We start from the raw sequence: 222,705 nt of genomic DNA, 5'->3' as shown, positions 1-222,705 counted from the left end.
ATCCACAACGGCGACGACGTGTGGGCCTACGACAGCAAGTCGGACGAGGCGTACCACGCGAAGCAGCAGCAGGGCGAGCACGCGAAGAAGGCCCCGAAGGGCGTTCCGGCCACGCCGAAGGAGCTCACGGACGAGATCCTCAAGGCCGGTGGCGACACCACGTCGTTCGCGGTCGACGGCACCTCGCAGGTCGCGGGCCGGGACGCGTACCGGTTGCAGATCAAGCCGAAGCAGTCCGGTTCGACGGTCGGCGCGGTCACCGTGTCCGTGGACGCGAAGACCGGTACGCCGCTGAAGTTCTCGCTGACCCCGGCGGGCGGCGGCGCGGCCGTCGTCGACGCGGGCTTCACCAAGGTCGACTTCGCGAAGCCGGCCGCCTCCACCTTCGATTTCAAGCCTTCCAAGGGCATGAAGGTCACCGAGGCGGACGAGATGAAGAAGGCGCCGCGGCACGAGGGCGTCGCCAAGCCAGAGGACCTGAAGGCCGGCGACCTGAAGGCCGGCGGGCTCGACGACCTGAAGGTCATCGGCAAGGGCTGGACCTCGATCGCCGAGCTGAAGCTCCCGAACGAGGCCGGTGGCCTGGCCTCGGGCAAGGGCTCGGCCGAGATGCCGCCCGACGCGCAGAAGTTCCTGAGCTCGCTCGGCGACCAGGTGAAGGGTGAGTTCGGCTCCGGCACCGTCTACTCGACCCGCCTCGTGAACGTACTGGTCACCCAGGACGGGAAGGCGTACGCCGGCGCGGTCACCAAGGACGCGCTGGTGAAGGCGGCCAACGCGGGCTGACGGCACGGAAGTTCGAGGTGAGGGGGCGGTGCGTACCGCCCCCTCACCTGTTTGTACGTCGGTGTATGTACGCAGGCATGGGAGGGGCATGGAGGAGCAGCCGGTCATCGAGACACGGGAGCTCAGCAAGCGGTACCGGGGCGGGCAGCTCGCCGTCGACGGACTCAGCCTGAGCGTCCCGCAGGGCGCCGTCTTCGGCTTCCTCGGGCCGAACGGCTCCGGGAAGACGACCACCATCCGGATGCTGATGGGCCTGATCGAGCCGACCTCGGGGGCCGCCCGGGTCCTCGGCCGTCCCATGCCCCGCGCGGTGCGGACCGTGCTGCCGCAGGTGGGCGCGCTGATCGAGGGGCCCGCCCTGTACGGCTTCCTCACCGGCCGGGACAACCTGCTGCGTTACGACTCCGCCGACCCGACCGCCGACCCCCGCACCCGCAAGGAGCGCGTCGGGCAGGCGCTCGACCGGGTGGGTCTGACTGCCGCGGCGGGCAAGAAGGCGAAGGCGTACTCGCTCGGTATGAAGCAGCGGCTCGGCCTCGCCGCCGCCCTGCTGACGCCGCGCCGGCTGCTCGTCCTCGACGAGCCGACGAACGGCCTCGACCCGCAGGGCATGCGCGAAATCAGAAGCCTGGTGCGGGAGTTGGCCTCCGACGGCACCACCATCTTCCTGTCCTCGCACCTCCTCGACGAGATCGAGCAGGTCTGCACGCACGCCGCGGTGATGGCGAGGGGCCGCCTCCTCACCCAGGGGCCGGTCGCCGAACTGGCCTCCGGGGTGCGCGGAAAGCTCGCCGTCACCACCCCCGACCCGGCCGACGCCGCCCGCGTCCTGAAGGAGCACGGGCTCACCGTCCTCGACACGGAGGAGGACCGGGTCACGGCCGAACCGCCGCCTCCCGGAACGGACTTGGCGGAGCTGAACGCGGCACTGGTCACCGCGGGCGTACGCGTACGGGGATTCGGCGTCGAGCGGGCCTCGCTGGAGGACGCGTTCGTCGCGCTGACGGGGGAGGGCTTCGATGTCGCGGGCTGAAACGACGGCGCGGGCCGAAACGCCCGGCGCGGCGCCGACGAACCCCCTGTGGACCCTCGGCCTGCTGCGCAGCGAGCTGACCGTGACCCTGCGCCGCTGGCGCACGCTCGCGCTGCTCGCGGTCCTCGCCGGCGTGCCGATCCTGATCGGTGTCGCCGTGAAGATCGAGACGAGCGGGGACGGGGCGGCCGGCGGCGGTGGGGGCGGCGGTCCCGCGTTCATCGCCCAGATCACGAACAACGGCCTGTTCCTGGTGTTCACCGCGCTCGCCGCGACACTCCCGTTCTTCCTGCCCATGTCGGTCGGCGTCATCGCGGGCGACGCCGTGGCGGGCGAGGCGAACGCCGGGACGCTGCGCTATCTGCTGGTCGCGCCCGCGGGCCGGACCCGCCTGCTGCTCACCAAATACGCGACCGTGCTCGCCTTCTGCCTGCTGGCGACGCTGGTGGTGGCGGTCTCCGCGCTCCTGACCGGGCTGCTGCTGTTCCCGCTCGGCGACGTGGTCACCATCTCCGGCACGCGGATCGGTTACGGCGAAGGGCTGTGGCGGGCGTTCCTGATCGCGCTCGTGGTCGCGGCGTCCCTGGTCGGCATCGCGGCCGTCGGGCTCTTCGTCTCGACGCTCACCGGCAGCGGCATCGCGGCGATGGCGACGACGGTGGGCCTGCTGATCACGGTCCAGATCCTCGACCAGATCCCGCAGCTGCACGCGATCCAGCCCTACCTGTTCTCGCACCAGTGGCTGTCCTTCGCCGACCTGATGCGCGCACCGGTGTACTGGGACGACGTGGTGAAGAACCTCGAACTACAGGCCCTGTACGCGGCGGTGTTCGGCTCGGCGGCGTGGGCGCGGTTCACGGCGAAGGACATCACGTCGTGAACCGCGCCGGGCGGAGCGGTCAGCCGGCCCTGGTGGGGTAGGGGGCCTCGGCCCGGTCCCTGGCCGCCGCGGCGCCCCGCGTCGGGCGGTCACCGCGCCACGGCCGGGCGAGCAGGAAGCCGACGGGGGCGCCCACGAGCACGGAGGAGTGGAACGGCCAGAAGTTCCAGTCCAGGCCGGGGAAGAGCGCGTACGGGGTGCCCGAGACCGAGGGGGAGAAGAACGTGACGAGCAGGACCGCCGCCGTGCTTCCGTAGACGCAGCGCTTCATGGCCGCCGCGGACATGGGGCGGTCGCTGCGCAGCCCGTGGATGACGAGCGGGAGGACCGCCGAGGTCGTCATCGTGTACGACAGGATCAGCCAGAACTGCGGGCTGACATCGGGGGTGAGGGCGGCGAGCAGAATGCTCACGCCGCCGATGGCGACCATGGTGAGACGGGCGCGGCCCGCGCTGACGCTCTTCGTGCCGTCGGCCTTGAGTCCCCCCGGCTTGGTCACCGCACCGCCCGCGCTGAGGTCGCGGACGACGGAGGCGGCAGCGGAGAGCAGGAGGACGGCGGCAGCGGCGAGGACCATCAGGAAGGTGGCGCAGAGGACGAACAGCAGCCACTTGCCGAGCCCGTCCTCGCCTCCGTCCAGGGCGATGGCGAGGCGGGCGATGATGTTCCCGCCGAACTGCCCCTGCGCGACCAGCTTCTTCTCGGGCACGAGGGCCGCCGCGCCGAAGCCGATGAGGGCGGCCATGGCGCACATGGGGGCGATGACGGCGAAGCCGACGCCCGCGACGCGGCGTGCGTCGGCAGGCTTCGGGGCGTCGGTGAAGCGTGCGATGAGGTACGGCATGAAGGCCGCGCCGGTCAGCACGCAGAGGCAGAAAGCGGCGAGGTCGATGAAGCCGATGGGGCCGTCGCCGAAGAGCTGGCCCAGCGCCAGATAGCCGGCCGAACCTGACCGGTGCCGGTCGGCGGCGTCGAAGATCGCTCCGAAGCTTCCGCCGAACCTGACCAGGACCAACAGGCTGAGGAGCGGGGCGATGACCACCAGACCGGCCATCTTGGCCATTTGCAGCACGGTCGCCCCGCGGGTGGCGCCGATCGCCGCGCAGGAGACGATCAGCGCGCCCAGGAGCACGATGAGCAGCTGCCGGGTCCCGAGGTCGGTGATGCCGACCATCTGGGCCGTGTCGCCCAGCGGCTGGAACTGGGCGGTCAGCAGCGGCACCGTAGCGGTCAGCATGGCGAAACCGGCGGCGCGGCGGCCGGGCCCCGGCGGCAGATGGCGGGCGACGGTCTCGCCGAACGAGCGTCCGCCGACGCCCGCGAGGCGCTTCGCCAGCCACTGCCGCATCAGCAGCGGTGACAGGGCCGCGGCCAGGGCGACGATCAGGCCGTCCCCGCCGGCCACGGCGACGACCCCGACGAGGTACATGACGGCGGCGGCGTTCGCGATGTCGCCGGAGTAGGCGAATCCGGTCATGCGGGTGCTGAGGCGGTTGTTCTCGCTGACGCGGAAGAACTCGTCCCCGACGCGGAGGTCGGGGCTGGCCCACATCGACAGGAACAAGCAGGCACCGATGAAGAGGAGGAACAGGAGCAGGGCGATCACGAGCCCGCCGGTGAAGTCCCCCATCACGAACCGCCTCTGTGCGCCGGGCGCGGTGCGGTGCGGGCGCCCAGGAGGCGTGCGTAGGTCAAGGCTCCTCCAGGAGCAGAATGTGCGGCTTCAGGCGCGGGCGGGACGCGGCATGGGCATCGACCGCCCGGACGGTCGAGCACACGTTACCGGCGGTTCGGAGGAGCGCCACGAGGCGAACAGGGGGGATTCCGCGAAGAGTTGGTGACCGACGGTGGGGCTACTGGAGGCAGAACTCGTTGCCCTCGGGGTCGGCCATCAGCAGCCACTCGCCGCCCTGCGCCTTCACCTCGTGCAGGAGGCGCGCGCCGAGGCCGGTGAGCCGCTCGGCCTCGGCCGCCCGCTGCCCGGCCCCGGAATGTACGTCGATGTGCAGCCGGTTCTTGCCGGTCTTCGCCTCGGGCACCCGCTGGAACAGGATCCGGCGGCCGAGCCCGGTGCCGGTGTCCGCGTCCACCGGGTCGTCGGGGTGGCGCACGGCGACCAGGTCACGGAAGGACCGGCGCCCCCACCGCGTCACGGTGTCCGCCTCGCTCACCGCCCCGAACCCGAGGAGCCGTTCGATGAGCGCGGCGTTGTCCTCGACCTCGTAGCCGAGGGTGGCCGCCCAGAACTCGGCCAGTGTGTGCGGGTCGGCGGCGTCGACGACGAGCTTCCAGTGCAGGGTCATGCCCCAGTTATAGGCCGAACTTCCTCCGCGGGAGCGGAAGTTGACGAATGGCGCGCCGCCTCCGCCGCCGCCTCGGCCAGCCGGGCCCGATTGACCCGCGCCGTGCGCAGCGCGTCCCAGGTCAGCACGGCGAGCGCCAGCCACACCAGGGAGAACCCGGCCAGCCGCTCGGCGGGCATCGCCTCGTGGAAGTACCAGACCCCCAGCAGGAACTGGAAGACGGGCGTCAGATACTGCAGGAGCCCCAGCGTCGACAGCGGCACCCGGATCGCCGCCGCCCCGAAGCAGACCAGCGGAAGGGCCGTGATCAGCCCGGACGACGCGAGCAGCGCGGCGTGCCCCACGCCCTCCGTGCCGAACGTCGACCGCCCCTGCGCCGTCAGCCACACCAGATAGGCGAGCGCGGGCAGGAACTGCACGACGGTCTCGGCGGCGAGCGACTCCAGGCCGCTCAGGTTCACCTTCTTCTTCACGAGCCCGTACGTGCCGAACGAGAACGCGAGCACCAGCGAGATCCACGGCGGCTGCCCGTATCCGATGGCGAGCACCAGGACGGCGACGACCCCGGTCCCGACGGCCGCCCACTGCGCGGGCCGCAGCCGTTCCTTCAGGAGCAGGACGCCGAGCGCGATCGAGACGAGCGGGTTGATGAAGTACCCGAGCGAGGCCTCGACGACATGGCCGGAGTTCACGGACCAGATGTAGACGCCCCAGTTGACCGTGATGACGGACGCGGCGATCGCGACGAGCCCCAGCCGCTTCGGCTGCCGGATCAGCTCGCGCGCCCAGTCCCACTTCCGTACGAAGAGCAGCGCGAGGCCCACGACGACCAGCGCCCACACCATCCGGTGCGCCAGGACCTCCACGGCGCCGGCGGGCTTGAGCAGGGGCCAGAACAGGGGGACGAGGCCCCACATCCCGTACGCCGCGAACCCGTTGAGGAGTCCGGTGCGCCCCTCTTTCCGGCTCTCCCCCGGTCCGTCCGGCGCCGCGCCCGCTCCGTCCTGCATGAACCCTCCCTCGTGACACACGGCCGACCCGGCGGCGGCCCCCACGAAGGTAGCGCCGCCGGGCCCCGCCCGTCATGCCCGTATCGCCATACGGTCCTGACGTCTGTGCCCAGTCTGTGCCCAGGGGGAGAGGGCTGCGCCTAGCGCAGTGCGTCGGCGATGGCGTCGGCGATCGGGGTGGTGGGGCGGCCGATGAGCCGGGCCAGGTCGCCGTTCTGCCGGGCGAGCAGCCCCTTCTCGACCGCGGTGTCCACGCCCACGAGGATGTCGGCGAACGGGGCGGGCAGCCCGGCGCCGACCAGGATCTCCCGGTTCTGCTCGGGCGTGACGGCCCGGTAGACGATCTCCTTGCCGGACTGCCGCGCGACCTCGGCGGCGTACTCGGCGAGCGACCACGCGACGTCGCCGCTCAGCTCGTACACCTGGTTCTCGTGGCCCTCACCGGTCAGTACGGCGACGGCGGCCGCGGCGAAGTCCGCGCGCGACGCGGAGGCGAACCGGCCCTCGCCCGCGTTGGCCACGACGGCGCCGTGCTCCAGGACCGGGCCCAGGTTCTCGGTGAAGTTCTCGTGGTACCAGCCGTTGCGCAGGAACGTGTACGGCAGACCGGAGTCGAGGATCGCCTGCTCGGTGACCTTGTGCTCGTCGGCCAGCGCGAAGTCGGCGTCCGGGCCGCCGAGCACTCCGGTGTACGCGAGCAGGGCGACGCCCGCCGCCTTCGCCGCGTCGATCACGGCCTGGTGCTGGGCGGCGCGCTGCCCGACCTCGCTGCCGGAGACCAGCAGGACGCGGTCGCCCGCGCGGAAGACGCCGTCGAGCGTCTCGGGCGCGCTGTAGTCGGCGACGCGCAGCTCGACCCCGCGACCGGCGAGGTCGGCGGCCTTGGCCTTGTCCCGCACGACGGCGGCGATCTCGGCGGCGGGGACGCCCGCGTCGAGCAGTTGCGTGACGACCAGGTGGCCGAGGTGGCCGGTGGCACCGGTGACGACGAAGCTCATGTCTGAAATCTCCCTGATGTGGCGGTTCTCCCTCACTGTACGTCCGGCACTGAGGATTCGTAAGTACCCACTTTGAAGTAAGGTACTGACGTGACAGTGAGCAGGCTTCTGGAGTGGACGACGGCGACCGGTGAGGGCATGTGCCCGCAGCGGCTCGTCCTTGAGCACGTCACGAGCCGGTGGGGCGTCCTCGTGCTGCTGGCGCTGGAGGAGCGGTCGTACCGGTTCAGTGAGCTGCGCCGGGCGATCGGCGGGGTCAGCGAGAAGATGCTCGCGCAGACGCTCCAGACCCTGGAACGGGACGGTGTCGTCCACCGCGACGCCAAGCCCGTGATCCCGCCCCGCGTCGACTACTCGCTCACCGGGCTAGGACGTGAGGCCGCCGCGCAGGTCCGCGCGCTCGCGGACTGGACGGACCGGCGACTGCCCGAGGTGCAGGCGGCGCGCGAGGCGTACGACGAGGCCAGGCCCTCCTGAAACGTACGGGGCCCGGGCGCGGTGTTCCGCGTCCGGGCCCCGGCGTGTGCCTGTGGGGCGCTCAGCCCACGACGGTCCAGGTGTCGCCGCCGGCGAGCAGCGCGCCCAGTTCGCCCTTGCCGTCCCGCTCGATCGCGGCGTCGAGCTGGTCGCTCATCTGCACGTCGTAGACGGGCCGTTCGACATCGCGCAGGACGCCGATCGGGGTGTGGTGCAGGGTGTCGGGGTCGGCGAGCCGGGAGAGCGCGAAGGCCGTGGTCGGGGTCGCCGCGTGGGCATCGTGGACCAGGATGTCGCCCTTGTTGTCCTCCGTGACCGGAACGATCCGCAGGTCACCGGTGGCCGCGTCGCGTACGACGCCCTTCGAGGCCTCGGCCCCGAAGGTGATCGGCTGCCCGTGTTCGAGGCGGATGACGGCTTCCTCGGCCTGCTGCTTGTCCTTGAGGACCTCGAAGGCGCCGTCGTTGAAGATGTTGCAGTTCTGGTAGATCTCGACGAGCGCCGTGCCCTGGTGGTCGGCGGCCGCCCGGAGCACCGACGTGAGGTGCTTGCGGTCGGAGTCGACGGTCCGGGCCACGAAGGACGCCTCCGCGCCGATGGCGAGCGACACCGGGTTGAAGGGCGCGTCGAGCGAGCCCATCGGCGTCGACTTGGTGATCTTGCCGACCTCGGACGTCGGGCTGTACTGGCCCTTCGTCAGGCCGTAGATCCGGTTGTTGAACAGCAGGATCTTCAGGTTCACATTGCGGCGCAGGGCGTGGATGAGGTGGTTGCCGCCGATGGACAGCGCGTCGCCGTCACCGGTCACCACCCACACGCTCAAGTCCCGCCTGGAGGAGGCGAGTCCGGTGGCGATGGCGGGGGCGCGGCCGTGGATGGAGTGCATCCCGTACGTGTTCATGTAGTACGGGAAGCGGGACGAGCAGCCGATGCCGGAGACGAAGACGATGTTCTCCTTCGCCAGACCGAGCTCGGGCATGAAGCCCTGCACGGCGGCGAGGACCGCGTAGTCGCCGCAGCCGGGGCACCAGCGCACTTCCTGGTCGGACTTGAAGTCCTTCATGGACTGCTTGGCCTCGGCCTTGGGGACCAGTGACAGAAGCGTCTCCGCGCCGTCCCCGGTCTCCCCGGCGCCCTCTTCCGTGGCCGGTCCGCCGGCCTCCCTGGGCTGCCTGGTCTGCGTGTCAGCCATCGATGGCCTCCTTGAGAGCGGTGGCGAGCTGCTCAGCCTTGAACGGCATTCCGTTGACCTGGTTGTAGCTGTGCGCGTCGACCAGGTACTTCGCCCGTACGAGCGTGGCGAGCTGACCGAGGTTCATCTCGGGGATCACCACCTTGTCGTAACGCTTCAGGACCTCGCCCAGATTCCGCGGGAACGGGTTGAGGTGGCGCAGATGGGCCTGCGCGATGTGCTCACCGGCCGTGCGCAGGCGGCGCACCGCGGCCGTGATCGGGCCGTACGTCGAGCCCCAGCCGAGGACGAGCGTGCGGGCCTCGCCGGTCGTGTCGTCGACCTCGAGGTCGGGCACCTCGATGCCGTCGATCTTCGCCTGCCGGGTGCGGACCATGAAGTCGTGGTTGGCCGGGTCGTACGAGATGTTGCCCGTGCCGTCCTGCTTCTCGATGCCGCCGATCCGGTGTTCGAGGCCCGGCGTGCCGGGGATCGCCCAGGGGCGGGCCAGGGTCTGCGGGTCGCGCTTGTACGGCCAGTAGACCTCGGTGCCGTCCTCGGTGGTGTGGTTCGGCCCGGAGGCGAACTGGACGCGCAGGTCCGGGAGTTCGTCGACCTCGGGGATGCGCCACGGCTCCGAGCCGTTGGCCAGATAGCCGTCCGAGAGGAGCATGACCGGGGTGCGGTAGGTGACCGCGATCCGGACGGCCTCCAGCGCGGCGTCGAAGCAGTCGGCGGGGGTCCTGGGCGCGACGACCGGGACGGGCGCCTCGCCGTTCCTGCCGTACATCGCCTGGAGCAGGTCCGCCTGCTCGGTCTTGGTCGGCAGGCCGGTCGAGGGGCCGCCGCGCTGGATGTCGATGACGAGCAGCGGCAGTTCGAGACTCACGGCGAGGCCGATCGTCTCGGACTTGAGCGCGACACCGGGGCCCGAGGTCGTGGTGACGCCGAGGGACCCGCCGAAGGCCGCGCCGAGCGCGGCACCGATCCCGGCGATCTCGTCCTCGGCCTGGAAGGTGCGCACGCCGAAGTTCTTGTGCTTGCTGAGCTCGTGGAGGATGTCGCTCGCCGGCGTGATCGGGTACGAGCCCAGGTACAGCGGCAGATCGGCCTGCTTCGAGGCGGCGATCAGCCCGTAGGACAGGGCCAGGTTCCCGGAGATGTTGCGGTAGGTGCCGGTCGGGAAGGCGGTGGAAGCGGGGGCGACCTCGTAGGAGACCGCGAAGTCCTCGGTCGTCTCACCGAAGTTCCAGCCCGCGTGGAACGCCGCCAGGTTCGCCTTCATGATCTCGGGCTTCTTGGCGAACTTGGCCTTGAGGAACTTCTCCGTGCCCTCGGTCGGCCGGTGATACATCCACGACAGCAGGCCGAGCGCGAACATGTTCTTCGAGCGCCCCGCGTCCTTGCGGGAGAGCTCGAACTCCTTCAGCGCCTCGACGGTGAGCGTCGTCAGCGGCACCGGATGCACGTGGTACCCGTCGAGCGACCCGTCCTCGAGCGGGCTGGTGTCGTAACCGACCTTCTGCATCGCCCGTTTGGTGAACTCATCGGTGTTGACGATGACTTCGGCGCCGCGCGGCACGTCCCCGATGTTCGCCTTCAATGCGGCCGGGTTCATCGCCACCAGCACGTTCGGGGCGTCGCCCGGCGTGAGGATGTCGTGGTCGGCGAAGTGGAGTTGGAAGGAGGACACGCCCGGCAGGGTCCCTGCGGGGGCGCGGATCTCCGCCGGGAAGTTCGGCAGCGTGGAGAGATCGTTGCCGAACGACGCGGTCTCCGAAGTGAAGCGGTCCCCCGTGAGCTGCATGCCGTCACCGGAGTCACCCGCGAACCGGATGATCACCCGGTCCACGCGCCGTACGTCCTTGCTCGATTGTCCCGCCGACGTGCGCTGCCCGCCGACAACTGCGCTGTCGGTCCCGTCGGCCTGCTCGGTGGTGCTACTGACCTGGCTGGTCACTGAACTGGACCTCCCTCGAGGCGGCTGTGCGGGCACGGCCGTCCCACCGGCCCTCCCACGGCTCCACCCTACGTCTGTAAGGGTCGCCTTCCTGAGGCGATTCGCATGGTGGACCGCCAAATGAGACGGCGGGTCGCCCCGATTTGTGTGGTGATTCCCCCTGTGGGGGACGCGCTCGGCCGGTCGATGGTTCTTCGGTGTACCTGGGCGTGCTCCGGTGTACTTCGATGTGTCGTCGGTGCGTCTGCAGTGCATCTTCGATGCCTGCATTATCTGACAGGGTGTCAGGTAATCAGGAGTTCAGGTAGGTGAGGACCGCCAGAACGCGGCGGTGATCCCCGTCACTCTGGGACAGGCCCAGCTTCAGGAAGATGTTGCTGACGTGCTTCTCGACCGCGCCGTCGCTCACCACGAGTTGCCGGGCGATCGCCGAGTTCGTACGTCCCTCCGCCATCAGCCCGAGCACCTCGCGCTCGCGCGGCGTGAGGTTCGCCAGCACGTCCTGCTTGCGGCTGCGCCCGAGCAACTGCGCGACCACCTCGGGGTCGAGCGCCGTGCCACCCTCGGCGACCCGCACCACCGCGTCCACGAACTCCCGGACCTCGGCGACCCGGTCCTTGAGCAGGTACCCGACGCCACGGCTCGACCCGGCGAGCAGCTCGGTGGCGTACTGCTCCTCCACGTACTGCGACAGGACGAGCACCCCGAGGTCGGGGAACCGGGCCCGCAATCGCACCGCCGCGCGCACGCCCTCGTCCGTGTGCGTGGGCGGCATCCGTACGTCGGCGACGACCACGTCCGGCAGCTGTTTCTGCTCGCCCAGCTCGATGATGGTCTTGACCAGCGCTTCCCCGTCGCCGACACCCGCGACGACCTCGTGTCCGCGGTCCGTGAGCAACCGGGTCAGGCCCTCCCTGAGCAGCACTGAATCCTCGGCGATGACGACCCGCACCTTGTCCTCCACGTTCTTGAGCCCCCCAGCACACGAGCGTCCCGACACGGTGCGCGCCGGGATCGTCCGATCCTCATGCCCCAGCATTCCAGGATCGGGGGGTACAGGTGTGGGAGCGGACACCTCCGGTTGGGGGAGGCCCCTTCTTTGGCGCCGATGGCCGGTTCACGAAGGGCGCCCCAATAGAGCCCTCCGGCGCCGGAGGGCGGGCCAATTGAGTCCCTCCGGCGACGGGGGCGGACTAATCAAGCTCCTCCGGCGACGGGGGGCAGGCTAATCAAGCTCCTCCGGCGGCGGAGGAGCGGTTCCTCAAGCCCCTCCGGCGATTGAGGAGCGGGGGTCCGGGGCGGAGCCCCGTGACCGAGGACCGGTGCCGCGCAACGGATGAGGCGGCACCGGCCACGGGAAGCCGGTGCCGCGCAACGGGAAGCCGGGGCCCAGCCACGGGTAGGCCGGGGGCAGGCCCCGATGCCGCGCAGCCACCCCCCCCCCCCGGGCTCACCCCCCTGTCACGCCCGCCGCCACGGCAACTCCGCCGTCACCCGCGTCGGCCCACCCGCCGGCGACTCGACCACCAAGATCCCGTCGACCGCGTCGAGCCGCCCAGCCAACGCCGCCAACCCGCTCCCGCCGGAGGCCACCGCTCCGCCGGCCCCGTTGTCGTACACCTGCACCATCAACCGGTCCCGCGCCCGCCACACGTCGACCTCCGCCCGCGTCGCCCCGCTGTGCTCGCTCACGTTCTGCAGGAGTTCCGAGACGGTGAAGTACGCGATGCCCTCGATGGCCGGCACCGGCCGCTCCGCCAGGTCGACCTCCACCCGCACCGGCACCGCACACCGCGACGCCACCGCGGACAACGCCGCGTCGAGCCCCCGGTCGGTGAGCACCGCCGGATGGATTCCGCGCGCCAGGTCCCGCAGCTCCTGGAGCGCCGTCTTCACCTCACCGTGCGCCTCGTCCACCATGCGCGCCGCCGTCGCCGGGTCCTCGCTCAGCTTCTCCTTGGCCACCCCGAGATCCATGGCCAGGTTGACGAGGCGGGCCTGCGCCCCGTCGTGCAGATCCCGCTCGATGCGCCGCAGGTCCGCCGCCGCCGTGTCGGCCACGACGCCCCGGTCCGACTCCAGCTCCACCACGCGCGACGCGAGCCGCGAGGGGCCGAGCAGCCCCACCACCATCAGCCGGTCCACCGTCGTCAGCGCCCGGATCACCCACGGCGTGGCCAGCGTGACGAGCAGCCCGAGCGCCGCGGTCACCGTGATCTCGAAGGGGTTGTCCAGGTACACGGCGTGGCCGGCGTCCCCGTACAACTGAATGCCGTCCTGCCCCACGTACGTGGGGAACACCCAGCGCCACAGCGGATACGTGAGCATCGTCCAGCCGGTCACCCAGAAGCTCAGCCCCACGGCGAACCCGAACACCGCCCACGGCATGTGCAGCACCCCGTACAGCAGATGCCGCCACGAGACGCCGCTCTTCAGCGTCGCCCCGATCCACCCCATCGGCCCGCCCGTGCGCGGCCGCAGCGGCTCCGGCGTGCCGACCTCGACGCCGAGCAGCCCGCGCGCCCGCACCCGCTCGAGCGCCCCGAGCCCGCGCGCCCCGGCGAGCGCCGCCGCGAGCACCGGAACCCCGATGAACGTGATCAGCAGGCCCACACCGAGCGAGGTCATCGTCACGGCCCACACGAACCCGATGATGCTGAGCGGCAGGCTGAGCAGCAGATACCCGAACTCCCGCCAGGTCCGCCCCTCGATCGGCGCCCGCAGCCCGGCCGGCAGCCGCCGCAGACCCCGGCGGGGGCCGGAACCGGCGCCGCGACCACCGTCGAATCCGTAGCCGTGGCCGTAGCTGTATCCGTGGCCGGCGTCGCGGTCCTCGTCGTACGAGTACGCGTGTGCGTCGCTCTGCTCGCGATATCCGTACTGGTGCGTGGCCATCGGTGTCCGTCCGTTCTGCTCAGGGCTGCTGAGGCCCACCGGGGGAGCCGTCGCTCTGCTTACTCGAGCCCTGCTACTCGGGCTCGGCCTTTTCGGGCTCTGCCTTCTTGGGCTCCGCTTTCTCGGGCTCTGGTTCAAGCCTCCTCGCGGGCGCGTCCCGCGACCATGCGGCGGGTCGGCGTCTTCGACCGGGGGTTTTCCCTACCCCTGCCGTATCGGCTCGGTCCTGTCGCGCCACGGCAGCTCCGCCGTGATCATGGTCGGGCCGCCGTCCGGCGAGTCCACGACGAACAGTCCGTCGACCGCGTCGAGCCGCTCCGCGAGGCCCGACATGCCGGTCCCCTTGTCGAGGCTCGCGCCGCCCCGCCCGTCGTCCCACACCTGTATGAGCAGCCGGTCCTGCGAGCGCCACACATCCACCGAAGCGGACCGCGCGCCGCTGTGCTTGCTCACGTTCTGGAGCAGCTCGGAGACCGTGAAGTACGCGATGCCCTCGATCGCCTCCGCGGGGCGGCCCGGCAGGTCCGCCGTCACCTTCACCGGCACCGTGCAGCGCGAGGCCACGGAGGACAACGCCGCGTCGAGCCCCCGGTCGGTGAGGACCGCCGGGTGGATGCCGCGTGCCAGGTCCCGCAGCTCCTGGAGCGCGAGCTTGACCTCGCCGTGCGCCTCGTCGACCATCGCCGCCACCACGTCGTCGGCCTGGCCCTCCAGAAGCTTCTCCTTCGCGAGACCGAGGCCCATGGCCAGATTGACCAGGCGGGCCTGCGCCCCGTCGTGCAGATCGCGCTCGATGCGCCGCAGGTCGGCGGCGGCCGTGTCGACGACGACGCCCCGGTCCGACTCCAGCTCCTCGATCCGCCGCTCCAACTCGTCGGAGGGGGAGAGCAGCGCCCGCACCATCACCCGGTCCGCGTTGGCCAGGCCGCGCACGATGAACGGCAGCACCGGCCACAGCACGAACAGGCCGACCAGCGTGAGCGCGAACGTCAGCACGGCCCACGGCAACCGGATCACTTCGTACAGCACCGTGCGCCAGCCCACCGGGTCCTTGAGTCCGGTCCACAGCCAGCCGAAGAAGCCGCCCGCCCGCCGCATCGGCAGCGGGCTCGGCTCGTCGATGCGCACGCCGAGCAGTGCCCGCGCCCGCCCGCGCTCCGCCTTGCCGAGCACCCGCGCGCCCCTGAGCCCGGCGGCGATCAGCGGGAGCCCGATCACCGTGACCGTGAGCCCCGCGCCGAGCGTCACCATCGTGACGGCGTACACGAATCCGAAGACGGACAGCGGGAAGCTGCTCAGGAGATAGGCGATCTCCTTCCACGTGGCGCTGTCGTACCCGAGGCGTGGCGGGGGCAGCACCGGATGGTCTTCGGGGGTGTCGAGTGGCTCGGTCATAGCGGCAAGAGTGCCCTGGCCCGGGGCGGGGCGCCATGAGGACGACCGCCAACTTGAGCGGGGGTTAACCCCACCACGAGCCCCCTCTTGCCCAAGCCCCTCGCCCCGGGCTGCTTACCTTCCCTTTAACAGGGCCTAGACTCCCGTGCGTACAGATCGTCGAACACAACGAACTCGCGAGGGGCGCAGGTACGTGACGGGATCGGACGTGACCGTCATCGCGGCGGACTACTTCCAGTCGTACTCGGTCGTCGGACTGCTCGCCGTCGTCGGCGTGCTCTTCGTCGCCGTCGCCTTCGGCTCGGGGAAGCTGTTGCGCCCGGTGGTTCCCACCAGGGAAAAATTCCTCACGTACGAATGCGGCGTCGACCCCGTCGGCGACGGCTGGGCCCACACCCAGGTCCGCTACTACGTGTACGCCTTCCTCTACGTGATCTTCGCGGTCGACTCGATCTTCCTCTTCCCCTGGGCCACGGTCTTCGCCGCGCCGGGATACGGCGCGACGACCCTCGTCGAGATGTTCATCTTCCTGGGCTTCCTCACCGTGGGCCTGCTGTACGCATACAAGAAGGGCGTCCTTACATGGGCGTGAGTGATGTGACTCCCTCGGAGCCGGTGTACCTGCCCGAACCGAAGAAACTGGGCGTGCTCTCGCGCCTGGCGCCCGAGCCGATGAAGGTGGTCCTCAACTGGGGCCGCCGCTACAGCTTGTGGGTCTTCAACTTCGGACTCGCCTGCTGCGCCATCGAGTTCATCGCCGCGTCCATGGCGCGCCACGACTTCATCCGGCTCGGCGTCATCCCCTTCGCGCCGGGCCCGCGCCAGGCCGACCTGATGGTCGTCTCCGGCACGGTCACGGACAAGATGGCACCGGCCGTGAAGCGCCTGTACGAGCAGATGCCGGAACCCAAGTACGTCATCTCGTTCGGCGCCTGCTCCAACTGCGGCGGCCCGTACTGGGACTCGTACTCGGTGACCAAGGGCGTCGACCAGATCATCCCCGTGGACGTGTACGTGCCCGGATGCCCGCCGCGACCCGAGGCGCTGCTCCAGGGCATCCTCAAGCTCCAGGAGAAGATCGCGCGCGAGTCGCTCGGCGAGCGGTACGCGTCCGCCGACGCGGCGGCGGGCCGGCCCTCGGCGGCGGCGCTGAGCAGCGGTCTCGTGCAGCCGCCTGCGCCCTCCGGGGGTGAGCGATGAGCTGGCTCCCCGCCCCCGTCGAGGAACTGTTCGGCGCGGAGGCGACGGTCGGGGAGGCGTACGACCTGCTGACCGTCGATGTGCCGGCGGCCGAGTGGATCGCGGCTCTGACGACGGCCCGTACGACTCTGGGGTGCACCTACTTCGACTGGCTGAGCGCCGTCGACGAACCGGAGGCCGGTTTCCGCGTGTGCGCGCACGTCGCCGCCGTGGCGCCCGGGTCCGTACGCCGTCTGCTGCTGCGCACGACCGTTCCGCACGCGGCACCCGTGCTCGCCTCTGCGGTCGACGTGTACGCGGGCGCCGCCTGGCACGAGCGCGAGACGCACGAGATGTTCGGCGTCGACTTCACCGACCACCCGGGCCTCGACCCGCTCCTCCTGCCCGACGGCTTCGAGGGCCACCCGCTGCGCAAGGACTTCGTGCTCGCGGCCCGCGTCGCGAAGGCGTGGCCCGGGGCGAAGGAGCCGGGGGAGTCCGAGCACGGCGGCCCCAAGCGGCGCCAGATGCTGCCGCCCGGCGTCCCCGACCCGAACGAATGGGGGCCGATGAAGGGGCAGTTGCCGCCCGCCCCGGCGCGGCCCGCCCGTGGAGCGCGAGCCGCGGGGGCCGGTGCGGCCGGTCGCGCGGCGGGCGCGGAGCGTCCCGCGCGGCGTACGAGGTCCGCGAGCCAGGGCTCGGCCAGCCAAGGTTCGGCCGGCCAGGCGGCCACGCCGGCGGACGGGCCCGCGCAGGCGCCCCGCTCCAGCGACGCGCCCTGGCACCACGCCAAGCCCGCGTTCGACGAGCAGTCGAAGAAGCCCGAGTCCACGGAGGCGGAACCGAAGACCGCCCCGGCCCCCGAGAACGCGGAGAACCCCGAGAACCCGCAGACCCCCGAGAACCCGCAGACCCCCGAGAACCCGCAGAACACGACGGACAACAACGGAGGCAACGAGTGAACGACGCTCTCGACGTCGCCCTGCGCCTCGTCGTCGTCTTCGTCGCCTTCCTGGTGCTGCCCCTGGTCGTCGGCCAGACCGAACACAAGGTCATGGCGCACATGCAGGGCCGCCTCGGCCCCATGTACGCGGGCGGTTTCCACGGCTGGGCCCAACTGGTCGCCGACGGCGTCAAGTTCGCACAGAAGGAGGACGTGGTCCCGGCCGACGCCGACCGCCGCGTCTTCCAACTCGCCCCGGCGATCGCCCTCCTCCCGTACCTCCTCGTGCTGCTCGCCATCCCGGTCGGCCCGGGCGACGGCGCGGTCGGCGCCGTCATCGACGCGGGCATCTTCTTCGTCCTCGCGGTCATGGGCGTCGGCGTCCTCGGCTCGCTGATGGCGGGCTGGGCGAGCGCCAACAAGTTCTCCCTCTTGGGCGGCCTGCGCACGGCCGCCCAACTCCTGGCGTACGAACTCCCGATGCTGCTCGCGGCGGCCTCCGTGGCGATGGCCGCGGGCACGGTCTCCCTCCCCGGCATCCTCGACGCCTTCGAGTGGTGGTGGCTGCCCTGGCAGATCGTGGGCGCCGTCGTCTTCTTCGTGGCGGGCCTCGCGGAACTCCAGCGCCCGCCGTTCGACATGCCGGTCGCCGACTCCGAGATCATCTTCGGCGCGTACACCGAGTACACGGGGCTGCGCTTCGCCCTGTTCCTGCTCGCCGAGTACGCGGGCATCGTGGTGCTCTGCGGACTGACCACGGTGCTCTTCCTGGGCGGCTGGCACGGGCCGTGGGGCGCCGAAGGACTGGGCTGGGTGTGGACCCTGCTCAAGACCGCGGTCCTGGCCTTCGTCGTCATCTGGCTCCGCGTCACGTACCCCCGACTGCGCGAGGACCAGCTCCAGAAGCTCGCCTGGACCACCCTCGTCCCCCTCGCCCTCGCGCAGATCGCGCTCACCGGAATCGTGAAGGTGGCGATCAACTGATGCCCGCGAACTTCCCGGGGTCCGGCCTGGCCAAGGGCCTCGCCGTCACCCTCCGCACGATGACGCGCAAGACCGTCACCGAGCAGTACCCCGAGGCCCAGCCCGAACTCCCGCCCCGTACCCGCGGCGTGATCGGTCTGTTCGAGGAGAACTGCACGGTCTGCATGCTGTGCGCCCGCGAGTGCCCCGACTGGTGCATCTACATCGACTCCCACAAGGAAACGGTGCCGCCCACGGTGGAGGGCGGCCGCGAGCGCAGCCGTAACGTCCTCGACCGCTTCGCCATCGACTTCTCCCTCTGCATGTACTGCGGTATCTGCATCGAGGTGTGTCCCTTCGACGCGCTGTTCTGGTCCCCGGAGTTCGAGTACGCCGAGACCGACATCCGCGAACTCACCCACGAACGCGACAAGCTCCGCGAGTGGATGTGGACCGTCCCTTCCCCACCCGCCCTCGACCCCGCAGCCGAAGCCCCCAAGGAACTCACGTCAGCCCACAAAACGGCGGACAAACTGTCGGCGGCCCAGGAGTCGGCGGCGCAGCAAGCGGCGGCCCAGGAGTCGGCGGCGCAGCAAGCGGCGGCGCAGGGGTCGGCGGCCCGGGAGCCCGCGGCTCAGGAGTCCGCGGCTCAGGAGTCCGCGGCTCAGGAGTCCGCGGCTCGGGAGTCTGCGGCTCGGGAGTCTGCGGCTCGGGAGTCTGCGGCTCGGGAGTCTGCGGCTCGGGAGTCTGCGGCGCAGGGGGCGGCGGCCCGGGAGCCCGCGGCTCAGGAGTCCGCGGCCCAAGAGCCCGCCGCCCAGGAGCCAGCGGAGCAGGAGGCAGCGGCCCAGGAGTCGGCAGCGCAGGAGCCTGCGGCTCAGGGGCCTGCCGCCCAGGCCCCCCGCGCCGGGGACCCGTCGGCGTTGGCCGATGGTCCGACGGAGAGCCGGACGGAGAGCCCGAAGGACAGTCCGAAGGAGAGCCCGAAGGACAGTCAGACGGACGGTCCGAAGGAGAGCCCGACGGAGAGCCCGACGGAGAGCCCGACGGAGAGCCCGACGGAGAGCCCGACGGAGAGCCCGACGGAGAGCCCGAAGGACCCCGGAGAGGAGCCCACCGCATGACCCTCGCCGTATCGGCGGCCGTCGCCACGGCAGCCGACAGCCCCGGGTGCCTCTCCCCGTCGGGCGTCGAGATCGCCTTCGTGCTCGTGGGCCTCGTGACCTTCGCCGCGGCGATCGTCACCGTCACCACGAAGCAACTGGTGCACGCCGCCCTGTGGCTGGTCGTCGCCCTCGGCGGGCTCGCCGTCGAGTACCTCCTGCTCACAGCCGAGTTCATCGCCTGGGTGCAGGTCCTCATCTACGTCGGTTCCGTCGTGGTCCTCCTCCTGTTCGGCCTGATGCTGACCCGCGCGCCCATCGGCCGCTCACCGGACGCGGACAGCCCCAACCGCTGGGCCGCCCTGACCGTGGCCATCGCCTCCGCCGCCGCCCTGGTCTGGGTCGTCGTCGACGCGTTCCGGACGACCTGGATCGACCTCGACGGCCCCGTGCAGGGCAGCACGGACGTGACCGGCTCGATCCTCTTCAAGCACTGGGTCCTGCCGTTCGAGGCGCTCTCGGTCCTGCTCCTCGCCGCCCTGGTCGGCGCGATCGTCCTGTCCCGCAGGAAGAACACGACCCCGGCCCCCGCGGCGTCCGAAGGAGAGGGAACCCGCTGATGCACCTCGCCTACCCCGCCGTCCTCTCCTCCCTCCTCTTCTGCACGGGCCTGTACGGCGTACTGGCCCGCCGCAACGCGATCCTGGTCCTGATGTCGGTCGAGCTGATGCTCAACGCCGTCAACCTGAACCTCGTCGCCTTCGACGTCTGGCTGCGCGACACCCTGCACGCGGGCCAGGCCCTGACCCTGTTCACCATCGCCATCGCCGCCGCCGAGATCGGCATCGGCCTGGCGATCGTCCTGGCCGTGTACCGGGCCCGCGGCACGTCGGACATCGACAAGCTCCGCGACTCCGCCGAGCCCCACGACCCGGACGACGACCCGCACGACCCGTCCGACGCCGACGCGGCAGCCGACGCCCCGGCGCCGACGGCGGACAAGAAGGCCGAGGCCACCGCGTGACCACGACGAACCTCGCCGTACTCGTCCCCCTCCTGCCGTTCCTCGGCGCCGTCGCCGGCCTGCTCCTCGGCCGCACGGCCCCCGGCTTCGCCCGCCCGCTGGCCGTCCTGCCGACGCTGGCCGCGCTGGTCCTCGCCGCCGTCGTCGCCCTCGACCAGGGCGGCGGCACGGGCAACGGAACCACCGCCCTCGACGCGCACACCCAGCTCGCCCCGACCGGCTCCGTGCCGATCGAACTCGCCCTGCACATCGACGGCTTCGCCGCCCTCGTCGCCCTCCTCGTCGGCCTGGTCGCGACCTGCGTGCAGATCTACTCGACGGGCTATCTGCGCGACGACCCGCGCTACCCCTCGTACGCCGCCCTCGTCTCGCTCTTCACCTCCGCGATGCTCCTGGTCGTCTACTCGGGCGACCTGATGGTCCTGCTGGTCGGCTGGGAAGTCATGGGCATCTGCTCCTACTTCCTCGTCGGCCACTACTGGGAGACCCCCGAGGCACGGGCCGCCTCCCTCAAGGCGTTCCTCGTCACGAAGCTCGGCGACGTCCCCTTCCTCATCGGCCTGTTCGCGCTCGCCGTGGACACGGGCTCGTTCCGCATCACGACGATCCTGGGCAAGGTCACCAGCGAGGGTGGCCTCGACCACCCGACCCTGATCGCCCTCCTGCTCCTCGCCGGTGTGGCGGGCAAGTCCGCGCAGTTCCCGCTGCACACCTGGCTGCCCGACGCGATGGCGGGCCCCACGCCCGTCTCCGCGCTGATCCACGCCGCGACGATGGTCGCCGCCGGCGTCTACTTCGTCGCCCGCCTCCTCCCGGTCTTCGCCGCCTCGCAGGCAGCACTGATCGTGCTCGCCGTCATGGCCGCGGTGACCATGGCGGGATCGGCCCTCGCCGCGCTCGCCCAGGACGACATCAAGCGGGTCCTCGCGTACTCGACCGTCGGCCAACTCGGCTACATGACCGGCGCCCTCGCCGTCGGCAACCGCGACGCCGCCGTCTTCCACCTCCTCGCGCACGGCGCCTTCAAGGCGCTGCTGTTCCTCGCGGCCGGCGTGATCATCCACGCGGCCGGCACCAACTCACTGGCCGCGATGTCCCGCATGAAGGACCTGCGCGACCGCGTGCCCGACGCCTTCTGGACGATGACCGTGGCGCTGCTCGCGCTCGCCGCGATCCCGCCGTTCAGCGGCTTCTTCTCCAAGGAGGCAGTCCTCGGCGCCGCCGAGCACACCGCCACCGGCCACGAGAACGGAGCCCTGTCCGCGCCGACCGCGGCCGGCTGGATCGTCCTCGTGGCGGGCCTGATCACGGCCTTGCTCACCGCCGCCTACGCGACCCGGCTCTGGCTCCTCGCGTTCAGGGGCAGCGGCGCCGCGGCCCCCGACCACGGCAAGCAGCCGGTCACGATGAACGTCGTCCTGTGGGTCCTGGCGATCCCCTCCCTCGCCTTCGGCCTGACCACGGGCGTGCTCCCCGACTGGTTCGACGGCACGTCCCTCACCCCGACACTGACCACCTCCGTCCTAGGCACCGGCTTCGCCCTCGTCGGCGGCCTCGTCACCTACGCGGCCTGGCGCCACACCACCGCGATGGCGGCCCGCCGCACCCCGATCGGCGCCGTCGCCGTCGACACCGAGTCCGGCGACGCGGGCCTGGTCGAGGCAGAGGCGATCGCGACGCACACCCCGGCGTACGGCGACATTGCGAGCGCCCCCGACCCGGCCGACCCGGGCCGCCTCCTGCTCGGCCCGCTGCACCGCCACGCGGCCGTCGGCTTCCACCTCGACGCCGTCTACGCGGCGCTGTTCGTCCGCCCGGTGCAGGCCGGCGCCGCACTGGTCCGCTTCCTCGACCGCGCCGTCGTCGACACCTACGTACGTGGGGCGGCCGAAGCGCCGAAGGCGCTGGGCTGGGCCGTGCGCAGGGCCCAGACCGGAAACGTGCAGACCTACCTCAGCGCTCTGCTCGCAGGCACCGTCGTCCTGGTGGTCGCCGTCGTCCTCGTCGCCACCGCCGGAGCGTGAGCAGCCGTGATCGATATCAGCGAATCCGTGATGCAGCTTCTTCTCGCATTGATCGTCGTCGGCCCGCTCATCGGCGCCGTCCTCGCCCTTCTCCCGGCCCCGCCCGGGCTGAAGGGAAACTCCCCTGACCAGGCCGTGCTCCGCCACGGCGTGACCGTGACCGGCGTGATCCTCATCGCCGCGATCGTCCTCGCGCTCGGCTTCGACCACGACCAGCCGTCAAAGATGCAGGCCACGACCGACATCAGCTGGATCCCCGCGCTCCACGTGCGTATCCACCTCGGCATCGACGGCATCTCCCTCCCCCTCCTGGTCCTGACCGCGCTGCTGACGTTCCTCTGTGCGCTGTACTCCTACTTCAAGATGCCGAAGGGGCCGTCCCCCAAGGCATTCGTCGCCCTGATCCTCGTCCTGGAATCGGGCACGCTCGCCACCTTCGCCGTCCTGGACCTCCTCCTCTTCTTCCTCGCGTTCGAGATGGTCCTCATCCCGATGTACTTCCTCATCGCCCGCTGGGGCGGTGAGCAACGAGCGCAGGCCGCCTGGAAGTTCATCCTCTTCACGCTGCTCGGCTCCGTCGTGATGCTGCTCGGACTCCTCCTTATCGGCGTTAAGTCGGGCACGTTCGACATGATGGCACTCGCCACTGACAAAGGCCGGGGCCTGACCGCATCCGTGCAGGTCATCGCCGTTCTGGCGATCGGGATCGGGCTCGCGGTGAAGGCCCCGATGTGGCCGCTGCACAGCTGGCTGCCCGACGCGCACACCGCCGCGCCGACCGTCGGCTCGGTCCTCCTCGCCGGGGTCCTGCTGAAGATGGGTACGTACGGGTTCGTCCGGATCCTGCTCCCCATCGCGCCCGACGGGATGCGGACGTTGGCGCCGTACCTCGCCGCGCTCGCCGTCGTCGGGATCATCTACGGGTCCCTGGCCTGCCTGAACCTCGCGAAGCAGGGCGCGAAGGGCGACCTCAAGCGCCTCATCGCGTACTCCTCCGTCGGCCACATGGGCTTCGTGCTGCTCGGCATCTCGACGATGAGCCCGACCGGCGTGAACGGCGCGCTGTTCGCCAACATCGCCCACGGCCTCATCACCGGCCTGCTCTTCTTCCTCGTCGGCGCGCTCAAGGACCGGACCGGCACCAGCGACCTCGACACCCTTGCCGAGCACGGCGGCATGGCCCTGTACGGCAAGGCGCCGCGCCTCGGCGGCCTCCTCGCGTTCGGCGCCGTCGCCTCGCTCGGCCTGCCGGGCCTGGCCGGGTTCTGGGGCGAAATGCTCGCGCTGTTCGGCGCGTTCAAGCCCGCCGACGACCTCAGCCGCCCGGCGTTCCTCGTCTTCATGGCGATCGCGGCCTTCGGCACGCTGCTCACCGCCGCGTACATGCTCATCGTGGTCCGCCGCGTCTGCATGGGCCCCCGCCCGAAGGAGGCCCCGGCCGACCCCGTGCTCGCCGATGTGCGGGGCTACGAGTTCGCCGCCTGGACCCCGCTCGTCGCCCTCACCGTCCTCGCGGGCCTGTGGCCCGCAGCCCTGCTCGGCCTCACGAACCCCGCCGTGCAGAAGCTCCTCGCAGGAGGCCTCCAGTGATCGCCGTCGCCGCGCCCTCCGTGGCGTCCCTCGTCCAGTCCGTCGACTGGGTCGCCATCGCGCCGCCCACGATCGCGGCGGTCGTGGCCCTCGTCGTACTGGTCGCCGACCTGTTCCTGGCGGAGCGCCGCAAGCCGGTCCTGGGCTGGATCTCCGTCGCGGGCCTGGCGGCCGCGGCGCTCGCGCTGCTGCCACTGATCGGGGACGAGCGCTCCACGTTCTGCCTCAAGGGCGCGCCGTACGACGCCTGCAGTTACACGGCGGACCGCTTCACGCTCGTCATCCAGTTCCTGGTCCTGGCCGGCGCCCTGCTCACCGCTCTGCTCTCGATCAGCTCCCTCAAGGACGCCAAGAACGCGGGCAAGCCGCTCCCCGAAGGGGAGTTCTGGTTCCTCCTGCTGTCCTCCGCCGCGGGCGCGGCCCTGCTGCCCGCCTCCCGCGATCTGGCCACGCTCGTCGTCGCCCTGGAGGTCGCCTCGCTTCCCGCCTTCGCCCTCGTGGGCCTGAAGCAGGGCGACAAGCGCTCCTCCGACGCGGCCCTGAAGTTCTTCCTCTCCTCGGTCACCGCCACCGCGGTCACCCTGCTCGGCGTGAGCTTCGTGTACGCGACCACGGGCACCCTGCACCTCACACGCGTGGCCACCGAACTCACCCACGTGGACGGCCAGTTCCACACCCTCGCCCAGACCGGCGTCGCGCTCACCCTGGTGGGATTCGCCTTCAAGACGGCCGCCGTGCCGTTCCACTTCTGGGTACCCGACACCTACGTAGGCGCGCCCTTGCCGATCGCCGCCTACCTGTCGGTCATCGGCAAGGCCGTCGGCTTCTCCGGCCTCATCCTCGTCACGGTCGTCGCGTTCCCCTCGTACGCCGACGTGTGGGGCCCGGCCCTCGCCGCGCTCGCCGCACTCACCATGACCGTCGGCAACGTGGCTGCCATCCGCCAGCAGGCCACGCGCGCGTACAGCGCCGTCCGCCTGCTCGCCTGGTCCTCCGTCGGACAGGCCGGCTACCTCCTGGTGCCGATCGCCGCGGCCGCGTACTCCGACGACCCCCAGAAGTCGATCGGCTCCACCCTCGCGTACGCCCTCATGTACGCCGCGGTGAACCTCGGCGCCTTCGCCGTGGCCGCCCTGGTCGCCCGCACGAAGCCCCTGAACCGCATCAGCGACTACCGGGGCCTGTACGCCTCGCACCCGCTCGCCGCGCTCGTCCTGGGCTTCTTCCTGCTGTGCCTCGCGGGCCTGCCGCCGGGCATCATCGGCCTGTTCGCGAAGGTCACGGTCTTCTCGGCGGCCGTCGACGCGGGCCTCGGCTGGCTCGCCGTCGTCATGGCCGTCAACGTCGTGATCGCGCTCTTCTATTACCTCCAGTGGACCGCGACCCTTTTCCGCGCCCCTGAGGGCGAACTTGTCGCCCACCGCGCGTCCAGGCCGCTCACGGCGGCGATCGCCGTCACAGCCGTCATCGGAGTGGCTCTCTCCGGAGCCCCCCAATTGGTCCTGCGTTTTGCCTCGACGGGCCTCTTCTAGGCACCCTCGTACGGCACACACGTACGGGCCGCTCTCCGGCCCCACACCAATGACCACAGCCCCACACCAAGGAGACAGGCGTCGTGCTGAGCGGGTTCAAGGACTTCATCCTTCGCGGAAACATCATCACGATGGCCATCGGCCTCGCGGTCGGAACCGCGTTCACGGCTGTGGTCACCGCACTCAGTACGGCGTTCATCGCGCCGCTCATCGGCATCGCCACGCAGTCCACCGGTGACTTCGGCGAGGCGCACTTCACGGTCGAGGGCACCGACTTCCCGTACGGCAAGTTCGTCAGCGCGATCATCGCCTTCCTGATCACCGCCGCGGTGCTCTACTTCTGCATCGTCGTCCCGATGATGAAGCTCCAGGCGCGCCTGGACCGCGGCAAGCCCGTCGACATCAAGGCGGCCCTGCGCGACTGCCCGCGCTGCTACACCCAGATCCCCGGCATCGCCACCCGCTGCGCGCACTGCACGAGCGAGATCGAGGCCGACCCGGAGGCCCTGGAACTGGCGGGTCTGCCGCAGCAGCGCTGACCCGGTCGGCCTACAGGCCCGCATGGCCCGTCCCGAGCGGACAAGGGAACTCGTCCTCCTCGTCTGGCGTTGACCAGTCAGGGAGGGTCCACTGGACGTGGAAGACGCACAGGCTCCAGACCCAGTGGAAGCAGCAGATACGCAAGCAGTGGGTTCCCCTGCCGCACCATCAGGAGGACGTACCGTGCACCGCCGGCACAACGGGTTGAAGACCGCCGTACTCCTCGGAGGCCTGTCCGCCCTCATCCTCGTCATCGGCAGCTTCTTCGGCCGTACGGGGCTCATCGTCGGGCTCGTCATCGCCCTGGGGACGAACGCGTACGCGTACTGGAACAGCGACAAGCTGGCCCTGCGCGCGATGCGCGCCCGCCCGGTGAGCGAATTCGAGGCGCCCGCGCTGTACCGGATGGTGCGCGAGCTCTCCACGCAGGCGCGTCAGCCCATGCCGCGCCTGTACATCTCCCCGACGGAGGCGCCGAACGCGTTCGCGACGGGCCGCAATCCGCGTAATGCCGCCGTGTGCTGCACAGAGGGAATCCTGCGCATCCTGGATGAGCGCGAGCTGCGCGGTGTCATCGGGCACGAGCTGAGCCATGTCTACAACCGCGACATCCTCATCTCCTCGGTCGCCGGAGCCCTCGCCTCCGTGATCATGTTCCTGGTCAACTTCGCGTGGCTGATCCCGGTCGGCCGCTCGAACGACGACGACGGACCCGGCATCTTCGGAATGCTCCTGATCATGATCCTGGGGCCGCTCGCGGCCTCCCTCATCCAGCTCGCCATCAGCCGCTCCCGCGAGTACGAGGCCGACGCCTCGGGCGCCCAGCTGACCGGTGACCCGCTGGCCCTGGCGAGTGCCCTGCGCAAGCTCGACGCGGGTACGAAGCAGTTGCCGTTGCCGCCCGAGCCGCGCATCGAGACGGCGAGCCACATGATGATCGCGAACCCCTTCCGCCCCGGCCAGGGAATGTCGAAGATGTTCTCCACGCACCCGCCGATGGCGGACCGCATTTCCCGGCTCGAGCAGATGGCAGGTCGCCAACAGTGAAGACAATCCTGAACGTCATCTGGCTGATCCTGAGCGGTTTCTGGCTGTTCCTCGGCTACGTTCTGGCCGGCCTTCTGCTGTGCATCACCATCATCGGGATCCCGTTCGGCATCGCCTCCTTCAGGATCGGCCTCTACGCCCTGTGGCCCTTCGGGCAGACGACGGTCGAGCGCAGGGACGCGGGCGCGCCCTCCTGCGTCGGCAACGTCCTGTGGCTGATCCTCGCGGGCTGGTGGCTGGCCCTGGCGCACATCTTCACGGGCCTCGCCCTGTGCGTGACGATCATCGGCATCCCGTTCGGCATCGCCAACTTCAAGATGATCCCGATCTCGCTGCTGCCGCTCGGCCGCGAAATCGTGCCCACGGACCAGCCGTTCGCGACGCGCTAGACCGAGCCGTCTCCGGCTACGCGCGCGTAGCGGGCGTACCGGGCGCACGCGAAGAACTTCAGGCGCCGCCCCGCGAAGGGGAGTTCCCGGCTGTGCAGTGCGCCGCACACTCAAGGGCTCGTGCAACCACACCATGCCTATCTGTCGTCCTTCTGGGCAGCAGGGAGCCAGGGCGACGACGCACTCGGCGCCCGGCAAGAGTGACGCAACAAGGCGCTGCGGCAAGGCAGTAGGCGCCACAGCACTACAGAAGGGCAGAACGCGGCATGGGCATCATCGGCTGGATCATCCTTGGACTGCTGGCCGGTGCCATCGCCAAGTTCCTGTTGCCCGGCCGGGACCCGGGCGGCTTGATCGGCACCACCCTCATCGGCGTCGCGGGTTCCTTCATCGGCGGCTGGATATCGTCCCGTTGGCTGGACCGCCCCATATCCACGGACTTCTACGACGGCGCGACCTGGGTCGCCGCGATCGGTGGCGCCCTCGTCCTCCTGATCGCCTACCGCATCTTCTTCGGCGACTCGCGCGGTCGCCGCTGAGCCGCAGCCGGCAGCAAGAAGGGGGCGGCACCCGCCGGGTGCCGCCCCCTTCGCTCACGTAGACCGCTGCGGGCCGTGAAACGCCCTTGTAGGCGGTCCTACCGGTAGTTCACGAACTGCAGCGCGAAGTCGAAGTCCTTGCCCTTGAGCAACTGCTGGACGGTCTGCAGGTCGTCACGGCTCTTCGAGCTGACGCGCAGCTCTTCGCCCTGCACCTGCGCCTTGACGCCCTTCGGGCCCTCGTCGCGGATCGTCTTCGCGACCTTCTTGGCGTTCTCCTGGGAGATGCCTTCCTCGATGGAGGCGAAGATCTTGTACTCCTTGCCGGAGAGCTGCGGCTCGCCCGCGTCCAGCGACTTCAGCGAGATCCCGCGCTTGACCAGCTTGGTCTGGAAGATGTCGAGGATGGCCTTGACCCGCTCCTCGCCATTGGCCTCCATCAGGATCTTCTCGCCGGACCACGAGATGGACGCGCCCACGTTCTTGAAGTCGTAGCGCTGCGAGATCTCCTTGGCGGCCTGGTTGAGGGCGTTGTCGACCTCCTGCCGCTCGACCTTCGAGACGATGTCGAAACTGGAGTCGGCCATGTCCTGTGGCTCCTTGTATCGGGGGTGGATCGGGTACTGGTCGGCTTCCGAACGGGGTCTGCTCGGGTTCCGACCGGGTTCTGCTCGGGCTGGGCGCCGGGGAGGCCCGCCGAGAGCAGCCTAGCCACCGTGCCGCGCCCGGCCGCCGATCAATCGGGTGGCGAAGCACCCCTGTGCATCAGGTATTGTTTACGTCGTTGCCAGCGAGCACCGCCGCAAGGCGGGGCCCGAGGCAGCGAACCCAAGGCGGTGTGCCCGAGCGGCCAAAGGGAGCAGACTGTAAATCTGCCGGCTCAGCCTTCCCAGGTTCGAATCCTGGCGCCGCCACTTGGAAGCAAAAAGGCCCCTGGCCTGCTGAAACAGCAGGCCAGGGGCCTTTTTGATGTGTGCTCCGGGCGGGGCTGGACTGTCTCACTCTCTCTCGGTTTCGAACGCTCCGTCTCAGAGTGTGTGGACGGGGCGTGGACGGGATTCTCGGGGCCTCAGCCTCGCCCGTTCAGCCGAGCGGAGATCTTGGCGTTCGCGGCCTCGTCTCCGTCGCTGAGGAACTTCGCGTACACGCGGAAGAGCACCGCGACGCTGTGCCCCGCCCGCTTGGCCACGAGCTGAGGTTCCACGCCGGAGCTGAGCCACGTGGAGACCGCAGCGTGACGAAGGTCATAAGGGCGCTTCGCGAGTGTCGAGGCTCGCTGAGCAGGCGTGAGAGCCCGCCTGCGGGCCTCTGCCCAGACCTCCCCGTACCCGGTGTCCTGGATCAGGCCGCCGCGGCTCGTACGGAACAGGCGACCATCGGGCGCGGTGCCGTATGCCGTGATGTGCCAGCGCAGTAGCGCGACCAACTCCGGTGGGATGGGGACGGCTCGCATCGCCTTTCGCGGGCGGTGCTTCAGGCCCCGCTTGTCGTGAGCCTCGCCACTGTCCGTCCACGCCGACCCTGAACGCGGGCGGGTTTCCCGCAACCGCAGTGCTCCCCAGCCTCGGCGCGGAAGTTCGCAGTCCTGCTCTCGCAGGCCGATGACTTCGGCTGGCCGCGCCGCCCCGTAGTAGATGCACCCGAAGAACGCCACGAGTCGGCGACCCCGAGGACTCTGCTCGCGCACGGCCGTCAGGAGCGCCGCACCCTGCTCGGGGTCCGGCACGCATTCCGGGTCCACCTCCTCTTCGACCTGCTCCGGCAATTTCCACCGGACTTGGGGGAGCGGGTTGTCGTTCAGAAGCCCGGCGTCGACCGCATAGACGAGCGCGTTGTGGAAGATCGCGCGCTTACGGCGGATGGAGGAAGCCGCGGCGGTCGTGCCGTCCAACTTCTTTGTGAGAGCGTCAAGCGCTTCGCGTACCCGCATCCGGTCAGCAAGGGCCGAAGTGGGGAGGGACTTTCGCTCGAACCAGGCGAGCGTCTTAGCGACATCCGCCGGCGGTTCCTGGTCCCATCGGTTCTTGTTGAACGCCCAGCTATAGAGCGCCGTGCGAACGGCGTGAACGTCGGGCATTCCCCGCGTGTCCTTGACCAGCGCGGGCGTCACGCTCGCCATCGCTTCGGCGAGCGTCCGCCGTGTGGAGCCGGGGGCGTGGGTCCACTTCATCTCGATGTATCGGCGGGCGTGCTCGTACCAAGTGACGTCCCTTTCCTTTGCAACCAACGACTTAGGCATTCCGCTGCTCACCTCGAACGGTTCGCCCTCACGAGCCGCCGTGATGAGCTGGGCACGTCGGCTCTCTGCGAGGCCGAGAGTCATGAACGACTCCGAGTGCGCCTTGGTGCCGACCTTCCAACGGAGCTGGAACGGCTTCCGATAGTCGCGCTTTCGGATCGCCCACACCCGCACGGTGTAGCTCCACTCCACTACGCAGCCTCCATCGTGTTGAGAAAGTCGTCCAAGTCGCTGCGCCATACGCGCAGATGTCCGTTCGGGAGGCGGTGGGCCTCGGGGCCCAAGCCGCGATTGCGCCAGCGGTACCAGGCGGCACGACTGATACCGATCTCGTCCAAGACCACGCTCAGGGGGAGGAGTTCGTCGGCGGACTTGCGCTTGCGGGGCGTCGTCATACGCGGGTCTCCTCTGCGAACTCGGGGCCCTGCGAAGGGAGGGCCAGCGCCGCAGAAACCGCAGAATCCGCAAAAAGGTGGGTGCGGGCGGTCTGACCTGCGGCGTCGGGGGTGTGGGGGTGGTTGCCGCAAAAATCGTGGGAATCGCCGCAGAAATAGGCGGCGGGGCCGGGCCGGTGCTGGGGCCCGGCGGCGGTGCTGATTTGTGCGGCGGTTTCGCGGGTTTCTGCGGCGGTGGGCCGCGCGGGGCGTCGCCGCAGGTGGGTGGGGGTGGATCGGGGTTTCTGCGGATTCTGCGGTTTCTGCGGCGGGACTCCCGTGCGGGAGTGGGCGCGCGGTCTCATGCCTTGGCCTCCCGCACGGTGGGGTGGATGACGTAGCGCGGGGCCGGCGGGCGCCCGCGCTTGCCCGTGCGGGGCGGGGTCTCGCTGCGCAGGTAGCCGTGCTCCTCCAGCAGCGCGACGGTGGGCTCCAGGTCGGCGACGGTGGGGAACTCGGAGCGGGAGACCTTGGCGAACAGGTCGCGGCGGGTCACGCTCTCCCACCCGTTGTCCTCGATGACCGACAGCAGACTGCGGGCGCGGGCGAGGGTGGCGTCGGCGCCCATGAGGTCGAAGACGGTCAGGGCGTGGGCGGCGAAGTAGTCGCCCAGCTCAACGGCGGCGCTCATGGTGTCGGCGCTGATCGGCTTGGTGTAGCCGGTCTCCAGGTGCTCGCCCAGGTGCAGCAGGCCCGCGATCCGGGCGGTGGCGCCCACGAGCTTGCTCGCCCACTCGGTGACGTGCCCCAACCTGCCGCCACGGGCGCGAAGCTGCGGCTCCACGCGCTCGTTGTACGCGCCCAGCACCGCGTCAGCCTCGGGGGTGAGACGCAGGATGGCGGGGTCCGTCCACTCGGCGAGCGAAAGCGTGAGCCCGGTGACGGTGCGCTCGTAGCGCTCGGCGACGTGCTCGGATACCTGGTCGGGGTTGGCCTTGCGGTAGCCGACCAGGGACTCCGGGAGCGCGTACAGGAAGCGCGCGAGCAGCCCGCGGCCGTCCATCACGCGGTTCTGCCCGATGTCCTTGAGCACGGAGGGCTGCACCGCCAACCCCATGGTCAGGGCCGGGGATTCGATGCTCTCGGCGCGGGTGCGCCGGTCCACGCGCAGCCAGTCCCCGGCGTGGCCCTTGAGGAAGACCTCCATGTTGGGGGTGCCGGAGTAGCGGCCCGCGATGATGTCGAAGATGCCGCCCTCGGCGGACATCACCGAGAGCCGTCCGCCCTGCTCGCTCATGAGCGTGGTGACGGTCTCCGGGGTGGAGTCGTCGGCCAACAGGCGAGGCGAGACGGGGACTTCGGCGCTGTCGGCGGCCTGTGCGAGCGCGATGGCCTCGGCGGTGAGCCCGTCGCGCTCCGCGCCCTCGGCCTTGGCGGCCTGCGTGGCGGCCTTGTCGGCGGCCTCGCGGGCCATCTTTGCGGTCACCTCGGCCTCGGCGATGCGCCCGGCGGCCGAGGACGCGAGCAGCTTCTCGGCGGCCCGCAGCGGGGATGTGAGGGCGGAGAAGACGGCGGACTTGCGGTTGCCGGGCGGGAGCGCGACGACGGTGAACAGGTTCGTGGGCTCGCGCCAACGGCCGCGCAGCTGCACGATGACGCGCCCGCCGGCCGCCGTGGCGAGCACGGCGAGCGCGAGCGTCCCGGCGAGGTCGGCGGGGGTCTGCGTCTCCTCGGCCACGGCGTCCACGAACTCCCGCAGCCAGGTGGGCAGGACGTGGCTGGGGAAGGGCGGAAGCTGCGGCTGTGTGGTGAGCGGGATGGGCTCGCCCCACGTGCCCGGCAGGCTCTCCGCGCTCGCCGCGAGGGCCTCGCGCAGGTCCTCCGGGGTGGCGTCCGGGGTCATCCCGGCCTGGACGAGCCGGGTGCCTGCCTCGATGCTGCGGCGGCGCTGTGCGTGGCCGTGCACGATCTCCGCGTAGTAGGCGGCGTTCGAGGCGGAGGGCACGGCGCCCACGAGGGTGTGGAGGTAGGGCCGGCCGCCGATGCGGGGTAGGTCGCCGGTCTGTTCGAGGTGGTGCCCGAGCGTGATCGGGTCGACGGCGTGGCCCTGGCCGTGCAGGTCGAGGATCGCGCGGTGGATGGTCTCGTGGGCGGGCCGGTAGTGGTCGGCGGGCTCCATGAGCGCGGACACTTCGGCGATGACGTCCGGGGCGAGCATGAGGGCGCCGACGACGGCCTGTTCGGCCTCCACGTCGTTGGGCGGGGTGAGCGTGAAGTCGTCGGAGGCGGCGGTGCGGTCACGCATCGGCAGCACGCGGGCGTGCTGTCCGTGCGCGGGCTCAGGTGTCATGCTGGGACCTCTCCTTATTCCGTTGGAGGGATGGGAGAAACCGGGCGGGCGCGGTCTTGTGGTGAGAGGCGCCCGCCCGGGCGTATCTACAGCTCGTCGGTGTCAGGCACCGGGCCGGACCAGCCGAGCGGGGAAAGCGCGTTGTGAGCGCGGTCGAGTTGCTCGGCGAGTGTCTGGGCGATGAGTGCTGCGGAGCCGAGCGCGGAACGGGTTTCCGCGACGTGCTCGTCGGGGCTTCGGTAGTCGGCCGTGACGTTCCCGGCCTTGCCCAGCCGATCCATGAAGGTGGAGAGCTGATCGAAGCTCTGCGGAAGGCGCTGGGTGAGCATCTTGAGTGAGGCGACCACGTCGTACGCGTCGCTCGGGTAGGTCAACTCGCCCTTGATGAGCTGGGTGGCGTGGTTGAGGCTGCGGACCGCTTCAGCGGCCTGATCCGCCAGTGCGGCGGGGGTGGGGTGCGTGGTCATGCGACGTTCTCCTCAACGGTGTTCGGGACGGGGCGGGTTCGGTGCTGGGGGAAGGCGATGACGGCCGCGCCGGGCTCGCTGTCCTCGGCCTGCGGGGCGGGGTGCGGCTCGCCGGGGCCTCCCGGCGTCGTGGTGGGTGTCAGGGCGGCGGCGAGGGTGTTGTCGGCGCGGCGGGCGCGGGCGTGGCCGGTGAAGGTGATCGCTGCGAACAGGGCGGCCGGGGTGGCGAGCGTGGCGGCGGCGAGGAGGTCGGCGTTCATGACCGCTCCTGCTCGACGACGTCCAGGAGTTCGGGCAGCGTGCCGCCGAGGACGGCGAGCCGGTCGCGGATCGCGGCCCAGGACGTGGTGTCGATGCTCATGAGTGCGGCGATGGTGGCGGGTACGTCGCCGCGGGCGTGCGCTTCCAGCGCGGCGCGCAATTCGCCGGCGGCCATCAGGGTCGGGTGCTGGGACATGCTGTCGGTCCTCCTCACAGTTGCTGGAACGCGTCGATGACGGCGGTGGTGAGTTGGTTGATGGGTCCGGCCGCGCCGGTGGAGGCGAGGAAGAAGCCGAAGGCGGCGGCGATGAACGCGCTGCCGTAGCCGAGCGTGTGACTGCGGAGCAGGAGGAAGAGGACCAGGCCGAACAGGGCGACCAGGGAGACGGTCAGCGCCATGTCGGGGCTCCTTTCGAGGTGTTGAGGGCGCGGTGTCAGCGGGTGCCGTCGTGGTGGATGCCGAGCCAGAGGTTGTAGAGGTGGCGTCCGAGGCGGATGCGCTTGCCGGTGGCCTTGCAGTGGCGGCAGTCCTTGCCGCGCTTCATGCGGCCTTTGCGGTCGGTCTTGATGTCGTGGCCCATGCCGTCGCAGCGCGGGCAGTCACGGAACGGGACCGCCGCACACGCCGCGATGTAACACAAAGTGATGACGGCTATGGAGGCGATAGCGAGCAGGGTGGCACTCATGACAGGGCCCTCCCAGGCGGTTTCCAGGGGTTTTCGCAGGTGGGCCGCTATCCGCTAGCGGCCTGATCAGGGCAGGTTTGGGGCGCTAGCGGGGCCGCTAACGTTAGCGGGGGTTGCCGCTAGCGCTAGCGGCCCCGGACCGTCAGGACGCGTCCCGCTTTCCGTCACGCTCCGCAATCGCGGTGGTGATGTGGGAGCGGTCGATGCCGCGCCGGTTGACGACCTTGCCGTCCACGCGGCGGCCCACCTGGATGGTGGTGATGCCGTGCGGCTTGAGCGCGGCGGCGAGCGCGTCGGGCTCCCAGCCGTCGTAGACCTCCGGCCGCAGCTCCGCCAGCCGCGCGACGACCGTCTCGGACCACGCCTTGGCCTCCTTGGCGGGGACCACGGCGAGGATGTCGGCGAGCAGGTCGTAGTTGCTCGCGACCATCTCCGGCTCCTCGCCGAGCGCGTAGCCGGAGAGCAGGCCGGCCTTTTCGCGGGCGGCGCGGGCGCGGGCGGCGATGCGTTCGGCGCCGGGGGCGTCGACGAACACGGAGCGCACGATGCGGGCGTCCGAGCCCTCGCCGACCAGGTAGTGAATGCCCTTGTCGGCCCAGGCGAACATGGTCGCCCGCACTCCGCGCTTGTAGGCGGAGGTGCCCAGCACCATGTCGTTCTCCAGCTGGCCCATGACCTTCAGGCACAGTCGCAGCGACGCGTTCGCGGAGATGCCGGTGGGCAGCGCCTTGGCGTCGGGACGCTGCGTGGCCAGCAGGACCACGATCCCGGTGGCCGGGCCGCGCTTGACCATGTCGGTGAAGATCTCCTCGAACTCCTTGCCGTGCTCGGGGTGCTCGAAGAGGACCTGGCACTCGTCCACGCCGAAGATGATCGGGTGCAGGCCGAGCGAGGGCTTGGAGGCGAGTTCGCTGGTCACCTTGGACTCCGGGCAGATGTCGCGCGGCAACGCCCGGATCGCCTTGGTGCGGCGGCGCAGCTCCTCGCGGACCGCGCGGGCATCGTGCAGCACGTAGAGGATGGCTTCGTCGTCGTCTCCTGCCGCGTGGCGGTGGGAGACGGCGTTGCCGACCGGATCGAGGTCGCCGGTGCCCTTCATGTCGTACGTGTGCAGCTCCGCTCGCTGATCCAGTGCCGCGATCAGCAGGAGCAGGCGCAGGAGGAACGTCTTGCCCATGCGCGGGATGGCGCCGATGATCCCCGCGATGTACATCAGGGTCAGTTCGGTCCAGCGTCCGCGCTGGTCAGTGCCGTAGGCGACCGGCTTGAACAGGTCGACCGTCCCGGACTTGGCCAGCGCCCAAGCAGGCTGCTTGGCACGGGACATGTCCTGATCGCCTACCCACAACACCAGGTGCCCGGTGTGCTCGTCCGGCACCGCCTCCGGCCACACACAGCCCAGCGGGCGCCGCAGACCCGAGGCGAGGCGCTCGCGCTTCTCGATGATGTCCGTGACGGTGACGCCGTAGGGCAGGTTGCCCTCGGCGCGCCAGCCGGGCCCATCCCTGGTGATCGGGGCGGTGAACTCGAACCCGTCCCGGCCCTTGCCCTGCGCCTGGTTGATCGCGGGAATGCCCAGCGAGCCGAGCGCCCGCAGCACGATGTCGCTGGTCAGCTTGGTCGCCTTGGGCAGCTCCACCGCCCGCTGGATGACCGGCTCATCCGCGCGGCGGCCGTTGAAGCCGAGCGCCATGACCAGCGCCGACACGGAGACGGCCTGAAGCCAGGTCGGGGCGAGGACGTACATCGCCAGCGCCGTGCCGAGCCCGACGAACATCGCGAGCACGCTCACCAGCGTGCGGAGTCGGACGCGGCCGTCGCGCTGCCGGGACAGCTTCAGGTACTCGGCAGCGTCCTCGCGCCGCACGGCGGCCAGCCGGACGGGCTCGCCCTCGCGGTCGGCCACCCACCGCATCGTGGAGCCGACGAACTTCGCCGCCCCGGCCGGCGCCTGAATGGTCAAGCGCAGGACATACACCGGGGAACGCAGCGCGTGATACCCGGTCGAATGCAGGTAGTGCCGACCGACCCACGCGGTGGCGGTCTTCAGCTCCGCGATCGAGCGCAGCCAGACCGGGACCACCTCGCGCCGGGTTGCGTTCATCAGGCGGCCCAGATAGCTGGGGCCCGTCGCTCGGGCCGACTGGTCGACCATCACCCGCTCACGCGAGTCGCCTGACTCTGTGTCGCCGGCGTCGGCCGACGAGTCGAGAGCCGGGTCGGTCGACTCGGAACGGGCCGTGCGGGCCTTGTCGAGGTCGACCACGTTGTCGCTGGCCTCGGTGCCCATTTCGGCTTCGAGTCGGTTGAACAGTTCGTTCTCGTCGGGGTGGTTCACTGGGGCTTCCTTCCAGAGATGGAGGGGTGAGTCGGGGCTCGGTCATCGCTTTGGTCGGTGGAGGCCGAGCCCCGACGCGGGAGAACGTACGGCCGCTACGGGCCGGTAACCCGGAAGAATTTTCCGGGCAGAACCCAGCTCCGGGTTCGGGTCACAGAGCGAACAGGTCGCCCTGATCGGTGGGCGGAGCCGTCTGTTTGAGTGCCAGACGGCCCGCGGCGGTGTGGCAGCCCGGGCACCACGCGACCAGCTCCCCGGCGGGCATCGAGGCGGCCGTCACCGGAGAGGCGAGCGGGTCGGCGGGGGCGGCCATCAGGCGCACCCGGTGTCCGTGCTTGCTGGTGTAGCCGTCGTGCTCGTGCGGGCAGCGGCCCTCGCCCTTGGCGTGCGGGTTGCCGCACTGGCCGGTGCACTGGCAGCGGTAGCCGGCCGCGCCGACCACGGTGTTGAAGACGGTGGCGCCGACGATGGGTTGTGACTTCATGCTGCGGCCCTCCCGTGCTGCTCGGGTCGGGCTCGGTCCGCCAGCAGGCGGAGGGCGGTGGCCGCTTGGAGCGGGACCACGCCGTTGCCGAGCGCCTTGAGCTGCTGGGTACGGGGCAGGTCGGGCACGGCGGTGACGTGGCCAGCGGGCAGGCCCATCATCCATTCGACGAACGCGGGACTCAGTCGACCTCGATCGTCAGTTGCCCAGGGGGCACGGCGACCCGTCGCCGCTTCCCACCGCGTGATCGCCGGGGCGTAGCGGCCCCAACGCTGCGGGCCGCGTCCGTCAGCGTCTCCCCGTGCCCCCAGTCCGGGTTCGCTCCGCTGCTGCTCTTGGAGTCCGTCGCGGTCGGCGTCGGCAGCAGTCGAACCACCGCCGACGGCAGGGCCAGATCGCCCTTGCTGCCGCGCTGGTTCGGGCCCCCCTTCCCCCCGTCCGAGGCCCTCGGCGTGGGAAGTAGGGACACAGCCGTTCGCAGGTCCGGGCCGCCTTCCCCGTGTACTCCCGCGCCGTTCGTGTCGGATGTCCGTGGTGTCGGCAGGAGCTGCACCACATTCGGTAGAGCGTCCTCGAACCCCCGGCCCCGAGAGTCCCGGGCCCGTGGCGTCGGAAGCTGTGGCGAGGACGATGAGCCGGCGGCGCTGGTGGGGAGCGTCGACCTCGTCCGCGCGTACAACGCACCACTCAGCATCGAACCCGAGGTCGGCAAGGTCGCAGAGGACAGTGTCGAAGCCGATTCGAAGGTGGTTCGCGACGTTCTCAAAGACCGCGAGGCGGGGTCGAAGAACCCGAAGGGCACGGGCAATGTACGGCCAGAGGTGCCGCTCATCAGCGGTTCCTTTCAGCTCGCCGGCCAGGGAGAACGGCTGGCACGGATAGCCGCCGACCACGATGTCCACGGGCTCGACGTCGCGCCAGTCCACGGCCGTCAGGTCCCCGAGGTTGGGCACCTCGGGATGGTGGTGGGCGAGGATGCGGGCGGCGCCGGGGTCGTTGTCCGCGACCCAGGCGAGCGTGCCGCCGAACACCTCTTGGACGGCCGTGTCCAGGCCGCCGTAACCGGTGCACACCGAGCCGATCCGGAGCCCCATCACGCGGCCAACCGGTCTTCTCGGATGTCCTGCAAGCGGGCACTGACCCAACCCACGGACCAACCCGTCCGGTCCGCGATGGCACGCACGGAGTCACCGGCGGCGTGCCCGTCATGGACTGCGGTGAGCGCGTCGGCCTCGTTCATCTTGTGCACTGTCGTGGTGTTCACCGGGCGCGGTGCGGGAGTCGCCTTGGGGCGTGCGGCGCGTTCACGAGTGGCGGCCGCAGCGCGTTCACGAGCCTCACGTTCACGCTGTTCACGCTCGGCCCGCTCCTGCTGTTCACGGCGCTCACGAGCGGCCCGCTCGCGCTCCTCACGCTGCAGCTCGTACTGGCGCTGCTCGCGCCGTTCCTGCTCCTGCCGTTCCGCCTCTTCACGGCGGAGCCGCTGCTCGTGTTCGCGCTGCTCACGGCGTTCTGCCGCCTCCCGCTCGGCCCGCTGGGCTTCGAGGTGTTCGGCATGCTCGCGCTTCTCGCGCTCGACGCGTTCACGGGCTTCGCGCTCGCGTTCACGCTCATCGCGCGCGGCCTGTTCACGGGCCTGCCGTTCGGAGCGTTCACGCTCGGCCTGCTCTGCTTGTTCACGGGCAATCTCATCGAGCCTGCGGGTGATCGCGCGGCGGTAGGCGAGCCCGGCCTCACCGGTCGCGATGAGCAGGACCGGGGCGGTGAGGTGAACACCCACGCCGACCAGATTGCCGCTGAGCGCGGAGTCGCCGATGTTGAGCGCGACCGTCATCAATCCGGTGAGCCAGCGCAGGATGGCCGGCCACCGTCCGGCGTCTCCTCCGAGCCGGGCGACCGTGGAGTCGAGGCGGATCACGATGACCACGGCGGAGTCGACGACGAGCGGCAGGATCGGTGCCGTCCAGCCCCACCCGTCCGGGGTCACGCGCTCGACGAGCGGCGTGACGGTCAGGACGCTGAAGAGGATCGCGCCGAACGTGATGGTCCAGGTGCCCAGGCTCAGGGTGCGCTCGGCGCCCGCGATCTGCTTGGGCGTCATCGCAGCCACCTTCATGCCGCCGCCTTCCGCACGCGGCGGGAGCGGCGGACGGGCCGCGCGAGCGGCACGACGTTGAACAGGTCCGGGGCGTGCTCCTCGATGGCCTCGGCGGCGATGCGGAGCGCGTCGTCGGGGAAGTGCTGGTTCTCGGCGAGGATGTCGCGGGCCGCGTCCAGGCGGGCCGCGCGCTCCATCTCGCTCTCGCCCTCCACGCCGAGCCAGAGTTCGACCGGGGTGCCGAGGGCGAGTTCAACGAAGTCGGTGCCGTCAACGGCCTGGTGGTCGCCGATGTACGTACGCATGGCGTGCTCCTGAAGTTGGAGGGATGGAGAAGGAACCGGGCCGCTCGCGGTGCCTTGGTGAGAGGCGAGCGGCCCGTCAGCCTCAAGCCGCATGGCGGCGAGGCGGCGCCCCGGCCGGGAGTCGAACCCGGCCTTCGACCATCGGGGCGGTAGAAGCGGTCAGGACAGGCCACTGATGGCCAGCGCGGCGATGACCAGGGCGGTCAGGTGTGCGGTCTGGTCGACGTGGGCGGCGCCGCCGTGCTGGGCGAATCCGGCCTGCCGGGCGAACGCCATCCAGCGGGCCACCGGCCAACGTCGGTCGATGACCGCGTGCGTGGCGCCGATCCAGAGAACGCCGGCCGCCACCGAGATCAGGTTCAGGTCCAGATCGAGCACGGCGGCGCCGATGGCGAGCGCGGCCACGGTGGCCGCGACGTGGGTCAGGGCGTGGGCGAGGTTGGCCCGCCACCCGCAGGCACCCGCCCCGACCTTGTGCCGGGCCTGGTGGTCCGTCTGGAGCGGGTAATCCGACAGCAGGTGAGCGACGTAGAGCAGGACGAACAGCGATGCGAACACGGGGCTTTCTCCCTGGTCTGCGAAGGGGCTGGGCTGTGCTGTGCTGTGGATTAGCTGATGTGGACGTTGCCGCTGGTCACGCGGCGGCGGACGTTCAGGTGACCAGCACCCGTGATGGACGCGTTGCCGGAGGTGACGTCGACCGCGAGGCGACCGGAAGACTGCGGGGTGGCGGCCATCCGGACGTTGCCGGAGGTCATCGTCAGCCGGGCGTCATGGCCGCTGTAGGCGCCGACCGTGAAGTTCCCGGAGGTGAGGTTCGCGGCGAGCGAGCTGGTCACCTCGGCGATCCGGATGCTGCCGGAGGTCATGCCGGCGTCCAGGGTGCCGATCCGCTCGGCGGTGACGGTGCCGGAGTAGCCGTCGTAGTCGAGCCGGGCCAGCTCGCCCGTGACCACGGTGTCGGCGGAGTGCGTGTTGATCTGTGCCTCGGACCGGGCGGGCAGGTAGACGGTCGCCTCGATCGGCGTCGGCCCGGAAGCGTCGCCCGCGCTGTCTGCGGTGACTTCGCGGCCGTTGATGAAGACCCGGCCGCCGCGGTTGCCGGAGACGTAGACGTTGCCGCCCACGAACGAGACGCCGCTGCTGTTCCCGGAGAAGGTCATCGTGTTGCGGCCCACCTGGATGGTGGTCTGGCCCGCGCCGCCGGAGCCCTCGACGTCCGGCACGCGGACCATGACGCGCTGCCCGCTCTGCTCGACGACGGTGTCGCGGATGGCGTCGGCGGACGGGCCCGAGGTGGCCTCGGTGGTCAGGACGATGCGGGCTTGCTTGAGCGTCGGGTCGACGGCGAGGCGGATGCTGCCCGCGTCCATCGTCAGGGCGAGAGCGATCGGGCCGAAGTTGTCCACGGAGATGGTGCGTTCGGTCATGGCCGACTCCTGAAGAGATGTTGGAGGAACGCGCGAAACGCGCGAGAGAGAGCGGCTGCGGCCTTGCTGTGGTGAGAGGCAGCCGCCCAGCACCCCGGAGCGGATTCGATCCGCCGCCATCGCGGCTGGTCCGGGGCTCGCAACGCGGTGCGCTGCGAAGGGATGCGCTTGTTCCGCGCACAGGACAGAACCTGTGCGCGCCCGCCCCTCGGGCTTGTGAGGTGGGGCGGGATTCCCTCAAAGCTCACTGTTGAGTTCTCAAAGATCTGTCGCTTCCTTCGAGCCCGTTTCACGGAGCCCTCCGGGCGTTCATGCAGGTCAATCGGGTCGTGCATGCCAGTTGGTGGCCCTTCCGGACCCCCTGCTGACACGTAACAGCATGTACTAGTACGTGACATCGCGCAAGAGTGCCGCGCAATGAACGTGCTAGGTCGTGCTAGTGGGTACGCTCGGAAGCGTGACGATCGCTGAGGACGACCCCAGACAGCCCTACGAACAGGCAGCCGAGACCCTGCGACGCGAGATCAGGGATGGAGTGATCAAGCCCGGCCACAAGGTCGGGTCCGTGCGGGATTTGGCGGACCGTTTCCACATCTCGCCGACCACCGTGCAGAAGGCTCTCGGAGTCCTTCGCGACGAGGGACTCGTGATGACGACCGGGCGAGGCAGTTATGCTCGAGACCCGAAGCAGGCCGCCGAAGCCAGTGGGGCCGGCGTCAGCCCGGACCTCTCGGAAGTCCTGCGCCAACTCGAACATGTCACCTCCCAGCTCTCGGAACTTCGCGGCCGGGTCGAGAAGCTGGAAGCGAGTCGCACCGGCCGCGCTGACGAGAACAAGTAGGCCCGATTCGACGCCGGTTGACAGTGGACAGGGGTTAACACCCCCTCTGTGTTACCTGTTAACGCCCCACGTCAGCGGTGTTATGGGCACCATGGAGTCCGCTACACCGTCTGACGTTGGGGGAGTCATGGAAACCAAGCTGAAGGCCGCGCGGCGTCACCGCGGCTGGACGCAGGCCGAGTTGATGGACTCGTTGGAGGACGCCGCGGCCCGGCTCGATATCGAACTCCCGTCGCGCTCCAGCTTGAAGACGCAGGTCTCCATGTTCGAGAACGGGCGCCGCACGCCCGGCCCCGACTACCAGAGCCTCTTCTGCGAGGTCTACGAAGCGACGCGCAAGGATCTCGGGTTCGCCCTGGAAACCGCACCGTCGCAGCTCGATGCCTTGCCCAAGCTGCCAAGCCCGCGCGGTCCCGCCCCGACGGCGACGCCGGAGGTCCTCGGCTACCTCAAATCCGTGTTCGTGCAGCACGCCCAGGCGGAGCCGCTGGTCGGGCCCAGGTTCCTTGTGCCGCCGGTACTCAGCCAAGTGCCTCTCATCGAGCAGCTCTGCCGGGACGCCACGGGCCCGATGCGGGGCGACGTCCTCCGCGTCGGACTGCGGTACACGGAGTTCCTGGGGTGGCTCTACCAGGACTCGGGCGACTCTGAAGAGGCGATGTTGTGGACGAACCGGGCCCTCGACTACGCCTACGAACTCGATAACCCGACCTTGAGCGCGTACGTCTTCCAGCGGCGCGCCAACATCGCGACCGAGGCTGGCCGAGCGGGCTATGCCCAGGGCCTGGTAAATGCCGCGCTGAACTACTCGGGTCGGATCCCGACGCAGATCGAGGCTGTCGCCTTACGAGCGCGAGCGAACGCGCACGCCGAACTGGGCAACGCGAGCGAGACCGCGCGAGCACTCGACCAGGCGCGCGTTCTCGCGGACAAGCCCCAAGGGGACGACGACGGCCTCGCGCCGTACGTGTCGGTCGAGTACATCGACATGGAGGCGGCCAACTGTGCCATCGCGCTCAGCCGCCCCGAGGACGCGGTGCGGACCCTGGAGGAAAGCCTCACCCGGTGGCCCGCCCAGCAGCAGCGCGACCGGGGCCTCTGCCTCGCCCGGCTCGCCACGGCGTACGCACAGAATGAAGACCTGGAGGGCGCGGTCCGCGCGGGCATGCAGGCGGTATCTATCGCCCAGGCCACCGGATCGGCGAGGATCTTGGCAGAGTTGACCCGGCTGCAAACGCACCTGGTGCCGTTCAGGAAGCTCGTAGAGATTGCTGAACTCAACCGGGCCGTGGGCAGTATGAAGGCGACCTGACGACACCAGAGGAGAGCTGTGAGCCTGCTTCCCACGATCACAACCACTGACGTCCAGGAACAGGAACCCCGAGTCGCCATCCTGCCGATCGGCTCGTACGAGCAGCACGGCGCCTACCTGCCGCTCGTCACGGACACAGCCATCGCGTGCATCATCGCCCGCGAGATCGCGGCGGCATACCCGGTGCTCCAGCTCCCTCCTGTGTCGATCGCGTGCAGCCACGAGCACGGCACGTGGCCAGGCACGGTGAGCATCAGCGCGCGGACGCTGCACGCCGTGGTCAGCGACATCGCCGCGTCCCTTGAAGCCCAGGGCGTCCGCAAGCTCGTGCTGGTCAACGCCCACGGCGGCAACTACGTGCTCTCGAACATCGTCCAGGAAGCCAACCTCACCGAACCGCGGATGACGCTCTTCCCGCAGGGACGCGAGTGGAACAGGTCCCGCGAGCGTGCCGGCCTCGTGTCCGACGCTCACGGCGACATGCACGCGGGGGAGATCGAGACGTCCATCCTGCTCCACGCGGAGCCGAGCCTCGTGCGTGAGGGATACGAGACTGCCGACCACGACGGCGGCGAGCGGGCGTTCCTCCTGACGCATGGCATGAAGGCATACACAGAGACGGGAGTCATCGGCTTCCCCTCTTACGCGACAGCGGAGAAGGGTAAGGCGGTGCTGGCGAGCCTCGTGGAGGACTTCGCGGCACACATGGGGGCACTGGGGGAGTCTTGAACCCGCGCTGATCAGCCTCTTTTGTCCGCCAAGGCTGCGCGTGCAAGGCGCGTAAAGCGGTCCTGTGCAGACCGGGCTTCCGCGCGGAGAGCGATCAGATCTACGCCCGCAAGCGACTCCAGTTCGGGGTGGGGGTGCTCGGCGTCGTCGCCTACCTCGCGCCAGACAACAGCACCGTTCCATGTGGCAAACGCATCCATGAGGCCTTCGGCAGCCCTCGCGAGGGGCTCGGGCCCTTCCAATTGAGCAGTCGAACTCGCTCTAGCCAGGGCCTCTAGGAGCCCGGTCTCCTTGCGTGGAAAGGGCACCCCTGCCCGGGCAATGGAGGTAGTTCTGGGGCTTAGGTCCCGGAACAAGGCGTGTGCAGCGTCGAGTAGCCCAGCGTAGGAGTCACGCCTCAAGTTCCGTTGCCAGTGAGTACGTTGTGCCCGTTCCTGGGATCGGCCCGTCACCATTGCGGCGAGGATGGCTCCGGCTGCTCCTACGGCAGCGCCCGCAGTTCCCGCGACGGCCCCCACGATCGCGATTCCGGCTGAGTCCATTGGTTCTAACCGGACTGCTGAAAGAAGAAGCCGAACGGATCTTCACGCCCGGTGGCATGTACGGCACATTGGTTCATGTCTAGTTCTCTGTCGCCGAGACTTGCCACGAAATCGCGGGAGTTAGACCAGTCAGCGCGTAACTGTCGACCTAGAGTCAGGCCGACCACCTTGGTGGCTCCCCGCTCCTTCAAAGCGTGGGCAGCACTGCCCATAGTGCCACCGGTCGTGTATGTGTCGTCGAAGAGAAGTATTCGCTTCCCTGATACCTCTGGGCTCGCGGTGAATAAGTCCGTGATTATTCGGCCACGCCTGGTTTCGGCCCTGGAGGCGTGATTCTTTACTAAAACCTCCCTCGTCCACTCGCTCGGGAAGTTTCGCACTCGACTGATGATCTCATCGAGGTGACTCACGCCATTACGGGTCGTATTGTGAGACGGTATTGTGACCTTGAGGTCGAAGGGTCCACCGTACGAGTTTTCTATGCACCGTGCGTGGTATTGCATGAAAGTCCAGAGTAAGGAGCCCAGAGGGAAGCGCAGCCATGCGTCAAGGGGTTCGTTCTTTGCTCGCCAAAGCATGCCTTCGAAGCCATCGCGCAGCGAGTAGCATATTGGTATCAAGCCATCAAGCACATGCGTGAAAGTCGAGCGACAGTCAAGGCAGAACTCGTAAGGGGTTCCGAGGTACCCGATGGGTGTTGGGGTTTTGCATAATGCACAGCAAACGGCAACGTCGGAGTCGATTACCGAAGGTGCTACGTGCTGCTGCTGTAGCCACTGGATCCAGTCCTTGGTGCTCCAACTTGCGTCCCTCGGGCGAATGAAACGGCGGTACGACACCCTCGACCCCCCCTGTGCGGCCTGATCCCCTACGAAAGGCTAAGCGCACATTCGGTCGTTGGGCAATCACTTGGCGTCAAGCAGGAGCTGTGTTGGGGCGCTGGCCGCCTCTGTCGGACGCTCAGGGCCGTCGAGCAGCTCGATCATTTGTTCGACACCCGTCACCATCGTGGCCCGTTGCGCGTCAACCATCTTGTGGGCCCAGGGCTGGCTGTCGACGAGGGATTGCAGTAGTAGGACGCTCCTTCCCTGTTCGGCAGCAATGCGGGCCTGCATTTTCGCGCCAGACGTACCGGACGCCTCGATTACGACACTTCCCAGGCTGATCCCGGAAGTCACGTGGTTCCGGCGGGGGAAGGTGTCGCGACCGGGGGAACGCGTCGGCCAGAACTGGGAAATGAGGAGTCCTGTGTCGGCGATCTCTTCTGCTAGGTCCCAGTTCTCTTTCGGGTAGCACCGCGTGATTCCGGTTCCGATTACCGCGATTGTCCTTCGCCCGAAGTGCAGTGCAGTGCGGTGTGCTTCTGTGTCCACGCCTCGTGCCAGACCAGAAGAGATCGCGAATCCGGCTTCGCTTAGCTCTCGTGAAACCCTGCGTGCCCGCGAGAGGCCGATTTCGCTCGCGTCACGTGTTCCTACGACGGCTACAGAGCGTGCGTCCCCGCTCTGGTCCAGCTTCCCTCGGTAGAAGAGGAACGGAGGGAGATCTGGGACGGTACGCAAGTTCGCGGGGTAATCCGGATCTAGGACAGTCACTAGGCGGGACTCGACCGCGTCTGCCTTCTGTAGCTCATCCTCGACGCGAGGCAGGTGCGTGCTGAGAGGCTGGTCTTGCAGCGCTTGCCGCAGGATAGGTACGGCTTTGCGTGCTGATGCCGAGTCTTCCGGAATGAAGCCTTCGCAGAGGTCATCTAGGTGGCCGTTCAATGCCGCCCGTGCGAGGACTGACCAGTCAACGCTCTTGCCCTCCGTGCGGAGGGAGCACAGGGCTAACAGGCGTAGGTGTGCTTCATCGATCATCGTCTGCTCCTTCTACTCAAAGATCACTGTTCGAAGGATCGATGACTGAAGTTTAGTGGGGCCTGGGGACAGGGGGCTATAGGTTGGCACGATGGCGCGGTGCCGACTGCCAGACGTGCTCTTTCCGGCGTGTGAATCGGCGACTGTGCCGGCGTGCTGGGGTGCGTGTCAGGGATCGGGGCTGCATGGTTGCACCTTCGGCCGGCCGAGGTGAGTGTGCAGGTGGGAGTACGGCCTGGCCGTCAGGCGACTGATAGTGCTCGGTGCCTTCAACTGGCCTTGAAGCGTGTGCTTGGGCGCCAGACCAGCTGTTCGAAGATCTATGGACGTTGCTCTGACGGATGGTGCCGCCGGCACCGGCTCATCTGCAGGGTGGAGGGCGTCGTCGGCGAGGGGCGCAGCGGGCCGACGCTCCCTCTAAGGGCCGGTGTTCCCACAGGTCACGGTGGAAACGCGTGTCTCCTGAGCGCAGACTGAAAGGAGGCTCGGGGGGTCGACGTCACTGCTGAGGTGCGACGTGGAAGTGACCCGGACCGTAATAACGGTGATCGGCGGATTGCTCGCACTCATAGGTCTCCTGCACGGCTTGATCGAAAACAAGCGGCATCACGTGCGCGAGACGGAGGCCTTTTACCTGCGGCTCTATTGGGAGCTGATGAAGGATCTCCCTGATTGGGTCGTCATGAATCAGCAGCCTCCCCCCGCCTCTACGGCAGAGGACAGCAGTGCCGACGCGGAGAAGATGAAGAGGCTCGATGAGCTCGCCCACCGGTACCTACGGTTGACACAAGACGAGTTCTCACAGCGCAAGCGCGGGCTCGTGTCCGACGCCACCTATCGCGAGTGGGCCAGAGGCTTCTACACCCAGTTGAGGAACAAGCCGATGTGCGAACAGTGGCATCGAATCGTTGACGGTGACCTGCGCCAGGGGAACGAGAGCAACTTCAGCCACATCCGTGCGTTCGACAAGCAAGAAGTAGCAGAGCACGGCCTATACGACCCGTGCAGGATGTGGTGGGGGCGGCGCTGGTGGCGCGGTCTGAGCCCGGGGACGTGGTGGTGGCGCTATCGCTGTATCAACCTGCCTGGTGAAAAGCCCGAGGATCGACTCCTCACCCGCATGAAGCGCAAGCTGCGCAGTCGTAACGCCCGTGACGCACCCTGACGGTATGGCCCTCAACCAACCGGTAGTGATCTATCCGCCCGACGAGGACGGCGGTCGACGTGTACGCGTCGACGGAACGATCCTCGGGAGGGCGTTCTCAGTGCGAGACGTGGCGGCGTTCCTGCAGGACGCTGGCCTTCAGGAATTCGACGAGATGGACGTGGTTAGGTCACCGCTCATCAAGTGGCGCGGCGGCGGATCAGACGTCTGGATGCACTGATCACGGAACCTATGCGTTGCTCGCTGAGGGGAAGGGCGTCAGCGGAGCTGGTGGCCTCGCAGGTCACAGGCGCACGGTATGGCTTATGTGGGGTGTCCTGACGCCCCTGGCGGACGTCGCACGCATTAGGCGCCGGCAGGCCAGCCATTACGATCACGCGCATGCCTCCGCACCCGCGCCTTCCCACTGTCATCGACGCCGCCAATGCCTTATCTGCCGGGCTGCGAAACCCTTCGCTGTTGGTGGGCCTTCACCGTGACATCCACGGCTTGACCGGGAAGGACGGCAAGAAGCTCGGACACTCGGCGAAGCAGTACGCCCTGCGGTGGGGGGTTTTCACGATGTCCCACGCCGCCGTCGAAGCCTTCTTCAACGACGTCCTTGCCCTCGATCCGGCCCGGACGCGGCCCCTTCCGCTCAACCCGGACAAGCTCCGCAACGAGGGGCAGCAGCACGGGGTCCGGCTGTTCACCAACGACTGGGGGGTCCGTACGAGGATTCTGGGCAACGCCCCCGGGAATCGCTCGCGTTGGAACGCTTACGTAGGTACCCAAGCGGTGCAGCTGTACCTCGCCGACATGAAGAACCTCCGCGACATCCTGAGTCACGGCGGGGACCCATACACGGTGTCGAACCGGTCCGGCGCGTTGTGGCCCCTGAAGGGGGGCAGGCACTCGATGCGCCTCATGGGTGCGGAAGGCTTCATCCAAGCGTGCTGCGACCTCGCCTCGCAGACCGTGCTTGCCTACGGCGGGAGCTCTGCTGACTTCCCCGAGTGGCCCGAACCTGAGCGGTCGGGGCTCTCTGCGGAACGGCGTCCCTCGCTGCCGCTGTTGAGCTGATCCCGTCCCGTCTGGCTAAAGCGGTGGGATCGCACCTCAGCGCACGGGGCGGGCGCCAGGGATGCCGCCCCACACATAGCGGCCGGAGCGCTTCGCTGAGGTAGTTCCGGAGTGCGGTTCCTGGGTCGTCCATGGACGACGCGTGGACGGAGGAACCTGCGGGTTGTGCGGGGTGCAGTATCCACGCAGGTCAGGCCGGGTGGCCTGGCTGATTCTTCAGGTGACTGTAAATCTGCCGGCTCAGCCTTCCCAGGTTCGAATCCTGGCGCCGCCACACTTGGGGAAGCCCCCTCTGAACTGCGTAAAGCAGTTCAGAGGGGGCTTCGTCGTGTTCGGGGTGATCTTTCGGGTGGAATCGAAATCGAGTGATATGCGTCACGTTGGCGGGACGTGTGGAGATCTCCGCAGCCCGCTCGCTCACCCTTGTGTGGCGGATGGGACGCCCATAGGGTGAGCCGCCTTGTGGTGGCAAGCAGAGGCGGGGCGGCATGCGCGTTGGGCTGGTGACCATGCCCTGGCACGCGATCGACCTGCCCTCCCTCCAGGTGGGCCTGCTGCACCAGCTGCTGCGGGAGGTCCGCCCGGCCGACGAGGTGCGCGAGTTCCACGGTTCGCTGCGCTGGGCGGAGCTGCTTCTCGAACGCTCGGGCGGTCGCTTGAGCCCCAGCGACTACGAAGCGATCGGCAGCGACTCGATCTTCCACGGGATCGGCGACTGGGTGTTCTCCGGAGTCCTCTACGACGACGAGGACTGGGGCGCCGCGCGGCTGCGGGCGTACGCGCGCGAGCGCGGTGTGCCCGACAGCACCCTGGAGACCGCCTTCGAGATGCGGCGCCATGCCGCCGCGTACATCGAGCGCTCCGCGACCGAGGTGCTGGCGCAGGAGCCCGATGTCGTCGGTTTCACGAGCACGTTCATGCAGAACGTGGCGTCCCTCGCCCTCGCCAGGGAGCTCAAGCGCCGTCACCCGAAGCTGACCGTCGTCTTCGGGGGCAGCAACTGCGAAGGCCCCATGGGTCACGCCCTGCACCGCAATCACCCCTACGTGGACCATGTGGTGCGCGGCGAAGGGGAGTACGCCTTCCCGGCCCTCCTCGCCCACCTGGACGCGGGCACGCCCCCCGACGACGTTCCTGGGCTCTGCTGGTGGGACGGCGGTGTCTCGCGGGTCAACACCGAACCTCAGCGCACTGTGGCTCCGGCCCACATACCGTCGCCCGATTATGATCAGTGGCAGGCGGAGATCGAGGCGTCGCCGGTCCTCGAACACGTGTATCCCAAGCTGGTCGTCGAGGGCGCCCGGGGCTGCTGGTGGGGCGAGAAGCATCACTGCACCTTCTGCGGCCTCAACGGCAGCACCATGACGTTTCGCGCCAAGCCCGGCGAGCGGCTGTGGAGCGAGATCGAACGCCTCGTGCGCCGCCACCGCATCCTCGATATCGTCACCGTCGACAACATCATCGACATGGCGTACTTCAAGGACTTCCTGCCGCTCGCCGCCGACAGCGACTGGGACCTGCGCATCCACTACGAGGTGAAGTCCAACCTCAACCGGGAGCAGATCGGCCAACTCGCCGCCGCGGGCGTGGTACTGATCCAGCCAGGCATCGAAAGCCTCAGCAACCGCGTCCTCGACCTGATGGACAAGGGCGTCACGGGCACCCGCAACATTCGCACGTTGCGCGAGTTCGACAACCACGAGATCACCTGCACCTGGAACTACCTCTACGGGTTCCCGGGCGAGACCGTGCGCGACTACGCGCGCGTGCTCGACCAGATGCCCGCCCTCGTGCACCTCCAGCCGCCCAGCGGCGCCTTCCGCATCCAGCTGGAGCGCTTCAGCCCGCACTTCACCGACCCCGCCCTGGGCTTCGGCAAGCGACGCCCCGCCGACATGTACCAGCACGTGTACGAGCTCCCGGAGTCCGAACTCGCCGACCTGGTCTACCTGTTCGACACCGAGAACGCCGGCATCGGCGGCGACACGGAGGACCGGCTGCTGCGGGCCGTGGCGCAATGGCGCGCGCAGCACGCCACGTCGACCCTCGTCATGGAGCAGGCGGGCGAGGACGAGAGCACACTCCTCGTACGGGACCGCCGCGAGGGCTGGCCGCGCCGCACCTACTGGTTCAACGGCTGGGAGGCGGCCGCTCTGCGCATCCTGGAGGAAGGCGCCGGCGAACCCGCCCTGCAACGCAAACTCGCCGACGCGGGCCACGACGTACCGGCCGAAGAGCTGGGGGAGTGGGTCGCACAGGCCGTCACCTTCGGCCTCCTCTTCCGCGACTCCGGCACCTACGTGACCCTGCCCACCCGCGCCGCGCCGATCCGCGTCAAGAACGAACCCTCCGCGCCCACCGCCTCAGCGGCCGCCGGATGACCGCGCTCCCCGCCCTCGTCCCGCACCGCGTCATCGGCACCCGGGTCCGCGTGACCCAACCGCTGCCCCTGCACGGTGACGGCCGCGCCACGACCCGGGCGGTCCAGTTCCTGCGCGAGTGCCAGGCGTCCGGGCTGAGCACCCACTGGGAGACGGCCCCCGTCCCGCGTCATACGTATGACGGGCCCGAGGCTCCTGAGGGTGCGGCAGGTGTTACGTATGACGTCCCCACCCTCGCGGACCGTGTCACGTATAACCTCCGCACCCTGCACCACCTCCCGCCACCGGCCCAACAGCCCGACGAACCAGGCGAGTTGACGACCTGGCGGGCCGAACACACCTACGGGATGCTCTACCACCGCCGCGGCCCGGGGTTCGTCACCGTCATGGACCGCCGCGAGCGCCCCGCCTCGGCACGGTTCACGCTCGACCACCCCGACCTGCTCACCGCATTCGACGCACTGAGCGACGCCACACGACTCGACACGCTCGCCCCCGCCCACCAGGAGGCGGCCCTCCACCTGGCGGAGGAAGAGCTCGCGTTGATCGTGGACGGGTGGGCGGTGGCGCTGCCGCCACGCATGCGCCGCTGGCCCGTGCCGTGCATGGGGATCTGACGCAGCGCCGAAGCAGGCGCAGTACAAGAAACCCCCTCAGGAACCTTCCTGAGGGGGTTTCACCGTGTGCCGGTGGCGATCACGACGCAGACTGAAACCATGCCGACCACATCCCGCCGCCGACACTGCCCCGAATGCCGCCGCGAGATCGCGGTCGTGGCGGGCCGCTTCGCCCGCCACGATCCTCCCGGCACCCGCGCCGCGGGAGAGCTGGTCTCCTGCCCCGGTTCACGCCGCCCCGCCCAGCTCGGCGCCGTCCAGGACGCGCTCGACGGGTACGTGGTCCCGCATGTGCCGGGCCAGATGCCGCTGTTCTGAGGCGGCCGTTCCGAAGGCGGCAGTTCTCGATGCAGCCGGGTAGCCGGCCGGGTAGCCGGTTTGAGGCTCAGGCGCGGCCAGGTCACCCGCCCGCTGCGTACGCGACTCAGTTGCCCGCTACCGACTTCACCGCGACCGTGACCGGCGTGGAGCCCGAGATCAGCTCCAGCGTCAGCCCCGCCGTGGCGGGCGTGTCCACCAGCTCCGCGAGGACGGCCGCGACGTCGTCGCGCGGCACGGGACCGCGCCCGGTCGAGGCCTCCAGACGGACGAGCCCGGTCCCCGCGTCGTTCGTCAGCTGACCGGGCCGCAGGATCGTCCAGTCGAGCCCGGTACGACGCCGTACGTCGTCGTCGGCCGCGCCCTTGGCCCGCAGATACACGTCGAAGACGTCGTCGCCCTGGTGCGCGGCGTCCGCGGCCATCGCCGACACCACGATGTAGCGGCGCACCTTGGCCCGCTCCGCGGCGTCCGCGAACAGCACGGCGGCGTCCCGGTCCACGGTGTCCTTTCGGCCGGCGCCGCTGCCCGGACCCGCGCCCGCCGCGAAAACGGCCGCGTCCGCACCCTGCAGATGCGCCGCGACCTCCTCCACGGACGCCGACTCCAGGTCGCACAGAACTGGCTCCGCGCCGGCCGACCGCAGGGTGTCGCCCTGCTCCGGCTTGCGGATGATGCCCGCCACTTCGACCCCGCGCGCGGAGAGCAACCGCTCGAGCCGCAGCGCGATCTGACCATGACCCCCAGCGATGACAATGCGCATGCCTTCGACGGTACGCCCGGGACGGACGGTTCACCGTGCAACCATGCGCGCCCCGGTCCCGTACGGGTGTTCAAGCGGGGCCCCCACCGCCGTACTTGGCCGCCCGTCCCTGCCGCGGCAGATCGAGGGCGACCGCGGCGGCCGAGTCGCAGTACTCCCGCACCGCGCTGGTCCGCGCCACGACGCGCCCCCGGTGCACGACGATCCGGCTGTACGCGAGGGAGAGCACCCCGGCGAGCCGCTCGCCCCGCACCGCGAGCAGCTCCGCGGGGAACCCCGCCTCCACGCGCACCTCGGGCAGGCCGAGCGCCGCCCTGGCCGCCGAACTCACCGCGTCGTAGGCGTCCTCCGGGCGCATCCCGTAGCGCGAGGCCAACAAGTAGGCGGCCTCCAGTGGGTCGCCGCGCCCCACAGGGTTCGACACATCGCGCAGTGCCCCGCTGCCCGCCGCGACCGGCACCCCGGCCGCCCGCAGCAGCCGCACCGGCGCGACGGCCCGTTCGTCCACCCCCGCGCACCCTCCCTGGGGCAGGCACGTCACCGTCACCCCGGCGGACGCGAGCCGGTCGACGGCGGGCCGTGCCACGTCCTCCGGCAGCCGGGAGAGCCCGCCCAGCGGTCCGACGGTGACGCCGGCGCGCAGCCCGCCGACCGCCGCCGCGAGCCGCCCGAGCCGCACCGGATCGGCCCCGTCCGTGTGCAGGTCGACCGGGCACCCGTGTTCGGCGGCGACTTCAAGCACCGCCTCCGCGTAGCCCGTTGGGTCGGGGTCCAGATCGGGGCAACCGCCCACGACGGAGGCGCCCATTTTGACGGCGTCCCGCAACATGGCGAGCCCGTCGGCCCCGGCGAGCCCGGTCAGCAGCCGGGGCATCGCCACCGTTCGCAGATCCGCGAGCCCCACCAGCGAACGTCGCGCCTGGAGTGCCGCCTCCATCGAACCGAGCCCCTCCATGTCGCCGATCCGCACATGGGAGCGCAGGGCGGTCGCCCCGTGGCCGAGCTGCAGCAGGGTGCTCTCGGTGGCCCGGCGCTGGACGTCCTCGGGGCCGTACGGGACAGGGCCCTCGCAGTCGGCCGACAGAGCCGTGTCCCCGTGCGCGTGCGGCTCCACGGGCGCGGGGAGCAGCAGCCAGCCGGTGAGGTCCAGGCGCGAGCCGTGGGCGGTGAGGCTGCCGGCCGTGCCGACCGCCTCGATGCGCCCGCCGTCGAGCCGCACGTCCACGGCCCTGCCGTCGGCGAGCCGGGCGCCGCACAGCAGCAGACCGGAGCCCTCGGGCACGTCGGGTGACGGTGGCTGCTGTGAGGGGCGGTGGGACATCGCGCTCCTGAGGGCTCGGCGAGGACGCGTAACGCGCGTCACGCGCGTAAGAGGACGCGTATCGCGCAGAACAAGATCACGCAGGGTGGGTCGAGCCTAGGACCGTGACAGGGGCGCTTCGAGGACCGCCGAAATAGTCGTACTGGTGAGGTCCGAGGGGCTCATGTGCCCGTCGCGGGAAGGCCGCATCGTTCCCGGCGGGCGGGGGCGCGAAACGGATTTGGGCGATCGGCGCGCAACCGTGTAATGTCTTCCTCGCTCGCCCCAATAGCTCAGTCGGTAGAGCGTCTCCATGGTAAGGAGAAGGTCTGCGGTTCGATTCCGCATTGGGGCTCTGGTGCAGACGTCGTTCGCGTCGCTTGCATCACAGCGGTGTAGCTCAGTCGGTAGAGCAAGCGGCTCATAATCGCTGTGTCACCGGTTCAAGTCCGGTCACCGCTACTGACAGTAGCCGATTGTGGGGTCGGTCCTTCGATCGGCTACTCTTCTATGCGTTAAACTATTTGTCCCATCCGTTCGTCAAGGAGTGCACTCACGTGGCTGCCACCGACGTCCGCCCGAAGATCACGCTGGCCTGCGTGGAGTGCAAGGAGCGGAACTACATCACCAAGAAGAACCGGCGTAACAACCCGGACCGTCTTGAGATGAAGAAGCACTGCCCGCGTTGCAACGCGCACACCGCGCACCGCGAAACGCGATAAATCAGGCTCGTACACGAGGCCGTCCCCACTTCGGGGGCGGCCTCGTGTCGTTTCGTAGATCAGGCAGATCGAGAAGACATCCAGGAGGTGCCGAGCCCATGGCGCTCGACCAGTCCTTCGTGGGGCGGACCTATCCGCCCACCGCCCCGTACGAGGTCGGCCGGGAGAAGATCCGTGAGTTCGCGGAGGCGGTGGGGGACACGAACCCCGCGTACGTCGACCGTGCCGCCGCCGAGGAGCTCGGCCACCCCGATGTGATCGCCCCGCCGACCTTTGTGTTCGCGATCACTTTCAAGGCCGCGGGTGAGGTCATCCACGACCCGGAGCTGGGGCTCGACTACAGCCGCGTCGTGCACGGTGACCAGAAGTTCGCCTACACGCGCCCCGTGCGGGCCGGCGACAGGCTGACCGTGACCTCGACCATCGAGGGCATCAAGTCGCTCGCGGGCAATGACATCGTCGACGTGCGGGGCGAGGTGCACGACGAGGCCGGTGAGCACGTCGTGACCGCCTGGACCAAGCTCGTCTCGCGCGCCGCAGAGGAGGCCTGATCATGGCGACGACCATCAAGTACGCCGACGTCGAGGTCGGCACCGAGCTGCCCGCGCAGTCCTTCCCTGTGACGCGTGCCACGCTCGTGCAGTACGCGGGCGCCTCCGGTGACTTCAACCCGATCCACTGGAACGAGAAGTTCGCGGTCGAGGTCGGCCTGCCGGACGTGATCGCGCACGGCATGTTCACGATGGCCGAGGCGGTCCGTGTCGTCACCGACTGGACCGGCGACCCGGCCGCCGTCGTCGAGTACGGCGTCCGCTTCACCAAGCCGGTCGTCGTGCCCAACGACGACAAGGGCGCCGAGATCGAGGTCAGCGGCAAGGTCGCGGCCAAGCTCGACGACAACCGCGTGCGGGTCGATCTGACCGCCATGAGCGCGGGGCAGAAGGTGCTCGGGATGTCGCGGGCGGTCGTTCAGCTGGCCTGATCGCTGCCGTACGTAGCTGTGTGTAAGGGGCGTTCTCCATGGAGAACGCCCCTTACGCGTGCCCCTCCCCGGAAGGGTTGACGTAGATAGTGATTGGCCACTAACTTTGTCGCATGGTCAGGATGAGTGCGGAGGAGCGGCGCGAGAGCGTCATCCGCGCGGCGGTCACCGAGTTCGCCCGCGGTGGCTACAACGGCACGTCCACCGAGGCGATCGCCAAGCGGGTCGGTGTCTCGCAGCCGTATCTCTTCCGGCTCTTCCCGGGTAAGCAGGCCATCTTCCTCGCGGCGGCCCGGCGTTGCTGCGCGAACATCACCGAGGTGTTCCGCAAGGCGGCCGAAGGGGTCGCGCCCGAGGAAGTCGAGGCGGTGCTGGGTGGCGCCTACCTGTCGCTCATCGCCGACGACCCGGACATGCTGCTCATGCAGATGCAGATCTACGTGGCTGTGGCCGCCTCTGAGGCGGCCGGCGACCCGGAGTTCGGCGAGGAACTGCGCGGGGCGTGGACGGAGATGTACGACACGGTCCTGATCGCCCTGGGCGCCGATACCGAGCAGACGACCCAGTTCCTCTCCTACGGAATGCTGATCAACGTCCTGGTCTCGATGGGCTTCCCGCCCGATCATCGCGTCTGGGTCGGCTGCGGCCTGAAGAAGTGAGTGCACCGTGCGTGGTGTGGGCCGCCTTTTTGCGTCCACGCAAGTTAGTCATCAATAACTAACCAAAGATCACTGGGGGAAGCGATGTCACGGAAAGCAGCACCAGTACGGACGGCAGCACCAGAACGGAAAGCGGCACCAGAGCAGCGCAGGGGAGCAGGAGCCCTGTGGGCCCTCGTCATCACCAGCGTGGCCGGATTCATGGCGGCCCTCGACAACCTCGTCGTCACCACGGCTCTGCCGTCCATCCGGCGGGACCTCGGCGGCGCGCTCGACGACCTGGAGTGGACGGTCAGCGCCTACACGCTCACCTTCGCCGTCCTGCTGATGTTCGGCGCGGCGCTGGGCGACCGCTTCGGGCGCAGGCGGCTCTTCCTCGTCGGGCTCGCGGTCTTCACCGGGGCCTCCGCCGCCGCGGCCATGGCGCCCGGCATCGATTCGCTGATCGCGGCCCGCGCCGTGCAGGGCGTCGGAGCCGCGATCATGATGCCGCTCACCCTGACCCTGCTCACCGCCGCCGTCCCGGTGGCCAAGCGCGGCCTGGCGTTCGGGATCTGGGGCGCGGTCAACGGGCTCGCGGTCGCCTCCGGTCCGCTCATCGGCGGCAGCCTCACCGAGCACATCTCCTGGCACTGGATCTTCTGGCTGAACGTTCCGCTGGGCCTCGCCCTGCTGCCGCTCGCCCGGCTGCGCCTGAAGGAGTCGTACGGCTCCGGAGCCCGGCTCGACATCACGGGCACCCTGCTCGCCAGCGGCGGCCTGTTCGGCATCGTGTACGGCCTGGTGCGCGCGCCCGTCGTCGGGTGGACCGACACCCTCGTCCTGACGGGCCTGTTCGCGGGGACGGCGCTGCTCGCCGGGTTTGTGCGCCACGGGATCCGCAACGAGAACTCCATGCTGCCCATGCGGCTCTTCCGCTCCCGGGCCTTCTCCGGCATCAACGCAGCGAGCCTGCTGATGTTCCTCGGGATGTTCGGCTCGATCTTCCTGCTCAGCCAGTTCCTGCAAGGCGTGCTCGGCTACTCGCCGACCGAGGCGGGCCTCAGGATGCTGCCCTGGACCGGAATGCCGATGCTCGTCGCACCGATCGCCGGGATCCTCTCGGACCGCATCGGCGGCCGGCCCGTCGTCGCGGCGGGACTGTTCCTCCAGGCCGTCGGGCTCGGCTGGTTCGCCGCCGTGGTCTCCGCCGACGTCTCGTACGCCGCCCAGCTGCCGGCCCTGATCGTCAGCGGCGTCGGCATGGCCCTCTACTTCGCCCCGGCCGCCAACCTGGTCATGTCCAGCGTCCTGCCGCAGGAGCAGGGCATCGCCTCCGGCGCCAACAACGCGCTGCGCGAGGTCGGTGGTGCGCTCGGCATCGCGATCATGTCGTCGGTCTTCTCGGCTCAGGGCGGCTACGACTCCGCACAGCACTTCGTGAACGGGATCGAGCCCGCGCTGTGGGTGGGCGCCGCGATGGTGGCCGTGGCCGGTGTCGCCGCCCTGTTCATTCCACGGCAGGGGCGCACCACGCCCGTCGTGCGGGACCCCGAGCCTGCTCCGGCCCTGGAAAACGCCTGATCACGCACCTTCTGGACCCTGTCCGTGTGGGAGTCGCGCGAGGCCCTGCGGGACTTCGCGGTCACCGCGCCGCACGCAGGGATCTCCATTCCACTGGAAGGACGTCCTGTCGTGCTTTCAGTGAGCCCGGCCACGGCGGCCCCGTCCGAGCGGCGGGGCCGTTCTCGTACCCTTGAGCGCGTGCAGGAACTCCACGACGCCCCTCTCGCCCCCCTGACCACCTTCCGGCTCGGCGGGCCCGCCACCCGGCTGCTCACCGCGACCACCGACGCCGAGGTGATCGACGCGGTGCGCGAGGCCGACGCCGCCGGTACGCCGCTGCTGATCATCGGCGGCGGCAGCAACCTCGTCATCGGCGACAAGGGCTTCGCGGGCACCGCCCTGCGCATCGCCACCAAGGGCTTCGAACTCGACGGTACGAAGCTGGAACTGGCGGCCGGTGAGGTCTGGACCGACGCCGTCGAGCGCACCGTCGCTGCCGGGCTCGCGGGCGTCGAGTGTCTCGCCGGGATCCCCGGCTCCGCGGGCGCGACGCCGATCCAGAACGTGGGGGCGTACGGCCAGGAGGTCTCCTCCACGATCACCGAGGTGATCGCCTACGACCGCACGGCCGGCGAGACCGTCACGATCCCGAACGCCGAGTGCGCCTTCTCGTACCGGCACAGCCGCTTCAAGGCCGAACCCGACCGCTACGTAGTGCTGCGCGTGCGGTTCGAGCTGGAGGACGCGGGCGGCCTCAGCGCGCCCCTGAAGTACCCGGAGACCGCGCGCACCCTCGGCGTCGAGGCGGGCGAGCGCGTGTCCGCCGCCCTCGCGCGCGAGACCGTCCTGAAGCTGCGCGGCGGCAAGGGCATGGTGCTCGACCCGGAGGACCACGACACCTGGTCGGCCGGCTCGTTCTTCACCAACCCGATCCTCACGGACGCTGAGTTCGCGTCCTTCCACGCGCGCGTGGTCGAGCGTCTGGGGGCGGACGCCAAGGCGCCCGCCTTCCCCGCGGGGGAGGGCCTCACCAAGACCTCGGCGGCCTGGCTCATCGACAAGGCGGGCTTCACCAAGGGCTACGGGACCGGCCCCGCCCGCATCTCCACCAAGCACACCCTTGCCCTGACCAACCGCGGCGAGGCCACCACGGAGGACCTGCTCGCGCTCGCCCGCGAGGTCGTCGCCGGGGTCAGGGACGTCTTCGGCGTGACGCTGGTCAACGAGCCGGTGACGGTCGGCGTCAGCCTCTGACCCGCCCCCGGCACCCCGCCCCCGACCCGCCGGCTAGTAGGCGACCCCGACGCCCTGCTTCACCGTCGCCGGGTCGTCCACCATCGCCAGCATCGCGTGCGCCACGTCCGCGCGGCCGGCGAAGCGCCCCGCGCGCGGGAAGCCGCCGACGACCGTGCGATACGAACCCGTGAGCGGCTTGTCCTGGAGGCGGGGCGGCCGCACCGAGGTCCAGTCCGTGGCGCTGCGCGCCAACTCGGCCTCCATGGCGGTCAGATCGACGTAGACGGCCTTGAGGGCCGCGCCGACGACCTTCATCATCAGCCGGTCGGCGAGCGGCGACTTCTCGGGCTGCGGGCCCACCGGCGCCGCGCTGACCACCACCAGCCTGCGCACGCCCTCCGCCTCCATCGCCTTCAGGACCGACCGTGTGAGCTCGGTGGCGATGCCCGCGTCCGCACGCCTGCGGGCGCCCAGACCGGACAGGACGGCGTCCCGGCCCGCGACCGCCGGGCGCAGCGACTCCGGGTCCTTCAGGTCGGCGCGGACGACCTCCAGGTGCTCGCCGGTCACCGTGAGCCGCGCGGGGTCGCGGACCACCGCCGTGACCTCGTGCCCGGCCGCCAGGGCCTGCCTGACGATCTCCTGTCCGATCCCGCCGGTCGCACCGAAAACCGTGAGCTTCATGGCGTGCCTCCTGGTGTGCGTCGTGGGGTGGGTGAGTGTTCACTCACCCGGGTTCAGCTTTAGAGTGAGTGAGTACTCACCCCCGCGTCAAGCTTGGTTGGAGACCGCATGGACCAGAAGCCGACCCGTGTCCGCATCGTCGAGGCGGCCCATGAACTCATGCTGAGCATTGGTCTCGCCCGCACCACCACCAAGGAGATCGCCAAGGCGGCGGGCTGCTCGGAAGCGGCGCTCTACAAGTACTTCGCCAACAAGGAGGAGCTCTTCGTGACGGTGCTCAACGAGCGCCTCCCGAAGCTGGGTTCCCTGCTCGGCCGGCTCCGCACGGAGGGCGCGGGGGACCCCGGCCGCACGGTCGAGCAGAACCTCACGGAGATCGCCCACGAAGCGGCGCTCTTCTACGAGCAGACGTTCCCGATGGCCGCGTCCCTGTATGCCGAGCCCAAGCTCAAGCGCCGCCATGAAGAGGTGATGCGGGAACTGGGTTCAGGGCCGCACAAGCCGATCCAGGGACTGGACGCCTACTTGCGGGCCGAACAGAAGTCCGGTCGCATCAGCGCCGAAGCCGACACGTATGCGGCCGCCTCGCTCCTTCTGGGCGCGTGCTCCCAGCGCGCCTTCGCCTACGAGATGTCCCCGGACCGCAGACCGCCCCAGCCGGTCGACGAGTTCGCGGCCGACATCGCGCGCACGCTCCTCAACGGGATCGCCTGAGCCTCCCGCCCCTCACGCGGCCAGCCACTCCTCGATGCCGCCCAGAAGCTTCTCCTTGACGTCGTACGGCGCCGCGGAGCCGCGCACCGACTGCCGGGCCAGCTCGGCCAGTTCGGCGTCGGAGAAGCCGTGGTGGCGCCGCACGAGCTCGTACTGGTCGGCAAGGCGCGAGCCGAAAAGGAGCGGGTCGTCGGCGCCGAGCGCCATCGGCACCCCGGCCTCGTACAGCGTCCGCAGAGGCACGTCCTCGGGCTTCTCGTAGACGCCGAGGGCGACGTTCGAGGCAGGGCACACCTCGCAGGTCACGCCCCCGTCCGCGAGGCGCTTCAGCAGCCGGGGATCCTCGGCGGCCCGCACGCCGTGGCCGATCCTCGTGGCGTCCAGGTCATCGAGGCAGTCGCGCACGGACGAGGGCCCGGTCAGCTCGCCCCCGTGCGGCGCGCTCAGCAGGCCGCCCTCGCGCGCGATGTGGAAGGCCCGGTCGAAGTCCCGCGCCATGCCCCGCCGTTCGTCGTTGGAGAGCCCGAAACCGACGATGCCCCGGTCCGCGTACCGCACCGCGAGCCGCGCCAGCGTACGGGCGTCCAGAGGGTGCTTCATGCGGTTCGCGGCGACCAGGACACGCATCCCGAGCCCGGTCTCCCGCGCGGCGCTGTCCACGGCGTCGAGGATGATCTCCAGGGCGGGGATCAGGCCCCCGAGCCGCGGCGCGTACGACGTCGGGTCGACCTGGATCTCCAGCCACCCGGACCCGTCCGCGATGTCCTCCTCCGCGGCCTCCCGCACCAGACGCTGGATGTCCTCGGGGGCCCGAAGGCAGGACCGCGCGGCGTCGTAGAGCCGCTGGAAGCGGAACCAGCCGCGCTCGTCCGTCGCCCGCAGCTTCGGCGGCTCGGCCCCGGTCAGCGCCTCGGGAAGCCGCACTCCGTACTTGTCGGCGAGTTCCAGCAGGGTCGTGGGCCGCATCGACCCGGTGAAGTGCAGATGCAGGTGGGCCTTCGGCAACTGACGTACATCACGTCCTACACGCTCCATCCCAAGATCCTGCCGTACGCACCTGTCGTACCGGTAGCGCCTTTCCACCTTCGGGGACCCGTCCGAACGAACAAGCGGGCCGCCTCCATAGGGAGACGGCCCGCCTGCACACGCTTGCGCGGAAGCTCAGTCGCGCGCCTCGGCGAGCAGCTTCTGGATGCGCGAGACGCCCTCGACGAGGTCCTCGTCACCCAGCGCGTACGAGAGCCGCAGGTAACCCGGCGTACCGAAGGCCTCGCCCGGAACCACCGCGACCTCGGCCTCCTCCAGGATGAGCGCGGCCAGCTCGACGGAGTCCTGCGGGCGCTTGCCGCGGATCTCCTTGCCGAGCAGCCCCTTCACCGACGGGTACGCGTAGAAGGCACCCTCGGGCTCCGGGCAGACCACGCCGTCGATGTCGTTGAGCATCCGCACGATCGTCTTACGACGCCGGTCGAAGGCCTCGCGCATCTTCTCCACGGCCGTCAGGTCGCCGGACACGGCGGCGAGCGCGGCCGCCTGCGCCACATTGGAGACGTTCGACGTGGCGTGCGACTGGAGGTTCGTCGCGGCCTTCACGACGTCCTTCGGGCCGACGATCCACCCGACGCGCCAGCCGGTCATCGCGTACGTCTTCGCCACGCCGTTGACGACGATGCACTTGTCGCGCAGCTCCGGGAGCAGCGCGGGCAGCGACGTGAACTTGGCGTCCCCGTAGACGAGGTGCTCGTAGATCTCGTCCGTCATCACCCACAGGCCGTGCTCGACGGCCCAGCGGCCGATGGCCTCCGCGTCGGCCTCGCTGTACACCGCGCCCGTCGGGTTCGACGGCGACACGAACAGCACGACCTTCGTGCGCTCGGTGCGCGCGGCCTCCAGCTGCTCCACGGAGACGCGGTAGCCGGTCGTCTCGTCGGCGACGACCTCCACCGGCACACCGCCCGCGAGCCGGATCGATTCCGGGTACGTGGTCCAGTACGGGGCCGGGACGATGACCTCGTCGCCCGGGTCGAGGATCGCGGCGAACGCCTCGTAGATGGCCTGCTTGCCGCCGTTCGTCACCAGGATCTGCGAGGCGTCGACCTCGTAGCCGGAGTCGCGCAGCGTCTTCGCGGCGATCGCGGCCTTCAGCTCGGGCAGACCGCCGGCCGGGGTGTAGCGGTGGAACTTCGGGTTCTTGCAGGCCTCGATGGCCGCCTCGACCACGTAGTCGGGCGTCGGGAAGTCGGGCTCACCGGCGCCGAAGCCGATCACCGGGCGCCCGGCGGCCTTGAGGGCCTTGGCCTTGGCGTCGACGGCGAGGGTCGCGGACTCGGAGATCGAGCCGACCCGGGCCGACACCCGACGCTCGGTGGGAGAGGAACCTGCGGACGGAGAAGGAGTTGCAGCGCTCATAACCCCATCGTTCCAGACCGGAAACCCGCCCGGCACACGGGTTTCGAAGACCATGGGATTCGGCCTTGATCCACTCGCGGCTGTTGCTCGTTCGACGGAGGGCTCCGGAACACGTACACTCACTGCTCGTTGGCCTTCACCGGCCGCGCCTTCCGACCGCACTCCGTGCGTCCGGGCGGATGCGGTACGTTGGGGGAGACAAAGGGTCGTAGCTCAATTGGTAGAGCACTGGTCTCCAAAACCAGCGGTTGGGGGTTCAAGTCCCTCCGGCCCTGCTACACACTCCTTCGCCAGGATGTGTGCGCATGTACGTACTGCATTGCACCGCCGTGCGGCTCCACCGGGCGCGGCACGGCCACGACCCGGAATCAGGTGAGGACGAGTGACGGACGCCGTGGGCTCCATCGACAAGCCTGATGCTGAGGCGCCGGAGTCCAAGAAGGCCCGCAAGGGCGGCAAGCGCGGCAAGAAGGGCCCCTTCGGCCGTCTCGCGCTCTTCTACCGCCAGATCGTCGCGGAACTCCGCAAGGTCGTCTGGCCGACTCGCAATCAGCTCTCGACGTACACCACAGTGGTGATTGTGTTCGTCGTCATCATGATCGGTCTTGTCACCGTGATTGACTATGGCTTCAACCACCTTGTCAAGTACGTATTCGGCTGAGCCGAAAAGCGGAGGGCGCCGTGTCCGGCGCCCCTTTCGCGCGTTCCACCCCTATGTATCCAGGAAGAAGCAGCCACAGTGTCTGACCCGAACCTGAACGAGGCGATCGAGCCGGTCGAGTCCGCTGAGGACGAGCTCGACATCGTCGAGGCGGCGGACGCCGAGGACCCGGACCAGGCAGAGGCTGCCGACATCGCCGCCGGCGAGCCCGCCGAGGAAGCCGCGGTCGAGACCGTGGTGGACGCCGACGCCGAGGCTGAGGAAGCTCAGGCGGACGAGACCCCGGCCGAGACCGACGCCGAGGCCGAGGAAGCCGTCGAGGCCGTCGAGGAGGAGCCGGTCGACCCGATCACCGCGCTCCGCGAGGAGCTGCGGTTCCTGCCCGGCGACTGGTACGTCATCCACACCTACGCGGGCTACGAGAAGCGCGTGAAGGCGAACCTGGAGCAGCGCGCCGTCTCGCTCAACGTCGAGGAATTCATCTACCAGGCTGAAGTCCCCGAGGAAGAGATCGTCCAGATCAAGAACGGCGAGCGCAAGAACGTCCGGCAGAACAAGCTGCCCGGTTACGTGCTCGTCCGCATGGACCTGACGAACGAGTCCTGGGGCGTCGTCCGGAACACGCCCGGCGTCACCGGCTTCGTGGGCAACGCCTACGACCCGTACCCGCTGACCCTGGACGAGATCGTCAAGATGCTCGCCCCGGAGGCCGAGGAGAAGGCCGCCCGCGAGGCCGCCGAGTCCGAGGGCAAGCCGGCGCCGCAGCGCAAGGTCGAGGTCCAGGTCCTGGACTTCGAGGTCGGCGACTCGGTCACCGTCACCGACGGCCCGTTCGCGACGCTGCAGGCGACGATCAACGAGATCAACGCCGACTCGAAGAAGGTCAAGGGCCTCGTCGAGATCTTCGGCCGCGAGACCCCGGTCGAGCTGAGCTTCGACCAGATCCAGAAGAACTAGCCCTTACCGGCGCCTTCTGGGCACAAGCTTCCGAACAGGTCAGGCGGGGCTCCACAGCCCGTCTGACCTGCTCGGTTTTTAGCCGCGCATGGATACCCGTTATCGTTGTGCGGTATGCCTCCATCCGGATGATCCCAACGGTCGTTCATGAGGATGGCGGCTGAACACTCTCACTAAGACCCGGAGAGAGAGCACATGCCTCCCAAGAAGAAGAAGGTCACGGGGCTTATCAAGCTCCAGATCCAGGCCGGCGCCGCCAACCCGGCCCCGCCTGTCGGCCCCGCGCTGGGCCAGCACGGCGTGAACATCATGGAGTTCTGCAAGGCCTACAACGCCGCGACCGAGTCGCAGCGCGGTTGGGTCATCCCGGTGGAGATCACGGTCTACGAGGACCGTTCCTTCACCTTCATCACCAAGACCCCGCCGGCCGCGAAGATGATCCTCAAGGCCGCTGGTGTCGAGAAGGGCTCCGGCGAGCCGCACAAGACCAAGGTCGCCAAGATCACCGAGGCGCAGGTCCGCGAGATCGCCACCACCAAGATGCCCGACCTCAACGCCAATGACCTGGACGCCGCGTCCAAGATCATCGCCGGCACCGCCCGCTCCATGGGCGTCACGGTCGAGGGCTGACCTCCACCTCGTAGATCCATCCGTGGCAGGGCCTGCTCGGCCCGCACCACGACTCCTCTAGAACTCAGGAGAAGCAAGTGAGCAAGCGCAGCAAGTCTCTCCGCGCTGCGGACGCCAAGGTCGACGGGGCCAAGCTCTACGCCCCGCTCGAGGCCGTCCGTTCTCGCCAAGGAGACCTCCACGTCGAAGTTCGACGGCACCGTCGAGGTCGCCTTCCGCCTGGGCGTTGACCCTCGCAAGGCCGACCAGATGGTCCGCGGCACCGTGAACCTTCCGCACGGCACCGGTAAGACCGCCCGGGTCCTGGTCTTCGCGACCGGTGACCGTGCTGCGGCCGCGGAGGCCGCCGGCGCCGACATCGTCGGCTCCGACGAGCTGATCGCCGAGATCGCCAAGGGCGACCGTCTGAACGAGTTCGACGCCGTCGTCGCCACCCCGGACCTCATGGGCAAGGTCGGCCGCCTCGGCCGCGTGCTCGGCCCGCGTGGCCTCATGCCGAACCCGAAGACCGGCACTGTGACCCCGGACGTGGTCAAGGCAGTGAACGAGATCAAGGGCGGCAAGATCGAGTTCCGCGTCGACAAGCACGCGAACCTGCACTTCATCATCGGCAAGGTGTCCTTCGACGACACCAAGCTGGTGGAGAACTACGGCGCGGCCCTGGAGGAGATCCTCCGCCTGAAGCCGTCCGCCGCCAAGGGTCGCTACATCAAGAAGGCCGCCATCAGCACCACGATGGGCCCCGGCATTCAGCTCGACTCCAACCGCACCCGGAACCTCCTCGTCGAGGAGGACCCGGCCGCGGTCTGAGCCCCACAGGCTCGCTGAAGTCGGCGACGGGCCCCGCACCTTTCGAGGTGCGGGGCCCGTTCCGCTTTTCCGGCCCGTACGGCGGGCCGGCTGCGCTAGCTTCGCGGTGACCGACTGGGGGAGTGGATGCTGCGGTACGCGCGCGTGGTGGCCCTGGCCGCCGTGGGCATCCTGCTGACGTCCTGCGGCGGGGCACAGGAGCACGGGGCCGGTGAGGGACGCGAAGCGCGCGAGGCGTTGCGCACGGCCCGGCAGCGGGTCGTCGCGGCGGGCTCGGCGCGCGTCGACGCGACGATGGTCACCGGCAAGCGGCTGACCTCGCGCAGCACGGGCGCGCTCGGCTGGTCGGACGGCGTCGAGGGCACCCTGACCGTACGGGTCACGGGCGGCGAACTGGCCGCCTCCACGCGCGCGTTGGGCGGCGACCCGTCCCAGACGCGCTTCCTGCCGGACGCCCAGTACACGCGCATGAGCGACCGGTTCGCCGAGCTCCAGGGCGGCCGGCACTGGATCCGCCGCCCGTACGACACCCGCGGCGACCTCACCCCGGCCGCCCCTCTCAAGGCCCTCGCCGGGGCCGAGGACGTCCGTACGGTCGGGCGGGAGGCCGTGCGCGGCACACGGACCACCCACTACCGGGGGACGTCCGGCGGCCGGCACATCGACGTATGGCTCGATGCCCGGCATCTCCTGGTGCGGCGCACCCAGCACGTGGGCGACTTCACGGTGACCGTCCACTACCGCGACTACGGAGCCCCGGCCGCGGTCGCCCGCCCGGCCGCACGCGACACCGTCGACTTCGCGGAGGTCACGGGGGCCGGATGAAGCTGTGGGCGGGCTGTCCGAGGCGTCCGCTATCGTGCGGACAGATCGAGACGCTCCAAGGGGTGGGATTCAAGATGACTGTTTCTGTACGACGTGTGGTGGGCGCCGCCGCCGTCACCGCGCTGCTGTGTTCGGCCGTCGCCGCCTGTGGTGGCGGGGACGACAAGGGCAGCGAGAAGAAGGCCTCCGGGACGGGGTCCCAGTCGGTCTCGCAGGCCGTCACGGCCGCGTACAAGAAGACCTCCGCGGCCAAGTCCGCCAAGGTCGAGATGACCATGAAGACGCCGACGGCGGCCCAGGGCGGCGGCGACATGAAGATGTCCGGCACCATGGGCTGGGACCCGACCGTCATGGATATGACGATGTCGGGCGCCGCGCTCTCGGCCGGCGGCTCGGACGCGCCCAAGAACATCCGCATGCTCATGCAGGACAACGTGATGTACATGGACATGGGCGCGGCAGCGGCCAAGGACATGGACGGCAAGCGCTGGATGAAGATGGACCTCGCCGCCATGGCGAAGAAGTCCGGCGACGAGAAGATGGCGCGCCAGGTGACCGGCAGCCTGGACAGCATGAACCAGGACCCGGCCCAGCAGATCGCCGTGCTGCTGGACTCGCCGAACCTGAAGCACCTCGGTTCGGCCACGGTGGACGGAGCCGAGACGGAGCACTACAAGGGCAAGCTGACGGTCGACGAGATGCTCGCGAAGAACGACTCGCTGAAGGTCCTCAGCAAGTCCGAGCGCGACCAGCTGCTCAAGAACGTCAAGAAGGCCGGTATCAAGACCTACGACACCGAGCTGTGGATCAACAAGGACGACCTGCCGGTCCGGCTCGACGTCACGATGGACAGCTCGCAGGGCGCCATCCAGATGTCGGAGAAGTTCTCCGACTACGGCGCCGCGGTGAAGGCCTCCGTGCCGCCCGCGAGCCAGACCTTCGACATGATGCAGATGCTCAAGGAGCTCGGCGGGGCCTCCGGCGCCGGGAGCGGCGCCGGGTCCACCTCCGGTCTTGACAGCGGCGCCTGAGCGGATTTGCTCGACACGCCCCTTTTCACGTAACCTTCCACAGAAGCCAAAGACCGCTGGTCGTTGCCGTCCGCTCGCAAGAGAGTTCGGTGGCCGAAGGATCCGCTGAATGTGCGGACGACCCGCGCAGGTGACTGTGGAAGTGCTCCTGGAATCCCCTCGGGGAAGCCGGTCGAGCTCACGCCCCGTGCGCCTGCGCCGGGGCGTTTTGTATTCCCAGCCTCCTTGCGAGCGGTCCTCATCACCCGGAAGGAGGCCGACGCTCTATGCCGACGCCCGACAAGGCTGCCGCGGTAGCCGAGCTCACGGACAAGTTCCGCAGCTCGAACGCCGCCGTGCTGACCGAGTACCGGGGTCTCACCGTGGCCCAGCTCAAGCAGCTGCGCCGTTCGCTCGGTGAGAACTCCGAGTACGCCGTGGTGAAGAACACGCTGACCAAGATCGCGGCCAACGAGGCCGGGATCAACACGCTGGACGACCTGTTCAACGGTCCGACGGCGGTTGCCTTCGTCACCGGTGACCCGGTGGAGTCGGCGAAGGGTCTTCGTGACTTCGCCAAGGAGAACCCGAATCTCGTCATCAAGGGCGGTGTCCTTGACGGCAAGGTGCTGTCCGCCGACGAGATCAAGAAGCTTGCGGACCTCGAGTCCCGCGAGGTTCTGCTGTCCAAGCTGGCCGGTGCCTTCAAGGCGAAGCAGTCGCAGGCTGCCTCCGTCTTCAACGCGCTGCCGACGAAGCTCGTCCGCACCGTGGACGCGCTCCGTGCCAAGCAGGACGAGCAGGGCGGTGCCGAGTAACTCGGCTCGCTTTCTGATCCTCGCCGCCTGAGACGGCGGCAGGGATCGCAGCGGGCCCGAACGTACGCCCGCCTCACCCAGTACATCCGGCACCTGCCGATTTAGTGGAAGGACCGCCATCATGGCGAAGCTCACCCAGGACGAGCTGCTTGCGCAGTTCGAGGAGATGACCCTCATCGAGCTCTCCGAGTTCGTGAAGGCTTTCGAGGACAAGTTCGACGTCGAGGCTGCCGCTGCCGCCCCGGTCGTCGTCGCCGGTGGTGCCGCTGGTGGCGCCGCCGCCGAGGCCGCCGAGGAGCAGGACGAGTTCGACGTCATCCTCACCGGCGCCGGTGACAAGAAGATCCAGGTCATCAAGGTCGTGCGCGAGCTGACCTCCCTGGGCCTCAAGGAGGCCAAGGACCTCGTCGACGGCACCCCGAAGCCGGTCCTCGAGAAGGTCGCCAAGGACGCTGCCGAGAAGGCCAAGGAGCAGCTCGAGGGCGCCGGCGCGGCCGTCGAGGTCAAGTAAGACCTCTTCGAGTCTGTCGACTCCTCTCCGGTGAAATTGCTCCCCCGGGAGCTGTAACGCCGAGGTACCGAAGGGCGATCACCCAACTGGGTGGTCGCCCTTCGGCGTTGTCCGGATCGCAGGCCGAGGGTGCCTTGCGCTGTCGGGCGCGCAGAGTATGGTGATCTTCGTTGTGCCTGGCGCCACCCCTGTTCGGCCAAGAGGGGGCCTTGACGAACAGCACGCAGCGCGCAATTCTCAGGACGCGTCGTCACAACGATCCGGATCCGAGGCATGGATCGACGGCGAAGAGGGCAGTAAGGATGTGCGCTCAGCGCACAGGGAACGCCGCAGACGGTGAACGGTTGAGAACAACGAGGGTCTCAAAAAACCCGCACTGGACATCAGTGGGCCTTCTGGCTACACTGTCCCTTTGCGCTGCCTGTTAGCTGCTCCCTGCCCGTCACCAGGGGCATGCCCTCGCCTCAGCACTGTGGATTGAACCGGCTCTGACCTGGCTACAAGCCAGATTCAGATCAGGGGCTCTGTCCCGTTGTATGGCTTGGGACCGGTACGCGCGTAGTGAGTCCGAGCCCTCGGAAGGACCCCCTCTTGGCCGCCTCGCGCAACGCCTCGATCGCGAATACGAACAACGGCGCCAGCACCGCCCCGCTGCGCATCTCCTTTGCAAAGATCAAGGAGCCCCTCGAGGTTCCCAACCTGCTCGCGCTGCAGACCGAGAGCTTTGACTGGCTGCTCGGCAACACCGCTTGGCAGAGTCGGGTCGAGGAGGCTCTGGAGTCGGGTCACGACGTCCCCACGAAGTCCGGTCTGGAGGAGATCTTCGAGGAGATCTCCCCGATCGAGGACTTCTCCGGGTCGATGTCCCTGACCTTCCGCGACCACCGCTTCGAGCCCCCGAAGAACTCGATCGACGAGTGCAAGGAGCGCGACTTCACGTACGCGGCCCCGCTCTTCGTCACGGCCGAGTTCACCAACAACGAGACCGGCGAGATCAAGTCCCAGACGGTCTTCATGGGCGACTTCCCGCTCATGACCAACAAGGGCACCTTCGTCATCAACGGCACCGAGCGTGTCGTTGTTTCCCAGCTGGTCCGCTCGCCGGGTGTCTACTTCGACTCCTCCATCGACAAGACGTCCGACAAGGACATCTTCTCCGCCAAGATCATCCCGTCCCGGGGTGCCTGGCTGGAGATGGAGATCGACAAGCGCGACATGGTCGGTGTGCGCATCGACCGCAAGCGCAAGCAGTCCGTCACCGTTCTCCTGAAGGCTCTCGGTTGGACGACCGAGCAGATCCTCGAGGAGTTCGGCCAGTACGAGTCCATGCGCGCCACCCTGGAGAAGGACCACACCCAGGGCCAGGACGACGCGCTGCTCGACATCTACCGCAAGCTGCGTCCGGGCGAGCCCCCGACCCGTGAGGCCGCGCAGACGCTGCTCGAGAACCTCTACTTCAACCCGAAGCGCTACGACCTCGCGAAGGTCGGCCGCTACAAGGTGAACAAGAAGCTCGGTGCCGAGGAGCCGCTGGACGCCGGCGTGCTCACGACCGACGACATCATCGCCTCCATCAAGTACCTCGTGAAGCTTCACGCGGGCGAGACGGAGACGGTGGGCGAGTCGGGCCGGGAGATCGTCGTCGAGACCGACGACATCGACCACTTCGGCAACCGTCGTATCCGTAACGTCGGCGAGCTCATCCAGAACCAGGTCCGTACGGGTCTCGCCCGTATGGAGCGCGTCGTGCGTGAGCGCATGACGACCCAGGACGTCGAGGCGATCACGCCGCAGACCCTGATCAACATTCGCCCGGTCGTGGCGTCGATCAAGGAGTTCTTCGGCACCTCGCAGCTGTCCCAGTTCATGGACCAGAACAACCCGCTGTCGGGGCTGACGCACAAGCGTCGTCTGAACGCCCTCGGCCCGGGTGGTCTGTCCCGTGAGCGGGCGGGCTTCGAGGTCCGAGACGTGCACCCCTCGCACTACGGCCGCATGTGCCCGATCGAGACCCCTGAGGGTCCCAACATCGGTCTCATCGGTTCGCTCGCCTCGTACGGCCGGATCAACCCCTTCGGCTTCATCGAGACGCCGTACCGCAAGGTGACCGAGGGCGTCGTAGGCGACGAGGTGGACTACCTCACCGCCGACGAGGAGGACCGCTTCGTCATCGCGCAGGCCAACGCGCCGCTGTCCGACGACATGCGTTTCGCCGAGGCCCGCGTCCTGGTCCGCCGTCGTGGCGGAGAGGTCGACTACGTCCCCGGTGACGACGTCGACTACATGGACGTCTCGCCGCGCCAGATGGTGTCGGTCGCGACCGCGATGATCCCGTTCCTCGAGCACGACGACGCCAACCGTGCCCTCATGGGCGCGAACATGATGCGTCAGGCCGTGCCGCTGATTAAGTCCGAGGCGCCGCTCGTCGGCACCGGCATGGAGTACCGCTGCGCCACCGACGCCGGCGACGTGCTCAAGGCCGAGAAGGACGGTGTGGTCCAGGAGGTCTCCGCGGACTACATCACCACCGCCAACGACGACGGCACGTACAGCACGTACCGCCTGCACAAGTTCTCCCGCTCGAACCAGGGCACTTCTGTCAACCAGAAGGTCGTCGTGGACGAGGGCGCGCGGATCATCACCGGCCAGGTCCTGGCCGACGGTCCCGCGACCGAAGAGGGCGAGATGGCCCTCGGCAAGAACCTGCTCGTGGCGTTCATGCCGTGGGAGGGTCACAACTACGAGGACGCGATCATCCTGTCGCAGCGCCTCGTGCAGGACGACGTCCTCTCCTCGATCCACATCGAGGAGCACGAGGTCGACGCCCGTGACACCAAGCTCGGCCCGGAGGAGATCACCCGGGACATCCCGAACGTCTCCGAGGAGGTCCTCGCCGACCTCGACGAGCGCGGCATCATCCGTATCGGTGCCGAGGTCGTCGCCGGCGACATCCTCGTCGGCAAGGTCACGCCCAAGGGTGAGACCGAGCTGACGCCGGAGGAGCGCCTGCTCCGCGCGATCTTCGGTGAGAAGGCGCGCGAGGTGCGCGACACCTCGCTGAAGGTGCCGCACGGTGAGATCGGCAAGGTCATCGGCGTCCGCGTCTTCGACCGTGAAGAGGGCGACGAGCTGCCGCCGGGCGTGAACCAGCTGGTTCGTGTCTACGTGGCGCAGAAGCGCAAGATCACGGACGGCGACAAGCTGGCCGGCCGACACGGCAACAAGGGTGTCATCTCCAAGATCAACCCGATCGAGGACATGCCGTTCCTTGAGGACGGCACCCCGGTCGACATCATCCTCAACCCGCTGGGTGTCCCGTCCCGAATGAACCCGGGACAGGTCCTGGAGATCCACCTCGGCTGGCTCGCCAGCCAGGGCTGGGACGTCTCCGGTCTCAGCGAGCAGTGGGCCCAGAGCCTGCAGGCGATCGGCGCCGACCAGGTCGAGCCGCGTACGAACGTCGCGACCCCGGTCTTCGACGGTGCGCGTGAGGACGAGCTCGCGGGTCTGCTCGAGAACGCCCGGCCGAACCGTGACGGCGACCGCATGGTCCTCCCGTCCGGCAAGGCGAGGCTGTTCGACGGCCGCTCCGGCGAGCCGTTCCCGGACCCGATCTCGGTCGGGTACATGTACATCCTCAAGCTGCACCACCTGGTCGACGACAAGCTGCACGCCCGGTCGACCGGCCCGTACTCGATGATCACCCAGCAGCCGCTGGGTGGTAAGGCTCAGTTCGGTGGCCAGCGCTTCGGTGAGATGGAGGTGTGGGCGCTGGAGGCGTACGGCGCCGCTTACGCCCTCCAGGAGCTGCTGACGATCAAGTCCGACGACGTCACCGGCCGCGTGAAGGTCTACGAGGCCATCGTCAAGGGCGAGAACATCCCCGAGCCCGGCATTCCCGAGTCCTTCAAGGTGCTCATCAAGGAAATGCAGTCCCTGTGCCTCAACGTGGAGGTGCTGTCCTCGGACGGCATGTCCATCGAGATGCGCGACACCGACGAGGACGTCTTCCGCGCAGCGGAGGAGCTCGGCATCGACCTGTCCCGGCGCGAGCCGAGCAGCGTCGAAGAGGTCTGACGGGAGTCCGGTAGGGGCCCGGCAACGGGCCCCTACCGACCCCTCGACCCCCGTTTCAGACCACAGACTTACAACCCTGAGAGGGATTGACGCATAGTGCTCGACGTCAACTTCTTCGATGAGCTCCGGATCGGTCTGGCCACCGCTGACGACATCCGTCAGTGGAGCCACGGCGAGGTCAAGAAGCCCGAGACCATCAACTACCGCACCCTCAAGCCCGAGAAGGACGGACTCTTCTGCGAGAAGATCTTCGGTCCGACCCGGGACTGGGAGTGCTACTGCGGTAAGTACAAGCGCGTCCGCTTCAAGGGCATCATCTGCGAGCGCTGCGGCGTGGAGGTCACGCGCGCCAAGGTGCGTCGTGAGCGGATGGGTCACATCGAGCTGGCCGCTCCCGTCACCCACATCTGGTACTTCAAGGGCGTCCCGTCGCGTCTGGGCTACCTGCTCGACCTCGCCCCGAAGGACCTCGAGAAGGTCATCTACTTCGCGGCGTACATGATCACGTTCGTCGACGAGGAGCGCCGTACCCGCGACCTGCCCTCCCTCGAGGCGCACGTCCAGGTCGAGCGTCAGCAGATCGAGAACCGCCGCGACTCCGACCTGGAGGCCCGCGCCAAGAAGCTCGAGACCGACCTGGCCGAGCTCGAGGCCGAGGGCGCCAAGGCCGACGTGCGCCGCAAGGTGCGCGAGGGTGCCGAGCGCGAGATGAAGCAGCTGCGCGACCGTGCGCAGCGCGAGATCGACCGTCTGGACGAGGTCTGGTCGCGCTTCAAGAACCTCAAGGTCCAGGACCTCGAGGGCGACGAGCTGCTCTACCGCGAGCTGCGTGACCGTTTCGGCACGTACTTCGACGGTTCGATGGGTGCCGCGGCGCTGCAGAAGCGTCTGGAGACCTTCGACCTCGAGGAGGAGGCCGAGCGCCTCCGCGAGATCATCCGTACCGGCAAGGGCCAGAAGAAGACCCGTGCGCTCAAGCGCCTCAAGGTCGTCTCCGCGTTCCTGCAGACCAGCAACAGCCCCAAGGGCATGGTGCTCGACTGCGTGCCGGTCATCCCGCCGGACCTGCGTCCGATGGTGCAGCTGGACGGTGGCCGCTTCGCGACCTCCGACCTGAACGACCTGTACCGCCGCGTCATCAACCGCAACAACCGCCTGAAGCGCCTTCTCGACCTCGGTGCGCCCGAGATCATCGTGAACAACGAGAAGCGCATGCTCCAGGAGGCCGTGGACGCCCTCTTCGACAACGGTCGTCGTGGTCGCCCGGTCACCGGTCCGGGTAACCGCCCGCTGAAGTCCCTGAGCGACATGCTCAAGGGCAAGCAGGGTCGTTTCCGTCAGAACCTTCTCGGTAAGCGCGTGGACTACTCCGCGCGTTCCGTGATCGTCGTCGGCCCGCAGCTGAAGCTGCACCAGTGTGGTCTCCCGAAGGCCATGGCACTGGAGCTCTTCAAGCCGTTCGTGATGAAGCGCCTGGTTGACCTCAACCACGCGCAGAACATCAAGTCGGCGAAGCGCATGGTCGAGCGCGGCCGCACGGTCGTGTACGACGTCCTGGAAGAGGTCATCGCCGAGCACCCGGTTCTCCTGAACCGTGCGCCGACGCTGCACCGCCTCGGCATCCAGGCCTTCGAGCCGCAGCTGGTCGAGGGCAAGGCCATTCAGATCCATCCGCTCGTCTGCACCGCGTTCAACGCGGACTTCGACGGTGACCAGATGGCCGTGCACCTGCCGCTCTCCGCGGAGGCGCAGGCCGAGGCCCGCATCCTGATGCTGTCCTCGAACAACATCCTCAAGCCCGCCGACGGCCGTCCGGTGACGATGCCGACCCAGGACATGGTCCTCGGTCTGTTCTTCCTCACCACCGACGGTGAGCTCCGTGACGTCAAGGGCGAGGGCCGCGCGTTCGGCTCCACGGCCGAGGCGACCATGGCGTTCGACGCCGGCGAGCTGGCTCTCCAGTCGTCCGTCGACATCCGCTTCCCGGTGGGCACCATGCCGCCGCGCGGCTGGACCCCGCCGCCCGTCGAGGAGGGTGAGCCCGAGTACCAGCCGGGCGACAGCTTCCGGCTGCGGACGACCCTGGGCCGCGCGCTCTTCAACGAGCTGCTGCCCGAGGACTACCCGTTCGTCGACTACTCGGTGGGCAAGAAGCAGCTCGGCGAGATCGTCAACGACCTGGCGGAGCGCTACCCCAAGGTCATCGTGGCGGCGACGCTCGACAACCTGAAGGCGGCCGGCTTCTACTGGGGCACGCGCTCCGGTGTCACCGTGGCCATCTCCGACGTCGTCGTTCCCGAGGCGAAGAAGGCGATCGTCGCCGGGTACGAGGCTCAGGACGAGAAGGTCCAGAAGCAGTACGAGCGCGGTCTCATCACGAAGGAAGAGCGCACTCAGGAGCTCATCGCGATCTGGACCAAGGCGACCAACGAGGTCTCCGAGGCGATGAACGCGAACTTCCCGAAGACCAACCCCATCTTCATGATGGTTGACTCGGGTGCCCGAGGAAACATGATGCAGATGCGTCAGATCGCGGGTATGCGTGGTCTGGTGTCGAACGCCAAGAACGAGACGATCCCGCGCCCGATCAAGGCTTCGTTCCGCGAAGGCCTTTCGGTGCTCGAGTACTTCATCTCGACTCACGGTGCTCGTAAGGGTCTGGCGGACACCGCCCTGCGTACCGCCGACTCGGGTTACCTGACCCGTCGTCTGGTGGACGTCTCGCAGGACGTCATCATTCGCGAGGAGGACTGCGGCACCGACCGTGGCCTCAAGCTCCAGATCGCGGAGCGTGGCGCCGACGGCGTGCTGCGCAAGACCGAGGACGTCGAGACCAGCGTCTACGCCCGCATGCTCGCCGAGGACATCGTCGTCGACGGCAAGGTCATCGCGCCGGCCAACGTCGACCTGGGTGACGTGCTCATCGACGCCCTCGTCGCCCACGGCGTCGAGATCGTCAAGACCCGCTCGGTGCTCACCTGTGAGTCCGCGGTCGGCACCTGTGCCTTCTGCTACGGCCGCTCGCTGGCCACCGGCAAGCTGGTCGACATCGGTGAGGCGGTCGGCATCATCGCCGCCCAGTCCATCGGTGAGCCCGGTACCCAGCTGACGATGCGTACCTTCCACACCGGTGGTGTGGCAGGTGACGACATCACCCAGGGTCTGCCCCGTGTCGTCGAGCTCTTCGAGGCTCGTACGCCGAAGGGTGTCGCCCCGATCTCCGAGGCCGCGGGCCGTGTCCGCATCGAGGAGACCGAGAAGACCAAGAAGCTCGTCGTCACCCCGGACGACGGCAGCGACGAGACGGCGTTCCCGATCTCGAAGCGTGCCCGTCTCCTGGTGGGCGAGGGCGACCACGTCGAGGTCGGCCAGAAGCTGACCGTGGGTGCCACCAACCCGCACGACGTGCTGCGCATCCTCGGCCAGCGTGCGGTGCAGGTGCACCTGGTCGGCGAGGTCCAGAAGGTCTACAACTCGCAGGGTGTGTCGATCCACGACAAGCACATCGAGATCATCATCCGGCAGATGCTGCGCCGCGTGACGATCATCGAGTCCGGCGACGCGGAGCTGCTGCCGGGCGAGCTGGTCGAGCGCTCGAAGTTCGAGGGCGAGAACCGTCGTGTGGTCACCGAGGGCGGTCACCCCGCCTCCGGCCGTCCGCAGCTGATGGGTATCACCAAGGCCTCGCTGGCGACGGAATCCTGGCTGTCGGCCGCCTCCTTCCAGGAGACGACCCGAGTCCTGACGGATGCGGCGATCAACGCCAAGTCCGACAGCCTCATCGGCCTCAAGGAGAACGTCATCATCGGTAAGCTCATCCCGGCCGGTACGGGTCTGTCCCGCTACCGCAACATCCGGGTGGAGCCCACCGAGGAGGCCAAGGCCGCGATGTACTCGGCCGTCGGCTACGACGACATCGACTACTCGCCGTTCGGCACCGGCTCCGGCCAGGCCGTTCCGCTGGAGGACTACGACTACGGTCCGTACAACCAGTAGGCGAGAAGCCGCTTGAAACCGCAGGGCGGTCACTCCGGGTAGAACCGGGGTGGCCGCCCTGCGGCGTGTTGGCGCATGATGGACGCCACAACATGTCCGGGTCCCGGGGGAGTGGTCTCGTGTCGAATCCGTCGTGGCAGCCGGCCCCGTGGCCGGGCCCGCAGGGTCATCAGCCGTCGATGCTGGCCGCGCACGCGGACCGGGAGCGCGCCGTCGACGTGCTCCGCGCCGGGTTCGCCGAGGGGCGGCTGCAGCAGGGCGAGTACGAGAAGCGGATCGAGCGGGCCTACCAGGCGCGCACGGTGGGGGAGCTGGCCATGCTCGTCGCCGATCTGCCGCAGGGTCCTGCGCCCCAGCAGCAGATGGTGGGTGTGCCCCGGACGTTCCTGCCGTTGCCCCCGCCGCCCCCGCCGACCAACGGGAAGGCGATCGGGGCGCTGGTGTGCGGTGTGGGCACGTTCTTCAGCGTGGGGGTCTCGGCTGTCCCTGCCGTGATCCTGGGGCACATGGCGCGCAAGGAGATCCGGGAGCGGGGCGAGTCCGGCGACGGGATGGCGGTCGGCGGGCTGGTGCTCGGGTGGCTTTCCCTGGCTTTCTGGGCCCTGATCTTCGTCGTGATCGTCGCTTCTGCGGCCGCGCATCCGTAGCAGCACGCCCGGCGTGTCCTGGCTCCGGGGTATTTGTTTTGACCACAGCGTATGAGATAGGTACGCTCAGACCTTGTGCCTGGGGTGTGCCTGGGCTCGTGTGCGTGTCATCAGCCGCACGGCGAGTCCGATCCGGCCACCGCAATCTGTTGCCTTCCCGCCTTCGGTGGGGGTCTGCAGTATTCGACACACCCGACCGCGTGGGTCGGGAAAGTTCCAGGTTAGCTTTACTACTCGGCACACAGAAACCGGAGAAGTAGTGCCTACGATCCAGCAGCTGGTCCGGAAGGGCCGGCAGGACAAGGTCGAGAAGAACAAGACGCCCGCGCTTGAGGGTTCGCCCCAGCGCCGTGGCGTCTGCACGCGTGTGTTCACGACCACCCCGAAGAAGCCGAACTCGGCCCTCCGTAAGGTCGCGCGTGTGCGTCTGACCAGCGGCATCGAGGTCACGGCCTACATTCCGGGTGAGGGACACAACCTGCAGGAGCACTCCATCGTGCTCGTGCGCGGCGGCCGTGTGAAGGACCTGCCCGGTGTTCGTTACAAGATCATCCGCGGTTCGCTTGACACCCAGGGTGTCAAGAACCGCAAGCAGGCCCGCAGCCGCTACGGCGCCAAGAAGGAGAAGTAAGAATGCCTCGTAAGGGCCCCGCCCCGAAGCGCCCGGTCATCATCGACCCGGTCTACGGTTCTCCTCTGGTGACCTCCCTCATCAACAAGGTGCTGCTGAACGGCAAGCGCTCCACCGCCGAGCGCATCGTGTACGGCGCCATGGAGGGCCTGCGCGAGAAGACCAGCAATGACCCGGTCATCACGCTGAAGCGCGCGCTGGAGAACATCAAGCCGACCCTCGAGGTCAAGTCCCGCCGTGTCGGTGGCGCGACCTACCAGGTTCCGATTGAGGTCAAGCCCGGCCGCGCCAACACCCTCGCGCTCCGCTGGCTCGTCGGCTACTCGCGCGCCCGTCGCGAGAAGACGATGACCGAGCGTCTGACGAACGAGCTGCTCGACGCCTCGAACGGCCTCGGTGCTGCCGTCAAGAAGCGCGAGGACACGCACAAGATGGCCGAGTCCAACAAGGCCTTCGCGCACTACCGCTGGTAGTCGCAACCCACATCGAGACCGAGAGAAGACTGAAGCCTTATGGCTACCACTTCACTTGACCTGGCCAAGGTCCGAAACATCGGCATCATGGCCCACATCGACGCGGGCAAGACGACCACCACTGAGCGGATCCTGTTCTACACCGGCGTCTCGTACAAGATCGGTGAGGTCCACGACGGCGCCGCCACGATGGACTGGATGGAGCAGGAGCAGGAGCGTGGCATCACGATCACGTCTGCTGCCACCACTTGCCACTGGCCGCTCGAGGACAACGACTACACGATCAACATCATCGACACCCCCGGGCACGTCGACTTCACCGTTGAGGTGGAGCGCTCCCTGCGTGTGCTCGATGGTGCCGTGACGGTGTTCGACGGTGTCGCCGGTGTTGAGCCGCAGTCCGAGACGGTGTGGCGTCAGGCCGACCGTTACGGCGTGCCGCGCATCTGCTTCGTCAACAAGCTGGACCGTACCGGCGCCGAGTTCCACCGCTGCGTGGACATGATCTCGGACCGCCTGGGCGCCCAGCCGCTCGTCATGCAGCTCCCCATCGGGGCCGAGGCCGACTTCCAGGGTGTCGTCGACCTCGTCACGATGAAGGCGTACGTCTGGTCGGCCGAGGCCGCCAAGGGCGAGGCCTACGACACCGTCGAGATCCCCGACACGCACAAGGAGGCTGCGGACGAGTACCGCGGCAAGCTCCTTGAGGCCGTCGCGGAGAACGACGAAGAGATCATGGAGCTGTACCTGGAGGGCCAGGAGCCCTCTGTGGAGCAGATGTACGCCGCGATCCGTCGTATCACCATCGCGTCCGGCAAGTCCGACGGCACCACGGTCACCCCGGTGTTCTGCGGTACCGCGTTCAAGAACAAGGGCGTTCAGCCCCTGCTCGACGCGGTCGTGCGCTACCTGCCGACTCCCCTTGACGTCGACTCCATCGAGGGTCACGACGTGAAGGACCCGGAGAAGGTCATCGCGCGCAAGCCGTCCGAGGACGAGCCGCTGTCGGCCCTCGCCTTCAAGATCGCGAGCGACCCGCACCTGGGCAAGCTCACCTTCATCCGGGTTTACTCGGGTCGCCTGGAGGCCGGCACCGCGGTGCTGAACTCCGTCAAGGGCAAGAAGGAGCGCATCGGCAAGATCTACCGTATGCACGCGAACAAGCGTGAGGAGATCGCGTCGGTGGGCGCCGGTGACATCGTCGCCGTCATGGGCCTGAAGCAGACCACCACCGGTGAGACGCTGTCCGACGACAAGCACCCGGTCATCCTGGAGTCCATGGACTTCCCGGCGCCGGTCATTCAGGTCGCCATCGAGCCCAAGTCCAAGGGTGACCAGGAGAAGCTGGGTGTCGCCATCCAGCGTCTCGCGGAGGAGGACCCCTCCTTCCAGGTGCACTCGGACGAGGAGACCGGCCAGACCATCATCGGTGGTATGGGTGAGCTCCACCTCGACGTCCTTGTCGACCGCATGAAGCGGGAGTTCAAGGTCGAGGCCAACGTCGGCAAGCCGCAGGTCGCGTACCGCGAGACCATCCGCAAGACGGTGGACAAGGTCGACTTCACGCACAAGAAGCAGACCGGTGGTACCGGTCAGTTCGCCAAGGTGCAGATCTCGATCGAGCCGATCGAGGGTGGCGACGCGAGTTACGAGTTCGTGAACAAGGTCACCGGTGGTCGTATCCCGAAGGAGTACATCCCTTCGGTCGACGCCGGCTGCCAGGAGGCCATGCAGTTCGGCATCCTCGCCGGTTACGAGATGACCGGTGTCCGCATCACGCTGCTCGACGGTGCCTTCCACGAGGTCGACTCCTCCGAGCTCGCCTTCAAGATCGCCGGTTCGCAGGCGTTCAAGGAGGCCGCGCGCAAGGCCGGTCCCGTGCTCCTCGAGCCGATGATGGCCGTTGAGGTCACCACGCCCGAGGACTACATGGGCGAGGTCATCGGTGACGTGAACTCCCGCCGTGGCCAGATTCAGGCCATGGAGGAGCGCGCCGGTGCCCGTCTCGTGAAGGGCCTGGTTCCGCTGTCGGAGATGTTCGGCTACGTCGGCGACCTCCGCAGCAAGACGTCGGGTCGCGCGAGCTACTCGATGCAGTTCGACTCCTACGCCGAGGTTCCGCGGAACGTCGCCGAGGAGATCATCGCGAAGGCCAAGGGCGAGTAACTCACTCGAGTTCACGCTTTAGGCTTGACTCCGGAGCTCTTGGGGCATTTCCCGGCAACCACCGCGAAATGCCCCGAGGTCCCGGCTTTCCAGCAAAGATCACCTGGCGCCGATGAAGCAAGGCGTACAGAACCACTCCACAGGAGGACCCAGTGGCGAAGGCGAAGTTCGAGCGGACTAAGCCGCACGTCAACATCGGCACCATCGGTCACATTGACCACGGTAAGACGACCCTCACGGCCGCCATTACCAAGGTGCTGCACGACGCGTACCCCGACCTGAACGAGGCCTCGGCCTTCGACCAGATCGACAAGGCTCCTGAGGAGCGCCAGCGCGGTATCACGATCTCGATCGCGCACGTCGAGTACCAGACGGAGGCGCGTCACTACGCCCACGTCGACTGCCCGGGTCACGCGGACTACATCAAGAACATGATCACGGGTGCCGCGCAGATGGACGGCGCCATCCTCGTGGTCGCCGCCACCGACGGCCCGATGCCGCAGACCAAGGAGCACGTGCTCCTGGCCCGCCAGGTCGGCGTTCCGTACATCGTCGTCGCCCTGAACAAGGCCGACATGGTGGACGACGAGGAGATCCTGGAGCTCGTCGAGCTCGAGGTCCGTGAGCTCCTCTCCGAGTACGAGTTCCCGGGCGACGACGTCCCGGTCATCAAGGTCTCGGCGCTCAAGGCGCTCGAGGGCGACAAGGAGTGGGGCGAGTCCGTCCTCAACCTGATGAAGGCCGTCGACGAGGCCATCCCGGCCCCCGAGCGTGACGTCGACAAGCCGTTCCTGATGCCGATCGAGGACGTCTTCACGATCACCGGTCGTGGCACCGTCGTCACCGGTCGTATCGAGCGTGGCATCCTCAAGGTCAACGAGACCGTCGACATCATCGGCATCAAGACCGAGAAGACCACCACCACGGTCACCGGCATCGAGATGTTCCGCAAGCTGCTCGACGAGGGTCAGGCCGGTGAGAACGTCGGTCTGCTCCTCCGTGGCATCAAGCGCGAGGACGTCGAGCGCGGCCAGGTCATCATCAAGCCCGGTTCGGTCACGCCGCACACCGAGTTCGAGGCCCAGGCCTACATCCTGTCCAAGGACGAGGGTGGCCGCCACACGCCGTTCTTCAACAACTACCGTCCGCAGTTCTACTTCCGTACGACGGACGTGACGGGCGTTGTGACCCTCCCCGAGGGCACCGAGATGGTCATGCCGGGCGACAACACCGAGATGTCCGTCCAGCTCATCCAGCCGGTCGCCATGGAAGAGGGCCTGAAGTTCGCCATCCGTGAGGGTGGCCGGACCGTGGGCGCCGGCCAGGTCACCAAGATCAACAAGTAAGCATCGCTTACCTGTTGAGTCCCTTCGGGGCTTGATACCTGGTAGCTCCTAGAGCACCTGCTCCTAGAGCACCTGAGAGGGCCCGTACGACTTCGGTCGTACGGGCCCTTTCTGCTGTCCGCGCGTCGTCAGGCGCGCGCCTGCGTGGGCCGCCACAGCCACGGGCGGGCGTCGGGGGAGAGGCCCGCGGCGGTGGGGCCGCGGGAGGTCAGGGCGAGGGCCGGGCCGTCCAGGGTGGTCGGCGGCGCGCTCGGGCGGATGGTGCGGCCCGCGTGGTGCAGCCCGATGGTGCCGTCGGTGTCACGGCCGAGGAGGTACGTGCCCGCTGCCGCCACCGGCCCGTAGCCGGGGAAGTCGACGCGCGGGCCGCCAGTGGCCAGCAGCGCGGCGGAGGCGGGCGGACGGTAGTAGAGACGCCCACCGGACGCGGCGACGGCGTCAGCGGGCGTGGGCAGGCCCGACAGCGGCGCGGGACCGTCCGGGGTCCAGTGGTGGACGGTGTCGCGCCCAGGCGCGTACACGTGCACCTGGTCGTCGTCGCCGACGACCGCCGTGAGGCCGTCCTGGACCGGGCCGCCGCCGAGCTCGCGCCACGGGGACCAGACCCCGGACCGGTCGCGCACGCGCGTGCTGATGCCCTGCCCCGCATTGCGTACGAAGAGGTGGACGCGGCCGTCCGGGGCGGCGACAGCCACCGGGACGCCGATGCGGCGGCCGCGGTCGGGATCGCTCTCCGGGTTGCCGAGGCCCTTCCACGCCTGCCGTTCCAGGGCCACGATCTCGCGCACGTCGGCGCCGTTCTGGACGGCCGCGAGGCGCAGGCCGATGACGAGGTGGCGGCCGTCGGGGAGCGTGACGGCCGTGAGGGCGGGCGCCAGCGGGCCGCCCCCGAGGTCGGCCGGGGCGCCGAACACGCCGTCCTTCTCGGTGTACCGGACCGCGCGCAGTCCCAGCACGCCGTACGCGGTGAGCCGCCCGTCGGCGTCCGGGGCGAGGGCGAGCCGGGGCCCCGGGTAGCGGTAGTGGGTGGCGCGGACCCAGCCCTTGCGGTTGGTGAGGGGGCGGTCGCCGCCGACGTTGTAGTCGCCGCAGCCGGAGGGGTTGCCGCAGCTCCAGTCGGGGGCGGCGCCGTACGGGACGAGCTGGGCGGCCTTCGCCGTGAGGACACGCGGCGGCAGGTTCTTCGGCCAGTGGTTGTTGTAGTAGCCGCGGAAGGCGGTCACGGCGAACGCGGGCGGCCCGCCCTTGGCCCGCTGCGCCCAGCGGATCAGCGCGGCCCAGCTGAAGCAGGCGACGGCCGTGTGGTCGGCGTGGTCGGAGTAGCCCGGCTGCTCGCTGTCGCGTATCTGAGTCAGCCGGTCGCTGTGCTGGATGTCGGGGTCCGGGTCCAGGGTGTGCACGAGGGTGGGGCGGTACCGCTCGAAGAGCGCCACGAGCACGTCGACCAAGGACTCGCTGTCGTACGTCTGGACGGTGTGCAGCGGGGAGCCCACGGGGACGAGGGTGCGCAGCAGGAGGCCGGGCTCGCGCCAGAGCGCGGGGACGCCCATGTGCCCCTCAGGCGTGTGCATGGCGAGGTTCAGATGCACCAACTCGACGCTGTGGAGCCGGTGTTGGAGCGAGTCGATCTCGACCCGGAAGCCGCCGGGCAGCTGGACCGCGGTCGTGGTCCAGGGAGTGAAGACGGGCAGCCCGAGTTGGGTCGCGTACGACTGGCGCAGACCCTGGTGGCGGGCCGAGGAGTAGGCCGCCTTGTCGGGGGCGGGGGAACGGTCGGCCGGCGTCTTGTTGCGGCCGTCGGCCTCGCCCGCGGTGACGTAGACGCAGACGAGCGGGGTGCCCGCGTCGAGGGCGTGCCGGGCGTCCGGGTTCATGAAGTACAGGTCGTCGTCGGGGTGGGCGAGGACCTGGAGCAGCAGGGCGCGCTCGGCCTGGGCGGCGGTGCGGCCGGTGGCGGGGGAGGGGGCGGTGGTGCGCGCCGGCGCGGGGGCGGTGCGGGAGCAGGCGGAGAGGGTGCCCGCGGCGGCGAGCGCGGCGACGCCCAGGAGGGCGCTGCGGCGGGCCGGGCCGTGCCCAACGGCCGTGTACGGATGGGGGGTTGCAGGTCTGTCCCGCACGATGGCGCCAACTCCGTTCGCTGCCGAGGCAGCGTTCGGGGGTGGGGCGCTCGCCTCTGTTCAGGTGGTTCACCTCAACAGAGGGGCAATGGGACGCCCGGGTTCCGGTGACGCTGAGATCCGGTCCGGGGGCTCCGTGTGTGCGGGACACTTCGGGACACGGACACCCCTGGTTTGACCTTCGTCACTGAGGGGGTACTCTCTTCGGCTCGATTGGCCCCGGACGTGCCCTGTATGGCAGACTGTCGGGGTTGCTCGGTTGAGTGCCGATGCTGCGCGCCTCCCGCCGGGAGGACCGGAAGCGAGTCCCACAGTACTCGTCGGCTGTATCTATCCCTCGGGGTAGCAATCGGCCGGACGTACGGGAATCTTTCGGGAAGCGTCAGCGCGGTTCCTCTGCCAGGCACTCGGTGGGTTTCTTCCCCCGTGTACATGCGGTCCAGGCCGCAGACCCCTTAGCAGGGACATCCATGCGGATATTTCTGTCAGCGGGACTGCGACACGCCCGACCGCGTGGGGCGGAGGAAGTGTGAAACAGGGCCCCCGGGTTCCAGAGCGTTACGAGAGACAGGACTACTAAGTAGCCATGGCGGGACAGAAGATCCGCATCCGGCTCAAGGCCTACGACCACGAGGTCATCGACTCCTCGGCGAAGAAGATCGTCGAGACGGTGACCCGCACTGGTGCGTCGGTCGCGGGCCCGGTGCCGCTGCCTACCGAGAAGAACGTGTACTGCGTCATCAAGTCGCCGCACAAGTACAAGGACTCTCGCGAGCACTTCGAGATGCGCACGCACAAGCGCCTCATCGACATCCTCGACCCGACTCCGAAGACCGTTGACTCCCTGATGCGACTCGACCTTCCGGCCGGCGTCGACATCGAGATCAAGCTCTGAGGGCCGGTGATCTGAAGATGACTAAGCCGATCAAGGGCATCCTGGGCGAGAAGCTCGGCATGACGCAGGTGTGGGACGAGAACAACCGTGTTGTTCCGGTCACCGTCGTCAAGGCCGGTCCGAACGTGATCACCCAGGTTCGCACCAACGACGTCGACGGTTACGACTCCGTCCAGCTCGCCTTCGGCGAGATCGACCCGCGCAAGGTGAACAAGCCCCTCAAGGGCCACTTCGCCAAGGCCGATGTCACCCCCCGTCGCCACCTCGTCGAGATCCGTACCGCTGACGCCAGCGAGTACGCCCTCGGCCAGGAGATCACCGCTGAGGTGTTCGATGGCGGCGTCAAGGTCGACGTGACCGGCCAGAGCAAGGGCAAGGGCTTCGCCGGCGGCATGAAGCGCCACAACTTCGCTGGTGGCAAGGCATCTCACGGTGCCCACCGCGTGCACCGCAAGCCGGGTTCCATCGGCGGTTGCGCCACCCCCGGCCGTGTGTTCAAGGGCACCCGCATGGCGGGCCGCATGGGCAACGAGCGGGTCACCACCCAGAACCTGACCGTCCACGCCGTTGACGCGGAGAAGGGTCTGCTGCTCATCAAGGGCGCGGTTCCTGGTCCGAACGGCGGCCTCGTCCTGGTCCGTACCGCGACCAAGGGGGCCTGAGGTAACCGATGAGCACTGTTGACATCCTTTCGCCGGCGGGCGACAAGGCCGGGTCCGTCGAGCTCCCCGCGGAGATCTTCGACGTTGAGAAGATCAGCATTCCGCTGATCCACCAGGTCGTCGTCGCACAGCTGGCCGCTGCCCGTCAGGGCACGCACAAGACCAAGACCCGTGGCGAAGTCCGCGGCGGTGGCAAGAAGCCGTACCGCCAGAAGGGCACCGGCCGCGCCCGTCAGGGCTCGACCCGTGCGCCGCAGTTCGCCGGCGGTGGCGTCGTCCACGGCCCCGTGCCGCGTGACTACTCGCAGCGGACCCCGAAGAAGATGAAGGCTGCCGCGCTGCGTCACGCCCTCACCGACCGGGCCCGCAACGCTCGTATCCACGTCGTTTCCGGCGTGGTCGAGGGCGAGGTCTCCACGAAGGCCGCCAAGACGCTGTTCGGCAAGATCTCGGAGCGCAAGAACCTGCTCCTGGTCGCCGACCGCGCCGACGAGGCCGCGTGGCTCTCCGCCCGCAACCTGCCCCAGGTCCACATCCTGGAGCCGGGCCAGCTGAACACGTACGACGTTCTCGTCTCGGACGACGTGGTCTTCACCCAGGCCGCTTTCGAGTCCTTCGTGTCTGGCCCCAAGGCCGCTGACACCGAAGGGAGCGAGGCCTGATGGCTACGCGTCACCCGAGCATTGCGCCCAAGGCCGCCAAGGCCGCCAAGGCCGCGCGCGTCGCCAAGGCGAAGCGCATCGCGACCGAGGGCAAGATCGCCGTTGAGCCCACGCCGCTGAGCAAGTCCTTCTCGGACCCGCGCGACGTCCTCGTCAAGCCGGTCGTCTCCGAGAAGTCGTACGCGCTTCTCGACGAGGGCAAGTACACGTTCGTCGTGGCCCCCGGCGCCAACAAGACCCAGATCAAGCAGGCCGTCGAGGCGGTCTTCTCGGTCAAGGTCACCGGCGTCAACACGATCAACCGTCAGGGCAAGCGGAAGCGTACGCGCACCGGGTTCGGCAAGCGTGCCGACACCAAGCGCGCCATCGTGACCCTCGCTGAGGGCGACCGTATCGACATCTTCGGCCAGGCCTCCTAACGGAGACCCTGGTCCGAATATCGGACGAGGACTGAGAAATGGGAATCCGCAAGTACAAGCCGACGACGCCGGGCCGCCGTGGCTCCTCCGTCGCCGACTTCGTCGAGGTAACGCGGTCCACGCCGGAGAAGTCGCTGGTCCGCCCGCTGCACAGCAAGGGCGGCCGTAACAACGCCGGTCGGATCACCGTTCGCCACCAGGGTGGCGGACACAAGCGCGCCTTCCGCGTGATCGACTTCCGTCGTCACGACAAGGACGGCGTGCCGGCCAAGGTCGCTCACATCGAGTACGACCCGAACCGCACTGCGCGCATCGCGCTCCTGCACTACGCGGACGGCGAGAAGCGCTACATCCTGGCGCCGCGCGGTCTCGCGCAGGGCTCCAAGGTGGAGAACGGCCCCGCCGCCGACATCAAGCCCGGTAACAACCTGGCGCTCCGCAACATCCCGGTCGGTACCACGATCCACGCGATCGAGCTCCGTCCCGGTGGTGGCGCCAAGTTCGCCCGCTCCGCGGGTGCCTCCGTGCAGCTGCTCGCGAAGGAGGGCTCGATGGCCCACCTTCGTATGCCCTCCGGCGAGATCCGCCTGGTCGACGTGCGCTGCCGCGCCACCGTCGGCGAGGTCGGCAACGCCGAGCAGAGCAACATCAACTGGGGCAAGGCCGGCCGCATGCGCTGGAAGGGCGTCCGCCCGACCGTGCGTGGTGTCGTGATGAACCCGGTCGACCACCCGCACGGTGGTGGTGAAGGCAAGACCTCCGGTGGACGCCACCCGGTCTCGCCGTGGGGTCAGAAGGAGGGTCGTACTCGTGATCGCAACAAGGCGAGCAACAAGTACATCGTCCGCCGCCGCAAGTCGAACAAGAAGCGCTAGGAGCGGGTTTAGATGCCGCGCAGTCTCAAGAAGGGACCCTTCGTCGACGGCCACCTCGTGAAGAAGGTGGACGCTCAGAACGAAGCCGGTTCCAAGAACGTCATCAAGACCTGGTCCCGCCGCTCGATGATCATTCCCAGCATGCTGGGTCACACGATCGCGGTGCACAACGGCAAGACCCACATCCCGGTGTTCGTCACCGAGTCGATGGTCGGCCACAAGCTCGGCGAGTTCTCGCCGACGCGCACCTTCCGGGGTCACGTCAAGGACGACCGGAAGTCGAAGCGCCGCTAAGGCGGGGTGGAATCGACTATGACTAACACCGAAGGGACAACCATGGAAGCCAGGGCCCAGGCGCGGTACATCCGCGTCACGCCCATGAAGGCCCGCCGCGTGGTGGACCTCATCCGTGGCATGGATGCCACGGAGGCTCAGGCGGTCCTGCGTTTCGCCCCGCAGGCCGCGAGCGTGCCGGTTGGCAAGGTGCTGGACAGCGCCATCGCCAACGCTGCACACAACTACGACCACCCCGACGCCTCTTCGCTGGTCATCAGCGAGGCGTACGTGGACGAGGGTCCGACCCTGAAGCGGTTCCGTCCGCGCGCCCAGGGCCGGGCCTACCGGATCCGTAAGCGGACCAGCCACATCACCGTGGTCGTCAGCAGCAAGGAAGGAACCCGGTAATGGGCCAGAAGGTAAACCCGCACGGGTTCCGGCTCGGTGTCACGACCGACTTCAAGTCGCGTTGGTACGCCGACAAGCTGTACAAGGACTACGTCAAGGAAGACGTCGCCATCCGTCGGATGATGACGTCCGGCATGGAGCGCGCCGGCATCTCGAAGGTTGAGATCGAGCGCACCCGTGACCGCGTGCGTGTGGACATCCACACCGCGCGTCCCGGCATCGTCATCGGCCGCCGTGGCGCCGAGGCCGACCGCATCCGCGGTGACCTCGAGAAGCTCACGGGCAAGCAGGTCCAGCTGAACATCCTCGAGGTCAAGAGCCCCGAGACGGACGCTCAGCTGGTTGCTCAGGCCGTTGCCGAGCAGCTGTCCTCCCGCGTCTCCTTCCGTCGCGCCATGCGTAAGAGCATGCAGGGCACGATGAAGGCCGGCGCCAAGGGCATCAAGATCCAGTGTGGCGGTCGTCTCGGCGGTGCCGAGATGTCCCGTTCGGAGTTCTACCGCGAGGGCCGCGTGCCCCTGCACACGCTCCGCGCCAACGTGGACTACGGCTTCTTCGAGGCCAAGACGACCTTCGGCCGCATCGGCGTGAAGGTCTGGATCTACAAGGGCGACGTCAAGAACATCGCCGAGGTTCGCGCCGAGAACGCCGCGGCCCGCGCCGGTAACCGTCCGGCCCGTGGCGGTAACGACCGCCCGGCCCGTGGTGGTGGCCGTGGCGGCGAGCGTGGCGGTCGCGGTCGCAAGCCGCAGCAGCAGTCCGCGCCGGCTGCGGAGGCCCCCAAGGCCGACGCTCCCGCCGCAGCTGCCGCTCCGGCTGAGAGCACCGGAACGGAGGCCTGACCGAAATGCTGATCCCCCGTAGGGTCAAGCACCGCAAGCAGCACCACCCGAAGCGCAGCGGTATGTCCAAGGGTGGCACGCAGGTTGCGTTCGGTGAGTACGGCATTCAGGCCCTCACCCCGGCGTACGTGACGAACCGTCAGATCGAGGCCGCTCGTATCGCCATGACGCGTCACATCAAGCGTGGCGGCAAGGTCTGGATCAACATTTACCCGGACCGCCCCCTCACCAAGAAGCCTGCCGAGACCCGCATGGGTTCCGGTAAGGGTTCCCCGGAGTGGTGGGTCGCCAACGTCAAGCCCGGACGCGTCATGTTCGAGCTGTCGTACCCCAACGAGAAGACCGCGCGCGAGGCGCTGACTCGTGCGGCTCACAAGCTGCCGATGAAGTGCAAGATCGTCAAGCGCGAGGCAGGTGAAGCGTGATGTCGGCCGGAACCAAGGCGTCTGAGCTGCGCGAGCTGGGCAACGAGGAGCTCCTCAACAAGCTCCGCGAGGCCAAGGAAGAGCTGTTCAACCTCCGCTTCCAGGCGGCGACGGGTCAGCTCGAGAACCACGGCCGGCTCAAGGCCGTCCGCAAGGACATCGCGCGGATCTACACCCTCATGCGCGAGCGCGAGCTGGGCATCGAGACGGTGGAGAGCGCCTGATGAGCGAGAAGACTGTGACTGAAGAGACTGCCGCCCGCGGCTTCCGCAAGACCCGTGAGGGCCTTGTTGTCAGCGACAAGATGGACAAGACCGTCGTCGTCGCTGTCGAGGACCGCGTCAAGCACGCGCTGTACGGCAAGGTCATCCGCCGTACGAACAAGCTCAAGGCGCACGACGAGCAGAACGCTGCCGGCGTTGGCGACCGCGTCCTCCTGATGGAGACGCGTCCGCTGTCGGCGAGCAAGCGCTGGCGCATCGTCGAGATCCTCGAGAAGGCCAAGTAATTCTCTGAGGCATCCCTCAGAGTTCGTTCCGCCAGGCTCGGCAGGGGCTCTCTCGTAAGAGAGCAGCCCCTGCCGGGAACCGGCAGACAATCAGGAGATAGACGTGATCCAGCAGGAGTCGCGACTGCGCGTCGCCGACAACACGGGTGCGAAGGAAATTCTCACCATCCGTGTTCTCGGTGGCTCGGGTCGCCGCTACGCGGGCATCGGTGACGTCATCGTCGCCACCGTCAAGGACGCGATCCCCGGTGGCAACGTGAAGAAGGGTGACGTCGTCAAGGCGGTCATCGTTCGCACCGTCAAGGAGCGCCGCCGTCCGGACGGCTCGTACATCCGCTTCGACGAGAACGCCGCCGTCATTCTGAAGAACGACGGCGACCCTCGCGGCACCCGTATCTTCGGCCCGGTGGGCCGTGAGCTGCGCGAGAAGAAGTTCATGAAGATCATCTCGCTCGCGCCGGAGGTGCTGTAAGCATGAAGATCAAGAAGGGCGACCTGGTCCAGGTCATCACCGGTAAGGACAAGGGCAAGCAGGGCAAGGTCATTGCCGCTTACCCGCGCGACGAGCGCGTCCTGGTCGAGGGTGTCAACCGGGTCAAGAAGCACACGAAGGCCGGCCCCACCGCCAGCGGCTCGCAGGCCGGCGGCATTGTGACCACCGAGGCCCCCGTCCACGTCTCCAACGTCCAGCTGGTCGTGGAGAAGGACGGCGCCAAGGTCGTCACGCGTGTCGGCTACCGCTTCGACGACGAGGGCAACAAGATCCGCGTTGCCAAGCGGACGGGTGAGGACATCTGATGACGACCACCACCACTCCGCGTCTCAAGACGAAGTACCGCGAGGAGATCACGGCGAAGCTGCAGGAGGAGTTCTCGTACGAGAACGTCATGCAGATCCCCGGTCTCGTCAAGGTCGTCGTGAACATGGGTGTCGGCGACGCCGCCCGTGACTCGAAGCTCATGGACGGTGCCGTCCGTGACCTGACGACGATCACCGGTCAGAAGCCGGCCATCACCAAGGCCCGCAAGTCCATCGCGCAGTTCAAGCTGCGCGAGGGTCAGCCGATCGGTGCCCACGTCACGCTCCGTGGCGACCGCATGTGGGAGTTCCTGGACCGCACCCTGTCGCTCGCGCTGCCGCGCATCCGCGACTTCCGTGGTCTGTCCCCCAAGCAGTTCGACGGCCGTGGCAACTACACCTTCGGTCTCACGGAGCAGGTCATGTTCCACGAGATCGACCAGGACAAGATCGACCGCGTCCGGGGTATGGACATCACCGTGGTCACCACGGCGACCAACGACGACGAGGGCCGTGCCCTTCTGCGTCACCTCGGCTTCCCGTTCAAGGAGGCGTAAGCGAGATGGCGAAGAAGGCTCTTATTGCCAAGGCTGCTCGTAAGCCGAAGTTCGGTGTCCGCGGCTACACGCGCTGCCAGCGCTGCGGCCGTCCGCACTCCGTGTACCGCAAGTTCGGCCTCTGCCGCGTGTGCCTTCGTGAGATGGCTCACCGTGGCGAGCTGCCGGGCGTGACCAAGAGCTCCTGGTAGTCCCCTAGTTGGGATTGCCCGGATCTCTCGGTAAGTAAAGGGTCGGCAGAGCCCGCCCCCCACATGGCTTAGGCTTGTGGGGTTGGGCTCTGCTGCCCTACCGACTTACTACGCCGTAGGTCCCCGCGCCGCACCCGTCCCGCCCCTGTGTGGGGAGAGGGATGGCGCATACAGGAAACCCCGGCGAGAGAGGCCGAAGGCCAATTCATGACCATGACTGATCCGATCGCAGACATGCTTACGCGTCTGCGGAACGCGAACTCGGCATACCACGACTCCGTGTCGATGCCGCACAGCAAGATCAAGTCGCACATCGCGGAGATCCTCCAGCAGGAGGGTTTCATCACCGGCTGGAAGGTCGAGGACGCCGAGGTCGGCAAGAACCTCGTCCTGGAGCTGAAGTTCGGCCCGAACCGTGAGCGTTCGATCGCCGGCATCAAGCGCATCTCCAAGCCGGGTCTGCGTGTTTACGCGAAGTCCACCAACCTGCCGAAGGTTCTCGGCGGCCTGGGCGTGGCGATCATCTCCACGTCCCACGGTCTCCTGACCGGCCAGCAGGCAGGCAAGAAGGGCGTGGGTGGGGAAGTCCTCGCCTACGTCTGGTAGCGGAAGGAATCGGAGGAAACAGCTATGTCGCGTATTGGCAAGCTCCCCATCACGGTTCCCGCCGGCGTGGACGTCACCATCGACGGCCAGACGGTCGCGGTCAAGGGCCCCAAGGGTTCCCTCAGCCACACCGTCGCGGCGCCGATCGAGATCGCCAAGGGTGAGGACGGCGTGCTCAGCGTCACCCGCCCGAACGACGAGCGTCAGAACAAGGCCCTCCACGGCCTGTCCCGCACGCTGGTGGCGAACATGATCACCGGCGTGACCACGGGTTACGTGAAGAAGCTCGAAATCAGCGGTGTCGGTTACCGCGTCCTGGCGAAGGGCTCCAACCTGGAGTTCTCGCTCGGCTACAGCCACCCGATCCTGATCGAGGCGCCCGAGGGCATCTCCTTCAAGGTCGAATCGGCGACCAAGTTCTCGGTCGAGGGCATCGACAAGCAGAAGGTCGGCGAGGTTGCGGCCAACATCCGCAAGCTGCGCAAGCCCGACCCGTACAAGGCCAAGGGCGTCAAGTACGAAGGCGAAGTCATCCGCCGCAAGGTCGGAAAGGCGGGTAAGTAAGCCATGGCATACGGTCAGAAGATCGCTAAGGGCGACGCTTACAAGCGTGCGGCCATCAAGCGCCGCCACATCCGTATCCGGAAGAACATGTCGGGTACGGCCGAGCGTCCGCGCCTGGTCGTGACGCGCTCGAACCGGAACATCGTGGCGCAGGTCATCGACGACGTTAAGGGTCACACCCTCGCGTCGGCGTCGACCCTGGACACGTCGATCCGCGGCGGCGAGGGCGACAAGTCCGCGCAGGCCAAGTCGGTCGGCGCCCTGGTCGCCGAGCGCGCCAAGGCCGCCGGTGTCGAGGCTGTCGTGTTCGACCGTGGTGGTAACCAGTACGCCGGGCGCATCGCTGCCCTGGCGGACGCCGCCCGCGAGGCCGGACTCAAGTTCTGAGTCCTGGTTCCGTAGCTAGCGGAAACAGAGAGAGGTAATTCCAATGGCTGGACCCCAGCGCCGCGGTGGCGGTGCCGGTGGCGGCGAGCGGCGGGACCGGAAGGGTCGCGACGGTGGCAACGCCGCCGAGAAGACCGCGTACGTTGAGCGCGTTGTCGCGATCAACCGCGTCGCCAAGGTTGTGAAGGGTGGTCGTCGCTTCAGCTTCACTGCGCTCGTCGTAGTGGGCGACGGTGACGGCACCGTGGGTGTCGGTTACGGCAAGGCCAAGGAGGTGCCGGCCGCCATCGCCAAGGGTGTTGAGGAGGCCAAGAAGCACTTCTTCAAGGTCCCCCGTATCCAGGGCACCATCCCGCACCCGATCACGGGCGAGAAGGCCGCGGGCGTCGTCCTGCTCAAGCCTGCTTCCCCCGGTACCGGTGTTATCGCCGGTGGCCCGGTGCGTGCCGTGCTCGAGTGCGCGGGCGTGCACGACATCCTGTCGAAGTCGCTCGGTTCGTCGAACGCGATCAACATCGTGCACGCCACGGTGGAGGCCCTGCGTGGTCTGCAGCGTCCCGAGGAGATCGCGGCCCGCCGTGGTCTGCCGCTCGAGGACGTCGCCCCCGCGGCCCTGCTGCGTGCGCGTGCCGGGGCTGGTGCTGCGTAATGGCACAGCTCAAGATCACGCAGACGAAGTCGTACATCGGCAGCAAGCAGAACCACCGTGACACCCTGCGTTCCCTTGGTCTCAAGGGGATCAACACGCAGGTCGTCAAGGAGGATCGTCCCGAGTTCCGCGGCATGGTGCAGACCGTCCGCCACCTCGTGACGGTCGAGGAGGTCGACTGATCATGGGTGAGCAGAACCCGCTCAAGATCCACAACCTCCGTCCGGCCCCCGGCGCCAAGACCGCCAAGACCCGTGTCGGTCGTGGTGAGGCGTCGAAGGGTAAGACGGCCGGTCGTGGTACCAAGGGCACCAAGGCCCGTTACCAGGTTCCGGAGCGCTTCGAGGGTGGCCAGATGCCCCTCCACATGCGTCTCCCGAAGCTCAAGGGCTTCAAGAACCCGTTCAAGACCGAGTTCCAGGTCGTGAACCTGGACAAGCTGGCTTCGCTCTACCCCGAGGGTGGCGAGGTCACGGTCGAGGGTCTGGTGGCCAAGGGTGCCGTGCGCAAGAACAGCCTCGTCAAGGTCCTGGGCCAGGGCGAGATCTCCGTGGCGCTGCAGGTGACGGTCGACTCCGTCTCCGGCTCCGCCAAGGAGAAGATCACCGCCGCAGGCGGTACGGTCACCGAGCTCGTCTGAGGCAATCAGGCGTCTCGATGACGTGAACGTCCCTACCGGGGATGCCCCACATATGGGGCATCCCCGGTTGGTCGTTCCAAGGGGGGCACTTACGCCGGTAAGGTGGCGTCCGCTGTTAAGTTCCGGGCTCAGTGTGCCCCCGGCACCAAACCCGGTTCTTGGCCGTTAGACCGTTTACGTATTTGTCGAATCCTCAAGACCGTCACCTCTGACGCACGCGCGCGGGGGTCGCAGGAGGCACCGTGCTCACCGCGTTCGCCCGGGCGTTCAAGACGCCCGACCTGCGCAAGAAGCTGCTCTTCACGCTGGGCATCATCGTGATCTACCGGCTCGGGGCGCATATCCCGATCCCCGGCGTCGATTACCAGAACGTCCAGACGTGTATGAACCAGGCAAACTCCAGCTCCGGCCTGTTCGGTCTGGTCAACATGTTCAGCGGTGGCGCGCTGTTGCAGATCACGGTCTTCGCGCTCGGCATCATGCCGTACATCACCGCGAGCATCATTCTGCAGCTGCTCACCGTGGTGATCCCGCGCCTGGAGGCCCTCAAAAAGGAGGGCCAGGCCGGCACGGCGAAGATTACGCAGTACACGCGCTACCTGACCGTGGCGCTCGCCATCCTTCAGGGCACCGGCCTGGTCGCCACCGCCCGTACCGGCGCGCTCTTCCAGGGCTGCCCGGTCGCCAGTGAGATCGTCCCGGACCAGTCGATCTTCATCACGATCACGATGGTCATCACGATGACCGCCGGCACCTGCGTGATGATGTGGCTCGGCGAGCTGGTCACCGACAAGGGCATCGGCAACGGCATGTCGATCCTGATGTTCATCTCGATCGCCGCCACCTTCCCGTCCGCGCTGTGGTCCATCAAGAAGACGGGCTCGCTGGCCGACGGCTGGATCGAGTTCGGCACCGTCATCCTCGTCGGCCTGGTCATGGTCGCCCTGGTGGTCTTCGTCGAGCAGGCCCAACGCCGTATCCCCGTGCAGTACGCGAAGCGCATGATCGGGCGCCGTTCCTACGGCGGTACGTCCACGTACATCCCGCTCAAGGTGAACCAGGCCGGTGTGATCCCGGTCATCTTCGCCTCGTCGCTGCTCTACATTCCGGCTCTGGTCGCCCAGTTCGCCGGGGGTGATTCGCAATGGAAGGTCTGGATCGACGACCACCTGACCAAGGGAAATCACCCGATTTACATCGTCACGTACTTCCTCTTGATCGTGTTCTTCGCCTTCTTCTACGTGGCGATCTCGTTCAACCCCGAGGAAGTCGCCGACAACATGAAGAAGTATGGTGGCTTCATCCCGGGCATCCGGGCTGGCCGACCGACCGCTGAGTACCTTTCGTACGTGCTCAACCGGATCACCTGGCCGGGTTCGCTGTATTTGGGCCTGATCGCTCTCGTGCCGACGATGGCGTTGGTTGGTTTCGGGGCAAACCAGAACTTCCCGTTCGGTGGCACGAGCATCCTGATCATCGTGGGTGTCGGCCTGGAGACGGTGAAGCAGATCGAGAGCCAGCTCCAGCAGCGCAATTACGAAGGGTTCCTCCGCTGATGCGTATCGTCCTCGTCGGGCCGCCCGGTGCTGGCAAGGGAACGCAGGCCGCGTTCCTGGCCAAGAACCTGTCGATTCCGCACATCTCCACGGGCGACCTCTTCCGTGCCAACATCAGCCAGGGCACGGAGCTGGGCAAGCAGGCCAAGTCCTACATGGACGCCGGTCAGCTGGTTCCGGACGAGGTCACCATCGGGATGGCGAAGGACCGCATGGAGCAGCCGGACGCCGTGAACGGCTTCCTGCTGGACGGCTTCCCGCGCAACGTCTCGCAGGCCGAGGCGCTCGATGTCGCGCTCAAGGCGGACGACGTCACGCTGGACGCGGTTCTGGACCTGGAGGTCCCCGAGGACGAGGTGGTCAAGCGCATCGCCGGCCGCCGCATCTGCCGTAACGACTCGGCACATGTCTTCCACGTCGAGTACAAGCAGCCCGAGACCGAGGGTGTCTGCGACACCTGCGGCGGGGAGCTGTACCAGCGTGACGACGACAAGGAAGAGACCGTGCGCAAGCGGCTCGAGGTCTACCACACGCAGACCGAGCCGATCATCGACTACTACCGGGAGCAGGGGCTCGTCGTGACGATCTCCGCCCTGGGCAAGGTCGAGGAAGTCACGGCGCGGGCCATGGAGGCCCTGAAGCGCTGAGCGCTTCCGTAGCACGTGCCTGAGGCCGCGGTTCCCCGTCGGGGGGATCGCGGCCTTAGTGTTGGTCGGGACTGGACGTACGTAACCCTCGTACCGGATGACGGAGAGCGCAGGCCCCCATGGTGCAGATCAAGACCCCCGACCAGATTCGCAAGATGCGGGAGGCGGGGCTTGTCGTCGCGGCGATCCACGCGGCGACCCGTGAGGCGGCCGTGCCGGGCGCGACCACCAAGGACCTGGACGAGGTCGCCCGCAAGGTGCTCGCCGAGCACGGGGCGAAGTCCAACTTCCTCGGGTACGGGGGGTTCCCCGCGACCATCTGCACCTCGAAGAACGAGGTCGTCGTGCACGGCATCCCGAGCGACGAGGTCGTCCTCGAGGACGGCGACATCATCTCGATCGACGCGGGCGCCATCGTCGACGGGTGGCACGGCGACGCGGCGTACACCGCGTTCGTCGGGTCGGGCCACGCCCCCGAGCTGATCGAGCTCTCGCGGGTGACCGAGGAGTCCATGTGGGCCGGCCTCGCCGCGATGAAGTCGGGCAACCGGCTGGTCGACATCTCCCGCGCCATCGAGTCGTACATCCGCCGGCAGCCGAAGCCCGGTGGCGGCAAGTACGGCATCGTCGAGGACTACGGCGGCCACGGCATCGGCACCGAGATGCACATGGACCCGCACCTGCTGAACTACGTCGAGCGCCGTCGCGGCAAGGGCCCGAAGCTGGTCCCCGGCTTCTGCCTCGCCATCGAGCCGATGGTCTCCCTCGGTACACCGAGGACGGAGACGCTCTCGGACGACTGGACCGTCATCACGACCGACGGCACCTGGTCCTCTCACTGGGAGCACTCGGTCGCGCTCACGGAGGACGGGCCGCTGGTGCTGACCGCTCCCGACGGGGGCAAGGCGAAGCTGGCCGAGCTGGGCGTTACGGCTGCGCCGGATCCGCTGGGCTGATCCCGTCAGGACGGGCGGGTCGGGGGCTTATTGATCTCCCGGGTGGGGCAGAATCATCCGGGGGTACTGACGTAGACTGACTCGTCGGCTCTCGTGTATGCGCATGTCTCCATGCGGGCACGGAAGTCGATCAAGGTAGTCGATTCGAAGGGCGAAGCGTGGCCAAGAAGCAAGGTGCCATCGAGATCGAGGGCACTGTCGTCGAGTCTCTGCCGAACGCCATGTTCAAGGTCGAGCTCCAGAACGGCCACCAGGTCCTGGCACACATCAGCGGCAAGATGCGCATGCACTACATCCGTATCCTCCCTGACGACCGGGTCGTGGTGGAGCTGTCTCCGTACGACCTCACGCGTGGCCGGATCGTCTACCGGTACAAGTAGATCTTGCCCTAGTCCCGCCTCGGCGGGCCGCCGGCAACTGACCCGGAGAACCTCACCCATGAAGGTCAAGCCGAGCGTCAAGAAGATCTGCGACAAGTGCAGGGTGATCCGCCGTCACGGTCGGGTCATGGTGATCTGCGACAACCCGCGCCACAAGCAGCGCCAGGGCTGACGCAGACCCGCATCACTGCAGTTCGATCGCAGAGTTCGCGCGACGCAGCACATTGAGTACATACGCAGAGCCCGCCGGCGACGGTCACGTCGTGGCGACACCTTCGGTCGGAGGCCGAGGACCCAGTTCGTACCAAATCTTCCAAACGAAGAGGACGGCGGCTGGGAGTGGTTCTGCTACAGACCTCCGAAGAATCAACAGGAGCCATGAATGGCACGCGTTGAAGGTGTTGACCTCCCGCGCGAGAAGCGCATTGAGGTCGCCCTCACCTACGTGTTCGGCATCGGCCGCACGCGCGCCCAGCAGACGCTGGACGCGATCGGTGTCGACCGCAACGTCCGCGTTCGGGACATCACCGAGGAAGACCTCGTGAAGATCCGCGAGTACGTGGACCAGAACTTCCAGACCGAGGGTGACCTCCGTCGCGAGATTCAGGCCGACATCCGCCGCAAGGTCGAGATCGGCTGCTACCAGGGTCTGCGTCACCGTCGCGGCCTGCCGGTCCACGGCCAGCGCACCAGCACGAACGCTCGTACCCGCAAGGGCCCGCGTCGCGCCATCGCCGGTAAGAAGAAGCCGGGCAAGAAGTAGTCCTCAGCGGACGCTCATCAGCGGTCTTCGCTGTAGGACCGACCACCTCCCTGTAGGAGAACGACATGCCCCCCAAGGGTCGTCAGGGCGCTGCCAAGAAGGTGCGCCGCAAGGAAAAGAAGAACGTCGCTCACGGCCACGCGCACATCAAGAGCACGTTCAACAACACGATCGTGTCCATCACGGACCCGACCGGCAACGTGATCTCGTGGGCCTCCGCCGGCCACGTCGGCTTCAAGGGCTCGCGCAAGTCCACGCCGTTCGCCGCGCAGATGGCCGCCGAGTCGGCTGCCCGCCGCGCGCAGGAGCACGGCATGCGCAAGGTCGACGTCTTCGTCAAGGGCCCGGGTTCCGGTCGCGAGACCGCCATCCGTTCGCTCCAGGCGACCGGCCTCGAGGTCGGCTCGATCCAGGACGTCACGCCGACGCCGCACAACGGCTGCCGTCCCCCCAAGCGTCGCCGCGTCTGATTCCGGTCAGCGACGCAGGCCGTTTGGTCTGAGTTTTTCGGGCGGTACGGCCTTTGTACTGGGCCGTACCGCCCGTACTCTTGACAGGTACGACATCAGGCTCCGCCTGGTGGTCTCAGGGCATCAAATAGTGGGTGCCCCTGACTGAAGGATTCACTTCATGCTGATTGCTCAGCGTCCCTCGTTGACCGAAGAGGTCGTCGACGAATTCCGCTCCCGGTTCGTGATCGAGCCGCTGGAGCCGGGCTTCGGCTACACCCTCGGCAACTCCCTCCGCCGCACGCTCCTCTCGTCGATCCCCGGCGCTGCTGTCACCAGCATCCGTATCGACGGTGTCCTGCACGAGTTCACCACCGTGCCGGGCGTCAAGGAGGACGTCACCGACCTCATCCTGAACATCAAGCAGCTGGTCGTCTCCTCGGAGCACGACGAGCCGGTCGTGATGTACCTGCGCAAGCAGGGCCCGGGTCTGGTCACCGCCGCCGACATCGCGCCCCCGGCCGGTGTCGAGGTGCACAACCCCGACCTCGTCCTCGCCACGCTCAACGGCAAGGGCAAGCTGGAGATGGAGCTGACCGTCGAGCGCGGTCGCGGCTACGTCTCCGCCGTGCAGAACAAGCAGGTCGGTCAGGAGATCGGGCGCATCCCGGTCGACTCGATCTACTCGCCGGTTCTCAAGGTCACGTACAAGGTCGAGGCCACGCGTGTCGAGCAGCGCACCGACTTCGACAAGCTGATCGTCGACGTCGAGACCAAGCAGGCGATGCGTCCCCGTGACGCCATGGCCTCCGCCGGTAAGACGCTGGTCGAGCTGTTCGGTCTCGCCCGCGAGCTGAACATCGACGCCGAGGGCATCGACATGGGTCCGTCTCCGACGGATGCCGCCCTGGCCGCCGATCTGGCGCTGCCGATCGAGGAGCTCGAGCTCACCGTTCGGTCGTACAACTGCCTCAAGCGCGAGGGCATCCACTCCGTGGGTGAGCTCGTCGCCCGCTCCGAGGCCGACCTGCTCGACATCCGCAACTTCGGTGCGAAGTCGATCGACGAGGTCAAGGCGAAGCTGGCCGGCATGGGCCTGGCCCTCAAGGACAGCCCGCCCGGATTCGACCCGACCGCCGCCGCCGACGCCTTCGGCGCCGACGACGACGCGGACGCGGGTTTCGTGGAGACCGAGCAGTACTGAGTCGCTCCGCTTCGGCGGGCGGATCACTTGCTGCGGAGCCGTGGTTGCGGTTGCGCAGTTCCCCGCGCCCCCTATCGGGGGCTCGGGGTCTTCGACGGGCAATCCCGCTCGCTCGAATACTGACCCTGGTACCTAGTACGGCCGGGGCAGACACCTAGGAGAAACATCATGCCGAAGCCCGCCAAGGGTGCCCGTCTGGGCGGCAGCGCTGCGCACGAGAAGCTGCTCCTCGCGAACCTCGCGAAGTCGCTCTTCGAGCACGGCAAGATCACGACGACCGACGCCAAGGCCCGTCGTCTGCGTCCGTACGCGGAGCGTCTGGTCACCAAGGCGAAGAAGGGCGACCTTCACAACCGCCGTCAGGTGCTCCAGGTCATCTCGGACAAGGGCGTCGTCCACACGCTCTTCACCGAGATCGCCCCGCGCTACGAGAACCGTCCGGGTGGTTACACCCGTATCACCAAGATCGGTAACCGCCGTGGCGACAACGCGCCCATGGCTGTCATCGAGCTGGTCGAGGCCCTGACGGTCCAGCAGCAGGCCACCGGTGAGGCCGAGGCCGCCACCAAGCGTGCCGCCAAGGACGCCGAGGCCGCCGAGGCGCAGACCGAGGCTCCGGCCGAGGCTGCCGCTGAGGAGCCCAAGGACGCCTGAGGCTGACGCCTTGTGTGTGAGCGGGTCCGCCCTTTGGGGCGGGCCCGCTTTCCGTTTCTCCAGTTAAGGACTGTTTGTTGTGAGTGATGAGGTGGCCGAGGGGTTCGTGCGGCTGCGGCTCGATGTGAGTTATGACGGCCGGGACTTCTCCGGGTGGGCCAAGCAGGCTTCCGGGCGGCGGACCGTGCAGGGGGAGATCGAGGACGCGCTGCGTACGGTGACGCGGTCCTCGGAGACGTATGACCTCACGGTCGCCGGGCGGACCGACGCGGGGGTGCACGCGCGGGGGCAGGTGGCGCACGTGGACCTGCCGTCGCAGGTGTGGGGCGAGCACCGGGAGAAGCTGCTGAAGCGGCTCGCGGGGCGGCTGCCGAAGGATGTGCGGGTGTGGTCGGCGGCCGAGGCGCCGAGCGGCTTCAACGCGCGTTTCTCGGCGATCTGGCGGCGGTACGCGTACCGGGTGACGGATCATCCGGGCGGCGTCGATCCGCTGCTGCGGGGCCATGTGCTGTGGCACGACTGGCCGTTGGACGTCGACGCCATGAACGAGGCCGCGGAGCGGCTGCTCGGCGAGCACGACTTCGCCGCCTACTGCAAGCGGCGTGAGGGCGCGACCACCATCCGTACGCTGCAGGAACTCAGCCTCGTGCGCGACGACGACGGGATCGTCACCGCGACCGTGCGGGCCGACGCCTTCTGCCACAACATGGTGCGGTCCCTGATCGGGGCGCTGCTGTTCGTGGGCGACGGGCACCGGCCGGCCGACTGGCCCGGCAAGGTACTGGCCGCGGGCGTGCGGGACTCCGCCGTGCACGTGGTGCGGCCGCACGGGCTGACGCTGGAGGAAGTCGGTTACCCCGCCGACGAGTTGCTCGCCGCGCGCAACAAGGAGGCACGCAACAAGCGGACACTCCCGGGCGCCGGATGCTGCTGAGGGCGGCGCCCGGGGCGGTGGAGCGCGTGGCGGTCAGCCCGACGTGGCCGCCGCGGAGGCCTGGATCTCGCCGCGCCGTTTGATCTGCTGGAAGGTGAATTCCTGGAGGTCGTCGCCGAGGGAGAACACCATGGTGTCCTTCTTCGTGGCGTCCTGGCCGTTGGTGAGGCCGCCGTTGGTGAAGTACGTGTAGCGGCCCACCGAGTTGGCGGTCTGGCGGCACACCGTGGTGCGGCAGAACGTGGGTACCCCGGAGCCCGGCAGCGAGGTCACCGTGCCGTCGAAGTCGTACTGCTCCTTGGCCTTCGTCGCCTGCGCCTTCGTACCGAAGACGGCGACACCGATGGTGACCGCGGAGTTGCCCTTGTAGTACGTGGCACGGATCAGCTGGTTGCAGTCGTTGCTCTTCAGCACCCCGGCGAGGCCCTTCTGCGCGGCCGAGGCGCAGTCGGTGGTGCGGGCCGTGGCGCCCTTCGTGTAGACGCGGTCACCGAAGGTGAGCTTCTTGCCGGGGAAGAGCGTGTCCGCGGTGAGCGGGGCCTTGTCCTTCGCGGCGGTGTTGATGAAGTCGTTCGGGTCGAGCGGGGGCGGTGGGGTCGTCGCGTCGAAGGACGGGGCTCCGGACTTGCCCTGGCTGGGGATGTCCGCCGTGCTCGGCAGCTGGTCGGCCGGTTTGTTGGCGTTCTCGTTGCTCTTGTTCGTCGAGACGATGCCCCACGCGACCGCCGAGCCGACGGCGAGCGTGGCCACGACCGCCCCGCCGATCACCATCCAGCGCTTCTTTCGCGCGCGTGCCTCTGATGCCTCCGCGAGCGACGCCCAGTCCGGGGTCGACCCGCCGTCATTGGGCCCCCACGGGGATCCCCCTTGCCCGAAACTCATGGGGCGCATCTTAGAGGTACGGCCTCGTGTGGCATCTCCCTCGTCCCGTGGTGGAGGTGTGAGGGGTTGCGCCGCGTTAGCGTGGAGGGGACACGGCAGAGCGGAATCCACGGCCTCCGGAGCCCCGGAGGCTCGCGTTTTGACCCATCCGGGGCAGCGCGGGTATTCTCGATCGTTGTTATACGTATTGGCCTGGTCGTCAACAGGCGAGAGGCCCTTACGTAGGTTCCCTGGAGCAGTTACCAGTGGACGGCATACGGGCGCTGAACCCGGCACTGTCGTCCCCAGCTGCACGATCGCTTCAGTGATGCCATGTTCAGCACCCATCTACTGAAGAAGAAGGCTGCGAAGTGCGTACGTACAGCCCCAAGCCCGGCGATGTGACTCGCCAGTGGCACGTCATTGACGCGCAGGACATCGTCCTGGGCCGTCTGGCCACCACTGCCGCGACCCTCCTCCGTGGCAAGCACAAGCCGACCTATGCCCCCCACATGGACATGGGCGACTTCGTCGTCATCGTCAATGCGGACAAGGTGCACCTGTCCGGCAACAAGAAGACCCAGAAGATGGCGTACCGCCACTCCGGCTACCCGGGTGGTCTGCGCTCCGTCCGCTACGACGAGCTTCTGGAGAAGAACCCGGAGAAGGCCGTCGAGAAGGCCATCAAGGGCATGCTTCCCAAGAACACGCTCGGCCGTCAGATGCTCTCGAAGCTGAAGGTCTACTCGGGCGACACGCACCCGCACGCTGCTCAGCAGCCGGTGCCGTTCGAGATCACCCAGGTCGCGCAGTAGTTCCGGCCACACCCCCTAAGACAGAAAAGAATCTGAGGAGAATCGTGGCCGAGACCACTGCCGAGACGCCGGTCGAAGAGATCGCCGACGTCGAGAGCTACACCACCGAGTCCGACGCCCCCGTCGAGGGCGAGTACACCTCGGAGTCCAACCCGGCGCGCTTCGGTGACCCGCAGCCGGCCGCCGGCCTGGGCCGTCGTAAGAACGCCATCGCGCGCGTTCGCATCGTGCCCGGCACCGGCAAGTGGAAGGTCAACGGGCGCACGCTCGAGGACTACTTCCCGAACAAGGTCCACCAGCAGGAAGTCAACGAGCCCTTCAAGGTGCTCGAGCTCGACGGCCGCTACGACGTCATCGCCCGCATCTCGGGTGGCGGCGTCTCCGGTCAGGCCGGCGCCCTGCGCCTCGGCGTGGCCCGCGCGCTGAACGAGGCCGACGTGGACAACAACCGCGGCGCCCTCAAGAAGGCCGGCTACCTCCGCCGCGACGACCGTGCGGTCGAGCGCAAGAAGGCCGGTCTCAAGAAGGCCCGCAAGGCCCCGCAGTACAGCAAGCGCTAAATTCCGCTGCCTGCTTGTTTTTCCGTTCGCCCCGGCGGCACGTATCGTGCCGCCGGGGCGTTCGGCTTATGACGATGTGTTGGTTCGGAGGACATCAAGGTGGGACGACTCTTCGGCACGGACGGCGTGCGCGGCGTGGCCAACGCGGATCTGACGGCGGAGCTCGCGCTCGGCCTGTCGGTCGCGGCGGCACATGTTCTGGGCGAGGCAGGCAGTTTTGAGGGCCATCGCCCGGTGGCCGTGGTCGGCCGTGATCCGCGCGCCTCGGGCGAGTTCCTGGAGGCCGCGGTCGTCGCGGGCCTGGCCAGCGCCGGAGTGGACGTGCTGCGCGTGGGCGTGCTGCCGACGCCCGCGGTGGCGTACCTCACGGGCGCGCTGGGCGCCGACCTCGGCGTGATGCTCTCCGCGAGCCACAACGCCATGCCGGACAACGGCATCAAGTTCCTCGCCCGCGGCGGCCACAAGCTGGACGACGCCCTGGAGGACCGCATCGAGGCGATCTACGAGGAGCACGGCACCGGTGCCCCGTGGGCCCGTCCGACGGGCGCGGGCGTCGGACGCGTGAAGTCGTACGACGAGGGGCTCGACCAGTACATCGCCCACCTCGTGGGCGTGCTGCCGAACCGGCTGGAAGGCCTGAAGATCGTCCTCGACGAGGCGCACGGCGCGGCCTCGCGGGTCTCCCCGGAGGCCTTCACCCGCGTCGGTGCCGAGGTCGTCACGATCGGCGCCGAGCCCGACGGTCTGAACATCAACGACGGCTGCGGTTCGACCCACCTGGACCTGCTGAAGGCCGCCGTCGTCGAGCACGGGGCCGACCTCGGCATCGCGCACGACGGGGACGCCGACCGCTGCCTGGCCGTGGACCACACCGGATCCGAGGTCGACGGCGACCAGATCATGGCGGTGCTCGCGCTCGACATGAAGGAGCGCGGCGTGCTGCGCGACGAGACCCTCGTCGCGACCGTCATGTCGAACCTAGGCCTGAAGCTGGCGATGGAGCGCGAGGGCATCAACCTCGTGCAGACCGGCGTCGGCGACCGGTACGTCCTGGAGAACATGAAGGAGCACGGGTACGCGCTCGGCGGCGAGCAGTCCGGGCACGTCATCGTTCTCGATCACGCCACGACCGGTGACGGCACGCTGACGGGCCTGCTGCTCGCGGCGCGCGTCGCGCAGACCGGGCGGACGCTGAAGGACCTGGCGGGCGTCATGGAGCGGCTGCCGCAGGTGCTCATCAACGTGCCGGACGTGGACAAGTCCCGCGTCACCACGTCCGAGGAACTTCAGTCGGCGGTGGCGGACGCGGAGCGTGAACTGGGCGCGACCGGGCGGGTGTTGCTGCGCTCGTCGGGTACGGAGCCGCTGGTGCGGGTGATGGTCGAGGCCGCGGACATCGCGCAGGCCCGGTCCGTCGCCGAGCGCCTGGCCGACGTCGTGAAGTCGGCGCTGGGCTAGGTCCTAGCTCTTCGCGAGCTTTCTGGCGGTGCGTTCGCGCTGCCTGGCCCAGAGGTACTTCTGGGTGAGGAGCGTGAACGTACCGGCGAGGACGATCCCCAGCAGGTTCAGCAGGAGTTGCTGGGTCGAGCCCAACATCTGCTTCGTGTCGCCGTAGCTCAGAGCCACCGCGGCGTTGGCCGCCGCCGGGACCGTGGTCACCGAGATGGCGACGCCCACCAGGGCACCGGACTTCGCCGAGGTGAGCGAGAGCGTGCCGGCCGCGCCCGCGAGGACGGCCACCACGAACGAGAACGCGTCGGGCTCCCACACGAACCCGGTGTTGGGCCGGCTCGCCTCCAGCTTGTCCTCGCTGAACAGGTGCATGGCGTCCATGAAGTAGCTGAAGCCCACCGTCACCACCATCGCCACCGCAAAGCCGACGAGCAGGGCGACCAGGGAACGCCACGCCAGGCGCGGCGCCTTGCGCACGATCGCCGTGCAGAACCCGGCGAGCGGGCCGAACTCGGGGCCGACCGCCATGGCGCCCACGATCAGGATCGCGTTGTCGAGCACGACGCCGCACGCCGCGATCATCGTCGCGAGGACCAGGAACGCCACGTACGTGATCGTGAGCGTGGACTCCTCGTGCGTGGCGTCCGTCAGCTGCTCCCACAGGACCGCGTCCGCGCCCTCGCCCGGCGCCTCCTCCTCGGCCTTGTCGGCGCGCAGGGACAGCGACAGGTCGATGTTCTCCACGGAGATCGAGCCCGACCGGTCGATGCCCAACTTCCGCAGCCCGCCGATGAGTTCGTCACCGGCCTCGCGGGCGACGTCGCACATGACGACATCGCCCGACGGGTTGCGGGCGCAGTCCGGAAGCACCACCAGGTGCGTGGTGCCGGTCGTCTTCTCGATGAGACGCACCACGTCGTCCGTGGTGCCGGACGGCGTGATCAGGCGCAGATGCAGCATGGGGACTTTCTAACAGCTACAGCTTGCGTAGACGCAGGCGCTGCACCTTGTGGTCGGGCCCCTTGCGGATGACGAGTCCCGCGCGCCCGCGCGTGGGGGCCACGTTCTCCAGGAGGTTGACCTTGTTGATGGTGCGCCAGGTGGTGCGCGCGTAGTCGAGGGCCTCCTCCTCGGAGACCTGGGTGTACTTCCTGAAGTACGAGGACGGGTCCTGGAAGGCCGTCGCGCGCAGCTTGCGGAAGCGGTTGAGGTACCAGGCCTCGATGTCCTCGGCGCGCGCGTCGACGTACACGCTGAAGTCGAAGAAGTCGGCGAGGCCGACGCGGGTGCGGCCGTCCTTGCCGGGCAGCGCGGGCTGAAGCACGTTCAGACCCTCGACGATGAGGATGTCGGGGCGGCGGACCGTGAGCTTCTCGCCGGGGACGATGTCGTAGATGAGGTGGGAGTAGACCGGGGCGGTCACCTCGTCCTTGCCCGCCTTGATGTCGGCGACGAAGCGGGTCAGGGCGCGGCGGTCGTACGACTCGGGGAAGCCCTTGCGCGACATCAGGCCGCGGGCCTCCAGTTCCTTGGTGGGGAGCAGGAAGCCGTCGGTTGTGACCCGCTCGACGCGCGGGTGCTCGGGCCAGCGGGAGAGCAGGGCCTGGAGGAGGCGGGCGACGGTCGACTTGCCGACCGCCACGGAGCCGGCGACTCCTATGACGAAGGGCGTGCCGGACTGGGCGGCCTTCTTGTTCGTCTCGCCGAGGAACGTGTTGAGCGCCCCGCGCAGGCCGTCGGTCGCGCCCACGTACAGATTCAGCAGACGGGAGAGCGGCAGATAGATGTCGCGTACTTCGTCCAGGTCGATGACGTCACCGAGGCCGCGCAACCGCTCCAGCTCGTCCGCGGTCAGCGGCAGTGGCGTCTTGTCGCGCAGTGCGCTCCATTCGGTGCGGGTGAGGTCGACGTAGGGAGTCACCTCCGGCTTCTGCCGGTGGGCGCTCCGGGAGGTCGCTTGTGGTTTGGACTCGGAGACCGGAGAGATCACAGTCCATTGTTACGGCAGTGTGGCCCGCTGCGGCAGGTGGGGTGTGTCACGCCGGGGGATGTGGGAACCCCGTTCGTCACAGCTTCGCCACAGGCGTGGACCTCACGTGGGGGTGGCGATACATTCCGTGCACCCGTGGGACGGAACTCTGCTCGCGGGGCGGGAGGGGACCGGTAATGGCCGCGCTTCGTGTGCCGAATTTCGTCCGCCGCAGGTCGGCGAGTGCCTACGTCATGGATGACTGGGAGAGTCACGTCCGCAGCGAACTCGCGCTCGAGCTGCCCGACGAGGACATCGGCGAGGATCTGGACGACTGCCTCGACTTCTACCGCTTCGGCAGCAAGCCGCGCTGCGAGGAGATCGAGTACCTGGAGCTCGTGCGGGACGCGCGGGACCGGATCGCCAGGGGCCGGACGGCCTGAGGCCCGATGCCGGGCCCGGCGACCGTAAGGTCTGCTGCATGAGCATCATCGGGGTCGGTATCGACGTGGCCGAGATCGAGCGGTTCGCGGCGTCGCTGGAGCGTACGCCGAGCATGGCCGATCGCCTTTTCCTGGACGACGAGCTGCTGCTGCCCAGTGGGGAGCGTCGCGGGATCGCCTCGCTCGCCGCGCGGTTCGCCGCGAAGGAGGCCGTCGCCAAGGCGCTCGGCGCGCCGGCCGGTCTGCGCTGGACCGACGCCGAGGTGTGGGTCGAGGAGAGCGGGCAGCCCCGGCTCCGGGTGACGGGGACGGTGGCCGCGCGGGCGGCGGAGCTGGGTGTGCGCGGGTTCCATGTGTCGCTGAGCCATGACGCGGGGGTCGCGTCCGCGGTGGTGGTGGCCGAGGGGTAGGGCCGGCGCCGCTGCCCCGCCCCTCGGCCGGCCGGTCCGAGGACCTGTCTTAGCGGTGGCGGAACACGATCCGGCCGCGTGTCAGGTCGTACGGCGTGATCTCCACCTGGACCCGGTCCTCCAGCAGGATCTTGATGTAGTTCTTGCGGATCTTGCCGCTGACGTGCGCGAGCACCCGGTGCCCGTTGTCGAGCTCCACGGTGAACATCGCGCTGCGCAGGCACTCGACGACGGTGCCCTCGGCGTGTACGCCGCCTCCGGTGTTCTTGGTCATCGGACCAGCTCCAGTGCGCGGTTCACGCGCCGCGCGCCGATGCCGTCGAGCAGGGCCGTGGCCGCTTCGTTCGACTCGTCCACCTCGGCCGACGTGGTCTGCACGCCGGAGCGGTGCAGGGTGTTCAGTACGTCGGCCAGGAGGGCCCGCGCGACGCCGCGGCGCCGCGCGTCCTCGCGGACCGCGAGCAGGCCGATGCGGGGACGCCGGGTGGCCGTCGCCAGGCGAAGGAGGCCCAGGTAGGCGCCGTCCGGGGCCTCGGCCACGGTGTACTTCGTCGGGTCGACGACCGTGACCCCTGGTGGCAGCGGCCGCACCTCGGCCGGCATGGTGTGCCAGCCGACCGTGGCCTCGACCTCGTCCCGGATCGTGCGGTCGAGGGCGCGCAACCGCGTCCCGTCCGCGGAGCCCGCCGGGACGACGGTGACGCCCGCGGGCGGGCGCGTCGCGCCGAGTCCCGTGACGGCGGGGTCGGTGGGCAGCGCGTACTCCCATTCGCCGCGGCCGACGGTGAACCCGAACTCCCGCCATTTCGAGGTCAGTTCGGTGTCGCTCTCGTCGACCACGGTGTGCAGCGGGCCCGGCAGGTCCGCGAGCAGGGTTTCGGCCAGGGCCGCGAACGCGGTGTCGTGCCAGGCGTCGACGCTGATGAAGAGGCGGCCGTCGGGCCGGTGCGCGGCGTGGCCGCGGCCGATCACCTCGTCGTCCTCCAGGGCGTGCCACTGGTGGTCCGCCACGCGTGTGACGACGAGCGGGAGCGGGGGTGTGGGGCGGGTGCTTTGTGAGTTCATCGGTGTCTCCTCTCGGGAGGCCCTCGATCTCGGTTTCTCGAGATTCTCGGGGGCGCTCCCGGCGACACCTGCTGTCAGCCGCCGGACCGTGACGAGCTGAGGGAGCACCCATGGGTGACTGCGTTCACGGGTCTCACCTCCCAGTTATGACTGCACGGTCGTCGACGACGGTAGCAAGGGGCGGCCCTCAGGCGAAGCGGTTTTCCGTGACGTCCTGCCAGGCGTTCCGCAGCGCCCCCGCCACGTCCTGTGCCGAGACCGGCGCCCCGTCCGCCGCGTGCCGCGCCGCGAGCCCGTGCAGATGGGCGCCGACCGAGGCCGCGTCCAGCGGGGCGAGGCCCGCCGCGAGCAGGGAACCGGTCAGCCCGGAGAGCACGTCGCCGCTGCCCGCGGTGGCGAGCCACGGGGTGCCGGTGGGGTTCACGCGGGCCGGGCGCGTCCCGTCCGGCGGCGAGACCAGGGTCGTCGAGCCCTTGAGGAGGACCGTGGCGTCATAGCGGTCCGCCAACTTCCGTACGGACGCGAGGCGTTCGGCCTCCACCTCGTCGCGCGTCACACCGAGCAGCGCGGCCGCCTCCCCGGCGTGCGGGGTCAGCACGGTGGGCGCCGAGCGGGCGCGGACCGTCGCCGGGTCCGCGAGGCGCAGCCCGTCCGCGTCGATCAGGACCGGGACGTCGGAGGCCAGGACGTCGTGCAGGCCCGACGTGTCGTCGCCGAGGCCGGGGCCGATCACCCACGCCTGGACCCGGCCCGCCTTCGCCGGCGGCCCGGCCGACACGAGCGTCTCCGGGAAGCGGGCGAGCACCGCGTCCGCGGCCGGACCCACGTACCGCACGGCACCGGCCCCGCCGTGCAGCGCGCCCGCCACCGCCAGGACCGCCGCGCCGGGGTAGCGGGCCGAGCCCGCGACGATGCCGACGACGCCGCGCCGGTACTTGTCGCTCTCGCCGGTGGGCCGGGGGAGCAGGGCCGCCACGTCCGCGTACTGGAGCGCCTCCAACCCCGTTTCGGCGGGGGCGAGTTCGAGGCCGATGTCGACGAGGCGGAGCGCGCCCGCGTACGCGCGGGCCGGATCGATGAGCAGGCCCGGCTTGTACGTTCCGAAGGTGACGGTCGCGTCCGCCCGCACCGCTTCGCCGCGCACCTCGCCGGTGTCGGCGTCCACGCCGCTCGGGAGGTCGACGGCCACGACGGTCCCCCGTGCCGCGTCGGCGAGTTGGGCCGCGCGGGGGCGCAGGCCGCCCTTGCCGCCGATGCCCACGATGCCGTCGACGACGAGGTCGGCGCGGCCCACGCGTTCCGTGGCGCTGCCGTCCTGCGCGTCGAGGACCGTGCCGCCCGCCGCGCGCAGCGCCGCGAGGCCCCCGGCGTGCGCCCGGTCAGGGGAGAGCAGCAGCGCCGTGACGCCCGCGCCGCGCCGCGCCAGGCGGGCGCCCGCGTACAGGGCGTCGCCGCCGTTGTCCCCCGAGCCGACGAGGAGCGTGACGCGGGAGCCGTACACCTTGCCGAGGAGGTCGGCGCAGGCGGTGGCGAGCCCGGCCGCGGCGCGTTGCATCAGCGCGCCCTCGGGCAGCCGCGCCATGAGGGCGCGCTCGGCGGACCTGACCGTCTCTACGTCGTGAGCGAGTCGCATGTCGTCGAGTGTCTCGCAGCGGCGCCGACCCGGCCGAAGAGTTTTGTGCCGGATGTGCCGGATCGGGCAACGGATTTCGTGTCACACCCCTCTGAGACACTGACCTCACCATGAACGAGAACGTGACTGCCCCGCTCCGCGCCCGCGCCGAGATCGACCTGGCCGCGCTCAAGGCCAATGTGAGGGCCCTGCGCGCGCACGCGCCCGGGGCCGCGTTCATGGCCGTCGTGAAGGCGGACGCGTACGGGCACGGCATGCTCCCGGTCGCCCGCGCCGCCAAGGAGGCGGGGGCCGAGTGGCTGGGGGCCGCCACCGCCGAGGAGGCGCTTGAGCTGCGCGCGGCGGGCCTCACCGGGCGCATCCTGTGCTGGCTGTGGGTGCCGGGCGGGCCTTGGCGGGCGGGCATCGAGGCCGATCTCGACATGTCGGTGAGCGGCATGTGGGCGCTGCGGGAGGTCGTCGACGCGGCGCGCGCGGCGGGCCGGGTCGCCCGTATCCAGCTGAAGGCCGACACGGGCCTCGGGCGCAACGGCTGCCTGCCCGGCGACTGGCCCGAACTGGTGGCGGAGGCCCTGAAGGCGCAGCGGGCCGGGTTCGTGAACGTCACCGGCCTCTGGTCGCACTTCGCGTGCGCCGATGAGCCGGGGCACCCCTCCATCGCCGCCCAGCTGACCGCCTTCCGGGAGATGGTCGGGTACGCGGAGGGCAAGGGCGTCACACCGGAGGTCCGGCACATCGCCAACTCGCCGGGGACGCTGACCCTTCCCGAGACGCACTTCGACCTCGTGCGCCCCGGCATCGCGATGTACGGGATTTCGCCGAGCCCCGAGGTCGGCGCGCCCGGGGACTTCGGGCTGCGCCCCGTGATGACGCTGAAGGCGAATCTCGCGCTCGTGAAGCACGCGCCGGGTGGACTCGGCGTCAGTTACGGGCATCACTACGTCACGCCGGGCGAGACGACGCTCGGCCTCGTCCCCCTGGGCTACGCGGACGGCATCCCGCGACACGCGTCCGGCACGGCCCCGGTCCTGATCGGCGGCAAGCGGCGCACGATCGCGGGCCGGGTGGCCATGGACCAGTTCGTCGTCGACCTCGGCGGCGACGAACCGGCCGCGGGGGACGAGGCGGTGCTCTTCGGACCCGGTGACGACGGCGAGCCGACCGCCGAGGACTGGGCGGTCGCGGCGGGCACCATCGCGTACGAGATCGTCACGCGCATCGGTTCCCGCGTACCGCGCGTCTACGTGGACGAAGAGGGCGGCGCCACGCGCGCGTGACCGGCGTCACGGCTTGAGGGTCCACCGACACGGCCGTCCGAACCGCCACCATGTGAAGCAGCAACGGAACGGGTAACCGAACAGCGGACGACAGGCAGGACGCGGAGCAGGGGAGCGGCACGTGAGCGAGAGCAGCGCACCGGCCACGGCGGCGGCCGTCGTCGAAGCGGCGGAAAGGGCCGCCGCGTCGGGGAACTGGCGGCGGGCCGGTCTCGCGGGCGCCGCCATAGGCGTGGTCGCGGCCGGGGCAGCGGCGGGCGTCGCGATCGAGCGGCTGACCGTGGGACGCGGGATGCGCAGGAAGGCGCGGCTCGCCCTCGACGCGTCGGGTCCCTACGGAGCACTGCGCGGCGTGCCGGGAAAGGCGTACGCGGAGGACGGCACGGAGCTGTACTACGAGGTGGACGAGGCGGACCCGGCGGCCGGTGGGACGACGCCGCGCATACGCCGCCTGTTCGGCCGCAAGACCCCGGCGCCCGTCACCGTCGTCTTCAGCCACGGCTACTGCCTGGGCCAGGACTCCTGGCACTTCCAGCGCGCGGCCCTGCGCGGCGTCGTCCGCTGCGTGTACTGGGACCAGCGCAGCCACGGGCGTTCGGGCCGTGGCGTCGAGCAGGTCGAGGACGGGGTGCCCGTCTCCATCGACCGGCTCGGCGGCGACCTGAAGGCCGTCATCGACGCGGCCGCGCCCGAGGGCCCGCTCGTCCTCGTCGGCCACTCCATGGGCGGCATGACCGTGATGGCGCTCGCCGACCGGTGTCCCGAGCTGATCCGCGACCGGGTCGTGGGCGTCGCCCTCATCGGTACGTCGTCGGGGAAGCTCGGCGAGGTCAACTACGGGCTTCCGATGGCCGGGGTGAACGCGGTGCGGCGGGTGCTGCCCGGCGTGCTGAAGGCGCTCGGGCAGCGTGCCGAACTGGTGGAGAAGGGGCGCCGTGCGACGGCCGACCTGTTCGCCGGGATCATCAAGCGGTACTCGTTCGCCTCGCGGGACGTCGACCCGGCCGTCGCCCGGTTCGCCGAGCGGATGATCGAGGGGACGCCGATCGACGTGGTCGCCGAGTTCTACCCGGCGTTCGAGGAGCACGACAAGGCGGACGCCCTGGCGCGCTTCGCGGACCTGCCCGTGCTCGTCCTCGCGGGGGAGCACGACCTCGTCACGCCGAGCGACCACAGCGAGGCGATCGCGGCGCTGCTGCCGGACGCCGAGTACGTGCTGGTGCCGGACGCCGGGCACCTGGTGATGCTGGAGCACCCCGAGGCGGTGACGGACCGCCTCGCGGACCTTTTGGTGCGTGCGGGAGCCGTCCCCACAGCCGCTACCGTGGGGATTTATGGAGACACCGGCAACACCGCACAGCCCGGCGGCTGAGCCCGCCACCGAGCCCGCGACCACCCCCGTCAGCACGGTCACCGTCACCGTCAACTCCCCGGACGAGATGCGGGAGTTGGGGCTCGCCCTGGCCAAACAGCTGCGCCCCGGCGACCTCGTGATGCTCACCGGCGAGCTGGGCGCGGGCAAGACGACACTGACCCGCGGGGTCGGCGCGGGCATGGGCGTACGGGGTGCGGTGACCTCGCCGACCTTCGTGATCGCCCGCGTGCACCCGCCGCTCGGCGAGGGCCCGGCCCTGGTGCACGTCGACGCGTACCGGCTCGGCGGCGGGCTCGACGAGAATGGAGGACCTCGACCTCGACGTGTCCCTGCCGGACTCCGTGGTCGTCGTCGAGTGGGGCGACGGCAAGGTCGAGGAGCTGTCCGACGACCGGCTGCACGTGATCATCGACCGGGCCACCGGCGACACCACGGACGAGGTCCGGGTCGTGACATTCAACGGCATCGGGGAGCGGTGGACCGAGGCGGACCTGGGGTCCCTCGCCGGCTGACCGCGCCACCCGCACGTATCCCGACAGGGCGTCGGCAAATTCTTGCGCGGCGCGGCTCCGGCGTGTTCACATGGAGACCGGTGCTGGTTAGGTCTACCTAACCACGTCCCCTCGACCGCCGCCGGGAGGCATCATGTCCACTTCGGAACGTGAAGGTGCGCGCGCAGTGTCGATGCGGGAGCTGTTGGCGTCGTGCGCGGCGGCGCGGGCCGTTTCCACGCCGCCGAATCCGCCGCGGCGGGTCGATTCGTCGTTGCGCCGCGACGGCGTCGCGGACTCGGGGCGCTGCCCCGGACCCCGCGCCTCGAGCTCCCCCAGCTAACGCTGGGAGGTGCCCCCTGCGGGGCTTGAAATTACTTGACGACGACGACCTTCGCGCCGATCGTCGCGAACTGCCACATCTCGTCGGCGTCCTTGCGGGACTCGCGGATGCCGCCGGTCTGCTTGCCGGGGTCGGGGGCGGCCGTCGAACCGTTGACGGCGGCGCTGAAGCCGATCGCCACGCCGTTCGTCGTGGCGAACCGGACCACGTGCTCGATCGGGACGCCGTCGGTGCCGGTGACCGAGCCGGAGCGGGAGGTCACCGCGTACGAGCCGGGCGCCGGGTCCACCGTGCCGGGCGTCACCCGGAACGTCGACTGCGTCTTGTTGCCCGCGCCGACCAGCCACACCCGGTCGCTGTCCAGCGCGTACACGACACGCTCGCCCTTGCCCGAGCCCGCGGGCAGGGCCTTCGGGTCCGTCTTCTTCTTGGGCGCCTTCGACGCCGAGGCGGAGGGCGAGGAGCCCTCCTTCTTCTCGGCGAGGTCGGAGGGCGCGCTCGCCGACGCCTGGTAGGCGAGGAAGCCGACCACGGCGAGCGCTGCCGCCGTGAGCGCGGTCACGAATCCGGTGCTGCTCCGTGCCACCAGGTGCCTGCCTCTCAAGTACGAACCTCAGGGTGACGGTAGCAGTCGAGGCCCGGCGGCCCGGCCTTGCGGGAAGTACGGACGTGTCCGCCTTCAGGTGGTCGTAGGCTGTTCGCGTGCTGTTGCTCGCTCTGGATACCGCCACCCCCGCCGTCACCGTCGCCCTGCACGACGGGACCTCCGTCGTAGCCGAGTCGAGTCAGGTGGACGCTCGCAGACACGGGGAACTGCTACTGCCCGCCGTCGACCGGGTGCTCACCGAGGCCGGACTGCGGCTCGACGCCGTCACCGGGATCGTCGTGGGCGTCGGCCCCGGCCCCTACACCGGCCTGCGTGTCGGCCTGATGACCGCCGACACGTTCGGCCTCGCGCTCGGCGTGCCCGTGCACGGGGTGTGCACGCTCGACGGCCTCGCCTACGAGGCGCGGGACGCCATGGACGGGGAGGGCCCCTTCGTCGTCGCCACCGACGCGCGGCGCAAGGAGGTGTACTGGGCGCGCTACGAGAACGGGCGCACGCGGGTCACCGAGGCCGCCGTCGACCGGCCCGCCGACATCGCCTCCGTCGTTCAGGGCCTGCCCGCCGTCGGCGCCGGCGCGCGGCTCTACCCGGACACCTTCCCGGACGCGCGCGGGCCCGAGAACGTGTCGGCCGGCGCGCTCGCCGCCCTCGCCGCCGAGAAGCTCGCCGCGGGCGAGGAGCTCCTCGAACCGCGCCCCCTCTACCTGCGCCGCCCCGACGCGCAGGTCCCCAAGAACTACAAGGTGGTCACCCCCAAGTGACTGCCGTGGACGTATCGTTGCGCGAGATGCGCTGGTGGGACATCGATCCCGTCCTCGCCCTGGAGAAGGAACTCTTCCCGGACGACGCCTGGTCGCGCGGCATGTTCTGGTCCGAACTCGCGCACGCCCGCGGCGTCGGTTCCACGCGGCGCTACGTGGTCGCGTACGAGGACGAGAGGCTGGTCGGATACGGGGGCGTCGCCGCCTCCGGGGACCTTGCCGACATCCAGACCATCGCCGCAGCCCGCGACCACTGGGGCACCGGGCTCGGCGCCCGGCTGCTCACCGAACTCCTGCGGCACGCCACGGCCTTCGAGGTCGACCAGGTGATGCTCGAGGTGCGCGTCGACAACACGCGGGCACAGAAGCTGTACGAGCGCTTCGGCTTCGAGCCGATCGGCTTCCGGCGCGGCTACTACCAGCCCGGCAACATCGACGCCCTCGTGATGCGCCTGAACACCGGCACCGCAAGCGACTCATCAAGTGACTCATTGAGCGAAGAGAAGAACCATGGCTGACGAACCGCTCGTCCTCGGCATCGAGACCTCCTGCGACGAGACCGGCGTCGGCATCGTCCGCGGCACCACCCTGCTCGCCGACGCCGTCGCCTCCAGCGTCGACGAACACGCCCGCTTCGGCGGCGTCGTCCCCGAGGTCGCCTCGCGCGCGCACCTGGAGGCGATGGTCCCCACGATCCAGCGCGCCCTGAAGGACGCGGGCGTCACGGCGAAGGACCTCGACGGCATCTCCGTCACGGCCGGGCCCGGTCTCGCGGGCGCCCTGTTGGTCGGGGTGTCGGCGGCCAAGGCGTACGCGTACGCGCTCGACAAGCCGCTCTACGGCGTCAACCACCTCGCCTCGCACATCTGCGTCGACCAGCTGGAGCACGGCACGCTGCCGGAGCCGACGATGGCGCTGCTGGTGTCGGGCGGCCACTCGTCGCTGCTGCTCTCCACCGACATCACCTCCGACGTACGGCCCCTGGGCGCCACCATCGACGACGCCGCCGGTGAGGCCTTCGACAAGATCGCGCGGGTGCTGAACCTCGGCTTCCCGGGCGGGCCCGTCATCGACCGGTACGCGAAGGAGGGCGACCCGAACGCGATCGCCTTCCCGCGCGGACTCACCGGGCCCCGCGACCCCGCGTACGACTTCTCCTTCTCCGGCCTGAAGACCTCCGTGGCCCGCTGGATCGAGGCCAAGCGGGCGGCGGGCGAGGACGTGCCGGTGCGTGACGTGTCGGCGTCCTTCCAGGAGGCCGTCGTGGACGTGCTGACCCGCAAGGCCGTGAGGGCGTGCAAGGACCAGGGCGTCGACCACCTCATGATCGGCGGTGGCGTCGCGGCCAACTCGCGGCTCCGCGCCCTCGCCGAGGAGCGCTGCGAGCGGGCCGGGATCCGGCTGCGGGTGCCGCGTCCCAAGCTGTGCACGGACAACGGCGCGATGGTCGCCGCGCTCGGCGCGGAGATGGTGGCCCGGAACCGGACGCCGTCCTCGTGGGACCTCCCCGCGGACTCCTCGCTCCCGGTGACGGAGCCGCACGTCCCCGGCCATCACGACCACGTGCACGAGGTCAGCAAGGAGAACCTGTACTCATGACCGTCGCGCTGATGTGGGAGGCCCGCGCCGTCGAGGGGCGCGGCGACGAACTCCTTGCCTGGGCGAAGGCGCGGGTCCTGGAGCGGGAACCGGAGCGCCGCGAGACGTTCCGCGCCCCGCAGGACCGGGTCCTCGTCATCACGTGGTGGGACGCGGAGTACGACGCGGAGCTGCCCGAACTGCCGGAACCGGGCGACGAGTTGGTGACACGCGCGGTGCACCGCTGGCGGTTCGAGGCGGCCTAGGTCTTCAGCGGGTGTACGTCAACAGGTAGCGCCAGAACAGCAGTTGACGCACTTCACTGCCGGGCAGCAGTCGCACCGCCTCCCGACGAATCTCCGGCAGCCGCATCTCGGGCCGCCGCACCGGCGCCTGCGGCGGGGGAGTGTGGAGCAACCTGCCGCCGGGCGCGAGGGCCTCACGGAACCGGGTCAGCGTCTCGAACGCCATGTGGTGCAGACTCGCGAGACAACTGATCACGTCATAGTGACCGGACGGGAGCGTTCAGCCCCTCCGGGGTGGGCGACTGTCGTTCTGGTTGCGCGGCACCGTGGCGCCGCCTTGCCCACCCTGCCGCCCAAGGCGGCAGATTGCCCAAGGCGGCGGCGGGTGGGTGAAATCAAGCCCCGCCGGCGATTGAGGCGCGGGGTCCGGGGCGGAGACCCGTGGCGTCAACCGACCGGGCCGCCGACAAGCATCGTGGGTGCGCCCGCGACCCGCGTGAGGAACACCGTGACCGCCTGCTTCCCGAAGGGCTTCGGCATCACCTTGCGTCGCAGCTCCTCCGGCTCGACCGCCGACCCCCGCTTCTTCACCGTCAGCACACCGACCTCCCGCTGCCTCAGCAACGCCTTCAACTTCTTCACGTTGAAGGGGAGTTGATCGGTGATCTCGTACGCGGCGGCGTAGGACGTGGGCCGCAACTCGTCCCCCGTCACATACGCGATCGTCTCGTCGACGAGCCCGCCGCCGACCTCCTCCGCCACCTCGGCGACCAGGTGCGCCCGGATGACGGCGCCGTCCGGCTCGTACAAGTACCGCCCGACGGGCCGCACTTCGGGATCGGGCAGCCCGCGCCCGGCCAGCCGGCGCGCCCCCGGAAGCAGCGTCGCCCGCATCCGCCCCGGCTCCGTGCCGAACCACAGCACGGCCTCCTTCACATCGCCCCCGTCCGAGATCCACTCGGCGTCGGCCTCCGCGGGGATCGCCTCGTGCGGGATGCCGGGGGCGATCTTCAGCGCGGCGCGCGGCGCCTTGAGCGCGGCGGACACGGCCCAGGAGAGCGGAGGCGAGTACGCCTCGGGGTCGAAGATGCGGCCCCGGCCGCCCCTGCGCGCCGGGTCCACGAACACCGCGTCGTACGCGCTCGTGTCCACCTCGGTGACGTCCGCCTCGCGCACCTCGATGAGCCCGGCGAGCCCGAGCGCCTCGGCGTTCGCCCGCGCCACCGCGCACGTCAACGGGTCCCGGTCGACGGCAAGCACCCGGATCCCCGCGCGGGCGAGCGCGATCGCGTCGCCGCCGATGCCGCAGCACAGGTCGGCCACGGAGCGCACACCGAGCCGCTCGAAGGCGCCGGCCCGGTACGTCGCCACGCTCGTCCGCGTCGCCTGCTCGACCCCGTTCGGCGTGAAGTACATCCGGGCCGCGTCCTCGGCCCCGAACTTCGCCACCGCCCGCTGCCGCAGCCGCGCCTGGGCGAGCGCCGCGGAGACGAGCTCGGCCGGGTGCTCGCGGCGCAGCTTCGTGGCGAGGGCGAGCTCCTGGGCCGGATCGTGATCGCGCAGCTCGTCGAGCAGGGCCAGCCCCTCGGGGGCCAGGAGGGCGAAGAAGTCGTCGGGCGAAAGGGAGGAGCTCACCCGGTCCATTGTGGGCCAGGCGGGCGACGGTGCGCGCCAGGCGGCGGTGTCGGCCCAGGAACGGGCCCGTGAGCTGCCAGGATCCGGCGCCATGCAACTAGTACGACAAAACGAAAAAAGCGGCAGAAAGTTGGCCAGGAGGAGACGCGGCACCCGCCTCCTGGGCGCGCTGCTCGCCGCCTCCGCCCTCGCCACCGGATGCGCGGCCGGCGACGAAGCCGAGCGGGCCCCGGTGAAACCGGCCCCCGGCCAGCAGGCGCACAAGGGCCTCCAGGCGCCTCCCGCCCGCGCCCTCAACTCGTACGCGACCGAGCTGCGCGCCCAGCGGGCCGCACTCGTCGCGGCGACGAAGCGCTGGGGCCTCGCCGACGTGCCGCTGACCGCCCCGCGCCCGCCGGCGAAGAAGCCGGTCATCGAGGCGCGGACGGGCTTCGAGGTCGACGGCCAGAAGGAACTCGGCCTGCCGCCCGTGTTCACGACGGTCCCGACCAAGGACAAGGTCGTCTTCCTCACCATCGACGACGACTCCGAGAAGGACCCGCGGTTCCTGAAGATGATGAGCGAGCTGCGCATCCCGTACACCGCGTTCCTGACCGACTCCGAAGTCCGCCCGGAATACGGCTACTTCAAGAAGATGCAGGCCCGCGGTATCACCCTCAACAACCACACGCTCCACCACCCGTTCCTGCCCGGCCTGTCGTACGCGCGCCAGAAGCACGAGATCTGCGGCATGCAGGACGTCATCGAGAAGAAGTACGGCAAGCGGCCCACGCTCTTCCGCCCGCCGTTCGGCGACTACAACCAGGACACCCTGCGCGCCGCCAAGGCCTGCGGCATCGAGTACGCGCCGATCTGGAACGCCGAGGCGTTCGTGGACCGCATGGACTATCGCGAGTGGGACCGGAGCATCCATCCGGGCGACATCCTGCTCACGCACTTCAGGGGCCGCGAGGACTGGAAGGGCACGATGCCCGACATGATCCGCAACCTGATGAAGTACCTCACCGACAGGGGCTACGCGGTGGCGCGCCTGGAGGACTACCTGTGACACCGCGCGGGCCGTGGGCGCGGCCGCTCGGCCGCGCCCTGGCCGCCGTACTGCTCACCGCACTGTTCACCGCCCCACTCGCCGGGTGCGCACGGGAGGCCGCCCCGCCTCCGCGGCCCGCGGCGGGCGCCGGGGCGGCGGTCCCGCAGGTCCCGCCGGTCGTCTCCCGTGTCCCCACCCGCGACAAGGTGGTCTTCCTCGCGTACGAGGACGGGGTCGGGGCCGGGCGCGACCCCCGCTTCGTCGACCTGGTCCGCGACCGGCGCCTCCCGGTCTCGCTGTTCCTCGCGGGCCCGGGCGGGGGCAGCCTCGGCGAACTGAGCGCCCTGGGCGCCCGGGTGCAGAACCGCACCCTCACCCGGGCCCTGCTGCCCGGCCTCGGACACGTGGAGCAGCACGCCGAGATCTGCGGCCAGCGCGACCGCGTCGAGGCCCGATTCGGCGCGGCGCCGCGGCTGCTCCACCCGCCACGGGGCGCGTACGACGCGGACACGCTCCAGGCGGCGGCCGAGTGCGGCGTCGACGCGATCGTCCTGTGGCGCGGTCCTGCGGGGCGGCTGCGGCCCGGCGACATCCTCGGGGCCCGGGCGGAAACGACGCCGGGTCTCCTGCGCCGTATCGAGCGCGAGGGGTACGAGCCGGCGGCCCTGGAGGACTACCTGTGAGCCGCGCCGGAGCGGAGACCTGGGCAGGAAGTCTCGGAGTCGGTTAGCAGTCCGCTTGACCGAGTGCTAATCGCGGTCATAGTCTCGGCTCTGGCACTCACCACTGGAGAGTGCCAACAGCGACGGGCAGGTCCGGCACCCGCGACGACGGATCCACCTGGTCGCCACCCCAGACTGTTAACCCCGTGAGATCTCCGAAGGGGGAGACCGGATCGTGACGACCACCAGCTCCAAGGTTGCCATTAAGCCGCTCGAGGACCGCATTGTGGTCCAGCCGCTCGACGCCGAGCAGACCACGGCCTCTGGCCTGGTCATTCCGGACACCGCGAAGGAGAAGCCCCAGGAGGGCGCCGTCCTCGCCGTGGGCCCGGGCCGCTTCGAGAACGGCGAGCGCCTTCCGCTCGACGTCAAGGTCGGCGATGTCGTGCTGTACAGCAAGTACGGCGGCACCGAGGTGAAGTACAACGGCGACGAGTACCTCGTCCTCTCGGCTCGCGACGTGCTCGCGATCGTCGAGAAGTAATTCACCCAGCTTCACCGAAGCAGATGCTTTGAACCGCGCCCCTGGCCCCCGCTGAGAATGCCGGGTGCGAGGGGCGCGGTTCGTTTCGAGAGGACTGATTCAGCTCCATGGCGAAGATCCTGAAGTTCGACGAGGACGCCCGTCGCGCCCTCGAGCGCGGCGTCAACAAGCTTGCCGACACGGTCAAGGTGACGATCGGCCCCAAGGGCCGCAACGTCGTCATCGACAAGAAGTTCGGCGCCCCCACCATCACCAACGACGGTGTGACCATCGCCCGTGAGGTCGAGGTCGAGGACCCGTACGAGAACCTCGGCGCGCAGCTGGTGAAGGAGGTGGCGACCAAGACCAACGACATCGCGGGTGACGGTACGACCACCGCCACCGTCCTTGCCCAGGCCCTGGTCAAGGAAGGCCTGCGCAACGTTGCCGCCGGCGCCTCCCCGGCCGCCCTGAAGAAGGGCATCGACGCCGCGGTCAAGGCCGTGTCCGAGGACCTCCTCGCGACCGCCCGCCCGATCGACGAGAAGTCCGACATCGCCGCCGTCGCCGGTCTGTCCGCCCAGGACAACCAGGTCGGCGAGCTCATCGCCGAGGCGATGGACAAGGTCGGCAAGGACGGTGTCATCACCGTCGAGGAGTCCAACACCTTCGGCCTGGAGCTCGACTTCACCGAGGGCATGGCCTTCGACAAGGGCTACCTGTCCCCGTACTTCGTCACCGACCAGGAGCGTATGGAGGCCGTCCTCGACGACCCGTACATCCTGATCCACCAGGGCAAGATCGGCTCGATCCAGGACATGCTCCCGCTCCTGGAGAAGGTCATCCAGGCCGGTGGCTCCAAGCCGCTCCTGATCATCGCTGAGGACGTCGAGGGCGAGGCCCTGTCGACCCTGGTCGTGAACAAGATCCGTGGCACGTTCAACGCCGTGGCCGTGAAGGCCCCCGGCTTCGGCGACCGCCGCAAGGCGATGCTCCAGGACATGGCCACCCTCACCGGTGCCACCGTCATCGCCGAGGAGGTCGGCCTCAAGCTCGACCAGGCCGGTCTCGAGGTGCTCGGTTCCGCGCGCCGCGTGACCATCACCAAGGACGACACCACCATCGTCGACGGTGGCGGCAAGTCCGAGGACGTGCAGGGCCGCGTCGCGCAGATCAAGGCCGAGATCGAGAACACGGACTCCGACTGGGACCGCGAGAAGCTCCAGGAGCGCCTCGCGAAGCTGGCCGGCGGCGTCTGCGTGATCCGCGTCGGTGCGGCCACCGAGGTCGAGCTCAAGGAGAAGAAGCACCGTCTGGAGGACGCCATCTCCGCGACCCGCGCCGCGGTCGAGGAGGGCATCGTCTCCGGTGGTGGCTCCGCCCTGGTGCACGCCTCCAAGGTCCTCGACGACTCCCTCGGCAAGGAGGGCGACGAGGCCACCGGTGTCGCCGTCGTCCGCCGCGCCGTCGTCGAGCCGCTCCGCTGGATCGGCGAGAACGCCGGCCAGGAGGGCTACGTGATCGTCTCCAAGGTCAAGGAGCTCGAGAAGGGCAGCGGCTACAACGCCGCGACCGGCGAGTACGTCGACCTGGTCAAGGCCGGCGTCATCGACCCGGTCAAGGTCACCCGCTCCGCCCTGGAGAACGCCGCCTCCATCGCCTCCCTGCTGCTCACGACCGAGACCCTGGTCGTCGAGAAGCCGGCCGAGGAGGAGCCCGAGGCCGCCGGCCACGGGCACGGCCACTCGCACTGACGCGCTCCGCTCCGGCTGAAGCGCCCGAGGCCCGGCTCCCCGTCGCGGGGAGCCGGGCCTCGGCCTTTTCGCGTGAGGGCAACTCCCTTACTGCGGGCCGTACTTGCGGCCCGTGCGGGACGTGATGCCGCCGAGGACCGCGCGCGGGGTCACCTTCACCACGCCCATCAGGGCCTTGTACCGGGGGTCGGGGATCGAGAGGGTCCGGCCCCGCGACAGGTCCGCGAGGGCCGCCGCCACCAGCTTGTCCGCGTCGAGCCACATCCACTTCGGGATGTTGCCCGTGCCCATGCCTGCCCGCTCGTGGAACTCCGTACGGACGAAGCCGGGGCACAACGCCATCAGCCGCACCCCACTGCCCGCGAGGTCCTTCGCCGCGCCCTGCGTGAACTGCACGACCCACGCCTTCGAGGCGCCGTACGTGCCGCGCGGCACGAAGGCCGCCACCGACGCCACGTTCACGACGCCGCCGCGCCCGCGCTCGCGCATCGCCCCCGCGGCCGCCGACGTCAGCCGCAGCACCGCCTCGCAGTGCACCTTCAGCATCGTCAGCTCGTCGGCCATCGGGACGTCCAGGTAGTGCCCCTTGTTGCCGAACCCGGCGTTGTTGACGAGCAGGTCGACCGCCGCCCTACGGTCCGTCAGCCGCGCCTCGACCGCCGCGATTCCGTCATCCGTGGCCAGGTCGGCGGTGAGCACTTCGGCCTCGATGCCGTGCCGGTCGTGCAGCTCGGTCGCCTGCTCGTGCAGCCGCTTGGTGTCGCGCGCGACGAGCACCAGGTTGTGTCCGTCGGCGGCGAGCCGCCGGGCGAACGCGGCGCCGATGCCCGCGGTGGATCCGGTGATCAGGGCGGTAGTCATGCGCCCAGGTTAATCTCGCGCGGCACCGGGGTTCTCCGGGCTGTACCGCGGCCGGGGCCACCGTTCTGGGCGCGCGGCACCGGGGGCCGCCTTGCCCACCCTGCCGCCCAAGGCGGCAGGGTGGGCAAGGCGGTGGCGGCCATCCGCATGCCCCAGGCGGCGAGTGGGCAAGATCAAGCCCGACTTTGGGACGAGAGCCAGCGGGGTCCGGGGCGGAGCCCCGAGGCGTGGGGACGGTCGCCCGCAACAGGACTACGAGCCGTACTTCTCCACGTACTCCCGCGCGGAGCGCTCCGCCTCCGGGTGCAGCGCGGCACCGGCGGCCAGCAGCCGGGGGAGGAGCGACCGCTCCGTGGTCACCGCGCGGAACTGGAACGCCACCGTCACCTCGTGCTCCGGCCGGTGCACGATCTCGATGGGGTCGCCCGCACGGATCTCGCCCGGTTCGATCACCCGGAAGTACGCCCCCGGCGCCCCCTCCCGCGTGAACCGCTTGACCCAGCCCCGCTCGCCCAGGTGCCCCTGGAAGGTCCGGCACGGGATGCGGCTGGAGGTGACCTCCAGGAGAAGATCCGCCCCGACCCGCCAGCGCTCGCCGATCTTCGCCCCCGACACGTCGATCCCCTCCGTCGTGAGGTTCTCGCCGAACGTGCCGCTGGGCAGCGAACGGTCGAGCTCCTTGCCCCACGCGTCCAGGTCCTCCCGCGCGTACGCGTACACGGCCTGGTGGTCCCCGCCGTGGTGCCGCAGGTCGCACACCGCGTCCCCGGCGAGCCCGCTCGCGCCGACCCCCTCGGGGCCGGGCGCCGACACCAGCACGGGGCCGGTGACCGGCCGCTTGTCGATGCCCGTGACCCCCTCGGGCTGGTCCGTGTACTCGGCGGGCTCGGGCCGCCCCAGATTCAGCGACAGAAGCTTCATGCGCGGAACGCTACGGGACCGACACCCAAAGCCGCTACGCATTATTCGGCGCGAAACCCAAGAGTCGCTTATGCTTGACGGGTGATCGAGGCCCGTCATCTCCGCGTCCTGCGCGCCGTCGCCGCCACCGGCTCCTTCTCCGCGGCGGCCCGCGAGCTGGGCTGCACCCAGCCCGCCGTCAGCCAGCAGATGAAGGCCCTGGAGTCCTCGGCAGGCACCCCGCTGCTGATCCGCACCGGCCGCGAGATGCGCCTCACCCAGGCCGGCGAGGCCCTCGTGCGGCACGCGTCGGGCATCCTCGCCGGGCTCACCGCCGCCGAGGAGGAGATCGCCGCGATCGCGGGCCTGCGGGCCGGCCGGGTCCGGCTCGTCTCGTTCCCGAGCGGCAGCTCGACCCTCGTCCCGACGGCCCTCGCCGCCCTGCGCGCCGAACACCCCGGCACGCGCGTGTCCCTGGTGGAGGCGGAGCCGCCGCGCTCGGTGGAGATGCTGCGCGAGGGCGACTGCGACGTCGCGCTCGCCTTTCGGTACGAAGGGGCGCACGCCTCGGAGGACTGGGACGACCTCGTCGTGCGGACGCTGTTCGCGGACCGGCTCGTGGGCCTCGTGCCCGAGGGGCACGCGCTGGCCGGAGCGGGCTCGGTCACCATCGACGCGTTCGCGGACGAGCCGTGGATCGCGGGCTGCCCGCGCTGCCGCCGCCAGCTGGTCGAGGTGTGCCGGGGTGCGGGGTTCGCCCCGCGCATCGACTTCGCGACGGACGACTATCCGGCGGTGGTCGGTCTCGTGAGCGCCGGGCTCGGCGTGGCGGTGCTTCCCGAACTGGCCATCGAGTCTGTTCGCCCCAAGGGTGCACGCACAGTGACCGTGGAGCCCGCGGTGCGGCGCGAGATCGTCGCGCTCACCCTGCCCGATCTGGCCCAGGTGCCCGCGGTCGGCGCGACCCTCGACCACCTCGCCAAGGCCGCGACACGCTGAACGCGGAGGAGGGCGCGGCTCGGCGCACCGACCTCCCCCGTTCATGCAGAAACGTTCCTTCAGTTGCGTGCGCCGCTCGTGGCGGCCTGTCCTCCGCTCGGGGCCGACGCCGTGACGAGCCGGTTGCGGGCGCGTCCCATCAGCTCTTCGCGCTCGTCCTCGGTGAGCCCGCCCCACACGCCGTACGGCTCACGCACCTGTAGGGCGTGAGCTGCGCACTCGGCGCGTACCGGGCACCTCATGCAGACCTCCTTGGCCGAGTTCTCACGGGCGCTGCGTGCCGCCCCACGCTCGCCCTCCGGGTGGAAGAAGAGCGAGCTGTCCACCCCGCGGCAGGCCGCGAGGAGCTGCCAGTCCCACAGATCGGCGTTCGGTCCGGGAAGGCGGGAGAAATCTGCCATTGCTGTGTCCCCTTGTAGCCGTTCAGACGCGGATACGGTGCACATGACCGTACATCTACTGTCTAAGGAGATGAAAATATGACTCATTGCGAATCTAGCTACAGACACCAGCAAAAGGAAGGAAAACCTTCCAAATGGGGCATAGCTTGTGATGAAACCTTGTGGGTCCGCCGCGCCGTCCACACCGTGTTCGCGCCCTCACGTAGAGTGCCGAAGGAGGCCGTCCGACCCGTAACTCTTTCGAGTGACCGTCGTTGAGAAGTGCGGAGGCGGTTGAATGAACAAGCGCTCGGGCAGGTGTCCGATTGCCTTGTTGAGTGTCGACCGCACAGGTGACGATTCGTACACAGCCTGGAGGCTCAAGGTGACGCGCATCAGCTGCGGAGGACGGTCATGACATCCGTCCTCGTCTGCGACGACTCCCCGCTTGCCCGAGAGGCGCTGCGCCGCGCGGTCGCGACCGTGCCCGGCGTCGAGCGCGTGACGACCGCGGCCAACGGCGAGGAAGTCCTCCGCCGCTGGGGCGCCGACCGCTCGGACCTGATTTTGATGGACGTACGCATGCCCGGTCTGGGCGGCGTCGAGACAGTGCGGCGGCTGCTCTCCGCCGATCCCGGTGCGCGCATCATCATGCTCACCGTGGCCGAGGATCTGGACGGGGTGGCCCTCGCGGTCGCCGCCGGCGCCCGCGGCTATCTGCACAAGGACGCCTCGCGCGCCGAACTGCGGGCCACCGTGACGCAGGCGCTCGCCGACCCGACCTGGCGGCTCGCCCCGCGCAGACTGCGCTCGGCCGAGATGGGGGCCGCCCCCACGCTCACCGCGCGGGAGATCCAGGTGCTCGAGGGCATGAGCCACGGACGGTCCAACGCCGAGATCGGGCGCGAGCTGTTCCTCTCCGAGGACACGGTCAAGACGCACGCGCGTCGCTTGTTCAAGAAGCTCGGCGCCTCGGACCGTGCGCACGCCGTGGCGCTCGGGTTCCGCTGGGGCCTGGTTCGCTGACGAGCCGCTGATCGGCACACCTCCGCGCCCTCCGGGGCGCGGTGGACCCGCCGTGAGGGAGGCCGCTCCGGCCCGTCGCGCCGCGACTTTTCGACGCTTCGCGCGCGATGCCGCATCCTTGGGGGTGTGGAGTTCCTCGGGGACGAGTCGGGCGAGCAGGGTCAGCGAGAGGGGAGGGCGCAGGAAATGAGTTCCGGCGCACCTGCTCATAACGCTTCGGTGCACAACTACGGGCACGGTGTCACGGACCAGAAGGCGCCGGGGCACCATGGACCGATGCGTGACGACGAGGCAGCGACTCCCCAGGGGGTCATCGGTACGCTCGTCGGCCGCGCCGTCGACGGCGACGAGCAGGCCACGCACGATCTGCTCGCGCATGTCCATCCCCTCGCGATCCGCTACTGCCGCACGCGTCTTTCCCGGCTTCCGGGGGACGCGCGGCACTTCGTGGAGGATCTCGCCCAAGAGGTCTGCGTCGCGGTGCTGCTCGCGCTGCCGCGCTACAAGGACACCGGGCGGCCCTTCGAGGCGTTCGTCTTCGCCATCGCCGCGCACAAGGTCGCCGATCTGCAGCGGGCGGCCATGCGCGGCCCCGGATCCACGGCCGTGCCCTCCGACGAGATGCCGGAGCGGCCCGACGACTCCCTCGGCCCGGAGGAGCGTGCGCTGTTGAACAGCGACGCCGCGTGGGCCAAGAAGCTGCTCGCCAACCTCCCCGAGAACCAGCGGGAGCTGCTCCTGCTGCGCATCGCCGTCGGGCTCACCGCCGAGGAGACCGGGCAGATGTTGGGCATGTCACCCGGCGCCGTGCGCGTCGCGCAGCACCGGGCGCTGAGCCGACTGCGGGCACTCGCCGAGCAGTAGCGCGAGGCCCCGGCCGTGCACGTGTGAACGTCCAAAGAATTCCGATGATCTTGATCGTGGAATGAGACACCCTCGCGGGCCGTTAGCATGGACATCCGCACCGATCAAGGCCATTTGGGGAAGGTGTCATGACTGCAAACGTCGACGGAGTGCCCGAGAAATTCGCGACACTCGGGCTGACCTACGACGACGTGCTGCTGCTGCCGGGCTCGTCGGACATGGCGCCCGACCAGATCGACACCGCCTCGCACGTCTCGAAGAACGTGCGGGTGAACATCCCGCTGCTCTCCGCCGCGATGGACAAGGTCACCGAGTCCCGGATGGCCATCGCCATGGCGCGCCAGGGCGGCGTCGGCGTGCTGCACCGCAACCTGTCGATCGCCGACCAGGCGAACCAGGTGGACCTCGTGAAGCGCTCCGAGTCCGGCATGGTCACCGACCCGATCACGGTGCACCCGGACGCGACGCTCGCCGAGGCCGACGCGATCTGCGCCAAGTTCCGCATCTCCGGCGTGCCGGTGACCGACGGCGGCGGCAAGCTGCTCGGCATCGTCACCAACCGCGACATCGCCTTCGAGAACGACCGCAGCCGTCAGGTCCGCGAGGTCATGACGCCGATGCCGCTCGTCACGGGCAAGGTCGGCATCTCCGGTGTCGACGCCATGGAACTGCTGCGCCGCCACAAGATCGAGAAGCTTCCGCTGGTCGACGACGCGGGCATCCTCAAGGGCCTCATCACGGTCAAGGACTTCAAGAAGGCCGAGCAGTACCCGAACGCGGCGAAGGACTCCGAGGGCCGGCTGCTCGTCGGCGCCGCGGTCGGCGTCGCCGGTGACGCCTATGAGCGGGCGCAGGCCCTCATCGAGGCGGGCGCCGACTTCATCGTCGTCGACACCGCGCACGGCCACTCGCGGCTCGTCGGTGACATGGTCGCCAAGATCAAGTCCAACTCGGGCGGCGTCGACGTCATCGGTGGCAACATCGCCACCCGCGAGGGTGCCAAGGCGCTCATCGACTCCGGCGTGGACGGCATCAAGGTCGGTGTCGGCCCGGGCTCCATCTGCACCACGCGCGTCGTCGCCGGCATCGGCGTCCCGCAGGTCACGGCCATCTACGAGGCGTCGCTCGCCGCCAAGGAGGCCGGTGTTCCGGTCATCGGTGACGGCGGTCTGCAGTACTCCGGTGACATCGCCAAGGCGCTCGTCGCCGGCGCCGACACCGTGATGCTCGGCTCGCTGCTCGCGGGCTGCGAGGAGTCGCCGGGCGAGCTGCTCTTCATCAACGGCAAGCAGTTCAAGTCGTACCGCGGCATGGGTTCGCTGGGCGCCATGCAGACGCGCGGCGACCAGAGGTCCTTCTCCAAGGACCGGTACTTCCAGGAGGGCGTCGCTTCCGACGAGAAGCTCGTGCCCGAGGGCATCGAGGGCCAGGTGCCCTACCGCGGCCCGCTGTCGGCCGTCGTGCACCAGCTCACCGGCGGGCTCCGCCAGTCGATGTTCTACGTCGGCGGGCGCACGGTCCCTGAGCTGCAGGCCAACGGCAAGTTCGTCCGGATCACCTCGGCGGGCCTCAAGGAGAGCCACCCGCACGACATCCAGATGACGGTCGAGGCGCCGAACTACAGCCGTAACGGCAAGTAGGCGTAAGCAGTACCAGTAACCGCAGGTCAGACGTGGTGGGGTGGCCCCGGAACAACCGGGACCGCCCCACACGCGTGTGTCAGGGATACTGGACAGGCAAGGCCCAAGTGGGACCCAGATGTGAAAGGCGCCCCCCAACGTGACTGAGATCGAGATCGGGCGCGGCAAGCGCGGCCGCCGCGCGTACGCCTTCGACGACATCGCCGTCGTTCCGAGTCGGCGCACCCGCGACCCGAAGGAGGTCTCGATCGCTTGGCAGATCGATGCCTACCGCTTCGAGCTGCCGTTCCTGGCCGCCCCCATGGACTCCGTCGTCTCGCCGGCGACCGCCATCCGCATCGGTGAGCTGGGCGGACTCGGTGTGCTGAACCTCGAGGGCCTGTGGACCCGTTACGAGGACCCGCAGCCGCTGCTCGACGAGATCGCCGAGCTGTCGCCCGAGGCCGCGACCCGCCGCCTCCAGGAGATCTACTCCGCGCCCATCCAGGCCGACCTGATCGGGCAGCGCATCAAGGAGGTGCGCGACTCCGGTGTCGTCACCGCCGCCGCGCTCTCCCCGCAGCGCACCGCCGAGTTCTCCAAGGCCGTGGTGGACGCGGGCGTGGACATCTTCGTGATCCGTGGGACGACGGTTTCGGCCGAGCATGTCTCCGGTGCCGCCGAGCCGCTCAACCTGAAGCAGTTCATCTACGAGCTGGATGTCCCGGTCATCGTCGGTGGCTGCGCCACGTACACCGCCGCGCTGCACCTCATGCGGACCGGTGCCGCCGGTGTGCTGGTCGGCTTCGGCGGCGGCGCCGCGCACACCACGCGGAACGTGCTGGGTATCCAGGTGCCGATGGCCACGGCCGTGGCCGATGTCGCCGCCGCGCGCCGCGACTACCTGGACGAGTCCGGTGGCCGCTACGTGCACGTCATCGCCGACGGCGGCGTGGGCTGGTCCGGCGACCTGCCCAAGGCCATCGCCTGCGGCGCCGACTCCGTGATGATGGGGTCCCCGCTGGCCCGCGCCACGGACGCGCCCGGCCGCGGTCACCACTGGGGCATGGAGGCCGTCCACGAGGACGTGCCGCGCGGCAAGAAGGTCGACCTCGGCACGGTCGGCACGACCGAGGAGGTCCTGACCGGCCCCTCGCACACGCCCGACGGTTCGATGAACTTCTTCGGCGCGCTGAAGCGGGCCATGGCGACGACCGGCTACAGCGAGCTCAAGGAGTTCCAGCGGGTCGAGGTCACGGTGGCGGATGCCACGCACAAGCGGTAGCGCTGACGCCGAGTCGTAGCGAGCGGCGGGTGGGCCTCATCGGGAAGGTGGGGCCCACCCGCTTTTTGCGCTCACGCGGCGGAGCCGCATATCGATACAGCCCCGCGCCCCTGAAAAGCGCCCCCGAACAGCTACAGGCGGTGTGCTGCGCCCGCAGGTGTTGCTCCTCTTGTGTCCAGGAGCAGTTGGGCTTTGACGGACAGGCCCTGGAGGTCGTACGTGCGGTGTTGTTGCAGCAGGATCGTCAGGTCGGCGTCGGCCGCCGCCTCGTAGAGGGAGTCGGCGCGCGGGACAGGGCGGTCCAGGACGTTCCAGGACGGGACGTACGGGTCGTGGTAGCTGACGGCGGCGCCGAGCTGCATGAGGCGGGTGGCGATCTCCTCGGCGGGGGCGGCCTGCTGGTCGGCGAGGTCGGGCTTGTAGGTGACGCCGAGCAGCAGGACGCGGGCGCCGCGGGCCGACTTGCCGTGCTCGTTGAGGAGCGTGGCCGCGCGCTGGACCACGTACGACGGCATGTGGTGGTTGACCTGGCGGGCCAGTTCGACCATGCGCAGCGGGCGCGTCGGGAGGTGCGGGCCCGAGAGGTCCTGGGCGAGGGCGTGGCCGCCGACGCCGGGGCCAGGGCGGAAGGCCTGGAAGCCGAAGGGCTTCGTCTCCGCGCAGCGGATGACGTCCCACAGGTCGACGCCCAACTCGTGGCAGAGCACGGCCATTTCGTTGACCAGGGCGATGTTGACGTGCCGGTAGTTGGTCTCCAGGAGGTGCACGGTTTCCGCTTCCCGCGGGCCACGCGCGCGTACCACCTTGTCGGTGAGGCGGCTGTAGAAGGTGGCCGCCGACTCGGTGCAGGCGGGGGTGTGGCCGCCGATCACCTTGGGGGTCGACGTGTAGGGGTGCAGGCGGTTGCCGGGGTCGACGCGGCCGGGGGCGTGGGCGAGGTGGAAGTCGCGTCCCGCGCGAAGGCCCGAGCCCTCTTCGAGGACGGGGAGGAGGAGCGTCTGCGTGGTGCCCGGCGGCACGGGCGACTCGATGATCACCGTGGTGTGCGGGCGGAGCCGGGCGGCGAGGGTGCGGGTCGCCTCGACGACCGGGGTGAGCATCGGCGCCCCGTCGGGGCCCTGCGGGGTCGGTGCGCAGATCACGGCGGTGCGGACGCGGGCGAGCTCGGCGGCGTTGGCCGTGGGGCGGAAGCCCGCGGAGAGCATGCGGCGGAGGTCGGCGGCGGTCAGGGCCGCCGCGTCGCCGCCGCTGGGCAGCCGGCCCGCCGCGAGATCCCGGGCGCGGGCCGGATCGTGGCCGATGGTCGCGATCCCGGCCGCCACGGCGGCCTGCGCGAGGGGCAGGCCGAGGTGGCCGAGGCCGATGACGGCGAGGTCTGCGGGCATGGCGGTTGCCGTCCTTTCCCGAGGAGCGGACCGGTCATTAGCCGGAGCGGGACGAGGGCGCAAGCCCTGTGGACAGGATGAGCGAGCGCACTGTCAGACTAGGAGTAAATATGACCGATATGTGGCATTGCGCGGAGATGGATTTGCGAGTGTTGCGCCGCGAGTCTCCGCAGGTTGTCCACAGGTGCACGCCCGCTAGTGGCCCGAACCGGTCAGCGGGTGAAGAATCGGGGCATGTAGGAAGCGCGCAGCGGGTGCTTTGCGGGTACGCGAGGCCGGGCACACCACACGCGTGAGCCACGCCGACGACAGCGGGAGGCAGCAGTGAAGGCAGCGACACTGGGACCCGAGCAGCGTGCACAGGCCCTGGCGGCCATGGCCGAGCGCGAGCTGGACATTCTCGTGGTGGGCGCGGGAGTGGTCGGCGCGGGCACGGCGCTCGACGCGGTGACCCGCGGCCTGTCCACCGGGATCGTCGAGGCGCGGGACTGGGCCTCCGGCACGTCGAGCCGTTCCAGCAAGCTGATCCACGGCGGGCTCAGGTATCTGGAGATGCTGGACTTCGCGCTCGTACGGGAGGCGCTGAAGGAGCGCGGGCTGCTGCTCGAACGGCTCGCGCCGCACCTCGTGAAGCCGGTGCCCTTCCTGTATCCGTTGCAGCACAAGGCGTGGGAGCGGGTGTACGCCGGGTCGGGTGTCGCCCTGTACGACGCGATGTCGATGGCGCGCGGGCACGGGCGCGGGCTGCCGATGCACCGGCACCTCACGCGCAAGCACGCGTTGCGGGTCGCCCCCTGCCTGAAGAAGGACGCGCTGGTCGGCGCGCTGCAGTACTACGACGCGCAGATGGACGACGCCCGGTATGTGGCGACCCTGGTGCGGACCGCCGCCATGTACGGCGCCAAGGCGGCCAACCGCGCGCGCGTGACGGGTTTTCTGCGGGAGGGCGAGCGGGTCGTCGGCGCGCGGGTGGAGGACGTCGAGGGCGGCGGCGAGTACGAGATCCGCGCCAAGCAGGTCGTGAACGCGACGGGCGTGTGGACCGATGACACGCAGGCCATGGTCGGCGAGCGCGGGCAGTTCCACGTGCGGGCGTCCAAGGGGATCCACCTTGTCGTTCCGAAGGACCGGATCAATTCGACGTCCGGGTTGATCCTGCGTACCGAGAAGAGCGTGCTGTTCGTGATTCCGTGGGGGCGGCACTGGATCATCGGCACGACCGACACGGACTGGGACCTGGACAAGGCGCACCCCGCGGCGTCCAGTGCCGATATCGACTACCTGTTGGAGCACGTCAACTCCGTGCTCGGCGTCCCGCTCTCGCGCGATGACGTGCAGGGCGTCTACGCGGGACTGCGGCCGCTGCTCGCCGGGGAGTCCGACGCCACCAGCAAGCTGTCGCGCGAGCACACCGTCGCGCACCCCGCGCCGGGCCTCGTCGTCGTGGCCGGCGGCAAGTACACGACGTACCGGGTCATGGCCAAGGACGCCGTCGACGAGGCGGTGCACGGGCTCGACCAGCGGGTCGCCGAGTGCGTGACCGAGGAGGTGCCGCTGGTGGGCGCCGAGGGGTACCGGGCGCTGTGGAACGCGCGGGCGCGGATCGCCGCGCGCACGGGGCTGCACGTGGTGCGCGTCGAGCATCTGCTGAACCGGTACGGGGCGCTCGCCGAGGAGGTGCTCGAACTGGTCTCGTCCGACCCGGGGTTGGGCGCGCCGCTGACCGGCGCCGACGACTATTTGCGGGCCGAGGTCGTGTACGCCGCCTCGCACGAAGGGGCGCGGCACCTCGACGACGTGCTGACGCGGCGCACGCGGATCTCCATCGAGACCTTCGACCGGGGGGCGCGGTGCGCGCGGGAGGTGGCGGAGCTGATGGCGCCCGTCCTTGGCTGGGACAAGGACCAGGTGGAGCGCGAGGTCGAGCATTACGAGAAGCGGGTGGAGGCGGAGCGGGAGTCGCAGCGGCAGCCGGATGACCTCACGGCCGATGCGGCGAGGTTGGGGGCGCCGGACATCGTGCCGCTTTGACCTCCGGTGGGGCGGGTCGCCGTTGCGGGAGCCGGTGTTGCGGTCGCGGGGCTCTGCCCCGGACCCCGCTGCTCAATCGCCGCAGGGGCTTGAATGGCCCAGCTGCTCAATCGCCGGCGGGGCTTGATTGTGCGGGGCTTGGTGGGCAGAACTCCGATGTGAGCAGGGTGCGTTCGATGGTGGCTTCGTCGGACAAAGTCGCCTTTGTCGTGCGGTAGGTGACGACTTGTGAGCCGGTTCTCGTCGCTGCCGTGCGGACGTAGGTGTGGGCGATGCGGCCGTTGTGGCCCCAGACCGTGGTGCCGCAGGGGAGTTTCTCCGGGTAGAGGCCCATGCCGTAATGGCCGTCCGTGGGGCGGGTGTTGAGCATCGTGTGCAGGGAACCGGGTGGGAGGAGGTGGCCTTCCAGGAGGGCGGCGTAGAAACGGTTCAGGTCGGGGAGGGTGGAGATCAGTTCGCCGGACGCTCCGGCCGTGCGCGGGTCGAGGCGGACCGCGTCGGGGCCGTGCGGGCTCGGGACCGCGGTGCGGGTACCGGGGAACGTGGTGCCGGTGAGGTGCAGCGGGTCGATGATGCGGCGGCGTACCTCCGTGGCGTAGGAGCGGCCCGTGACTTGATGGATGATCATGCCCAGGAGTACATAGTTGGTGTTGGAGTACGACCAGGTGCCGGGCCGCGTGGTCCGGGGCTCGGACAGGGACAGTGCCGCCACCGCCCTCGGGGTCAGCGGGACGCGTCCGCGGGTCTCGGCCGTGAAGTCGTAGAGGCCGCTGGTCTGGGTGAGCAGCGAGCGGACCGTGAGGTCGCCGGCGGCGGTGAGGGACGGGAGGTAGACGGTGACGCGTGCGGCGAGGTTCACCCGGTGTTCCGCGGCGAGTTGGAGGATCACCGTCGCGATGAAAGTCTTGGTGATGCTGCCCGCGCGCAGATGATCGGAGCGGCCGAGGCCGGGGCTCGTGGTGATGAAGTGGCCGGTGGAACCTTCGGTGGCCAGGAGCGCTGCCGACGGGGCCTTGCCTCGCGTCACGAGCAGCGGAAGAGTGTCGTCCGCGGGTGCCGTCGGATGCGGCGTACCGCTCGGGGCCAGGCACAGAATGGCCGCGGCCAGCGTTGTGGCCAGGAGTGTCCGGAGCGCGGGCAACGACGGGTCCCTTCGGGGGTGCGGTCCGCCATTGTGGGACGTTCTTGTGCGTGTCGGGTGGGGGTGACCCGGCGCGCGGAGTGGTGGTCCGGTGATGGGACAATGAAGGCTCTGTCAGGGCGGGTTGCTAGAGGGGACGCATGTCGGAGGCGGAGCGGGCGGGCGAGGCCCGTGAAGACAAGGGCACTCGCCAGGATTCATCCGGTCGGGACGCCGAGGCGGCGCCCGTGAAGGCCCCGGAGGGCCGGCTCCTCGCGGGCCGGTACCGGCTCGGCGACGTGCTCGGCCGGGGCGGCATGGGCACCGTGTGGCGGGCCAAGGACGAGACCCTCGGGCGCACGGTGGCGGTGAAGGAGCTCCGCTTCCCGAACGCCATCGACGACGACGAGAAGCGCCGCCTGATCGCGCGTACGTTGCGTGAGGCGAAGGCGATCGCGCGGATCCGCAACAACGGCGCGGTGACGGTCTTCGACGTGGTCGACGAGGACGACCGGCCGTGGATCGTCATGGAGTTGGTCGAGGGCATGTCCCTCGCCGAGGCCATCCGCGAGGACGGGCTCCTCGGACCCCGGCGGGCCGCCGAGGTCGGGCTCGCCGTGCTCGACGTGCTGCGCGCCGCGCACCGCGAGGGCATCCTGCACCGCGACGTGAAGCCCTCCAACGTGCTGATCGCCGAGGACGGCCGGGTCGTGCTCACCGACTTCGGGATCGCGCAGGTCGAGGGCGACCCGTCCATCACCTCCACGGGGATGCTGGTCGGTGCCCCTTCGTACATCTCGCCGGAGCGCGCCCGCGGTCACAAGCCGGGCCCCGCGGCCGACATGTGGTCGCTCGGCGGTCTGCTGTACGCGGCCGTGGAGGGCGTCCCGCCGTACGACAAGGGGTCGGCGATCGCCACGCTGACCGCCGTGATGACCGAGCCGGTGGACCCGCCGAAGAACGCGGGGCCGCTGGAACCCGTGATCTACGGGCTGCTGGAGAAGGACCCCGACCACCGGCTCGACGACGCGGCGGCGCGGGCGATGCTGGGCGACGTCATCCACGCCCCGGAGCCGGAGCCGGCCCCCGAGCCGGAGCCGGTCGAGGCCACGAAGGTGGTGCCACTGCCGCCCGCTCCCGCGCCGAAGAAGCGCAAGGAGCCCAAGGACAAGGGCAGTTCGGCGGCGCGGGCGGCTGCCGCCAAGGCCGCCGCCGCCTCGGCCGCGGCCGGTGTCGCCGCCAGGAGCGGAGAGGCCGCGGAGAAGATGCGCGGCGCCCTGACGAACGTACGCAAGGCCGCCGCCGCCGCGACGGCCCCGAAGGCGAAGACGGAGGAGCCCGCCGCGACCGCGCCCGCGGGCCCGGCCCCAGGTGGTGCGCGCCCCGGTGGCGCGGCCGTCCTCGCGGACGCGCTGCGGGGCCGCTCCCTCGTCATCGGCGCGCTCGTCGTCGCGCTCGTCGTGCTCGCCGGCGTCCTGGCCCTCGTCCTGAACGGCGGGGACGGCGCGGACGCCAAGGGCGGCGACAAGGGCGCGTCGTCCGGTGCCACGGCCGGCACGGACGACAAGAACCCCGGCGGCAACAAGGACGCCGGCAAGGACAAGGGTTCCGGCGACGACAAGAAGCCCTCCGAGAGCGCGTCGGCGAGCGACTCCGCGTCCGCCTCCGCCAGCGCGAGCTCCAGTGCCTCGCCGAGCGGTGGTGACGCCGGCGGGAAGTCCGGCGCGGCCGCCAAGGAGACGTACAAGCACTCCCAGGGCTTCTCGATCGGGCTGCCCAAGGGCTGGAAGTACGCCTCGTCGGACCGCGCGGGCGCGCGCTTCACCGGGCCCGACGGGCAGCGGCTGCTGGTCGGTTGGACCAGCCAGCCGAAGTCCGACCCGGTCGCGGACTGGCGCAACCAGGAGCGGAGCATGCACCGCCCGCAGTACGACCGGGTGCGCATAGCGTCGGCGGACTACCGCGGCTGGAAGACGGCCGACTGGGAGTTCACCTACGTCGACGGGGGCACCAAGTGGCACTCGATCGACCGGGGGACCGTGGTGAACGGCTCGCTGGGATACGGGCTGATGTACACCGCCAAGGACTCCGCCTGGGGCGGCGAACAGCGCAAGACGACCTGGAAGACATTCACACAGACGTTCAAGCCCAAGTCCTGAACCAGGGGGGCGCCCGGCACGTATCGTGAATGTTTGCGGACCGTGCGCAGTCGCTCGGCAGAGCCTGTGGAACAGGGGGAGGCGTCGTGGACGAGTACGCGGGGCGGGTGCTCGCGGGCCGGTACCGGCTGCCGGTCCTCTCCTCCGACGCGTACGAGTCCGCGGCCGAGACGCGGGCCTTCGACACGTACAGCGGGCAGGAAGTCCTCGTGCGGCAGGTGCCGTTGCCCGAGGTCGTCGAGGCGGAGATCCTTGACGCCGACGGACTTCCGGAGGGCTTCAGGCCCGGCGGCGACACCGGGCGGGAGGCCGCCGAGCCGTCCGTGGCGCGCGCCGTCGAGGCCGTGCAGGCCGCCGCGCGCATCCCCGACCACCCCCGCCTCGACCAGGTCTTCGACGTGTTCGCCGAGGGCGGCTCGCTGTGGATCGTGAGCGAACTGGTCGCGGCGCGGCCGCTGTCCGCGTTGCTCGCCCGGGGGCCGCTCAGCCCGTACCGGGCCGCCGAGGTCGCCGCCGACGTGCTCCTCGCGCTGCGGGCGCTGCACGCGCACGGGTGGGTGCACAGGAACGTCACGGCGCGGACCGTGCTCGTCTGCGACGACGGGCGGGTGATGCTCACGGGGCTCGCCGTGGGGGCCGCGGAGGAGGCGTTGTGCGGGTACGACGTGGTGCCGGCTCCTCCGGAGGAGGATGAGGACGGCGTCGAGGAAGCGGTGCCGGTTGCCGCCGGCGGTTTGGGGAAACCCGTGGTGCCGGCGGCCCGTTGGAGTGAGCTGATATCCGGGGGTGACGACTCGGGGCTCCGCCCCGGGCCCCGCTCCTCAAACGCCGGCGGGGCTGGATTTGTCGGCGGGGCTGTCTCTGCCGAGCGGTCCCGTCAGGTGCGCATGACCGTCGTCGGGCCCGTCACCGAGCGGTGGGCGCCCGAGCAGGCCCATCCGGTGCAGGAGAACTGGCAGTTGGCGGCGCCCGTCGGGCCCGCCACCGACCTGTGGGCCCTCGGCGCGCTGCTGTTCCGCGCCGTGCAGGGGCACGCCCCGTACCCGGAGGAGTCGACGCCGGAGCTGGTGCAGATGGTGTGCGCCGAGCCGCCCGCGTTCGCCGAGGAGTGCGGGCCCGTGCGGCCGGTCGTCGAGTCGCTGCTGCGCCAGGACCCCACCGAGCGGCTCGACATCGAGGAACTGCGCGGCTGGCTGCGGTCGTTGGTGCGCTCCGCGCCGGAACCGGAGGCCGGGGCGAACGTGATCCCCGCGCCCCCCTTCGACGCGGGCCGGCTGCCCGTCGTACGCCGCAGGGGAGAGCTCGTCCGCAGGCGCCGGGCGCGGGTTCCGGCCACCTCGGGGCAGCACGGCCGGCACAAGCGGGGCCGGGCCGTGGAGCGGGCGCCGCGTCCCGCGCGTGCTCCCCGGGAGCGGCGGCCGAGATCGCTCGGGCGGTGGCTGCTCGTGCTGATCCTGCTCGGGCTCGTGGGCGCGGTGGTGTACGCCATGGTGTTCATGCCGAAGGCGGACCAGGGCGCCGGGCCAGGGGCGTCGGGCGCCGGGCAGGAGAACGCCGCGGGGGCCGCGCCCTCCGCCTCGTCGGAGAACCGAGGCAAGCCGTCACCGGAGCCGTCGAAGACCGCGACATCGCCTGCCGGGAAGCGCAGTTCGACGCCTTCCTCCACCGAGCCGCAGTCCGACGTGGCCCCCGGTTTCGTCCTGCGCAAGGACGCCGCGGGTTTCGAGGTGGCCGTCGCCAAGGGGTGGCAGCGGACGGGGAAGAACGGGCGGGGGCAGGTCGTGTACGCGCACGGCGCCTTCGAGCTGATCGTCGTCCCCGGGCGCGACTCCACGGCGACGTACGGCAAGGACCCGATGAAGTACCAGCGTGAGGACGAGCGCGAGTTGCAGCCGTTCCGGGACTCCACGTGGGCGACGTCGAGCGGTATGAAGAGCATCGACGTCGGTGGACGGACCATGGCCGAGGGGCAGTTCACCTGGCAGGGCTCCGACGGGCGGGAGATGTACGTCCGCAATCTCGCGATGGTGGTCGGCGGCAAGTACCACGTGGTGCAGGTGCGCGGTCCGGAGGCCGAGCGGGACGAGGTCACACGGCTGTATCAGCAGGCGTACTCGACGTATCGCCACGGCGGTTGAGCCCGCGACGAAGCGTCACAGTGCGGTCTCTGTGCCACCCCTGCTGTTCCTTGCGCGGCATCTGATCCCTAGTGTGAACCGCGTCGACACATTAGCGGGGAAACGTGAATCAGATGCAGGGCGAGGTCCTCGCCGGCCGGTATCGGCTCGGTGAATCCATAGGACGCGGCGGCATGGGCCGGGTCTGGCGCGCGCACGACGAGGTGCTGCACCGCACCGTCGCCGTGAAGGAGCTGACGGCCGCCCAGTGGGTGGCCGAGGCCGACCGTGCCGTGCTCCTCGCCCGTACGCAGACGGAGGCGCGCGCCGCCGCCCGCATCAATCACCCCGCCGTCGTCACCGTGCACGACGTGCTGGAGCACGACGACCGGCCGTGGATCGTCATGGAGCTGGTCGAGGGGCGCTCGCTCGCCGACGCGGTCAAGGAGGACGGGCGCGTCGCCCCCGCCGAGGCCGCCAGGATCGGCCTGTGGACGCTGCGGGCGCTGCGCGCAGCGCACACCGCCGGTGTGCTGCACCGGGACGTGAAGCCGGGCAATGTGCTGCTCGCCAGCAATGGTCAGGTGAAGCTCACGGACTTCGGTATCGCCCAGGTCGAGGGCGACTCCACCATCACGCGGACCGGCGAGATAGTCGGCTCCGTGGACTACCTCGCGCCCGAGCGGGTGCGCGGCTCCGAGCCGGGGCCCGCGTCCGACCTGTGGGCGCTCGGCGCGACGCTCTACACCGCCGTGGAGGGGCTCTCGCCGTTCCGACGCACGTCGCCGATCGCCACGATGCAGGCCGTCGTCGAGGACGAGCCGGAGGCGCTGGAGAACGCGGGGGCGATCGGGCCCGTCATAGGCGCGCTGCTCAGCAAGGACCCGGCCGCGCGGCCGAACGCCGACGAGGCCGAGGCGATGCTCGCCGAGGCGGCGGAGGGCCGGCGGGCGAACGCGGCGCAGGCGTACGTTCCGACGCAGGTGAACGTGCCGGCGCAGCCGACCGTGGGGCGGGACGCCCTTCCTACGTCGGCCGTTCCTGCGCCGGCACCTACGCCTGCGCCTGCACCGCAGGGCTATGCCCCGGCCCCCGTAGCTCCATCGCCGCACGTGCCCGACTGGCCCGCTGCCGCTACCCGTCCCCAGAGCGGGCCCCGTTCCCCCCGCAACTGGCCGAAGGTGCTTGCCGTTGTCCTGGCCGCCGTGCTCGTCGGCGGCGGAGGTGCGCTCGCCGCCATGTACTACACCGAACACCGTGCTGCCGAGAGCGACAACGCGGCGGCGGAGAAGGACCCGGGCAACCGGGGCGGGGACGACGGGAAGGACGAGGCGGTCCCCGGGGACGGCTCGATTCCCGACAGCTGGGTGCGGCGGCGCGACGTCGAGGGGTTCAGCCTGATGCTGCCGCCCAGCTGGCAACGGCAGCAGGAGGGCACGCAGATCGACTACACGCCCGACGGCGGGCAGCGGTTCGTCCGGATCGCCATCGACAAGGACTCCGACTGGCAGGACTCGTACCAGCACCAGCTGGACCTGGAGAAGGGGCTGCGGCCCAAGCTGCCGGACTACCAGCGGGTGTTGCTGCAGTCGAACACGTTCCGGGACCGGCCCGGGTCACTGTGGGAGTTCACCTGGACCGCGGGGACGCAGGACACGACATCCGGTCCGCGGCACGCCATCGAGCAGACCTACCGGGCGCACGACGGTACGGAGTACGCCATCTATCTGTCCGTGCCGGCGGCCAACTGGCCCGGTGCACGACAGCAGTTCGACGCGATCCTGCGCGGATGGCGGCCCTCGCGAGGATAGCCAGGTGAGGGGCCCTGGCCGGAACGGTGCAGTCCCTGTGAACAAGCGTGCGGCATGATGGGGCGCATGGGGACCGAGGGGGACAACGCCCGTGTGATCGCCGGGCGTTACCGGCTGGAGGCCAGAATCGGGCGCGGCGGCATGGGCGTCGTCTGGCGGGCCTCCGACACGCTGCTCGGGCGCCGGGTCGCCGTCAAGGAACTCGCCATCGACGAGACCCTCTCCGACGACGAGGCCCACCAGCAGCGGGAGCGGATGCTGCGCGAGGCGCGGGCCGTGGCGCAGCTCCAGCACGCGAACGTGATCGTCGTGCACGACGTGGTGCTGTACGAGGGTCACCCGTACATAGTGATGGACCTGGTGAACGGGGATTCGCTTGCCGACCGCATCGCGCGCGAAGGCCCCGTCGAACCTCTCGAAGCCGCCCGGATCGGGCTCGCGCTGCTCGGCGCGCTGCGCGTCGCGCACGCCTCGGGCGTGCTGCACCGGGACCTGAAGCCCGCGAACGTACTCCTGGAAAGCTCGACGGGCCGGGTCGTCCTCACCGATTTCGGGATCGCCCAGGTCGAGGGCGCCACCACGCTCACCGAGAGCGGCGGCTTCGTCGGCTCGCCCGAGTACACGGCGCCGGAGCGGATGGCGGGGGAGCGGGCCGGGGCCGGGGCCGACCTGTGGTCGCTCGGGGCGCTGCTCTGCGCGGCCATGAGCGGTGAATCCCCGTTCCGCCGCGACTCGTTGGGCGGCATCCTGCACGCCGTGGTCTACGAGGAGATCAGGCCGCCCGAGGAGGCCGAGCCGCTGCTCCCGGTGATCCGCGGGCTGTTGGAGCGGGACCCCGCGCGCCGGATGAACCTGGACGAGGCCGAGCGGCTGCTGCGCGCGTACATCGCCACCGGGGCGACGCCGCAGCCCGCGCCGCCCCTCCCGCTCGTGCCGCGGGTGCTCTACACGCCGACGGAGCTGAACGTTCCCGCGGCCCGGCGCAGACGCGTCGTGTCGACCCGGGCGCTGCTCGTGGCCGCGGCGCTGGTGGCGGCGGTCGCGGGGGCCGGGATCGCCACCGCGGTGCTGCTGGCCGGTGACGGCGGCAAGACACCCACGCCGCCGCCGACGACGACCGTCTCCGCCTCGACCCGTACGCCGTCACCCTCCGGTTCGCCGACCTCCACCGTCACCGTGACCCGGCCGGGGACCCGTACGCCGGGCGCCGGGGCCCCGTCGGGGTATCGCACGGTCGCGGACCCCGAGGGGTTCCGGCTCGCCGTGCCCGAGGGGTTCACGCGCTCCGTGGACGGGCCGCGGATCTTCTACATGTCGCCCGGGGAGACCTACCGCATCGGCATCAAGGTGGGGCGCGCGGAGAGCGGCGGCCCCCGTGCCGTGCAGCGGCGCTACGACGCCGAGGGGCCGAGGAACAACCCGGGTTACCGCGCCGCGAAGGTCACCGACACCTCGCACAACGGGCGCGACGCCGCGCTGTGGGAGTTCACCTGGGACGGGTTCAGCGACGCGGAGGGCGCCCGGCGCACCATCGACCTGTGCTGGGAGGAGGGCGGCCGGATGTACGACGTGTGGGTCTCGGCCCCCGTCGGGAAGACCGCGCGGGCGCGCGCCCACTTCGACGCGGCGGTCGACACGTTCGCCGTTTCATGACGGTGAGGGCGGGCTCGCATCAGCGTGGTCACAACTCCGTGATCCCAGTGGTTCCAGGACTGCCCGCGCGATAGTGATGGACCCATGAGTGACAACGGGGGAGCCGCACACGGCCCGAACGAACCCACCAGCTTCGCCCTGCAGCCGCCGCACGTGCCGCACCCGGGCAACCCGTACGCCCGGCCCACGGAGGCCGCACCCGCCGAGGCCACACCCACCCAGCCCGTGACCGGGCAGCAGGACCCGGGCGCGGGGCGGCTCGTGGCCGGGCGCTACCGGCTGCTGAGCAAGCTGGGGCACGGCGGCATGGGCACGGTGTGGCGGGCGAAGGACGAGACGGTGGACCGCGAGGTCGCCGTCAAGGAGCCGCGCCTGCCGGACCACCTCCCGGAGCGGGAGCGGGCCAACGCCTTCGAGCGGATGCGCCGCGAGGCCCGCGCCGCGGCCCGGCTCGACCACCCCGCGGTCGTGAACGTGCACGACGTGGCCGTCGAGGACGGCCGGCCGTGGATCGTCATGGAGTTCGTGCAGGGCCGCTCGCTCGGAGCCGTCCTCCAGGAGGGCACGCTCGGCGTCCGCGAGGCCGCGCGCATCGGCCTGGAGGTGCTCGGCGCCCTGGAGGCCGCGCACGCCGCGGGGATCCTGCACCGCGACGTGAAGCCGGACAACGTGATGCTCGGCCGCCACGACCGCGTGATCCTCACCGACTTCGGCATCGCCCAGATCGAGGGCGAGACGAATCTGACCGACACCGGCGGCTTCGTCGGCTCACCCGAATTCATCGCGCCCGAGCGCGTGTTGGGGCAGCGTCCCGGTCCGGCCTCCGACCTGTGGTCGCTCGGCGTCGTCCTGTACGCGGCGACCGAGGGCGTCTCCCCGTTCCGCCGCAACAACACGCCCGCCACGCTCCAGTCCGTGCTGAACGCGACACCGGCCGCGCCCGCCGCCGCGCGGGGCCCGCTGGCCGACGTCATCAACGGCCTGCTCCAGAAGGACCCGGCGCACCGGCCGAACGCGGCGCAGGTGCGCGTCCTCCTGGAGAAGGCCGCCGAGCCCCCGTCCCAGGCGCCCACGCAGGTCGTCCGGATCGGCTCGGCCCAGGGCGGCCTGCGCCTGAGCCGCAAGGCCCTCCTGGGTATCGGCGCGGGCGTCGTGGTGGTGGCCGTCGCGGCGTACCTGGTCCTCGCGAACCCGTTCGCGGGGCCGCTGCCGGACGGGTGGAGGACGCACGAGGCGAAGAACCTGGGCGTGACGGTCGCGGCGCCGGCCGCGTACGAGAAGTCGCTGCCCGACGACACCGACACCGACAAGAACTGGGTGAGCTACACCGACCCGAGCGGCGCGGTGTCCATCACGGCCTACCACGACAAGAAGGGCGACACCGGGGTCGACATCGCGTCCAGCTCCGTGGCGCAGGCGTACGGCGACATGGACAAGATGCGCGCCGACGGCGACGCCGAGTTCACGTCCATGAAGAACGCCAAGGGGAGCACGCGCGAGACCACGTTCCACGACAAGAAGGCCGCGGTGAACACCGTCGCGTACGACGACACGTCGGACTCGACGGACGACCCGAGCGCGCGCGAGAGCAAGATCTTCTACTACCGCTCCACGGGCGGCGACATGTACCAGCTGTGGATCACCTATCCGAGCAAGGGCGATCTGACCGGGCGCGGCCGGGAGGTCGCGGAGGCCGCCATCGCGAACGTGGACGTCAAGACGCTCTGAACCGGCGGACGTTGGCGGCAAAGCCCTGATCAGCGGCTTTGCTGCCAGCGATCACTGGCGCGGTGTGTGCACTCGGTGAAACCTGTTACCGACGGGTACCGAAAGCGGACGTCCGGACTTACGCTCGCCGGTATGACGCAGTCGCAGGCCACTCCCGAGCACGTGGCAGAGAAGCCCCGCACGAACCCGGTCGCGGCAGCCCCCGAGGGGGCCCGCACGGCCGTCGACGTGGTCACGCCCGACCTGATCGCCCGCCTCACGCGGGACGTCGTCGGCTCGGGGCGGACGGCGAACCACACGCCGTTCACCGGCGAGAAGCTCGCGGACCTGCCGGAGTCGACGCCACAGGACGTGGCCACCGCGTTCGAGCGGGCCCGCGCCGCCCAGGAGGTCTGGGCGAGGACGCCCGTCCGCAAGCGCGCCGCCGTGCTGCTGCGCTTCCACGACCTGGTGCTCGCCCGCCAGGCCGAGGTGCTCGACCTGATCCAGCTGGAGACCGGCAAGGCCCGCCTCCACGCGCACGAGGAGGTGCAGGCCGTCGCGGTCGCCTCCCGGCACTACGGCCGCAAGGCGCCCTCGTACCTGAAGCCCAAGGGGCACACCGGCGCCGTCCCGACGCTGACCAAGGTGACGGAGCTGCGCCAGCCACGCGGTGTCGTCGGCCAGATCGCGCCGTGGAACTACCCGCTGGAACTGTCGGTGGGCGACGCGCTCCCCGCCTTCGTCGCGGGCAACGCGGTCGTCATGAAGCCCGACACGGAGACCTGCCTGACCGCGCTGTGGGCGCGCGACCTGCTGATCGAGGCGGGCCTGCCGTCCGAGGTCTTCCAGGTCGTCATCGGCGAGGGCCCGGTCGTCGGCCCCGAGCTGGTCAAGCACGCCGACTACGTCTCGTTCACCGGCTCGACCCGCACCGGACGCGAGGTCGCGCAGGGCGCCGCCGCCCGCCTCGTCGGCGTCTCCCTCGAACTCGGCGGCAAGAACGCCATGCTGGTCCTCGAGGACGCCGACGTGGAGAAGGCCGCGGCCGGCGCCGTACGCGCCTGCTTCTCGTCCGCGGGCCAGCTGTGCATCTCCATCGAGCGGCTCTACGTCCACGAGTCGATCGCCGACGAGTTCGTGGCCCGGTTCGCCGCCCGGACCAAGGGCATGCGGCTCGGCCGCTCCCTCGCGTACGGCGCGGAGATGGGCTCGCTCGTCGGGCAGCGGCAGCTGGACACGGTGACGCGGCACGTCGACGAGGCCGTCGCGAAGGGCGCCACGCTCGTCGCGGGCGGCCACGCGCGACCCGACATCGGCCCGTACTTCTTCGAGCCGACCATCCTGGACGGCGTCGAGGCCCCGATGGCGGTCTGCACCGAGGAGACCTTCGGCCCGGTCGTCTCCGTCTACCGCTTCAGTGACGAGGACGAGGCGATCGAGCTCGCCAACTCCACGGCGTACGGCCTGAATTCCTCGGTCTGGACGAAGAGCGCCAAGCGCGGCCACGAGGTCGCGGCCCGCCTTCGCACCGGCACCGTGAACATCAACGAGGGGTACGCCCCCGCGTACGGCAGCGTCCAGTCGCCCATGGGCGGCATGAAGGAGTCCGGCCTCGGCCGCAGGCACGGCTCCGAGGGCATCCTCAAGTACACCGAGGCCCAGACGGTCGCCCACCAGCGCGTGATGCCGATGGCCCCGTCGTTCGGCATGGACGACGAGGCGTACGCGAAGTTCATGAGCGTGAGCCTGTCGGTGATGAAGAAGTTCCGCCTGAGGTAGCCAACGGCCGCTCCAACGTTCAAAGTTCAAAGGAGAACGCACACGTGACGCAGGACGGCTACGACTACGACGTGGTGGTCATCGGCTCCGGCTTCGGCGGATCCGTGTCCGCCCTCCGGCTGGCCGAAAAGGGCTACAAGGTAGGTGTGCTGGAAGCGGGCCGCCGCTTCACCCCGGACACCCTCCCCAAGAACTCCTGGGACCTGAAGAACTACCTCTGGGCCCCCAAGCTCGGCATGTACGGCATCCAGCGCATCCATCTGCTCGGGAACGTCATGGTCCTGGCGGGCGCCGGGGTCGGCGGCGGTTCGCTGAACTACGCCAACACCCTCTACGTGCCGCCGAAGCAGTTCTTCGACGACCCGCAGTGGGCGCACATCACGGACTGGCAGGAGGAGTTGAAGCCGTATTACGACCAGGCGCAGCGCATGCTCGGCGTACGGATCAACCCGACGATGAGCCCCGCCGACGTGCACCTGAAGGCCGCGGCCCAGTCGATGGGCATCGGCGACACCTTCCACCTGGCCCCGGTCGGCGTCTTCTTCGGCGACGGCAAGGACGCGGAGGGCGAGTCGAGGGCGGCCCCCGGCGGGCAGGTCGAGGACCCGTACTTCGGCGGCGCGGGCCCCGCCCGCAAGGCCTGCACCGAGTGCGGCGAGTGCATGACGGGCTGCCGCCACGGCGCGAAGAACACCCTCAACGAGAACTACCTGTACCTCGCCGAGAAGGCGGGCGCGGTCGTCCACCCGATGACCTCGGTCGTCTCCGTGACCGACGACTCGCGCGGCGGCTACGCGGTCGCGACGCTGCCCACGGACGACAAGAAGGCGGCGGGCCGCACCTTCACCGCGCCCAAGGTCGTCATCGCCGCGGGCACGTACGGCACGCAGACCCTGCTGCACCGGATGAAGGCGAACGGCCAACTGCCGCACCTGTCCGAGCGCCTGGGCGAGCTGACCCGCACCAACTCCGAGGCCCTGGTCGGCGCGCAGACCACGGACCGGCGCTACAAGAAGAAGCACGGTTTCGCGAAGGCCGACTTCACCAAGGGCGTCGCGATCACGTCCTCGATCCACCCGGACGAGAACACGCACATCGAGCCGGTCCGCTACGGCAAGGGCTCGAACTCTATGGGCGGCCTGTCGATCCTCCAGGTCCCGTACGCGGAGAGCTCGTCGAGGGTGGCCGGCTGGCTGGCGAACGTGGTCAAGCACCCCACCCTGCTGGCCCGTTCGCTCTCCAACCGCCGCTGGTCGGAGAAGACCATCATCGGCCTCGTCATGCAGTCCCTCGACAACTCGCTGACCACGTACCTGAAGCCGGACGGCGTCGGCAAGGGCCTGCTCACCGCGCGGCAGGGCCACGGCGCGCCCAACCCCAAGCAGATCAAGGCGGCGAGCGAGGGCGCTTCCGCGATCGCCGCCGAGATCAACGGCTTCGCGGGCTCCAACGTCGGCGAGCTCATGGGCACCCCGCTCACCGCCCACTTCCTGGGCGGCTGCCCGATCGGCGACTCGGCGCAGACCGGCGTGATCGACCCGTACCACCGGGTCTACGGGCACCCCGGCATCTCGGTCGTCGACGGCGCCTCCGTCACCGCCAACCTCGGCGTGAACCCCTCCCTGACGATCACGGCGCAGGCCGAGCGGGCCCTGTCGTACTGGCCGAACAAGGGCGAGGAGGACACCCGCCCGGAGATCGGCTCGGCGTACCGGCGGCTCGCGCCCGTCGAGCCGAAGAACCCGGCGGTCCCGGCGGAGGCCTTCGGCGCGCTCAAGCTTCCGCTCCTCGCGATACCGGAGGTGCCGCCGAAGAAGGAGCCGCTGCAGTCCAGCTGATCCCCCCCCAGCTGGCCCCTTCCGGCGGCACGAGCGATACGAGAAGGACCCGCACCCCCCTCCGAGTGCGGGTCCTTCTCGTACGTACGGACGGCTACGCCTCGTTGCTCACTTTGCGGCGACGCACGGCGTACACGACCCCGGCGCCCGCCACGACGGCGAGACCGGCGGCCGTGCCGAAGACCGGCAGCGTGGAGCCGGCCCCGGTCGAGGCGAGCGAGCCGTCGGCCGGGGTGCTGCTCGCCTGCGGGGACGGGGCGTTGGACGCGGAAGCCGACGCGCTGGGCGAGGCCGATGCCGATGCCGAGGCCGTGGGCTTCGGGGAACCGGTGTGACCGCCGGCCGGTGGCACATGGCCGGTGGCGGTGCCCGCGGCGAGGATGTCGAAGTCCCAGTACGCGTCCTCGGGCACGCTGTGGCCACAGACGCCCTCGGGGTCCACGCTCACCGCGAGGGCGAGCCCGGCACCGGCGCCGGCCGGGGTCCTCGCGTCGACCGAGATCCGCAGCTTCACATCGGAGTGCGCGCCACGGGCGAGCGGGCCCGAGGCCGGGAACGACGCGTCGTGCTCGACGTTGTTGTCGAGGCCCCGCCACGCGGTCCCGTCGAACCACTGCAGGCGCAGGTACCGGCTCGTGTCCGACTCGTCCTCGTACGCGAACGAGAACGCGTACACCTGCGCCCGGGCCGAGGCGAAGTCCTGGTCGGTCATGTTCGTGACGCGGAACGTGAAGCCGTGCCACCCGGACCCGGCGACGATCTTCGACGGGAGCCCGCGCAGCTCGGCGAAGGTCCCGGGGCTGTTCTCGGCCGCGGTGCACTCGTCGGACGGCTGGGTCTTCCCGGCCGTGTCGGTCTTCTCGCCGTCCGCCTTCTTCGCCCGCGGCGCCTCGGGCGCCACGGGCTTCGCGGTGGAGGGGTCGGGTGACGCGGTGGCCGGCGCGGACGCGCTCGGCGACGTGCTCACCGAGGGGCTCGGAGCGGCCGTCTCGGTGGCGGTCGTGGTGTCCACAGGCGCCCCGTCCGCGAACGCGGCGGGGGCGGACAACAGGGCGATCGGAGCGAGCGCGGCGGTCGCGGCCGCCGACGCCAGTGCACGACGAAGTTTCATCGGGTCCTCAGAGGGCTGGGAGATTCCGCTGAAGTGACCCGTGATGGCCAAAAAGGGTTGTACGGAGGCCGGTCGGCCTCGGGCGTCCCCGAGGCCGACCGTTCTCTGGTGTGACCGGGCTGCTGTCCCCTGCCGTCCGGTCACTTGTCTGGAGCGAGGTCCCACGACGTACGGCATGACCGTGACGTCTCAACGCTCCAGCGGAGCCACGCGTGGTTCGGTTGGCCCGCCCCTGGCTGGCACGGACACCGGGACCAACGAAGCCTGTGCCAACGGGTCACGCGCCGTATGGGTGAGGACGCAACCGAACTGAGGTGCCCCCGACGGTCAGACCCGGCCCCGGCACAGTTCGAGCAGCGTCATGGCGAGCGAGGTGCCGGGCTTGCCGAGCGCGTCCCTGTAGCGGCCGAGCACCTCGTTCTCGCGCGACAGGTTCACCCGCCGCCCGCCGGAGGCGATCCGTGCCTCCTGGACGACGGCGGAGACGGCCATGCGCTCCTGGACGAGGCCGATGATCCGGTCGTCGAGCGCGTCGATGCGATCACGGGCGCCGGAGATGACGTCGGCGGTGGTGTTCTCGGTCGTGGCGGTCATGAGGGCTCCTCGGTGTGATGGGGGAGCCCCGGACCGGCAAGCCCCGGAAACGCCAGACGCCCCGGACCTTGTCGGCCCGGGGCGCCTGGTGAAGTGCTTGTCAGTGGTTCAAGCAGCACGACCATGGCACCCGGCGGGCCGGCTGCCATAGGTAAAGACGAAGGTCGTGAGCGAGAGCATGGGGCGAGTATACGCATCAAGCCCCGGCGGCGATCGAGCGGCGGGGTCCGGGGCGGAGCCCCGCGACGCCGACCACGGGTGACGTACCCGGTAGAATCGGCCACACGACCCCCAGCTCAAGCCGCCGGAAGGCAACCCGTGTCATCAGCGACTTCCGCTGCCGCCGCCCCCGACACCGTCCTGGTCGTCGACTTCGGTGCGCAGTACGCCCAGCTCATCGCCCGCCGCGTCCGTGAGGCCCGGGTCTACAGCGAGATCGTGCCGAGCACGATGCCCGTCGCGGAGATGCTCGCCAAGAACCCGGCGGCGATCATCCTCTCCGGTGGCCCCTCGTCGGTCTACGCGGAGGGCGCCCCGCGCCTGGACCGCGCGATCTTCGAGGCCGGCGTCCCCGTCTTCGGCATGTGCTACGGCTTCCAGCTGATGGCCACGGCCCTCGGCGGCACCGTCGACGACAACGGCGCCCGCGAGTACGGCCGCACCCCGCTGACCGTGTCGAAGGGCGACTCGACGCTCTTCGAGGGCACCCCGGCCGAGCAGCCCGTGTGGATGTCGCACGGCGACGCCTGCTCCGCGGCGCCCGAGGGCTTCACGGTGACGGCGTCCACGGATGTCGTCCCGGTCGCCGCCTTCGAGAACGACGCGAAGAAGCTGTACGGGGTCCAGTACCACCCCGAGGTCATGCACTCGACGCACGGCCAGCAGGTCCTGGAGCACTTCCTGTACCGCGGCGCCGGCATCGAGCCGAGCTGGACGACCGGCAGCATCGTCGAGGAGCAGGTCGCCGCGATCCGCGCCCAGGTCGGCGACAAGCGCGCGATCTGCGGTCTGTCCGGCGGCGTGGACTCCGCGGTCGCCGCGGCCCTGGTCCAGAAGGCCATCGGCTCCCAGCTGACCTGCGTGTACGTCGACCACGGCCTGATGCGCAAGGGCGAGACCGAGCAGGTCGAGAAGGACTTCGTGGCCGCGACCGGCGCGAACCTCAAGGTCGTCGACGCCTCCGAGCGGTTCCTGAACGCGCTGGCCGGGGTCTCCGACCCCGAGGGGAAGCGCAAGATCATCGGCCGGGAGTTCATCCGCGTCTTCGAGCAGGCGCAGCTGGAGATCCTCCAGGAGGACGGCCCCGAGGTCGCGTTCCTCGTGCAGGGCACCCTCTACCCGGACGTCGTCGAGTCCGGCGGCGGCACCGGCACGGCGAACATCAAGTCGCACCACAACGTCGGCGGGCTCCCCGACGACATCGAGTTCGAGCTCGTCGAGCCGCTGCGCCAGCTGTTCAAGGACGAGGTCCGCGCCGTCGGCGCCGAGCTCGGCCTGCCGGACGAGATCGTCCAGCGCCAGCCGTTCCCCGGCCCCGGTCTCGGCATCCGCATCGTCGGCGAGGTCACCAAGGACCGCCTGGACCTGCTCCGCGAGGCCGACGCCATCGCCCGCGAGGAGCTCACCGCGGCCGGCCTGGACCGCGAGATCTGGCAGTGCCCGGTGGTCCTGCTCGCGGACGTCCGCAGCGTCGGCGTCCAGGGCGACGGCCGCACGTACGGCCACCCGATCGTCCTGCGCCCCGTCTCCTCCGAGGACGCCATGACGGCGGACTGGACGCGGATGCCGTACGACGTGCTCTCGAAGATCTCGACGCGGATCACCAACGAGGTCAAGGACGTCAACCGAGTCGTCCTCGACGTGACGTCGAAGCCCCCGGGCACCATCGAGTGGGAGTAGTCCCCACGACCGCGTGAGAGTGCCGCCCTGCCGATCCGGCGTGGGCGGCACTCCTGTTTTTACGTGCGCTTCATCGTCCGGACCGCTTCGCCCGGCGTCCACACCTGCACGACCAGGTACTTGTCGTCCTCGATGAACGTCCTGGTGACCTCGGTGAGTTCGGTGCGGAACAGGTGGAAGTCGTCCGGGTCGGGGACGGGGACCCGGTCGGTGTAGCGGGCGATCGTCGCCGGGTCCTCGACCAGGTACGCCCGGCCGCTGATCCGGGCGTCGCCGCCGCCCATGGTCTGGCCCTCGCCCGGGTTGGCCTGCACCGCGAACCGCGGGTCGCGCAGCAGGTCGCGGGCCTTGAGCGAGCCGGGCATCATGCCGAGCCAGAACTCCCCGTTCAGGAACCGGACTTCGAGGCCGCTGGTGCGCGGCGAGCCGTCCTTGCGCAGCGTGGCGAGGACGTGGTGGAGGTGCTGCCCGAAGCGGTCCTCGACCGTCTTGGCGAGGGCCGGTTCGGCTTCGGTGAAGGTGGCCCAGGTGGCCGCGTTCGACGTCATGGGGCGAGTCTCGCGCGCAATCCCGACGTCTCCTGTCCGGTATCCCCGCGCGTATCGCCGCATTCTTTTCACACACCGGCCCTGTCACCTTGCCGGTCGCGGAGGTACCTTCCGCACCATGTCGACGCAGAACCCCGCCCCGATACCCCACGACCAGCTGCAGTTCGCGATGCCGCCCGTGCACGAGAACCATGCCGACGAGCGCAGGTACCGCAAGGAGCGGCTTGCCGGCGCCCTGCGCGTCTTCGGGCGGTTCGGGTACGAGGAAGGGGTCTCCGGGCACATCACCGTCCGCGACCCGGAGTACGACGACTGCTACTGGGTCAATCCGTTCGGCGTGCCCTTCAGGCACGTCACGGTCAGCGATCTCGTCCTCGCCAACGGGGACGGGCAGGTCGTCGACGGCCGGTTCCACGTCAACCAGGCCGCCTTCACCACGCACGTCGCGGTGCACCGGGCCCGCCCCGAGGTGGTCGCGGTCGCGCACTGCCACTCCACGTACGGCCGGGCCGTGGCCGCGCTCGGTGAGCTGATCGAACCGATCACGCAGGACGCCTGCGCGTTCTACGAGGACCACGCGCTGCTCGACGAGTACACGGGCGTCGGCGTGGACCCGGAGGAGGGCAAGCGGATCGCCGTCGCCCTCGGCTCGTACAAGGCGCTCGTGCTGCGCAACCACGGGCTGCTCACGGTGGGCGACTCGGTGGACGCGGCGGCCTGGTGGTTCATCGCCCTGGAGCGGGCCTGCGAGGTGCAGTTGGCGGCGCGCTCGGCGGGGCGTCCGGTGCTGATCGACCGGCGGCAGGCGGTGGCGACCCGCGAGCAGACGGGCAGCGATCTCGTGGCCTGGATCAACTACCAGAGCCTGTGGCAGGACATCACGCGCAGCGAGCCGGATCTGCTGTCGTAAGGCTCAACTCCTGTGCTGCTAGCGGAAGTCGCGCAGCACCACGCGTTTCGTCATCTCGAACTCCTCGTCCGTGAGTACGTTCTGGCGGTGCAGCTCGCCCAGTTCCCGCAGCCGTCGCAGCAGGACGTCGTGGTCGGCCCGCCGGGACGGCAGCGGGGGAGTGCCGCGGGGTGCCGAGGGGTGCGGGAGGCGGGCCGTGACCGCCGCCGCGACGAGGGCGGTCAGCAGGTCCTTGCGGGCGTTGCCCCACAGGTCGAGGGCGTACGGGTCCTTCTCCGCCGGCAGCTTGGAGTACGGGGAGCCTTTCGGGACGAAGCGCAGCACCCCGTCCTCGTAGCCGGAGTTGGGGACCCACTCCACCTCGTCGAGGTCGTCGAGCGAGATGACGCGCGGGCCCGTCGAGCGTTTGACCCGGTCCGAGGTCTCGCTCCAGTCGATGCGGACCCGGCTGCCGTCGAACGAGACGAGGCCGTCGCTGGAGCGCACCGAGACCGGTACGGCGGGGCCCGGGACGAGGTACGACTCGGCGGGCCCCGGCGGGAGTTGTTCGAGCAGCAGGGCCCGGCGGATCTCCTCGGCGACGTACTCGGCGATCCCGGAACGGTCCGCGTCGACGGTCAACCGGTACGGGTCGGCGGTGTCCGGGAGGCGGCCGCCGGTGGCCTGGAGCAGCGGATCCGCGGCGTCGCGCAGCGTGAGGCGAAGACGGCCGCGTCTGCGCTCGGGCTCGTAGGCGACACCGGAGACGGCCGTGAGCGGCACGTCGATCTCGCCGTAGGTCTGCCGCAGCAGGGCGACCGAACGGTGCAGACCTGGGGTGATGCGGACGGTGTTCCCGTCGAAGGCCCAGGTTCCGTCACGCTGGATGATCTCGGCCATACGGAAATTCTCGCAGTGACGTCAACACTCCGGTCAATGCAGGTCAAAGCCATTCACCCTTGAGGGGTGGGCCCGTGCGACGTCACGCCCCCGGCGTGCGGCACAATTCCCCTTCAAGGTGCGGAAGTTGACGAGGGTGGGGCGGCGGCAGTGGCGGTGCAGGAAGCGCGGAACGACCGGACGGCGCACGAGGGCGGGTGCACCTGCGGCGACTGTCCGCGGGGGGCGCGCGAGGGGCACCGCAGGGCCGTCGCCCGATTCGCCGCGAAGCGGGACGAGTTGGCGGCGGGCCGGGGCCTGCCCGCGGCCGTTGCGCATTCGGCCGGGGCGTCCCGGCAGTGGATCTCCGACGAACTCACCCAGTCCGCCCGGGCGATGGCCGACCGCGGCCGCGAGGAAGGCGTGTCCTGGCTCACCCGGCTGTGGCCGCGCACGCTGTACGTGGTGTGGGGCGGCGTGGGCGCGCTGCTGATCGGCCAGGCGCTCACCGCGATCGGCGCCGGCTGGACCGCCGTCCGCACGGCGGGGCTCGTGGCCGCGCTCGTGGTCGCCGGGCTGCTCACCGCGGCCGGGTATCTGCACCGGGCGCGCGGCGGCGTGCTCGCGCCGCTGACCGGCGAGGACAACCGCCTGTCGACCTCGCGCGCGGTGGCGTGCGGTGTGCTCCTGCCGACTCTGTACGCGATCCTCGTTCTCGCCGGTGAACTGGCCCTCGCCTCGGGCCCCGCCCGGCGTGACGCGCTCATCGACGGCCTCGAACTCGCCCGTGGCGCAGGCCTGTTGACGGTCCTCGCGATGGTCTGCGGGGTCGCCGTGCTGGTACGGCGCGTGGTGGGGGTCCGCGTCGCCGGGCAGCGGCTGCAGAAGCTGCCGGCGCCACGGCCGCGCGCCGCCGACCTGCTCACCGACGACTCCGGGCGCGGCAGCTTCACCGACATCCAGTACGTCGCCGTGGGCGCGGCCGTCGTCGTCTGGGCGGTCGTCCGCCTCGCCCGCCGCCCCGACCAGCTGCCCGACCTGCCGTGGTCCCTCGCGGTCCTGGTGGCCGTGTCCGCGGCGACGTATCTCGTCGGCAAGTACACGGAGGGCGGCCGGCCCGTGATCCTGTCCGTGGTGCGGGCGCGGGAGGCCGGCGACCTGGACGCGCCGATCCGCACCGGCGACGACATCGAGATCCGCGGCTCCGGGTTCGTGCCGCCGGGCGCGGGCACCGTGGACCAGCTCGCGCGGGTCGCCGTGCGCATCGGCCCGGTCCACGTCCATGTGCCGCTCGTCCCGGTCCCCGGCGGCTTCACCAACCCGACCGACGCGCTGCTCACCGTGCCGGTCCCGGTCGACGTGGAGCCGGGGCGGGTCGAGGTGCAGGTGATCACGGCGGCGGGTGTCGAGACGAACCGGTGCGGCATCGACGTCGCCGACTGAGGCGGCCGAACGGCCTCGGCGTTGAGCCGGGGCGTGCTCTCGTACGTATGGTCAAGTAAAGACACCAGGCGCGAGAGGCGGCAGAGCGGCTATGGCGCACAGCATGCGATCCGACCTGACCACGAACTACGGCCCGTCCCCCGGCAGCCGGCGCGACACCGCCCAGCGGTACGCCCTCCTGCCGCTGCGCGTCTTCCTCGGCGTCACGTTCATCTACGCCGCCTTCGACAAGCTCACCGACAGCGCGTTCTTCAAGGCCAGTGGGGGCGGCTCCATCGGCGACCAGATGCGGGGCGTGCGGGACACGTCCGCGATCCCGGCGCTCGTCGACCTCGCCCTGAAGTCGCCGGCCGGGTTCGGCTACGCGATCGCCTTCGGCGAGCTGGTGGTCGGGATCGGGACGTTGCTCGGTGTGCTTGCGCGGCTCGCGGCGGTCGGCGGGGCGCTGATCTCGTTGAGCCTGTGGTTGACGGTGAGCTGGGCGACGGAGCCGTATTACCTCGGGAACGATCTGGCGTATCTGATGGCGTGGCTGCCGCTGGTGTTGGCGGGGGCGGCGGTGTGGTCGGTGGATGCGTGGTGGCGGGGCCGGAGGTTCAGGTCGTCCGAGTATTGAGGCGGATGTCGTTGCGGCCACGGGGCTCCGCCCCGGACCCCGCGCCTCAATCGCCGGCGGGGCTGGAAAGATTGGGGCTCCGCCCCATGCCCCGCGCCTCAATCGCCGGCGGGGCTTGATTTGGCTCAATCGCCGCCGAGGGGTGGTCGATCAAGCCCCGCTTTTTGTACGAGAGCCAGCGGGGTCCGGGGCAGCGCCCCGTGATCGCAGCCCCGTCATACGCCGGACCGTTCCCACGACCGCCGCCAGGCACAGCCCACCGCACACCAGTGGAATCCCGGCGAACCAAGGGACGACCCACGCGCCTCCCGCGTCGCCGAAGTAGACGACCGCCGTCGTCATCAGGACCAGCCCGGCGATCAACCGGCCCGGACGGAAGTCACTGCGCACGGTCCACCTCCACCTCTCCGAGTCCGACTTCCACGTGCACCTCGACGGTGCCGCCGCCCTTCGCCCCGCTGTCCGCCGCCGGAATCGTGACGCGCCGGTCCAGGTCCGGCCGGACGTCGACGTCGCGCGACACGTCCTCGGGGAGCCGGATGGCGCCGACCCCGACCTCCAGATGCAGCTCGGCGTCGACGCCCGGGGGCAGCACGATCCTCGCCCGGCCCGCGCCCACCTCGACGTGCGTGGACGTGGTGGCCCCCTTGGCGACGTCCACGTCGGACAGGTCCAACGTGCCGACGCCCGAGTCCAGTTCGTAGTGCGGCCGCACGTCCGCGGCGCGCGCGGGCGTCCAGTCGGTGCGGGCCCACTGGGTGCTGATGTTCGCGGGCAGCGCGGCGGACGCCGTGAGCAGGCCCGCCGTGATCAAAGCGAGGAGGATCGAGCCGACGCCGGTGCGGCCGCGGAAGGCGCTCACCGCGATGCCCAGGCCGAACACGGCGAGCGCGCAGGCGAGTCCGGTCTGCACGCTGGCGCCGAGGGTGCGCTCGTCCCAGGTCACGCCGGTGCCGATGCCGCCCGCGATCAGCGCGCACAGGAACGTGAGTGCCCCGATGCCGCGCGGTCCCGCCGGCTGCGGTGGCCCGGCCGGCCTGGCGGCGACGGACCCGCGCCGGGAGCCGAACCGTGCCGCCGCCGGACGCTCCTCGACGCTCGGAGGACCCCAGAGGTAGCCGGTGCCGCCGTCGTGCGTGCCGTCCTTCACGATCGGGTCCCGCCACCAGGACGGTCCGCGGGCGACCGGCGGCGCCTGCGCCTCCGGCGGCGCGTCCGCGACGGCCTGGGCGGCCACCGGGTCGGGGTCGGCGGTGCGCCGCGCCTGCGACCAGTACCCGGCGCCCGCGAGGAGCAGGGCGAGCACGACGGCGAAGGTGAGCGCGCCGCCGTTGTTCAGCATGGAGAGAAAGACGCCGCAGCCGACGAGCGCGGTGACGATCGCGGCCAGGCCGGGACCGTCCACCCGCCCCGTGAGGAGCTTGCGGAACTCGTTCTCGTCCTCGTCGTCGTACGGCGCGAACAGCCAGGCGAAGCCGTAGAAGATCAGCCCGACGCCGCCGGTCACCGAGAGCACCGACAGGCCGATGCGGAAGATCACCGGGTCCATGTCGCAGTGCCGGCCGAGCCCCGCGCACACCCCGCCGAGCGTCTTGTACCGCCGGTCCCTGCGGAAGCCGCGCAGCGGCCGCTGTGGCCTCGCGTCCTCGGGGGGCGCGTCTTCGGGGGGCGCGTCGTGAAGGGGCTGCTCCGTCATACGTACATCGTGACGGCCGGGGCCCGCCCGCGGCAGTCGGGACAACCCTGGCCGAACCCTGAGATCGTCCCTGAGGAGCCCTCCGGCCCGGCCCCGCACCGGAAGATCAGGGAAGTATCCGGGACCGACCCTGATGCCCGGCCCCGTACCGCATGTGACGATCGGTGGCATGCCGGAAGCAGCGCCCGCCCCTCTCGCCGAGGACCGAGACGACCCGCGGCCGCCGCGCAAGCTCTACCGCAGCAGTGACGGACGCTGGCTGGGCGGAGTGGCGCGGGGCCTCGCGGGGCATCTCGGGCTGCCCGTGATCTGGGTGCGCCTGGTCTTCGCGGGCCTGTTCATGGCGGACGGGCTCGGGGCGCTGCTGTACGCGGCGTTCTGGTTCTTCGTGCCGCTGGGCGTGGGCGGACTCGGCGCGGACCGCCCACCCGTCTTCAGCACGGAGACGTCCCCCGACGGCCGCCGCCGGCTCATCACGCGCAAGCCGGACAAGGGCCAGATCCTCGCCCTGCTCCTGATGGTCGTCGTAGCGATGATCTTCGTGGAGAACGTGAACCTGACCGGCAACACCAAGGCGTATCTGATCCCCACCGTGCTCGTCGCGGCGGGCGTCGCCCTGGTCTGGCGGCAGGCCGACAACGCGCGCAGGGCCCGCTGGATGGAGGTCGGCCGCCGCAAGCGCACGCTGAGCCTGGCGCGCGCGGCCTCCGGGGTGCTGCTCGTCGGCGCGGGCGTCACCGGCATCTTCGTCACGCAGGGCGCCACCGAGCACATCGGGCCGATCCTCCAGGCGGCGCTCGCCGTCCTCGTGGGCGTCGCGCTCCTCGCGGGCCCGTATCTGATCCGTATGACGCAGGACCTCTCCGAGGAACGCCTGATGCGCATCCGCGCGCAGGAACGGGCGGAGGTCGCGGCGCATGTGCACGACTCCGTGCTGCACACGCTGACCCTGATCCAGCGGGGCGCGGACAACCCGGCCGAGGTGCGCCGCCTCGCCCGTGCCCAGGAACGCGACCTGCGGGCGTGGCTGTACAAACCGGCCGCCGCGGAGAACCCGCAGGAACCGGAGACGGTGGCGGAGGCGGTCAAGCGCAACGCGGCCGAGGTCGAGGACAAGCACGGGGTCCCGCTGGAGGTCGTGGTGGTGGGCGACGCCCCGCTCGACGAGCAGTTGTCGGCACAGATGCAGGCCGCGAGGGAAGCGATGGTGAACGCCGCCAAGTACGGTGGCGTGGGCGGCGCGGTCCAGGTGTTCGCGGAAGTGGAGTCCACCGGCGAGGGGGTCGAGGTCTTCGTGTCCGTACGTGACCGGGGCCCCGGCTTCGACCTCGACTCCATCCCGCCCGACCGCATGGGCGTACGAGAATCGATCATCGGCCGGATGGAACGCAACGGCGGGACGGCCCGGCTGCGGGCGGTGCCGGACGGCGGCACGGAGGTCGAACTGACCATGAAGAGGGCGGAGAGGACGTCATGACCGACGAGGCAGCTCAGACACGACGGGTACGAGTGGTCCTGGTCGACGACCACCGCATGTTCCGCACCGGCGTCCAGGCGGAGATCGGCCGCACCGAGGAGACGGGCGTCGAGGTGGTCGGCGAGGCCGCCGACGTCGACCAGGCAGTCACCGTGATCACGGCGACGCGGCCCGAGGTGGTCCTCCTCGACGTGCACCTCCCCGGCGGCGGAGGCGTCGAAGTGCTGCGCCGCAGCGCCCAGATGATGGCGGACGCGGAGCACCCGGTGCGCTTCCTGGCGCTGTCGGTCTCGGACGCGGCGGAGGACGTGATCGGCGTGATCCGCGGCGGCGCCCGCGGCTACGTCACGAAGACGATCACCGGCACGGACCTCGTGAACTCCATCTTCCGCGTCCAGGAGGGCGACGCGGTGTTCTCGCCGCGCCTCGCCGGCTTCGTCCTCGACGCCTTCGCCTCGACGGACGCGCCCCCGGTGGACGAGGACCTGGACCGCCTCACGCAGCGCGAGCGGGAGGTGCTCCGCCTCATCGCCCGCGGATACGCGTACAAGGAGATCGCGAAGCAGCTCTTCATCTCGGTGAAGACGGTCGAGTCGCACGTCTCGGCGGTGCTGCGCAAGCTCCAGCTCTCCAACCGGCACGAGCTGACGCGGTGGGCGACGGCGCGGCGACTGGTGTGAGCCCCGGCCGGCCGGGGCGAAAACCGCTTGGGCGGGCGGCGTCCGCCGTGCCTCAATGGACCCCATGATGTCCGCCGACCGCCTGCTCGCCTTCGCGGCGATGTCCTTGCTGCTGATCGTCGTCCCCGGCCCGAGCGTCCTGTTCGTCGTCGGCCGCGCTCTCGCCCAGGGCCGCCGCGCCGCGCTGACGACGGTCGCGGGCAACACGCTCGGGGCCTACGTCCTCGTGATCGCCGTGGCCCTCGGCATCGGCTCGCTGGTCGAGCGCTCGGTGGCGATCTTCATGACGCTGAAGCTGGTGGGCGCGGCGTACCTGATCTACCTGGGCGTCAAGGCGTTCCGGGGCCGCCGCTCGCTGCGCGCGGTGTTCGAGGAGGAGCGGGGCCAGGCGGGCCGCGGCGGCACCCTGCGCACCCTCTGGGAGGGCTTCGCGGTGGGCGTCGCCAACCCCAAGACGATCGTCTTCTTCGCGGCGGTGCTGCCACAGTTCGTCGACCGGGAGGCGGGGCACACGGTGCTCCAAATGCTGCTCCTCGGCCTGGTGTTCAACGTCATCGCGATCGTCTCGGACAGCCTCTGGGGCCTCGCCGCGTCCACGGCCCGCACCTGGTTCGCCCGCTCCCCGCGCCGCCTCGCGGCGGTCGGCGGCACGGGCGGCCTCGCGATGGTGGGCCTCGGCGTGACGGTGGCGGTCACGGGGAGGGCGGAGTGATGCCGAGCGTCGACGTATCGCCCGAGGTCACCATCGCGTACGACACCTTCGGCGACCCCGCGGACCCGGCGGTGCTGCTCGTGATGGGCTTCGGCGCGCAGCTGATCGCCTGGGACGAGGACTTCTGCCGGGCCCTCGCGGAGCGCGGCCGGCACGTCATCCGCTTCGACAACCGGGACTCCGGGCTGTCGACGAAGTTCGACGAACACCCCGTGGACATGGGGAAGTTCATCGCCGCGGTGAGCACGGGAGACATCCCGACGGCGGTCGCGATGATCCCCTACCGGCTGCGGGACATGGCCGACGACGCCTTCGGCCTGCTCACGGCGCTCGGCATCGAGCGGGCGCATGTGGTCGGCGCGTCGATGGGCGGCATGATCGCCCAGGCGATGGCGATCTCCCGGCCCGACCGCGTCCTGACCCTGACCTCGATGATGTCCACGACGGGCGAGCCCGAGTACGGGCAGTCGTCGCCGGAGGCGCAGGCGGCGCTGTTCGCCCCGAAGCCGGCCGACCGGGAGGGCTACGTCGCGGCGGCGGACCGCTCCCTGGTCTGGGCGTCGAAGCGCTACGGCGATGCCGCCGAACTCCGCGACCTGGCCGCCCGTAGTTACGACCGCGCCTACTACCCGGCGGGGGTCGGACGCCAGCTCGGCGCGATCGTACTCAGCGGCTCGCGCGCGGACGCCCTGCGCGAGCTGCACATGCCGACCCTGGTGATCCACGGCCTGGACGACACACTCATCGACCCCAGCGGAGGCCGCCGCACCGCGGAGCTGATCCCCGGGGCCGAACTCCTGCTGCTCCCCGACATGGGCCACGACCGCCCGCGCGAGCTGTGGCCGCGACTCATCGACGCCCTGGCGGACCACACGGAACGAGGAGTGTGAGGGGCGGGGTGACGGACGACGTGACGGACGACGGCTACTTCGGCGCGAACGTCGCGGCCGACTACGACGACTCCTCCGCGGACATGTTCACCCTCGAGGTCCTCGACCCCACGGTCGACCTTCTCGCCGAACTCGCGGGCGACGGTGCCGCGTTGGAGTTCGCCATCGGGACGGGCCGCGTCGCCCTGCCGCTCGCCGCGCGCAGCGTCGACGTGCACGGCATCGACCTGTCGCGGGCGATGGTGGAACGCCTGCGGGCCAAGCCGGGCGGCGCCGGGATCCCGGTCACCATCGGGGACTTCGCCACCACCCGCGCGGGGCGTGCGGACTTCACCCTCGCCTACCTCGTCTTCAACACCGTCATGAATCTGACCTCGCAGGACGCGCAGGTCGACTGCTTCCGCAACGCCGCCGCGCATCTCGCGCCTGGTGGCCGCTTCGTCATCGAGGTCGGCGTGCCGGACCTGCGGCGGCTGCCGTACGGACAGGTGGCCGTGCCGTTCGAGGTGAGCGAGAACCGGTGGGCCTTCGACCGCTACGACGTGGCGACGCAGGCCATGAGCTCGAACTATGTGGAGGTGCACCCCGGGACCGGGAAGGGATCCTTCTGGACCATCCCCTTCCGCTACGTCTGGCCCGCCGAGCTCGACCTGATGGCGCGGATCGCCGGGCTGCGGCTGAGCGAGCGGTGGGACGGGTGGACCAGGAAGCCCTTCACGAGCGAGAGCCGGGGGCACGTGTCGGTGTGGGAGAAGCCCGTGTGACCGCCGGTGCGGCGTCACGCCACCCGCGTAGCTCCCGCGAACGGCATCTCGTCGATCGGGGCCACCCGTACCGGGGCGCTCGGGTTCGGGGCGTGGATCATCTTGCCGCCCCCGATGTAGAGGCCCACGTGGCTGATCGAGGAGTAGAAGAAGACCAGGTCGCCCGGCTGGAGCTGGGACTTCGGGACGCGCTGTCCCGCGTCGATCTGGGAGTACGTCGTGCGGGGGATCGACACCCCGGCCGCCTTGTACGCGGCCTGCGTCAGGCCCGAGCAGTCGAAGGCGGAGGGGCCGGTGGCGCCCCATACGTAGGGGCTGCCCAGGGCGCCGTACGCGAAGGAGATCGCCGCCTTGGCGCGGGAGTTGGGGGCCTGGGAGAGGTCGGCGCGTTCCACCGAGCGTGAGGCGTGCTCGCTCGTCGGCGTCGCGGGGGTGAGGACGCGCTCCTGGGGGGTGAGGCGGTCGAGGAGGCGGCGGGCCTCCGCGAGTTTTCGCTTCACCTTCTTCTTGTTGTCCTCCAACTCGGCCTTTTTGGCGCGGAGTTCGGAGAGCGTGTCGTCGGCGTCGCCGCGCAGCTGGTCGATCTCGCGGAGTTCGCCCTGTACGCGGGTGACCGCGGCGGCCTGCCGCGCGCCGACGCGCTCCGTGAGGGACGCCTTGTCGAGGTAGGCGTCGGGGGTGGAGGAGAGGAGCAGCTGGACCGACGGGTCCACGCCGCCCGTGCGGTACTGGGATGCCGCCACTGAACCCAGCCTCTCGCGCTGGGAGTTGAGGGATTCGGTACGCCGGGAGGCCTCGTCCTGGAGGGTGTCCACCTTCTTCCGCGCTCCGTCCGCCTTCTCCTTCGCCCCGTTGTACTTCTGGGTGGCGACCTCCGCCTCCTGGTACAGCTTGTCGACCTTGGCCTTCACCTGGGCGGGGCTGAGCTCGGGCTCCGCGTGCGCCGCCCCGCCGTCGAGGGCGGTGACGGTGGCCGCGGAGGCGAGGGCGAGGGTGGCCGCGGTGCGGGCCCTGCTCCCGCTGAGCGAACGCGGTCGGGGCTTGCGGTGCGCTGCCGGCACTGGTTGCTCCTTTTGGACGGCCTGGGGCGGCCTTCCGAGACGTACGACCGCCGGTCGCGCGTCCGGCGGCGGCCCGCACAGGGGGAGCGGGTCGCCGCCGGACCTTTCTCGGCGGTGGTGTCCGACTGCCGCCCCTGGCCCGGGCGGCGGTGGGGAGTCGGTCACCTGAGGAAGGACGCTAAACCTCGGCGTAACGGGTTGGTGCCGGATTGTTCGCAACTGGTCTGTTTGTTACGGACAGTGGCGGAAAGTGACAACAGGGCGGCAAAGGGGTGCCCGTAGTGGGCCATGGGCGTCCGGTTAGGCTCCGGACCATGGACGTACTCATCCACCTCTTCGTCGGCCTGCACATCATCGGCATCGCCTCGCTGCTCGGCGGCTTCCTCACGCAGATGTCGGCGATGAAGGAGGGCGCGGCCCGCTTCAACAAGGCGATGCTGCACGGCGCGCTGACCATGCTGGTGACCGGCGTCGCCCTGGTCGGCCTCAACCAGGCCGACGGCAGCACCGTGAACAACATCAAGATCGGCGTGAAGCTCGCGCTGCTGATCGTGATCCTCGGCATCGTCTACGTGAAGCGGGACGAAGAGAAGGCGGAGAAGGGCCTCTTCATCACCGTCGGCGCGCTCACCGTCGCCAACATCTTCATCGCGGTGCTCTGGACCTGAGCGACCGCACGCACCGTACGTACGGAAGGGCCCGGCAGGACGCACCTGCCGGGCCCTTCCGCGTACGTGTGTCAGGCGGGGCGCACCACGCTGTGGATCGCCGACGTGCCGTCGTAGTAGATCGACTCCTCGCGCACGACCGCGCCCGGCTTCGGCGCGTGGACCATCATGCCGTCGCCCATGTACATGCCCACGTGGCTGATGTCGTCGTAGAAGAACACCAGGTCACCGGGTTGGATATCGGAGAGCGGCACCGTCTTGCCGACCTCGACCTGGTCCCAGGTCGTCCGGGGCAGCGAGATCCCCGCCGACTTCCACGCCGCCTGCGTCAGACCCGAGCAGTCGTACGAGTCCGGCCCCGTGGCGCCCCACACGTACGGCTTGCCCTCCTGCGACTTGGCGAACGCGAGCGCCTGCGCGGCCTTCGTGGCGTACGAGGCGTCCGAGGAGGATCCGGAGCCGGATGACGAGTCGGACGAGGAACCGGAGGAGGACGAACCGGACGACTGCTCCCGCGCCTTCTCGGCCGCCCTCTCCTTCTCCGCCTCCGCGGCCTTCTGCTTGGCGGCCAGCTCCTTGGCCTTCTTGCGGGCCTCTTCCTCCTTGGCCTTCTGGATCTCGGCGAGCCGCGCCTTCTCCTTGGCGGTCAGCTCGGCCAGCAGCTCGCGCGCGTCGGAGAGCTTCGTCTGGACGGTCTCCTTCGTCGACCTCAGTTCGGCCTGCGACTCGGTGAGGTCCTGGAGGCTCGACTGAGCCTCGGTGCGCTTCTTCGCGGTCTCGCGCGCCTGCGTCTGATAGTCGTCGATCGACTTCTTCTGCTCGGCGGTCAGCCGGTTCATCAGCTGGCGCTGCGAGAAGTAGTCCTCCGGATCGTCCGCGAGGAACATGGTCGCGGTGTCGCTCACGCTGCCCGAGCGGTACTGCTCGGCGGCGTATCTGCCGAGCTTCTGGCGGGCCGTGTTCATCTCGTCGGTGCGCTGCGCGACATCGTCGAGGAGCTTGTCGACCTGCTGTTTCTTGGAGTCGGTCCGCTCCTTCGCGCCGTTGTACTTCTGGGTGGCGACCTCGGCCTGCCGGTACAGGGTGTCGACCTTCTGCTGAACCTCTTCGAGGCGCGGCTTCGACGGCTGCGCGGGCGCGGCCTGTGCCGTCTGCGAGAGCAGGGCCACGGAGGTGAGGGCGGCGGTGGTGATGCCGACCGCGGGGGTCGTGCGAAGGCCGCCGGTCATCCGGGAACGGCTGCGGGGCTTGCGGTGCGACGCCAAGGCAGGCGACTCCTTCCGTCGTCCGCCTACCGGGTTAGCTGTCGGGTTCGGGCGTGGTACGCGGAAGGCTGCCCTACGGTCGGCTGACCGATTCACCCCAAGGTCGGTTGGGTCCCCGGTTCCCTGCCTTACGGCGTACGGAACTCGGCGGGGGCTGCCCGCTCGCCGCGACATCCGCGGGCGGGGGGACGGGCTGCCCGGCTGCACCGTAGCCAACTCGTGTGGCTGCTGTGAAGGTTGATGTTCGATATGCCCGATACATTTTCGTGATCTGCCACCTGGAGGGCGCCCGGAGTTCCGAAGGCAGCCACGGGTTGTCAAAGGCAGCCACGGGTTGTCAGTGGGGCGGCTTAGACTCGTAGAGCGATGAGCAGCCTCTTTGACGACAGCTTCCTGACCGGCCTCCGACACGGCGCGGAGGAGCCCCCGCCGCCGCCCCCGGACCCCGAGTACGACGACGGGGCCGCGGAGCCGATGCCGGACGACCTGTTCGGTGGGAAGCTCGGCGCGCCCGCGGGCAGGGACGCGCACTACCGGGACGGCGCCCCGCGCCCGGTCCTCGACTCGGCCTCCCTCCTGGAGGGGCTGAACGAGAACCAGCAGGCGGCCGTCGTGCACGGTGGGAGCCCGCTGCTCATCGTCGCGGGCGCCGGTTCCGGCAAGACCCGCGTCCTCACGCACCGCATCGCGTACCTGCTCGCCGAGCGCGGCGTGCACCCCGGCCAGATCCTCGCGATCACGTTCACGAACAAGGCCGCCGGCGAGATGAAGGAGCGCGTCGAGGACCTGGTGGGCCCGCGGGCCAACGCGATGTGGGTGTCGACGTTCCACAGCGCCTGCGTCCGGATACTGCGCCGCGAGTCGAAGAAGCTGGGCTTCACGTCCTCCTTCTCGATCTACGACGCCGCCGACAGCAAGCGGCTCATGGCGCTCGTCTGCCGCGACCTCGACCTGGACCCGAAGAAGTTCCCGCCGAAGTCCTTCACCGCCAAGATCAGCAACCTCAAGAACGAGCTGATCGACGAGGAGGACTTCGCGGCGACCGCGGCCGACGGTTTCGAGAAGACCCTCGCCCAGGCGTACTCGATGTACCAGGCACGCCTGCGCGAGGCGAACGCGCTGGACTTCGACGACCTGATCATGATGACGGTGAACATGCTGCGGGCGTTCCCGGACATCGCCGAGCACTACCGCCGCCGCTTCCGCCACGTCCTCGTCGACGAGTACCAGGACACGAACCACGCGCAGTACGCGCTCGTGCGCGAGCTGGTCGGCCCCACCGAGGGCGAGGGCGCCGACCCGGCCGAGCTGTGCGTCGTGGGTGACGCGGACCAGTCGATCTACGCGTTCCGTGGCGCCACGATCCGTAACATCCTGCAGTTCGAAGAGGACTACACGAACGCGACGACGATCCTGCTGGAGCAGAACTACCGCTCCACGCAGACGATCCTGAGCGCGGCGAACGCGGTGATCGAGCGCAACGAGTCGCGCCGCCCCAAGAACCTGTGGACCAACGAGGGCCCCGGCGCCCAGATCACCGGCTACGTCGCGGACACCGAGCACGACGAGGCGCAGTTCATCGCCGACGAGATCGACCGGCTCACGGACGCGGGCGACGCGCAGGCGGGCGACGTCGCCGTCTTCTACCGGACGAACGCGCAGTCCCGTGTCTTCGAAGAGATCTTCATCAGGACCGGCCTGCCCTACAAGGTCGTCGGCGGCGTCCGCTTCTACGAGCGCAAGGAGGTCAGGGACGTCCTGGCCTATCTGCGCGTGCTCGCCAACCCCGAGGACTCGGTCCCGCTGCGCCGCATCCTCAACGTGCCCAAGCGCGGCATCGGCGACCGCGCCGAAGCGATGATCGACGCCCTCTCCCAGCGCGAGAAGATCTCCTTCCCGCAGGCGCTGCGCCGCGTCGACGAGGCGTACGGGATGGCGGCCCGCTCGGCGAACGCCGTGAAGCGGTTCAACACGCTGATGGAGGACCTGCGCACGATCGTGGAGTCGGGCGCAGGACCGGCCACGGTCCTCGAGGCCATCCTCGAGCGCACCGGATACCTCGCCGAGCTCCAGGCCTCCACCGACCCGCAGGACGAGACCCGGATCGAGAACCTTCAGGAACTCGCCGCCGTGGCCCTGGAGTTCGAGCAGGAGGCCGCCGCGGGCGACGGCACGGCGGAGGGCGGGACCGCGGAGGCCGAGACCGAGGAGGGCGGGACCGGGACGGGCGGCGGGGGACTCTCCGACTTCCTGGAGCGCGTCGCCCTCGTCGCCGACTCGGACCAGATCCCCGACGAGGAGGACGACGGCAGCGGTGTCATCACACTGATGACGCTGCACACCGCCAAGGGCCTGGAGTTCCCGGTCGTCTTCCTGACCGGCCTGGAGGACGGCGTGTTCCCGCACATGCGCTCCCTCGGCCAGGCCAAGGAGCTGGAGGAGGAGCGCCGCCTCGCGTACGTGGGCATCACGCGCGCGCGACAGCGCCTCTATCTGACGCGTGCCTCCATGCGCAGCGCCTGGGGCCAGCCCTCGTACAACCCGCCGTCCCGGTTCCTGGAGGAGATCCCGGCCGGTCACCTGGACTGGAAGCGCACCGGCCCGTCCACGCCCGCGGCCTCGACCAAGAGCATCGGCGGCGGCATCGCGGCCTCCCTGTCGTCCTCGCGCTCCCGCACGGGTACGACGCCGGCCTTCGCCACGAGCCGGGCGAACTCCAAGCCGGTGGTGGCCCTTTCCGTCGGCGACCGCGTCACGCACGACCAGTTCGGGCTCGGCACGGTCGTGGGCGTGTCGGGCACGGGCGACAAGGCGGAGGCGTCGATCGACTTCGGCGACCCGAAGCCGAAGCGCCTGCTGCTGCGGTACGCCCCGGTCGAGAAGCTGTAGCCGCCGCGCCCCTTCCTTCCTTACGTACGAAGGGGGGCGGCTCAGTTCGGGTTGAGGCCGTGGCTGCGCAGCCACGGCAGCGGGTCGACCGCCGCGCCGCCCGCGGGCCGCACCTCGAAGTGCAGGTGCGGTCCGGTCGAGTTGCCGGAGTTCCCGGAGTGCGCGATCACGTCACCGGCCTTCACCGGACCGCTCATCACGGTGTGCGAGGACAGGTGGCAGTACCAGGTCTCCGTGCCGTCCTTGGCGGTGACGATGGCCATGTTCCCGTACGCGCTGTTCCACTGCGTGCGCACGGTGCCGTCCGTCGCGGCCATCACCGGGGTCCCGTAGGAGACGGGGAAGTCGATGCCGGTGTGCACGGACATCCAGTTGACGCCGGCCTGCCCGAAGAAGGCGCTCAGCCCGTGCTGCTTCACCGGCAGCACGAACTTGGGCCGCGCCGCCTCCTTGCGCGCGGCCTCCTCGGCGGCCTGCTTGCGCGCCGCCTCCTGCTTGGCCTTGAGGTCGATCCGCTCCTGCGTGCGGCTCGCCCGGTCGGCGAAGTCGCCCGCGTCGGCGGACAGGTCCTTCAACTGCGAGTCCAGCTTGTTGTTGGCGACGGCCGGCTTCACGGCGTGCGCGTCCGAAGCGGCCGCGGCCTGCGTCTCCTTGCCGTCGTCCCCGCCGCCGCCGACGCTCGCCGCGGCGATCCCGGCGACGCCGACCACACAGACCGACGGCACGACGACGGTGATGAGCGCGGACCGCTTGGCCGGCGGACGACGGCGGCCGGTACGACCACGGGAGACGTTCTTCCCGGCCCTGCGTGTCGCGGGCTTCGGGGCCGCGGGGGCGGCCGCGGCGGACTCGGTGGGGGAGTCGAGGTCGAGGACGGGCCCGTGCGCGTGGTCCGCTTCGGGGGCCGGCTCCTCGATCGGCTCGGGCTCCGACGCGGACTCCGGTCCCGGGGTGCCGACGGCTTCGGCGGTGTCGGTGGCGTTCCACTGCGTGGCGTCGTACGCGCCCGTGTCGTAGGCGGTCGTGCCGAAGACCGGGGCCTCGAAGGTGTGGGTGAAGCCCTGCGTGTCGTGCGGGTCGGGCGCGCCGAGCACGTCGTGCGTGCTGAAGGTCTGCGTCTCGAAGCCCTGTGCCTCGAAGTGCTGCGCCTCGAACCCCTGCAACTCGAAATTCTGGGTCTCGAAGGACTGAGTCTCGAAGCTCTGAGTCTCAAAGCTCTGGGTCTCGTAGGAGGGGGATTCGAAGGACGGGGCCTTGAAGGTCTGCGTGTCGGGGTGTTGAGCCGCGTACATCTGCGCCTCGTACGCCGACGTGTCCCACTGGCCCGTCGCGTGCTGCTCGGCCATCGAACGGGGCTGCTGCGCCGGGATGTCGGCGACCTGCTCGTACCCGCCGGTCGACCAGGCGCCGGTCGTGTCGTAGGAACCGGTACCGAAGGAACCGGCGTCATAGGTGCCGGTGTCGTAGTACCCGGAGGCATAGGGGTCGGCGTACTGCTGCTGGGGGGCCGTGTGCCACTGGCCGGTCGCGTGGGAACCCGGTTCGTAGGGGTCCTCTGCCATGTCGCCGAAGAGCGGATCGCTTGCGAAGCTGGTCGCGGAGTAACCGTCGTACGCCGCATAAGGCGCGGTCCCCGACGGATTGCGGTCGTTCACCAACTTCTCTTTCGCCTCGACAACAGGGGCTGCCAGAGCAGTGCGGTGACTGTACCCGTCGGTACGAGGGCGCGACAATCTTCATCGGGTTTCCGGCCCGGGGGAAACGGGCAATCAGCCGCCTTTGGGTGGACTGTGGACAGTTCCTTGGCCCTGAGTTCGAGACCCGTTCGATGAACTGGGCGCGGATGGACGCGGATCGCGCGTGGATCGGGACGCGGATCGAGGCGCGGATCGGGAGGTCAGGCGACCGTCAGGCCGCCGCCTGTCTTGTCGGCGGTGCGCGCTCCTTCCGCGTGCTCCGCGTCGAGTGCCTGGCGGATGCCGACCGCGACGGCCGGGTGAACCGGCAGCGCGAGGTGGCCGATGCCCGTGACCCGTACGTTCTGCGCGAGCAGATCCGCGTGGTCCACACACGCCGTCTCGAGCGGAAGCATCAACTGGTCGAGGTCGCTCCAGAAGCTCACGAAGCGCGTACGACAGCCGGGCGCGGGCCGCTTCAACTCCTCGACGACGGACGAGCCGGGCCGCATCTGCCGGACGATCGGGTGCGCGTCCGCGAGCGGCGCCACGCGTGTGCCGCCGTGCGGGGTGCCGAGCGTGACGAGCGTGCGCACCCGCGTGTCACCGCCGAGGCGCTGCACGTAGTAACGGGCTATCAGACCGCCCAGGCTGTGCCCCACTATGTCGACCCTGTCCTGGCCCGACCGCTCGCACACCTCCTCCACGTGCCGTGCGAGCAGCGTGGCCGCGGTGCGGATGTCGCAGGTGAGCGGGGAGTAGTTGAGCGATTCGACGTGCTGCCTGCCGTGCTGCGCGAGGGAGCGGCGCAGCAGGACGAAGACCGAGCGGTTGTCGATGAAGCCGTGCAGCAGGAGGACCGGGGGCTTGGCCGGAGCACTCCGCTGGGCCGGGGCGCTTTTCTTGGGCGGGGTGCTCCTCTTGGACGGGGCGCTCTTCTTGGACGGGGTGGATTTCGCGTCCACTTCCACGTCATCTACGTCTTCTACGTCTTCTTCTATGGCCACCGGGACGAGGGCCGAGGGGTGGCGGGGCAGCGCCAGGGGCTGCCTTCGCTCCGGGAGGATGCCCGAGGGGTAGAGGAGCAGATGGCCCGCGAGGATCGCCAGTTCCAGGGCGGTCGCCTTCAGGAGCGCGATCGAGAGTCCGGCCAGTCTCGTGGGCAGCAGGTGGCAGAAAGGGCGAAAGGGCAGGGTCCTCGTGACCTTCATCGGTCAACCTCCCGTCGGCACACGAGAGGACGCCTCTGTCCCCCGTGTGCGCTCATGAGAGCCGGCCGAAGCGGTCCCGCGCCGCCGCCCGTGCCCGATGCGCCGACTCATCGGTCCGAACGGCAGCCGGAATCACCGGGCCACCGTGCCGTGCGGCTGACGGCGCGGTGGCGCGGAGACTTCGAAGCGGCTCCCTCGCGCCTGTCCCGGATGTGACGGTGAGTCCTGCCTGTGGCAGTCGCGGCGCGCAGCGAATGTGTCCCACTGTGTGATTTCCCCCTCGGTACGCACCGCGAAACGGCGGCTTGCGGGATGCTGTCGATAACGTTCGTTCACTTCGGGCATCAGTCTTTTGAACAGTCGCTTCAACTTTTGCTTGAGCAGTCGTTTCAGGGAGGCAGTGATGGGTGTGGCAGCCGGGCCGATCCGCGTGGTCGTCGCGAAGCCGGGACTCGACGGCCACGATCGTGGGGCCAAAGTGATCGCGCGGGCGCTGCGCGACGCCGGGATGGAGGTCATCTACACGGGCCTGCACCAGACGCCCGAGCAGGTCGTGGACACCGCCATCCAGGAGGACGCCGACGCGATCGGGCTCTCCATCCTGTCCGGGGCGCACAACACGCTCTTCGCGCGCGTCATCGAGCTCCTCGCCGAGCGTGACGCCGCGGACATCAAGGTCTTCGGCGGCGGCATCATCCCCGAGGGGGACATCGCGCCGCTGAAGGAGAAGGGCGTCGCGGAGATCTTCACCCCGGGCGCCACGACGGCCTCCATCGTCGACTGGGTCCGGGCGAACGTGCGCCAGCCGGCGGCGTCCGGCGGCTGACCGCCCACTTTCCCGCCGCGGGGGCACATCAAGCCCCTGCGGGTGGGCGGGCAAAATCAAGCCCCTGCGGCGATTGAGCAGCGGGGCCCGGGGCAGAGCCCCGAGACCGCAACTCCGGTGCAGCGCAACATGGGCGCGGGGCTGCATCACGGCGGAGCCAGTTCGTCCCGCATCGCCCCGCGCAGCCGCAACGTGCCGGCGAGGCGTTGGAACGCCTCCGTCCAGTACCCCCCGGCCCCGGGCGCCGAGCCCTCCGGTTCCTCCACGGCGGCTGTCAGCCCGTCCAGGCGCGACACCTCCTCGGGGTCCAGGCAGCGCTCCGCGAGCCCCATCACCCCGCTGAAGCTCCACGGGTAACTCCCCGCGTCCCGCGCGATGTTCAACGCGTCGACCACGGACCGCCCCAGCGGCCGCGCCCACGGCGTGCCGCACACCCCCAGCAACTGGAACGCCTCGGACAGCCCGTGCGCCGCGATGAACTCCGCGACCCAGTCCGCCCGTTCCGCCCCCGGCAGCGCCGAGAGCAGCTTCGCCCGCTCGGCGAGCGACACCGCGCCGGGCCCCGCCGCGTCCGACGCCGTCGGCGCCCCGAGCAGCGCCCTCGACCAGCCGATGTCCCGCTGCCGGACCGCCGCCCGGCACCATGCCGCGTGCAGCTCCCCGCGCCAGTCGTCGGCGACCGGCAGCGCCACTATCTCCTCCGGGCTCCGGCCGCCGAACCTGTCCGGCCACCGGCCGAGCGGTGCCGCCTCCACCAACTGCCCGAGCCACCACGCCCGTTCACCCCGGCCCGTCGGTGGCTTCGGCGCGACGCCGTCCCGCTCCATCCCCGCGTCGCACTCGTGCGGAGCCTCCACGACGATCACCCCCTCGGCGCGGTCGAGCGCCACGCAGGTCAGCGCCCGGTCCGCCATCCGCGCGGCGAGCGCCGAGCGGGGGAGCGCGGAGAGCAGCTCGGCCGCCGTCGCCCGCACGTTCTTGCTGCGGTCGGTCAGCGCCTGCTCCAGGAACGGCTCGTCCGCGTCGCCGAGCCCCGCGCGCAGCGAGTCGAGGAACATCAGGCGGTCCTCGGCGCGCTCCGTGCCCCAGGTCCCCGCCAGGAGCGTCCGGGCGGCGGCCGGGTCGTGCGCCCGTACGGAGGCGAGGAGCGCCACCCGCTCCGCGAACAGGCCCTCCTCCCACCGCAGATGGACCTGCTCGCTCTCCTGTGGCGCCGGCAGCGCCGCGCCGATGCCCGGTGTGGCGCGCAGCGCGAACTTCCAGTCCGGGTTGAGCCGGGCCAGCCATCGGGCGCGCGGCCCCGCGAAGGTGAGGGCCGGCGGGCGCAGGTCGGTGCGGCCGCGTGCCGCGTCGAGCAGTGCGGGCAGCAGCTCGGGTGGGGGCGCGTATCCGTGCGCGTTGGCCGTGGCCAGCCATTGGGGGAGGAGTTCGAGGAGGTCGGGGGCGGTGCCGCGGCGTGAACCGGTGCCGCCGGAGCGGTCGGTGAGCAGCATCGCGAGTCGCCGGCGCGCGGTGGGCGGCAGCGGGGGGCGTGGGTCGTCCTCGGCGCGGTCCGGTAGTGCGGAGGCCGCGGCGGGGCGGAGGCCGGCGCGGCGGCGCACGGTGTGTGCGGCGGCCTCGTCGAGGAGGGAGAGCGGGGGGCGGTCGGAGCGGCGGTCCGTCCCGAGCAGGGCGGCGCTGACCAGGTCGTCCCAGGTGGTCGTCGTTGGCATGGGCCTCTCCGTTGTGCGCTCAGTGTTTGTGGGCGGCGTGTTCTGTTCACCGGCACCGGCGTTGCGGCCACGGGGCTCTGCCGGTCTGTTCACCGGCATCGGCGTTGCGGCCACGGGGCTCTGCCCCGGACCCCGCTGCTCAATCGCCGCAGGGGCTTGAATGGCCCACCCGGCGCGAGGGGCGTCAGTGGAGGGGGACGAGGTGGTTTTGGGTTGGTTCCCAGGTGGTCAGGGGGCGGAAGCCCGAGGGGCCGCATTCGCCGAAGACGGGGACCGGGGTGCCTCCCGAGACCGCGACCAGGCGCCACAGGCCGGGGGACGCCGCCGCGTGTGCGGTGAGGGGGAGGGCCGACTTGCCTTCGCTGTCGGCAAGTTGCCAGTGGCCGTCCGGGGTGCGCGTCGGTATCACCTCCGCGAGCGTCACCGGCCAGGACTCCAGCCAGGGGTCGGCCGCGAGCGCCGCGCCGTAGGCGGCGAGACCGGCGGTCACGTCAACTCCACTGGGGCATATGGCGTCCGGCATCACTTCGGGCGAGGTGAACTGCTCGCCCAGCTCGGCCCGGAGGGTCCCCGCTCCCGGGTACGCCGACACCGCGGCGTCGAGCGTGCGCCCCGGCGGCAGTGCCAGCGCCGGTGCGCGGCCGGCCGCCCCGTAGGAGAGGAGCAGAACGGTGCGCGCGCTCCGCGTGCCGTGCAGCCATATCCGGCGCGTGGTGAGGTGGCCGTCCGCCGTGTCGTACTGGGAGAGGACCAGCCAGCGGTCCCGCAGCGGAGGCTCCCGGTCCGAGGCCGGCAGGCCCACGCGTGAGCGGACCGTCGCCGCCAGGTCGTCGGGCAGGGCGTCGCGGCGCAACCAGCCCTGGTCGAGGAGGTGGAGCAGCGCGCACGCCTCGAGCAGCCGCACCGGCCAGCCGGGGCCGGACGCCGGGATCGCCCCCAACTCCCGTACCCGCGCGGCAAGTCCGGGCGCCTGCGCGTCGACCATGCGCGCGGCCGTCTCCTCCCACAGCCCGTACCCTGACTGCTCCGCCTGCGCGAGGCCGCCGCGCAGCAGGTCGGCGAGGCGCTGCTCCAGCTCTGTCGCGCCCGCCGTGATCCGCTGGGCGCGGCGCTCGGCTCTGCGCCGGGCCGCCTCCGGATCCGCGGGGGCGCTGCCCGGGCCCGCCGCCGACGCCGCGGGCTGCCGGGAATCGGCCCGCTTCCGCCGCCCCGCCAGCCACGGCTCGGCCCACTCCGGCGGCGACTGGCCCGCCGGCACCTGCGTATCTCCACCCGCCCACAGGAGCAAGAGCCCGAGCGCGTGCTTGCACGGGAACTTGCGGCTCGGGCAACTGCACTTGTACCCCGGCCCGGCCGCCCCCGAGCCGCCCCCGCCGATGTCCACGACCGTCTGGTACGGCTTGCTGCCGCTCCCCTTGCACAGTCCCCATACCGCCCCCTCGTCCGAATCCTCCGCGCCCGCGGAACTCCCGGTACCCGACCACGGGCCCGGGCCCCCGAGCCTGCTTCCCGCCTTGCGTGACGCGGCGTCAGGCGCCAGTGCGAGCACCTGATCCGTCGTCCAGCGCACCCCCAGCTGATTCATGTCCTCGACGGTAGGTCCCACCACTGACAATCCGTCCGGGAACGGCCCTGACCTGCGGCGACGATGCGGCCGACGCCGATTGTCAGTGGCGTGGTGCACGGTGGAACCCATCACGCGGCGAGAGCGTTCGACGGCTCGTCGTGCGGGTTCGAGTTGGGCGAGTTGGAGGGGGACAGCCATGACCATTTCCACCGAGAGCCGGGTCGAGGACGAGGCGCTGCGGCCGCACGCCGAGGACGCGTTCGCGGAGGAACTCGCGGTGCTCGCCGCACAGGACGACCGGCCGCGGCCGGCCCGCTGGCGCCTGTCGCCGTGGGCCGTCGCGACCTATCTGCTCGGCGGCGCGCTGCCCGACGGCACGGTGATCTCGCCGAAATACGTGGGCCCGCGGCGCATCGTCGAGGTCGCCGTGACGACGCTGGCGACCGACCGGGCGCTGCTCCTGCTCGGCGTGCCCGGCACCGCCAAGACCTGGGTGTCCGAGCATCTCGCGGCCGCCGTGAGCGGGGATTCGACGCTGCTGGTGCAGGGCACGGCGGGGACGCCGGAGGAGGCCATCCGGTACGGCTGGAACTACGCGCAGTTGTTGGCGAACGGGCCGAGCCGGGACGCCCTCGTGCCGAGCCCGGTCATGCGCGCGATGGCGGAGGGGATGACCGCGCGCGTCGAGGAACTGACGCGCATCCCGGCCGATGTGCAGGACACCCTGATCACGATCCTGTCCGAGAAGACCCTGCCGATACCGGAGTTGGGGCAGGAGGTGCAGGCCGTACGCGGCTTCAACCTCATCGCCACGGCCAATGACCGGGACCGCGGGGTCAACGAGCTGTCGAGCGCGCTGCGGCGCCGGTTCAACACGGTCGTGCTGCCGCTGCCCGCGAACGTGGAGGACGAGGTCGACATCGTCTCGCGCCGGGTCGAACAGGTCGGCCGTGCACTGGAGTTGCCGAGCGCACCCGACGCGATGGACGAGATCCGTCGCGTCGTCACCGTCTTCCGTGAGCTGCGCGACGGTGTGACGGCCGACGGGCGGACGAAGGTGAAGTCCCCCAGCGGCACGCTGTCGACCGCCGAGGCGATCTCCGTCGTCACCAACGGGCTCGCGCTGTCCGCCCACTTCGGGGACGGCGTGCTGCGACCCTCCGACGTGGCCGCCGGAATCCTGGGCGCCGTGGTGCGTGATCCGGCGGCGGACCGGGTCGTCTGGCAGGAGTACCTGGAGGCAGTGGTGCGCGAGCGCGACGGCTGGAAGGACTTCTACCGGGCCTGCCGAGAGGTGAGCGCATGACGACATCAACGGCGGCGGCGCCACCGGCCGCGGGGCCCGTACTGCTCGGCGTGCGGCACCACGGGCCCGGCTCCGCGCGCGCCGTGCGCACCGCGCTCGACGCCGCGGAACCGCGGATCGTACTGATCGAAGGGCCACCGGAGGCCGACGGCCTGGTGCCGCTCGCCGCAGAGGCCGGCATGCGGCCGCCCGTCGCGCTGCTCGCGCACGTCGTGGACGAGCCGGGGAGGTCGTCGTTCTGGCCATTCGCCGAGTTCTCGCCCGAATGGGTCGCGATCCGCTGGGCGTTGGCACGTGGCGTGCCGGTGCGCTTCATCGACCTGCCGGCCGCGCACAGCCTGGCGCTGCGGGCCGAGGACGACTGCGCGCCGCAGGATCCCGAGGACGAGGACTCCATGCGCGTCGACCCCCTGCGGGTCCTCGCCGAGACCGCCGGGTACGACGATGCGGAGCGCTGGTGGGAGGACGTCGTCGAGCACCGCGACGGCGACGCCTTCGCCGCGCTCGGCGAGGCGATGGGCGCGCTGCGGGAGACGTGCGGGGACGGGGGACACGGGCGCGACCTGGTGCGCGAGGCGTACATGCGGCTCCAAGTGCGGGCGGCGCAGCGAGAGTTCGGGGACGACGTGGCCGTCGTGTGCGGGGCGTGGCACGTGCCCGCGCTGCGGCAGCGGCCGACCGTCGCGGCCGACCGCGCCCTGCTCAAGGGGCTGCCGAAGGCGAAGGTCGACATGACGTGGGTGCCGTGGACGCACAGGCGGCTGGCCCGCGTGAGCGGATACGGGGCGGGCATCGACTCGCCCGGCTGGTACGGGCATCTGTTCAGCGCGCCCGACCGGCCCGTGGAGCGCTGGCTGACCAAGGTCGCCGGGCTGCTGCGCGAGGAGGACCGCATCGTGTCCTCCGCCCATGTCATCGAGGCCGTACGCCTCGCGGAGGCGCTTGCCGTGATGCGCGGGCGGCCGCTCGCGGGGCTCACCGAGACCACCGACGCGGTGCGGGCCGTGCTGTGCGAGGGCTCGGACGTACCGCTGGCGCTCATCCACGACAAGCTGGTCGTGGGTGACGTGCTGGGGGAGGTGCCCGAGGCGGCGCCCGCGGTGCCGTTGCAGCGAGACCTCACGCGACAGCAGCGTTCCCTGCGGCTCAAACCGGCCGCGGAGGAGAAGGAGTTGGACCTCGATCTACGGGGCGACACCGACGCCGCGCGCAGCCGCCTGCTGCACCGGCTGCGACTCCTGGGCGTTGCCTGGGGAGCGCCGGCGCGATCGGCCCGCGGCTCCACCGGGACCTTCCGCGAATCGTGGCGGCTGCGCTGGGAGCCGGAGCTGTCCGTGCGGGTCGCGGAGGCCGGGGTGTGGGGGACGACCGTGCACGCCGCCGCGACCGTCAAGGCGGAGACGGACGCGGTCGCCGCGAGGGCACTCGCCGACGTCACGGCGCTCGCCGAGGTCTGTCTCCTCGCGGGGCTCGCGGACGCGCTGCCGACGGTGATGCGGATCCTCGCCGACCGCGCCGCGCTCGACGCGGACGTCGGTCATCTGGCCGGGGCCCTGCCCGCGCTGGTCCGTGCCCTGCGCTACGGCGACGTCCGCGGCACCGACACCGGCGCCCTCGCCGAGGTCGCGGCGGGCCTGGCCGAGCGGGTCTTCGTCGGCCTCCCACCGGCCTGCGCGGGGCTCGACGCGGAGGCGGCCGGGGAGATGCGCGGCCATGTCGACGCGGTGCACTCGGCCGTCGCGCTCCTGGAGGACGCCGGAGTACGCGAGCGCTGGCGGACGGTGCTGCGCGTGCTCGCGGAGCGGGACGGCGTGGCCGGGGTGATCCGGGGGCGGTGCGCGCGGGTCCTCCTCGACGAGGGCGTGCTCGACGAGGAGGACGCGGCCCGGCTGATGAGCCTCGCGCTCTCGCCCGGCACCGCGCCGGCCGAGGCGGCGGCGTGGATCGAGGGCTTCGTCGGGGGCACGGCCGGCGGTTCGGGCGGCGGGCTGCTCCTGGTGCACGACGAGCGGCTCCTGGGCCTGGTCGACGCGTGGCTGACGGGGGTGTCGGGGGACGCGTTCACGGACGTACTGCCGTTGCTTCGGCGCACGTTCTCGGCGTACGAGCCGGGCGTGCGGCGGACCTTGGGCGAGCTGGTCAGGCGCGGGCCCTCCGGGGGCGGGCGGTCCCCGCTCGCCGGCGGACCGCGCGGCTTCGCCGAGGAACTCGACATGGAACGGGCGGACGCGGTACTGCCGGTGCTGCGCCTGCTGCTCGGGGCGGGGGCGGGGGCTGGTGACGGTGGCGGAAACGACGAGGGCGACAACAGCCTTGAGGGGGTGGTGGCATGACCGGCATCGATACCGACACACAGACCGACACCGGGACCGGCACGGACGAGCGGCTGCGGCGGTGGAGGCTTGTGCTCGGCGGTGCGGACGCGGACGGCACCGGTTGCGGGCTCGACGGGCAGGACGCCGCGATGGACGGCGCGCTCGCGGCGCTCTACGGCTCGGGTCAAGGAAAACAGCAGGTCCCCGGCGGCAGCCGGAGCGCGGGGCTCGGGGCGTCCGCTCCGGCCGTGGCCCGCTGGCTCGGCGACATCCGGACCTACTTCCCGTCCTCCGTCGTCCAGGTCATGCAGCGGGACGCCATCGACCGGCTCGGGCTGTCCACGATGCTGCTCGAACCGGAGATGCTGGAGGCCGTCGATGCCGACGTGCACCTCGTCGGCACCCTGCTCTCGCTCAACAAGGCGATGCCCGAGACGACGAAGGAGACGGCCCGCGCCGTCGTGCGCAAGGTCGTCGAGGACCTCGAGAAGAAGCTCGCGACGCGCACCCGTGCCACCCTCACCGGCGCCCTCGACCGCAGCGCCCGCATCCAGCGCCCGCGCCACCACGACATCGACTGGAACCGCACCATCGCGGCCAACCTCAAGCACTACCTGCCCGAGTACCGCACGATCGTGCCCGAGCGGCTGATCGGGTACGGGCGCGCGGCACAGTCCGTGAAGAAGGAGGTCGTCCTCTGCATCGACCAGTCGGGCTCGATGGCGGCATCCGTCGTCTACGCCTCCGTCTTCGGGGCCGTGCTCGCCTCCATGCGCTCGATAGCGACGCGGCTCGTCGTCTTCGACACGGCCGTCGTGGACCTGACCGACCAGCTCGACGACCCGGTCGACGTCCTGTTCGGCACCCAGCTCGGCGGCGGCACCGACATCAACCGGGCGCTCGCGTACTGCCAGTCGCAGATCACCCGCCCCGCCGAGACCGTCGTCGTCCTCATCTCCGACCTCTACGAAGGGGGCATCCGGGGCGAGATGCTGAAGCGGGTCGCCGCGATGAAGGCGTCGGGCGTGCAGTTCGTGACGTTGCTCGCACTCTCCGACGAGGGCGCCCCCGCCTACGACCGGGAGCATGCCGCGGCGCTCGCGGGCATCGGTGCGCCGGCCTTCGCCTGCACCCCGGACCTGTTCCCGGACGTCATGGCCGCCGCCATCGAGAAGCGTCCCTTGCCGATACCGGATTCCCCATCAGAAAAGGGTGCACCCGCCGCGAACCGGATATGAGTGCCCATCGGTAACAGGGGGCTTGCGCCGCCTCCCTCGCCCCGTGCGAGGATTCGGCCACCGTGACTTCCCCGATGGCATTTCCCGCCCCCGTCGCGCGCCTGGTGCGTGCGACGGCAGGACGGCGTGCGCTGCAACTGGCGCTGCTGTTCGGCGGGTTGTTCGTCCTCGGGATCGTCTGCGGCGGCCGGGCGCAGGCGGACGGCTTGCCCGACGCCGGGTCGCTCCGCTCGGGGCACGTGGCGGTGCGGGAGCATGTCGCCGATTCCGCGCGTAAGTTGCGCGAGGCGGGTTCCGGCGAGACCCCGACTCCCTCGGGGGCCGTCGGGAACACCGGGGCGCCCGACGCGTCCGGCCCCTCGACCGCGACGTCGGCGGGGGAAGCGGGCCAAGCAGGGCAAGCGGAGGAAGGGCCGAAGGCGCGAGCCGTCGAGCACGCGTCCGCGCCCGCATCTGCGCCTGCCGCACCTGCGCCCGCCACGGTTCGGCCCACCCCGCAGACGCAGACGCAGACACCGAACCCGGTCGACGCGCGACAGGCCCCCGGCTCCGAGCACACCTCCGAAGTGCGGCACCTGGCACGGCCCTTGCATCATGAGCCCACCGCACCCAACGCACCCACCTCGCCCGGCAACCCCACCGCACCCGCCATACACACCCACGTGCGGCCGTACCTCGAGGCGCTCGGGGGCGACCCGGCCCGCCTGCGTTCCGCGGTCGACGCGTTGCGGTATCTGACGGAGCCGGTCGGCGAGACTGTGCGCCAGGTGACGGGACCCGTAGAGGAGTTGGCGACGCGTGCCGTCGCGGAGCTCGTCGGAGCGGTGCCGGAGCAGCTGACGCACGGTCGGCTCGGCGGGATCATCGCCATCGTGGACCCCGCCGACCCCCGGCCCGAGACGCCCGCCGCGACCACACCGCAGCAGCCGGACACCCCGGCGGCGCAGGGCGACCGGCACGGCGCGGCCGAGGCCCGGTCCCACGCCGCGCCGCGCGGCCCGCAGGCGTACGACGTCGCGCGGTTCGGCGACGTGGAGAAGACGCACGCGGGCGCGCGGGCCGAGGCGCGCCCCGCGTCACCCTTCGTGCCGCAGCGTCCCGACGGTGGGCCTTCGGCCGGCACGAGCGTGGGCGACGGCGGTTCGTCGCGCCACGGTGATCTGCACGCGGCGGCGTTCGGCGGCCGTGCGCCCGTACTGCTCGCGTCCGGCGCCACGGCGTCCGCGGGCACCGCGCCGGTGATCGACCGGCTTCGCGACATTCCTGAATTCCCCGGCTAGGGCAGCCCTTCCCCGCTCGCGACCTGCCGCGCGGGGGCGGAACAGGTCTGCCCACCCGTGAAGTGAATTCAGTGAATTCGAAGGAACTGACGTAACCATGAACAAGAACATCCGCCGCTCCATCGTGATAGCCGCCGGCGTCTCCGGCGCCTGGGCGCTCGGCTCCGCCGTGGCCAGCGCCGACGAGCTGCCCGCGCACTCGCTGTCCGTGCCGGACGTCGCCGGCGACACCGCCTCCGACGTGCAGTCGGACGTGCAGGACACCACCTCGCACGTGACCGACAAGCTCGCCGGCGACGTCGCCGGCAACCAGGTGACGGGCAAGGTCGCCGACAAGGTCGACCACGCCCAGGTGACCCACAAGGCCAAGGCCGCCGCTCAGCACGCCAAGGCGCAGGTCCGGTCGACGGCCCACCAGGTCCAGGCCCCCACCCTCTCGGACGTCCAGGACAAGGCCGCCGACCACGTCGCCGGCCTCAAGGACAACGCCCCCACCACCGTCTCGGACGTCAAGGACAATGCCGCCGGGCACGTCGCCGACGCCCAGGGCCGCGCCCAGGAGGGTGTCGACTACCTGTTCGGCCCGCTCGACGCCTTCGCCCCGCAGCTCCAACAGGAGCTGACGCAGGCGGCCGCCCAGGCCCCCGCCTACGTACAGGACAACGCCCAGAGCACCGCCCAGGGCGCCGTGCAGAACGTCCGCACCAACACCGCCCCGGCCGTCGGCGAGACCGCCGACGCCGTGCTCCCGCCGGTCGCGGCCACCGCCGTGCACGGCGTGCTGCCGGTCGCCGGTCAGGCCGTCGGCGACGTGACGACCCTGGCGGGCGGCGCGGTCGGCGACGTGACGCCGTTCGCGCAGACCGTCGTCGGCGACAACGTCGCGCCCTTCGCCACCGGTGTCACCGGCCAGGTCCAGCCGCTCGCGCAGGGCGTGGCCGGCGACAACGTGGCGCCGTTCGCGCAGAGCGTGGTCCAGAACGACGTCACCCCGTTCGCGGGCGGCGTCGTGGACGCGGTCCAGCCGCTCGTGCAGACGGTCGTCGACCAGGTGCGGCCCGTCGCGCAGGGCGTCGGCTCCAGCGCGCAGGGCCTGACGCAGGGCGTCACCGGCGACGTGACCCCGTTCGCGCAGGGCGTCGTGGGCGACAACGTGGCCCCCTTCGCGCACTCCGTGGTCGGCGACAACGCGGCGCCGCTGGCCCGCGGCGTGGCCCACGAGGCCACCCCGTTCGCGCAGGACCTGACCGGCACGGTGCGCGCCGACGCCCAGCCGCTCGCGGGCAACGCCGTCACCGGTGTCCAGGGTGTCGCCGGTTCCGTCGCGCCCAGCTACCTGCCGGGCGTCTGACCGACGACGCAGTCGTACCCGCACGGTCGAAAGCCATCGGCCGGAGCGGGTCGCTCTCCGAAATCGGGAGGCATCACGGCGGGTGGTCCGCTTGGGGACGCGACCACCCGCTGACCTGCGGCCTCACCGAGCGCACCCCCGCTCGGTGAGGCCGCTTCCGTCTCCCGGGACCCGCGGCACCGCGCCAAATAGCACCACAAACAGGACGCTCTGTGATGGGTATCACCGCTCAGGTGTGATCTGCGATTTAGAAGCCGTCCCTGAGCGGCGATAACCTGCGAGACGGACATGCCGCGTACTCGGCCACCGTGTACGCCTCCCAAGTGACAGCAGCGACAGCACTCGTAGCGACAGCACTCGTCACGTGTGACAGCGGAGTCACGTTGCCCCTCGCGGCACGCCCACGCAGATAACGAACCGCGAGATCACTGATAGGGACGGACGCGCGTGGACCTGTTCGAGTACCAGGCGAGGGACCTCTTCGCCAAGCACGGTGTACCGGTGCTGGCCGGTGAAGTCATCGACACGCCTGAGGCGGCCCGCGAGGCGACCGAGCGTCTTGGCGGCAAGTCCGTCGTCAAGGCGCAGGTGAAGGTCGGCGGCCGCGGCAAGGCCGGCGGCGTGAAGCTGGCCGCCACCCCCGACGAGGCCGTGCAGCACGCGACCAACATCCTCGGCATGGACATCAAGGGCCACACGGTCCACAAGGTGATGATGGCCGAGACGGCTCCGGAGATCGTGGAGGAGTACTACGTCTCCTTCCTCCTGGACCGCACCAACCGCACCTTCCTCTCCATCGCCTCCGTCGAGGGCGGCGTGGAGATCGAGGAGGTGGCGGCCACCCGTCCGGAGGCCGTCGCCAAGACGCCGATCGACGCCAATGAGGGCGTGACCCCCGAGGTCGCCCGCAAGATCGTCACGGACGCCAAGTTCCCGGCCGACGTCGCCGACCAGGTCGCCGAGATCCTGCAGACGCTGTGGAAGACCTTCATCGAGGAGGACGCCCTCCTCGTCGAGGTCAACCCGCTCGCCAAGGTGAAGTCCGGCAAGGTCATCGCCCTCGACGGCAAGGTGTCGCTGGACGAGAACGCCGACTTCCGGCACCCCGACCACGAGGCCCTCCAGGACAAGGCCGCGGCCGACCCGCTCGAGGCCGCCGCCAAGGAGAAGGGCCTCAACTACGTCAAGCTCGACGGCGAGGTCGGCATCATCGGTAACGGTGCCGGTCTGGTCATGTCGACGCTGGACGTCGTCGCGTACGCCGGTGAGAACCACGGCAACGTGAAGCCGGCCAACTTCCTGGACATCGGTGGCGGCGCCTCCGCCCAGGTGATGGCGAACGGCCTGGAGATCATCCTCGGCGACTCCGACGTCAAGTCGGTCTTCGTCAACGTCTTCGGCGGCATCACCGCCTGCGACGAGGTCGCCAACGGCATCGTCCAGGCGCTTGCCCTGCTCGAGGAGAAGGGCGAGAAGGTCGAGAAGCCCCTCGTCGTCCGCCTCGACGGCAACAACGCCGAGCTGGGTCGCAAGATCCTCTCCGACGCCAACCACCCGCTGGTGCAGCGCGTGGACACCATGGACGGCGCGGCCGACAAGGCCGCCGAGCTCGCGGCCGCGAAGTAAGGGACGAGGGACAGAACAGCCATGGCTATCTTCCTCAACAAGGACAGCAAGGTCATCGTCCAGGGCATGACCGGTGCCACGGGCATGAAGCACACCAAGCTCATGCTCGCCGACGGCACGAACATCGTCGGCGGCGTGAACCCCCGCAAGGCCGGTACGTCCGTCGACATCGACGGCAATGACATCCCGGTCTTCGGCACGGTCGCCGAGGCGATGGAGAAGACGGGCGCCAACGTGTCCGTGCTCTTCGTCCCGCCGGCCTTCTCCAAGGCCGCGGTCGTCGAGGCCATCGACGCGGAGATCCCCCTCGCCGTCGTCATCACCGAGGGCATCGCCGTCCACGACTCCGCCGCGTTCTACGCGTACGCGAAGTCGAAGGGCGACAAGACCCGCATCATCGGCCCGAACTGCCCCGGCCTCATCACGCCGGGCCAGTCGAACGCCGGCATCATCCCGGGCGACATCACGAAGCCGGGCCGCATCGGCCTGGTCTCGAAGTCCGGCACGCTGACGTACCAGATGATGTACGAGCTCCGTGACATCGGCTTCTCGTCCGCCGTCGGCATCGGTGGCGACCCGGTCATCGGCACGACGCACATCGACGCGCTCGCCGCGTTCGAGGCCGACCCCGAGACCGACCTCATCGTCATGATCGGTGAGATCGGCGGCGACGCCGAGGAGCGCGCGGCCGACTTCATCAAGGCCAACGTGACGAAGCCGGTCGTCGGCTACGTCGCGGGCTTCACGGCGCCCGAGGGCAAGACCATGGGCCACGCCGGCGCCATCGTCTCCGGCTCCTCCGGCACCGCGCAGGCCAAGAAGGAGGCCCTCGAGGCCGCCGGCGTCAAGGTCGGCAAGACGCCGACCGAGACGGCGAAGCTGGCGCGCGAGATCCTCAGCTAAGAGGCTCTCCTACGCAGCTCAGTGGGCCCGCACCGGCGACGGTGCGGGCCCACTGGCGTTGTCGCGGAAGCCGCGCTATTCGGTCCGCGGCGTGAGCCGCTCGGGCCCTCCGCTCAGCCGCTCCCGCAGCTCCTTGCGCAGCTCCAGGTCCGCGGGCGTCAGCCGTTCCGGACCCGTCAGCGGCGGAACGCCGGCGATCGGTGAACCCGGCGCCGGGACCGGCTCGTAGTGCGTGGGCGCCACCCGCACGGTCAGCGCCGTCGCGCCGATGATGAAGACCGTGAACGCGACGGCCGCCCGCGTCAGGAACCGGGTGCGCCGCTCGCCGCCGCTGCGCACCACCGTCGACACGGGCGCGTCCAGCTTCTCCGCGCCCGCCAGCTCGGTCAGCCGCCGGTGCAGCTGCTCGGGGACCGCGAGCTCGGGCAGCCGCTCGGCGACGGCCTCACGGGCGTGCAGGATGCGGTTCGCGGCGGCCGGGGTGCTGGCCTCCGTCTCCGCCGCGGTCTCCGGCAGATCCAGGCCCACCCCGTCGTACAGCAGCAGCGTGCGCCGGTAGACCGGCGGCAGGTCCAGGAGCGCGCCGAGCAGCTCGCGGTCCTCCGGGGTGGCCGGCGGCGCCTCCGGCTGGCGGTGGCCGGGGCGCAGGCCGTGCCACGGCGACATCGCGTACTCGTACGCCGCCGCCCGCACCCAGCCTGCCGGGTCCGGGTCGACGGCCACCTCGGGCCACTGCTGCCAGGCCTGCTGGAAGGCGCGCTCGACGGCCTCGCGGGCGAGGATCCGGCGGCCGGTGAGCAGATAGGTCTGCCGCACGAGGAACGGCGCGGCGTGCGCGTAGAGCGCGTCGAAGGCCTCGGCGGCGGTACGGGCGGCGTGGGGCGCCGCCGCGACGGGTTCCGGCGCGGGGTCGGGCTCCCGCTCCGCCACGACGGTGGCCGTGACGGTGCCGGCGGAGGAGGCGGTGACGGCGGCGGTGGCCCCGGCCTTCGGCGGTGCGGGTTCTTGTATCGCGGCGGCCTCGGGGGCCGGCCCCGCCGTCTCCGGTGCCGGCTCCTCCGCTGCGGTCAGCTCCGCCAGGAGGCGCGCGTACGCCTCCCGCTTCTGACCCTTTGGAGTGGTGCGGCCGGCTTCCCAGCGGCGGACGGTTTCGCGTGTCACGCCGACCCGCTCGGCGATCTGGTCCCGGGACAACGAGCCGGCCTCGCGGAGCCTGCGGCGCTCCTTGGGCGGCGGCAGTGGGGTGGCAGCGCCCTGCGTCATCGTGAACTCCACACACCCTTTCGTGCGAAAAAGAACATAAACGTATCTTGTGCGACACATCCGGGCTTCGCCTGTTGCGCGAGGTAAGGGCGTGTCGTTGGGAGCATGGGCCGGTGACCCAAATGACCGGCCTTGGACTGTCGTTGCCCCTGCTCCTGACCCGGCTGCGGGAACGGGCCCCGGGTCCCGTCGGGGCCGCGCTGCGCGGGGCCCTCGCGGCGGGACTCGGGCTCGGGGCGTGCGCCGTGCTTGTGATGGTGCTGTGGATCAGCTCGCCGTTCCCCGACAGCGGTTCCGGCGGTGCGCTGCACACCGCCGCCGCGCTGTGGCTTCTGGCGCACGGCGCCGAAGTGATCAGAACGGACACCCTGTCCGGGGTGCCGGTACCCCTGGGCGTCAGTCCGCTGCTGCTGCTCGCGCTGCCGGTCTGGCTGGTGCACCGGGCGGCGCGGGACGCGGCGGAGGAGTCCGAGTCCGTTGCGGGTGTGTGGGCCGGAGTGGCGCTCGGCTATCTGTCGGTGGCGGCCGCGGCGACGTACTACTGCGCGGGCGGTGAGCTGCGCCCCTCGTGGGTGAGCTGTGCGGCGCACCTGGTCGTGCTCGCGGTCGCCGCGGCGGGGGCCGGGATGTGGACGGCGCACGGGCGGCCGTACGGCCCGCTGCCGGGTCCGCTGTCGGGACTGCTCCCGGAGGGGTTCGTACGGGAGGTGGCGCCGGTCGCCGTGCGGGCGGCGCTGGCCGGGGTGCTCGCGCTGGTCGCGGGCGGGGCGCTGCTGGTGGCCGGGATGCTCGTGTGGCACGGGGAGGCGGTGCGGGAGTCGTTTCTTCAGCTCACGGGGGCGTGGTCGGGGCGGCTCGCGGTGCTGCTGCTCTGCGCGGGGCTCGTGCCGAACGCCGCGATCTGGGGCGCCGCGTACGCGCTGGGGCCCGGGGTCGTGCTCGGGGCCGGGCACACCGTGGGGCCGCTGGGGAGTTCCGGGGCCGCGACGCTGCCCGCCTTCCCGCTGCTCGTGGCGGTGCCGAAGGCCGGGGACGGGTCGCCGCTCACGTGGGCCGTGGGGGCGGTGCCCGTGGTGGCGGGAGTGGTCGTGGCGGGGTTCGTCGTGGCGGCCGGAGCGGGGTGGACGTGGCGGCGGACCGCGGGCGGGGTCGCCGTGGCCGGGGCGCTGTGCGGCGTGGCGATGGGCTGCCTGGCCGGGGCCGCCGGTGGGCCCCTCGGCCGGTCGGTGCTCGCGGAGTTCGGGCCGGTGGGGTGGCTGACCGGGGCGGTGGCCGCGGGGTGGGTCTGTGCCGTGGGGGTGCCGGTGGGCTCGGCGGTGTGGTGGTGGCGGGAGCGGGCGGGGCGCGGGCCGGAGGCGGAGTCGGGGCTGGAGCCGCAGCCGCAGCCGGAGGCCGGCCTGGAAGCGGTCACCTCGCCGGAGTCGCCGCTGGAGCGCTACGACTTCTTCGACGACGCTTTCCGCCCGGAGCCGTGACCGTCCCCCACCCCGCCCCTTCCCGAAAGTCCTGCCGGACGGGCCTGCTCAATCGCCGCAGGGGCTTGAAATATCAAGCCTCAGCGCTCACCCAGCAACGGCCGCAGCTCCTTCGGCAGAAGGTCCTCGCAGGACTTCTTCGCCGCGTTGGTCAACGCGTCCGTGCGGCAGTCGTAGTACTCGCTGTAGACCATCCTCGCCGTGAACAGCGACGCCACCATCGCGAGCGCGAGCGCACCCGTGACCAGGCCGCTGATCGCCGCCGTCGTCTGCGGCCGTGTGGCCTCGGGGCCCGCGGGGCGGGGCGTCGCGGGGGCCGGGGCCGGGGTGTCCGGGTCCGCCGGGCGGGGCTTCATGCGCAGCGCGCTCACCCCCCAGTACAGGGCGAGCACGCCGAGCAGCAGCGCCACGTACGGCCAGCTGAACAGGGCGAAGAAGAAGCCCCACATGCCGGAGAGCAGCGCGTAGCGCGCGCGGCGCTGGGCCGGGTCCGTCGGGTCCCAGCGCATGCCGCCGGGGCCGGGGCCCTGCCCGCCGTTCTGCCCCTCGGGGCCGCCGCTCCCGCCGGTGCCCGGCCGGTCGCCGAAGCGGCCGCCCTGGGCGCGGCCCGGCTGCCGGTCGCTCCACTGGCCGCCCCAGGGGGAGCTGCCCCCGCCCTGACCGGAACCGGATCCCGAGTCGGAGTCCGAGCCCTCCGGGCGGCGCGGCTGCCACGGCCGGTCGGGCGCGTCCTCGGCCGGCGGCGCGAACGGATTGCTGTCCTTGGTGTCGTCCGACTCCTTGGACGGCGGCGACGGCGGCGTGGGTCGGCCTTCGCGCGGCAGGACGGCGCCGGTGGGCAGCGTGAGGCGAAGGCTTCGGTCCGGCATCAGATGTGCGTCTTCCCCTAGGTCGGCGGTCACGGGAGCCGCTTGGCGCGGCCCGGGCGTGGCGTTCTTCACGTCAACGTCCGATGGCCGCTCAGCGTTCCGTTCCGCCGACGCTACCTGTAGACCCGCCCGTCTCCCGCCGCCGCCCTTGCAAAGTATTGCTGCGCAATGCCCCTCCCGATCCCCCGTCCCGTGGGGGCCATCGGCAGTGCCGGTATCGTTGCTGCCGGTCGGCCGCTTCGTAGGGTTCCCCGTATAGGGGAGGGCGAAGCGTTCATGCGAACGCACAAAGATGCGCCGCAGGGGCCGACCGCGCACCGTAGCTCCCCTAGAAAGGGCCCCGTCGTGGCCAAGGCCAAGCGCCTCGTCGTGCTGGTCTCCGGATCAGGTACGAATCTGCAGGCACTCCTCGATGCGATCGCGGCACAGGGGTCCGACGCGTACGGCGCCGAGATCGTGGCCGTCGGCGCCGACCGGACGGGCATCGTCGGCCTGGAGCGCGCCGAGCGCGCGGGGCTGCCCACGTTCGTGTGCCGCGTGAAGGACCACGCCACCCGCGAGGAGTGGGACCGCGCGCTCGCCGAGGCCACCGCCGCGTACGAGCCGGACCTGGTGGTGTCGGCGGGGTTCATGAAGATCGTGGGCAAGGAGTTCCTGGCCCGCTTCGGCGGGCGGTTCGTGAACACGCACCCGGCCCTGCTGCCCAGTTTTCCCGGTGCGCACGGCGTGCGGGACGCGCTCGCGTACGGCGCCAAGGTCACCGGCTGCACCGTCCACTTCGTCGACGACGGCGTCGACACCGGTCCGATCATCGCGCAGGGCGTGGTCGAGATCGTGGAAGAGGACACGGACGACGGTGAAAGCGCTCTGCACGAGCGCATCAAGGAAGTCGAGCGCACGCTGCTCGTCGATGTCGTGGGGCGGCTCGCCCGTAACGGCTTCAGCATTGAGGGACGAAAGGTAGTTATCCCGTGACCGCCGAAAGCAACAAGCGGCCCATTCGCCGGGCGCTGGTCAGCGTCTACGACAAGTCGGGTCTGGAGGAGCTCGCGCAGGGGCTCCACGCGGCGGGCGTCGAGCTGGTGTCCACCGGTTCCACCGCCGCGAAGATCGCCGCCGCCGGGGTGCCGGTCACCAAGGTCGAGGAGCTGACCGGTTTCCCGGAGTGCCTCGACGGGCGCGTGAAGACCCTGCACCCGAAGGTGCACGCCGGCATCCTCGCCGACCTGCGCCTGGAGGACCACCAGAAGCAGCTCGCCGACCTCGGTGTGAAGCCGTTCGACCTGGTGATCGTGAACCTGTACCCGTTCAAGGAGACCGTCGCCTCCGGCGCGAGCCCCGACGAGTGCGTCGAGCAGATCGACATCGGCGGTCCCTCGATGGTCCGCGCCGCCGCCAAGAACCACCCGTCGGTCGCGGTGGTCGTGAACCCGGCCGCGTACGGGGACGTCCTGAAGGCCGTCACGGACGGCGGCTTCGACCTGGTGGCCCGTAAGCGGCTCGCCGCCGAGGCGTTCCAGCACACCGCCGCGTACGACGTGGCCGTCGCCTCCTGGTTCGCCGACGACTACGCCGCCGCCGACGACTCGGGCTTCCCGGACTTCATCGGCGCCACGTACGAGCGCAAGAACGTGCTCCGTTACGGCGAGAACCCGCACCAGGGCGCCGCGCTCTACGTCGACGGCACCGGCGGTCTCGCGGAGGCCGAGCAGCTGCACGGCAAGGAGATGTCGTACAACAACTTCACGGACACGGACGCCGCGCGCCGTGCCGCGTACGACCACGCCGACCCGTGCGTCGCGATCATCAAGCACGCGAACCCGTGCGGTATCGCCGTCGCCGCCGATGTCGCCACGGCCCACCGCAAGGCGCACGCCTGTGACCCGCTCTCCGCGTTCGGCGGCGTGATCGCCGTGAACCGGCCGGTCACCAAGGAGATGGCGGAGCAGGTCGCCGACATCTTCACCGAGGTCATCGTCGCGCCCGACTACGAGGACGGCGCCCTCGAAGCCCTCACCAAGAAGAAGAACATCCGCGTTCTCCGGGCGCCCAACGGGCCGTCCGCGAAGGTCGAGACGAAGCAGATCGACGGCGGCGCGCTCCTCCAGGTCACCGACCGCCTTCAGGCCGACGGCGACAACCCGGCGACCTGGACGCTCGCGACCGGAGACGCCCTGTCCCAGGGCGAGTTGGACGAGCTGGCGTTCGCCTGGAAGGCGTGCCGCGCGGTGAAGTCCAACGCGATCCTGCTCGCCAAGGACGGCGCCTCCGTCGGCGTCGGCATGGGCCAGGTCAACCGCGTGGACTCCGCGAAGCTCGCCGTCGAGCGGGCCGGCGAGGAGCGGGCGCGCGGCGCGTACGCCGCCTCCGACGCGTTCTTCCCGTTCCCGGACGGCCTGGAGATCCTGACGGCCGCGGGCGTCAAGGCCGTGGTCCAGCCGGGCGGTTCGGTCCGCGACGAGCTGGTCGTCGAGGCCGCGAAGAAGGCGGGCGTGACGATGTACTTCACGGGCACGCGCCACTTCTTCCACTGATCCACGGCATCGCACGACGAATCGCACGACGAAGGGCCCGCCGGTCGAGACCGGCGGGCCCTTTCGCTGCGGACCGCGTCAGGAGTTCGTGACGACGGCGGTCTTCGCGGCCTTGTCGTGCCAGCCCATCAGGCGGCCCGACTTGTCCCAGAACGGGGACAGGAAGACGAGGAGCTGGCCGATGCCGCAGGCGATCACACCGGCGATCGGGATCAGGATGCGCACGAGCGCACCGCCGAAGCCCGGCTTGCCGCCGTTCTCGGAGTTGACGACGCGGATGCCGACGGCCATCTTGCCGAGCGTGGCGCCGACCGTGGCGATCATCAGCCACTCGTAGAGGAACGCGATGAGGTACAGGACGCCGACGACCGCGAAGATGGAGGCCACCGCGCTGGACGAGGCGTCGTTCACGCAGGACGAGTAGTCCGACGCGTACGGGTCGCAGTCCTTGACCGAGGACACGGAGCCCACGACGCCCACGAAGGTGAGGATGGTGTTGATGATCCCGATCAGGACGCCGTCGATGAGGCGGCCGCCGAAGCGGCGGCCCATCGAGGCGGGGGCGCCGGGCCCCGACTGCGGGAAGTAGCCGCCCGGGCCGCCGGGACCCTGCGGGTACGCGCCGTACGGCTGCCCCGGCTGCTGCTGGGGGTACCCGTAGGACTGGCCGGGCGGCTGCTGCTGCGGGTAGCCGTAGCCCTGCGGCGGAACGCCCTGCGGGGCCTGCTGGGGATACTGGCCGGGCTGCTGGGGCGGCTGCTGGCCGTAGGGGTTGTTCTGCGGCTGTTGTGGCTGCTGGCCGTAGGGGTTGTTCTGGTCGCCGAAACTCATGGCGGGGGTTCCTCCGTTGATGACGCGGGGACGGCGCGGATAGCGAAGAGGAACGGGCCAGGTGTATGACCGCGCGAGTAAACGAACTCCCCCGAGCTGCCCCCTGCCGCCGCCTCCCCGACTCCCCGCGGCAATGCACCGAGTCATGCTCCCGTGCGCGCGGGAGGGCTGTCCAGCCGACGTGTGTACTTGTTGTGCAAGTGCAATGTGGGGCGCCCGGAAGAGTGCGTGGTCAAGCAAAGGTACGAGAAGCGGCCAGGGGCGAACTTGGGCCATGACACACCCCCCTGCGAGAATGGCCCCATGACCGCCCAGATTCTCGATGGCAAGGCCACCGCAGCCGCGATCAAGTCCGATCTGACCGCCCGCGTGGCGGCGCTGAAGGAGAAGGGGGTCACGCCGGGTCTCGGCACGATCCTCGTAGGGGAGGACCCCGGAAGCCAGAAGTACGTCGCGGGCAAGCACCGCGACTGCGCGCAGGTCGGCATCGCGTCGATCCAGCGCGAGCTGCCCGCGACGGCCACGCAGGAGGAGATCGAGGCCGTCGTCCGCGAGCTCAACGAGGACCCGGCCTGCACCGGTTACATCGTGCAGCTGCCGCTGCCCAAGGGCATCGACGAGAACCGCGTCCTGGAGCTGATGGACCCGGACAAGGACGCCGACGGCCTGCACCCGATGAACCTCGGCCGCCTGGTGCTCAACGAGCCGGCGCCGCTGCCCTGCACCCCGTACGGCATCATCACGCTGCTCCGGAAGCACGGCGTGGAGATCAAGGGCGCGGAGGTCGTCGTCGTCGGCCGTGGCGTCACGATCGGCCGGCCGATGCCGCTGCTGCTCACCCGCAAGTCGGAGAACGCGACGGTGACGCAGTGCCACACCGGCACCCGTGACCTGTCCGCGCACCTCAAGCGGGCCGACATCGTCGTGGCCGCCGCGGGCGTGCCGCACCTGATCAAGCCCGAGGACGTCAAGCCGGGCGCCGCCGTGCTCGACGTCGGCGTCTCGCGCGACGAGAACGGCAAGATCGTCGGCGACGTCCACCCCGGCGTCACCGAGGTCGCGGGCTGGATCTCGCCGAACCCTGGCGGCGTCGGCCCGATGACCCGTGCCCAGCTCCTCGTGAACGTGGTCGAGGCCGCCGAACGGGACGCGAACGGTGTCGGCTGAGGCGGCGGGCGCCGCGGGCGCCGCTGGCGGCGGGTTCGGGAGTGCGTCCGGGGCGGCTTCCGCGGGAGTGTCCGGACGCGCCGCGATGAGCGCCGCGGAGGACGCGCCTGACAGCGCGTCCGCAGACGCGTCCGCAGACGATTCCGCAGTTGGCTCCGCAGGCGGGAAGAAGACCGGTAGCCGGCGTTTCCCGCTCTTCACGCGTGACACCGCGCGACCGGAGGGCGGCGGCCGGGCCGCCGGCGGGGACGCGCCCGCGCCCGCCCGCCAGTGGCCGCTGATCGCCGTTCTCTCGGTGACCGCGCTCGGGCTGCTGCTGACCGCCTTCGGCCTTTTCCGCGTCGGCACGATCCTGGTGGGTGTCGCGCTGATCGGCGGGGCCGTGCTGCGCTGGCTGCTGCCGGACGTCGGGATGCTGGCCGTGCGCTCGCGCTTCACCGACATGATCACGTGCGCGGGCCTCGGCATCGTCATCGTGCTGCTCGCGATGATGGCGCAGCCCGACCCCTGGCTGAAGCTTCCGTTTCTTCAGGACACCCTCCACTTCACGGTGCGATGACCTGTCGGCGAGCCACTGACAACCCCAAGTGACAGGCGGGGCCTCCTCATTGGAGGCCCCGCCTCCCTTTGTGGTGATCTCCAGCACGTTCTCCGCGTTTTCCGCACGCGGGGCCCGCTGCACGCTGTCGAATGACCCCGTGCGCCCCCGGACCGGGAACCTGACACCCGGTTTCCCGCATCTCAATGGGTAGCCAGTGGGGGCCGAAGCGCGAAGCGCGGCGCGGGGGGACAGGGCTCGCGGGGGGATCTAGGGGGAAGGGCGATATGCCTCGTTGGAAGGCGCTTCCGGATGAACTCGACCCACAGGTCAGGGAGTTCACCGGACAGCTGCGCCGGCTTGTGGACCGCAGCGGCCTGGGGATCGCCGCGCTCGCGGACCGTACCGGGTACAGCAAGACGTCGTGGGAGCGGTATCTGAACGGGCGGCTGCTCGCGCCCAAGGGTGCCATCGTCTCGCTCGCCGAGGTGACCGGCACCAATCCCGTTCATCTGACGACGATGTGGGAGCTCGCGGAGCGCGCGTGGAGCCGTTCCGAGATGCGCCACGACATGACCATGGAGGCCATCCGGATTTCCCAGGCGCGGGCCGCGCTGGGCGAGTTCGGGGGGCCCGCGCAGGCCACGCAGACCAAACCGGCCAAGCAGAACAAGCAGGCTCAGCAGGACAAGCAGGCTCAGCAGGGCGGGGCGAAGAGCCCGACCGTGCCGCCGCAGGCGTCCGCGCCGAGCATCGACCAGTTCGGTCCCGCTCCGGTGCTGCCGCCGGAGGAGCCGCCGCGGGGCGCGGTGCCGGGCGGCGGGGGCGGCAGGCGCCGGCTGCTGATGTTCGGGGCCGGGGCGCTGGGCGCGGCCCTGATCGTCGCCATCGGCTTCTTCGTGCTCAACGGGAAGGGGGGCGACGGAGCCGAGGCCAGGAAGTCGCCCTCGCCGAGCGCGAGCGCGCCCCAGCTGCCCGACGGCGTGAAGTGCGTGGGCGCGGGCTGCGGCGGCAAGGACCCAGAGGCGATGAACTGCGGCGGTGACCTCGCCCAGAACTCGACGGAGGCCGTGATCGGCTCCGTGACCGTCCAGGTCCGCTACAGCAAGACGTGCAAGGCGGCGTGGGGCCGGATCCAGGGCGCGGCGCCCGGGGATGTCGTACGGCTCCAGAAGGGTGCCGCGTCCTCGAAGAAGGGCACGGTGAGCGCCGCGGACACGGACGCGTACACGCCGATGATGGCCGTGGACGCGGCCTCCGACGTCAAGGCGTGCGTGACGCTCGCGAGCGGACAGAAGGGCTGCACCAAGTAGCTCCGCAGCGGTTCCGAGGCAGCTCCGCGCGACGGGGCATGGGTGCGCCGCTTCGGGGAAGGCGCAGCACTACCCCCACGGGATGACGCAGTGGCACCCCCACGGCGGCCGTTCGAGCCTTTCTCTCCCGGGCCCGGACGGCCGTCCTCGTGTGGGGCGGGCCACATGTACCTGTGGTTCCCGTGCGGGCGGGGCGCGATAGCCTGACGAAAGGATCTCTTGATACCAAGAGATCGATCAAATTGACCTGCTGTCCTACGGAGAACGCCATGACCCGCACTCCCGTGAACGTCACCGTCACCGGCGCCGCCGGCCAGATCGGCTACGCACTGCTCTTCCGCATCGCCTCCGGCCAGCTGCTCGGCGCGGACGTGCCGGTCAAACTGCGTCTCCTGGAGATCACCCCGGCGCTCAAGGCCGCCGAGGGCACCGCCATGGAGCTCGACGACTGTGCCTTCCCGCTGCTTCAGGGCATCGAGATCACCGATGACCCGAACGTCGCCTTCGACGGCGCCAACGTCGGCCTCCTCGTCGGCGCCCGCCCGCGTACGAAGGGCATGGAGCGCGGCGACCTGCTCGAGGCCAACGGCGGCATCTTCAAGCCGCAGGGCAAGGCGATCAACGACCACGCCGCGGACGACGTCAAGATCCTGGTCGTCGGCAACCCGGCGAACACCAATGCGCTGATCGCCCAGGCCGCCGCCCCGGACGTACCGGCCGAGCGCTTCACCGCGATGACCCGCCTCGACCACAACCGCGCGCTGACCCAGCTCGCGAAGAAGTCGGGCGCCACGGTCGCCGACATCCAGCGCCTGACGATCTGGGGCAACCACTCGGCGACCCAGTACCCGGACATCTTCCAGGCCACCGTCGCCGGCAAGCCCGCCATCGAGGCCATCGGCAACGACGAGGCGTGGCTGGCCGAGGACTTCATCCCGACCGTCGCCAAGCGCGGTGCCGCGATCATCGAGGCCCGTGGCGCGTCCTCGGCCGCCTCCGCCGCCAACGCCGCGATCGACCACGTCCACACGTGGGTCAACGGCACGGCCGAGGGCGACTGGACGTCCATGGGCATCCCGTCGGACGGCTCGTACGGCGTGCCGGAGGGCATCATCTCGTCCTTCCCCGTCACCACGAAGGACGGCAAGTACGAGATCGTCCAGGGCCTGGAGATCAACGAGTTCTCGCGCACGCGCATCGACGCGTCCGTGCAGGAGCTGGTGGACGAGCGCGAGGCCGTCCGCGGCCTGGGCCTCATCTGATCCACTGATGCGCGCCTGACGCTCATGTGACCCGCGCGGTCGCGGCGGTTGCCCCTCGGACATCCCGGTGTCCGAGGGGCAACCGCTTTTCTGTGGTCCCACCACGGACCCATGCGGAGTATCCAGTTCTGCATGTCACCGAGACGTCCTATGCTTCTCCTGCATCAACTGCCGCGCGTGTACGGGCAGTTCGAACAGTCATCATCGATGGCAATGTCGGGGGAGTGGTGTGAGCACCGCCTATGTTCCAGAGCAGTCGTCATCCGGGACCGATGTCGGGGCGGTGGGGCCACCCCCGCCGACGAAACCGCCGCACGCCAGCGAGGCCACCCGGCTGCTCTGCGCCGGCGCCTATCTCGACCAGTCCTACCGCGACCGTGTCATCGAGCAGCTGCATCTGTACGAGCAGCGCATCGTGGCGCCCTCGCTCGGCTTCGACGCGGCCCGCGTCCTCGCGCACGCGTTACGCGCCCGGCGCATCGAAGTGGCCTGGTCCGCGGCCGTGCTCGGCCTGTGGGTGGTGGGTCTGCCGCTGACCGACTACTGGATCCTCGCGTTCCTGCTGCCGTCCGCGCTGCTCGCGCTCGGCGTCTGGATCCGCGGACCCGGCAAGCGGCCGCCGGTCTACCGCCGGGTGATCGCCTGGTACGTGCGCTGGTGGGGGCGGATCCTGCTGGCGATGCTGCTGGTCTCCACCGTGGCCATGGTCGTCGGCGGAGGCGAGGACAGCTACGACAGCACCTCCTACGAGGTCCGCTCGGGCCTCAGTGAGAGCCTGCCCTCCGCGGTGAGCTGGATGGTTCCCGAGAGCACCGGCTCCGGTGACGCCCTGCACGGCTGGCTCACGCTGCTCGTGCTCGCCCTGATCGCCGGGTGCGTGGGCGCCCAGTGCAGCCAGTTCGCCCGCGCGCTCGGGGCCGAGCTGTCCGAGGCGCGGTTCGGGGACGCGTCCGCCGACCCGGCGGAGAGCGCCGAGGGCGCCCGCTTCCAGCGAGTGAAGCGGCGGATCAGGGAGGAGCAGCACGCACCGCTGATCATGTACCACGCGGTCCGCCCGTTCTGCGGGGCGGGCGAACCGGTCGACACCTGGACCCTCGCCGTCGAGCTGCGTCCCGACGGGATGAAAAAGCAGCAGCCGCTCAACAACCGGAAGATCCTTGAGCAGATCCGGCCGCTGCTCGAACAGCTGCGGCTGCCCGCCGAGTTCGCGGGCACCACCGTGCGCGACCGGCTGCGCCGGCTGGAGATCGACGAGTGCGTCTTCCTGCCCGCCGAGGGCCTCGCGCACCGGCAGGACGCCCCGTACCAGGAGGAGAGGTTCGAGGAGCACCGGGCCCGGTCCGTCGAGGAAGGCGCGGAGAAGCGTCGGCACTTCCTGCGGATCCGGGTCGGCGGCTGGGAGGAGGAGCTGGTCGTCACCGTCTTCGTCCGCGTCCACACCCAGGGCCGGATGCTGATGCTGGAGATCGCGCCGCACGTCCTCGCCCCGGTGCGCGAGCCGTTCCAGAACGCGGACCGCGCCGCCCACCAGTTCCGCCAGAACAACCCGGTCGGCAAGGCCGCCTGGGCCTTCGCGCGGGTGGCGGGCTCGCCCGTGCGCTCCCTCGTCACCATCGGCCGCTGGGCCGGTTACGGCTGGCAGGTGCTCACCGGCGGGCACAGCGGCGCGCTGCCGGACGGCCCCGCCCTGTCGGTGCGCGAGCTCGGCTCGGAGGGGCCCGGCTCGCAGTTCCAGCAGATGGACGTCGAGCGCTACCTCAAGTCGATCCAGGACCGCATCGCCAACGGAGTGCTGCACGCGCTCGCCGAATCCGGTTACCAGACCGGCGAGTTCGTCCAGAAGATCGTGAACATCAGCAGCGGCGGCGTGAACATCGACCGCGTCGAGGACTCCACCTTCGCCGTCGGCTCGCACGCCCGCGCGACATCGGGAGCGCCCGGCGGCACCCGGAACGAGAAGGGAACCGACGACCATGGCAGCGAGTGACGAGCCCTCGGTCACCATCGGTGACGTCCACGGCAGCACCTTCGCCATCGGCAGCCACGCCCACGCGGAGAGCCACACGAACAGCGCGCCGCAGAACGACGAGGCGATGCGGGAGCTGCTGGAAGCGGTGCGCGCGCTCCGCGCCGACCTGCCCCGGCTCCGCGACGACGACGGACGGGTGCGCACCCTCGACGCCGAACTCGCCGAGACGGAGGGCGAGATCACCCGCACCGGCAGCACCCCGCCGAGCCGGATCGAGCGGCTGCGCGCGCTGCTCGGAGACTCGCAGGCGGTCGTCTCGCTGCTCTCGTCGGCCGGCACGGTCGCCGCGATGCTGGGGAACATGAGATGAGCGGAAGGCACTGGAACGAGGAGACCCAGCGCTGGGAGGAGGCGGGCTCGGGCCCCGGCTCTGTCTCGTCGCCGCCTCCGCCGCGCCCGGAGTACGCCCCGCCGGCGCCCTGGCCGGGCCCCGAACCGCAGGAGCCGTCCCCGTCGCCGCCCGGCCGGGGCCGGCGCTTCGCCCTCGTCATCCTGGCGGCGGCCGTGTTCGGCGCCGCTGTCGCGACAGGGGCGGTGCTGATGACCCGCGGGGACGACCCGGTGCCCGACCCGAAGCCGAATCCGACGTCCCCGAAGCCCATCCACAGCTCTCCGACACCGCCACCGTCCCCCACCCCCTCGCCGAGCGGGGAGCTTCCCGCCGGCTACCGGCAGGTGAAGGACGCGGCGGGCTTCACGCTCGCGGTGCCCGACGACTGGGACCGCAGCGAGAACGAGCAGGGGGTGTTCTACACGTCGTCCGACGAGGCCTCGCTCATCCAGGTCTTCACCATCACGGAGCCGGACACCACACCGCTCCAATCGCTCCGGGTCGCGGCCGGGAACCTCTCGACGAGCCTTTCGAAGGACGGGTACGAGCAGTCCTCACTGAAGGAGACCCCGGCCCCCGAGGGGGCCTCGGACGACGTGACCGACGACGCGGCCGAGCTGGTCTACGCGTACGACAGCGAGAAGCTGGGCGCGCGCAGAAAGGTGGTCGACCTCGCGTTCACCGCGCAGGACGGCACGCAGTACGCGGTGCTCGTCGCGGGCCCGGAGACCGAGTGGCCCGCGCAGAAGGCCCGGCTCGCCACCGTGCTCTCGCGGTTCAAGGGGGAGTGAAAGGGCGCGGGCGGTCGGCCCTGCTCTCACGCAGCGTCGCCGCCCACACCCGCGCCGTGTCGTGACACAGCGCACTTTCGTCGCCGTACGGGCATGCTTCCCACACGTCGGGGCAGGGGCTTCCGACGTCACCGAGAGAGCGCCAGAAGGCGTTTGCGGTACTCGGGGACATTCCCGGAACGGAAGGCGAAGCAGGTCGTGTCAGTGCAAAACACCATTCATGTCGACGGAGAGTGGCGCGGGGCCGCGGCAGGGGCCACGCGCGAGATCCTCGACCCTGCGGATGCCAAGCCGTTCGCCGTGATCGCCGAGGGTGGCACCGAGGACGCGGACGCCGCGATCGCCGCCGCCCGCAAGGCCTTCGACGAGGGCCCGTGGCCGACCACGCCCGTCGCCGAGCGCGCCGCGCTGCTGCGCCGCGTCGCCGACCTCCTCGTCCGCGACCGGGAGAAGATCGGCCTCCTGGAGAGCCGGGACGCGGGCAAGACCGTCGAGGAGGGCCGCGTCGACGTCGACTGCGTCGCCGACGCCTTCCGCTACTTCGCCGACCTCGTCATCGGCGAGGGCGCGGGCCGCGTCGTCGACGCCGGTTCCGACGACATCCACAGCGTCGTCGTGCACGAGCCCGTCGGCGTCTGCTCGATGATCACGCCGTGGAACTACCCGCTCCTCCAGGCGAGTTGGAAGATCGCCCCGGCGCTCGCCGCGGGCAACACCTTCGTCATCAAGCCGAGCGAGATCACGCCGCTGACCACGGTCGTGCTGATCGAGCTGCTGGTCGAGGCCGGGCTTCCGCAGGGCGTCGCCAACATCGTGACCGGCCCCGGCGCGACCGTCGGCGCCCGCTTCGCCGACCACCCCGACGTCGACCTCGTCTCCTTCACCGGCGGCCTGATCAGCGGCACCAAGGTCGCGCAGGCCGCGGCCGTCTCCGTCAAGAAGGTCGCCCTCGAACTCGGCGGCAAGAACCCGAACGTCGTCTTCGCCGACGCGTGCGAGACGGAGGAGGGCTTCGACACCGCCGTCGACCAGGCCCTCAACGCCGCCTTCATCCACAGCGGCCAGGTCTGCTCCGCCGGCTCCCGGCTCATCATCGAGGAGTCCGTGCGCGAGCGCTTCGTCGCCGAACTCACCCGCCGCGCCGAGAAGATCCGCCTCGGCCGCGGCACCGAGGACAACGTCGAGTGCGGCCCGCTCGTCAGCGAGCCGCAGCGCGCCAAGACCGAGGACTACGTCGCCTCCGCGCTCGCCGAGGGCGCCGTGCTGCGCTGCGGCGGCAAGCGCCCCGAGCCCAGCGACGTGCGGCCCGCCACCGGCTACTTCTACGAGCCGACCGTCCTCGACCAGTGCCACCGCGAGATGCGCGTCGTCCGCGAGGAGACCTTCGGCCCGATCCTCACCGTCGAGACGTTCCGCACCGAGGACGAGGCCGTCACCCTCGCCAACGACACCGAGTACGGCCTCGCGGGCGGCGTGTGGACCGCCGACGCGGGGCGCGCCCGCCGCATGGCGCGCCGCCTGCGCCACGGCACCGTCTGGATCAACGACTTCCACCCCTACCTCCCGCAGGCCGAGTGGGGCGGTTTCGGAAAGAGCGGCGTCGGGCGCGAGCTGGGCCCCGCCGGGCTCGCCGAGTACCGCGAGAGCAAGCACGTGTACCAGAACCTGGCGCCGAAGCCGGTCCGCTGGTTCGCGGGCTGACGTCGTCCGTGGTCGTGGCCTCGCGTCCGTGCGCGTAGGCCGTGTGAACGTCTCGGGGCTCTGCCCCGGACCCCGCGCCTCAATCGCCGGCGGGGCTGGAATTTGTGGATTTCTTGGAGCTGAGCAGAGCAATGTCTGAAAACACCTACGACTACGTCATCGTCGGTGGCGGCACCGCGGGATCGGTGATCGCCTCCCGGCTCACCGAGAACCCGGACGTCACCGTCGCCGTCATCGAGGGTGGCCCCAGCGACATCGACCGCGACGACGTGCTGACGCTGCGCCGCTGGCTCGGCCTGCTCGGCGGCGACCTGGACTACGGCTACACCACCACGGAGCAGCCGCGCGGCAACTCGCACATCCTGCACAGCCGCGCCAAGGTGCTGGGCGGCTGCTCGTCGCACAACACGCTCATCTCGTTCAAGCCGCTGCCCGGCGACTGGGACGAGTGGGCGGCGGCGGGCGCCGAGGGCTGGGACCACAAGACGATGGACCCGTACTTCTCCAAGCTCCGCAACAACATCGTCCCGGTCGACGAGAAGGACCGGAACGCGATCGCGAGCGACTTCGTGGCCGCCGCGCAGGCGGCGACCGGCGTCCCGCGCGTCGAGGGCTTCAACAAGGGCCCGTTCAAGGACGGCGTCGGCTTCTTCGACCTCGCGTACCACCCCGAGAACAACAAGCGCTCCAGTGCCTCGGTGGCCTACCTCCACCCGCACATGGAGGCCGGCGACCGCCCCAACCTGACGCTCCTCCTTGAGACGTGGGCGTACAAGCTGGAGTTCGACGCCTCGGACGAAGGGCTGACCGCGCGCGGCGTGCGCGTGCGCGGCAAGGACGGCGCGGAGAAGCTCATATCGGCGCGCACCGAGGTCCTCGTGTGCGCCGGAGCCGTCGACACGCCCCGCCTCTTGATGCACTCCGGCATCGGCCCGAAGGCCGACCTGGAGGCCCTCGGCATCCCGGTCCTGCACGACCTGCCGGGCGTCGGCGAGAACCTGCTCGACCACCCGGAGTCCGTCATCGTCTGGGAGACGAACGGCCCGATCCCCGAGAACAGCGCCATGGACAGCGACGCCGGCCTGTTCATCCAGCGGGACCCGGAAGCGGCCGGGCCCGACCTGATGTTCCACTTCTACCAAATCCCGTTCACGGACAACCCGGAGCGCCTCGGCTACGTACAGCCGGAGCACGGGGTGTCCATGACGCCGAACATCCCCAAGCCGAAGAGCCGCGGCCGCGTCTACCTGACCAGCGCGGACCCCGAGGTCAAGCCCGCCCTCGACTTCCGTTACTTCACGGACGAGGACGACTACGACGGCAAGACCCTCGTCGACGGCATCAAGATCGCCCGCGAGATCGCCAAGACCGAGCCGCTGGCCGGCTGGCTCAAGCGCGAGGTGTGCCCCGGCCCCGACGTCACGGACGACGAGGCGCTCAGCGAGTACGCGCGCAAGGTCGCGCACACCGTCTACCACCCCGCGGGAACTTGCCGCATCGGTGCTGCGGACGATGAACTCGCCGTGGTAGACCCCCAGTTGAAGGTCCGCGGGCTGAATTCCATCCGTATCGCCGACGCGTCCGTCTTCCCGACGATGCCCGCGGTGAACCCGATGATCGGGGTGCTCATGGTCGGGGAGAAGTGCGCCGAACTGCTGGGTGGTGATGCGTGATGAGCGCGACGATGACTTCTGTGGACGCTGGTGAGCGGACCGGTTCCGAGACCGTGTTCGCCGTGCGCAACCTGTGGAAGGTGTTCGGCCCGAAGGCCGAACGCGTCCCGGGCGACGCCGAGTTGACGGACCTGAGCGCCGCCGAGCTGCGCGAGCGGACCGGCTGCACGGCCGCCGTTCGCGATGTGTCGTTCGACGTGAAGCGGGGCGAGGTCTTCGTTGTCATGGGCCTGTCGGGCTCCGGCAAGTCGACCCTCGTACGCTGTCTGACCAGGCTCATCGAGCCGACGTCCGGCACGCTGGAGATCGACGGCGAGGACGTCCTGGGCATGGACAAGTCCCGCCTGCGCGAACTCCGCAGGCACCGCGCGGCGATGGTCTTCCAGCACTTCGGCCTCCTCCCGCACCGCACGGTCCTCGACAACGTCGCGTACGGCCTGGAGATCCAGGGCGTGGGGCGTGCCGAGCGCCGGGCGAAGGCGATGGAGGTCGTCGCGAAGGTCGGCCTCGACGGGCTGGAGCAGCGCCGCCCCGGTCAGCTGTCCGGCGGCCAGCAGCAGCGCGTCGGCCTGGCGCGGGCGCTGGCGGTCGACCCCGAAGTCCTCCTCTTCGACGAGCCGTTCAGCGCGCTCGACCCGCTGATCCGGCGCGACATGCAGGAGGAGGTCGTGCGCCTGCACCGCGAGGAGGGGCGCACGATGGTCTTCATCACCCACGACCTCCAGGAGGCGCTGCGCCTCGGCGACCGCATCGCCCTGATGCGCGACGGCAAGGTCGTCCAGCTCGGCACGCCCGATGAGATCGTGGGCGCGCCCGCCGACGACTACGTCCGCGAGTTCGTCCGCGATGTGCCGCGCGAGCAGGTCATGACCGTACGCAGGGCCATGCGGCCCGCCGATGCGGACGAGGCCGACCGCGGTCCTTCGATCGCGGCCGATGCCACGGTGTCGGAGGCGATCGAGGCGGTTGCTTCCAGCGGGTTCGCCGTGCGGGTGGTGGACCAGGGTGAGTGTGTCGGCGTGGTCGACCACGAGCTTCTGCTGGGCGTTGTGGCCGGTGTGTCGTCCGACGCGGGAGCCGTTCCTACGTCTCGGGGCTCCGCCCCGGACCCCGCGCCTCAATCGCCGGCGGGGCTTGATTTGCCCACCGCCGCCGAGGGCAAGAAGGCCGACGAGGGTACGGAGGCGGGCTGATGGCTGCTGCCGTAACGGCTGCTCCGGCCACGAGTACCGCTGAGCAGCCCCGTCCGTTCTGGCGCAACCGCGCCCTGGGCAAGATCGTCCTGCTCGCCGTCGTCGCCGCGATCCTCGTGCCGCTGGCCCACGCCAAGTGGCACAGCGGGACCTGGCCGCACGCCCTCACCGTCGACCTCACCGAACCCCTCGGCAAGGCCACGGACTGGGTGATCGACAACCGGGACAGCCACCCGCTGTTCCTGTACTTCTTCGGCTACATCAGCAACGCGGTCGTCCTGTCCGTGCGCGCCGTATACCTGGTCCTGCTCGCCATGGGCTGGGCCGGCGTGACGGCGGCGGCCGGGCTGATCGCCTGGCGGGTGGCGGGCCGGCGCCTCGCCGCGTCCGCGGTCGTCGCGTTCCTGGCCTGCGGCGCCCTCGGCATGTGGGTGCCCACCATGCAAACCCTCGCCCTGATGGTGATCGCCGTGCTCGTCTCGGTGTTCCTCGGCGCGGTCCTCGGCCTCGCCGCGGGCCTGAGCGACACCATGTACCGGGGGCTGCGCCCGGTCCTCGACACCATGCAGGTGCTGCCCGCCTACGCGTACCTGCTCCCGGTCGTCCTCATCTTCGGCATGGGCGTCCCGGCCGCCGTGCTCGCCACGGTCGTCTACGCCGCCCCGCCGATGGCCCGCCTCACCGCGCTCGGCCTGCGCTCCGCGGACGGCGGCGTGATGGAAGCCGTCACCTCGCTCGGCGCGACGGCCCGCCAGCGACTCCTCTCCGCCCGCCTCCCGCTGGCCCGCAAGGAGCTCCTCCTCGGCCTCAACCAGACGATCATGATGGCGCTCTCCATGGCCGTCATCGCGTCCGTGATCGGCGCGGGCGGCCTCGGTGACCGCGTCTACCAGGCGCTCGCCTCCGTCGACGTCGGTGCCGCGCTCGCGGCCGGCATCCCGATCGTGCTGCTCGCGGTCGTCCTCGACCGGGTCACGGCCGCGGCCGGAGCCCGGATGGGCTCGCACGACCCGGCCGCCGTGCCCGCGAAGTGGGACGTGCTCGCCGTCGTCGTCGGCACCGGGGTGGTCGCCGTCGTGGGCCGCCTCGTCGGCCGCCTCGACTGGCCCGACTCCTGGACCGTGAACATCGCCACGCACGTCAACGACGCCGTCGACTGGATGACGGACCACCTGTACTCCGGCGTCCCGTACATCGGCGGCACCGCCGACTGGGCCGCGCACTTCACCACGGGGATCCTCAACCCCGTGCGCGACGGCCTCACTTGGCTGCCCTGGTGGTCGGTGCTGCTGATCGTCGCCGCGCTCGCCTGGCTGATCGGCACCTGGCGCACCGCGCTCACCGCGGTCCTCGCGATGGCGGGCGTCGGCGTACTGGGCGTGTGGAAGCCGTCCCTCGACACGCTGTCGCAGGTCATCGCGGCGGTCGCCGTCACGCTGGTCCTCGGCTTCGCGATCGGTATCGCCGCGGCCCGCAGCGAGCGCTTCGAGCGGTTCCTGCGCCCCGTCCTCGACGTCTTCCAGACGATGCCGCAGTTCGTGTACCTGATCCCGGTCGTCGCGCTCTTCGCCGTCGGCCGCGCCCCGGCGGTCGCCGCCGCGGTCGTCTACGCGCTCCCCGCCGTCGTACGCATCACGACACAGGGCCTACGACAGGTGGACCCGGCCGCGATGGAGGCGTCCCGCTCGATGGGCGCGACGGCGGGCCAGCAGCTCCGCCAGGTCCAACTCCCGCTCGCCCGCCCGGCGTTGCTGCTCGCCGTCAACCAGGGCATCGTCCTGGTCCTCGCCGTCGTCATCATCGGCGGTCTGGTCGGCGGTGGCGCGCTCGGCTACGACGTCGTGTTCGGCATCGCCCAGGGCGACCTCGCCACGGGCCTCGTCGCGGGCGCCGCGATCGTCTGCCTGGGCCTGATGCTCGACCGGGTGACACAGCCGACCGGGCGCCGCGAGAACGCCGGAAAGGGGGCCTGACATGGGTATCGGTATCCGAACGCGATTCCGTACGCGCATCAGCACACGCCTGACGCCGCTGAAGGCGGTCATCGGTGTGGGGACGTTGCTGGCGGCCACCGGCTGCGGCGCGGCCGACATGACCAAGCAGTCCTCGCCGTTCGCCAACGCGCAGGGCGCCAGGACGGTGACCCTCTCGGTCCAGTCCTGGGTCGGCGCGCAGGCGAACGTGGCCGTCGCCAAGTACCTCCTGGAGCACGAACTCGACTACCGCGTCGACACCGTGCAGGTCGACGAGGTCCCCGCCTGGGACGCCCTCAGCCAGGGCCGCGTCGACGCGATCCTGGAGGACTGGGGCCACCCCGATCAGGTGCAGCGCTACGTCAAGGACAAGAAGCTGATCGAGCCGGGCGGCGACCTCGGCGTCACGGGCCACATCGGGTGGTTCGTCCCGACGTACTTCGCGAAGAAGCACCCGGACATCACCAATTGGAAGAACCTGAACAAATACGCCGACCAGCTCAAGACGGCGGAGAGCGGCGGCAAGGGCCAACTCCTCGACGGCTCCCCGTCGTACGTGACGAACGACAAGGCGCTGGTGAAGAACCTGAACCTGGACTACCAGGTCGTCTTCGCCGGCTCCGAGGCCGCGCAGATCACGCAGATGAAGCAGTTCGCCAAGCAGAAGAAGCCGTTCCTGTCGTACTGGTACACGCCGCAGTGGCTCACGAAGCAGGTGCCGATGACGGAGGTGAAGCTGCCCAAGTACAAGGAGGGCTGCGACGCCGACCCGCAGAAGATCACCTGCGCGTACCCGACGACGTCGCTCCAGAAGTACCTGAACACGGACTTCGCCAAGCACGGCGGCGAGGCGGCGCAGCTCCTGAAGAACTTCAAGTGGACGACGGACGACCAGAACGAGGTCTCGCTCCTGATCGCCGACAAGAAGCTCACGCCTGAGGCCGCCGCCAAGAAGTGGGTCGACACGCACGAGTCGACGTGGAAGTCCTGGCTCCCGAAGAAGTAGCCAGGAGAAGAAGCCGGAGGGGACTGTGACGGCTGACGACACGTGGTCGTCGCCAGCCGTCACAGTCCCCTCCGGTCCAGGCGCCGCGCACGCGGGCCGGAACAGCTGGGACCCGGACGCCACGCTCAGCGCAGGCTCTCCGCGATCTTCCGTACCGCCTCCATCGCCCGACGCTGCAAGCCAGGGCCGAACGTGACGCGGGTCGCGCCCAGTTCGCCCCATTCGCGGGGTGACGGGCCGCCAGGGGGTGCGCCCACGTTGAGTGGGCCCGTGATTCCGGAGCGCAGGGCGGGCAGCGCGTCCGCCGGGGCGCCGATCGGGTAGACGCAGTCCGCGCCCGCCGCCACGTACAGGCGGGCGCGTTCCACCGCCTCGTCGATCGGGTTCGCGGCGCCGCGGATGAACGTGTCGACGCGCGCGTTCAGGATGATGCGGTCGCCCGCCGCCGCGCGGACCTCCGCCAGCCAATCCGCGTGCTGCTGAGGGGACTTGAGGGTGCCGTCGGGGGCCGAGTCCTCCAGGTTGCAGCCGACCGCGCCGGTTTCCAGGAGGCGTTCCACCAGTTCCTTCGGCGCGAGCCCATACCCGCCCTCGATGTCCGCCGACACCGGCACCGACACCGCGCGCACGATCCGGTGGACCGCCGCGAACATCTCGTCCGCCGGGGTCTGCCCGTCCTCGTGGCCGAGTGATGCCGCGACCCCGGCGGACGGAGTCGCGAGGGCCGGGAAGCCGGTCTCCTCGAAGACGCGGGCGCTCGCCGCGTCCCACGGGCCGGGGAGGACGAGAGGGTCGCCGGGGGAGCGGTCGTGGTGCAGGGCGCGGAGCTGCTCGACAGGGCTCACCATGCGGGGCCTCCTGGTTCGATGCGACGGCTCACCATCAGCCGGTTCCAGTTGTTCATGACCGTGATCGAGGCGATGAGGTGGGCGAGTTCGGGCTCGGTGAAGTGCCGCGCCGCCGTCTCGTACGTCTCGTCGGGGACGTAGCCGTCCGTCAGGAGCGTCATGGCGTCGGTGAGCGCGAGCGCAGCCCTTTCCCGGTCGTTGAACGCGTCGCCGGCCTCACGCCACGCGTTCAGCAGCGCGATGCGTTTCCCGGATTCGCCGTTCTTCCGCACCGCGATGTCGACGTGCATGTCCAGGCAGAACGCGCACTGGTTGATCTGCGACGCCCGGATCGCCACCAGTTCGGTGAGGACCGGGTCGCCGAGGCCCTTCTTGGCCGCCGCGCTGAGCGCCTGCATCGCCGTCCGGACCCCGGCGTCCAACTGCCGTGTGCGCACGGTCACTTGTAGTCGCCCGGCGTGTAGTGACCCGGCGACTGGCGGGTCGAGACGCCGAACCGGTTCCAGGCGTTGATCACCGTGATCGCGGCGATCAGCTGGGCCAGCTCCTGATCCTCGTAGACCTTCGCCGCCCTCTCGTACACCTCGTCCGGCACGAAGCCGTCGGTGAGGACCGTGATCGCTTCGGTGAGCTCCAGGGCCGCGATCTCCTTCTCCGTGTAGAAGTGCTTCGACTCCTCCCACGCGCTGAGCTGGATGATCCGCTCCACGCTCTCGCCCGCCGCGAGCGCGTCCTTCGTGTGCATGTCGAGGCAGAGCGCGCAGCGGTTGATCTGCGAGGCGCGGACCTTGACCAGTTCGGCGATCTTGGGGTCCAGGCCCGCGCGGGCGGCCGCGTCCAGCTTGATCATCGCCTTGAAGACCTCGGGAGCGTGGCGGGACCAGTCGAGGCGGGGGGTGTGCTCGTGCACGTACACGGGGTTCGCGGTGCTGTTGGTGGTGCTGTTCTCGGTGCTGTTCTCGTTGTTCGTCATGCTTCGAGCCTACGGAGGAAGTAGCCCAGGAGTATGGTCCATTTACGTGGAAGAATCTTGGGCCAATTCGGCCTCCGGGCGAGCGCTCGGCATCGACCTGCACCTCGACACCGGCGGCTCGGGAGGCGTGCGCCGCGGCCTCACCGACGCGCTCCGCGAGGCCGTACGCGGCGGGCGACTCGCCCCCGGCACCCGGCTGCCCGCCTCCCGCACCCTCGCCGCCGACCTCGGCCTCGCCCGCAACACGGTCGCCGACGCCTACGCCGACCTCGTCGCCGAGGGCTGGCTCACCGCCCGGCAGGGCTCCGGCACCCGGGTCGCCGAGCGGCCGGGGCGGGCGCCGACCCCGGTCCCCGCCACCAACCGCGTCCCCTTCGGCGGCCACCGCTACGACCTCATGCCCGGCCGCCCCGACCTCGCCTCCTTCCCCCGCGCCGAATGGCTGAAGGCCGCCCGCCGCGCCCTCACCACCGCCCCGAACGAGGCCCTCGGCTACGGCGACCCCCGCGGCCGCCCCGAACTGCGCGCCGCCCTCGCCGGCTACCTGGCCCGCGCCCGCGGCGTACAGGCGTCACCGGAACGCATCGTCGTCTGCGCAGGATTCGTGCAGGGCATGATCCTGCTCGGCGAGGTGCTGCACGGGCGCGGTGTGCGCGATGTCGCCGTGGAGTCGTACGGGCTCGGTCTTCACTTGGGGTATCTGACCCGGCCCGGACTCCGCACTCGACCGCTCCCATTCGACCAAGAAGGAGCGGACGTGCGGGAGTTGGGCTCCGGCGAGAGGGCTGCCCTGCTCACGCCCGCCCACCAGTTCCCCCTCGGCGTCGCCCTGCACGCCCGCCGCCGCGCCGCCGCCGTCGACTGGGCGCGCCGCACCGGCGGGCTGATCCTGGAGGACGACTACGACGGCGAGTTCCGCTACGACAGGCAGCCCGTCGGCGCCCTCCAGGGCCTCGACCCCGACCGCGTCGTCTACCTCGGCACGGCGAGCAAGTCCCTCGCCCCCGGACTGCGGCTCGGCTGGATGGTGCTGCCCGCGCCGCTCCTCGACGAGGTCGTCGCGGCCAAGGGGTACACCGACTGGTCCTGCGGTGTCCTCGACCAGCTCACGCTCGCCGAGTTCCTCGAATCGGGCGCGTACGACCGTCATGTGCGCGCCTCACGGCTCCGCTACCGGCGCCGCCGCGACCAGCTCGTCTCCGCCCTCGCCGAGCGCGCCCCGGCCGTGCGCGCCACCGGCATCGCCGCCGGACTGCACGCCGTGCTCACGCTCCCGCCCGGCACCGAACGGTCCGTCGTGCAGGCCGCCGCCTGGCAGCGCCTCGGCATCGCGGGCCTGGCCGAATTCCGGCACGAGGACGCGCCGCCGCCGGAACACCCCATGGACGCCCTGGTCGTCGGCTACGGCACCCCGCCCGACCACGCCTGGCCGGGCGCGTTGGATACCCTGTGCCGCGTCCTGCCCTAGGGCAGCACACGCACGTACACGCACGCGACGGGGGAGAACTTCATGACGGACAACACCACCCAACGACGGCTGCGCTCCGGCACCGTCGCCCTCGGCGGCCTCGGCCTGCTGGCCGCCGCGCTCACCGCCTGCTCCTCGGACTCCGACGTCGACAAGCGCTGCATCGACCGCAACAGCTACAACGCGGGCAAGGGTTACAAGGTCGTCTCCGACAAGTACTGCAAGTCCTCGTCCAGCACGACCGGCAAGTCCTCGGTCAACGGCGGCTGGTACTACGGCGGTTCGAAGAAGGGCAGCCGCGTCGGCGGCGGCTCCTTCACCAAGTCCTCCGGCGGAGGCGGTGTCACCCGCGGCGGCTTCGGCGGCGGCAAGGGCGGAAGCTCCGGCGGCTGAGCCGGAGGCGACCAGTACCCATGAAGCGCCACACCATCACCCCGCGCCCCGACTGGCAGCGAACCGTCGAGGAACAGGGGCTCATCTACCCGCTCACCCGCTACCCCGACGACTCCCTGCGCCCCTACTGGGACGAGAGCGCCTACTACGAGTTCTCCCTCCCCGAGGTCGAGGCGCTCGAAGAGGTCGTCGAGGAACTGCACCGCATGTGCCTCGCCGCGGCCGAACACATCGTCCGCACCGACCGCTTCGCCGACCTCGGGATCACCGACCCGCGCGTCGTGGCGGCCGTCACCGAGGCCTGGCAGCGGCGCGCCGAACTGCCGTCCCTCTACGGCCGGTTCGACCTGCGCTACGACGGCACCGGCCCCGCGAAGCTCCTCGAGTACAACGCCGACACCCCCACCTCACTCGTCGAGGCCGCGAGCCCCCAGTGGTTCTGGATGGAGGAGCGGTTCCCCGGCGCCGACCAGTGGAACTCGCTCCACGAGCGGCTCGTCGACGCCTGGAAGAAGCAGGCCGCCCTGCTCCCGCCCGGCAGCCCGCTCCACTTCGCGCACTCCTCGGCCGACGAACTCGGCGAGGACCTCATGACCGTCGGCTACCTGAAGGAGACCGCCGAACAGGCCGGCCTGGACACCGACTGGATCTCCATGGAGGAGATCGGCTGGGACAGCCTCTCCGGGCGCTTCGTCGACAACCAACTCCGGTTCATCCGCAGCTGCTTCAAGCTGTACCCCTGGGAATGGCTCACCACCGACGCGTTCGCCCCGCAGGTCCTCGGCAGCCTCGACAACGGCGGCGGGACGGGCACGACGATGTGGATCGAGCCCGCCTGGAAGATGCTGCTCAGCAACAAGGCGCTGCTCGCGGTGTTGTGGGAGCTGTACCCGGGCCACCCGAACCTGCTGCCCGCCCACCTCGACGGACCGCGCGAACTCGCCTCCGCCGAAGGGCCCGGCTACGTATCGAAACCGCTGCTCGGCCGCGAGGGCGCCGGCGTCACGATCCACGCACCCGGATCGTCCGCGCCGACGGAATCCGAAGAGGCCCGCTGCTACCAGCAGTTGAGCGAACTGCCCGACTTCGACGGCAACCGCGTCGTCCTCGGCGCGTGGGTCGTCGGGGACGAGGCGGCGGGCCTCGGCATCCGGGAGTCGGCGGGGCTGGTCACGGACGAGTACGCCCGCTTCCTGCCCCACGTCATCCGCTGAGCCGTCCGACGGATCAGGCGCCCAGCACGGCCCGCAGCTGATCGAGTCCCCAGTCCAGATCGTCCTTGCTGATCACCAGCGGCGGGGCGATCCGGATGGTGGACCCGTGCGTGTCCTTCACGAGCACGCCCCGGTCCATCAGCTTCTCCGAGATCTCCCGGCCCGTCCCGTACGACGGGTCGATGTCGACGCCCGCCCACAGACCGCGCCCGCGCACCCCGGTGACCTTCCCCGTTCCGGTCAACAGGCCCAGTTCGGCGTGCAGATGCTCACCCAGCTCCGCCGCCCGCTCCTGGAACTCCCCGGTACGCAGCATCGCGATCACCTCGAGGGCGACGGCGCAGGCGAGGGGGTTCCCGCCGAACGTCGACCCGTGCTCGCCCGGCCGGAACACCCCGAGCACGGCCTTGCTCGACACCACCGCCGACACCGGCACGACGCCGCCGCCGAGCGCCTTGCCCAGCACGTACACGTCCGGCACCACACCCTCGTGCTCGCACGCGAACGTACGGCCCGTCCGGCCGAGCCCCGACTGGATCTCGTCGGCGATGAACAGCACGTTCCGCTCGCGCGTCAACTGCCGCACTCCGCCCAGGTATCCGGGCGGCGGCACGAGCACGCCCGCCTCGCCCTGGATCGGTTCGAGCAGCACCGCCACCGTGTCGTCCGTGACCGCGGCCCGCAGCGCGTCCAGATCCCCGTACGGGACGATGTCGAAGCCCGGCGTGTACGGGCCGAAGTCGGCGCGCGCCTCCTCGTCCGTGGAGAAGCTGACGATGGTCGTCGTACGCCCGTGGAAGTTGTCGCTCGCGACCACGATCCGCGCCCGCCCGTCCGGCACGCCCTTGACCCGGTAGCCCCACTTCCGGGCGGTCTTCACGGCCGTCTCGACGGCCTCCGCCCCCGTGTTCATCGGCAGCACCATCTCCATGCCGCACAGCTCGGCGAGCTCCGTGCAGAACTCGGCGAACCGGTCGTGATGAAAGGCCCGCGACGTCAGCGTCACCCGCTCCAGCTGCGCCTTCGCGGCGTCGATGAGCCGGCGGTTGCCGTGCCCGAAGTTGAGCGCCGAGTACCCGGCGAGCATGTCGAGATAGCGCCGCCCCTCGACATCCGTCATCCACGCGCCCTCGGCGGTCGCGACGACCACGGGAAGCGGGTGGTAGTTGTGCGCGCCGTGGTCCTCGGCGCGGGCGATTGCTGCTTCGGTAGCACTCACGGGATCTCCGTTCGTCGCGGCTCGTGGCACCGCACGTAGCGCTGGGCGTGGGACGGGCTTGTGGCCCCTTCCTATCGTCGCTCGCGATGTGGACGTGGAAACCTCGCCGGACGACGCGCCCGCAGTGCTTTCCCAGGAGGGGGTAGCCCCCGGACCCCCAGGCGGACAGGCAGGCCGTTCGGTGTGACCCGTGCAGCCTGCACACCGCGAACCTGAGTAGGGTGAGGGCAGGGCCGTGACTGGCGCGCTGGGATGGGATCGACCATCGGGAAGCGGCCCGAGCAGTGAGTGCCGTGCGCCTGGGCCGAACCGTGAACCGACCGCGTCCGGAGGCTGCCCCATGACCGAATCCCCGCTGACCCCCGAGTCCACCGCTTACCGTGCCGCCCTCGACGTCGTGCGCGCCGTGGAGCCGCGCGTCGCCGACGCCATCGGCCAGGAGCTCACCGACCAGCGCGAGATGCTCAAGCTGATCGCCTCGGAGAACTACGCGTCCCCGGCGACGCTGCTGACCATGGGCAACTGGTTCAGCGACAAGTACGCCGAGGGCACCGTCGGCCGCCGCTTCTACGCCGGCTGCCGCAACGTCGACACCGTCGAGTCCATCGCCGCCGAGCACGCCCGCGAGCTGTTCGGCGCCCGGCACGCCTACGTACAGCCGCACTCCGGGATCGACGCCAACCTCGTCGCCTTCTGGGCGGTGCTCGCCGACCGCGTCGAGGCGCCATTCCTCGCGAAGACCGGGGTCCGCCAGATCAACGACCTCACCGAGGCGGACTGGGCCGAACTGCGCCAGGCCTTCGGCAACCAGCGGATGCTCGGCATGTCGCTGGACGCCGGCGGCCACCTCACGCACGGGTTCCGACCCAATATCAGCGGAAAGATGTTCGATCAGCGCTCCTACGGCACCGACCCCGCCACCGGGCTCATCGACTACGAGGCGTTGCGTGCGCAGGCCCGTGAGTTCAAGCCGATGATCATCGTCGCCGGGTACTCCGCGTACCCGCGCCTCGTGAACTTCCGGATCATGCGCGAGATCGCCGACGAGGTCGGCGCGACGCTCATGGTCGACATGGCGCACTTCGCCGGCCTGGTCGCCGGAAAGGTGCTGACCGGTGACTTCGACCCGGTGCCGCACGCGCAGATCGTCACCACGACCACCCACAAGTCGCTGCGCGGGCCGCGCGGCGGCATGGTGCTGTGCGACGACTCGCTGAAGGACCAGGTCGACCGGGGCTGCCCGATGGTGCTCGGCGGGCCGCTGCCGCACGTCATGGCCGCCAAGGCGGTCGCCCTCGCCGAGGCGCGGCAGCCGGCGTTCCAGGACTACGCGCAGCGCATCGTCGACAACGCGCGGGCGCTGGCGGACGGGCTCATGCGGCGGGGCGCGACGCTGGTCACCGGCGGCACCGACAACCACCTCAACCTCATCGACGTGGCGTCCTCCTACGGCCTCACGGGACGCCAGGCCGAGTCCGCGCTGCTCGAATCCGGCATCGTCACCAACCGCAACGCGATCCCGGCGGACCCGAACGGGGCCTGGTACACCTCCGGCATCCGCATCGGCACGCCCGCGCTGACCACGCGTGGCCTGGGCACCGGTGAGATGGACGAGATCGCGGCGCTCATGGACCGCGTGCTGACGGCCTCCGAGCCGGGGACCACGAAGTCCGGGGCGGTGTCGAAGGCGAGCCACGTCCTGGAGCCGAAGGTCGCGGACGAGGTCGCGCGGCGTGCCACGGATCTCCTGTCCGGCTTCCCGCTGTACGGCCGGATCGACCTGGGCTGAGTCGGTCCTTCCGGGCGTGGGGCGGGGCTACAGGTCGATCAGTTGTTGCCGCGGTTCCCGTGGTCCCCGCTCCCGCCCCCGTCCCCGTACACGTATGAGCCATATCGCCCCCGCCGCGGCAAGCCCGGCCGCGAGGCCGGTCAGGCCCCACCACACCGGGGCGCGGGAGGTCGTGGTGGGCGGCGGCGCGGGCGGGAACACTCCGGCCCCCGTCAGTTGGTCGACCAGGTGCGGGGAGGCGTGGTGCCAGCGCAGGTCGTCGTCGTTCACGTCGACCTGCGGGTCCGTTCGGATCCACGGCGTGCCGTCCTTCGCGAAGATCAGCTGGTCCTGGCGCTCGATGACCGTGTCGGTGCCGGGCGCCCGGTGCGTCTGGGGCCAGCCCGCGACACCGGTCAGGCCCCACACGACCGTGGCCACCACGGGTGGGAAGTGCCCCTCCTGCCAGGCCTCGGGCACGCGCTCAGTCACCGTGTCGAACCCCGTGGTCAACCGCTCAAGACGGGTGAAGTTCCGGTCCTCGTAGTGCACGGCCACCGAGGGTCCCGCCTTGGCGCCGGGGGCGATCACCACCGCCAGATCCGGCACATCCATCCCGCCGGGCTGCGCGGGCCGGGCCTGTGCCGCGGGCGCGGCCGCCAGCAGCAGCGCCACCACCACGAGCACCACCCGGGCCCACCGGGGCCCACCCCCTCGTGCGTACTGCATCGCCACCCCCGTCGACGCGCCCCCGCGTGACTCCCGCCACACCGCCAAGCTACCGGCGCCCACTGACAACGACCAGGTCGCACCCCGCGGCGCGTAAGGACCTTTGGCCGCTGCGGAGCTGTGCGGTGCACCTGAGACAATGAGGCACATGGCCTCTGATGTTCGCCCTCGTGTGCTCTCCGGTATCCAGCCCACAGCCGGCTCGTTCCACCTCGGCAACTACCTTGGTGCGGTCCGCCAGTGGGTGGCGCTGCAGGAGTCCCACGACGCCTTCTACATGGTGGTGGACCTGCACGCGATCACCGTGCCGCAGGACCCGAAGGAGCTGCGGGCCAACACCCGGCTCGCCGCCGCGCAGCTGCTGGCCGCGGGGCTCGACCCGGAGCGGTGCACGCTGTTCGTGCAGAGCCATGTTCCCGAGCACGCGCAGCTGGCCTGGGTGATGAACTGCATCACCGGTTTCGGCGAGGCGAGCCGTATGACGCAGTTCAAGGACAAGTCGGCGAAGCAGGGCGCGGACCGGGCGAGCGTCGGCCTCTTCACGTATCCGGTTCTCCAGGTCGCCGACATCCTGCTCTACCAGGCGAACCAGGTTCCGGTCGGTGAGGACCAGCGCCAGCACATCGAGCTGACCCGCGACCTCGCCACGCGCTTCAACGGCCGCTTCGGCGACACGTTCACGCTCCCGGCGCCGTACATCCTCAAGGAGACGGCGAAGATCTACGACCTTCAGGACCCGTCGATCAAGATGAGCAAGTCGGCGTCGACGCCGAAGGGCCTCATCAACCTGCTCGACGAGCCGAAGGCGACCGCCAAGAAGGTCAAGAGCGCCGTCACCGACACCGACACCGTGATCCGCTACGACGCGGAGAACAAGCCGGGCGTCAGCAACCTGCTCACCATCTACTCCACCCTCACCGGTGCCGGTATCCCGGAACTGGAGGAGAAGTACGAGGGCAAGATGTACGGTGCGCTGAAGACGGACCTGGCCGAGGTCATGGTGGACTTCGTGACACCGTTCCGGACCCGCACCCAGGAATATCTGGACGACTCGGAGACGCTGGACTCGATCCTGGCCAAGGGCGCGGAGAAGGCGCGGTCCGTCGCCGCCGAGACCCTGTCCCAGGCCTACGACAAGGTCGGCTTCCTGCCCGCCAAGCACTGAGCCGAGCGCGGAGAGTCCGCAGAGCGCGATGCCGCCCGCCCGCCACACGACGACAGGAGTATGACGTGGGGACCGTAACGATCGGTGTTTCGATCGCGGTCCCGGAGCCTCACGGCAGCCTGCTCCAGGAGCGGCGCACGGGCTTCGGCGACGCCGCGGCGCACGGCATTCCCACGCACATCACCCTGCTCCCGCCGACCGAGGTGGACGGCGGCGACCTCACGGCGATCGAGGCGCACCTGGAGGAAGTGGCCTCCGGCGGGCGCCCGTTCGCGATGCGGCTGTCCGGGACCGGCACGTTCCGGCCGCTGTCACCCGTCGTGTTCGTGCAGGTCGTCGAGGGCGCCGAGGCCTGCACGTGGCTGCAGAAGCAGGTGCGGGACGCGTCGGGCCCGGTCTCCCGCGAGCTGCAGTTCCCGTACCACCCGCATGTGACCGTGGCGCACGGCATCGACGAAGCGGCGATGGACCGCGCGTTCGCGGAGCTCGCCGAGTACGAGGCGGCCTGGGCGTGCACCGGGTTCGCGCTCTACGAGCAGGGCGCCGACGGAGTGTGGCGCAGGCTCCGGGACTTCGCCTTCGGCACATCGTCACTCCCCGCACAGCCCTCGGGCCGCACAACCCGCGGCCCGAAACTGCCGGCGAGCTAGGACCTGCCGTTCGGATCAGACCGGGCTCGCGGGGCCCGGCCTGATCCAAACGGCAGGCCCTGGGCCCTGGCCGTCACACCGGCAGTCGTCGGAACAGTGGGCGCGGTACGTGTCGCAGTGCCGACATCACCACGCGCAGTGTTCCCGGTACCCACACCGTTTCCGACCTGCGTCGCAGCCCCGTCTCGATGGCTTGCGCAACTGCGCCGGGCGTCGTGGCCATCGGGGTCTCCGCCAGTCCGGCCGTCATCTTCGACCGTACGAAGCCGGGGCGGACGATCATGACGTGCACGCCCGTCCCGTGCAGCGCGTCCCCGAGGCCCTGCGTGAACGCGTCGAGGCCCGCCTTGCTGGAGCCGTAGATGAAGTCGGCGCGGCGGGCCCGCTCGCCCGCCGCCGACGACAGGACGACGAGCGAGCCGTGGCCCTGGGACTGCAACGCCCGCGCGCACACGAGGCTCGCGGAGACGGCGCCCGTGTAGTTGGTCTGCGCGACGCGGACCGCCGACATCGGGTCGTCCTCGTCGTGGGCCTGGTCGCCGAGGATGCCGAACGCGAGCAGCACCATGTCGATGTCGCCGTCGGTGAAGAGCTTGCCGAGCGTCTCCTCGTGCGTGGCGGGGTCCAGCGCGTCGAAGGGGACCGTACGCGTGTCGGCGCCCAGGGCACGGAGTCCGGCCGCGGCCTCGTCGAGCGCGGGGGAGGGGCGGCCCGCCAGCCATACGGTGCGGGTGCGGCGGGCGACGAGGCGGCGGGCGGTCGCCAGGGCGATCTCGGAGGTGCCGCCGAGGACGAGGAGGGACTGGGGGGTGCCGAAGGCGTCTTTCAACGGGGTCTCCAGGGAGGCGGGTCGGGCGGGTGGCCGGTCACAGGTCCAGGCGCCGTGACAGGTCCGAGCGGAACACCCCCCGCGGGTCCCAGCGCGCCCGCAGTGAGCGGAAGTCGTCGAGGCGCGGGTACATGGCGGTGAGCAGCTCGGGCCGCAGCCGGGAGTCCTTGGCGAGGTGGACGCGCCCGCCCGCGGCGGCCACCTCCTCGTCCAACTCGTCGAGGAACGCGCCCAGTTCGGGCAGGTTGGCGGGGATGTCGAGCGCGAGGGTCCAGCCCGGCGTCGGGAACGACAGCCAGCCCGGGTCCCCTTCGCCGAAGCGCTTGAGGGTGGCGAGGAGGGACGGGCAGCGGCGCTCGGCGACGCGGTGCACGATGCGGCGCAGCGCCTCCTCCTCGCCGTGTCCGACGACGAACTGGTACTGCACGAAGCCGCCGCGCCCGTAGACGCGGTTCCAGTGCGGGACGCCGTCGAGCGGGTGGAAGTACGCGGAGAGCTTGCGCAGTTCGCCGGTGCGGGCCCTGGGCGTCCCGCGGTACCGGAGCTCGTTGAACAGGCCGACGCTCGTGCTGCCGAGCAGCCCCTCGGGGAGGAAGTCGGGCGCCGCGGGGAGGCGGGCGGGGCGGAACTCCAGCGGGGTCCTGCGGGCCCGTGCGGGCAGCGCGTCGAGCGGCGCGTGTTCGGCGCTCGTGAGCACGCCGCGGCCCGTCGCGGCGCCGCGCGCGAGCAGGTCGACCCAGGCGGCGGCGTAGCGGTGGCGGTGCTCCGTGGCGGCGAGCCGGGCCATCAAGTCGTCGAAGTCGGCGGCCCGTTCGGTGTCGACCGACATCAGCGACGTCTCCACGCGCTGGAGTTGGACGGTCGCCGTGAGGATGATCCCGGTCAGGCCCATGCCGCCGGCCGTCGCGTCGAACAGTTCGCTGCCGCGCTCCACGACGCGTACCCCGCCGTCGGCGGTGAGGAGTTCGAGCATGGGGACGTGGCGGGCGAAGGAGCCGCGGGCGTGGTGGTTCCTGCCGTGGATGTCGGCGCCGATCGCCCCGCCGACCGTGACATAGCGGGTGCCGGGGGTGACCGGAACGAACCAGCCGAGGGGGAGCAGCACCTCCATCAGGCGGTGCAGCGAGACGCCCGCGTCGCACAGCACGGTGCCGCCTGCGGCGTCGATGGCGTGGATCCGGTCGAGGCCCGTCATGTCGAGGACGTCCCCGCCCGCGTTCTGCGCCGCGTCCCCGTACGCCCGGCCGAGCCCTCGCGCGATGCCTCCGCGGTGTCCGGCGGCGGCGCAGTCCCGGACGGCGACGACCGCTTCCTCGTAGGAGCGGGGGCGGATCACACGGGCCGAGGTGGGGGCGGTGCGGCCCCAGCCGCTGACCGGTACGGAGTGCTCGGCGGAGGGAAGAACGGAGAGGGGGGATACGGGGTCGGTAGCGGGGTCGGCAACCATGACGGCGACCGTATCGCCCGAAGGTGCGAAGTTTGTCGTAAACCTTGCGATCCCTCACCGGAACGGGTGATCGAAGCGGGCTTGGAGGGCAGGCTGAGATCATGGATTGGCTGAAGAAACTCCCCGTCGTCGGGCCGCTGTTCGCCCGGCTGATGCGGACCCACGCCTGGCACGCCTACGAGCGCCTCGACGCGGTCCGCTGGTCCCAGCTCGCCGCCGCGATGACGTTCATCAGCTTCCTCGCACTGTTTCCGCTGCTCACGGTCGCCGCGGCGGTCGCCGCAGGAACCATGGGGCCCGATCAGCAGCAGAAGCTGGAGCAGACGCTCAGCGACCAGGTCCCGGGCATCTCCAACCAGTTGGACATCGGGGCGCTGGTCGACAACGCCGGCACGATCGGGCTCATCGCCGGGGCGCTGCTGCTGTTCACGGGCGTCGGCTGGGTCGGCTCGATGCGGCAGTGCCTGCGGGACGTGTGGGAACTGCCCGACCCCGACGAGAACCCGATCATGCGCAAGCTCAAGGACGCCGGGGTCCTCGTCGGGCTCGGCCTCGCGGGCATCGTGTCGATCGCGGCGTCCGCCCTCGCGGCCACGGCCGTCGACTGGACGGCCGACCAGGTCGGCATCGACAAGGCGGGCTGGGGCGGCTTCCTGCTCCAGGCCGCGGCCTTCGGGATCGCGGTCCTCGCGGACTTCCTGATCCTGCTCTACGTCCTGGCCCTGCTGCCCGGGGTGCAGCCGGGCCGCCGCGACCTGGTCACCGCGGCGCTGATCGGGGCGGCGGGCTTCGAGCTGCTGAAGCTGGTGCTCAGCGGCTATATGAAGGACGTCGCGGCGAAGAGCATGTACGGCGCGTTCGGCACGCCCGTGGCCCTGCTCCTGTGGATCAACTTCACCGCGAAACTGCTGCTGTTCTGCGCGGCGTGGACGGCGACGAGCCGAAAGGGCCTGCGCAAGACGGAAGAGGCGGAGGAAGAGGCCGAGGCGGAGGAGATCAGCCCTTCGTGATCTTCAGCGGCCACTTCTTCCGCACCACGAACACCGCTCCCGCCAGCACCACGAGCACCCCGCCGACGATGGCGAGCGCGATCCCGACCCCGCTGGAGCCGCCGGACGCGACGGCGGCGTGCGCGGCCGACTTGGCGGGGCCCGCGTCACCGGGGCTCGGGGACGCCGCGCCCGCGGGCGTCTCGCTCCGCGGCCCGACGAGATGGCCGACGGGGGAGACCTTGCCGTCGGCCTGGAACCCCCAGTCGAAGAGCCGCGTGGTCTCCTTGTAGACCGCCTGGCTCTCCTTCGCCTTCGGGTTCATGACGGTGACGAGCAGCACCCGGTCGCCGCGCTCGGCGACGCCCGTGAACGTGGCTCCCGCGTTCGTCGTGTTGCCGTTCTTCACGCCCGCGATGCCCTTGTACGCGGGCAGGCCCACGGAACCGGTGAGCAGCCGGTTGGTGTTCTGGATGCCGAACTGCTTGGTGGTCTTCCCCTTCTTCTGCTTCATGGGGAACTCGGCGGTGGCCGTGGCGGCGTACTCCCGGAAGTCCTTCTTGTGCAGCCCGGAACGGGCGAACAGCGTCAGGTCGTACGCGGAGGAGTGCTGCCCCGGCATGTCGTAACCGTCGGGGCTGACGACGTGGGTGTCGCCCGCCTGCAACTCGTCGGCGTGCGCCTGCATGTCCTTGACGGTGCGGGCGACGCCCT

General features: G+C 70.2%; 217 protein-coding genes, 4 tRNA genes, 3 pseudogenes and 2 riboswitches (2 of these 226 cut by a window edge). Of the genes and pseudogenes, 154 read left to right on the top strand and 70 right to left on the bottom strand.

Annotated elements, in window-relative coordinates:
- From ACP4E5_RS20390 to ACP4E5_RS20380, 3 genes are all read left to right on the top strand, one after another.
- On the top strand, window positions 1-786 hold the 3' portion of the coding sequence (locus ACP4E5_RS20390) for a LolA family protein (RefSeq protein WP_425830715.1). Its footprint begins 432 nt before the window's first position; 786 of the gene's 1,218 nt are visible here — the last part of the coding sequence; its start codon lies beyond the left edge, outside the window; it ends in the stop codon at window positions 784-786.
- 88 nt (window positions 787-874) lie between these two features.
- Window positions 875-1,819: an ATP-binding cassette domain-containing protein gene (locus ACP4E5_RS20385; protein WP_425830713.1), complete on the top strand. Its 945-nt coding sequence runs from the start codon at window positions 875-877 to the stop codon at window positions 1,817-1,819.
- Complete coding sequence (locus tag ACP4E5_RS20380) at window positions 1,806-2,699, top strand: ABC transporter permease (protein ID WP_425830711.1); 894 nt, start codon at window positions 1,806-1,808, stop codon at window positions 2,697-2,699. The genes ACP4E5_RS20385 and ACP4E5_RS20380 overlap by 14 nt, the downstream gene beginning before the upstream one ends.
- Before the next feature lie 19 nt (window positions 2,700-2,718).
- On the opposite strand, the gene ACP4E5_RS20375 is transcribed toward ACP4E5_RS20380, so the two are convergent.
- The 4 genes from ACP4E5_RS20375 to ACP4E5_RS20360 all read right to left on the bottom strand — a co-directional run bounded on the left by ACP4E5_RS20375 (window position 2,719) and on the right by ACP4E5_RS20360 (window position 7,010).
- Window positions 2,719-4,329 (bottom strand): SLC5/6 family protein, encoded by a 1,611-nt coding sequence (locus ACP4E5_RS20375; protein WP_425830709.1) that lies wholly within the window; start codon window positions 4,327-4,329, stop codon window positions 2,719-2,721.
- 223 nt (window positions 4,330-4,552) lie between these two features.
- On the bottom strand, window positions 4,553-5,002 hold the full coding sequence (locus ACP4E5_RS20370; protein ID WP_425830707.1) for a VOC family protein: 450 nt from the start codon (window positions 5,000-5,002) through the stop codon (window positions 4,553-4,555).
- A complete protein-coding gene (gene rarD, locus ACP4E5_RS20365) occupies window positions 4,999-6,012 on the bottom strand; it encodes an EamA family transporter RarD (RefSeq protein WP_425830705.1) in 1,014 nt (337 codons plus the stop codon). The genes ACP4E5_RS20370 and rarD overlap by 4 nt, the downstream gene beginning before the upstream one ends.
- Window positions 6,013-6,152: 140 nt before the next feature.
- Window positions 6,153-7,010 (bottom strand): SDR family oxidoreductase, encoded by an 858-nt coding sequence (locus ACP4E5_RS20360; protein WP_425830703.1) that lies wholly within the window; start codon window positions 7,008-7,010, stop codon window positions 6,153-6,155.
- Between the two features lie 138 nt (window positions 7,011-7,148).
- Here ACP4E5_RS20360 and ACP4E5_RS20355 point away from each other — a divergent pair, with 138 nt between their 5' ends.
- Entirely contained in the window at window positions 7,149-7,487 is a 339-nt protein-coding gene (locus tag ACP4E5_RS20355; protein ID WP_425841491.1) for a winged helix-turn-helix transcriptional regulator, read from the top strand.
- A 61-nt stretch (window positions 7,488-7,548) separates the two neighbouring features.
- On the opposite strand, the gene ACP4E5_RS20350 is transcribed toward ACP4E5_RS20355, so the two are convergent.
- The 5 genes from ACP4E5_RS20350 to ACP4E5_RS20330 form a co-directional block, all read right to left on the bottom strand.
- Window positions 7,549-8,550 carry a 2-oxoacid:ferredoxin oxidoreductase subunit beta gene (locus ACP4E5_RS20350; RefSeq protein ID WP_425841488.1) on the bottom strand — a complete coding sequence of 334 codons (1,002 nt, stop codon included), beginning with the start codon at window positions 8,548-8,550 and terminating at the stop codon, window positions 7,549-7,551.
- A gap of 121 nt (window positions 8,551-8,671) precedes the next feature.
- The gene (locus ACP4E5_RS20345; RefSeq protein ID WP_425830701.1) at window positions 8,672-10,618 is read right to left on the bottom strand and encodes a 2-oxoacid:acceptor oxidoreductase subunit alpha; all 1,947 of its coding nucleotides are present in this window, start codon (window positions 10,616-10,618) and stop codon (window positions 8,672-8,674) included.
- A gap of 292 nt (window positions 10,619-10,910) precedes the next feature.
- Window positions 10,911-11,570 (bottom strand): LuxR C-terminal-related transcriptional regulator, encoded by a 660-nt coding sequence (locus ACP4E5_RS20340; protein ID WP_425841485.1) that lies wholly within the window; start codon window positions 11,568-11,570, stop codon window positions 10,911-10,913.
- Window positions 11,571-12,079: 509 nt separating this feature from the next.
- The gene (locus ACP4E5_RS20335; protein WP_425830699.1) at window positions 12,080-13,513 is read right to left on the bottom strand and encodes a sensor histidine kinase; all 1,434 of its coding nucleotides are present in this window, start codon (window positions 13,511-13,513) and stop codon (window positions 12,080-12,082) included.
- 201 nt (window positions 13,514-13,714) lie between these two features.
- Complete coding sequence (locus ACP4E5_RS20330) at window positions 13,715-14,908, bottom strand: sensor histidine kinase (RefSeq protein WP_425830698.1); 1,194 nt, start codon at window positions 14,906-14,908, stop codon at window positions 13,715-13,717.
- A gap of 193 nt (window positions 14,909-15,101) precedes the next feature.
- On the opposite strand from ACP4E5_RS20330, the gene ACP4E5_RS20325 reads away from it, so the two are divergent.
- From ACP4E5_RS20325 to ACP4E5_RS20260, 14 genes are all read left to right on the top strand, one after another.
- The gene (locus ACP4E5_RS20325) at window positions 15,102-15,500 is read left to right on the top strand and encodes an NADH-quinone oxidoreductase subunit A (protein WP_351342346.1); all 399 of its coding nucleotides are present in this window, start codon (window positions 15,102-15,104) and stop codon (window positions 15,498-15,500) included.
- On the top strand, window positions 15,491-16,108 hold the full coding sequence (locus ACP4E5_RS20320; protein ID WP_425830695.1) for an NADH-quinone oxidoreductase subunit B: 618 nt from the start codon (window positions 15,491-15,493) through the stop codon (window positions 16,106-16,108). The genes ACP4E5_RS20325 and ACP4E5_RS20320 overlap by 10 nt, the downstream gene beginning before the upstream one ends.
- Window positions 16,105-17,049: an NADH-quinone oxidoreductase subunit C gene (locus tag ACP4E5_RS20315; protein WP_425830693.1), complete on the top strand. Its 945-nt coding sequence runs from the start codon at window positions 16,105-16,107 to the stop codon at window positions 17,047-17,049. Before ACP4E5_RS20320 ends, ACP4E5_RS20315 begins: the two co-directional genes overlap by 4 nt.
- The gene (locus tag ACP4E5_RS20310) at window positions 17,046-18,014 is read left to right on the top strand and encodes a complex I subunit 1/NuoH family protein (RefSeq protein ID WP_425830691.1); all 969 of its coding nucleotides are present in this window, start codon (window positions 17,046-17,048) and stop codon (window positions 18,012-18,014) included. Before ACP4E5_RS20315 ends, ACP4E5_RS20310 begins: the two co-directional genes overlap by 4 nt.
- On the top strand, window positions 18,014-19,114 hold the full coding sequence (locus tag ACP4E5_RS20305) for a NuoI/complex I 23 kDa subunit family protein (protein WP_425830689.1): 1,101 nt from the start codon (window positions 18,014-18,016) through the stop codon (window positions 19,112-19,114). The genes ACP4E5_RS20310 and ACP4E5_RS20305 overlap by 1 nt, the downstream gene beginning before the upstream one ends.
- Window positions 19,111-19,713, top strand: a complete 603-nt coding sequence (locus tag ACP4E5_RS20300) for an NADH-quinone oxidoreductase subunit J family protein (RefSeq protein WP_425830687.1) — start codon at window positions 19,111-19,113, stop codon at window positions 19,711-19,713. Before ACP4E5_RS20305 ends, ACP4E5_RS20300 begins: the two co-directional genes overlap by 4 nt.
- Window positions 19,713-20,117 (top strand): NADH-quinone oxidoreductase subunit NuoK, encoded by a 405-nt coding sequence (nuoK, locus tag ACP4E5_RS20295; RefSeq protein WP_425830685.1) that lies wholly within the window; start codon window positions 19,713-19,715, stop codon window positions 20,115-20,117. The genes ACP4E5_RS20300 and nuoK overlap by 1 nt, the downstream gene beginning before the upstream one ends.
- Complete coding sequence (locus ACP4E5_RS20290) at window positions 20,114-22,141, top strand: NADH-quinone oxidoreductase subunit 5 family protein (protein ID WP_425830683.1); 2,028 nt, start codon at window positions 20,114-20,116, stop codon at window positions 22,139-22,141. The genes nuoK and ACP4E5_RS20290 overlap by 4 nt, the downstream gene beginning before the upstream one ends.
- Before the next feature lie 6 nt (window positions 22,142-22,147).
- Window positions 22,148-23,731 carry a complex I subunit 4 family protein gene (locus ACP4E5_RS20285; protein ID WP_425830681.1) on the top strand — a complete coding sequence of 528 codons (1,584 nt, stop codon included), beginning with the start codon at window positions 22,148-22,150 and terminating at the stop codon, window positions 23,729-23,731.
- Entirely contained in the window at window positions 23,728-25,263 is a 1,536-nt protein-coding gene (locus tag ACP4E5_RS20280; protein WP_425830679.1) for an NADH-quinone oxidoreductase subunit N, read from the top strand. Before ACP4E5_RS20285 ends, ACP4E5_RS20280 begins: the two co-directional genes overlap by 4 nt.
- A gap of 83 nt (window positions 25,264-25,346) precedes the next feature.
- Window positions 25,347-25,802 carry a large conductance mechanosensitive channel protein MscL gene (locus ACP4E5_RS20275; RefSeq protein ID WP_425830677.1) on the top strand — a complete coding sequence of 152 codons (456 nt, stop codon included), beginning with the start codon at window positions 25,347-25,349 and terminating at the stop codon, window positions 25,800-25,802.
- Between the two features lie 184 nt (window positions 25,803-25,986).
- On the top strand, window positions 25,987-26,850 hold the full coding sequence (gene htpX, locus ACP4E5_RS20270) for a zinc metalloprotease HtpX (protein ID WP_425830675.1): 864 nt from the start codon (window positions 25,987-25,989) through the stop codon (window positions 26,848-26,850).
- The gene (locus ACP4E5_RS20265; RefSeq protein WP_425830673.1) at window positions 26,847-27,239 is read left to right on the top strand and encodes a YccF domain-containing protein; all 393 of its coding nucleotides are present in this window, start codon (window positions 26,847-26,849) and stop codon (window positions 27,237-27,239) included. Before htpX ends, ACP4E5_RS20265 begins: the two co-directional genes overlap by 4 nt.
- A 266-nt stretch (window positions 27,240-27,505) precedes the next feature.
- On the top strand, window positions 27,506-27,778 hold the full coding sequence (locus ACP4E5_RS20260; RefSeq protein WP_425830671.1) for a GlsB/YeaQ/YmgE family stress response membrane protein: 273 nt from the start codon (window positions 27,506-27,508) through the stop codon (window positions 27,776-27,778).
- Between the two features lie 98 nt (window positions 27,779-27,876).
- Here ACP4E5_RS20260 and ACP4E5_RS20255 read toward each other — a convergent pair whose 3' ends face one another.
- Window positions 27,877-28,365 carry a YajQ family cyclic di-GMP-binding protein gene (locus ACP4E5_RS20255; RefSeq protein WP_425830669.1) on the bottom strand — a complete coding sequence of 163 codons (489 nt, stop codon included), beginning with the start codon at window positions 28,363-28,365 and terminating at the stop codon, window positions 27,877-27,879.
- A gap of 245 nt (window positions 28,366-28,610) precedes the next feature.
- Here ACP4E5_RS20255 and ACP4E5_RS20250 point away from each other — a divergent pair.
- Window positions 28,611-28,692: transfer RNA gene (locus ACP4E5_RS20250), tRNA-Tyr, on the top strand.
- A gap of 155 nt (window positions 28,693-28,847) precedes the next feature.
- On the opposite strand, the gene ACP4E5_RS20245 is transcribed toward ACP4E5_RS20250, so the two are convergent.
- The 16 genes and pseudogenes from ACP4E5_RS20245 to ACP4E5_RS20170 all read right to left on the bottom strand — a co-directional run bounded on the left by ACP4E5_RS20245 (window position 28,848) and on the right by ACP4E5_RS20170 (window position 40,810).
- Window positions 28,848-30,257 (bottom strand): tyrosine-type recombinase/integrase, encoded by a 1,410-nt coding sequence (locus tag ACP4E5_RS20245; protein ID WP_425830667.1) that lies wholly within the window; start codon window positions 30,255-30,257, stop codon window positions 28,848-28,850.
- Window positions 30,209-30,412, bottom strand: coding sequence for a helix-turn-helix transcriptional regulator (locus ACP4E5_RS20240; RefSeq protein WP_393399683.1), 204 nt, complete (start codon window positions 30,410-30,412; stop codon window positions 30,209-30,211). Before ACP4E5_RS20240 ends, ACP4E5_RS20245 begins: the two co-directional genes overlap by 49 nt.
- Window positions 30,413-30,752: 340 nt before the next feature.
- Window positions 30,753-32,741, bottom strand: a complete 1,989-nt coding sequence (locus ACP4E5_RS20235; protein WP_425830665.1) for a YfjI family protein — start codon at window positions 32,739-32,741, stop codon at window positions 30,753-30,755.
- Window positions 32,742-32,827: 86 nt separating this feature from the next.
- Window positions 32,828-33,208, bottom strand: a complete 381-nt coding sequence (locus tag ACP4E5_RS20230; protein WP_425830663.1) for a hypothetical protein — start codon at window positions 33,206-33,208, stop codon at window positions 32,828-32,830.
- Complete coding sequence (locus ACP4E5_RS20225) at window positions 33,205-33,468, bottom strand: hypothetical protein (protein ID WP_425830661.1); 264 nt, start codon at window positions 33,466-33,468, stop codon at window positions 33,205-33,207. The genes ACP4E5_RS20230 and ACP4E5_RS20225 overlap by 4 nt, the downstream gene beginning before the upstream one ends.
- Window positions 33,465-33,665: a hypothetical protein gene (locus ACP4E5_RS20220; protein WP_425830659.1), complete on the bottom strand. Its 201-nt coding sequence runs from the start codon at window positions 33,663-33,665 to the stop codon at window positions 33,465-33,467. Before ACP4E5_RS20220 ends, ACP4E5_RS20225 begins: the two co-directional genes overlap by 4 nt.
- Before the next feature lie 14 nt (window positions 33,666-33,679).
- Window positions 33,680-33,868 carry a hypothetical protein gene (locus tag ACP4E5_RS20215; RefSeq protein WP_425830657.1) on the bottom strand — a complete coding sequence of 63 codons (189 nt, stop codon included), beginning with the start codon at window positions 33,866-33,868 and terminating at the stop codon, window positions 33,680-33,682.
- 35 nt (window positions 33,869-33,903) lie between these two features.
- On the bottom strand, window positions 33,904-34,155 hold the full coding sequence (locus ACP4E5_RS20210) for a hypothetical protein (RefSeq protein ID WP_425830656.1): 252 nt from the start codon (window positions 34,153-34,155) through the stop codon (window positions 33,904-33,906).
- A gap of 142 nt (window positions 34,156-34,297) precedes the next feature.
- Entirely contained in the window at window positions 34,298-36,493 is a 2,196-nt protein-coding gene (locus tag ACP4E5_RS20205; protein ID WP_425830654.1) for a cell division protein FtsK, read from the bottom strand.
- Window positions 36,494-36,644: 151 nt separating this feature from the next.
- Complete coding sequence (locus ACP4E5_RS20200) at window positions 36,645-36,977, bottom strand: hypothetical protein (protein WP_425830652.1); 333 nt, start codon at window positions 36,975-36,977, stop codon at window positions 36,645-36,647.
- Window positions 36,974-37,138 (bottom strand): hypothetical protein, encoded by a 165-nt coding sequence (locus tag ACP4E5_RS20195; protein WP_425842185.1) that lies wholly within the window; start codon window positions 37,136-37,138, stop codon window positions 36,974-36,976. Before ACP4E5_RS20195 ends, ACP4E5_RS20200 begins: the two co-directional genes overlap by 4 nt.
- A gap of 459 nt (window positions 37,139-37,597) precedes the next feature.
- Window positions 37,598-38,071, bottom strand: a pseudogene (locus ACP4E5_RS20190) (DNA cytosine methyltransferase); the annotation flags it as partial.
- Window positions 38,071-39,078: a DUF2637 domain-containing protein gene (locus ACP4E5_RS20185; RefSeq protein WP_425830650.1), complete on the bottom strand. Its 1,008-nt coding sequence runs from the start codon at window positions 39,076-39,078 to the stop codon at window positions 38,071-38,073. The pseudogene ACP4E5_RS20190 and the gene ACP4E5_RS20185, both read right to left, overlap by 1 nt.
- A gap of 11 nt (window positions 39,079-39,089) precedes the next feature.
- Complete coding sequence (locus ACP4E5_RS20180; RefSeq protein WP_425830648.1) at window positions 39,090-39,380, bottom strand: hypothetical protein; 291 nt, start codon at window positions 39,378-39,380, stop codon at window positions 39,090-39,092.
- Between the two features lie 159 nt (window positions 39,381-39,539).
- Window positions 39,540-39,938 carry a DUF3307 domain-containing protein gene (locus ACP4E5_RS20175; protein WP_425830646.1) on the bottom strand — a complete coding sequence of 133 codons (399 nt, stop codon included), beginning with the start codon at window positions 39,936-39,938 and terminating at the stop codon, window positions 39,540-39,542.
- Window positions 39,939-39,988: 50 nt separating this feature from the next.
- Window positions 39,989-40,810: a DUF4097 family beta strand repeat-containing protein gene (locus tag ACP4E5_RS20170; protein ID WP_425830644.1), complete on the bottom strand. Its 822-nt coding sequence runs from the start codon at window positions 40,808-40,810 to the stop codon at window positions 39,989-39,991.
- 457 nt (window positions 40,811-41,267) lie between these two features.
- Between ACP4E5_RS20170 and ACP4E5_RS20165 the strand changes: the two genes are divergently transcribed.
- The 3 genes from ACP4E5_RS20165 to ACP4E5_RS20155 all read left to right on the top strand — a co-directional run bounded on the left by ACP4E5_RS20165 (window position 41,268) and on the right by ACP4E5_RS20155 (window position 43,692).
- Complete coding sequence (locus ACP4E5_RS20165) at window positions 41,268-41,651, top strand: GntR family transcriptional regulator (protein WP_425830642.1); 384 nt, start codon at window positions 41,268-41,270, stop codon at window positions 41,649-41,651.
- Between the two features lie 127 nt (window positions 41,652-41,778).
- Window positions 41,779-42,963, top strand: a complete 1,185-nt coding sequence (locus ACP4E5_RS20160) for an NsdA family TPR-like regulatory protein (RefSeq protein WP_425830640.1) — start codon at window positions 41,779-41,781, stop codon at window positions 42,961-42,963.
- Between the two features lie 18 nt (window positions 42,964-42,981).
- Window positions 42,982-43,692, top strand: coding sequence for a creatininase family protein (locus ACP4E5_RS20155; protein ID WP_425830638.1), 711 nt, complete (start codon window positions 42,982-42,984; stop codon window positions 43,690-43,692).
- Window positions 43,693-44,239: 547 nt separating this feature from the next.
- Here ACP4E5_RS20155 and ACP4E5_RS20150 read toward each other — a convergent pair.
- Window positions 44,240-44,737: a ComF family protein gene (locus ACP4E5_RS20150; protein WP_425830636.1), complete on the bottom strand. Its 498-nt coding sequence runs from the start codon at window positions 44,735-44,737 to the stop codon at window positions 44,240-44,242.
- Window positions 44,738-45,139: 402 nt separating this feature from the next.
- A complete protein-coding gene (locus tag ACP4E5_RS20145; protein WP_425830635.1) occupies window positions 45,140-46,093 on the bottom strand; it encodes a DNA-processing protein DprA in 954 nt (317 codons plus the stop codon).
- Between the two features lie 517 nt (window positions 46,094-46,610).
- Between ACP4E5_RS20145 and ACP4E5_RS20140 the strand changes: the two genes are divergently transcribed.
- The 6 genes from ACP4E5_RS20140 (at window position 46,611) to ACP4E5_RS20115 (ending at window position 51,636) form a co-directional block, all read left to right on the top strand.
- Complete coding sequence (locus ACP4E5_RS20140; protein ID WP_425830634.1) at window positions 46,611-47,258, top strand: hypothetical protein; 648 nt, start codon at window positions 46,611-46,613, stop codon at window positions 47,256-47,258.
- A gap of 4 nt (window positions 47,259-47,262) precedes the next feature.
- On the top strand, window positions 47,263-47,478 hold the full coding sequence (locus ACP4E5_RS20135) for a hypothetical protein (protein WP_425830632.1): 216 nt from the start codon (window positions 47,263-47,265) through the stop codon (window positions 47,476-47,478).
- A gap of 161 nt (window positions 47,479-47,639) precedes the next feature.
- A complete protein-coding gene (locus ACP4E5_RS20130; protein WP_425830630.1) occupies window positions 47,640-48,320 on the top strand; it encodes a hypothetical protein in 681 nt (226 codons plus the stop codon).
- Window positions 48,321-48,808: 488 nt separating this feature from the next.
- Window positions 48,809-50,701, top strand: coding sequence for a RiPP maturation radical SAM C-methyltransferase (locus ACP4E5_RS20125; RefSeq protein ID WP_425830628.1), 1,893 nt, complete (start codon window positions 48,809-48,811; stop codon window positions 50,699-50,701).
- A complete protein-coding gene (locus tag ACP4E5_RS20120; RefSeq protein ID WP_425830626.1) occupies window positions 50,698-51,318 on the top strand; it encodes a DUF5825 family protein in 621 nt (206 codons plus the stop codon). Before ACP4E5_RS20125 ends, ACP4E5_RS20120 begins: the two co-directional genes overlap by 4 nt.
- Window positions 51,319-51,417: 99 nt before the next feature.
- Complete coding sequence (locus ACP4E5_RS20115) at window positions 51,418-51,636, top strand: hypothetical protein (protein ID WP_266713014.1); 219 nt, start codon at window positions 51,418-51,420, stop codon at window positions 51,634-51,636.
- Window positions 51,637-51,742: 106 nt separating this feature from the next.
- On the opposite strand, the gene ACP4E5_RS20110 is transcribed toward ACP4E5_RS20115, so the two are convergent.
- Together ACP4E5_RS20110 and ACP4E5_RS20105 are read right to left on the bottom strand one after the other, a co-directional pair.
- Complete coding sequence (locus ACP4E5_RS20110) at window positions 51,743-52,399, bottom strand: SDR family oxidoreductase (RefSeq protein WP_425830624.1); 657 nt, start codon at window positions 52,397-52,399, stop codon at window positions 51,743-51,745.
- A 70-nt stretch (window positions 52,400-52,469) separates the two neighbouring features.
- On the bottom strand, window positions 52,470-53,720 hold the full coding sequence (locus tag ACP4E5_RS20105; RefSeq protein WP_425830622.1) for an amidohydrolase family protein: 1,251 nt from the start codon (window positions 53,718-53,720) through the stop codon (window positions 52,470-52,472).
- Between the two features lie 261 nt (window positions 53,721-53,981).
- On the opposite strand from ACP4E5_RS20105, the gene ACP4E5_RS20100 reads away from it, so the two are divergent.
- From ACP4E5_RS20100 to ACP4E5_RS20065, 8 genes are all read left to right on the top strand, one after another.
- A tRNA-Thr gene (locus ACP4E5_RS20100) sits at window positions 53,982-54,054 on the top strand.
- A 34-nt stretch (window positions 54,055-54,088) separates the two neighbouring features.
- Window positions 54,089-54,161: transfer RNA gene (locus ACP4E5_RS20095), tRNA-Met, on the top strand.
- A gap of 95 nt (window positions 54,162-54,256) precedes the next feature.
- Window positions 54,257-54,421 carry a 50S ribosomal protein L33 gene (gene rpmG / locus ACP4E5_RS20090; RefSeq protein WP_003948671.1) on the top strand — a complete coding sequence of 55 codons (165 nt, stop codon included), beginning with the start codon at window positions 54,257-54,259 and terminating at the stop codon, window positions 54,419-54,421.
- A 98-nt stretch (window positions 54,422-54,519) separates the two neighbouring features.
- Entirely contained in the window at window positions 54,520-54,972 is a 453-nt protein-coding gene (locus tag ACP4E5_RS20085; protein WP_425830620.1) for an FAS1-like dehydratase domain-containing protein, read from the top strand.
- A gap of 2 nt (window positions 54,973-54,974) precedes the next feature.
- Entirely contained in the window at window positions 54,975-55,403 is a 429-nt protein-coding gene (locus ACP4E5_RS20080; protein ID WP_425830618.1) for a MaoC family dehydratase, read from the top strand.
- 113 nt (window positions 55,404-55,516) lie between these two features.
- Window positions 55,517-56,062: a TetR/AcrR family transcriptional regulator gene (locus ACP4E5_RS20075; protein WP_425830616.1), complete on the top strand. Its 546-nt coding sequence runs from the start codon at window positions 55,517-55,519 to the stop codon at window positions 56,060-56,062.
- Between the two features lie 84 nt (window positions 56,063-56,146).
- Window positions 56,147-57,625: a DHA2 family efflux MFS transporter permease subunit gene (locus ACP4E5_RS20070; RefSeq protein WP_425830614.1), complete on the top strand. Its 1,479-nt coding sequence runs from the start codon at window positions 56,147-56,149 to the stop codon at window positions 57,623-57,625.
- A 180-nt stretch (window positions 57,626-57,805) separates the two neighbouring features.
- Window positions 57,806-58,861 (top strand): UDP-N-acetylmuramate dehydrogenase, encoded by a 1,056-nt coding sequence (locus ACP4E5_RS20065; RefSeq protein ID WP_425830612.1) that lies wholly within the window; start codon window positions 57,806-57,808, stop codon window positions 58,859-58,861.
- 33 nt (window positions 58,862-58,894) lie between these two features.
- Here ACP4E5_RS20065 and ACP4E5_RS20060 read toward each other — a convergent pair whose 3' ends face one another.
- Window positions 58,895-59,527 carry an NAD(P)-dependent oxidoreductase gene (locus ACP4E5_RS20060; protein ID WP_425830610.1) on the bottom strand — a complete coding sequence of 211 codons (633 nt, stop codon included), beginning with the start codon at window positions 59,525-59,527 and terminating at the stop codon, window positions 58,895-58,897.
- A gap of 108 nt (window positions 59,528-59,635) precedes the next feature.
- Here ACP4E5_RS20060 and ACP4E5_RS20055 point away from each other — a divergent pair, with 108 nt between their 5' ends.
- On the top strand, window positions 59,636-60,241 hold the full coding sequence (locus ACP4E5_RS20055) for a TetR/AcrR family transcriptional regulator (protein WP_425830608.1): 606 nt from the start codon (window positions 59,636-59,638) through the stop codon (window positions 60,239-60,241).
- A 12-nt stretch (window positions 60,242-60,253) separates the two neighbouring features.
- Here the strand turns inward: ACP4E5_RS20055 and ACP4E5_RS20050 are convergent, their stop codons facing one another.
- Window positions 60,254-61,276 (bottom strand): adenosine deaminase, encoded by a 1,023-nt coding sequence (locus ACP4E5_RS20050; RefSeq protein ID WP_425830606.1) that lies wholly within the window; start codon window positions 61,274-61,276, stop codon window positions 60,254-60,256.
- A gap of 126 nt (window positions 61,277-61,402) precedes the next feature.
- Window positions 61,403-62,650, bottom strand: coding sequence for a pyridoxal phosphate-dependent aminotransferase (locus tag ACP4E5_RS20045; protein WP_425830604.1), 1,248 nt, complete (start codon window positions 62,648-62,650; stop codon window positions 61,403-61,405).
- A gap of 202 nt (window positions 62,651-62,852) precedes the next feature.
- Between ACP4E5_RS20045 and ACP4E5_RS20040 the strand changes: the two genes are divergently transcribed.
- The 16 genes and pseudogenes from ACP4E5_RS20040 to tuf all read left to right on the top strand — a co-directional run bounded on the left by ACP4E5_RS20040 (window position 62,853) and on the right by tuf (window position 82,208).
- Window positions 62,853-62,925 (top strand) — tRNA-Trp (locus ACP4E5_RS20040).
- 107 nt (window positions 62,926-63,032) lie between these two features.
- On the top strand, window positions 63,033-63,311 hold the full coding sequence (gene secE, locus ACP4E5_RS20035) for a preprotein translocase subunit SecE (protein WP_425830602.1): 279 nt from the start codon (window positions 63,033-63,035) through the stop codon (window positions 63,309-63,311).
- 78 nt (window positions 63,312-63,389) lie between these two features.
- Complete coding sequence (gene nusG, locus ACP4E5_RS20030; protein ID WP_425830600.1) at window positions 63,390-64,268, top strand: transcription termination/antitermination protein NusG; 879 nt, start codon at window positions 63,390-63,392, stop codon at window positions 64,266-64,268.
- A 195-nt stretch (window positions 64,269-64,463) separates the two neighbouring features.
- The gene (gene rplK, locus ACP4E5_RS20025; RefSeq protein ID WP_040252631.1) at window positions 64,464-64,898 is read left to right on the top strand and encodes a 50S ribosomal protein L11; all 435 of its coding nucleotides are present in this window, start codon (window positions 64,464-64,466) and stop codon (window positions 64,896-64,898) included.
- Window positions 64,899-64,975: 77 nt separating this feature from the next.
- Window positions 64,976-65,708, top strand: a pseudogene (gene rplA / locus ACP4E5_RS20020) (50S ribosomal protein L1).
- Window positions 65,709-65,834: 126 nt separating this feature from the next.
- Window positions 65,835-66,533, top strand: a complete 699-nt coding sequence (locus tag ACP4E5_RS20015; RefSeq protein ID WP_425830598.1) for an SCO4651 family lipoprotein — start codon at window positions 65,835-65,837, stop codon at window positions 66,531-66,533.
- Window positions 66,534-66,607: 74 nt separating this feature from the next.
- Window positions 66,608-67,564, top strand: coding sequence for an SCO4651 family lipoprotein (locus tag ACP4E5_RS20010; protein WP_425830596.1), 957 nt, complete (start codon window positions 66,608-66,610; stop codon window positions 67,562-67,564).
- A 266-nt stretch (window positions 67,565-67,830) separates the two neighbouring features.
- Window positions 67,831-68,361 carry a 50S ribosomal protein L10 gene (rplJ, locus tag ACP4E5_RS20005; RefSeq protein ID WP_425830594.1) on the top strand — a complete coding sequence of 177 codons (531 nt, stop codon included), beginning with the start codon at window positions 67,831-67,833 and terminating at the stop codon, window positions 68,359-68,361.
- A 121-nt stretch (window positions 68,362-68,482) separates the two neighbouring features.
- Window positions 68,483-68,872 (top strand): 50S ribosomal protein L7/L12, encoded by a 390-nt coding sequence (gene rplL, locus ACP4E5_RS20000; protein WP_385755860.1) that lies wholly within the window; start codon window positions 68,483-68,485, stop codon window positions 68,870-68,872.
- Between the two features lie 591 nt (window positions 68,873-69,463).
- On the top strand, window positions 69,464-72,949 hold the full coding sequence (gene rpoB / locus ACP4E5_RS19995; protein WP_425830592.1) for a DNA-directed RNA polymerase subunit beta: 3,486 nt from the start codon (window positions 69,464-69,466) through the stop codon (window positions 72,947-72,949).
- A 96-nt stretch (window positions 72,950-73,045) separates the two neighbouring features.
- Window positions 73,046-76,945: a DNA-directed RNA polymerase subunit beta' gene (locus ACP4E5_RS19990; protein ID WP_425830590.1), complete on the top strand. Its 3,900-nt coding sequence runs from the start codon at window positions 73,046-73,048 to the stop codon at window positions 76,943-76,945.
- Window positions 76,946-77,064: 119 nt separating this feature from the next.
- On the top strand, window positions 77,065-77,592 hold the full coding sequence (locus ACP4E5_RS19985; protein ID WP_425830588.1) for a DUF1707 and DUF4190 domain-containing protein: 528 nt from the start codon (window positions 77,065-77,067) through the stop codon (window positions 77,590-77,592).
- A 259-nt stretch (window positions 77,593-77,851) separates the two neighbouring features.
- Window positions 77,852-78,223 carry a 30S ribosomal protein S12 gene (gene rpsL / locus ACP4E5_RS19980; protein ID WP_003948652.1) on the top strand — a complete coding sequence of 124 codons (372 nt, stop codon included), beginning with the start codon at window positions 77,852-77,854 and terminating at the stop codon, window positions 78,221-78,223.
- Between the two features lie 2 nt (window positions 78,224-78,225).
- Window positions 78,226-78,696 (top strand): 30S ribosomal protein S7, encoded by a 471-nt coding sequence (gene rpsG, locus ACP4E5_RS19975; protein ID WP_266713060.1) that lies wholly within the window; start codon window positions 78,226-78,228, stop codon window positions 78,694-78,696.
- 39 nt (window positions 78,697-78,735) lie between these two features.
- Window positions 78,736-80,862, top strand: a complete 2,127-nt coding sequence (gene fusA, locus ACP4E5_RS19970; RefSeq protein WP_425830585.1) for an elongation factor G — start codon at window positions 78,736-78,738, stop codon at window positions 80,860-80,862.
- Between the two features lie 152 nt (window positions 80,863-81,014).
- Entirely contained in the window at window positions 81,015-82,208 is a 1,194-nt protein-coding gene (gene tuf / locus ACP4E5_RS19965; protein ID WP_425830583.1) for an elongation factor Tu, read from the top strand.
- A 128-nt stretch (window positions 82,209-82,336) separates the two neighbouring features.
- Here tuf and ACP4E5_RS19960 read toward each other — a convergent pair whose 3' ends face one another.
- Window positions 82,337-84,325, bottom strand: a complete 1,989-nt coding sequence (locus tag ACP4E5_RS19960) for a PIG-L family deacetylase (protein WP_425830581.1) — start codon at window positions 84,323-84,325, stop codon at window positions 82,337-82,339.
- 586 nt (window positions 84,326-84,911) lie between these two features.
- Between ACP4E5_RS19960 and rpsJ the strand changes: the two genes are divergently transcribed.
- The 31 genes from rpsJ (at window position 84,912) to truA (ending at window position 102,232) form a co-directional block, all read left to right on the top strand.
- Window positions 84,912-85,220: a 30S ribosomal protein S10 gene (gene rpsJ, locus ACP4E5_RS19955; protein WP_003948644.1), complete on the top strand. Its 309-nt coding sequence runs from the start codon at window positions 84,912-84,914 to the stop codon at window positions 85,218-85,220.
- A 17-nt stretch (window positions 85,221-85,237) separates the two neighbouring features.
- Complete coding sequence (gene rplC / locus ACP4E5_RS19950) at window positions 85,238-85,882, top strand: 50S ribosomal protein L3 (RefSeq protein WP_425830579.1); 645 nt, start codon at window positions 85,238-85,240, stop codon at window positions 85,880-85,882.
- A gap of 8 nt (window positions 85,883-85,890) precedes the next feature.
- Complete coding sequence (gene rplD / locus ACP4E5_RS19945; RefSeq protein ID WP_425830577.1) at window positions 85,891-86,544, top strand: 50S ribosomal protein L4; 654 nt, start codon at window positions 85,891-85,893, stop codon at window positions 86,542-86,544.
- A complete protein-coding gene (rplW, locus tag ACP4E5_RS19940) occupies window positions 86,544-86,963 on the top strand; it encodes a 50S ribosomal protein L23 (RefSeq protein WP_422474680.1) in 420 nt (139 codons plus the stop codon). Before rplD ends, rplW begins: the two co-directional genes overlap by 1 nt.
- 38 nt (window positions 86,964-87,001) lie before the next feature.
- A complete protein-coding gene (gene rplB / locus ACP4E5_RS19935; protein WP_425830575.1) occupies window positions 87,002-87,838 on the top strand; it encodes a 50S ribosomal protein L2 in 837 nt (278 codons plus the stop codon).
- A 12-nt stretch (window positions 87,839-87,850) separates the two neighbouring features.
- Entirely contained in the window at window positions 87,851-88,132 is a 282-nt protein-coding gene (rpsS, locus tag ACP4E5_RS19930) for a 30S ribosomal protein S19 (RefSeq protein WP_018528354.1), read from the top strand.
- A gap of 42 nt (window positions 88,133-88,174) precedes the next feature.
- The gene (rplV, locus tag ACP4E5_RS19925) at window positions 88,175-88,522 is read left to right on the top strand and encodes a 50S ribosomal protein L22 (RefSeq protein WP_026290933.1); all 348 of its coding nucleotides are present in this window, start codon (window positions 88,175-88,177) and stop codon (window positions 88,520-88,522) included.
- Window positions 88,522-89,364 carry a 30S ribosomal protein S3 gene (gene rpsC / locus ACP4E5_RS19920; RefSeq protein WP_425830572.1) on the top strand — a complete coding sequence of 281 codons (843 nt, stop codon included), beginning with the start codon at window positions 88,522-88,524 and terminating at the stop codon, window positions 89,362-89,364. The genes rplV and rpsC overlap by 1 nt, the downstream gene beginning before the upstream one ends.
- A 5-nt stretch (window positions 89,365-89,369) precedes the next feature.
- Window positions 89,370-89,789, top strand: a complete 420-nt coding sequence (gene rplP / locus ACP4E5_RS19915; RefSeq protein WP_018528356.1) for a 50S ribosomal protein L16 — start codon at window positions 89,370-89,372, stop codon at window positions 89,787-89,789.
- Window positions 89,789-90,013: a 50S ribosomal protein L29 gene (gene rpmC, locus ACP4E5_RS19910; protein ID WP_010036720.1), complete on the top strand. Its 225-nt coding sequence runs from the start codon at window positions 89,789-89,791 to the stop codon at window positions 90,011-90,013. Before rplP ends, rpmC begins: the two co-directional genes overlap by 1 nt.
- Window positions 90,013-90,297 carry a 30S ribosomal protein S17 gene (gene rpsQ / locus ACP4E5_RS19905; RefSeq protein ID WP_266713085.1) on the top strand — a complete coding sequence of 95 codons (285 nt, stop codon included), beginning with the start codon at window positions 90,013-90,015 and terminating at the stop codon, window positions 90,295-90,297. Before rpmC ends, rpsQ begins: the two co-directional genes overlap by 1 nt.
- A 103-nt stretch (window positions 90,298-90,400) precedes the next feature.
- Window positions 90,401-90,769, top strand: a complete 369-nt coding sequence (gene rplN, locus ACP4E5_RS19900) for a 50S ribosomal protein L14 (RefSeq protein ID WP_003974257.1) — start codon at window positions 90,401-90,403, stop codon at window positions 90,767-90,769.
- A gap of 2 nt (window positions 90,770-90,771) precedes the next feature.
- The gene (rplX, locus tag ACP4E5_RS19895) at window positions 90,772-91,095 is read left to right on the top strand and encodes a 50S ribosomal protein L24 (protein WP_425830568.1); all 324 of its coding nucleotides are present in this window, start codon (window positions 90,772-90,774) and stop codon (window positions 91,093-91,095) included.
- Entirely contained in the window at window positions 91,095-91,652 is a 558-nt protein-coding gene (gene rplE, locus ACP4E5_RS19890; RefSeq protein WP_389270534.1) for a 50S ribosomal protein L5, read from the top strand. Before rplX ends, rplE begins: the two co-directional genes overlap by 1 nt.
- Window positions 91,653-91,657: 5 nt before the next feature.
- Window positions 91,658-91,843: a type Z 30S ribosomal protein S14 gene (locus tag ACP4E5_RS19885; RefSeq protein ID WP_003948630.1), complete on the top strand. Its 186-nt coding sequence runs from the start codon at window positions 91,658-91,660 to the stop codon at window positions 91,841-91,843.
- A 207-nt stretch (window positions 91,844-92,050) separates the two neighbouring features.
- On the top strand, window positions 92,051-92,449 hold the full coding sequence (gene rpsH, locus ACP4E5_RS19880) for a 30S ribosomal protein S8 (RefSeq protein ID WP_158989430.1): 399 nt from the start codon (window positions 92,051-92,053) through the stop codon (window positions 92,447-92,449).
- Between the two features lie 24 nt (window positions 92,450-92,473).
- Complete coding sequence (gene rplF, locus ACP4E5_RS19875) at window positions 92,474-93,013, top strand: 50S ribosomal protein L6 (RefSeq protein ID WP_425830565.1); 540 nt, start codon at window positions 92,474-92,476, stop codon at window positions 93,011-93,013.
- A gap of 3 nt (window positions 93,014-93,016) precedes the next feature.
- On the top strand, window positions 93,017-93,400 hold the full coding sequence (gene rplR, locus ACP4E5_RS19870) for a 50S ribosomal protein L18 (protein WP_326020847.1): 384 nt from the start codon (window positions 93,017-93,019) through the stop codon (window positions 93,398-93,400).
- A 43-nt stretch (window positions 93,401-93,443) separates the two neighbouring features.
- Window positions 93,444-94,049 carry a 30S ribosomal protein S5 gene (gene rpsE / locus ACP4E5_RS19865; RefSeq protein ID WP_266713097.1) on the top strand — a complete coding sequence of 202 codons (606 nt, stop codon included), beginning with the start codon at window positions 93,444-93,446 and terminating at the stop codon, window positions 94,047-94,049.
- Window positions 94,049-94,231: a 50S ribosomal protein L30 gene (rpmD, locus tag ACP4E5_RS19860; RefSeq protein ID WP_030567278.1), complete on the top strand. Its 183-nt coding sequence runs from the start codon at window positions 94,049-94,051 to the stop codon at window positions 94,229-94,231. Before rpsE ends, rpmD begins: the two co-directional genes overlap by 1 nt.
- A 2-nt stretch (window positions 94,232-94,233) precedes the next feature.
- A complete protein-coding gene (gene rplO / locus ACP4E5_RS19855; protein ID WP_385755893.1) occupies window positions 94,234-94,689 on the top strand; it encodes a 50S ribosomal protein L15 in 456 nt (151 codons plus the stop codon).
- A gap of 242 nt (window positions 94,690-94,931) precedes the next feature.
- Window positions 94,932-96,245, top strand: a complete 1,314-nt coding sequence (gene secY, locus ACP4E5_RS19850; RefSeq protein ID WP_425830562.1) for a preprotein translocase subunit SecY — start codon at window positions 94,932-94,934, stop codon at window positions 96,243-96,245.
- Window positions 96,245-96,892 carry an adenylate kinase gene (locus tag ACP4E5_RS19845; RefSeq protein WP_425830560.1) on the top strand — a complete coding sequence of 216 codons (648 nt, stop codon included), beginning with the start codon at window positions 96,245-96,247 and terminating at the stop codon, window positions 96,890-96,892. The genes secY and ACP4E5_RS19845 overlap by 1 nt, the downstream gene beginning before the upstream one ends.
- 119 nt (window positions 96,893-97,011) lie before the next feature.
- A complete protein-coding gene (gene map, locus ACP4E5_RS19840) occupies window positions 97,012-97,848 on the top strand; it encodes a type I methionyl aminopeptidase (protein WP_425830558.1) in 837 nt (278 codons plus the stop codon).
- Window positions 97,849-98,006: 158 nt separating this feature from the next.
- Window positions 98,007-98,228, top strand: coding sequence for a translation initiation factor IF-1 (gene infA, locus ACP4E5_RS19835; protein WP_003948620.1), 222 nt, complete (start codon window positions 98,007-98,009; stop codon window positions 98,226-98,228).
- A 58-nt stretch (window positions 98,229-98,286) separates the two neighbouring features.
- Window positions 98,287-98,400: a 50S ribosomal protein L36 gene (gene rpmJ, locus ACP4E5_RS19830; RefSeq protein ID WP_003974245.1), complete on the top strand. Its 114-nt coding sequence runs from the start codon at window positions 98,287-98,289 to the stop codon at window positions 98,398-98,400.
- Between the two features lie 210 nt (window positions 98,401-98,610).
- Window positions 98,611-98,991: a 30S ribosomal protein S13 gene (gene rpsM / locus ACP4E5_RS19825; protein ID WP_425830554.1), complete on the top strand. Its 381-nt coding sequence runs from the start codon at window positions 98,611-98,613 to the stop codon at window positions 98,989-98,991.
- A gap of 65 nt (window positions 98,992-99,056) precedes the next feature.
- Complete coding sequence (rpsK, locus tag ACP4E5_RS19820; protein WP_003948617.1) at window positions 99,057-99,461, top strand: 30S ribosomal protein S11; 405 nt, start codon at window positions 99,057-99,059, stop codon at window positions 99,459-99,461.
- Window positions 99,462-99,621: 160 nt separating this feature from the next.
- On the top strand, window positions 99,622-100,644 hold the full coding sequence (locus ACP4E5_RS19815; RefSeq protein ID WP_003966937.1) for a DNA-directed RNA polymerase subunit alpha: 1,023 nt from the start codon (window positions 99,622-99,624) through the stop codon (window positions 100,642-100,644).
- A 168-nt stretch (window positions 100,645-100,812) separates the two neighbouring features.
- Window positions 100,813-101,298, top strand: coding sequence for a 50S ribosomal protein L17 (rplQ, locus tag ACP4E5_RS19810; RefSeq protein ID WP_425830551.1), 486 nt, complete (start codon window positions 100,813-100,815; stop codon window positions 101,296-101,298).
- 79 nt (window positions 101,299-101,377) lie between these two features.
- On the top strand, window positions 101,378-102,232 hold the full coding sequence (gene truA / locus ACP4E5_RS19805) for a tRNA pseudouridine(38-40) synthase TruA (protein WP_425830549.1): 855 nt from the start codon (window positions 101,378-101,380) through the stop codon (window positions 102,230-102,232).
- Window positions 102,233-102,265: 33 nt separating this feature from the next.
- Here truA and ACP4E5_RS19800 read toward each other — a convergent pair whose 3' ends face one another.
- Window positions 102,266-103,114 (bottom strand): hypothetical protein, encoded by an 849-nt coding sequence (locus ACP4E5_RS19800; RefSeq protein WP_425830547.1) that lies wholly within the window; start codon window positions 103,112-103,114, stop codon window positions 102,266-102,268.
- Window positions 103,115-103,464: 350 nt separating this feature from the next.
- Here ACP4E5_RS19800 and rplM point away from each other — a divergent pair, with 350 nt between their 5' ends.
- The 3 genes from rplM to glmM all read left to right on the top strand — a co-directional run bounded on the left by rplM (window position 103,465) and on the right by glmM (window position 105,926).
- The gene (rplM, locus tag ACP4E5_RS19795; protein WP_425830545.1) at window positions 103,465-103,908 is read left to right on the top strand and encodes a 50S ribosomal protein L13; all 444 of its coding nucleotides are present in this window, start codon (window positions 103,465-103,467) and stop codon (window positions 103,906-103,908) included.
- A 44-nt stretch (window positions 103,909-103,952) separates the two neighbouring features.
- Window positions 103,953-104,468, top strand: a complete 516-nt coding sequence (gene rpsI / locus ACP4E5_RS19790; RefSeq protein ID WP_327661994.1) for a 30S ribosomal protein S9 — start codon at window positions 103,953-103,955, stop codon at window positions 104,466-104,468.
- Window positions 104,469-104,567: 99 nt separating this feature from the next.
- On the top strand, window positions 104,568-105,926 hold the full coding sequence (glmM, locus tag ACP4E5_RS19785; protein ID WP_425824707.1) for a phosphoglucosamine mutase: 1,359 nt from the start codon (window positions 104,568-104,570) through the stop codon (window positions 105,924-105,926).
- A gap of 3 nt (window positions 105,927-105,929) precedes the next feature.
- On the opposite strand, the gene ACP4E5_RS19780 is transcribed toward glmM, so the two are convergent.
- Window positions 105,930-106,880 (bottom strand): DUF389 domain-containing protein, encoded by a 951-nt coding sequence (locus ACP4E5_RS19780; RefSeq protein ID WP_425830543.1) that lies wholly within the window; start codon window positions 106,878-106,880, stop codon window positions 105,930-105,932.
- 16 nt (window positions 106,881-106,896) lie between these two features.
- Window positions 106,897-107,910, bottom strand: coding sequence for a type I pantothenate kinase (coaA, locus tag ACP4E5_RS19775; RefSeq protein WP_425830541.1), 1,014 nt, complete (start codon window positions 107,908-107,910; stop codon window positions 106,897-106,899).
- A gap of 176 nt (window positions 107,911-108,086) precedes the next feature.
- Here coaA and ACP4E5_RS19770 point away from each other — a divergent pair, with 176 nt between their 5' ends.
- Window positions 108,087-108,332 (top strand): hypothetical protein, encoded by a 246-nt coding sequence (locus ACP4E5_RS19770; RefSeq protein WP_425830539.1) that lies wholly within the window; start codon window positions 108,087-108,089, stop codon window positions 108,330-108,332.
- 38 nt (window positions 108,333-108,370) lie between these two features.
- Entirely contained in the window at window positions 108,371-108,742 is a 372-nt protein-coding gene (locus ACP4E5_RS19765; protein ID WP_425830537.1) for a holo-ACP synthase, read from the top strand.
- Window positions 108,743-108,791: 49 nt separating this feature from the next.
- On the opposite strand, the gene infA (ACP4E5_RS19760) is transcribed toward ACP4E5_RS19765, so the two are convergent.
- The 3 genes from infA (ACP4E5_RS19760) to ACP4E5_RS19750 all read right to left on the bottom strand — a co-directional run bounded on the left by infA (ACP4E5_RS19760) (window position 108,792) and on the right by ACP4E5_RS19750 (window position 111,440).
- A complete protein-coding gene (gene infA / locus ACP4E5_RS19760) occupies window positions 108,792-109,016 on the bottom strand; it encodes a translation initiation factor IF-1 (protein ID WP_425830535.1) in 225 nt (74 codons plus the stop codon).
- Window positions 109,013-109,807, bottom strand: coding sequence for a GNAT family N-acetyltransferase (locus ACP4E5_RS19755; protein ID WP_425830533.1), 795 nt, complete (start codon window positions 109,805-109,807; stop codon window positions 109,013-109,015). Before ACP4E5_RS19755 ends, infA (ACP4E5_RS19760) begins: the two co-directional genes overlap by 4 nt.
- Before the next feature lie 187 nt (window positions 109,808-109,994).
- Window positions 109,995-111,440 carry an NAD(P)H-hydrate dehydratase gene (locus ACP4E5_RS19750; RefSeq protein WP_425830531.1) on the bottom strand — a complete coding sequence of 482 codons (1,446 nt, stop codon included), beginning with the start codon at window positions 111,438-111,440 and terminating at the stop codon, window positions 109,995-109,997.
- A gap of 110 nt (window positions 111,441-111,550) precedes the next feature.
- Here ACP4E5_RS19750 and alr point away from each other — a divergent pair, with 110 nt between their 5' ends.
- The 3 genes and pseudogenes from alr (at window position 111,551) to tsaE (ending at window position 114,604) form a co-directional block, all read left to right on the top strand.
- Complete coding sequence (alr, locus tag ACP4E5_RS19745) at window positions 111,551-112,717, top strand: alanine racemase (RefSeq protein WP_425830529.1); 1,167 nt, start codon at window positions 111,551-111,553, stop codon at window positions 112,715-112,717.
- A 121-nt stretch (window positions 112,718-112,838) separates the two neighbouring features.
- The gene (locus tag ACP4E5_RS19740) at window positions 112,839-114,089 is read left to right on the top strand and encodes an alpha/beta fold hydrolase (RefSeq protein ID WP_425830527.1); all 1,251 of its coding nucleotides are present in this window, start codon (window positions 112,839-112,841) and stop codon (window positions 114,087-114,089) included.
- Window positions 114,052-114,604: pseudogene (gene tsaE, locus ACP4E5_RS19735) on the top strand (tRNA (adenosine(37)-N6)-threonylcarbamoyltransferase complex ATPase subunit type 1 TsaE). Before ACP4E5_RS19740 ends, tsaE begins: the two are co-directional and overlap by 38 nt.
- Window positions 114,605-114,957: 353 nt before the next feature.
- Here tsaE and ACP4E5_RS19730 read toward each other — a convergent pair.
- Window positions 114,958-115,512, bottom strand: coding sequence for a hypothetical protein (locus ACP4E5_RS19730; RefSeq protein WP_425830525.1), 555 nt, complete (start codon window positions 115,510-115,512; stop codon window positions 114,958-114,960).
- 116 nt (window positions 115,513-115,628) lie between these two features.
- Here ACP4E5_RS19730 and tsaB point away from each other — a divergent pair, with 116 nt between their 5' ends.
- Genes tsaB through ACP4E5_RS19710 form a run of 4 tightly spaced genes read left to right on the top strand, consistent with a single transcriptional unit; the run spans window position 115,629 to window position 118,138 of the window.
- Entirely contained in the window at window positions 115,629-116,294 is a 666-nt protein-coding gene (tsaB, locus tag ACP4E5_RS19725) for a tRNA (adenosine(37)-N6)-threonylcarbamoyltransferase complex dimerization subunit type 1 TsaB (RefSeq protein WP_425830523.1), read from the top strand.
- 26 nt (window positions 116,295-116,320) lie between these two features.
- Window positions 116,321-116,812: a ribosomal protein S18-alanine N-acetyltransferase gene (gene rimI / locus ACP4E5_RS19720; RefSeq protein ID WP_425841482.1), complete on the top strand. Its 492-nt coding sequence runs from the start codon at window positions 116,321-116,323 to the stop codon at window positions 116,810-116,812.
- On the top strand, window positions 116,805-117,893 hold the full coding sequence (gene tsaD / locus ACP4E5_RS19715) for a tRNA (adenosine(37)-N6)-threonylcarbamoyltransferase complex transferase subunit TsaD (protein ID WP_425830521.1): 1,089 nt from the start codon (window positions 116,805-116,807) through the stop codon (window positions 117,891-117,893). Before rimI ends, tsaD begins: the two co-directional genes overlap by 8 nt.
- On the top strand, window positions 117,890-118,138 hold the full coding sequence (locus ACP4E5_RS19710) for a hypothetical protein (protein ID WP_425830519.1): 249 nt from the start codon (window positions 117,890-117,892) through the stop codon (window positions 118,136-118,138). The genes tsaD and ACP4E5_RS19710 overlap by 4 nt, the downstream gene beginning before the upstream one ends.
- A 4-nt stretch (window positions 118,139-118,142) precedes the next feature.
- On the opposite strand, the gene ACP4E5_RS19705 is transcribed toward ACP4E5_RS19710, so the two are convergent.
- Together ACP4E5_RS19705 and ACP4E5_RS19700 are read right to left on the bottom strand one after the other, a co-directional pair.
- A complete protein-coding gene (locus tag ACP4E5_RS19705) occupies window positions 118,143-118,343 on the bottom strand; it encodes a hypothetical protein (protein ID WP_425830517.1) in 201 nt (66 codons plus the stop codon).
- A gap of 221 nt (window positions 118,344-118,564) precedes the next feature.
- Window positions 118,565-119,761, bottom strand: a complete 1,197-nt coding sequence (locus ACP4E5_RS19700; protein ID WP_425841480.1) for a class I SAM-dependent methyltransferase — start codon at window positions 119,759-119,761, stop codon at window positions 118,565-118,567.
- 82 nt (window positions 119,762-119,843) lie between these two features.
- Between ACP4E5_RS19700 and ACP4E5_RS19695 the strand changes: the two genes are divergently transcribed.
- From ACP4E5_RS19695 to groL, 4 genes are all read left to right on the top strand, one after another.
- Window positions 119,844-120,800 carry a polysaccharide deacetylase family protein gene (locus ACP4E5_RS19695; RefSeq protein WP_425830515.1) on the top strand — a complete coding sequence of 319 codons (957 nt, stop codon included), beginning with the start codon at window positions 119,844-119,846 and terminating at the stop codon, window positions 120,798-120,800.
- The gene (locus tag ACP4E5_RS19690) at window positions 120,797-121,465 is read left to right on the top strand and encodes a polysaccharide deacetylase family protein (RefSeq protein WP_425830513.1); all 669 of its coding nucleotides are present in this window, start codon (window positions 120,797-120,799) and stop codon (window positions 121,463-121,465) included. Before ACP4E5_RS19695 ends, ACP4E5_RS19690 begins: the two co-directional genes overlap by 4 nt.
- A 214-nt stretch (window positions 121,466-121,679) precedes the next feature.
- Window positions 121,680-121,988 (top strand): co-chaperone GroES, encoded by a 309-nt coding sequence (groES, locus tag ACP4E5_RS19685; protein WP_018528412.1) that lies wholly within the window; start codon window positions 121,680-121,682, stop codon window positions 121,986-121,988.
- Window positions 121,989-122,095: 107 nt separating this feature from the next.
- Window positions 122,096-123,721 carry a chaperonin GroEL gene (gene groL / locus ACP4E5_RS19680; protein WP_425830511.1) on the top strand — a complete coding sequence of 542 codons (1,626 nt, stop codon included), beginning with the start codon at window positions 122,096-122,098 and terminating at the stop codon, window positions 123,719-123,721.
- A gap of 87 nt (window positions 123,722-123,808) precedes the next feature.
- Here groL and ACP4E5_RS19675 read toward each other — a convergent pair whose 3' ends face one another.
- Together ACP4E5_RS19675 and ACP4E5_RS19670 are read right to left on the bottom strand one after the other, a co-directional pair.
- On the bottom strand, window positions 123,809-124,582 hold the full coding sequence (locus ACP4E5_RS19675) for an SDR family NAD(P)-dependent oxidoreductase (RefSeq protein WP_425830509.1): 774 nt from the start codon (window positions 124,580-124,582) through the stop codon (window positions 123,809-123,811).
- A 252-nt stretch (window positions 124,583-124,834) separates the two neighbouring features.
- Window positions 124,835-125,503: an MOSC domain-containing protein gene (locus tag ACP4E5_RS19670; protein WP_425830507.1), complete on the bottom strand. Its 669-nt coding sequence runs from the start codon at window positions 125,501-125,503 to the stop codon at window positions 124,835-124,837.
- 81 nt (window positions 125,504-125,584) lie between these two features.
- On the opposite strand from ACP4E5_RS19670, the gene ACP4E5_RS19665 reads away from it, so the two are divergent.
- Window positions 125,585-126,481 carry a LysR family transcriptional regulator gene (locus tag ACP4E5_RS19665; RefSeq protein WP_425830505.1) on the top strand — a complete coding sequence of 299 codons (897 nt, stop codon included), beginning with the start codon at window positions 125,585-125,587 and terminating at the stop codon, window positions 126,479-126,481.
- A 59-nt stretch (window positions 126,482-126,540) separates the two neighbouring features.
- On the opposite strand, the gene ACP4E5_RS19660 is transcribed toward ACP4E5_RS19665, so the two are convergent.
- The gene (locus ACP4E5_RS19660) at window positions 126,541-126,882 is read right to left on the bottom strand and encodes a WhiB family transcriptional regulator (protein ID WP_389270416.1); all 342 of its coding nucleotides are present in this window, start codon (window positions 126,880-126,882) and stop codon (window positions 126,541-126,543) included.
- Window positions 126,883-127,275: 393 nt separating this feature from the next.
- Here ACP4E5_RS19660 and ACP4E5_RS19655 point away from each other — a divergent pair, with 393 nt between their 5' ends.
- The 4 genes from ACP4E5_RS19655 (at window position 127,276) to ACP4E5_RS19640 (ending at window position 131,655) form a co-directional block, all read left to right on the top strand.
- On the top strand, window positions 127,276-127,887 hold the full coding sequence (locus ACP4E5_RS19655) for a response regulator transcription factor (protein WP_003948568.1): 612 nt from the start codon (window positions 127,276-127,278) through the stop codon (window positions 127,885-127,887).
- A 276-nt stretch (window positions 127,888-128,163) separates the two neighbouring features.
- Window positions 128,164-128,751, top strand: coding sequence for a sigma-70 family RNA polymerase sigma factor (locus ACP4E5_RS19650; RefSeq protein ID WP_425830503.1), 588 nt, complete (start codon window positions 128,164-128,166; stop codon window positions 128,749-128,751).
- Between the two features lie 128 nt (window positions 128,752-128,879).
- Entirely contained in the window at window positions 128,880-130,391 is a 1,512-nt protein-coding gene (guaB, locus tag ACP4E5_RS19645) for an IMP dehydrogenase (protein WP_425830501.1), read from the top strand.
- A gap of 139 nt (window positions 130,392-130,530) precedes the next feature.
- Window positions 130,531-131,655, top strand: a complete 1,125-nt coding sequence (locus ACP4E5_RS19640; protein WP_425830499.1) for a GuaB3 family IMP dehydrogenase-related protein — start codon at window positions 130,531-130,533, stop codon at window positions 131,653-131,655.
- Window positions 131,656-131,786: 131 nt separating this feature from the next.
- Here ACP4E5_RS19640 and ACP4E5_RS19635 read toward each other — a convergent pair whose 3' ends face one another.
- Complete coding sequence (locus ACP4E5_RS19635) at window positions 131,787-133,040, bottom strand: nucleotide sugar dehydrogenase (RefSeq protein WP_425830497.1); 1,254 nt, start codon at window positions 133,038-133,040, stop codon at window positions 131,787-131,789.
- A gap of 324 nt (window positions 133,041-133,364) precedes the next feature.
- Between ACP4E5_RS19635 and ACP4E5_RS19630 the strand changes: the two genes are divergently transcribed.
- Window positions 133,365-135,071, top strand: a complete 1,707-nt coding sequence (locus ACP4E5_RS19630; RefSeq protein WP_425830495.1) for a glycerol-3-phosphate dehydrogenase/oxidase — start codon at window positions 133,365-133,367, stop codon at window positions 135,069-135,071.
- Window positions 135,072-135,177: 106 nt separating this feature from the next.
- Here ACP4E5_RS19630 and ACP4E5_RS19625 read toward each other — a convergent pair whose 3' ends face one another.
- The gene (locus ACP4E5_RS19625; RefSeq protein WP_425830493.1) at window positions 135,178-136,098 is read right to left on the bottom strand and encodes a serine hydrolase domain-containing protein; all 921 of its coding nucleotides are present in this window, start codon (window positions 136,096-136,098) and stop codon (window positions 135,178-135,180) included.
- Window positions 136,099-136,352: 254 nt separating this feature from the next.
- Here ACP4E5_RS19625 and ACP4E5_RS19620 point away from each other — a divergent pair, with 254 nt between their 5' ends.
- The 7 genes from ACP4E5_RS19620 (at window position 136,353) to ACP4E5_RS19590 (ending at window position 149,258) form a co-directional block, all read left to right on the top strand.
- Window positions 136,353-138,350 (top strand): serine/threonine-protein kinase, encoded by a 1,998-nt coding sequence (locus ACP4E5_RS19620; protein ID WP_425830491.1) that lies wholly within the window; start codon window positions 136,353-136,355, stop codon window positions 138,348-138,350.
- A gap of 86 nt (window positions 138,351-138,436) precedes the next feature.
- The gene (locus ACP4E5_RS19615; protein WP_425830489.1) at window positions 138,437-140,488 is read left to right on the top strand and encodes a serine/threonine-protein kinase; all 2,052 of its coding nucleotides are present in this window, start codon (window positions 138,437-138,439) and stop codon (window positions 140,486-140,488) included.
- A gap of 113 nt (window positions 140,489-140,601) precedes the next feature.
- A complete protein-coding gene (locus ACP4E5_RS19610; RefSeq protein ID WP_425841477.1) occupies window positions 140,602-142,278 on the top strand; it encodes a serine/threonine-protein kinase in 1,677 nt (558 codons plus the stop codon).
- A 66-nt stretch (window positions 142,279-142,344) separates the two neighbouring features.
- Complete coding sequence (locus ACP4E5_RS19605) at window positions 142,345-143,931, top strand: serine/threonine-protein kinase (protein WP_425830487.1); 1,587 nt, start codon at window positions 142,345-142,347, stop codon at window positions 143,929-143,931.
- Between the two features lie 84 nt (window positions 143,932-144,015).
- Window positions 144,016-145,659, top strand: a complete 1,644-nt coding sequence (locus ACP4E5_RS19600) for a serine/threonine-protein kinase (protein ID WP_425830485.1) — start codon at window positions 144,016-144,018, stop codon at window positions 145,657-145,659.
- 132 nt (window positions 145,660-145,791) lie between these two features.
- The gene (locus ACP4E5_RS19595; protein ID WP_425830483.1) at window positions 145,792-147,420 is read left to right on the top strand and encodes a succinic semialdehyde dehydrogenase; all 1,629 of its coding nucleotides are present in this window, start codon (window positions 145,792-145,794) and stop codon (window positions 147,418-147,420) included.
- 44 nt (window positions 147,421-147,464) lie between these two features.
- Entirely contained in the window at window positions 147,465-149,258 is a 1,794-nt protein-coding gene (locus tag ACP4E5_RS19590; protein ID WP_425830481.1) for a GMC oxidoreductase, read from the top strand.
- 94 nt (window positions 149,259-149,352) lie between these two features.
- Here the strand turns inward: ACP4E5_RS19590 and ACP4E5_RS19585 are convergent, their stop codons facing one another.
- Window positions 149,353-150,369 carry a hypothetical protein gene (locus ACP4E5_RS19585; protein ID WP_425830479.1) on the bottom strand — a complete coding sequence of 339 codons (1,017 nt, stop codon included), beginning with the start codon at window positions 150,367-150,369 and terminating at the stop codon, window positions 149,353-149,355.
- A 327-nt stretch (window positions 150,370-150,696) separates the two neighbouring features.
- The gene (locus ACP4E5_RS19580) at window positions 150,697-150,963 is read right to left on the bottom strand and encodes a chorismate mutase (RefSeq protein ID WP_425830477.1); all 267 of its coding nucleotides are present in this window, start codon (window positions 150,961-150,963) and stop codon (window positions 150,697-150,699) included.
- 318 nt (window positions 150,964-151,281) lie between these two features.
- On the opposite strand from ACP4E5_RS19580, the gene guaA reads away from it, so the two are divergent.
- Complete coding sequence (gene guaA / locus ACP4E5_RS19575; protein ID WP_425830475.1) at window positions 151,282-152,862, top strand: glutamine-hydrolyzing GMP synthase; 1,581 nt, start codon at window positions 151,282-151,284, stop codon at window positions 152,860-152,862.
- Window positions 152,863-152,921: 59 nt separating this feature from the next.
- On the opposite strand, the gene ACP4E5_RS19570 is transcribed toward guaA, so the two are convergent.
- Complete coding sequence (locus tag ACP4E5_RS19570) at window positions 152,922-153,410, bottom strand: pyridoxamine 5'-phosphate oxidase family protein (RefSeq protein WP_425830473.1); 489 nt, start codon at window positions 153,408-153,410, stop codon at window positions 152,922-152,924.
- A gap of 118 nt (window positions 153,411-153,528) precedes the next feature.
- Between ACP4E5_RS19570 and ACP4E5_RS19565 the strand changes: the two genes are divergently transcribed.
- Complete coding sequence (locus ACP4E5_RS19565; RefSeq protein WP_425830471.1) at window positions 153,529-154,320, top strand: class II aldolase/adducin family protein; 792 nt, start codon at window positions 153,529-153,531, stop codon at window positions 154,318-154,320.
- 18 nt (window positions 154,321-154,338) lie between these two features.
- Here the strand turns inward: ACP4E5_RS19565 and ACP4E5_RS19560 are convergent, their stop codons facing one another.
- A complete protein-coding gene (locus ACP4E5_RS19560) occupies window positions 154,339-155,199 on the bottom strand; it encodes a DUF4429 domain-containing protein (protein WP_425830469.1) in 861 nt (286 codons plus the stop codon).
- Window positions 155,200-155,349: 150 nt separating this feature from the next.
- On the opposite strand from ACP4E5_RS19560, the gene ACP4E5_RS19555 reads away from it, so the two are divergent.
- The gene (locus ACP4E5_RS19555) at window positions 155,350-156,621 is read left to right on the top strand and encodes a hypothetical protein (protein ID WP_425830467.1); all 1,272 of its coding nucleotides are present in this window, start codon (window positions 155,350-155,352) and stop codon (window positions 156,619-156,621) included.
- A gap of 91 nt (window positions 156,622-156,712) precedes the next feature.
- Entirely contained in the window at window positions 156,713-157,237 is a 525-nt protein-coding gene (locus ACP4E5_RS19550; protein WP_425830465.1) for a DoxX family protein, read from the top strand.
- A 379-nt stretch (window positions 157,238-157,616) separates the two neighbouring features.
- On the opposite strand, the gene ACP4E5_RS19545 is transcribed toward ACP4E5_RS19550, so the two are convergent.
- Window positions 157,617-158,933: a PspC domain-containing protein gene (locus ACP4E5_RS19545; protein ID WP_425830463.1), complete on the bottom strand. Its 1,317-nt coding sequence runs from the start codon at window positions 158,931-158,933 to the stop codon at window positions 157,617-157,619.
- Between the two features lie 169 nt (window positions 158,934-159,102).
- On the opposite strand from ACP4E5_RS19545, the gene ACP4E5_RS19540 reads away from it, so the two are divergent.
- The 5 genes from ACP4E5_RS19540 to ACP4E5_RS19520 all read left to right on the top strand — a co-directional run bounded on the left by ACP4E5_RS19540 (window position 159,103) and on the right by ACP4E5_RS19520 (window position 163,456).
- Window positions 159,103-160,410, top strand: a complete 1,308-nt coding sequence (locus tag ACP4E5_RS19540; RefSeq protein ID WP_425830461.1) for an ATP-binding protein — start codon at window positions 159,103-159,105, stop codon at window positions 160,408-160,410.
- Window positions 160,407-161,090 carry a LuxR C-terminal-related transcriptional regulator gene (locus ACP4E5_RS19535; protein WP_425830459.1) on the top strand — a complete coding sequence of 228 codons (684 nt, stop codon included), beginning with the start codon at window positions 160,407-160,409 and terminating at the stop codon, window positions 161,088-161,090. The genes ACP4E5_RS19540 and ACP4E5_RS19535 overlap by 4 nt, the downstream gene beginning before the upstream one ends.
- A gap of 64 nt (window positions 161,091-161,154) precedes the next feature.
- Window positions 161,155-161,802 (top strand): LysE family translocator, encoded by a 648-nt coding sequence (locus ACP4E5_RS19530; RefSeq protein WP_425841475.1) that lies wholly within the window; start codon window positions 161,155-161,157, stop codon window positions 161,800-161,802.
- Complete coding sequence (locus tag ACP4E5_RS19525) at window positions 161,802-162,692, top strand: alpha/beta fold hydrolase (RefSeq protein WP_425830457.1); 891 nt, start codon at window positions 161,802-161,804, stop codon at window positions 162,690-162,692. Before ACP4E5_RS19530 ends, ACP4E5_RS19525 begins: the two co-directional genes overlap by 1 nt.
- 83 nt (window positions 162,693-162,775) lie before the next feature.
- Window positions 162,776-163,456, top strand: coding sequence for a class I SAM-dependent DNA methyltransferase (locus tag ACP4E5_RS19520; RefSeq protein ID WP_425841473.1), 681 nt, complete (start codon window positions 162,776-162,778; stop codon window positions 163,454-163,456).
- Between the two features lie 14 nt (window positions 163,457-163,470).
- On the opposite strand, the gene ACP4E5_RS19515 is transcribed toward ACP4E5_RS19520, so the two are convergent.
- Window positions 163,471-164,517 carry a C40 family peptidase gene (locus ACP4E5_RS19515; RefSeq protein ID WP_425830455.1) on the bottom strand — a complete coding sequence of 349 codons (1,047 nt, stop codon included), beginning with the start codon at window positions 164,515-164,517 and terminating at the stop codon, window positions 163,471-163,473.
- A gap of 314 nt (window positions 164,518-164,831) precedes the next feature.
- Here ACP4E5_RS19515 and ACP4E5_RS19510 point away from each other — a divergent pair, with 314 nt between their 5' ends.
- Window positions 164,832-165,185 carry a hypothetical protein gene (locus tag ACP4E5_RS19510; protein WP_422409031.1) on the top strand — a complete coding sequence of 118 codons (354 nt, stop codon included), beginning with the start codon at window positions 164,832-164,834 and terminating at the stop codon, window positions 165,183-165,185.
- A 71-nt stretch (window positions 165,186-165,256) separates the two neighbouring features.
- On the opposite strand, the gene ACP4E5_RS19505 is transcribed toward ACP4E5_RS19510, so the two are convergent.
- Window positions 165,257-166,450 carry a C40 family peptidase gene (locus tag ACP4E5_RS19505; protein ID WP_425830453.1) on the bottom strand — a complete coding sequence of 398 codons (1,194 nt, stop codon included), beginning with the start codon at window positions 166,448-166,450 and terminating at the stop codon, window positions 165,257-165,259.
- Window positions 166,451-166,458: 8 nt separating this feature from the next.
- A riboswitch (cyclic di-AMP (ydaO/yuaA leader) is annotated at window positions 166,459-166,610 on the bottom strand.
- Between the two features lie 206 nt (window positions 166,611-166,816).
- Between ACP4E5_RS19505 and pcrA the strand changes: the two genes are divergently transcribed.
- Entirely contained in the window at window positions 166,817-169,339 is a 2,523-nt protein-coding gene (pcrA, locus tag ACP4E5_RS19500; RefSeq protein WP_425830451.1) for a DNA helicase PcrA, read from the top strand.
- Window positions 169,340-169,380: 41 nt separating this feature from the next.
- On the opposite strand, the gene ACP4E5_RS19495 is transcribed toward pcrA, so the two are convergent.
- Both ACP4E5_RS19495 and ACP4E5_RS19490 read right to left on the bottom strand, forming a co-directional pair.
- Complete coding sequence (locus tag ACP4E5_RS19495; RefSeq protein ID WP_425830449.1) at window positions 169,381-170,994, bottom strand: M23 family metallopeptidase; 1,614 nt, start codon at window positions 170,992-170,994, stop codon at window positions 169,381-169,383.
- Window positions 170,995-171,236: 242 nt separating this feature from the next.
- Entirely contained in the window at window positions 171,237-172,226 is a 990-nt protein-coding gene (locus tag ACP4E5_RS19490; RefSeq protein WP_425830447.1) for a lipase family alpha/beta hydrolase, read from the bottom strand.
- Window positions 172,227-172,629: 403 nt separating this feature from the next.
- Between ACP4E5_RS19490 and icmB the strand changes: the two genes are divergently transcribed.
- A complete protein-coding gene (gene icmB, locus ACP4E5_RS19485) occupies window positions 172,630-173,052 on the top strand; it encodes a coenzyme B12-dependent isobutyryl CoA mutase small subunit (protein WP_326014367.1) in 423 nt (140 codons plus the stop codon).
- A 146-nt stretch (window positions 173,053-173,198) separates the two neighbouring features.
- Here the strand turns inward: icmB and ACP4E5_RS19480 are convergent, their stop codons facing one another.
- Window positions 173,199-174,764, bottom strand: a complete 1,566-nt coding sequence (locus ACP4E5_RS19480) for a DUF5691 domain-containing protein (RefSeq protein WP_425830444.1) — start codon at window positions 174,762-174,764, stop codon at window positions 173,199-173,201.
- A gap of 184 nt (window positions 174,765-174,948) precedes the next feature.
- Entirely contained in the window at window positions 174,949-176,349 is a 1,401-nt protein-coding gene (locus ACP4E5_RS19475; RefSeq protein WP_425830442.1) for an SWIM zinc finger family protein, read from the bottom strand.
- A gap of 178 nt (window positions 176,350-176,527) precedes the next feature.
- Between ACP4E5_RS19475 and ACP4E5_RS19470 the strand changes: the two genes are divergently transcribed.
- The 7 genes from ACP4E5_RS19470 (at window position 176,528) to sucD (ending at window position 186,350) form a co-directional block, all read left to right on the top strand.
- Complete coding sequence (locus tag ACP4E5_RS19470) at window positions 176,528-177,637, top strand: ATP-binding protein (RefSeq protein ID WP_425830440.1); 1,110 nt, start codon at window positions 176,528-176,530, stop codon at window positions 177,635-177,637.
- Entirely contained in the window at window positions 177,634-179,970 is a 2,337-nt protein-coding gene (locus tag ACP4E5_RS19465) for a DUF5682 family protein (protein ID WP_425830438.1), read from the top strand. The genes ACP4E5_RS19470 and ACP4E5_RS19465 overlap by 4 nt, the downstream gene beginning before the upstream one ends.
- Window positions 179,967-181,190, top strand: coding sequence for a vWA domain-containing protein (locus tag ACP4E5_RS19460; RefSeq protein ID WP_425830436.1), 1,224 nt, complete (start codon window positions 179,967-179,969; stop codon window positions 181,188-181,190). The genes ACP4E5_RS19465 and ACP4E5_RS19460 overlap by 4 nt, the downstream gene beginning before the upstream one ends.
- Before the next feature lie 74 nt (window positions 181,191-181,264).
- Window positions 181,265-182,470, top strand: a complete 1,206-nt coding sequence (locus ACP4E5_RS19455; protein WP_425830434.1) for a hypothetical protein — start codon at window positions 181,265-181,267, stop codon at window positions 182,468-182,470.
- 97 nt (window positions 182,471-182,567) lie between these two features.
- Window positions 182,568-183,821 (top strand): hypothetical protein, encoded by a 1,254-nt coding sequence (locus ACP4E5_RS19450; protein ID WP_425830432.1) that lies wholly within the window; start codon window positions 182,568-182,570, stop codon window positions 183,819-183,821.
- A 447-nt stretch (window positions 183,822-184,268) separates the two neighbouring features.
- Complete coding sequence (sucC, locus tag ACP4E5_RS19445; protein WP_425830430.1) at window positions 184,269-185,447, top strand: ADP-forming succinate--CoA ligase subunit beta; 1,179 nt, start codon at window positions 184,269-184,271, stop codon at window positions 185,445-185,447.
- Between the two features lie 21 nt (window positions 185,448-185,468).
- Entirely contained in the window at window positions 185,469-186,350 is an 882-nt protein-coding gene (gene sucD / locus ACP4E5_RS19440; RefSeq protein ID WP_425830428.1) for a succinate--CoA ligase subunit alpha, read from the top strand.
- A gap of 75 nt (window positions 186,351-186,425) precedes the next feature.
- Here the strand turns inward: sucD and ACP4E5_RS19435 are convergent, their stop codons facing one another.
- A complete protein-coding gene (locus tag ACP4E5_RS19435; RefSeq protein ID WP_425830426.1) occupies window positions 186,426-187,613 on the bottom strand; it encodes a helix-turn-helix domain-containing protein in 1,188 nt (395 codons plus the stop codon).
- Between the two features lie 122 nt (window positions 187,614-187,735).
- Between ACP4E5_RS19435 and ACP4E5_RS19430 the strand changes: the two genes are divergently transcribed.
- Window positions 187,736-189,088 carry a cell division protein PerM gene (locus tag ACP4E5_RS19430; RefSeq protein ID WP_425830424.1) on the top strand — a complete coding sequence of 451 codons (1,353 nt, stop codon included), beginning with the start codon at window positions 187,736-187,738 and terminating at the stop codon, window positions 189,086-189,088.
- Between the two features lie 80 nt (window positions 189,089-189,168).
- Here the strand turns inward: ACP4E5_RS19430 and ACP4E5_RS19425 are convergent, their stop codons facing one another.
- Complete coding sequence (locus ACP4E5_RS19425) at window positions 189,169-189,957, bottom strand: hypothetical protein (RefSeq protein ID WP_425830422.1); 789 nt, start codon at window positions 189,955-189,957, stop codon at window positions 189,169-189,171.
- Window positions 189,958-190,302: 345 nt separating this feature from the next.
- On the opposite strand from ACP4E5_RS19425, the gene purN reads away from it, so the two are divergent.
- Together purN and purH are read left to right on the top strand one after the other, a co-directional pair.
- Window positions 190,303-190,932 carry a phosphoribosylglycinamide formyltransferase gene (gene purN / locus ACP4E5_RS19420; RefSeq protein ID WP_425830420.1) on the top strand — a complete coding sequence of 210 codons (630 nt, stop codon included), beginning with the start codon at window positions 190,303-190,305 and terminating at the stop codon, window positions 190,930-190,932.
- On the top strand, window positions 190,929-192,491 hold the full coding sequence (purH, locus tag ACP4E5_RS19415) for a bifunctional phosphoribosylaminoimidazolecarboxamide formyltransferase/IMP cyclohydrolase (RefSeq protein ID WP_425830418.1): 1,563 nt from the start codon (window positions 190,929-190,931) through the stop codon (window positions 192,489-192,491). Before purN ends, purH begins: the two co-directional genes overlap by 4 nt.
- A gap of 78 nt (window positions 192,492-192,569) precedes the next feature.
- On the opposite strand, the gene ACP4E5_RS19410 is transcribed toward purH, so the two are convergent.
- Window positions 192,570-193,322, bottom strand: a complete 753-nt coding sequence (locus tag ACP4E5_RS19410) for an RDD family protein (protein WP_425830416.1) — start codon at window positions 193,320-193,322, stop codon at window positions 192,570-192,572.
- Window positions 193,323-193,625: 303 nt separating this feature from the next.
- On the opposite strand from ACP4E5_RS19410, the gene ACP4E5_RS19405 reads away from it, so the two are divergent.
- The 12 genes from ACP4E5_RS19405 to ACP4E5_RS19350 all read left to right on the top strand — a co-directional run bounded on the left by ACP4E5_RS19405 (window position 193,626) and on the right by ACP4E5_RS19350 (window position 208,299).
- A complete protein-coding gene (locus tag ACP4E5_RS19405; RefSeq protein WP_425830414.1) occupies window positions 193,626-194,489 on the top strand; it encodes a bifunctional methylenetetrahydrofolate dehydrogenase/methenyltetrahydrofolate cyclohydrolase in 864 nt (287 codons plus the stop codon).
- Between the two features lie 85 nt (window positions 194,490-194,574).
- Complete coding sequence (locus tag ACP4E5_RS19400; protein ID WP_425830412.1) at window positions 194,575-195,048, top strand: DUF3017 domain-containing protein; 474 nt, start codon at window positions 194,575-194,577, stop codon at window positions 195,046-195,048.
- Between the two features lie 266 nt (window positions 195,049-195,314).
- Window positions 195,315-196,340 carry a helix-turn-helix domain-containing protein gene (locus ACP4E5_RS19395; RefSeq protein WP_425830410.1) on the top strand — a complete coding sequence of 342 codons (1,026 nt, stop codon included), beginning with the start codon at window positions 195,315-195,317 and terminating at the stop codon, window positions 196,338-196,340.
- Window positions 196,341-196,609: 269 nt separating this feature from the next.
- On the top strand, window positions 196,610-197,602 hold the full coding sequence (locus ACP4E5_RS19390) for a malate dehydrogenase (RefSeq protein ID WP_425830408.1): 993 nt from the start codon (window positions 196,610-196,612) through the stop codon (window positions 197,600-197,602).
- 229 nt (window positions 197,603-197,831) lie between these two features.
- Window positions 197,832-199,589 (top strand): hypothetical protein, encoded by a 1,758-nt coding sequence (locus ACP4E5_RS19385; protein ID WP_425830406.1) that lies wholly within the window; start codon window positions 197,832-197,834, stop codon window positions 199,587-199,589.
- Window positions 199,576-199,941, top strand: a complete 366-nt coding sequence (locus ACP4E5_RS19380; RefSeq protein ID WP_425830404.1) for a hypothetical protein — start codon at window positions 199,576-199,578, stop codon at window positions 199,939-199,941. The genes ACP4E5_RS19385 and ACP4E5_RS19380 overlap by 14 nt, the downstream gene beginning before the upstream one ends.
- On the top strand, window positions 199,938-200,753 hold the full coding sequence (locus ACP4E5_RS19375) for a hypothetical protein (protein WP_425830402.1): 816 nt from the start codon (window positions 199,938-199,940) through the stop codon (window positions 200,751-200,753). The genes ACP4E5_RS19380 and ACP4E5_RS19375 overlap by 4 nt, the downstream gene beginning before the upstream one ends.
- Window positions 200,754-200,951: 198 nt before the next feature.
- Window positions 200,952-202,454, top strand: coding sequence for an aldehyde dehydrogenase family protein (locus tag ACP4E5_RS19370; protein WP_425830400.1), 1,503 nt, complete (start codon window positions 200,952-200,954; stop codon window positions 202,452-202,454).
- Between the two features lie 131 nt (window positions 202,455-202,585).
- Window positions 202,586-204,127: a GMC family oxidoreductase gene (locus ACP4E5_RS19365; RefSeq protein ID WP_425830398.1), complete on the top strand. Its 1,542-nt coding sequence runs from the start codon at window positions 202,586-202,588 to the stop codon at window positions 204,125-204,127.
- A gap of 11 nt (window positions 204,128-204,138) precedes the next feature.
- Window positions 204,139-205,320, top strand: a complete 1,182-nt coding sequence (locus ACP4E5_RS19360) for a quaternary amine ABC transporter ATP-binding protein (protein WP_425830396.1) — start codon at window positions 204,139-204,141, stop codon at window positions 205,318-205,320.
- Complete coding sequence (locus tag ACP4E5_RS19355) at window positions 205,320-207,293, top strand: ABC transporter permease (RefSeq protein WP_425830394.1); 1,974 nt, start codon at window positions 205,320-205,322, stop codon at window positions 207,291-207,293. The genes ACP4E5_RS19360 and ACP4E5_RS19355 overlap by 1 nt, the downstream gene beginning before the upstream one ends.
- Window positions 207,294-207,411: 118 nt before the next feature.
- A complete protein-coding gene (locus tag ACP4E5_RS19350) occupies window positions 207,412-208,299 on the top strand; it encodes an ABC transporter substrate-binding protein (protein ID WP_425841470.1) in 888 nt (295 codons plus the stop codon).
- A gap of 125 nt (window positions 208,300-208,424) precedes the next feature.
- On the opposite strand, the gene ACP4E5_RS19345 is transcribed toward ACP4E5_RS19350, so the two are convergent.
- The 3 genes from ACP4E5_RS19345 to ACP4E5_RS19335 are packed head-to-tail and all read right to left on the bottom strand — an operon-like array spanning window position 208,425 to window position 210,120.
- Window positions 208,425-209,147: an isocitrate lyase/PEP mutase family protein gene (locus ACP4E5_RS19345; protein WP_425830392.1), complete on the bottom strand. Its 723-nt coding sequence runs from the start codon at window positions 209,145-209,147 to the stop codon at window positions 208,425-208,427.
- The gene (locus tag ACP4E5_RS19340) at window positions 209,141-209,590 is read right to left on the bottom strand and encodes a carboxymuconolactone decarboxylase family protein (protein WP_425830390.1); all 450 of its coding nucleotides are present in this window, start codon (window positions 209,588-209,590) and stop codon (window positions 209,141-209,143) included. Before ACP4E5_RS19340 ends, ACP4E5_RS19345 begins: the two co-directional genes overlap by 7 nt.
- Window positions 209,587-210,120, bottom strand: coding sequence for a carboxymuconolactone decarboxylase family protein (locus tag ACP4E5_RS19335; RefSeq protein WP_425830388.1), 534 nt, complete (start codon window positions 210,118-210,120; stop codon window positions 209,587-209,589). Before ACP4E5_RS19335 ends, ACP4E5_RS19340 begins: the two co-directional genes overlap by 4 nt.
- Before the next feature lie 46 nt (window positions 210,121-210,166).
- Between ACP4E5_RS19335 and pdxR the strand changes: the two genes are divergently transcribed.
- The 3 genes from pdxR to ACP4E5_RS19320 are packed head-to-tail and all read left to right on the top strand — an operon-like array spanning window position 210,167 to window position 213,195.
- Window positions 210,167-211,588, top strand: coding sequence for a MocR-like pyridoxine biosynthesis transcription factor PdxR (pdxR, locus tag ACP4E5_RS19330; RefSeq protein ID WP_425830386.1), 1,422 nt, complete (start codon window positions 210,167-210,169; stop codon window positions 211,586-211,588).
- Window positions 211,589-211,630: 42 nt separating this feature from the next.
- On the top strand, window positions 211,631-211,981 hold the full coding sequence (locus ACP4E5_RS19325; RefSeq protein WP_425830384.1) for a hypothetical protein: 351 nt from the start codon (window positions 211,631-211,633) through the stop codon (window positions 211,979-211,981).
- A 20-nt stretch (window positions 211,982-212,001) separates the two neighbouring features.
- Window positions 212,002-213,195: a glutathionylspermidine synthase family protein gene (locus ACP4E5_RS19320; protein ID WP_425830382.1), complete on the top strand. Its 1,194-nt coding sequence runs from the start codon at window positions 212,002-212,004 to the stop codon at window positions 213,193-213,195.
- 13 nt (window positions 213,196-213,208) lie between these two features.
- On the opposite strand, the gene rocD is transcribed toward ACP4E5_RS19320, so the two are convergent.
- Window positions 213,209-214,414, bottom strand: a complete 1,206-nt coding sequence (gene rocD / locus ACP4E5_RS19315; RefSeq protein ID WP_425830380.1) for an ornithine--oxo-acid transaminase — start codon at window positions 214,412-214,414, stop codon at window positions 213,209-213,211.
- Between the two features lie 225 nt (window positions 214,415-214,639).
- Window positions 214,640-214,726, top strand: a riboswitch (ZMP/ZTP riboswitch).
- A gap of 28 nt (window positions 214,727-214,754) precedes the next feature.
- On the opposite strand from rocD, the gene ACP4E5_RS19310 reads away from it, so the two are divergent.
- Window positions 214,755-216,203: a glycine hydroxymethyltransferase gene (locus ACP4E5_RS19310; protein ID WP_425830377.1), complete on the top strand. Its 1,449-nt coding sequence runs from the start codon at window positions 214,755-214,757 to the stop codon at window positions 216,201-216,203.
- Between the two features lie 27 nt (window positions 216,204-216,230).
- Here ACP4E5_RS19310 and ACP4E5_RS19305 read toward each other — a convergent pair whose 3' ends face one another.
- Window positions 216,231-216,911: a hypothetical protein gene (locus tag ACP4E5_RS19305; protein ID WP_425830375.1), complete on the bottom strand. Its 681-nt coding sequence runs from the start codon at window positions 216,909-216,911 to the stop codon at window positions 216,231-216,233.
- Window positions 216,912-217,059: 148 nt separating this feature from the next.
- On the opposite strand from ACP4E5_RS19305, the gene trpS reads away from it, so the two are divergent.
- Together trpS and ACP4E5_RS19295 are read left to right on the top strand one after the other, a co-directional pair.
- Window positions 217,060-218,076 (top strand): tryptophan--tRNA ligase, encoded by a 1,017-nt coding sequence (trpS, locus tag ACP4E5_RS19300; RefSeq protein WP_425830373.1) that lies wholly within the window; start codon window positions 217,060-217,062, stop codon window positions 218,074-218,076.
- Window positions 218,077-218,141: 65 nt separating this feature from the next.
- Entirely contained in the window at window positions 218,142-218,726 is a 585-nt protein-coding gene (locus tag ACP4E5_RS19295; RefSeq protein WP_425830371.1) for a 2'-5' RNA ligase family protein, read from the top strand.
- A 73-nt stretch (window positions 218,727-218,799) separates the two neighbouring features.
- Here the strand turns inward: ACP4E5_RS19295 and dprE2 are convergent, their stop codons facing one another.
- The gene (dprE2, locus tag ACP4E5_RS19290; RefSeq protein ID WP_425830369.1) at window positions 218,800-219,555 is read right to left on the bottom strand and encodes a decaprenylphospho-beta-D-erythro-pentofuranosid-2-ulose 2-reductase; all 756 of its coding nucleotides are present in this window, start codon (window positions 219,553-219,555) and stop codon (window positions 218,800-218,802) included.
- Window positions 219,556-219,592: 37 nt separating this feature from the next.
- Window positions 219,593-221,002: a decaprenylphosphoryl-beta-D-ribose oxidase gene (dprE1, locus tag ACP4E5_RS19285; protein WP_425830367.1), complete on the bottom strand. Its 1,410-nt coding sequence runs from the start codon at window positions 221,000-221,002 to the stop codon at window positions 219,593-219,595.
- 101 nt (window positions 221,003-221,103) lie between these two features.
- Between dprE1 and ACP4E5_RS19280 the strand changes: the two genes are divergently transcribed.
- Window positions 221,104-222,012, top strand: a complete 909-nt coding sequence (locus ACP4E5_RS19280) for a YihY/virulence factor BrkB family protein (protein WP_425830365.1) — start codon at window positions 221,104-221,106, stop codon at window positions 222,010-222,012.
- Here ACP4E5_RS19280 and ACP4E5_RS19275 read toward each other — a convergent pair.
- Window positions 221,999-222,705, bottom strand: partial view of a D-alanyl-D-alanine carboxypeptidase family protein gene (locus tag ACP4E5_RS19275; protein ID WP_425830363.1) — the 3' portion only. Its footprint extends 526 nt past the window's final position; the window shows 707 of its 1,233 coding nt (coding positions 527-1,233); the start codon falls outside the window, past its right edge; the stop codon is at window positions 221,999-222,001. The genes ACP4E5_RS19280 and ACP4E5_RS19275 overlap by 14 nt on opposite strands.

Origin of the sequence: Streptomyces fractus (genome assembly GCF_049844455.1) — a bacterium.
In the GTDB taxonomy this organism is placed as follows: domain Bacteria; phylum Actinomycetota; class Actinomycetes; order Streptomycetales; family Streptomycetaceae; genus Streptomyces; species Streptomyces fractus.
Note: the sequence above shows the minus strand (reverse complement) of the source record. Positions and strands in the feature narration are given on the sequence as shown.

Excerpts from the sequence above, each read along its gene's own strand:
- ACP4E5_RS20385 (WP_425830713.1), top strand. The coding sequence starts at position 875 with ATGGAGGAGCAGCCGGTCATCGAGACACGGGAGCTCAGCAAGCGGTAC.
- ACP4E5_RS20380 (WP_425830711.1), top strand. The coding sequence starts at position 1,806 with ATGTCGCGGGCTGAAACGACGGCGCGGGCCGAAACGCCCGGCGCGGCG.
- ACP4E5_RS20375 (WP_425830709.1), bottom strand. The coding sequence starts at position 4,329 with ATGGGGGACTTCACCGGCGGGCTCGTGATCGCCCTGCTCCTGTTCCTC.
- ACP4E5_RS20370 (WP_425830707.1), bottom strand. The coding sequence starts at position 5,002 with ATGACCCTGCACTGGAAGCTCGTCGTCGACGCCGCCGACCCGCACACA.
- rarD (WP_425830705.1), bottom strand. The coding sequence starts at position 6,012 with ATGCAGGACGGAGCGGGCGCGGCGCCGGACGGACCGGGGGAGAGCCGG.
- ACP4E5_RS20360 (WP_425830703.1), bottom strand. The coding sequence starts at position 7,010 with ATGAGCTTCGTCGTCACCGGTGCCACCGGCCACCTCGGCCACCTGGTC.
- ACP4E5_RS20355 (WP_425841491.1), top strand. The coding sequence starts at position 7,149 with ATGTGCCCGCAGCGGCTCGTCCTTGAGCACGTCACGAGCCGGTGGGGC.
- ACP4E5_RS20350 (WP_425841488.1), bottom strand. The coding sequence starts at position 8,550 with ATGAAGGACTTCAAGTCCGACCAGGAAGTGCGCTGGTGCCCCGGCTGC.
- ACP4E5_RS20335 (WP_425830699.1), bottom strand. The coding sequence starts at position 13,513 with ATGGCCACGCACCAGTACGGATATCGCGAGCAGAGCGACGCACACGCG.
- ACP4E5_RS20330 (WP_425830698.1), bottom strand. The coding sequence starts at position 14,908 with ATGACCGAGCCACTCGACACCCCCGAAGACCATCCGGTGCTGCCCCCG.
- ACP4E5_RS20320 (WP_425830695.1), top strand. The coding sequence starts at position 15,491 with ATGGGCGTGAGTGATGTGACTCCCTCGGAGCCGGTGTACCTGCCCGAA.
- ACP4E5_RS20315 (WP_425830693.1), top strand. The coding sequence starts at position 16,105 with ATGAGCTGGCTCCCCGCCCCCGTCGAGGAACTGTTCGGCGCGGAGGCG.
- ACP4E5_RS20305 (WP_425830689.1), top strand. The coding sequence starts at position 18,014 with ATGCCCGCGAACTTCCCGGGGTCCGGCCTGGCCAAGGGCCTCGCCGTC.
- ACP4E5_RS20300 (WP_425830687.1), top strand. The coding sequence starts at position 19,111 with ATGACCCTCGCCGTATCGGCGGCCGTCGCCACGGCAGCCGACAGCCCC.
- nuoK (WP_425830685.1), top strand. The coding sequence starts at position 19,713 with ATGCACCTCGCCTACCCCGCCGTCCTCTCCTCCCTCCTCTTCTGCACG.
- ACP4E5_RS20260 (WP_425830671.1), top strand. The coding sequence starts at position 27,506 with ATGGGCATCATCGGCTGGATCATCCTTGGACTGCTGGCCGGTGCCATC.
- ACP4E5_RS20255 (WP_425830669.1), bottom strand. The coding sequence starts at position 28,365 with ATGGCCGACTCCAGTTTCGACATCGTCTCGAAGGTCGAGCGGCAGGAG.
- ACP4E5_RS20245 (WP_425830667.1), bottom strand. The coding sequence starts at position 30,257 with ATGGCGCAGCGACTTGGACGACTTTCTCAACACGATGGAGGCTGCGTA.
- ACP4E5_RS20240 (WP_393399683.1), bottom strand. The coding sequence starts at position 30,412 with ATGACGACGCCCCGCAAGCGCAAGTCCGCCGACGAACTCCTCCCCCTG.
- ACP4E5_RS20235 (WP_425830665.1), bottom strand. The coding sequence starts at position 32,741 with ATGACACCTGAGCCCGCGCACGGACAGCACGCCCGCGTGCTGCCGATG.
- ACP4E5_RS20230 (WP_425830663.1), bottom strand. The coding sequence starts at position 33,208 with ATGACCACGCACCCCACCCCCGCCGCACTGGCGGATCAGGCCGCTGAA.
- ACP4E5_RS20225 (WP_425830661.1), bottom strand. The coding sequence starts at position 33,468 with ATGAACGCCGACCTCCTCGCCGCCGCCACGCTCGCCACCCCGGCCGCC.
- ACP4E5_RS20220 (WP_425830659.1), bottom strand. The coding sequence starts at position 33,665 with ATGTCCCAGCACCCGACCCTGATGGCCGCCGGCGAATTGCGCGCCGCG.
- ACP4E5_RS20215 (WP_425830657.1), bottom strand. The coding sequence starts at position 33,868 with ATGGCGCTGACCGTCTCCCTGGTCGCCCTGTTCGGCCTGGTCCTCTTC.
- ACP4E5_RS20210 (WP_425830656.1), bottom strand. The coding sequence starts at position 34,155 with ATGAGTGCCACCCTGCTCGCTATCGCCTCCATAGCCGTCATCACTTTG.
- ACP4E5_RS20200 (WP_425830652.1), bottom strand. The coding sequence starts at position 36,977 with ATGAAGTCACAACCCATCGTCGGCGCCACCGTCTTCAACACCGTGGTC.
- ACP4E5_RS20195 (WP_425842185.1), bottom strand. The coding sequence starts at position 37,138 with ATGATGGGCCTGCCCGCTGGCCACGTCACCGCCGTGCCCGACCTGCCC.
- ACP4E5_RS20185 (WP_425830650.1), bottom strand. The coding sequence starts at position 39,078 with ATGACGCCCAAGCAGATCGCGGGCGCCGAGCGCACCCTGAGCCTGGGC.
- ACP4E5_RS20180 (WP_425830648.1), bottom strand. The coding sequence starts at position 39,380 with ATGCGTACGTACATCGGCGACCACCAGGCCGTTGACGGCACCGACTTC.
- ACP4E5_RS20170 (WP_425830644.1), bottom strand. The coding sequence starts at position 40,810 with ATGACCGAACGCACCATCTCCGTGGACAACTTCGGCCCGATCGCTCTC.
- ACP4E5_RS20160 (WP_425830640.1), top strand. The coding sequence starts at position 41,779 with ATGGAAACCAAGCTGAAGGCCGCGCGGCGTCACCGCGGCTGGACGCAG.
- ACP4E5_RS20150 (WP_425830636.1), bottom strand. The coding sequence starts at position 44,737 with ATGCAATACCACGCACGGTGCATAGAAAACTCGTACGGTGGACCCTTC.
- ACP4E5_RS20145 (WP_425830635.1), bottom strand. The coding sequence starts at position 46,093 with ATGATCGATGAAGCACACCTACGCCTGTTAGCCCTGTGCTCCCTCCGC.
- ACP4E5_RS20135 (WP_425830632.1), top strand. The coding sequence starts at position 47,263 with ATGGCCCTCAACCAACCGGTAGTGATCTATCCGCCCGACGAGGACGGC.
- ACP4E5_RS20130 (WP_425830630.1), top strand. The coding sequence starts at position 47,640 with ATGCCTCCGCACCCGCGCCTTCCCACTGTCATCGACGCCGCCAATGCC.
- ACP4E5_RS20125 (WP_425830628.1), top strand. The coding sequence starts at position 48,809 with ATGCGCGTTGGGCTGGTGACCATGCCCTGGCACGCGATCGACCTGCCC.
- ACP4E5_RS20120 (WP_425830626.1), top strand. The coding sequence starts at position 50,698 with ATGACCGCGCTCCCCGCCCTCGTCCCGCACCGCGTCATCGGCACCCGG.
- ACP4E5_RS20115 (WP_266713014.1), top strand. The coding sequence starts at position 51,418 with ATGCCGACCACATCCCGCCGCCGACACTGCCCCGAATGCCGCCGCGAG.
- ACP4E5_RS20110 (WP_425830624.1), bottom strand. The coding sequence starts at position 52,399 with ATGCGCATTGTCATCGCTGGGGGTCATGGTCAGATCGCGCTGCGGCTC.
- ACP4E5_RS20105 (WP_425830622.1), bottom strand. The coding sequence starts at position 53,720 with ATGTCCCACCGCCCCTCACAGCAGCCACCGTCACCCGACGTGCCCGAG.
- ACP4E5_RS20085 (WP_425830620.1), top strand. The coding sequence starts at position 54,520 with ATGGCGCTCGACCAGTCCTTCGTGGGGCGGACCTATCCGCCCACCGCC.
- ACP4E5_RS20080 (WP_425830618.1), top strand. The coding sequence starts at position 54,975 with ATGGCGACGACCATCAAGTACGCCGACGTCGAGGTCGGCACCGAGCTG.
- ACP4E5_RS20075 (WP_425830616.1), top strand. The coding sequence starts at position 55,517 with ATGGTCAGGATGAGTGCGGAGGAGCGGCGCGAGAGCGTCATCCGCGCG.
- ACP4E5_RS20070 (WP_425830614.1), top strand. The coding sequence starts at position 56,147 with ATGTCACGGAAAGCAGCACCAGTACGGACGGCAGCACCAGAACGGAAA.
- ACP4E5_RS20060 (WP_425830610.1), bottom strand. The coding sequence starts at position 59,527 with ATGAAGCTCACGGTTTTCGGTGCGACCGGCGGGATCGGACAGGAGATC.
- ACP4E5_RS20055 (WP_425830608.1), top strand. The coding sequence starts at position 59,636 with ATGGACCAGAAGCCGACCCGTGTCCGCATCGTCGAGGCGGCCCATGAA.
- ACP4E5_RS20050 (WP_425830606.1), bottom strand. The coding sequence starts at position 61,276 with ATGGAGCGTGTAGGACGTGATGTACGTCAGTTGCCGAAGGCCCACCTG.
- ACP4E5_RS20045 (WP_425830604.1), bottom strand. The coding sequence starts at position 62,650 with ATGAGCGCTGCAACTCCTTCTCCGTCCGCAGGTTCCTCTCCCACCGAG.
- rplK (WP_040252631.1), top strand. The coding sequence starts at position 64,464 with ATGCCTCCCAAGAAGAAGAAGGTCACGGGGCTTATCAAGCTCCAGATC.
- ACP4E5_RS20015 (WP_425830598.1), top strand. The coding sequence starts at position 65,835 with ATGCTGCGGTACGCGCGCGTGGTGGCCCTGGCCGCCGTGGGCATCCTG.
- ACP4E5_RS20010 (WP_425830596.1), top strand. The coding sequence starts at position 66,608 with ATGACTGTTTCTGTACGACGTGTGGTGGGCGCCGCCGCCGTCACCGCG.
- rplJ (WP_425830594.1), top strand. The coding sequence starts at position 67,831 with ATGCCGACGCCCGACAAGGCTGCCGCGGTAGCCGAGCTCACGGACAAG.
- rplL (WP_385755860.1), top strand. The coding sequence starts at position 68,483 with ATGGCGAAGCTCACCCAGGACGAGCTGCTTGCGCAGTTCGAGGAGATG.
- rpsG (WP_266713060.1), top strand. The coding sequence starts at position 78,226 with ATGCCTCGTAAGGGCCCCGCCCCGAAGCGCCCGGTCATCATCGACCCG.
- fusA (WP_425830585.1), top strand. The coding sequence starts at position 78,736 with ATGGCTACCACTTCACTTGACCTGGCCAAGGTCCGAAACATCGGCATC.
- rpsJ (WP_003948644.1), top strand. The coding sequence starts at position 84,912 with ATGGCGGGACAGAAGATCCGCATCCGGCTCAAGGCCTACGACCACGAG.
- rplC (WP_425830579.1), top strand. The coding sequence starts at position 85,238 with ATGACTAAGCCGATCAAGGGCATCCTGGGCGAGAAGCTCGGCATGACG.
- rplD (WP_425830577.1), top strand. The coding sequence starts at position 85,891 with ATGAGCACTGTTGACATCCTTTCGCCGGCGGGCGACAAGGCCGGGTCC.
- rplW (WP_422474680.1), top strand. The coding sequence starts at position 86,544 with ATGGCTACGCGTCACCCGAGCATTGCGCCCAAGGCCGCCAAGGCCGCC.
- rplB (WP_425830575.1), top strand. The coding sequence starts at position 87,002 with ATGGGAATCCGCAAGTACAAGCCGACGACGCCGGGCCGCCGTGGCTCC.
- rpsS (WP_018528354.1), top strand. The coding sequence starts at position 87,851 with ATGCCGCGCAGTCTCAAGAAGGGACCCTTCGTCGACGGCCACCTCGTG.
- rplV (WP_026290933.1), top strand. The coding sequence starts at position 88,175 with ATGGAAGCCAGGGCCCAGGCGCGGTACATCCGCGTCACGCCCATGAAG.
- rpsC (WP_425830572.1), top strand. The coding sequence starts at position 88,522 with ATGGGCCAGAAGGTAAACCCGCACGGGTTCCGGCTCGGTGTCACGACC.
- rplP (WP_018528356.1), top strand. The coding sequence starts at position 89,370 with ATGCTGATCCCCCGTAGGGTCAAGCACCGCAAGCAGCACCACCCGAAG.
- rpmC (WP_010036720.1), top strand. The coding sequence starts at position 89,789 with ATGTCGGCCGGAACCAAGGCGTCTGAGCTGCGCGAGCTGGGCAACGAG.
- rpsQ (WP_266713085.1), top strand. The coding sequence starts at position 90,013 with ATGAGCGAGAAGACTGTGACTGAAGAGACTGCCGCCCGCGGCTTCCGC.
- rplX (WP_425830568.1), top strand. The coding sequence starts at position 90,772 with ATGAAGATCAAGAAGGGCGACCTGGTCCAGGTCATCACCGGTAAGGAC.
- rplE (WP_389270534.1), top strand. The coding sequence starts at position 91,095 with ATGACGACCACCACCACTCCGCGTCTCAAGACGAAGTACCGCGAGGAG.
- ACP4E5_RS19885 (WP_003948630.1), top strand. The coding sequence starts at position 91,658 with ATGGCGAAGAAGGCTCTTATTGCCAAGGCTGCTCGTAAGCCGAAGTTC.
- rpsH (WP_158989430.1), top strand. The coding sequence starts at position 92,051 with ATGACCATGACTGATCCGATCGCAGACATGCTTACGCGTCTGCGGAAC.
- rplF (WP_425830565.1), top strand. The coding sequence starts at position 92,474 with ATGTCGCGTATTGGCAAGCTCCCCATCACGGTTCCCGCCGGCGTGGAC.
- rplR (WP_326020847.1), top strand. The coding sequence starts at position 93,017 with ATGGCATACGGTCAGAAGATCGCTAAGGGCGACGCTTACAAGCGTGCG.
- rpsE (WP_266713097.1), top strand. The coding sequence starts at position 93,444 with ATGGCTGGACCCCAGCGCCGCGGTGGCGGTGCCGGTGGCGGCGAGCGG.
- rpmD (WP_030567278.1), top strand. The coding sequence starts at position 94,049 with ATGGCACAGCTCAAGATCACGCAGACGAAGTCGTACATCGGCAGCAAG.
- rplO (WP_385755893.1), top strand. The coding sequence starts at position 94,234 with ATGGGTGAGCAGAACCCGCTCAAGATCCACAACCTCCGTCCGGCCCCC.
- ACP4E5_RS19845 (WP_425830560.1), top strand. The coding sequence starts at position 96,245 with ATGCGTATCGTCCTCGTCGGGCCGCCCGGTGCTGGCAAGGGAACGCAG.
- map (WP_425830558.1), top strand. The coding sequence starts at position 97,012 with ATGGTGCAGATCAAGACCCCCGACCAGATTCGCAAGATGCGGGAGGCG.
- rpmJ (WP_003974245.1), top strand. The coding sequence starts at position 98,287 with ATGAAGGTCAAGCCGAGCGTCAAGAAGATCTGCGACAAGTGCAGGGTG.
- rpsM (WP_425830554.1), top strand. The coding sequence starts at position 98,611 with ATGGCACGCGTTGAAGGTGTTGACCTCCCGCGCGAGAAGCGCATTGAG.
- rpsK (WP_003948617.1), top strand. The coding sequence starts at position 99,057 with ATGCCCCCCAAGGGTCGTCAGGGCGCTGCCAAGAAGGTGCGCCGCAAG.
- ACP4E5_RS19815 (WP_003966937.1), top strand. The coding sequence starts at position 99,622 with ATGCTGATTGCTCAGCGTCCCTCGTTGACCGAAGAGGTCGTCGACGAA.
- rplQ (WP_425830551.1), top strand. The coding sequence starts at position 100,813 with ATGCCGAAGCCCGCCAAGGGTGCCCGTCTGGGCGGCAGCGCTGCGCAC.
- ACP4E5_RS19800 (WP_425830547.1), bottom strand. The coding sequence starts at position 103,114 with ATGAGTTTCGGGCAAGGGGGATCCCCGTGGGGGCCCAATGACGGCGGG.
- ACP4E5_RS19780 (WP_425830543.1), bottom strand. The coding sequence starts at position 106,880 with ATGCTGCATCTGCGCCTGATCACGCCGTCCGGCACCACGGACGACGTG.
- ACP4E5_RS19770 (WP_425830539.1), top strand. The coding sequence starts at position 108,087 with ATGGCCGCGCTTCGTGTGCCGAATTTCGTCCGCCGCAGGTCGGCGAGT.
- ACP4E5_RS19765 (WP_425830537.1), top strand. The coding sequence starts at position 108,371 with ATGAGCATCATCGGGGTCGGTATCGACGTGGCCGAGATCGAGCGGTTC.
- infA (WP_425830535.1), bottom strand. The coding sequence starts at position 109,016 with ATGACCAAGAACACCGGAGGCGGCGTACACGCCGAGGGCACCGTCGTC.
- ACP4E5_RS19755 (WP_425830533.1), bottom strand. The coding sequence starts at position 109,807 with ATGAACTCACAAAGCACCCGCCCCACACCCCCGCTCCCGCTCGTCGTC.
- ACP4E5_RS19750 (WP_425830531.1), bottom strand. The coding sequence starts at position 111,440 with ATGCGACTCGCTCACGACGTAGAGACGGTCAGGTCCGCCGAGCGCGCC.
- alr (WP_425830529.1), top strand. The coding sequence starts at position 111,551 with ATGAACGAGAACGTGACTGCCCCGCTCCGCGCCCGCGCCGAGATCGAC.
- rimI (WP_425841482.1), top strand. The coding sequence starts at position 116,321 with ATGCGCTGGTGGGACATCGATCCCGTCCTCGCCCTGGAGAAGGAACTC.
- tsaD (WP_425830521.1), top strand. The coding sequence starts at position 116,805 with ATGGCTGACGAACCGCTCGTCCTCGGCATCGAGACCTCCTGCGACGAG.
- ACP4E5_RS19710 (WP_425830519.1), top strand. The coding sequence starts at position 117,890 with ATGACCGTCGCGCTGATGTGGGAGGCCCGCGCCGTCGAGGGGCGCGGC.
- ACP4E5_RS19705 (WP_425830517.1), bottom strand. The coding sequence starts at position 118,343 with ATGGCGTTCGAGACGCTGACCCGGTTCCGTGAGGCCCTCGCGCCCGGC.
- ACP4E5_RS19700 (WP_425841480.1), bottom strand. The coding sequence starts at position 119,761 with ATGGACCGGGTGAGCTCCTCCCTTTCGCCCGACGACTTCTTCGCCCTC.
- ACP4E5_RS19695 (WP_425830515.1), top strand. The coding sequence starts at position 119,844 with ATGCAACTAGTACGACAAAACGAAAAAAGCGGCAGAAAGTTGGCCAGG.
- groL (WP_425830511.1), top strand. The coding sequence starts at position 122,096 with ATGGCGAAGATCCTGAAGTTCGACGAGGACGCCCGTCGCGCCCTCGAG.
- ACP4E5_RS19675 (WP_425830509.1), bottom strand. The coding sequence starts at position 124,582 with ATGACTACCGCCCTGATCACCGGATCCACCGCGGGCATCGGCGCCGCG.
- ACP4E5_RS19670 (WP_425830507.1), bottom strand. The coding sequence starts at position 125,503 with ATGAAGCTTCTGTCGCTGAATCTGGGGCGGCCCGAGCCCGCCGAGTAC.
- ACP4E5_RS19660 (WP_389270416.1), bottom strand. The coding sequence starts at position 126,882 with ATGGCAGATTTCTCCCGCCTTCCCGGACCGAACGCCGATCTGTGGGAC.
- ACP4E5_RS19655 (WP_003948568.1), top strand. The coding sequence starts at position 127,276 with ATGACATCCGTCCTCGTCTGCGACGACTCCCCGCTTGCCCGAGAGGCG.
- ACP4E5_RS19650 (WP_425830503.1), top strand. The coding sequence starts at position 128,164 with ATGCGTGACGACGAGGCAGCGACTCCCCAGGGGGTCATCGGTACGCTC.
- guaB (WP_425830501.1), top strand. The coding sequence starts at position 128,880 with ATGACTGCAAACGTCGACGGAGTGCCCGAGAAATTCGCGACACTCGGG.
- ACP4E5_RS19635 (WP_425830497.1), bottom strand. The coding sequence starts at position 133,040 with ATGCCCGCAGACCTCGCCGTCATCGGCCTCGGCCACCTCGGCCTGCCC.
- ACP4E5_RS19620 (WP_425830491.1), top strand. The coding sequence starts at position 136,353 with ATGTCGGAGGCGGAGCGGGCGGGCGAGGCCCGTGAAGACAAGGGCACT.
- ACP4E5_RS19610 (WP_425841477.1), top strand. The coding sequence starts at position 140,602 with ATGCAGGGCGAGGTCCTCGCCGGCCGGTATCGGCTCGGTGAATCCATA.
- ACP4E5_RS19605 (WP_425830487.1), top strand. The coding sequence starts at position 142,345 with ATGGGGACCGAGGGGGACAACGCCCGTGTGATCGCCGGGCGTTACCGG.
- ACP4E5_RS19600 (WP_425830485.1), top strand. The coding sequence starts at position 144,016 with ATGAGTGACAACGGGGGAGCCGCACACGGCCCGAACGAACCCACCAGC.
- ACP4E5_RS19595 (WP_425830483.1), top strand. The coding sequence starts at position 145,792 with ATGACGCAGTCGCAGGCCACTCCCGAGCACGTGGCAGAGAAGCCCCGC.
- ACP4E5_RS19585 (WP_425830479.1), bottom strand. The coding sequence starts at position 150,369 with ATGAAACTTCGTCGTGCACTGGCGTCGGCGGCCGCGACCGCCGCGCTC.
- ACP4E5_RS19580 (WP_425830477.1), bottom strand. The coding sequence starts at position 150,963 with ATGACCGCCACGACCGAGAACACCACCGCCGACGTCATCTCCGGCGCC.
- ACP4E5_RS19570 (WP_425830473.1), bottom strand. The coding sequence starts at position 153,410 with ATGACGTCGAACGCGGCCACCTGGGCCACCTTCACCGAAGCCGAACCG.
- ACP4E5_RS19565 (WP_425830471.1), top strand. The coding sequence starts at position 153,529 with ATGTCGACGCAGAACCCCGCCCCGATACCCCACGACCAGCTGCAGTTC.
- ACP4E5_RS19560 (WP_425830469.1), bottom strand. The coding sequence starts at position 155,199 with ATGGCCGAGATCATCCAGCGTGACGGAACCTGGGCCTTCGACGGGAAC.
- ACP4E5_RS19550 (WP_425830465.1), top strand. The coding sequence starts at position 156,713 with ATGGCGCACAGCATGCGATCCGACCTGACCACGAACTACGGCCCGTCC.
- ACP4E5_RS19545 (WP_425830463.1), bottom strand. The coding sequence starts at position 158,933 with ATGACGGAGCAGCCCCTTCACGACGCGCCCCCCGAAGACGCGCCCCCC.
- ACP4E5_RS19540 (WP_425830461.1), top strand. The coding sequence starts at position 159,103 with ATGCCGGAAGCAGCGCCCGCCCCTCTCGCCGAGGACCGAGACGACCCG.
- ACP4E5_RS19535 (WP_425830459.1), top strand. The coding sequence starts at position 160,407 with ATGACCGACGAGGCAGCTCAGACACGACGGGTACGAGTGGTCCTGGTC.
- ACP4E5_RS19530 (WP_425841475.1), top strand. The coding sequence starts at position 161,155 with ATGATGTCCGCCGACCGCCTGCTCGCCTTCGCGGCGATGTCCTTGCTG.
- ACP4E5_RS19525 (WP_425830457.1), top strand. The coding sequence starts at position 161,802 with ATGCCGAGCGTCGACGTATCGCCCGAGGTCACCATCGCGTACGACACC.
- ACP4E5_RS19520 (WP_425841473.1), top strand. The coding sequence starts at position 162,776 with ATGTTCACCCTCGAGGTCCTCGACCCCACGGTCGACCTTCTCGCCGAA.
- ACP4E5_RS19510 (WP_422409031.1), top strand. The coding sequence starts at position 164,832 with ATGGACGTACTCATCCACCTCTTCGTCGGCCTGCACATCATCGGCATC.
- pcrA (WP_425830451.1), top strand. The coding sequence starts at position 166,817 with ATGAGCAGCCTCTTTGACGACAGCTTCCTGACCGGCCTCCGACACGGC.
- ACP4E5_RS19490 (WP_425830447.1), bottom strand. The coding sequence starts at position 172,226 with ATGAAGGTCACGAGGACCCTGCCCTTTCGCCCTTTCTGCCACCTGCTG.
- icmB (WP_326014367.1), top strand. The coding sequence starts at position 172,630 with ATGGGTGTGGCAGCCGGGCCGATCCGCGTGGTCGTCGCGAAGCCGGGA.
- ACP4E5_RS19480 (WP_425830444.1), bottom strand. The coding sequence starts at position 174,764 with ATGCCAACGACGACCACCTGGGACGACCTGGTCAGCGCCGCCCTGCTC.
- ACP4E5_RS19475 (WP_425830442.1), bottom strand. The coding sequence starts at position 176,349 with ATGAATCAGCTGGGGGTGCGCTGGACGACGGATCAGGTGCTCGCACTG.
- ACP4E5_RS19470 (WP_425830440.1), top strand. The coding sequence starts at position 176,528 with ATGACCATTTCCACCGAGAGCCGGGTCGAGGACGAGGCGCTGCGGCCG.
- ACP4E5_RS19465 (WP_425830438.1), top strand. The coding sequence starts at position 177,634 with ATGACGACATCAACGGCGGCGGCGCCACCGGCCGCGGGGCCCGTACTG.
- ACP4E5_RS19460 (WP_425830436.1), top strand. The coding sequence starts at position 179,967 with ATGACCGGCATCGATACCGACACACAGACCGACACCGGGACCGGCACG.
- ACP4E5_RS19455 (WP_425830434.1), top strand. The coding sequence starts at position 181,265 with ATGGCATTTCCCGCCCCCGTCGCGCGCCTGGTGCGTGCGACGGCAGGA.
- ACP4E5_RS19450 (WP_425830432.1), top strand. The coding sequence starts at position 182,568 with ATGAACAAGAACATCCGCCGCTCCATCGTGATAGCCGCCGGCGTCTCC.
- sucD (WP_425830428.1), top strand. The coding sequence starts at position 185,469 with ATGGCTATCTTCCTCAACAAGGACAGCAAGGTCATCGTCCAGGGCATG.
- ACP4E5_RS19435 (WP_425830426.1), bottom strand. The coding sequence starts at position 187,613 with ATGACGCAGGGCGCTGCCACCCCACTGCCGCCGCCCAAGGAGCGCCGC.
- ACP4E5_RS19430 (WP_425830424.1), top strand. The coding sequence starts at position 187,736 with ATGACCGGCCTTGGACTGTCGTTGCCCCTGCTCCTGACCCGGCTGCGG.
- ACP4E5_RS19425 (WP_425830422.1), bottom strand. The coding sequence starts at position 189,957 with ATGCCGGACCGAAGCCTTCGCCTCACGCTGCCCACCGGCGCCGTCCTG.
- ACP4E5_RS19410 (WP_425830416.1), bottom strand. The coding sequence starts at position 193,322 with ATGAGTTTCGGCGACCAGAACAACCCCTACGGCCAGCAGCCACAACAG.
- ACP4E5_RS19405 (WP_425830414.1), top strand. The coding sequence starts at position 193,626 with ATGACCGCCCAGATTCTCGATGGCAAGGCCACCGCAGCCGCGATCAAG.
- ACP4E5_RS19400 (WP_425830412.1), top strand. The coding sequence starts at position 194,575 with ATGAGCGCCGCGGAGGACGCGCCTGACAGCGCGTCCGCAGACGCGTCC.
- ACP4E5_RS19395 (WP_425830410.1), top strand. The coding sequence starts at position 195,315 with ATGCCTCGTTGGAAGGCGCTTCCGGATGAACTCGACCCACAGGTCAGG.
- ACP4E5_RS19390 (WP_425830408.1), top strand. The coding sequence starts at position 196,610 with ATGACCCGCACTCCCGTGAACGTCACCGTCACCGGCGCCGCCGGCCAG.
- ACP4E5_RS19380 (WP_425830404.1), top strand. The coding sequence starts at position 199,576 with ATGGCAGCGAGTGACGAGCCCTCGGTCACCATCGGTGACGTCCACGGC.
- ACP4E5_RS19375 (WP_425830402.1), top strand. The coding sequence starts at position 199,938 with ATGAGCGGAAGGCACTGGAACGAGGAGACCCAGCGCTGGGAGGAGGCG.
- ACP4E5_RS19365 (WP_425830398.1), top strand. The coding sequence starts at position 202,586 with ATGTCTGAAAACACCTACGACTACGTCATCGTCGGTGGCGGCACCGCG.
- ACP4E5_RS19360 (WP_425830396.1), top strand. The coding sequence starts at position 204,139 with ATGACTTCTGTGGACGCTGGTGAGCGGACCGGTTCCGAGACCGTGTTC.
- ACP4E5_RS19355 (WP_425830394.1), top strand. The coding sequence starts at position 205,320 with ATGGCTGCTGCCGTAACGGCTGCTCCGGCCACGAGTACCGCTGAGCAG.
- ACP4E5_RS19350 (WP_425841470.1), top strand. The coding sequence starts at position 207,412 with ATGACCAAGCAGTCCTCGCCGTTCGCCAACGCGCAGGGCGCCAGGACG.
- ACP4E5_RS19345 (WP_425830392.1), bottom strand. The coding sequence starts at position 209,147 with ATGGTGAGCCCTGTCGAGCAGCTCCGCGCCCTGCACCACGACCGCTCC.
- ACP4E5_RS19335 (WP_425830388.1), bottom strand. The coding sequence starts at position 210,120 with ATGACGAACAACGAGAACAGCACCGAGAACAGCACCACCAACAGCACC.
- ACP4E5_RS19325 (WP_425830384.1), top strand. The coding sequence starts at position 211,631 with ATGACGGACAACACCACCCAACGACGGCTGCGCTCCGGCACCGTCGCC.
- ACP4E5_RS19320 (WP_425830382.1), top strand. The coding sequence starts at position 212,002 with ATGAAGCGCCACACCATCACCCCGCGCCCCGACTGGCAGCGAACCGTC.
- ACP4E5_RS19310 (WP_425830377.1), top strand. The coding sequence starts at position 214,755 with ATGACCGAATCCCCGCTGACCCCCGAGTCCACCGCTTACCGTGCCGCC.
- ACP4E5_RS19305 (WP_425830375.1), bottom strand. The coding sequence starts at position 216,911 with ATGCAGTACGCACGAGGGGGTGGGCCCCGGTGGGCCCGGGTGGTGCTC.
- trpS (WP_425830373.1), top strand. The coding sequence starts at position 217,060 with ATGGCCTCTGATGTTCGCCCTCGTGTGCTCTCCGGTATCCAGCCCACA.
- dprE1 (WP_425830367.1), bottom strand. The coding sequence starts at position 221,002 with ATGGTTGCCGACCCCGCTACCGACCCCGTATCCCCCCTCTCCGTTCTT.
- ACP4E5_RS19280 (WP_425830365.1), top strand. The coding sequence starts at position 221,104 with ATGGATTGGCTGAAGAAACTCCCCGTCGTCGGGCCGCTGTTCGCCCGG.